Here is a 230,686-nt window from a genome sequence, read left to right as displayed (position 1 = left end):
TGTCCAGGTCACTCAAGGACGACGCTGCGCGTCGCCGCGGAGCGGCCGGCGGAGCCGGTCCTTGACTGACCTGGTCAGTCCGGCACGCTGCTGCCTCCAAGAGATGTAAGGTTGGGTCCGCACTTCGTGCGGCTACACTATGAAAGGCGGAAAAGCGGGCTTTTTCTGCACCACTGATAGGGATGAGCAGTTGCGGTACATCTATATGGATGAAGCAGGAACCGCCGACCATGAACCTGTAACAGTGGTGGCGGGCATTGTCGTGCATGCCGATACACAATTTCGCCCGGCAGAGAACGAACTCAATAGTCTACGAAACGACTACGTGCCAGAGCATCATCGGACAGGGTTTCTCTTTCACAGCACATCAATTTGGAGCAACCCAAAGTTTCGCGAGGGTTGGGATAGAGAGGAGCGACTTGCACTTCTCATAGGAATGATGTCGCTGCCACGAAGACTCGAAATCCCAATTTCCTTTGGAATCGTTCGACGGTCAGCACCTGAGATAGATGTTCAGGGGCTAATGTCCCAAGCACAATTCCGTCACCTAATGGCTTTCATAGGGGCCGTTGGCAGAGCTGACAAATATATCAGAGATCACGGCACAGAAGATGAAGTCGCCACCCTCGTTGTCGAGAACATCCCAGAAATGCACCGCTTTTTAAAGCTTGGACTTAGGACATTAAGAGAGCACCCGAGGCAGCTGGACCAAAATCTACTGCGCCGCACTCAACTAGAAATTTCTGCAGGGCAAACGATTCAAGAACCTGAATTTTCCTCGGAGCGAATTCGAGACGGGGTACATTTCCAAGAAAAATCAGAAAGCCCTTTCCTACAGATCGCTGACGCGGTGGCCTTTGGCTTAAGAAGAGGCTTCAGCAGACAAAAGGACGGCGACGTATTTCTCGACGCAATTTTTGGTGAGCCGCTCAACATGAGCGATTGGGAAGGACCTTCCTCTTATGCCACTTTCATGTGGCATCTTCATCGCGCCTGGCCGAATGCCGTTCAACCTGGATAGAACTCGAAGGTCCGCCCCTAAGAGTATTCGGGCGGAGCCTCCCGGCCCCGCCCTCTCCAAATCCAGCTAACTCAGAGCCAGAAGCCCTACTCCGCCGCCACCTTCGCCGAGTAGCCCAGGATCGCCTTGGTCTCCAGGAACTCGCCGAAGGCGTGGTCGCCCCACTCGCGGCCGTTGCCGCTCATCTTGTAGCCGCCGAACGGGGCCATCAGGTCGGGGCTGGCGCCGTTCAGGTTCACCTGGCCGGCGCGAAGCTGGCTCGCGATCTTGCGGACCTCGCTTTGGTCGCCGCCCGAGACATAGGCCGCCAGGCCGTACTCGGTGTCGTTGCCGACGGTGACGGCTTCCTCGACCGTGTCGTAGCCCAGGATCGAGACCACCGGGCCGAAGATCTCCTCCTTGGCGATGGTCATGTCGTTGGTGACGTTGGCGAAGACGGTGGGCTTGACGTAGTAGCCCTTGTCCAGGCCCTCCGGACGGCCGGTCCCGCCGGTGACCAGGGTGGCGCCCTCGTCGATGCCCTTCTGGATCAGGCCCTGGATCTTGTTCCACTGGGTCTCGGAGACCACCGGGCCCATCTTGGCGTTGCCGTTGGGGTCGCCGACATTGTGGGCCTCGGCGGCGGCCTTGGCGATGGCGATCACCTCGTCCATGCGCTTGCCGGGGACCAGCATGCGGGTCGGGGCGTTGCACGACTGGCCCGAGTTCAGCATCACCGAGGCGACGCCGCCGGCGACGGCCTTCTGGAAGTCGGCGTCGTCGAGGATGATGTTGGGACTCTTGCCGCCCAGCTCCTGGTGGACGCGCTTGACGGTCGGGGCGGCGTTCTTGGCCACCTCGATGCCGGCGCGGGTCGAGCCGGTGAACGAGACCATGTCGACTTCGGGATGGCTGGACAGCGCCGCGCCGACCGTGGGGCCGTCGCCGTTGACCAGGTTGAAGACCCCGGCCGGGACGCCGGCGGCGTGCATGATCTCGGTCCAGATGTAGCCGCTGAACGGCGCGATTTCCGAGGGCTTCAGCACCATGGTGCAGCCGACGGCCAGGGCCGGGCCGACCTTGCAGGCGATCTGGTTCACCGGCCAGTTCCACGGGGTGATGAAGCCGCAGACGCCGATCGGCTCCTTGACGATGCGGGTCGTGCCGCGATCTTCCTCGAACTTGTAGTCCTTCAGCACGGCCAGCGCCGTCTGGACGTGGCCGATGCCCATGGCGGCCTGGGCGCGCTGGGCCAGCCAGGCGGGGGCGCCCATCTCCTCGGTGATGGCTTTGGCCATGTCCTCGAAGCGCTTCTGGTACTCGGCGATGATCCGCTCCAGCAGGTCGATGCGCTCCTCGCGGCTGGTCTGGGAGAAGGTCGCGAAGGCCTTGCGCGCGGCGCGCACGGCCTTGTCGACGTCGGCGGCCGAGCCCATCGAGATCACGCCCGCGACCTCTTCGGTGGCCGGGTTGATGACGTCCAGGGTCTTGGGCTGGGCGGGATCGACCCAGGCGCCGTCGATGTAGAACTTGGTGTAGTCGCGCATGACGTTCTCCTGCCCGTATGGGATCGCCCGCTCTAGTTGGGAGAGACGGCGGGCGCCTTCAAACAAGCATTTAATGTGATCGGCGATCAGGTGTGAAGGGGGTAACGCGCAGCGCCCCCTCCGTCACGATGCTACGCATCGCGCCACCTCCCCCGCTTCGCGGGTGAGGAGGATGTCATCCTCCCCCGTGCAAACGGGGGAGGTGGATCGGCGCGAAGCGACGAGACGGAGGGGGCGCTTGCCCGCTTCACCACATCGCGTCCGGCTCCTCCCCGTGCAGCACCTCGGCGATCCGTCGCCGCGTCGCTCGTGTGGTCTCTTCCGGCAAGTCATGCGGATCAAACCACCCCACCGCGCAGATCTCGCCGGCCGCGTTGCTGGCGCAGGGCTCCCAGGTCTCGATGCGATAGACCAGGACGTGGTCGCCGGGATGCAGGACCTCGTTGCTGTGGGCCGAGACCAGGCGCGGGCGGCTCAGGGCGCGCACCCCGGCCTCCTCGGCCAGCTCGCGGACCACGGCGGTCTCGGCCGTTTCGCCCCGCTCGACACCGCCGCCGGGCAGGTACCAGCCCTTGATGTAGGTGTGCTGGATCAGCAGGACCTTGCCGCCCTCGTCCGTGACCACCGCCCGCACGCCCAGGGTCAGCCCCCGCGCGACGCGGAAGAAGGCGTAGACCAGGGGACGGGTGAACGGTTCGATACGGCGGCGCCAGAGCATGGGGTAGGTAGTAGCGCGGGCCGGCCTTGCGGTCAGTCCCCTCGACCGCTAAAGCCGAGGCCATAACGTCTTTCTCTTTCGGAGCCGCGCCATGCTCGCGATCCTCGTCATCGCCATCTTCCTGGGCGTCGTCTGCACGCTGAACCTGTCCGAGTTCGGCCGCATCGACTGATGTCTGGTTCGGCGCGCGGCGCGGCCCTGGTCACCGGCGCGGGGCGTCGGATCGGCCGGGCCCTGGCTCTCGAGGCCGCCCGCGCCGGCTACGACGTCGCCATCCACCACCGCGCCTCGGCCGACGAGGCCGAAGAGACGGCCGCCGACGTGCGGTCGCTGGGCCGCCGCGCGGCCCTGGTCCGCGCCGAGCTCACAAGCGAGACCGAGACGGGCGGCCTAATCGCCCAGGCCTCCGAGGCGCTGGGCCTTCCCGTCACCCTGCTGGTCAACAGCGCCTCGGCCTTCGAGGACGACCGCGTCGGGACCCTGTCCCGCCAGACCTGGGACCTGCACCTCGAGACCAACCTGCGCGCGCCGCTGGTGCTCAGCGAAGCCTTCGCCGCCGCCCTGCCGGCGGATCGGGCGGGCCTCGTCGTCAACATCATCGACCAGCGCGTGTGGCGGCCCAATCCGCAGTTCTTCAGCTACAGCCTGAGCAAGGCCGGCCTGTGGTGGGCGACCCAGACCTTGGCTCAAGCGCTGGCGCCGCGCATCCGCGTCAACGCGATCGGCCCCGGCCCAGTCCTGCCCTCGGTCCACCAGGCGCCCGGCGAGTTCCAGGCCGAGGCCGCCGGAACCCTCCTGCAACGCCGCGCCACGCCCGACGAGATCGCCGGCGCGCTGCGCTATCTCATTGACGCCACGTCGGTCACGGGCCAGATGATCGCCGTGGACGGCGGCCAGCACCTGGGCTGGAAGACGCCGGACATCGTCGCTCCGTAATAGAGAGGCCGCCCTTGGCCGCAGCTCCGCTCCCCGACACCGCTCCTGCTCAGGACCTGGCGCGCGTCATCGTGACCAAGGTCTTCGTGCGCGGCCTGAAGGTCGAGGCCCAGATCGGGGTCTATGATCACGAGCACGGCCGCATGCAGCCGCTGGTCGTCGATGTCGAGTTGGACGTGGCGGCCAGCCACTGCGAGCGCCTGCCCGACACCGTGAACTACGAAATGGTCGGCGAGGCCGCCCGCGCCATCGTCGCCGAGGGCCATATCGACCTCGTCGAGACCTTCGCCGAGCGCCTGGCCCAGGCCTGTTTCGCCGATCCGCGCGTCACCCGCGCCCGGGTGCGGGTCGAAAAGCCCCTGGCTCTCGCCCCGCACGCCGCCGCCGCCGGCGTCGAGATCACCGCCGTCCGAGGCTAGATCCGATGAGCATCCGCCACGGCGCCCGGCTCTCCCCGCTCCAGGCCGAGACGGTCTGGACGCTGGAGCCCGGGGTCCTGGTGGAGACGCGCGGCAAGGGCCAGCGCCGCTTTCCGCTGAGCGGCCTGACCCGCTATCGCCTGGCCGTGGGCCGTGACGGACGCCAGCGCAGCCTGCTGCTGACCTTCGGCCGGCGGCGGATCCTGATCGTCTCGCAGAGCTACCAGGGCCCGGGCCGGTTCGAGGATCGGCTGCCCAGCTTCTCGACCCTGGCGCGGGCGCTCGCCGCCGTCGGCGCGGACCTCTCGCCCAAGGCCCGGTTCGGCGTCGCCCGGCTGGAGGCGCGGGCGGCCCTGACCGGCATGATCGCCCTGACCGCCCTGGGCGCGATCGCGACGCTGGCGTTCTCGCTGAGCGCCGGCATGGTCGCCGTCGGGATCGACATGGCCGCGCGGATGGTCTTCGTGCTGCTGCTGCTGACCGCCGCCCTGCCCTGGATCGGCGCCGGCCGCGCCTTCGACCCGCACGATCCGCCAGCCGACCTCCTGCCGTAAAAGAAACGCCCCGACCATCGGCCGGGGCGTGCGCAGTCAGCGGAGGGAAAGAGAGGTTTCGATCAGCGGGGCATCAGCACGCTGTCGATCACGTGGATCACGCCGTTGCTGGCCGCGACGTCGGTGGCGGTGACGGTGCTCTTGCCGCCCTTCTCGTCGGTGATCACGACCTTGCCGCCCTCGACCGCCGCCTTGAACTGGCAACCGCCGACGGTGTTGATCGTGTAGCCGCCGCCGTTGGACTGGATGGCGCCGAGCAGGGTCTTGGCCTCGACCTTCCCGGCCACGACGTGGCAGGTGAGGATCTTGGTGAGCGTCGCCTTGTTCTCGGGCTTGACCAGGGTCTCGACCGCGCCGGCCGGCAGCTTGCCGAAGGCGGCGTTGGTCGGGGCGAACACCGTGAACGGACCCGCGCCCGACAGGGTGTCGACGAGCCCGGCGGCCTTGACCGCCGTGACCAGGGTCGAGAAGTCCGCATTGCCCGCGGCGACGCCGACGATGTTGGGCTTGTCGGCGGCGAGGGCGGGGGTGGCCAGAGCCGTGGCGGCGAGCGCCAGCACCGCGGTGCGGCGCAGGATCGAACGCATCATCTTGTGGGACCTTCCATCGGTTGGGGGGAAGAGATGGGAGAAAGTCGACAGCGCGCGTTGTCGGTCTTCTCTACGGCCGCCACGCCCCAGCGGATGGCTTGGGCGAACATGACTTTTTCGTAAGATTCGCGGCCGAAGGTGAAAACGGCGTCATGACGCCACCTTCATTTGCATCGCGACCCCGGCGGCGCGATCGTTGGGCCAACGACGATATCTCTAGGCTCAAAACCGTGTCAGACCCTTCGATAGACCCCGCCGTCCCGCCCCGGCTGCAGGACGACAAGACCCTGCCGGGGATCGGCTACGCCCTGCTGATCGCGGGCCCGCCGACCGGCGGCCTCACCTGCGCCATCGCCGCGATCCTGGCCTACATCAGCCGCAAGGACGCGCCCGAATGGCTGGCCAGCCACTACGAGTTCCAGATCCGGACCTTCTGGCTGGCCGTGCTGTTCGCCGTGATTTCGGGTCTGTTGACCGTGATCGGCGTCGGCGTCGTGCTGATGGTCGCGGTCGGCCTGTGGGTGATCGTCCGCGGGATCATCGGCCTGTCCAACCTGTTCAAGAACCAACCCTATCCCACGCCCAAGAGCTGGATGCTTTGATCATGACCGACACCCTCGTCACCGAACGCCCCGAAGAGGACAAGCTGCTGCCGGCGGTCGTCTACGGCCTGTACCTGCTGGGCTTCGCCAACGGCCTGACCTTCATCGTCGGCCTGATCGTGGCCTATGTCAGCCGCGACAGCGCCGGCCCCGTGAATGAAAGCCACTTCACCTTCGCCATCCGCAGCTTCTGGCTGTCGATCGCTGGCTTCCTGCTGGGTTTGGCGATCTTCCTGCTCAGCATTATCCCGAGCTTTTTCCTGATCGGCATTCCGGGACTGATCGCGGGCGGCCTCCTCATGGGGGGGATCAGCCTGTGGTTCATCGCCCGCTGCATCGCCGGCATCTACTACCTGTCGCGCGGCGAAGCCTATCCGCGCCCGCTGAGCTGGCTGATTTAGAGGCGCCCGGGGCGGCGGGCGCCCGCCGTCTGGTCGCCCGCTCCCCCGCGGCGTCCAGACGGGGCCTCGCCTCTCGACCTGGCCCCATCGCTTCCTTCACTTGCGCCCCTGGCGGACATTCGCGTCTGGGGAGGCGCGGAGTCGGCGGGCGGTTGGATCATCTGGGGGTGATCCGCGCGACATCGGGAAAGGCGGCGGCGAGCCTGCTCGCCGAGGGGACGGACCGCCCTTCCCGTCACGGACCGTCCGCACACGGCATGTCCGCCGGCGCGGCGGCGGCGAGATCCTCGCCGCCGCCCAGACGCCATAGAGCCGCTCTATTCCGTCCAGAAGATTTATCAATTTGCTCGATCGCTAGCCGAGCCTTAAAGACAGCGCATCCTTTCAACGGAGCGCCCCATGTCGCTGATCAACACCGAGATCAAACCCTTCACCGCCCAGGCCTTCAAGGACGGCAAGTTCGTCACGGTCAGCGATGCCGACGTGAAGGGCAAGTGGTCGATCTTCTTCTTCTACCCGGCCGACTTCACCTTCGTCTGCCCGACCGAACTGGAAGACCTGGCCGACAACTACGACACGTTCCAGAAGCTGGGCGTCGAGATCTACGCCGTGTCGACCGACACGCACTTCTCGCACAAGGCCTGGCACGACAGCTCGCCGGCGATCAGCAAGATCAAGTACACGATGATCGGCGACCCGTCGGGCCTGGTGACGAACAACTTCGACATCATGCGTCCGGGCGTCGGCCTGGCCGACCGCGGCACCTTCCTGGTCGACCCGCAAGGCGTCATCCAGTTCATGGAAGTGACCGCCGAAGGCATCGGCCGCAACGCCGCCGAGCTGCTGCGCAAGGTCAAGGCCGCCCAGTACGTGGCCAGCCACCCGGGCGAGGTCTGCCCGGCCAAGTGGGAAGAGGGTGAAAAGACCCTGGCCCCGTCGCTCGACCTCGTCGGCAAGATCTAAGACCTGAGCTACCCGCGTCGCCACCGGTCGCTTGAAGCCTTTCCGATCTGATCACTTCGATCAGATCGGACAAGAAGGGCTCCAGGCAAAAAGGCCGGCGGCGGCGCACCCTTCTCGATCGTACGCCGCGTTCGATCGTTCTCCCCGACAATCGAACGCCCTTTCCACTCCCCAAACCACCAGGGAGCCCATCATGCTGGACGCCGGTCTGAAGACCCAGCTGACCACCTATCTGCAGAACCTGCGCCAGCCGATCGAACTGGTCGCGTCGCTGGACGACTCCGCCGGCTCGGCCGAGATGAAGGCCCTGCTGGAAGACATCGTCGCCACCTCGGACAAGGTCAGCCTGAACCTGGCCGGCGACAACGAACGCAAGCCGTCCTTCGCCATCACGCGCGCCTCGGGCGATGCGGATGTGCGCTTCGCCGGCCTGCCGCTGGGCCACGAGTTCACCTCGCTGGTGCTGGCTCTGCTGCACGTCGGCGGCCACCCGCCACGCCTCGACGCCGAGGTGATCGAGCGCATCAAGAGCCTGGACGGCGACTACCGCTTCGAGACCTATTTCTCGCAGTCGTGCCAGAACTGCCCCGACGTGGTGCAGGCCCTGAACACGATGAGCGCCCTGAACCCGCGCATCCGCCACGTCGCCATCGACGGCGCCTTCTTCAAGGCCGAGGTCGAGGAACGCCAGGTGATGGCTGTCCCGACCATCCTGCTGAACGGCCAGCCGTTCGGCCAAGGCCGCATGGACGTCGAGCAGATCCTGGCCAAGCTGGACACCGGCGCGGCCGACCGCATGGCCGAGAAGATCAAGACCAAGGACGCCTTCGAGGTGCTGGTGATCGGCGGCGGCCCCGCCGGCGCGGCCGCGGCGATCTACGCCGCCCGCAAGGGCATCCGCACCGGCGTCGCGGCCGAGCGCTTCGGCGGCCAGGTGCTCGACACCATGGACATCGAGAACTTCATCTCGGTCTCGCACACCGAAGGCCCGAAGCTGGCCTCGGCGCTGGAGCAGCACGTCAAGGACTACGAGGTCGACGTGATGAACCTGCAGAAGGCCGTGGGCCTCATTCCAGCCAAGACCCCGGGCGGCCTGATCGAGGTCAAGCTCGAGAACGGCGCCAGCCTGAAGTCCAAGAGCGTGATCCTGTCGACCGGGGCCCGCTGGCGGAACGTCAATGTGCCCGGCGAGGCCGAGTACAAGAACAAGGGCGTGGCCTATTGCCCGCACTGCGACGGCCCGCTGTTCAAGGGCAAGCGCGTGGCGGTGATCGGCGGCGGCAATAGCGGCGTCGAGGCGGCCATCGACCTGGCCGGCATCGTGGCGCACGTGACGCTGATCGAGTTCGACAGCCAGCTGCGCGCCGACGCCGTGCTGCAACGGAAGTTGGCCAGCCTGCCCAACGTCAAGATCGTCACCTCGGCCATGACCACCGAGATCCACGGCGACGGCGCCAAGGTGAACGGCCTGACCTACAAGGACCGCAACGGCGACGCGACCCACCGCGTCGACCTGGAAGGCGTGTTCGTGCAGATCGGCCTGGTGCCCAACACCGAGTGGCTGAAGGACTCGGGCGTGGCCCTGACCCCGCGCGGCGAGATCGAGGTGGACTATCGCGGCGAGACCTCGGTCCCGGGCGTGTTCGCCGCCGGCGACGCGACCACGACGCCGTACAAGCAGATCATCATCGCCATGGGCGAAGGGGCCAAGGCCTCGCTCAGCGCCTTCGACTACCTGATCCGCCTGCCGGCGGAGGCCTCGCAGGTCGCGGCGTAGGATCGCTGAGCGCCCCCTCCGTCACGCGGCTTCGCCGCGCGCCACCTCCCCCGTTACACGGGTGAGGAGGAAGCCGACCATCCTCCCTCGCGTAGCGGGGGAGGTGGCCCGGAGGGCCGGAGGGGGCGCTAAGCACCCTCCCAACAAAAAGCCGCCCGGGATCGCTCCCGGGCGGCTTCGTCGTCTCTAGGCTCCAGTCCTTAGAACTGAATGTTGGCGCCCACGAACACGGTGCGGCCGCTGGTGGTGTAGTTCCACAGGCGCTTGGCGCCGGTCTGGCCGAAGCCGTTGTTGTAGCTGTTGTACTGCTCTTCGCGCTCGTCGGTCAGGTTGATCGCGTCGAGCGACAGACGGATGCGCGGGGTCAGCTGATAGAAGGCCGCCGCGTCGACATAGGTGGTGGCGTTGAAGCCGCCGCTGTCGATCAGATAGTCCGAACGGTAGTTGGCCGAGACGCGACCACCGTACTTGGCGGTCTCATAGTACAGCGTGGCGTTGGCGTTGACGTCCGACAGGCCGAAGATGTCGGTCTTCTGCGGCTTGCCGTTGATCAGGTTGGTGGTCGAGGAGTCGATCAGGGTCAGGTTGGCGACCGCGCCCAGGTGCTTCAGCGCGCCCGGCAGGAAGAAGAAGTCGCTCTGGGCCGACAGCTCCAGGCCCGTCAGCTTGGCGTTGTTGAGGTTCACCTGGCGGGTGTAGGTGGCGACGATCGTCGACCCCGTCACGCCTGGATAGAGCCCCTCGGCCAGGCCGGTGCTGGCGTAGGTGACGTTGTTGACCGTCTGGCTGGCGACCAGGCCGTCGATGTTCTTGTGGAACACGCCGGCGGTCAGCATGCCGACGCCGCCGAAGTACCACTCGGCGACCAGATCGAACTCGTCGGACTTGTAGGGCTCCAGGTTCGGGTTGCCGGTCGAGACCGACACGTTGGCGCCGTCGACGCTGATCGTGCCGTTCATGGCGTAGGCGGCCAGCGCCGGACGGTTGATGTTCTTGGCGGCCGCGACGCGGATTTGGAACTGGTCGGAGACCTCCATCACCGCGTTGAAGGCCGGCAGCACGCCCGAATAGCTCTTCTTGGCCACGGTCGGGGTGTTGACGCCCTTGACCGCCATGACGCCCGACGAAGTCAGGTCGGTGTCGTAGGCGCGCAGGCCGGTGTTGCCGCGGATGGTCTTGCCCAGGAACTGGGCCTTCCAGTCCAGCTGCAGATAGCCGGCGTTCGTCTCTTCCTTGACCGAATAGATGCTCTTGGGCGCGCCCAGGGTGCGGGTGACGCCGTAGGCGGCCAGGGCCTTGTCGAAGTCGACATTCACCCACGACTGGGCGTCGTGCTGGTCGAAGATCGTGTAGTAGCTGGTGACGTGGTCATCCAGCGTGCCCTTTTCCCAGGCCGTCTTGTTCACGTCGTCGTTGGTCTGGGTGTAGCCGGAGTTCTCGAAGCCGCGATACGACACCCCGCCCTTCAGGACGAAGTCGTCGTTGAAGGCGTAGGCGCCGTTCAACTCGCCGTTCTTCAGCTCGGTGCTCTGGTAGGTGGCCGAGAAATCGATCTCGTGGGCCCGGTAGTTGTTCGGATCGGTGGTGTCCCACTTGTAGGTGTTCTTGCCGGTGTCGCCGCGATAGTCGGTGATCAGGCCGCCGAACGCCTCGGTGTAGAACTTGTCCGAGATCGGAATATCGTAGTCCGAGGTCTCGCGACCGACGTGGCCATCGATCGTCAGCTTGTCGGTCAGCTTCCATTCGCCGGTCAGCACCACCTGGTCGAAGGTGTTCTTCGTCTGCTGGCGGCGGGTCTCGGTGGCGAACACCGTGTTGGAGACATCGGCGTAAACGACGCTGTTGTACTTGTCGTAGATGATCGAGTTCAGCACCGGCGCCGGGCTGACCAGATTGCCCGAGTGCGGCGTGGTCGTCCCCAGAACCGTCGAGTTCAGGGTGGCGCGGGTGGCCAGGCTGTTCTCGCTGCGATCGTTGGTGAACTTGCCGTGCAGGGCGTCCAGCGTGAAGGTCAGGGTCTCGACCGGACGCCACTGAAGCGCTCCGGTCAGGCCCAGGCGCTCCTGGTCGGACTCCCAGACCGTAAGGCGGTTGCCGCGCTGGAAGATCAACTCGCCGTTCATGGCCTTGGCCGCGTCGGCGGCGCTGAGGTTGACGACGTTCGCCGCCAGGGCCTTGGTCGTGGGCGCCGCGTAGGTGTTGTAGCCCTGCTCCTGCGTCTTGCGCTTGGAGTAGGCCACCGAGAACAGCGCGCCGAACTTGTCGTCCCAGTTCTTGCTGATCATCGCCGCGCCGCGCGGCTGGAAGTCCTTGGTGGCGCTGTTGGTGCCGCCCTGCATCGACAGGGCCGCCTTGGTCCCCGAATAGTCGAACGGCTTGGCGGTGTAGAGGCCGACGGTGCCGGCCATGCCGCCTTCGTCCTGCTCGGCCGAGAACGACTTGCGCACGTCGACCTTGGAGAACAGGTCCGAGGCGAAGATGTTGAAGTCGAACGCCCGGTCGCGCGAGGTCTGGCCGCGGCTGTCCATCGGCGAGTCGACGTTGCCCAGCACTTCCATGCCGTTCAGCTGGACGCGGGTGAAGTCGGGGCCGAGGCCCCGCAGGCTGACGCGACGGCCCTCGCCGCCTTCGCGGTTGATGGCCACGCCCGGCAGGCGTTGCAGCGACTCGGCCAGGTTCAGGTCCGGGAACTTGGCCATGTCCTCGGCCACGATCACGTCGGTGACGATGGCGCTGGAGCGCTTGGCCTCGCGGGCGGCGCCCAGCGACTTGCGGAAACCGGTTACCACGACGGCGTCGACGGAGTCGGCCGGCTCGGCGGCGGGCGCGGGGTCGGCGACCCGGGCATGGGCGGCCGGCGCGACCAGGGCCATGACGAATTGAGCCGCGCCCGCCAGGAGCGCGATCTTGGTGCGAGACATTGTAAGATCCCCAAACTTCTTCCGCCGGGGGAGGGCCGCCACAATTTGGGCGCCGACGGTTTGGGGCGGCGTTAGGGCCGTCGCGTGACGTCCACGTCTCGTTTTTTTAAAAGCTTGATGACGGGACCGCGATCTCCATCGCGTGGGGACGTCAAACCGTCATGTGCAAGCGCTATGGCGACGCTCTGTCCTGGAGTCGCCCATGCTGAACCTGCTCGCCGCCCTGGCGGTCGCCGCCGCCCCCTGCCCCGCCTCGGACGAGAGCGCGCCTTGCATCCGCCAGCGGATGGACGCCTTGCCGATGAACGACCTGATGGCCGTGGGCACGCACAACTCCTACAAGCAGCTCATTCCGGCCGACGAGATGGCGGCCATGGTCGCCGCGCGCGGCCAGGCGGCGCTGGGCGTCGACTACGGCCACCGGCGCCTCGCCGAGCAGCTGGACGCCGGCGCCCGTCAGATTGAACTGGACGTCGTCGCCGACCCCGAGGGCGGCCGCTACGCCAAGCCGCTCACCGTCTTCGGCCAGGGAACCGCCCTGCCGCCGGAGATGGCCGCGGCCCTGGCCAAGCCGGGCTTCAAGACCATGCACATGACCGACATCGACTTCCGCGTCTCGTGCGTGACCTTCATCTCGTGCCTGAAGGAGATCCGCGCCTGGTCCGACACGCATCGGGACCACGCGCCGATCCTGATCATGATCAACGCCAAGGAGGGCGAGGCCACCGTGCCGGGCGGGGTGAAGCCGCTGGACTTCACCGAAGCCCTGTTCGACGCCTTCGACGCCGAGATCCGCTCGGTGTTCGGCGACGATCGCCTGATCACGCCCGACCAGGTCCAGGGCAAGGCCAAGACCCTGCGCGAGGCGGTGCTGGCGGGCGGCTGGCCCAAGATCGGCCAGGCGCGCGGCAAGGTCTTCTTCGCCCTCGACGAAGGCCCGAAGAAGGTCGCCATCTATCGCGGCAAGCGCGCCTCGCTGGAAGGCCGCGCGATGTTCGTCAACACCGACGAGGCCTCGCCGGCCGCGGCCTATCTGACGCTGAACGATCCGATCGCCGAGAAGGACCGCATCACCGCCGCGGTGAAGGCCGGCTTCATCGTCCGCACCCGCGCCGATGCCGACACTTGGGAGGCCCGCCGCAACGACGTCAGCCGCCGCACCGCCGCCTTCACCAGCGGCGCCCAGTATGTCTCCACCGACTACATCTGGCCCGACCCGCGCTTTCCGGGCGGCTACACCGTGCGCCTGACCGGCGGCGACGTGGCGATCTGCAATCCGGTCCGTCAGCCCAAGGTCTGCGACAACCTGCCGATCGAGGCCCTGCCCGGCGCGCCCGAGCGCGGCTACCTCCAGCCCGAGGCGCGCCCGGACCTGACCAAGATCCTGGCCCCGCCGCCCCAGCCCGGCTCGCCCCGCGCGATCGCCGACGCCGCCGTGTTCGACCAGAGCCGCGCGATCAAGGACAAGGACCCGGCGCGCTGGGCCGAGGCCACGGCCGACGTCAGCGGTCCGGCCTTCGGCCATTTCGAGAAGGCCCTGGGCGTCAAGCTCACCGCCCAGAACGCCCCGATCCTGTCGGCCCTGCTCGAGCGCGCCGGCGACGATCGATCGCCGGTCAGCGTCGCCAAGCACTTCTGGGGGACCAAGCGTCCCTACATCGGCAAGGACTCCGCCCCGGTGTGCGAGCCCAAGCGCCCCGACCTGACCGCCAATCCCGACTATCCGTCGGGCCACTCGGCCTTCGGCGGCCATGTCGCGATGATCCTGGCCGAGGTCGTCCCCTCGCGCGCCGACGCCCTCTACGCCCGCGGCCGCGACTACGCCGACAGCCGCTGGATCTGCGGCAGCCACACGCTGAGCGCCACCGAGGCGGGGCTGCAGTCGGGCGAGGTGATCTACGCCGCCCAACACCGCTCCGAGACCTTCCTGCGCGACATCGCCATGGCGCGGGCGGAGGTCGCGGCGGTGATGGCGGCGCAAGCGGGGAAGTAGGGCGTTCGCCCTACCCCCGCCTGGCGCGGCCGGCCCTCACCGCCGCCGCCAGATCATCCAGCATCCGCACCGAGGTCTCCCAGTCCACGCAGGCGTCGGTGACCGACTGGCCGTAGGTCAGGGGCTGGCCGGGGACGATGTCCTGGCGGCCGGCGACGAGGTTGCTTTCGATCATCACGCCCATGATCGGCGAGGCGCCGGTGGCGAGCTGAGCGCAGACGTCGGCGACCACCGCCGGCTGGTTCTCGTGGTTCTTGCCGCTGTTGGCGTGGCTGACGTCGACCATGATGCGCGGCGCCAGACCCGCCTTCTCCAGGACCTGGGCCGCGGCCGCGACACTGGCGGCGTCATAGTTGGGCGTCTTGCCGCCGCGCAGCACGACATGGCAGTCGCCGTTGCCGGTGGTCGTGGCGATGGCGGCGCGGCCTTCCTTGGTCACGGCCAGGAAATGGTGCGGCTGGCTGGCGGCGGTCACCGCGTCGACCGCGACCTTCACGTCGCCGTTGGTGCCGTTCTTGAAGCCAACGGGGCAAGAGAGGCCCGAGGCCATCTCGCGGTGGATCTGGCTTTCGGTCGTACGCGCGCCGATCGCGCCCCAGGCCACCAGGTCGGCGATGTACTGGGGCGTGGTCACGTCCAGGAACTCGCAAGCCGCCGGCAGCCCCTGGGCGCTGACGTCCAGCAGCACCCGCCGCGCCAGGCGCAGGCCCTCGTTGATCCGGAAGCCGCCGTCCAGGTCCGGGTCGTTGATCAGGCCCTTCCAGCCCACCGTGGTGCGGGGCTTTTCGAAATAGACCCGCATGATCACCTCCAGCTCGCCGGCGTGGCGCTCGCGCTCGGCGGCCAGGCGATGGGCGTATTCCAGGGCGGCCTTGGGGTCGTGGATCGAGCAGGGCCCGATCACCACCACCAGACGATCGTCACGCCCGTGCAGGATCTCGTGGACCGCGCGGCGGCCGGCGCCGACGACCTCGGCCACCGACGAGGTGGCGGGCGCCTCGCCAATCACTTGGGCGGGCGGGCTGAGGGTCTGGAGTTTCTCGATCCGCAGGTCGTCGGTCGGGACCGGCAGCGAGACGATATGGGCGGCGGAAGACGGCATGGATGGCTCCGGAAGTGTCGGGAAGGTCCGGCGGCCATCAAAAAAGCCGCCCGGGGATCCCCTGGCGGCTGGTGAAGGTGTTCTCTAAGTGGCCCTGATCTCAGGCCGAACGAAACCCTCCCGGCGCCAGAGGCGTCGGATAGCTAAAATACCAAAACAGCGTGTGGCTGGCGGCGAGGGTCATCGCGAAGACCGTAGGGCGAAGTTGGCCGTGAGTCACCCCCAGATTTCTGGGGGCCGCAACAGAAGCCCAAAACCCGTGTCATCCCGGAAGCCTCGCAGAGGCTATCCGGGACCCAGGGGCGGCGCGCACGGCGTTTCGTCATCCCCTGGGTCCCGGCTCTCCGCGCGATGCGCTCCGGCCGGGATGACACGGATCTAGTGAACGAAAACGCCGCCCGGATCGCTCCGAGCGGCGTCTTCAGATCCGACGGATGGAGCCGCCTTAGGCCTCGGCCATCGCCTGGCCGCGCACCAGGGCGGCGTAGGTGTCCATCAAATCGAGCGACAGCTTGCCCGGCGTGAAGGTGAACTCGCCCACTTCCGAGACCGGGGTCACCTCGGCGGCGGTGCCGACGATGAAGCATTCGGTGAAGCCCGAGAGCTCTTCCTTCTGGATGTGGCGCTCGACGACCTCGATCCCCTTGTCCTTGGCGATGGCGATCACCGTGCGGCGGGTGATGCCGTCCAGGAAGCAGTCGGGCTTGGGCGTGTGCAGGACGCCGTCCTTGACGAAGAAGACGTTGGCGCCGGTCGCCTCGGCCACATAGCCGCGATAGTCCAGCATCATCGCGTCGGCGTAGCCGTCCTTCTCGGCGGCGTGCTTGGAGATGGTGCAGATCATGTAGAGGCCGGCGGCCTTGGCCGCGACCGGGGCGGTCTTCGGGTCCGGGCGCTGATACTTGGCCCAGGTCAGGCGAATGCCCTTGGCCTTGGTCGCGGGGTCGAAGTAGCTCGGCCATTCCCAGACGGCGATGGCGACGTGGATCTTGGTCTGTTGCGCCGAGACGCCGATCATCTCGCTGCCGCGCCAGGCGATCGGGCGGACATAGCAGTCCTTAAGGCCATTCTTCTCGGCCGTCGCCTTGCAGGCCTCGTCGATCTCGGCCACCGTGTATGGGATCTTGAAGTCGAGGATCTCGGCCGACTTGAAGAGGCGCTCGGTATGTTCGGTCAGCTTGAAAATCTCGCCGCCGTACATCCGCTCGCCCTCGAAGACGGACGAGGCGTAGTGCAGGCCGTGGGTGAGTACGTGCACCTTCGCTTCGCGCCAGGGCGCGAACTGGCCGTCCAGCCAGATCCAACCATCACGATCGTCGAAGGGAACCAGAGACATCGGCCCAAGACCTCCTTATGAAAAACCCGGCCCTTAGACGCCCCGAGGGTGGGCGCGTCAAATAAAATGGACTCCGCGCGATGATAGCCCCGCTGCAGCCCGGTTCGGACGATCCCCGTCTGATCCTCCGCGAGGAGGAGCTGGACGGCGGGCTGGAACTGATCCTGCTGGCCGAGGCTTCGCTGTGGGCCGCCGTCGACGCGGCGCTGGAAAGCGAGAGCGTCGGCCTTGGCCGTTCGCACTGGCGCGCGGCCTTCCTGCTGCGCCGCCGGCCGGGCATCGGGGTGCAGGACCTTTCCAAGCTGACGAGCCTGTCCAAGCAGGCCGCCAGCCGCACCCTGGCCGACCTTCAGAAGGCGGGCCTGGTCGAGCGCGGCTCGGGCGAGCTGGACGGCCGTCGCCGCCCCGCGACCCTGACGCCCGATGGCGTGGCCTTCGAGCAGCGGACGGCCGAGCGGCTGCGGGCGCTGCTGGCCCGGGCCTATCGCACCGGCGGCCTCGACGGCGTGGCCGGCGCGCGGCGAATCCTGGCGGCGCTGGCCGGTCCCCGCCAGGGCGTCGGCGCGCCCCGGCGCCAGAACGTTTGAGGACGACTCCATGACTCCAGAAGAGCGCCGCGAGCGCCACCTGCTGGTCGTCGACGACGACGATCGCCTGCGCAAGCTGATCAAGGAGTTCCTGGGCCGCGCCGGCTTCCGCGTCACCGCCGCCTCGAACGCGGCCGGCGCCGACAAGCTGTTCGAGTCGCTGGACTTCGACCTGATGGTGCTGGACGTGATGATGCCGGGCGAGGACGGCATGGCCTTCACCAAGCGCCTGCGCGCCAAGGGCGGCGAGGCCGGCCGCACCCCGATCCTGATGCTGACCGCCCGCGACCAGACCGCCGACCGGATCGAGGGCCTGTCGAACGGCGTCGACGACTATCTGGGCAAGCCGTTCGAGCCTCAGGAACTGCTGTTGCGCATCGAGGCGATCCTGCGCCGCTCGTCCGCCCGCCCGGTCGGGACACGAAGCGCCGCCCTGAACCTGGGCCGCTGCACGTTCGAGCCCGAACGCGGCGAGCTCGTCTGCGATGGCGAGGTCATCCGCCTGACCGAGGCCGAGGTCACGCTGATGCGCCGCCTGGCCCGCTCGGCCCACGAACCCGTCGACCGCCTGGAGCTGGCTCGCGACACCGCCGACGCCACTGGCCGCGCCGTCGACGTCCAGGTCACGCGCCTGCGCCGCAAGATCGAGCCGGACCCGAAGAATCCGCGCTACCTGCAGACCGTGCGCGGGATCGGGTATCGGCTGGCGCCGGATTGATGGTGGGGCGCGTTCAAATCCTCCCCCCAGCGGGGGAGGTGTCCGCGCAGCGGACGGAGGGGAAAGTCGACCAGCGGCGGGAATGCCATCTTCCCCCTCCGGCGCTTCGCGCCACCTCCCCCGCTGGGGGGAGGATTTAGGTGCCCCTCTCCACCCGCCTCAACCTCCCGCCCTTCCTCAAGCGCCTGCTGCCGACCTCGCTGTTCGGCCGCAGCCTATTGATCATCATCCTGCCGGTGGCGGTGATGCAGATCGCCGTGACCTGGGCGTTCTTCGACGCGCACTGGCAGTCGGTGACCAGCAAGCTCTCCGAGGGCCTGGCCGGCGACATCGCCTGGGCCGTGCAGTCCTACGAGGACGATCCCAGCCCCGCCGCCGTCGAGAAGCTGGCCAAGCGGGCCGAAGACTCGATGTCCCTGTCGATCGCCTTCCAGAAGGGCCGCAAGCTGCCGACCAGCCGCCGGCCCTCGCTGTTCGCGGCGCTAGACCGGTCGCTGCAACAGGCCCTGGACGACCGGCTGGATAACCCGTTCTGGTTCGATACGACCCGCTACACGGCCTATATCGACATCCGGGTGCAGGTGAAGGGCGGGGTCCTGCAGATCTACGCCCTGCGCGACCGGGCCTACGCCACCCAAGGGCACATCTTCATCCTGTGGATGGTGGTGGCGACCATGCTGCTGACGGCGATCGCCATCCTGTTCATCCGCAACCAGGTCCGCGCCATCGAGCGCCTGGCCGACGCCGCCGACGCCTTCGGCCGGGGCGAGGAGCATGACTTCAAGCCGCACGGCGCGCGCGAGGTGCGCAAGGCCGCCCGCGCCTTCCTGGCCATGAAGGCCCGCATCGTTCGGCACATCGAGCAGCGCACCGCCCTCCTGGCCAGCGTCAGCCACGACCTGCGTACGCCGCTGACCCGCCTGAAGCTGGAAATGGCCATGGCCGAGCCCTGCGAACAGATCGAGGCGATGAAGGGCGATCTCGCTGAAATGGAGCACATGATCGACGAGTACCTGGCCTTCGCCCGCGGCGAGGGCGGCGAGGACGCGCGGGTGGTCGATCTCTCCGAACTGATCGGCGGGGTGGTGGCCGACGCCGAGCGCGGCGGCGCGGCGATCGAGACCGACATCGCGCCGGGGCTGGAGGCGCGGGTCCGGCCCCTGGCCTTCCGCCGCGCGCTCGCCAACTTGGTCGACAACGGCGTCGCCCACGCCGACCGCGTCAAGGTCACCGCCGCCGCTCGCCAGACCGGCGGGGTCGAGATCGCGGTGGACGACGACGGTCCGGGCATCCCCGAGGACCGCTACGAAGAGGCCTTCAAGCCCTTCTCACGCCTCGACGAGAGCCGGAACCAGAACGAGAAGGGCGTGGGGCTAGGCCTCGCCATCGCGCGCGACATGGCGCGGGGCCTCGGCGGGGACCTGATGCTGTCGCGCTCGACGATGGGGGGCTTAAGAGCGTTGATCCGGCTGCCGGGGTAGTCCTGAACAGATCCTCCCCCGCGATGCGGGGGAGGTGGCCCAGAGGGCCGGAGGGGGCTAGCGGGGCGTTCGCCCAGCTCGCCCCCTCAGTCGCTCCGCGACAGCTCCCCCGCATCGCGGGGGAGCATCTAAACTTCGCTCCCCCTAGAACCCCGCCCCGATCATCCCAAGCCGCTGGGCCATCTGCTTCAGGCGCTTGTCCAGCTCGGCCATGGTGCGGTTCAGGGCGGCGTCGTCCTCGCGCCAGACCTGGACCACGCGCGCCCATACGGCGGCCATGGCAAGCAGGCGCGGCGGGGTGGCGGGCACGCCGGCGGCTTCCAGCAGGGCGCGGGCGATGAAGGGGAAGCGCATCGCGGCGACCACCGCGCCCTGCGCCTTGGCGATGTTCAGCAACGCCGTCCGGTGCGGCTCCATCGCCTCCAGCCGCGCCATCACCGCGTCGAACAGCCGGTCCTGGGCGTTCGAGCCTTGAGGGTAGTCGATCGCGAGCGCCGCGCAGTCGAAGCGTTCGGACACGCGCGCCAGGACCGCCAGACGGCTGTTGGCCTTGGCGTAGAGATCCGGAAACGGGATGTCGGCCTTCACCGCGATGTCGCGCAGCGACACGGACGGCCAAGGCTGGTCGGCGGCGAGGGCCAGGGCGGCGTCGGCGGCGCGGTCGAGGATGTCGTCGGTCATGAGAAAGAGATGGCGCTAGAAGCCGGCGATCACAAGACAGTCCTCCCCCTAGCGGGGGAGGATTTACCCCCCCAGTTCCTTCGACCGCGCCACCGCCGCCGCCAGGGCCTTTGGCAGCAGGTCGCCAAAGCCGCCCTCGCCCATCAGCACCGCCAGCGCCGCGGCCGTGGTGCCGCCAGGCGAGGTGACTTGTTTGCGCAGTTCCGCCGGCTCTTCGCCGCTCTGCTCCATCAGCGCGGCCGCGCCGATGATGGTGGCGCGGGCCAGGCGGGCGCTTTCGGCGGGATCGAGGCCTTGCGCCGCGCCCGCCGCCTCGAGCGCCTCGACGAAGGCGTAGAGATAGGCCGGGGCCGAGCCCGAGACGGCGGTGGCCGCGTGCATCAGCTCTTCGTTCGGCAGGACCGCAACGGCCGCGACCGGCTCGAACAGAGCCTTGGCCCGCGCCAGGGCCTCGGCGTCCTCGGCGTAGAGGCTGGCCGCGCCGCGTCCGATCGCGACGGCGGTGGTCGGCATGACCCGCGCCACGCGGCGGCCGCCGAAGGCCTCGGAAATGTCGGCGGCGCGCACGCCGGCGGCGATCGAGACGATCACGGCGTCGGGCGCGATATGCGGGACCACGTCCTTGACGGCCTCGCGCCAGATCTGCGGCTTGACGGCCAGCAGCACGGTCTTGGCGGCGCCCAGCGCCTCCAGCGGCGGGTTGACGATCGCGCCACGCACGGCCGCGGGCTCGATGTTCGGATCACGGACGATCAGGTCGATGGCCGTAAAGGCCCCAGCCTCGCGCCAGCCCTGGATCAGCGCGCCGCCCATGCGTCCGGCGCCGAGGAGTAGGATGGGGGTCATGACCGGTCTCCCTCGCGGACGCGGAGAAACCCCTCATCCGACCTGCTTTGCTAGCCGCCTTCTCCCGCAGGGGAAGAAGGAAAGTCCAGACCAAATCAGGCTTGGCCGACCGTCTCGAACATGCAGGCGGCCATCGCCTGGTCCGGGGTCTTCGCGCCGTGCAGCAGGAAGTCGAAGGCCGGATAGAAGCGGTCGGCCGCCTCCACCGCCGCGTCGATCATCGAGGCGGCCTGGGCCATGGTCGGGCGCTCGCCAGCCGGCAGGGCCAGGGCGTGACGGAACACGACTTCGCCGTCCTCGGTCCAGACCTCGAAGTGGCCCAGCCAGACGCGCTGGTTGATCAGGGCCAACAGTTCGTAGGCGTTGGTCCGCTTGGTCTTGGTCGCGCGCAGGTCCAGCGACAGGCACAGCTGCAGGCAGTCGGCTTCCGGCCGCCAGGCGAACCACAGCTCGTAGTCCTTCCAGTCGCCTTTCAGCGCGAAGGCCAGGTCGCCGTCTTCGGTGCGATCAAAGGTCAGGTTTTCGGCCGACAGCACATGTTCGACCACCTCGAGGGGATCGAGAGCCATCAGGACGTCGTCTTCTTCCGGTTGGGTGTCCATGAGAATCCTGCGTCCCCGCCAGCGCGGGCGGGGGTGAGCCCCGCCGTGATTCGCTCACGTACCGAGGACAGTAATCTGCTTCGCGGCGTTCGTCTCAACTCGCTTCACGCCGTGGGCGAGCTGTTAAGGCTGTTATTCGCCCGTCGCCGCGCTCTTCTTGGCCGGAGCCTTCTTGGTCGCTTTCAGGGCGGCGACCTCTTCGCGCAGCGCCGCCACCTCGGCCTTCAGCGCCTCGAAATCGTCGCGGCGGATCAGGTCGAACTCGGCCGCCAGCCGATCCGCCTGGGCCCGCATCGCGGACTTGGCTTCCTCGCCCGCCGTCTGGGCGATGCCCATGGCCGCCTGGGTCAGCTTGGCGAATTCGTCGAGGATCGGGTTCTGGCTGTGCATCGGTTTTCCACGCGCCCGCGGATGGGCGAGCCCTCCTTATATGGGAAACAAGGGATGAAAGCGAAGAGCCAAGGAGTCCTTAGGCGCGAGTCGCGGCGGCGAAACCGCTCACATTTTCGTCCAACGGGCTCTATAGGTGCGACGATCTGTCCCGAGCGGAGCCCGAGCGCGTGATCTTCCCCGACATCGACCCGGTCGTTCACATCGGTTCGTTCGCCCTGCAATGGGGCCCGCTGGCGCTGCGCTGGTACGCCCTGGCCTATGTCGCGGGCATCCTGCTGGGCTGGCGATACGCCGTGCGCCTGACGAGGACGCCCAGCCTGTGGGGCGGCCGCACGCCCACCGCCACGCCCCTGCAGATCGACGACCTCGTCCTCTGGATCACCCTGGGCATCATCCTGGGCGGCCGGCTGGGCTACATCCTGTTCTACATGCTGCCCAATGACGCCCAGCGGACGTGGCTGCTGGCCCACCCGAGCGACGCCTTCAAGATCTGGGAAGGCGGCATGTCCTTCCACGGCGGCTTCCTGGGCGTCTGCGCGGCGATCGCCCTGTTCGCCCAGCGCAACAAGATCGACATGCTGAAGCTGGGCGACCTGGTCGCGCCGGTGGTTCCGATCGGCCTGTTCTTCGGCCGCATCGCCAACTTCATCAATGGCGAGCTGTGGGGACGGGTCACCGACGGCCCGTGGGGGATCATCTTCTGTAATCAGACGATCCGCGCCAGCCATCCGCAAGGGATCTGTCCGGCCGGCGAGCTGCCGCGCCATCCCAGCCAGCTTTACGAGGCGGGCCTCGAAGGCCTGCTGCTGTTCCTGATCCTGGCCTTCGCCATCTACCGGCTGAAGTGGCTGCAACGGCGCGGCGCGATCGTCGCGACCTTCCTGCTGGCCTATGGCCTGTTCCGCCTGTCGCTGGAGAACGTGCGCAATCCCGATATCGGCATGCCCGACTTCCCGTTCGGCCTGACCATGGGGATGATGCTGTCGGCGCCGATGATCCTCGTGGGCGGCTGGATGCTGTGGCGGTCGCTGCGCGCCCCGGCCGAGCCCGCCGCCTGACGTCATGAGCCTGCTGGAGCGCCTCAAGGCCCAGATCGCCCATGACGGGCCGATCGCCGTGCCCGAGTTCTTCACCCGCTGCCTGCACGATCCGCGCGACGGCTACTACGCCACGCGGCCCGATCTGGGCGCCGGCGGCGACTTCATCACCGCGCCGCTGGTCAGCCAGATGTTCGGCGAGCTGATCGGCCTCTGGATGGTCGAGACCTGGACGCGCCTGGGCCGCCCCGCGCCGTTCCGCCTGGTCGAAATGGGTCCCGGCGACGGGACGCTGATGAGCGACTTGCTGCGCGCCGCGCGCGTGGCGCCGGACTTCCTGGAAGCCGCCGATGTCTGGCTGGTCGAGGTCTCCGAACCGCTTAAGGCTCGCCAAGCCGAGCGGCTGGGCGATCGCCCGCGTTGGGCTTCCCGCCTGGACGAGGTTCCCGGCGGCGCGCCGATGATCCTTGTCGCCAACGAGCTCCTCGACTGCCTGCCGGCTCGGCAGTTCGTCCGCGTGCAAGACGGCTGGGCCGAGCGGGTGATCGGGCTGGGCGCGGACGGGGAGCTGGCGTTCGGACTGCGCCCCCTAAATCCTCCCCCCCGAGGGGGAGGTGTCCGCGCAGCGGACGGAGGGGGAAGTCCCGCCGCCCCTGCCTCTCCCCCCTCCGGTCCTTCGGACCACCTCCCCCTCTGGGGGGAGGATTTGGCGGCGGGCGCGGTCGTTGAGACCTCCCCCGCCCAGGCCGCCATCGCCTCCGATATCGCCCATCGCCTCGGCATCGACGGCGGCGCGGCGCTGCTGATCGACTATGGCCGCGCCCAGCCCGAGGCCGGCGACACGCTGCAGGCGATCCAGAACCACCAGAAGGTCGATCCGCTGAAGACGGCGGGCCTGGCCGACCTGACCGTGTGGGCCGACTTCCCGTCGGTGGTCGCCGCCGCGCGCGAGGCCGGGGCCAAGGCTGGACCGATCCTGACCCAAGCCCAGTTCCTGCTGGCCTTGGGCATCCTCGACCGCGCCGAGGCCCTCGCCGCCCGCCAGCCCGAGAAGACCGAGCAGATTGGAAGACAGCTTGATCGGCTGCTCGGCGAGGCGCAGATGGGGAGCCTGTTCAAGGTGGCGTGCCTGTGTTCGCCCGACCTTTCGCCCCCCCTCTTCGAGGACGCGACATGACTCAAAAGCCCGACCTGCCCACCATCCAGTCGCCGCTGCTGGCCAGCCTGCCCGGCGTCAAGCACGCCTTCTTCACGCGCCAGGGCGGGGTCTCGAAGGGGATCTACGAGAGCCTGAACGTCGGGCGCGGCAGCCAGGACGAGCCGGCCGACGTCGAGGAGAACCGGGCCCGCATCGCCCGCTGGTTCGGCGGCGACCCGGCCGACCTGAACGTCTGCTACCAGATCCACTCGACCATCGCGATCACGGCCGACGGCTCGTGGGGCGACGCGCGTCCGCAGGGCGACGCGGTGGTCAGCAAGACGCCGGGCGTCATCTGCGGCGCCATGGCGGCCGACTGCGCGCCGGTGCTGCTGGTCGATCCGGACGCCCGCGTCGTGGCCGCCGCCCACGCCGGCTGGCGCGGGGCCTTGGACGGCGTCGTCCAGGCCGCCGTGGACCGCATGGTCGAGCTGGGCGCCAATCCGGCCAACATCACCGGCGTCGTCGGCCCCTGCATCGGGCCGAAATCCTACGAGGTGGGGCTCGACTTTCTGCACAAGTTCGAGGCCGATTGCCCCGGCTCGGGCCGGTTCTTCAAACCAGGCGTCTCGGAGGACAAGCGCTTCTTCGACTTGCCGGCCTTCGTACTGGACCGGCTGGAAACCGCCGGGGTCGAACGCCGCGAATGGGTCGGCCGAGACACGCGAGCGGAAGAGGAATGGTTCTTCTCCAACCGCCGCGCCTTCCTGAACAACGAGGGTGATTACGGGCGTTTGTTGTCGGCGATCATGCTGGAGGCGTGAGGCGCCTAGGCCACGCCGCCGATCGTCCGATTACGGAATCGAAAAAGTCTGCCCGTTAACACTTGTTTCCAGAGCTTCGCCTGCTAGAAGCCCCCGCATCGGCCGCCCCCCACCCCGAGATATCTCCATGAAGCTGCTGTCCGGCAACTCCAACCGCCCGCTGTCCCAGGCGATCGCGGAATATCTCGACATGCCGCTTACCCGCGCCCAGGTGCGCCGGTTCGCCGACCTCGAAGTGTTCGTCACCATCGACGAGAACGTGCGGGGCGAGGACGTCTTCGTTATCCAGTCGACCAGCTATCCGGCCAACGACAACCTGATGGAGCTCCTGATCTGCATCGACGCCCTCAAGCGCGCGTCGGGCAAGCGGATCACGGCCGTGCTGCCCTACTTCGGCTACGCCCGCCAGGACCGGAAGACCGGCGGCCGCACGCCGATCTCGGCCAAGCTGGTGGCCAATCTGATCACCCGCTCGGGCGCCGACCGCGTCCTGACCATGGACCTGCACGCGGGCCAGATCCAAGGCTTCTTCGACATCCCGACCGACAACCTCTTGCCCTCGCGCCTGATGGCCGACGACATCCGCAAGCACTATCCGATGGGCGACGACCTGATGGTCGTCTCGCCGGACGTCGGGGGCGTGGTGCGCGCCCGGGCTCTGGCCAAGCGCCTGGACGACGCCGACCTCGCCATCGTCGACAAGCGCCGCTCGGGCCCTGGCCAGTCGGAAGTCATGAACATCATCGGTGACGTCAAGGACCGCCGCTGCATCCTGTTCGACGACATCGCCGACTCGGCCGGCACCCTGTGCAACGCCGCCCAGGCCCTGATGAGCCACGGCGCCAAGTCGGTCAGCGCCTACATCACCCACGGCGTCCTGTCCGGCGCGGCGGTCGATCGCGTCGCCAATTCGGTGCTGACCGAGCTGGTGGTCACCGACTCGATCGAGGCCTCGGATCCCGCCAAGGCCTGCCCCAAGATCCGCTATGTCTCGTGCGCCCCGCTGATCGGCGAGGCCATCCGACGGATCGCCAACGAAGAGTCGGTTTCCAAGCTGTTCGACTAGGGCCCGTCTGGCCCTAGAGGACATGGCGGCGATCGTGGTTAATCGCCGCGCCCCCAATTCCCGGAAAACCACGGCCACGCTTGTAAAAGCTTGGTTAACGGAGCGACAGTCACAATGCCGCCCGCCGGAGCTGCTACGCGCTTCGGCCAAGCCGGCCTGCCAAGACTGATGGGGAAGTTCGAGAATGCGTTCCTTTTCGCGTACGCGCGTCGTTGTCGCGACGACCGCCGTGGCGCTGACGGCGATCATCGCCGCCTGTAGCTCCCCGCCCCCGCCGCCGCCCCCGCCAGTCGTCCAGGCTCCGCCCCCCACCCCGCCGATCACGCTTTCGGCCCAGGTGATCGAGCGCGCCAGCGCCTTCCGCGGCTACATGGCCCGCGCCGCCGCCGTCTCGCCGACGTTCCAGAACGGCGACCAGATCCAGGCCTCGCTGAAGGTCGGCGCCGCCTATGAGCCGAAGTCGTTCATGAACGGCGCGGTAGCCTACGCCGCCGTCCTGGCCCTGCAGGACCCCACCTTCGTCGCCTCGGTGCGCGAGGTCGCGGCCCATCCCGCCCAGCGCCAGGAGATGATCAACAACATCTTCTCCAACCCGTCCTACGCGGCCGTTTTCAAGGGCGCCGACAGCGCCGCCGGCCTGATCATCGACCAGATCGGCGGCGATGGCCTCAAGGTCTACACGGCCGGCAAGGCGGTGAAGCAGGCCGCCTACGACGTGCAGCACTCGTCGTGGTCCAAGGGCGTGGTCAGCGATCGCGACGGCCGCCTGGCCGCCGCCAAGACCCTGTCGGCCACCCCGGCCCTGGCCGAAAGCGCCGATGTCGCGGTGCTGCAGCAGGCTTCGCTGGGCGGCCAGTCCCTGGGCCTGACGCCCCGCGCCGCGCCCGCCCCCTACCAGCCGATCGTGATCCGCGGCCTGGCCGTGGCCGCCCTCGCCGCCCTCGGCGCGGCGGGCGACAACAACCTGGCCTCCATCGACGCGCTCAGCGGCGACTGGGCCACGGCCAATTGCCTGAACATGGCCAAGCTCAACCTCTATCAGTGCCTGGCGGTGTCCAAGCCGCACTACGAGGACGTCTTCTGCCTGGGCCAGCACATCCTGATCGACACCGGCGCCTGCATCGCCAAGGGCGCGGGCGCTGATCTGCCGCCCGACGCGCCGCGCGTGCTGCCGGTCAAGGAGTCGATCGCGGTGAAGGGCGCGGGCAGCAACTCCCGCAAGGCCAAGACCGGCGGCAAGAAGCCCGCCGCCAAGAAGAGCTGATTTTCCGATCCTCAGGCGCGAAAGGGCCGGGCGTTGCGTCGCCCGGCCCTTTTGTGTATGTAGCGCGACCCCAAAACGACCGGGCGAGCGTGGCGATACGGCCATAGGCGCTGGGTCATAGACGAGAGCATACGGCTCTCGAGAAAGACAGCCTCATGGCCGAGATCATTCTGAACGTTGAAGTCCGCGACGGCGCCGGCACCGGCAACGCGCGCGCCACCCGCCGCGAAGGCAAGGTCCCCGGCGTCCTGTACGGCGGCGGCAAGGCTCCGGTGAACATCGCCGTGAAGGCCAACGAATTCCGCAAGTCGCTGTACACCGGCAAGCTGCTGGGCCACCTGGTCACGCTGCAATACGGCGAAGAAAAGCAATCGGTCATCGCCAAGGCCGTGCAATTCCACCCCGTCACCGACGAGCCGATCCACTTCGACCTGTACCGCGTCGACGAGCACCAGCTGATCAAGATCGAAGTGCCGGTTCACTTCAAGAACCAGGACATCTCGGTCGGCCTGAAGAAGGGCGGCACGCTGGAAGTCATCCGTCACACCGTCGAACTGGCCTGCCCGGCCGACCAGATCCCGGAAGAGCTGGTCATCGACCTGGCCAACCACGACCTGGGCGACGTGATCCGCATCTCGGAAGTCAAGCTGCCCGCCGGCGTGAAGCCCGCCATGGACCGCGACTTCGTGATCGCCAACGTCAAGGCCTCGTCGGCCGCCCAGTCGGACGCCGGCGACACCACGACCGAAGGCTAATCGCCTGGCGGTCGGATCTCCGATCTGATTTGAGAAGGGCGGGCTTTCGGGCCCGCCCTTTTTGCTTTGTGCTCTTGAGAACTCCGCGATGCTGATCCTCGCCGGCCTGGGCAATCCCGAGCCCAAGTACGAGAAGAACCGCCACAACGTCGGCTTCATGGCCGTCGACGCCCTGGCGCGTAAGTGGGGCACGGCGCCGTGGCGCGCGCGGTTTCAGGGGCTGGCCTGCGAGGGCCAGGTGAACACGCCCGACGGGCCGGTGAAGCTGCTCCTGCTCAAGCCCAAGACCTATTACAACGAGAGCGGCCGCGCCGTGGGCGAGGCCATGAAGTTCTTCAAGCTCAAGCCCGCCGACGTGATCGTCTTCCACGACGAGATCGACATGGCCCCGGGGCGCTTCCGGATGAAGGCGGGCGGCGGGGCGGCCGGCAACAACGGGATCCGCTCGGTGACTAGCCAGGTCGGCGACGCCTTCCGCCGCGGCCGCATCGGCGTGGGCCACCCCGGCCATAAGGACGCGGTCATGCACTACGTGCTGGGCGACTTCCACAAGGTCGAGCACCAGTGGCTGGACCCGATGCTGGACGCGATCGCCGACGCCCTCCCCTTCGCGGCCGTCGGCGATGACGAGCGCTACCAGGCCGAGGTCATGCGCCTGGCCCCCGCGCCGAAGGCCGATCCGAGGAAGCCCGCCAAATCCGACGATTGACGCCGCCGGTCGCTCGGGAGAAGACGCCAGGATGTTCTCGCTGCCCCTGCCGCTTCTCGGCCTGTCGCTCCTGATCGCCATCGCCCTGTGCGTCCACGTGGTCCGCACCGGCCAGCAGATGTACTGGCTGTGGATCATCCTGGCGTTCCAGCCGATCGGCGGGCTCGTCTATTTCATCGCCGTCATCGGACCCCAGCTCTGGGGCGGCCGGACCGCGCGCAAGGTGGGCGCCGCCGCCCGACAGGCTCTGGACCCGCAGCGCGAGTACCGCGAAGCCGCCAAGGCCGTCGATGACGCGCCCACCGTCGCCAACCGCGTCCGCCTTGCGGTGGCCGCCACGGAACTGGGAAAGCACGCCGAGGCCGAACGGCTCTACGCCGACAGCCTGACGGGCATGTACGCCGACGATCCCCAGCTATTGCTGGGCCGCGCCAACGCGCTGATCGAGCTGAACCGCCCGGGCGAGGCTCTCCCCCTGCTGGAGAAGCTGGGCGAGACGCCCAACGCGGGCCGCACGCCCCACACCATGCTGGCCCTGGGCCGCGTCTATCAGGCCCTGGCCCGCGACGAACAGGCCGAGACCGCCCTGCGCTGGGCCGCCGACCACTATCCGGGCTTCGAGGGCGTCGCCCGCTACACCGTCTTCCTGGCGCGCCAGGGCCGCAAGGACGAGGCCCGCGCGCAGCTGGCCGAGATCGACAAGCGCCTCGCCAAGACCCACAGTCATTTCCGCAAGGAAGCCAAGCGCTGGCGTGATTTCGCGGCCGCGGCGGTGGGCGGCTGACAAGGACAAGCTCGGCCCAAGCCGATAAACTCCGAGTAAAGGCCAAGCCTCTGTTTGTGCTATAAATCCACCGATTTTCGCTCGGCCTGGATCGCGCGACTTCCGGCTCCGCGGCTACATTGACTTCCCTTTCTGTTCGCCCAAAAAGTGTAGGATGAGCTAGCGTTTCCCGTTTGGGAGGAGATAGACCGCTATGCCGTATCTGGTCGTCCGGCGGGCCCACGCCTTGTCCGAACGCGAAGAGGCCATGCTCAAGGCGCACGCCGTGAGCGAGGTGGGCGTTGGCGAGCCGCCGCTTGTCCTGCTGCATGGCTTTGGCACGGATCAAACGATCTGGTCGCGGATGGCGCCGGACCTCTCGGCCAAGCGGCGCGTGATCCTCTACGACCACATTGGATCCGGCGCCTCGGACTTCGCGCGCTATGACGCGGACCGCTATCGCGGCCTGGAAGGCTACGCCGACGACCTTGTGAAGATTCTCGAGGCTCTGGACCTGCGGGACGCCAGCATCGTGGGCCATTCGGTCTCGGGCATGATCTCCCTGCTCGCCAGCCTGCGCACCGATCGGATCGGCCGGCTGATCATGATCGGCGCCTCGCCGCGCTATCTGAACGACGCCGGCTACGAAGGCGGCTTCGATCCGAAGGACGTCGAGGACTTCCTGGGCCTGATGGAGCTGGATTTCCAAGGCTGGGCCCGGGCCCTGGCGCCCCGCGTCATGGACCAGCCCGACAATCCCGCCCTGACCCAGGAGCTGGTCTTCAGCTTCAGCCGCGAGAACGCCGAGCTGACCCGCCGCTTCGCCGAAGCGACCTTCATGTCGGACCATCGCGCGCATCTCTCCGCGTGCAAGGTCCCGACGGCCGTCCTGCAGGCCAAGGCCGACGTGGTCGTTCCGCTGGCCGCGGCGCGCTTTCTGGCCGATCACATCCCGCACGCCCGCCTCGAGGTCATGGACGTCCGAGGGCACTATCCTCAGCTCAGCGCCCCGGCGACCGTCGTCGCCGCCATCGAGCGGTTCCTGGCGGAGACGCCCTCTTGAGCACCGGCGACAAGGAACTGGGGAAGTCCGCTCCGGTAGGCCTCTTCGAGGCCGACGGAGACATGATCATCCAGGAGGCCAATCTCAGGATGGCCCAGATGGTCGGCTTGCCCCGTGAGGATGTCATCGGTCGTCCCCTGCGGACCCTGCTGACCCGCTCGTCGCAGTTCGTCTATGCGCTGAAGGTCGAGCACGCCCTGCTGACGGAGGGCGCGGCCGAGGAAATCTTCCTGGAGCTCGACCACGCCGATGGACGGCCGCGCGCGGTCCTGCTGACGGTGACGCCGGGCGCCGAGGGTGAAGGCCGATACGGCGCGCTGTTCTCGGCCCCAGAGCGACGCGCCTATGAGCTGGAGCTGATCGCCGCCCGCCAGGCCGTGGTCGCGAAAATCAACGAGGAGAAGGCGGCCCAGCAGGCGCTGAGCGAGGCCAACGAACGGCTCGAGCAGTTGGTCGCCGAACGCACGGCGGCGCTGGCGCAGCGGGACCTTCTGCTGCGCGAGGTCTATCACCGGGTGAAGAACAACCTGCAGGTCGTCGACGGCCTGCTGCTGATGCGGGCGCGAAGGCTTGAGGATCCCTCCGCCAAGGCCGCCATGGATGAACTGCGCAAACGGATCTTCGCCCTGGGCCTGGTGCATCACCAGCTAATGGGCTCGGCGGATCTCAAGACCTTTGACGTCGGGGCGTTCCTGAAGGATCTCGTCGCGCACCTGCGCCTCGACGCGCCCGAGACGGTGACCCTGGCGCTGGACGTCGCCCCGCTGGCCGTCGACCTGGACTTCGCCGCGCCGCTGGGCCTGCTGGTCACCGAGCTGACGACCAACGCCATGAGGCACGCCTTCCCCGCCGGTTCAGGCGAGATCAACGTCAGCCTGGGCGCGCAAGGAGATGGCGAGGTGGTGCTGCGCGTCGCCGACAACGGCGTCGGCCTGCCCCAGGACTTTCAGAAGCAAAAGACCTCGGGACTTTCGATCGTCGACGGGCTGGTCCGACAGCTGGGCGGACGCATCGAGGCGATTCAGACTAAGGGCGTGTGCTGGGAGGCGCGCCTTCCCACGCCGAGGACCGCCTGATGCTGCACCCCAACCGCGTCCTGATCGTCGACGACGAGTTCATCATCACCGAGACTCTGCGCATCTATGTCGAGGACATGGGCCTGGAGGTCTGCGGCACGGCGGCCACCGCCGACAGCGCGCTGGAGATGGCCCACGCTCACCAGCCCTATCTCGTGCTGATGGACGTGCGCCTGCAGGGCGAGCGCGACGGCATCCAGGCGTCGGAGGACATCAGCGAACAGGTCGGCTCCAAGGTCATCTTCATCACCGGCTCGCGCGAGCCGGCGACGCTGGAGCGGATCGAGAGCCACCACCCCGCCGCGGTGCTGTTCAAGCCGGTTTCGGAGGGGCAGCTCGGCTCGGTGGTCCAGACGCTGCTGAAGACCGCGCCGCCGTATCAGGTCTAGAAGCGGCCGCGCTGGAAGTCGTCGAACGCCTGGACGATCTCGTCGCGGGAGTTCATCACGAACGGGCCGTGCCAGAAGACCGGCTCGCCGATCGGACGGCCGGCCAGCAGCAGGACGCGAGCGTCGGTGACCGCCTCGACGCGGACGGTGTCGCCGCGGCCGAGGAACACGCCCGACAGCGCCTCCACCGTGTCGTGGGCGACGCGGACCTTGCCCTCATAGACCGCCAGCATGGCGTTGCGATCGTCGCCGACCGGCTCCTCGAAGACCGTTCCCGCCGGCAGCACCACGTCGAAATAGAGGGCGTCCACCGCGCCGCCGCCGATCGGACCGGCCACGCCGCCATCGGTCGCGCCCGAGATCACCTTGACCGAGACGCCGCCGTCGCGGGCCTCGACCGGAATGCTGTCGGCCTCGAACTCCTGATAGCCGGGCGCGCTCATCTTCAGCTTGGCCGGCAGGTTCACCCACAGCTGGAAGCCGCGCATGCGGCCTTCCGACTGCTCGGGCATCTCGGAGTGGACGATGCCCTTGCCCGCGCGCATCCACTGGATTCCGCCCGGCCCGATCACGCCCTCGCGGCCGGTGTTGTCCTTGTGACGCATCCGGCCTTCCAGCATGTAGGTCACGGTCTCGAAACCGCGATGCGGGTGGTCCGGAAAGCCGCCCATGTAGTCCGACGCCTGGTCGTTGTCGAAACAGTCCAGCATCAGGAACGGATCGAACATCTGGGCTTCGGGCGTGCCCAGCATGCGGGTCAAACGCACGCCGTCGCCATCCGAGGCGGGCAGGCCCTTGACGATCTTCAGGACGGGACGAACGCTCATGACGGACTCCTTGTTCGACGATCGATATCAGATCTTGTTGCGGTTAGCGCAAGAGGGCCGCGCCGGTTCGCCTTTCGCGGCCATCCGTGCTAAGCGCGCGCCAACGAAATTCACGAGAGTTCCATGGCCCTGAAAGTCGCCATCGTCGGCCTGCCCAACGTCGGCAAGTCCACCCTGTTCAACGCCCTGACCCAGACGGCGTCGGCCCAGGCCGCCAACTATCCGTTCTGCACGATCGAGCCCAACACCGGCGACGTCGCCGTGCCCGAGCCGCGCCTGGAGGCCCTGGCCAAGGTCGCCGGCTCCAAGGAGATCATCCCGGCCCGGATCACCTTCGTGGACATCGCCGGCCTGGTGCGCGGCGCGTCCAAGGGCGAGGGCCTGGGCAACCAGTTCCTGGCCAATATCCGCGACTGCGACGCCGTGGCCTTCGTCGCGCGCTGCTTCGAGGACGACGACATCACCCACGTCGAAGGCCGCATCGACCCGCTCAGCGATCTCGAGATCATCGAGATGGAGCTGATGCTGGCCGACCTGGAGAGCCTGGAAAAGCGCCTGCCGGCCATCGAGAAGAAGGCCAAGTCGGGCGGCGACAAGGAAGCCGCCAACACCCTGCGTCTGGTCAACCTGGCCCTGGCCCAGCTGCGCGAGGGCCGCCCGGCCCGCGCCGCGACCATCGACAAGGAGGACGAGAAGGCCTGGCACATGCTGCAGCTCTTGACCTCGCTGCCGGCCCTCTATGTCTGCAACGTCGATGAAGGCAGCGCCGACAAGGGCAACAAGTACAGCGACCTGGTGGCCGAGCGCGCCGCCAAGGACAACGCCAAGAGCGTCGTCATCTCGGCCCAGATCGAGAGCGAGATCGCCATGCTGGACGCGGCCGAACGCGCCGAGTTCCTCGAGACCCTGGGTCTGGAGGAGCCGGGCCTGAACCGCCTGATCCGCGAAGCCTACAAGCTCCTGAACCTGCAGACCTACTTCACGGTCGGCCCCAAGGAAGCCCGCGCCTGGACCATCCACGTCGGCGACACCGGCCCGCAGGCGGCCGGCGTCATCCACACCGACTTCGAGAAGGGCTACATCCGCGCCGAGACCATCGCCTTCGACGACTTCATCAAGCTGGGCGGTGAGGCCGGCGCCAAGGAAGCCGGCAAGATGCGGGCCGAGGGCAAGGAGTACGTCGTCAAGGATGGCGACGTGATGCACTTCCGCTTCAACGTCTAGGCGTTCAAGATATCAGCGGCCGGAGCGGAGACGCCCCGGCCGTTTCTCATTGGGGAGTCAGCGTATGGCCCAGATGATCGCCCTGACCGCCGCCCACGACGGCTTTTCGTTCACCGCCCTGCATGCCGAGCCGGAAGGCCCGCGCAAGGGCGGCGTGATCGTGATCCAGGAGATCTTCGGCCTCGATCAGTACGTCCACGAGGACGTCGCCCGTTGGGCGGCGCGGGGTTTCGAGGTGCTAGCGCCGTCGATGTTCGATCGCGGCGAGAAGGGCTTCACCGCCCTGCATGATGAAGCCGGCTTCGCCCGCGGCAAGGACCTGGCCCTGGCCAACGGCCCCGACAACGCCATGGGCGACATCCAGGCGTGCATCGACTTCCTGAAGGGGCGAGGTCCCGTCTTCGTGGTCGGCTACTGCTATGGCGGGACCATGGCTTGGCTGGCGGCGGCGCGCTGCGAAGGCCTGTCGGCGGCGTCCAGCTATTATGGCGGCGGGGTCGCGGGCATGGCCAAGTTCGACCTGAAGGCGCCGGTGATCGTCCACCTGGGCGCCAAGGACCCTCATATCCCCGCCGAGGAGGTGAAGGCCGCCATCTGGACCGCCCACCCCGAGGTTCCGGTCTATGTCTACGAGGCCAGCGGCCACGGCTTCAACAACGACGGTCGCCCGGACTCCGACCTCGCTGACGCCGAACTGGCCCGCCAGCGCACGGTCGCGTTCTTCGCGGAACACGGGGCCTCGTGATGGGACAGCGGATCGCTCTGGCCACGCGCGACGGCGCGCCGTTCTCGGCCTGGCATGAGCCCGCCCAGGAGGCTCGGCGCGGCGGCGTGGTGATGCTGCATGCGATCTGGGGCGTCACGCCGCATCTTCGCGAGCTGTCCAGCCGCCTGGCCGAGCAAGGCTATGAGGTGATCGTCCCCAGCCTGATGGACGCCGCCGACGCCGACTTCCCCTTGGCCGACACCGAGCCGGCGATCCTGGACGCGCGGATGGAGATGGGCCGGCTTACCGGCTGGGGCGCCTCGACCCTGCCCCGCGTCCAGACGGCGATCGACGCCCTGGAGGGGCCGGTGTTCGCCATGGGCTTCTGCTATGGCGGCACCACGGCCTGGCTGGCCGCCTGCCGCTGCGAAGGCCTCACCGCGGTGGCGGCCTTCTACGGCGGCGACATCGCGGCCTACAGGAACGAGACCCCGAAGGTCCCGACCATCCTGCACTTCGGCAAGACCGATCCGATGATCCCGCTGGCCGATGTCGAGGCGATCCGCGAGGCCCACCCCGACCTGCCGATCTATCTCTACGAGGCCGGCCACGCCTTCGTGGCGCCCAGCGGCCACCACCCCGACAGCGCGCATCTCGCGCTGCTGCGGACCTTCCAGCTGTTCCAGCGCTCAAGCGGCGGCAAGGGCGAGGCATAATCGGCAAAGCCGTCGCGCGCGACGGACAGCTAAGCTAGGCTCGCTGATATGCGTTTCCGTCTTGCGCTTCTCGTCCTGATGACGCCGCTGGCCGTCGCCCACGCGGGCGAGACCGACTGCTGGTTCGAGAACGGCGCGGTCGTGGCCCCGGCGGTGATCGGCGTCATGGCCGGCGACTACGTGATCGACCTGTCGGCCCCGCGCACCCTGCTGCACGACACCAAGGCCCAGATGGAGGGCATTCTCGAGCCGGAATTCACCGCGCCCGTACGGGTGGCCGGGCTGACGGCCGCAGCGGTGTCGGTCAAGATCGCCGATCTTGACGCCCGGGGCGCGGGCTTCGTCACGCCGATCGCCGGCGTCATCGGCATGGACGTCCTGGCCGGACATAGCGTCGAGATCGACTTCGCCCGCTGCCGGCTGCGCATCGACCGGCCCTGGCGCGCCAGGCGCCAGGTGGTGTTCCCCGTCTCGATGATCGAGGGCTTGCCCACGGTGGCCGCGGGCGTCAGCGACGGTCCGCGCGCCTTCTACGGGGCCTTCGCGATCGACACGGCCTCCAAGGCCATGACCCGCCTTTCGAGCCGCGACGCGAGCGCGACGGGCAAGCTGGACGCCAACGCCCGCCACAAGGCGCCCGCGCGGCTACGGGCCCTGTCGATCGGCGGCGTCCTGGCCGAGAACGTGCCGGCCACCCTGGCGGACGACCTGCCCGAGGGCGTCAGCGGGACCCTGGGAACCGGTCTCTGGGCCAGGCATCGCCTGAGGCTGGACGCCGAGGGGCGGACCTTGTCGGTGGCGCCGTAAGGTCCCGAGAAAAGCAGCCGTAAAGAAAAAGGCCCGGCGTCGCCGCCGGGCCTTTCGAACTTCAGAGCAACAGGACCGCCCGGAGCGCGTCACCGCGCTCCATCTATAAGGCTGAGCCTGCTCAGGCAGGCTCAGTGCGACTCGTTGCGCCACACGGCCTTGTAGCTGGCGTACAGCAGGCCGCTCAGCAGGACGAGGTAGATCAGCACGGCGAAGCCGGTCTGCTTGCGCTCTTCCAGCTTGGGCTCGGCGGCCCACATCAGGAAGGCCGAGACGTCCTTGGCCTGCTGGTCGAGGGTCGACTTGGTGCCGTCGTCGAACGAGACCAGGCCGTCCTTCAGCGGCGGGGCCATGGCGATGAAGCCGCCCGGGGGGACGTGTTCATGGCTGCCATGCCAGGCCGAGGTCAGGTCGCCCGGGAAGTAGGGGTTGTAGTGACCGCCGGTCGGGACCGTCAGGCCCTTGGGCGGCGTCACGTAGCCGGTCACGATCGAATAGATGTGAGCCGGGCCCTCTTCGCGCGCCTTGGCCAGCAGCGACATGTCCGGCGGCAGGGCGCCGCCGTTGCTGGCGCGAGCCGCGGCTTCGTTGGCGAACGGACCCGGGAAGTGGTCGGCGCTGGTGGCCGGACGCTTGATGGCGTCGCCGGTCTCGCCGTCGATGTCGGCGACCTCGTAGTCCTTGGCGATCGCCTTGACCCACGGGTTGTCGTTCGAGTTCGGGTACTTCTCGTTATAGAAGGGCCCGCCCTTGTCGCCGAGGTTGCGGAACGCCACCAGCTTCAGCGAGTGGCAGGCCGAGCAGACCTCGCGATAGACCTTGAAGCCGCGTTGCAGCTGGGCCTGGTCGAACTTGCCGAAGGGGCCTTCGAACGACCAGTGGACGTCCTTGGCTTCCAGCGCGCCGCCGTTGGCGAGGGCCGGGCCGGCGGCGCCGGCGACCAGGAGACCCGCCGCCGCCGCGATAACCGAGAGTTTGCGGAGCATCGGGATCAACCCTTCTTGGCGTCGGCCGACAGGGCCGGCGAGGCGATCGAGTCCGGCACGGGCAGGGTCTTCTCGACCAGACCCAGGACCGGCAGCACGACCAGGAAGAAAGCGAAGTAGTAGAGGGCGGCGACGCGGCTGAGCCACACGAAGCTGTTCAGGTCGGAACCCATCAGCTGGAAGGTGGTCAGGTGCGGGATCACCGGATCGTCGGGCAGCTTAGCGCCGCAGACGCCCAGGACGCAGGAGGCCACCAGGAAGAACACGAAGTAGATCTTCGCGGTCGGGCGGTAGCGCATCGAGCGCACCTTCGAGGTGTCCAGCCACGGCAGGGCGAACAGGCAGGCGATGGCGCCGAACATGGCCAGCACGCCCATCAGCTTGTCCGGCACGGCGCGCAGGATCGCGTAGAACGGCAGGAAGTACCATTCCGGAACGATGTGCGACGGCGTCACCAGCGGGTTGGCCTCGATGTAGTTGTCGGCGTGGCCCAGGGCGTTCGGCATGTAGAAGACGAAGAAGGCGAAGAGGATCAGGAAGACGCTCATCGCGAAGCCGTCCTTCACCGTCGCGTACGGCGTGAAGGGCACGGTGTCGGCCTTCGACTTCGGCTCGACGCCGGTCGGGTTGTTCTGGCCCACCACGTGCAGCGCCCAGACGTGCAGGATCACGACGCCCGCGATCATGAAGGGCAGCAGGTAGTGCAGCGAGAAGAAGCGGTTCAGGGTCGGGTTGTCGACCGCGAAGCCGCCCCACAGCCAGGTGGTGATGCTTTCGCCGACCAGCGGCAGGGCGCCGAACAGGTTGGTGATCACGACGGCGCCGTGGAACGACATCTGGCCCCAAGGCAGGACGTAGCCCATGAAGGCGGTCGCCATCATCAGCAGATAGATCACGCAGCCCAGCAGCCACAGCACTTCGCGGGGCGCCTTGTAGGAGCCGTAGTACAGGCCGCGCAGCATGTGGATGTAGACGGCGATGAAGAACATCGACGCGCCGTTGGCGTGCATGTAGCGGATCAGCCAGCCGTAGTTCACGTCGCGCATGATGTGCTCGACCGACGCGAAGGCGCCGGCGGCGCTCGGCGTGTAGTGCATCACCAGGATGATGCCGGTGATCAGCTGCGAGGCCAGGCACAGCGACAGGATGCCGCCGAAGGTCCACCAGTAGTTCAGATTACGCGGCGTGGGGTAGTCGACGAACGAGTCGTAGCCCAGACGCACGATCGGCAGACGGGCGTCGAGCCAGCGCTCGAAACCGGTCTTGGGTTGATAGGTCGAATGTCCGCTCATCTCGCTTAGCCGATCTTGACCTTGGTGTCGGAGAGGAAGGCGTATTCCGGAACCACCAGGTTCTTGGGCGCGGGGCCCTTACGGATACGACCCGAGGTGTCGTAGACCGAGCCGTGGCACGGGCAGAACCAGCCGCCGTACTCGCCGCCGCCGAAGGTCGGCACGCAGCCCAGGTGGGTGCAGTTGCCGCCGACGATCAGCCATTGGGCCTTGCCCGGCTTCACGCGCGCCGAATCCTTTTCCGGATCCTTCATCGCCGCGCCGTCGTCGGCGACGGCCTTGGCGATCTCGGCCTTGGTGCGGTTGCGCACGAACAGCGGCTTGCCGCGCCACTTGATCGTGACCTGTTGCCCCTCGGCGACCTTGGTCAGGTCGAACTCGGTCGAGGCCAGGGCCCGCGTGTCCGCGGACGGGTTCATCTGATCGATGAACGGCCAGACCAGGGTCGCGGCGCCGCCGGCGGCGGCCGCGATCGCGGCGATGTGAATGAAGTCGCGCCGGGAGGGATCGCTCCCGTGTTCCGGCTCGGTCGTTGCGCCCACGGCGGTGTCGGCCACCTAGTCACCCCTTTTTTCCTCCCACCGCGGCGCGGCAGGCTTGGAGAAGCGTCATACGACGCCATATCTTACTCGACCCGCAAGCGGATCTCCGCCACAAGGCAGCGGTCGGATCGTCGTATCGGACGCGCGGACGGAGTCCGCAAGTCCTTTCGATTCGAGGCAAAGCCCCTGCTGCCCTTGTGGTTGGTTCGCTTATTATGCGCATCGCACTTTTTCAACCAGGCATTCCCCAAAACGTCGGGGCGGCCATTCGTCTTTCCGCCTGTTTCGGCGTGGGTCTCGATGTGATCGAGCCCTGCAGTTTTCCCTTGGATGACAAGAGCTTGAAGCGCGCGGCCCTCGACTATGGCCCCCTCGCCCACCTCAAGCGGCACGACAGTTGGGAGACATTCCTTAAGGCGCCGGAGCGCGTTGACGGGCGGCTCCTGCTGTTCACGACCCGGGGTGCGACACCGTTTCACAGGTTTTCGTTCGAACCCGGAGACACCCTGCTGTTCGGCAATGAGAGCCGCGGCGCGCCCCAGGACGTCCACGCGGCGGCGCAGGGCCGCATCGTCATCCCGATCCGCCCCGAGACTCGCTCGATGAACCTGGCGACCACCGCCGCCATGGCCTTGGGCGAGGCGCTGCGGCAGACAGGCGGCTTTCCGGAGTAGGCCCTAGTCGCCGAAATCCACGTCCCGACGCGCGGCGACGATGGTGACGATGAAGCCGGCCAGCACATCCAGCAGCACCATCAAGGCCAGCAGGAAGAAGGTCGAGGTCTCGAAGGCCGGCAACAGCAGGAACTCGACCAGGCAGATGATGAACAGCACCATCGACAGCGAGTGGTTGACGATCGCCAGGCGCTTGCTGTTGGCCGACTTCAGGAGCTCGACGAACAACACGACCAGCGAGGCCGCCAGCAGCAGGTCGGAGAGGCTGACCGCCCAGCCGGCGCCGGAGGCCATCGGGATGGCGAACAGCGGCTCGGCCAGGCGAAGGCTGGCGTCAGCGGCCTTGAAGCCATTCGGCAGGGTCAGGACGATCAGATTGTAGACCAGGACCGGCAGGGCCAGCAGCGGAACCGCGGCGAACATCGAACTTCCCCCTTCGACGGCGCCCCCGGCGTCGTGGTGGTTAAAGGCCTAACGGGATTTTGGGGCCGGGTGAAGCCGGCGCGACCTTTCGACTCAGGCCCGGCGCCTCAAGCCTCGTCAACGCCTTGCGGGTTGCGGGCCCGCGACTGCAGCCACATCACGCCCAGCAGGTCCGAGATCGAGGCCTTGAGGCGTCCGAGGTTGGTGTACTTCGACACACCCGTCTCGCGGTGGCGGTGATTGACCGGCTGGAACGCGACCTCGTAGCCCTCGCGCAGCATCAGCGCCGGGATGTAGCGGTGGATATGGTCGAAGTACGGCAGGCGCAGGAACGCCTCCCGGCGGAAAGCCTTCAGGCCGCAGCCGGTGTCGTTGGCGGTGTCCTTCAAGAGGCGCTTGCGCACGCCGTTGCCGAACTTGGAGGCCAAGCGCTTGGCTTTGCTGTCCTGGCGCTTCACGCGCTCGCCGCCGACCAGGGCCAGGGTCTCGGGACCGGCGGCCAGGGCCTTGGCCAGGCGCGGGGCGTCGGTCGGGTCGTTCTGGCCGTCGCCGTCCAGGGTGATGACGATCGGGCCGCGCGCGGCCAGGACGCCGCTGCGCACCGCTCGGCTCTGGCCCGAGTTCTTCCGGTGGCCCAGCACGCGCAGCTGAGGGATCTCGGCCTTCAGCGCGATCAGGCGGGCCTTGGTGTCGTCGCGGCTGGCGTCGTCGACGAAGATCATCTCGTAGTTCTCGCCGACGAAGGCGGCGGCGATCTCGCGCGCCAGTTTCGGGGCGGCCTCGCCCTCGTCGAAGACGGGGACGACGACGGAGAAATCGGGCGTCGGCGAGACGGTGGCGTTCATCGCCTCCTCATACAGCAAAAGTTGCTTCGGGAAAGATCGTGCTATTCCAGGCGCCATGACGCTTGAATCTCGCCTGGATGACTGGAGCCGAGGGTGGCGCGGCCCTCTGTTCGCCGCCTTGGTCGCCCTGATCGCTGGCCTGCCCGGCCTCTTGGCCATGCCGCCGCTGGACCGCGACGAGTCGCGCTTCGCCCAGGCGACCTCGCAGATGCTGGAGACCGGCGACTACGTCGTCATCAAGTTCCAGGATCAGCCGCGCTTCAAGAAGCCGGTCGGCATCCACTGGCTGCAGGCGGTGGCGGTGAAGACCTTCTCCGACGCCGAGGATCGCCAGATCTGGGCCTATCGCATCCCGTCGCTGCTGGGCGCGATGCTGGCGGCGGCGGCCTGCGCCTGGGGGGCGGCGGCGCTGCTCGACCCACGCACCGGCTTGATCGCCGGCTCGATCCTGGGCGCGACCTTCCTGCTCTCATCCGAAGCCTTCATCGCCAAGACCGACGCGGCCCTCTGCGGAACCACCACCCTGGCCATGGGCGCCCTGGCGCGGATCTACGCGTCCCAACTGAAGGGTGAGAGCGCAGGCAAGCTGACCAAGCTCGCCTTCTGGCTCGGCCTGTCCGTCGCGGCGCTGATCAAGGGGCCCGTGGGCCTGCTGACCGTGTTCTTCGCTCTGGCGGGTCTCGCCGTCTGGGACCGCAAGACGCGCTGGATGAAGGACCTGGGCTGGACCTGGGGCGCGATCCTGTTCGCCGCCATCGTCCTGCCCTGGGCGATGATGATCACCGTGGCCACCGACGGCGCCTTCTGGGGCACGGCGATCGGCGGCGATCTCGCGCCGAAGATGGCCGGCGGCCAGGAGGGCCACGCCGGGCCGTTCGGCTACCACGCCCTGCTCTCGCCGCTGCTGTCATTCCCGGCGACCGTGCTTCTGCCGGCCGGCCTGGCCGTCGCCTGGACGCGCCGAAAGGACCCCGGCGTCCGCTTCGCCGTGTGCTGGCTGGTCCCGACCTGGCTGATGTTCGAGCTGCTGCCGACCAAGCTGGTCCACTACGCCCTGCCTGCCTATGGCGGTCTCGCCATGCTGATGGCCGCGGCCGTGCGCGAGCCGCTGGGCCGGATCGTCCGCTGGCTGGGCGGCGGCCTCTCGGTGCTGATGGGCGCGTTGCTGGCGGCCGTCGCCCTCTACGGCCAGAAGGAGTTCGGGACCGTCCATGACCTGGGCTGGACCATCGTGGCGGCGGTGTTCGCCTTCGCCGCCGGGACCGCCGGCGCGGTCCTGGTCGCCCGTCGCCACGCCGTGCGAGGCCTGTTCGCGGCCGGCGCCCTGGGGATCGCGGCCCACATCGCCCTGACCGCCGGCCTGATCCCGCGGCTTGAGCCGCTGTTCCTGTCGCGCGACCTCGCCCAGGCCCTGGACCAGGCGCGGCTCTCGCCCCGCTCGGGCGCGCCGGGCCCCGTGGCGGTGACGGGCTACGCCGAGCCCAGCCTGATCTTCCAGCTGGGCACCACGACCCAGCTGACCGACGGCGAAGGCGCGGCCGGCGCGATCGCCGAAGGCCGCCCGGCCATCGTCGAAGGCCGCGAGGAAAAGCCGTTCCGCGCCGCCATGGACCAGCTGGGCCTCGCCCCGCGTCCGGTCACGACGGTCGAGGGTCTGAACTATTCCGACGGCGACCGCGAACGCCTGACCATCTATCGCGGCGAGCCGCTCGCGCCCGCCGAGGACGCCGTCGAACCCAACGAACCCGCCGGAGATCCGCAGCGATGAGCCGCTTCATCGAAATCGTCGAGGTCGGGCCGCGCGACGGCCTGCAGAACGAGAAGGTCTCGCTGTCGGTCGCCGAGAAGCTGGACCTGATCGGCAAGCTGGAGGCCGCCGGCGCGCGACGGACCGAGGTGGTCTCGTTCGTGAACCCCGCCCGCGTTCCCCAGATGGCGGGCGCGGAAGACATCATGGCCACCCTGCCAGCGGATCCGAACCGCTCGCGCATCGGCCTCGTGCTGAACCTGCGGGGCTGGGAGCGCTGTGTCTCGACCGGCTGCGACGAGGCCAATGTCGTGGTCTGCGCCTCGGACGGCTTTGGCGTCCGCAACCAAGGCGCCACGGTGCGCCAGCAGCTTGAGACCCTGGCGACCATCGTCGAGCGCCGCCAGGCCGACGGCGGCCCGCCGATCACCGCCACCATCTCGGTCGCCTTCGGCTGTCCGTTCGACGGCGAGGTCAGCCAGGACCAGGTCCTGGCGATCGTGCGCGAGGCGGCCGCCCTGGGCGTGCCGGAGATCGCCATCGCCGACACCATCGGCGTGGCTGATCCCTGGACCGTCCGCAAGCGCATCGAGGCGGTCCGCGCGGCCGCGCCGAACACCCGCCTGCGCATGCACTTCCACGACACGCGCAACACGGGCCTGGCCAACGCCTATGCCAGCGTCGAGGCCGGCGTCGACGTGCTGGACGCCTCGGTCGGCGGGCTGGGCGGCTGTCCGTTCGCTCCCAACGCCACCGGCAACATCGGCACCGAGGATCTGGTCTACATGCTGGAACGGGCCGGCTTCGAGACCGGCTATGACCTGGCGGCCCTGATCACCATCGGCCGCGAGATCAGCGACCGTTTGGGCAAGGCTCCCGCCTCGTCCCTGGCTCGCGCTGGAGGGTTCCCCGCCTGATGCTGCGCCTCGCCGCCCTGCTTCCGCTCATCGTGCTGGCCGCCTGCGCGGCCGCGCCCGCTCCGGCCGCGCGCTGCGACGTGACGATCAAGTTCGGCAGCTATGGCATGGGCATAGATCGGCCCCTGGCGGAGAAGGTGGCGGCGGTGGTGAAAGCCGACCGCGACGTCGCGCGCTGGGAGCGAAAGCCCTGGGGGCGCGAGGGCGAGTACGACCTTTGCCTGACGGCCAGCCCGGGACGTGACGTAAAGAGGATGTACGAGCGCTACCGGCAGCTGCTGCCCGCGAGGAACCTGAAGGCGCCGACCTCGATTGAAGGGCCGGAGGGGCGCCGGTTCGAGACGATCGGGCCGATGTAGACGCTTAATGGCGTTCGGACACAGCGCTGGAGAAAATCATGGTCTTCCTTGGACTGGCCCTCTTGCTCGCCGCGCTTCCCAGTCACCCTCAAGCGTCGAATGGCCCGCCTCCAGCGCTGGACGATTTTGTCCGACGGGACCTGCAAGTCAGCCACTACCGCTGGGGTCAGGCGGATCTCGATGGCGATCGGCGGGCCGAGCAGTTCGTCCTGATCGAGGATTCGGATTTCTGCGGCAGCGGCGGCTGCGTCCTGGTCGTGCTGCGGGATCGTGGGGGTCGATACGACAAGGTTCTCCGCTCGACGGTGACGCGCGCGCCGATCCGTGTCCTGCCAACGCGCTCGCAAGGCTGGCGCGACATCGCCGTCAATGTCGGCGGCGGCGGATTGGAGCCCGGAACCGTGAGGTTGCGGTTCAACGGCAAGCGCTATCCCGGCAATCCCACGCTTGCGCCGCGCATCCCCGCGCCACGCTCGGCCGTGGTCGTCATTCCGGAATAGTCGAGGGTCCCGGAAGCCAAGCCGCCTAAATCGGCCGGCCGGTCATCTTCCAGAGCAGAGGGCGGAACACGCTCATCAGCATGATTGCCGGGGCCAGCAGCACGGCGGCGGCGAACAGCTGCAGGCTGTCGGCGCGCTTGATGAAGTAGCGGGTCAGGCCCACGCCCTTGTGGAACTCGACCTTCACCGGATGCTCAAGGCTGGTGTGGCCGAGATGGACGACCCGGGCCTTGGGCTGGAACAGCACCTGGCCGCCAGCGCGGCGGGCGCGCCAGCACAGGTCGATGTCCTCGACGTGCAGGAAATAGCCTTCGTCGAAGCCGTTCAGGGCCTCGAAGTCCTGGCGGCGCATGGCGAAGCAGGCGCCGGAGATGGTCGGCATCGGCGCCGGGCCGGACGGCAGCGGCTCGTGCTCGCGGTGGATTTCGAACGCCGCCAGCTTGCGATAGCGACGGGTTAGCTGGCCGAAGCTGAGCACCGTGCTGATCGGCGTGACCTCGCCGCGACGACCGCCACGCTGCTCGCTGCCGTCGACATTCAGCACCCGCGCACCGACGATGGTCGGGGTCGGCTGGCCCTTGAAGGCCGTCACCAAAGCCGCGACGCAGCCGGGCTGAAGGTTGGCGTCGGGATTGAGGAAGATGATGTGCTCGCCGCCCGCGGTGGTGGCGCCCATGTTGGCGCCGCGGGCGAAGCCGATATTTCCGTGGCCCTGCTTGAGGATCACACGCGGCTCGGTCAGGGCCAGGGAGCGAAGCATGTCCCGCTCTTCGGGGCAGGAGCCATTGTCGATGATGACAAACTCATCGACCAGAGGCTCGGCCAGAACGTGCTTGATGCTCTCGGTAAGCGCTTCTCCCGTCCGATAGACGACCATGACCACCGACACGTGCGGGCGAGCCGGGCGGGCGCCGGCGGTCAGGGTCGAGACGGACGGGAGAATGCTGTTCATCAGGCGGTCACCGTCTCCGAACCAGCCTTGGCGGCGCGGGCGCGCGCCACGTCAGGCGGCGTGGCGTCGGCGGTCAGCACGGCGATGGCCTCTTCGAGCGCCAGGACGCTCTGCCCCTCGCCGCCCAGGCGACGCAGGGCCAGTTGCCTCGTCTCTGCTTCCTTGCGTCCGACCACCGCGATCACTGGAACCTTGGCGAGGCTGTGCTCGCGAATCTTATAGTTGATCTTCTCATTTCGCAGGTCCAGTTCCGCGCGCATACCTAGTTTCGTCAAAGTCTCCACGACCTCGCGAGCATAGTCGTCGGCGTCCGAGGTGATCGTGGCCACGACCACCTGAGTCGGCGCTAGCCAGACAGGCAGGGCGCCCGCGAAGTTCTCCAGCAGAATGCCGATGAAACGTTCGAACGACCCCAAAATCGCACGGTGAAGCATCACGGGACGCTTCTTCGAACCGTCCTCCGAAACGTATTCGGCGTCCAATCGTTCCGGCAGAACGAAATCGAGTTGCAGGGTGCCGCACTGCCAGACGCGGCCGATGGCGTCCTTCAGCGAGAATTCCAGCTTCGGGCCGTAGAAAGCGCCCTCGCCGGGTTGAAGAACCAGCGTCTCGCCCGCGGCCTCGGCGGCGGCCGACAGAGCGGACTCGGCCTTGTCCCAGACCTCGTCCGTGCCGGCGCGCAGGTCGGGCCGCGTCGAGAACTTGGTGTCCGCGAGCGTCATGCCCAGGTCGTTATAGACGCTGCGCAACAGTTCGATGAACCGCGCGCTTTCCTCCGTGACCTGCTCTTCGCGGCAGAAGATGTGGGCGTCGTCCTGGGTGAAGGCGCGCACCCGCATGATGCCGTGCATGGCGCCGGACGGCTCGTAACGGTGGCAGGCGCCGAACTCGGCCATCCGCAGCGGCAGCTCGCGATAGGACTTCTGGCCGACGTTGAAGATCTGGATGTGCCCCGGGCAGTTCATCGGCTTGACCGCCAGGACCTCGCCCTCGGCGCTTTCGCACATGAACATGGCGTGGCCGAACTTCTCGGCGTGGCCCGACTTCTCCCACAGGCTCTTGTCGAGGATCTGCGGGGTCTTCACTTCCTTATAGCCGGCCGCGTCCAGGCGACGACGCATGTAGTCCTCGAGCACGCGATAGAGGGCCCAGCCCTTCGGGTGCCAGAACACCATGCCCTTGCCCTCTTCCTGGATGTGGAAGAGGTCCATGGTCTTACCGAGCTTACGGTGATCGCGCTTCTCGGCTTCCTCGACGCGCTTCAGATAAGCCTCGAGGTCGGCCTCGGAGGCCCACGACGTGCCGTAGATGCGCTGCAGCTGGGCGTTGTTCTGGTCGCCGCGCCAGTAGGCGCCGGCCAGCTTGGTCAGCTTGAAGGCCTTGCCGACATGCTTGGTCGACGGCAGGTGCGGGCCGCGGCACAGGTCCTTCCAGTTCCCCTGGCGATAGACCGTGATCGTGTCCGTCGGCGGCAGGTCGCGGATGATCTGAGCCTTGTATTGCTCGCCGATCGAGTCGAAGTGGGCGATGGCCTCGTCGCGGTCCCAGACCTCGCGCGTGATCTTCTCGTCGCGGTCGACGATCTCCTTCATGCGCTTTTCGATCTTCTCCAGATCGTCCAGGCTGAAGGGCTCGTCGCGGGCGAAGTCGTAGTAGAAGCCGTCCTCGACGTTCGGGCCGATCGTCACCTGGGTGCCGGGGAACAGCTCCTGCACGGCCTCGGCCAGCACGTGGGCCGTGTCGTGGCGGATGGTGTCGAGCGCCTCGGGGGCCTCGCGCGTCAGGATCTCGAACTTGCGCTCGCCGGTCAGCAGGTCAGGCGTCAGCGGGCGATCAAGGTCCAGCAGCTGGCCATCCAGCTTGATCAGCAGGGCCTTCTTTTCAAGCGACTTGGAGATGGCGGCGGCGACGTCGCGGCCCGTGGCGCCGTCCGGATACTGTCGCGAGGAGCCGTCGGGGAAAACCAGATCGATCATTCTTCACATTTCCACTTGCGTGGCTGGTGTCGCGGCGGCGGCGGGTCGTAGCCCGAACCACCAAACGGATTGCAGCGGCAAATCCGTCGCAACCCCAGCCAGGAGCCCTTGAGCGGGCCATGTTCCTTGAGAGCGGCGGCCGTGTACTCCGAACAGCTCGGCGTAAAGCGGCACTGACGCCCGATGAGAGGCGAGAGCGTCAACTTGTAGGCTCTAAGGCCAAGGTCGACGGTGCGGTCGTAGAGGGTCATGCCGGCGCGCGACTGTTAGTCCAGTAAAGTACTAACCCCCTGGTCGGGGCGATCAAGCCGCGCCGGCGGTGCTAGTTCGCGTTTCGGCGGCGCCTGTGGCCTGACGGACAGCCTCGACCGTCGCTTCGAACGCCAGCAGCGTCGAGGCGTGACGAGCGGGATAGTCCTTGACCGGCTCCAGCACGGCGAGCTCCGCAAATCGGCCCGCGGGAGGCGAACCGTTCGACTTCAGCATAGCGGCAAGCGAGTCTCGCGCCAACTCGATCTCGGAAAGATCGGCGCCGACGACGTTCTGGCCCAGGATCGCGGCGGCCGCCTGGCCCAGGGCGCAGGCGCTGACGTCCTGGGCGAAGTCGACGACCTTGCCGTCCTGGCCGACCACCACGTCGACCGTGATCTTGCTGCCGCACAGCTTGGCGACCTTCTCGCTGCTGGCGTCAGGCGTGGCCAGGCGCCCAGCGCGCGGCATGTTGGCCACGAGCGTCAGAATCTTGGCGCTGTAGAGGTCGTCGATCATCGCGCGCCTTAGATGGGAGATCCGCCGCGCTCGGACCAGAGGGCCTCGGCGCGGTCGCGGACCGCCTCGCCCATGGTCGTGAAGGCGGCCTTCAGCTTGCGGCGCTCGTCACGACTGACCCAGCGCACCAGCATGCCCATGAACAGCTCGCCGTTCGAGAAGGTCGAGTTGGCGGGCCCCATGTTCTCGATCTCGAGATAGCGGATCGCCGTGACGAAGCCGCCGATCCGCGTCGAGCGCCAGTGCAGCTGCTCGTAGGGCACCCAGTCGTGGACGACCGGCTGGATGACGCGCGGCGCTTCGCCGGGCAAATGCTGCTCCAGCACCAGGGCGGAGCCGATCTTCATCTGGCCCTCGGCGCGGCGATAGAGCGGGTTCCAATGCGTCCAGCTCTCGAACTCGGAGACGACCTCCCAGACGATCTCGGCGGGGGCCTGGACCCCGATGCGGTGTTCGACGGCGCGTTTCATGGGGGCTTCTTAATCCCTGACCAAGCCGCCATCCACCACCAGGTTCTGGCCGGTGACGGCGCGGCTCCAGGGGGAGGCGAAGAACAGGACCGCGTCGGCGAACTCGGACGGCGTGGTGACGCGGCGCAGGGGCGTGCTCTGGGCGATCAGGTCGAAGATCGCGTCCGGCGTCGCGGCGCTGGCGTCGGTGACCCGCAAGAGGCCGCCCGACACCATGTTGACGGTGATCCCGCTGGGACCAAGATCGCCCGCCGCGGTGCGAGTCAGCGACAGCAACGCGGCCTTGGCGGCGGTGTAGTCGTGATAGGGCACGACCGGGTTCTGGAAGAGGTTGGTGCCGACATTGATGATCCGGCCGAAGCCCGCGGCCTCCATGGCCGGGGCGGCGGCCTGGATCAGGTTCAGGGAGCCGCGAAGGGCGACCTCCAATTGGCCGAGAAAGTCGTCCCAGCCGATCGTCTGGATTTTCTCGCGGGCGTCGCCGTTGAAGCTGAAGTCGCCCAGGGCGTTGTTCACCACCGTCGTGACGTGATGACCGAAGGCCTCGGCCGCGTCATTGACCAGGCGGCGCGCTTCCAGCGGATCGGAGACATCGGCCTGGATGGCGACGGCGCGCTGGCCGAGCTCGGCGACCAGCGCCTTGGCCTGGGCTTCGCTGCGACGATAGTTGACCACCACCTGCGCGCCGTTCTCGACGAAGGCCCGGGCGATGGCCGCGCCCAGTCCCCGGCCAGCGCCGGAGACTAGGACGACCTGCTGCTCGAAGGTCATGGCGCCTAGTCCTTCATCCGCCAAGTCGCGCCCGACGGACCGTCCATGACGACCACGCCCAGGGCGTCCAGCTCGGCGCGGATCGCGTCGGCGGCGGTCCAGTCCTTGGCCGCGCGGGCGGCCACGCGCTGGGCCAAGAGGTCCTCGACCTTGGCCTTCAGCTCGTCGGAGGCGTCGCCTTCGAACCAGCTGTCGGGATCGGCCTGCAGGAAGCCCAGCAGGGCGCCGGCCTCCAGGAGCCGGGCCTTGTTGGCGGCGATGGCGACGGTGTCGCCGGCCGTCACGGCCTTCTCGATCAGGCTGGACACCTCGAAGAAGGCCGAGGTGGCCAGCGGGGTGTTCAGGTCGTCCATCAGGGCGGCGACCACCTCGGCCGGAGCCTCCATGGCCTGGTCCATCGGCACGTCCTTGGCGCGACGCAAGGCGCCGTACAGGCGGTCCAGCGACTTCTTGGACTGCTCCAGCAGCTCCGGCGTCCAGTCCAGCGGCTGGCGGTAGTGGGCCGACAGCAGCGCCCAGCGGATCACCTCGCCCGGCGTCGTCTTCAGCAGCTCGTGCGGGATGATGACGTTGCCCAGGCTCTTGGACATCTTCTCCCCGCCCATGTCGAGGAAGCCGTTGTGCATCCAGTAGCGGGCGTAGGTGGGCAGGCCGTGGGCGCAACGCCCCTGAGCGACCTCGTTCTCGTGGTGCGGGAAGGCCAGGTCGATGCCGCCGGCGTGCAGGTCGATCGGCAGGCCCAGCTGCTTTTCGATCATCGCCGAGCACTCGATGTGCCAGCCCGGACGGCCCGCCCCCCAGGGGCTTTCCCACTCGGGCTCGTTTTCCTTCGACGGCTTCCAGAGCACGAAGTCGGCCGGGTGGCGCTTGTAGGGCGCGACCTCGACGCGGGCGCCGGCGATCATCTCGTCGAGCGGCCGACCGGAGAGCTGGCCGTAGTCTGCGAAGCTCTGGGTGTCGAACAGCACGTGGCCTTCGGCGGCGTAGGCGTTGCCGTTCTCGACGAGCCTCCCGATCATCTCGAGGATGGCGTCGATGTGCTCGGTGGCCTTGGGCTCAAGGTTGGGCCGCAGCGCGCCCAGGGCGTCGGCGTCCTGATGGTAGGCCGCCAGATAGCGCTCGGTGATCACCGAGATCGGCACGCCCTCGTCGGCGGCCTTCTTGTTGATCTTGTCGTCCACGTCCGTGACGTTGCGGGCGTAGACCACCGCGTCCTCGCCGTAGAGGTGGCGCAGCACGCGATACAGCACGTCGAACACCACCACCGGCCGGAAATTGCCGATGTGGGCGTAGTTGTAGACCGTGGGTCCGCAGACATACATCGTCACCCGCTTGGGATCGGCGGGGACGAAGTCGCGCTTTTCGCGCGCCAGGGTGTCGTGGATCTTCAGGGTCATCGGGTCGCAGTGCTGTGACGTAAGGAGAGGTTGCTCCGGGACGGAGCCGGCTCCATATATCCTTCGGATACGGATTGGGCCACGCCCAACGATGCGTCCGCAGCGACGCTTCGACCGTAGCTGTGAAACGGGTGGCACGCGTCATTCCAGGACGACCGGCGTCCTGGCGCAACTCAGCCCGTGGAAAGACCCCCTGACATGGACGCACTTGCCCGCGAGCGAACCCTGATCGGCAGCGATGACGGTCTTGATCTTGAACCCGCCGAGCGCCCCTCCCGCGAGGAAGCCATGGCCGCCGTCCGGACCCTCCTGGCCTGGGCCGGCGACAATCCCGAGCGCGAAGGCCTGATCGACACGCCCAAGCGCGTGGTCGACGCCTTCGAGGAATGGTTCGCCGGCTATCAGGGCGATCCGGCCAAGGAGCTGTCGCGCACCTTCGAGGATGTGCAGGGCTATGACGACATGGTCATGCTGCGCGGCATCGACGTGCAGAGCCATTGCGAGCACCACATGGCGCCGTTCCTGGGCAAGGCCTGGGTCGCCTACATGCCGACCGGCAAGGTCGTGGGCCTGTCCAAGCTGGCGCGTCTGGTCGAGATCTTCGCCAAGCGTCTCCAGACCCAGGAGACCATGACCATGCAGATCGCCGACGCCATCGAGGACCACCTCTCGGCCGCCGGCGTGGCCGTGCTGATCGACGCTGAGCACCAGTGCATGAGCACGCGGGGCGTCCATCACCACGACGTCTCGACGATCACCACCCAGTTCCGCGGCGTGTTCAAGACCGACAAGGTCCTGCAGCAGCGGTTCATGGATTTGGTGGTGAGGAAGTAGAGCAAGGAAAGCTCCTCCCCCGTGACACGGGGGAGGTGGCCCAGAGGGCCGGAGGGGGCTAACGCGGTCGACCTCCAGCTTGCCCCCTCCGTCGGCCCCGCCGACACCTCCCCCGCCTCGCGGGGGAGGAACTATCGCCCCCTAAGCCGCCACCCGGATCCCCTGCCGGATCCGCGCGACGCAGGCGTCCACCGGGCGGTGCACCAGCGTCACCAGCACGAAGCTGATCAGCATCAGCAGATACCAGGCGCCCATCTTCTCGATCGGCACCATGCGCCAGCCTGCCGACTGGCTGGGATAGATCCAGGCCCCGGCGAAGGTGCCGAGGTTCTCGGCGAACCAGATGAACAACGACACCAGGACCGCGCCCATCAGCATGGGCATGCGGCGCGGGGTCCGATCGGGCGTGAACACGAACCAGGTGCGGCCGAACAGCAGGGCCGACAGGGCGAAGAGGCCCAGGCGGATGTCGGTCACATAGTGGTGGGTGAAGAAGTTCGCGTAGATCAGCACCGCCAGGATGTGCGTCGTCCAGAACGGCGGGTAGCGCTCGAAGGTGATGTCGAACAGCCGCCAGATCCGCGCGATATAGCTGCCCACGCAGGCGTACATGAAGCCGGTGAACAGCGGCACGCCGCCGATCCGCAAGAGGCTCGGCTCTGGGTAGATCCACGAACCGTGGGCGGTCTTGAACAGCTCCATGACCGTGCCGACGACGTGGAACATGAAGATGACCAGCGCCTCGTCCCAGCGCTCCAGCTTCAGCGCCAGCAGCGCGGCCTGGATGGCGACCGAGGCTATAACGAGGAAATCGTAGCGAGCCAGCGGCGCGTGCTCGGGCCAAAGGAGCTTGGTGCCGACCAGCAGAGCCAGCATCAGGCCGCCGAACAGGCAGGCCCAGGCCTGCTTCAGGCCAAACAGCAGGAACTCGTAGGCGTAGCCATGCCAGCGCGACCGCCGCGCCCAGGGCCGGGCCCAGACGTCCAGCGCCGCCACCGCGGCCTTGATCCGATCCTTGAGGTTCATCTCGCCCCCGCAAGCGCCGGGAAGCTAGCGCGCCTCTTCCGCCTGCGCCATATGTGGCGCCATGAGCACGCCCCTGTTCCCTCACGCCCACGATAAGCACGCCCTGGAGCGGGGGTCCGACCTCGCCCCCCGTTTCAACGCCGACGGCTTGGTCGTGGCGGTGGCCCAGCACGCCGACACCGGCGAGATCCTGATGCTGGCCTGGATGAACGACGAGGCGCTGAAGCTGACCGTCGAGACCAGCATCGCCCACTATTTCAGCCGCTCGCGGAATGAGCTCTGGAAGAAGGGCGAGACCAGCGGCCAGCTGCAGGACGTCATCGAGCTGCGCGTGGACTGCGACCAGGACGCCGTTCTGCTGAAGGTGCGCCCGCGCGGCGATGGCGGCGCCTGCCACGTCGGGTTCCGCTCGTGCTTCTACCGGGTGCTGGAGGACGGCAAGCTGGTCGAGCGCGAAAAGCCCCTCCATGACCACGACTGAGGCCTTGGTCGCCTTTAGCCTGGCGGCGGGTCTGCTGACCCTGACGCCGGGACTCGACACCGCCCTGGTCATCCGCACGGCGGCGACCGAGGGCCCGCGCCGCGCGACCGGCGCGGCGATCGGCATTGGCCTGGGCTGCCTGATCTGGGGCGCGGCCGCCTCGTTCGGCGTCGGCGCCCTGCTGACGGCGTCTCAAGCCGCCTACACGGCCTTGAAGTGGATCGGCGCGGCGTACCTGGCCTGGACCGGGCTCAGGATGATCTTCAAACCCCGCGACCAGTTCGAGCCCGGCGAGATGCGCCCCGTCGACGCCGGCCCGATCGCGGCCTTGCGTCGAGGCCTGCTGACCAACCTGCTCAATCCCAAGGTCGGGGTCTTCTACGTCTCGTTCCTGCCGCAGTTCATGCCGCCGGGCGTCGATCCGGCGCGCTTCGGCCTCTTGCTGACCTCGATCCACGTGGTCGAGGGCCTACTGTGGTTCGCCGCCCTGATCGCCGCCACGGTGCCGATCGCCGGCCTGCTGCGCGTGCCGGTCGTGGTGCGCTGGCTGGACCGGGTGACGGGCTGCGTGTTCGTGGCGTTCGGGCTGCGGCTGGCGCTGGAGCGACGGTAGGGCGACTGGCGACTAGCCCTCCTTCAACGCCTCCACCCCGCCGTCGGCGGCCGGCGTGACCACGAAGCGCTTCAGCACGCTGGTCTCGTACCTCGGGTCCAGGATCGTGGAGACCGCCACCAGGTCACCGGTCGCCTTGCCGTGCTCCAGGGTCAGCAGGACGAAGCCCTTGGCGCTGCCGTGGCTGTACTTCACTTCCTTGTTGCGCTGGACGAAGGCCTCGCCGATCGGCGCGCCGGGCATCAGGTCGCCATAGCCGGGCGAGGTGATCGAGGTCGCGCCGAACTCGACGGCCACGCGCTTGTCGCCGCCGTCGTTCCACAGCTCGTTGGCCCAGAACATGTGGCTGTCGCCGGCCAGCACGATCGGTCGCGCCTCGGCGGCGGCGAAGATGTCGTAGACCCGCTGGCGATCGGCCGGATAGCCGTCCCAGGCGTCCAGGTTCGACGGGATCTCGTAGGCCGACATCGCCACCGACTGGGCCACGCGCTTCTTGGCGTAGTCGGGCAGTTGGGCCACCAGGGCGCCGAACTTGTCCGCGCCCATCGTCTTCTCCAGGTTGGGCGTGGCGACACGGGCCATCACGACCTGGTTGCCCAGCACCTGCCAGGCCGTACCGGCCTTGACCGAGGCTTGGACCTGAGCGGCCAGCCACCGCTCCTGGTCGGCGCCCATCATACGTCGCGACGGGTCCTTCCACTTGGCCACGAAGGCCGCGACGTCCGGCTTGCCGTCGATGATCGGCAGGTCGGTCTCATAGTCGAGCTGGTGCGTGCGCGCGGTCAGGCGCGTCTCGGTCATCAACAGCGTCGCCACGTCGCCGAACTGGAAGCCGCGCCAGGCGGCCTCCGGCAGGGTTCCCGGCGCGGCCTCGCGGATCGGCATCCACTCGTAATAGGCCTTCAGCGCCGCGGCCTTGCGCGTCGCCCAATCGCCTTCGGTTTTGGGCTGGTGGTTCTCGGCCCCGCCGATCCAGCTGTCGTTGGCGGTCTCGTGGTCGTCCCACACCACGATCCACGGCGCGCGGGCGTGCGCGGCCTGCAGCATCGGGTCGGTCTTGTAGATGCGGTGACGACGGCGGTAGTCGTCCAGCGTGACAATCTCGTGCGGCGGGTCGGGCGCGCGGGTCTTGGCGGTCGGCGAATTCATGCCGTAGTCGCCCGGCGCGGCGCCGTACTCGTAGATGTAGTCGCCCAGGTGCAGCACCGCGTCGACGCGCGGCAGCTTGGCGATCGCGTCGTAGGCGTTGAAGTAGCCGTTCGGATAGAGGCTGCACGAGGCCACGGCCAGGACGACGTCCTTGACCGCGCCGGTCGGCAGGGTGCGCGTGCGGCCGAGCACGGCCTCGCCGACCGCTTCGCCCGCGCGGCTGGCGCGGAAGCGATAGTGGTACTCCGTCCCCGGCTTCAGCCCCGTCACATCGACCTTGACCGTGTGGTCGCGGCCGGCGTCCGTGGTGGCGTGGCCCTGGCGGACGATGGTCTTGAAGTCCGGATCGCTCGCCACGTCCCAGCGCACGCCCACCGGCAGCTTGGCGCCCGGCGCGGTCACGCGGGTCCAGAGGATCACGCGATCCTGCAGAGGATCACCGGAGGCGACGCCGTGCTCGAAACGGACGGGGCCGTCATGCAGGCCCTTGACCGTGGCCGCGGCGGCCTCGCCGGCGGCGGCGCCAGAGAGGCCCAGAAGGCCCAGAACCTTGCGGCGGTCGATGGTCATGATGCGCTCCCCCAGGGCACGCGGCCAAGCAAGCGGCCAAGTTGGTGGAATGAGACAACGAAAGCAGGCGGGCGTCACCCTCGCGCGATGACGCCCTTAGACCTTAGTGACGGAAGGTGATCCCGACGCCCATGAAGCGCGGCTTGCCAGCGATGAAGGTCGGGATGCCGAAGCTGTCGCCGGTATTGCCCGCGTCCTTCAGGTAGCTGACATCGCCCAGGTTCTCGACGAAGGCCTCGACCTTCCAGCGATCGTCCACGGCGCCGAAGCCGACGCGGACGTTCAGCAGGCCATAGGCCTTCTGGAACTCGTCGACCTTGGTGTCGGGGAACAGGCCCGACGACTGCAGGTCGCTGCGGTCGTTGTCGTCGTCGAAGAACATCTTCGAGCGCCAGGTGTAGGTGGGCGTGAAGGTCAGCTTGCCGCCCAGCGCCTCACGGCTGAAGGCGGCCCCGGCCGAGAAGCTCTGGTCCGGCGACAGACGGAAGCGGTTGCCCTTGCGCAGGCCGCTTTCGAGGCGAGCGTGGTTGTAGGCGTAGGTCGTAAACAGGGTCCAGTAGTCGCCGGCCTGCAGGCGCGCCTCGCCTTCGAAGCCGTAGGCCTTGGCCTTGCCGGCGTTCAGGGTCACGACCTGGGCGCCTTGGCGGAAGCTGGTGGCGAAGTTGTCGTAGTCGTAGCGGAAGACCGCGCCCGACAGATACAGGCGGCCGTCCAGCACCTTGCCCTTGGCGCCGGCCTCGTAGCTGTCGACCGTCTCGGAGGCGACCACGTTGAAGCGGGCCGCGCCCAGCGGCGTCGACGGCGCGCTGGACGAGATCACGTCCGGGCGACGGCCGCGGGCGTAGGAGGCGTAGAGGCTGAGATTGTCCGCCGGCTCATAGCGCCCCACCACGCGCCAGGTCAGACCGCTATCGTCGATCGACTTGGAGAAGGTGTCGCCGTTGTTGGTCGTCGCCTGGGTGATCAGGCCCACGGTCGGCAGCAGCGGATTGTTCACGGCGTTCGGTTGAGCCGCCAGGAACAGGTTGGTCGCCGTCGGCGCGGCCAGAAGGATGCCCAGGATCGAGCGGCCGTTCTGGACGTTCGAGCGGTAGGCCGCCCAGCGATCCTCGCTGGTGTAGCGGATGCCGGCGGTGATCTCGAACCTGTCCGTCAGCTTGAACGTGCCGTCGGCATAGACGTCATAGGCGGTGTTCTCGCCGTAGTTGGCGAATTCCTCGCGATGCACCGGCTTCAGGTTCGACACGATGCCGGGGGCGATCGACGCGGGGATGCCAAAGCCCAGCTGCAGAACCTGCGCCAGATAGGCGGGGTTGGTCAGATAGGCCAACGGCTGCGGGTTCGGCCGGCTGATGCCCAGCGGCGTATTGCCGGCCAGCAGGGCCAGGACCAGGCGCTCGTCGAACTGGCCCGGAATGCGCCACGACCCCGTCTCGTGGAAGTAGTTGGCCCCGACGAAGCCGGTGAAACGGCCGCCGCCGTCATAGCGTAGGCGCAGCTCCTGGCTCTGCTGGCGACCCTGCGCGTCCTCGGCGAAGGTCAGGATCGGCAGGGACGAGCCGTCCGGATCGAACACCTCCACCGAATGGAAGGCGCGGGTGGCGGTGATCGACGACAGGGTCAGGCTGTCGCTGATCTTGTATTCAGCCAGCGCCGTCAGGCCATAGACCTTGCGGTCGAGGCCAAGCGGCTTGCCGCCTTCGAAACCCGCGCCGGGCGCCAAGGTCGCGGCCGACGAGACGCCCGTATCGCCCAGCACTTCGCCCGTGACCGGATTGCTTGGATTGAAGGTGTGGCTCTTGAACGACGTGCCGGTCGTGGAGTCCTCCTGGTAGTTGCCGATCAGGTCCAGCTTCAGCGGACCAGGCTCCAGGTGGTAGGCCATGCGCACGGCCTTGGTGTTGGTCGAGTTGTAGGCGTCGCCGCCGGCCGCGTCATCGACATAGCCGTCGTTCTTGCGGGCGCGGGCGGCGATGCGCAGGGCGCTGCCGTCGCCGAACGCGAAATTGACCATGCCCTCGCCGACGAAATAGCCGCCCGTGCCACCTTCGCCCTTCAGCAGCCAGTCGTTCTTGGCCGGATTGGCCTTGTTCTGGACGAGGTTCACCGCGCCGATCAGGGCGCCGCGGCCGAACAGCGTCGATTGCGGGCCCTTGGCCACCTCGACCCGCTCCATGTCGAACAGCTCGACGTACGAGCCGCGCGAGCGCGAGATCGGCACGCCGTCCTGATAGATCGACACGCGCGTCTCGTCGGTGGCCGAGCCGGAGTCCGAGGTGATGCCGCGCATCACGAAGCCGGAATTGTTGTTCGACTGGTTCTGGACCAGGAAGCCCGGGGTGAAGGCCGACAGCTCATCGAACGCCTTGACGCCGATCGCCTCCAGGAACTTGCCGGAATAGGCGGTGACCGCCATCGGCACCTCGACCGGGTCCTGGGCGCGCTTCTGAGCGGTGATGACGACCTCGCCCAGACGGGTGTCCTGATCCTCGGCGCCCGGCGCGGCGGCCGCGTCGGCGGCGAAGGCCGGCGCGGCGGCGACCAAGGCCAAGAGGCTGGCGGTCAACAGCGTGGTGGTGCGAAAAGCCCGCATCGACTATCCCCCTGAATACGAAATTCTAGTTGGCCCGTAGGCATGACACGTGTCGTCGGTGCGACGGACATGTGAAGGAGCGATGAAACCCCGGTGACCCACGCGGAAGACAGGTTGGACGATGACATCCTCGACGACGCGGAATCCGGGGCTGATGGCGAAAGGCTGACGGCTGTCCTGACGCCGGAGCTTGCCGGCCAAAGGCTGGACAAGGCGCTCGCCCTGCTGCTTCCCGACTTGTCGCGCGCACGGCTGCAGGCGCTGATCGCCGAGGGCCGCCTGTCGCTGGACGGTCAGCTGGTCGGCGACGCCTCGCGCAAGGCCAAGGCGGGGACCTATGTCCTGCTTGTCCCGCCGCCGATCCCGGCGGATCCGGAGCCCGAGGCCATCCCGCTGGCCGTGCTTTATGAAGACGCGCATCTGATCGTGGTCGACAAGGCCGCCGGCATGGCCGTCCATCCCGCGCCCGGCAGCCTGACTGGCACCCTGGTCAACGCCCTGCTGCACCACTGCGGCGACAGCCTGTCCGGCGTTGGCGGCGTCGCCCGTCCGGGCATCGTCCATCGCCTCGACAAGGACACCTCGGGCGTGATGGTCGCCGCCAAGAGCGACGCCGCGCACAAGGGACTGTCGGCCCTATTCGCCACCCACGACATCGACCGGCTCTACATCGCCCTGACCCGCGGCGCGCCCTCGCCCCCTTCCGGAACGATCACCACCCAGCTGGGCCGCTCGCCCGGCGATCGCAAGAAGATGGCGGTGCTGCGGTCCGGCGGACGCGAGGCGATCACCCATTACAAGGTCGAGGCCGCGTTCGGTCCGCAGGACAGGCCGCTGGCCGCCCGCGTCGCCTGCCGCCTCGAGACCGGCCGTACGCACCAGATCCGTGTCCACATGGCCAGCAAGGGCAGCCCGTGCCTGGGCGACCCCGTCTATGGCGCGGGCCAACCGGCCGCGGTCGTCCGCGAGGCGATCCAGGCGGCCGGGCTCAAGCGTCAGGCGCTGCATGCGGCGGTGCTGGGGTTCGTCCATCCGATCACCGGTGAGACCCTCCGCTTCGAAACGCCGCTTCCCGCCGACATGGCGACGCTTCAAGGCAGCTTGGAAGCCCTCTGATTGGCCCTTGGCGGAGCGCCCCAGGCCGAGCTTGCGCCGACGCAATAAAAGCGCCCTAATTACGCTGGCTTGGCGCTCTAGTGTCGTAGCGTGTCATTCCGGAGCTTCGCCATGCGACGTTTTATCGCGACCCTCGCCGCCAGCCTCGCCGCTGCCGCGCCTGCGTTCGCCGCGTCCGGCGCCACGCCGATCCCGGATGACGAGGTGATCGCCACCGCCCAGGCCAAGCCGACGCCCGAAGCGCTGAAGGCCGCCGCCCAGGCCGCGCCGATCACACCGGCGGCCTCCAGGCCGCTGACGACCCAGGAGCAGATCGCCGCTTTCCTGGCCGAGACCCCCGCGCCACGTTCCGAAGACGGCCCGCGCGGCCTGCTGCCCGCGGACCGGGACGAGGACGGCAAGCCCAAGGTCCACGGCTCGATGGGCGTCTCGGTCGGCACCGGCGGCTACCGCAGCGCCTACGCCTCGGCCCTGTTCCCCGTCGGCGAGAACACCACGGTGGGCGTCGCGGTCTCCAAGACGGATTTCGGCAAGCACGGCGGCTTCTACGCCGATCCGTACGCTGGCGGCCCCTATTACGGCGGTCCCTATGGCTACGGCTATGGTCGCCTTCGCGGCGGTTCGCAGCAGTCGGTCGCCCTGTCGGTCATGACCGGCGGTCCGGGCAGGACGGACGACACGCCGGACGGCTGCGCGCCCGGCTTCCGGACCGGCGGTCGCTATGTCGAACCCCTCTGGGTCGCGGGCATGCGCGACGGCGCTCACCCCTGCGACGCAACGTCGCGCTAAGACCCAATTTGGGTCGCCGAAACTCCAAGGCCAGTATTTAGCCGTCCTTGAAAGCGTATCCGATCTCTCGGATACTTTTTTTCAAGGGTTGCCGTTCGCTGATGTTTAACGGCTTGGCGGTCAAGGTGTCCGCCTCGGGGCTAGGGCTTACGGAATGCAGCCGGAAATCATCGCTTATCACCATCCCGCGACCGGGACGGTGACGTATCTCATCATCGACCCCGCGACATTCCTCTGCGCCATTGTCGATCCCGTCCTGGATTTCGATCCCGAAACCGAAGCGGTAGACACCGGCTTCGTGGACAAGATCATCGCCGACATTCGCGCGCGCGACCTGGGCCCCACCTGGATTCTCGAGACCGGTCTGCACACTGGCCACCTGTCGGCCGCCGGCCATCTGAAATACGAGACCGGCGCCTCCATCTGCATTGGGGCGCGCGTGGTCGAAAGCCTTAAGCGCCTGGTTCCCGTCCTCGGCGAGGATGGCGTCGACCTCGAGGGCTGGGACTTCGACAAGCTGGCCAAGCACGGCGAGGCCCTGCCGATGGGCGGCCTGAAGATCGTCGCCCTGGCGCTCGAAAGCCGCCTGCCCGGAGCGGTCGCCTACCGCGTCGCCGACGCCATCTTCACCGGCGACGTGCTGCTGGCCCCGTCCGAGGGCTCGGGCCGTTGCGACGTGCCTGGCGCCGACGCCGGCAAGACCTTTGACGACGCCCGCAAGATCCTCAGCCTGCCGCCCCAGACCCGCGTCATGCCGGGCGTCTGCGCGGCCCTCCCCTGCGAGTCGACCGTGGCCGCGGAGAAGGCGTCCAACATTCAGCTGAACGACACCGTCGATCGACTGAACTTCATCGCCATGCGCACGACCGCCGACGCGATGCTGCCGGAATCGACGGTGGCCGGCCCGGCCCTCAGGGTCGCCGTCCGCGCCGGACGCCTGCCGCCCGATATTGGCGCGGGCGCCCGCTTCGCCCCCGTCGATCTGACCAAGCTCTAGACTTCGTTTTCTTTAGCAATTGACTTGCGCCGGCGCGCGGCCGCATAGGGTCTGAAACCCCAATTGCGGAGCGCCCCCATGGCCCAGGACTTCAGCGCCGCCCTGACCGCCGCCCAGGCCGGCAGCCTGCCCGACCTTCTGGGCCTGCAGTGGCTGGAGGCGACGCACGGCCATGTCCGGGGCCGCTTCGACGTCGACAAGCGGCACATGGCGCCCAATGGCTTCCTGCACGCCGCCAGCGTCATCGCCCTGGCGGATTCGGCCTGCGGCTACGGCTGCATGACCTCGCTGCCCGAGGGCGGGACCAGCTTCACGACCATCGAGCTGAAGTCGAACTTCCTCGGGACGGCGCGGGACGGCGGCGTCGCGGTCGAGGCCAAGCTGGTCCACGGCGGCCGCAACACCCAGGTCTGGGACGCCGTCGTCACGAACGAGACCACCGGCCAGACCATCGCGCTTTTCCGCTGCACCCAGATGATTTTGCGGCCAAAAGTCTGAGGCGAAAAAAGCCGGGAAGAGGGGCTTGCTTCCCGGCGGCGACGCCGCTAGTTATCGCGCCCTCGACCTCGGGCGGCCCCAAAAGCTCCCGGAATTACACCTGTGGAGAGGTGGCAGAGTGGTCGAATGTACCGCACTCGAAATGCGGCGTGCCTGGAAGGGCACCGTGGGTTCGAATCCCACCCTCTCCGCCACCCCCTCGCTTCCGAAACCGCGTGCAGTCACCGGCTCGAGCCTGGACGGCCGATGTCTCGCGACGCGCTCACTCTTGGCCCGCTCCACCTAACCCAGGAGCGAGCCGGCCGCGCGTGATTTTCCATTGCTCGCCCGAGCCCGGTCTGATAGCCAACGCCCCTCTTCGCCAACGCTCTGCGTTGACCCGGATGGCCCGGTGGCGGAGTGGTGACGCAGCGGACTGCAAATCCGTGCACGCCGGTTCGATTCCGGCCCGGGCCTCCACCACTTTTCAAGTACGTCAAACTGGCTGGAAGGCGGATCGTCTTCCACGAGCGCGCTCTCCACGCCCCGAGAGACGGCAAGATCGCCAAGGCGTGGTCGATTATCGACAAGGCGGAAGTCGAAACGCAGGCCGGCGCGAGCAGATGACGCCAAGGGCCGACCTTGGACCCGCGCTGACTAGGCGCTGTTCCGACCGCTGAAGATGCAAGCGGGCTCGTGGCTATAGACTGTCAGCCGGATTTGCGCAGATGTCCCGCACGCTGGCCCGCAGCCAGCGATGAGCCGGATCGGCGTCCATGCGAGGGTGCCAGAGCAAAGATACCGAAAACGCGGCGACAGGCATGGGCAGTTCGAAGCTTACCAGGCCGTCCCTCAGGCCTGCCGTATGACGCTCAGGCACGGTGGCGACCAAGCCCGTTGATCTCGCGAGCGCGATCGCCGTGGCGAAGCCGCCAACAACGGTGGTGACTTCACGGTTGGCGCCGGTCTGCGCCAGCGCATCGTCGATAAGGCCTTTGGCGAGCGCGTCTCTCGAGACCGCCACATGGGCCGCGGCCGCATAGCGCTTCGGCGTCATCGGGCCCTTCATTAACTCATGCCCCGGGCGCGCCACTCCGATGTAACGGTCACGAAATAGGACCTGGGTGCGAAGTTCGGGACCCGTGTCGCCTTCAACCACGCCCGTCTCAAGGTCGATCAGACCATCGCGCAGCGGCTTGCTGTCCTTGTCGGGCTTCTGGACGAAACGCAGCTGAACGCCGGGCGCCTCGACCGCCACGCGCGAGATCAGAGCCGGACCGAAGGTCTCTACGAACCCTTCGCTGGCCCGCAGGGTGAAGACGCGCTGCAATCGCCCCAGGTTCAACCCTTCGACCGGGCGAAGCACCGCCCGCGCGTCCTGAACCAGTTGGGCGACACGGTCGCGAAGCTCGACCGCTCTGGGCGTGGGGACTAGCGACCGCCCTGCCCTCACCAGCAAGGGGTCTCCGGTCACCTCGCGCAGGCGCGCCAGGGCGCGGCTCATGGCCGAAGGGCTCAGCCGGAGCCGCGAGGCCGCCCGCGTGACACTGCCTTCGGCCAGCAGCACGTCCAACGTCACCAGAAGGTTGAGGTCGGGGGTTTGCATTCGACGAGCGTAACACCAGCATCAAGCATGGCGTCAAACGCAATAATTCAGTGAGACCCGTGCGCGTTCCGCCACATCCTAGCCGCCGCTAGCTTCCTCAAACGCCGATCACGGCGGGAGAGGAAAGCCAATGCACAGGAATTCGCTTCAAGCCTTCATCGCGGACGTCCGGTCTAGCTGGGGCCCGCTTTCGAGCGAACTGATCGCCGACTGCCGGGGGCATCTGCGGGCGCTTCTACATGCGCCTACGACCGAGGATTGGCTGGCCGCCTTGCTCAACGAAAGGCCGGCGAGCCGCGAGCTCTATCGCGATCCCGATCATGGCTTCGTGCTTCTGGCCCACACTGAGGACGAAGGGCTCTATCGTCGACCGCACGACCATGGGCGCAGCTGGGTGCTGTACGGCGTCCAGAGCGGCGACGTCGAGATGGGCGGCTACGGACGGGCGACGGACCCGGACGGACAGGTGCGCCTGGTCAAGCGCGACGCCACCCTGGTCCGGCCTGGAACCGCGATGGCCTACCTGCCGGGCGATATCCACGACACCCATTGCCGGAGCGGGCCCGCCCTTCTCTTCCGCTTCACCGAACGCGACCTGCAGGTCGAAGACAAGCAAGAGGGCCGGATCACGCGCTACGCCGATCAGGACGGCGTGTTTCGGGTCGCTCGGCCATGATCTCGTCTAGCCGTCCCGTCCTGGCGATCGCATCGGTGCTGACCGCCCTGATGCTCGTGGTGCTGGACGCCTCGATCGTGAACGTGGCGCTGCCGAGCCTTGTGCGCGACCTGGGCGTCTCAGCCGCCTCCGCGGTCATGGTGGTCACCGCCTACCAAGCCGGCCTTGTCATGGCGCTCCTGCCCTGCGCGGCGCTGGGCGAGAGCCTTGGCCACCGCCGGGTCTTCATCGGCGGCGTGGCGCTGTTCACCGTCGCCTCCGGCTTCTGCGCGGCGGCGCCGAACCTGACGGTGTTGGTGATGGCCCGGCTGGGCCAGGGCCTGGGCGCGGCCGCGGTGATGTCGCTCGGCGTCGCCCTCCTGCGCGCCATCGTGCCGGCCCACCGGTTGAGCGTCGCCATCGGCTGGAACGCCTTGGTGGTCGCCCTCACCTCGGCGGCCGGACCGACGATCGGAGCGCTCATCCTGTCGCTGGCGAGCTGGCCATGGCTTTTCGCCGTCAATCTCCCGGTCGGCGCCCTGGTGCTCGCCATGGCCAGAAATCTCCCCCGCGCGCCCGGCTCGGCGCGGCGGCTCGACCGGGTGAACCTGGTCCTCAGCATGTGCGCGTTCGGCCTGCTGATCGTTGGCGCGGAATGGATCGCGAAGGCGCCCGCCCTCGGCGTGGGCGCTAGCGTTGGGGCCGGTCTGGGCCTGATGCTGCTGATCCGGCGCGAGGCGTCCCACGCCGCTCCGCTCCTGCCGCTCGACCTTCTCCGCGCGCCGTCGTTCCGGCGATCGGTGATGGCGTCAGTCTGCTGCTTCATCGGCCAGGGCGCGGCGCTCGTCGCGCTTCCGTTCCACCTCCAGCACGGCCTTGGTCTCAGCCCCCTGGAGGCGGGCCTCTACATCACACCGTGGCCGCTGACGGCCGCCGTTTCCGCGACGCTGGCTGGGCGCTTGGCCAAACCCTCCACGACGGCGGCGTTCTGCGCGGCCGGCTGCGCCTTCTTGTCCGCCGGCCTTCTCGCGGCGTCCGCCTGGCCGCTGGCCGAGGCGCCGTTCGCGATTTTGCCGATCGTCATGCTCTGCGGCCTGGGCTTTGGACTGTTCCAGGTCACGAACAATCGCAACATGTTCCTCTCCGCGCCGCCCGAGCGCAGCGGCGCGGCGGGCGGACTGCAGTCAATGGCGCGGCTCACCGGTCAGACAGCGGGGGTCGTGGGTATGACGTTGCTGTTTAGCCAGCTGGGGCTCGACACCGCCCCGCGCCTCGGACTGGCGATGGGCGCAGCCTTCACCCTGGCGGCTGGCCTGGTCAGCGCGCTTCATCGCTCCAAGCTCGAGGCCTATCCGGCCTAACGCGGTGTTCCGCGCGTGGGACCGGAGGCTTCGCGCCACAAGCGGACCTTGCGCCTCCAGCCGTGAGGAGACGTTCAGCGCTCCTAGGCTGCATCGGGCGCGCCCTGCACAATATTCGCCCACCACCCCCACTTACGCGCGCTAGGCCGACTTAGCGCGTGCGCCCTTGCCAATAGATAGTTTTTATTATCGTATTGAGAGAAGCAGTCGCAGTACTGGGTGAGATGGGGAGTTAGGCATGAAGTCAGCATGGCTGATGGGCGTATCCGCCTGGGCGATCTGTGGTGGTCTTGCCGCTGCGCAATCGACCGTAGCGCCTCCGCGGGACGACACCGCGATCGCGGAGATCGTGGTCACCGCGCAGAAGCGCGCCGAGAACCTTCAGGATGTGCCGGTCTCGGTCACCGCCCTGACCGCCGACACCTTGTCCGCGCGCGGCGTCAACAACGTCCTGGCGCTCAACAACATGGCGCCCGGCATGCGGATCAGCGCCAACGACGCGGCCGCCAATCCCAAGATCTACATCCGAGGCGTTGGCCTCAGCGACTTCAATCCCAACGCTTCCAGCGGCGTCGGAGTCTATGTCGACGGCGTCTATATCGGCTCGCCTCTCGCCCAGATGGCCGGTTTCTACGATCTGGCCCAGGTGGAAGTCCTGCGGGGCCCTCAAGGCACCCTCTATGGCCGCAACACCAACGGCGGCGCGATCAATATCACCACCAAGCGCCCGACCCAGAGCTTCACCGCCGACGCCTCGGTGGAATACGCCACGTTCAACGCCAAGACTGTCGAGGCCGCCGTCGGTGGTCCGATCGTCGCCGATAAGCTGGCCTTCCGCGCCGCCGGCCAGTGGGTCAAGGACGATGGCTACACCTACAACCGCGTCACTGGCCACGACGTCAACGCCGCCGACCACTGGGCCGGAAGGCTGTCGCTGCTCTATACGCCGACCGAAAATTTCGAGATGCTGACCCAGGTCAATCGCTATGTGAACCGTGGCGACGCCATCGCGCCTCAGCATCGCGCCCTATTCCCCGCCACGGCCGAAGCAACCGGCCCTAACGGCCTGTGCGCTCCAAACGCGTACGCCGGCGGCGCCTGCGCCGACCTCCTCGGCTACGCCGACACCGACAACAACAGCCGCGCGATCGACAGCAATCTCGAAGGCAAGGACAAGGTCGACCTGTTCGGCGCCTCGAACCAGGCCACCTGGACATTGAACGGCATCCAGCTGGTTTCGGTCACGGCCTGGCAATGGGCCCACCGCAACGATCTCGAGAACACCGACGGCAGTCCGGCCCAGATGCTGGAGATCAATTATCGCTCCCGTCACCAGCAGTTCACCCAGGAACTGCGCCTGCAGTCCGATGATCCGTCCGGTCGCGTGAACTGGGTGCTGGGCGGCTACTTCATGGACGAGACCGTCCAGGACAACACCCGCCAAGACACCTTGCGCGACCTGCGCCCATTGTTCGCCACGCCTGACAATCCGACAGGCCTGAGCCCCGAGAACAGCGTCGCGGTGTTCGGCTGGCCCTATACCCAGAAGACCAAGGGCTACGCGCTGTTCGGGCAGGCCGACTACAAGATCACCGACAGGCTGACCGGCACCGTCGGCCTGCGCTGGTCGGCGGACGACAAGCACATGAACTACCAGAGCCAGATCGAGGACGGGCTGATCGTTCTACTGGCTTCGGACCAGAAGAAGACCTTCTCGGCGTTCTCGGGTCGCCTTGGCCTGCGCTATGCGGTGAGCGACGACGCCAACGTCTACGCCACCTACAACCGCGGCTATAAGAGCGGCGGTTTCTTCGGCGGCCTGGCCACCACGCCTGAGGAGGTCGAGCCCTACGACAACGAAACGCTGGATGCCTACGAAGTCGGAATGAAGTCCGAGTTCTTCGACCGCCGCGTGCGACTGAACGTGTCGGGCTTCTACTACGACTACAAGAACCAGCAGGTCTTCGCCCAGGCGCTGCGCAACGGCCTGACCGTGCTGGTGCTGGACAACGCCGCCAATTCCAAGGTCTACGGCGGCGAGGCCGAGATCACCGCTCGGCCGATTCAGCCCCTGACCCTCACCGCGGGCGTCTCGCTGCTGCACGCAAAGTTCGGCGACTACTTCAGCGAGGGCCAGGACTACACGGGCAATCGCCTGCCGCAGTCGCCCAAGGTGACCTTCAACACGTCCGCCACCTGGGTGGCGCCATTGGCGAGCGGCGCGTCGATCGTCGCCAATGTCGACGCCAACTATTCGTCCAAGGTCTATTTCGACAATTCGAACGCCGAGCGCCTGTCGCAGGACGCGGTGTGGATCGCCGGGGCCCAGGTCAGCTGGCGCTCACCCGACCAGCGGATCGAGGCCGGCGCCTTCGCCCGCAATCTGTTCGACAAGTCCTATGTCGTGTCGATCTCGAACATCGACAGCCTGGGCGAGGATCTGCTCAGCATGAACCGCCCGCGCAGCTTGGGCGTCTTCCTGCGCTATCACTACTAGCGTCGCAGTTGGTCGGCGGCGGGCATCTTGCTATCAGGACGTCATGGCAAGAAGCACCGCCGCCAAGACCACCGTAGCCAAGACCGACGCGCCCGCGCTCGACACCAAGTCGCGCCCCTCGCGCCGGCGCGGCAAGGACACGTTCGAGGTCATCCTGACCACCGCCGGCGAGTTGCTGGCCGAGGTCGGCTTCGAGCGTCTGACGACCAACCTGGTATGCGAGCGCGCGGGCCTGACGCCGCCGGCCCTCTACCGCTACTTCCCCAACAAGTACGCCCTGCTCAAGGAGCTTGCTCATAGGCTGATGGACGCCCAGGACAAGATTGTCCTGTCCTGGCTCGAGGCCGGCGGGACGAAGTCCTCGACACTCGAAGAGTCGGTCGCCAAGAACCGCGACCTGCAAAAGCAGATCAACGCCATTACCCGCGACTTTCCGGGCGGCGACTGGATCCTGCGCGCTCTGCGGGCCCTGCCCATGCTACAGGAAGTGCGCACCACCTCGCGCGATATGGTCGCCCAGACGCTGTTCGAGATCCTGAAGGCCGAAAACCCCGCCGCCAGCGAGGACCGCCTGCGCACGGCCACGCGACTGACGACGCAGATGATGTACGCCGCCACCGAGATGGTCCTGGAAGAGCCGGACCAGGACGAGGAGAAGATCAACGAGGAGATCTGCTGGATGGTGGCGCTGTACTACCAGCACCTCACGCGGGCGACTTCGGCCGCAACAGACTGATCAGGCCCAGGGCCAAGGCCAGGCAGGCTCCCGACAGAATCAGGGCGCGTCGGACCGGGCCCTCGCCCACCACCAGCGACGCCGCGAGAGGCCCCGCGCTGCTGCCCAAGAGCTGAGCCGCGCCGAGTTGCATCGAAGCCCGGCGAGTAGGATCGATCCGGATCAGCAGCAAGGTCTGGAACGGCAGGGCGAACAGCCACAGGAAACCGAACGCCGCCACGCAGGCGACGAACACGCTACGTCCCGGGCCGCTCCACAGCGTCGCCAGGATCACGGCGTTGATGACGCCGACGCCAAGCAGAACGTTGCTCGGCGACACGCGGTCGCCCACCGCCGTGGCGGCGACGCCGCCCAGCACCTGCAGGCCCAAAGCCAGGGCGACGGCCAGGCCCGCCTCGCGCGGCGTGAGACCCGCCCGGGCGGCCAGGGGCTCCAGATACACCCACAGGGCGACGATGAAGGCCATCCACAGAAACACCGCCGCCAGTCCGCCGATGGAGCGAACGTCCAGCGTCCCGCCCTCGTCGGACTTGGGCAGGACCGCCAGGCGGTCGGGGCCGGCCAGCGCCGCCAGGCCGGCCAGCACGGAGATTCCCGCCAGGCAGACCAGGGCGCCGTTGACGCCCCAAGGGATCATGACCGTGGCCGGCAGGCTCGCGGCTAACACCAATTGGGCGAAGGTTTGAAGGGTGACAAAGACGCCCGAGGCCCGCTCCGGCTTGGACGCCCGCGCGATGACGCCAATGGCCAGCCACAGCATCACCCCGGCGCAGGCCCCCGCAAGCGCGCGGGTGAGGATCACGCCGACGCCGCTGGTCAGGGTCGTGGCCAGCATGGCGCCCGCGTGCAGCAGACAGGTGATCGCGATCTTCAGCCGGATGTTTGTGGGCTTCAGAAGAGCCGCCGCCAGCCCGCAGGCCACGCCCAGGGCCATCAGCTCGACCGTGGCCGCCAGGCCGATCTGGGCCGTAGTGAGCCGGCCTTCCCGCTCCATCGCCCCCAGGATCACGGGTTGCAGCCCCGCGATCAGCAGCGCGACCACGCCGACACCCTGGCTTATCGCAGCGTCATGGCGCGATGGTGAAGCGACGGGGGGCGAGGCGACGGGGGCCGGGGCGTCGACCGCGGCGTCGGAGACGCTCATCGACCCTGCCCGTACGATTTGAAGCGGCGAAGGATGTGGCCCATCTCGTCCTCCGCCAGCAGGGTTGGGCCGCCGATGGCCAGCGTTCCCCAGTAGACGGCGGCCTGTTCCTCGATCTCCTCGGCGATGGCCAGGGCGTAGTCGAGGTTGGGGGCGACGACAATCTGGCCGTGATTGGCCATCAGGGCGGCGTAGCGGCCGTCCAGCGCCTCGACGACGATCTGCGCCAGTTCGGTCGAGCCGAAGGTGGCGTAGGGCGCGACCGGCACGCTGGTTCCGCCGCCGACGGCGACCATGTAGTGCACCGCCGGGATCGGCCTGTTCGCGCAGGCCAGGATGGTGGCGTGGCGCGAGTGGCAGTGGACGACCGCTCCGACGTCGGGCCTGCGATCCAACAAGCCCTGGTGCATCCGCCATTCACTGGACGGCTTGAGGGATCCAGGAGCGGTCGATCCGTCGGGCTGGACCAGCACCATCTGCTCGGCGGTCAGGCGGGCGGCGGGCACGCCGCTGGGCGTCACCAGCATCGCCTCGCCACAGCGCGCCGAGACATTGCCCGAGGTCCCGCGGTTGAGGCCCTTGTCGTCCATGGCGCGCATGACCTCGACCATGCGCTGGCGCAGCGCGCCTTCGTCCATCGCGGCCATCAGGCGGCCTCGCCGAGCGTCATCTGGCCCATGGCCGCCTCCGTCGCCTCGAAGCTCTCGAGCTTGCCGAGGGTAGCCAGTCCTTGCGCCACCAACGCGGCCGTCGCGGCGCCGAAGCGGGCGGCGTCCAGCGGCGTCCACCCGCGATCCAGCGCGGCGATGAAGCCCGCGCAATAGGAGTCGCCGCAGCTGGTCGTATCCACCGGCTTGATCCGATAGGCCGGCAGAGTCGTTCGGACGTCGTCCAGCACCACGACGGCGCCGCAGCTTCCATTCTTGATGACGCAGCCGCCCGCGCCCAGTTCACGAAATAGATCGGCGGCGGCAAACAGGTCGTCCTGCCCCGTCAGGAACACCGCCTCCGCGGCGCTGGGCATGAAATAGTCGACATGGGGCAGCAGCCGCTTGAGCTCGTCCATCGCCGTGCTCTGGGGCGAGATCAGGTCGCAGGTCACGGTCGCGCCCGCCGCGCGCGCGGCCTTGACGAGGTCCGCCCCCGCGCCGCCATCCAGCATCGGGCCGCCGATCCCGGCATAGTGCAGGAAACGCGCCGAGATCGCCGCCTCAAGCGCTTCAGGCGTGGCCTTGGCCAGCATGCCCGCCCCCAGAGCGTGAAAGTTCGGACGACGCCCCGCCGAGTCGACCGCCAGCACCGTTGTCGAACTCGGCAGGCCCGGCAGGGTCTCCAGCGCGGTCAAATCTATTCCGGCCTCGTCAAGCGCCATGCGGATGAAGCGACCGATCAGGTCATCGCCTACGGCCGAGGCGAGGCGCACCGTCATGCCCAGCTTGGCCGCGACCAAGGCCGCCCCCGCCGCCGTGCCGGCCGGCGCGCAGGCGATCCCCTCGATCAGCGTAGTGCCCTCGCCTTCCGGCAAGGCGTCGATGGCTCGCGCCACCACGTCCAGCGTCGTCAGGCCAATGCATGTCAGACCGGTCTTCATCGCCGTCTCTCCCCCACATTGACAGCCACTATGCCTCAGCCATTATGATAGTCAAAACTATCTTATCGGCGAGGCGCTCGACATGACCTGGACCAACAGCAAGGACACCGCGCTGCGCGAGCGCGCCATGGCCGTGATCCCCAACGGCATGTACGGCCACCAGTCGGTCATGCTGCTGCCCGACGACTATCCGCAGTTCTTCGAGCGAGCGGAAGGCGCCTATCTCTGGGACGCCGACGGCAATCGCTATGTCGATTTCCTGTGCGGCTACGGCCCCAACCTGTTCGGCTATGGTCACGCCGCCATCGACCAGGCCTATGTCGACCAGATGAAGCGCGGCGACACCATGACCGGCCCCGGGCCGGCGATGGTCGAACTGGCCGAGGCCCTGGTCGCCCAGGTTAGCCACGCCGACTGGGCCATGTTCTGCAAGAACGGCACCGACGCCACGACCATGGCGATGATGATCGCCCGCAACTTCACCCAGAAGAAGACCATCGTCTTGGCCAAGGGCGCCTATCACGGCGCCCAGCCCTGGTGCACGCCGCTGAAGAACGGGACCACGCCCGCTGACCGCGCCAACCAGGTGTTCTACGAATACAACGACGTCGAGAGCCTGGAGGCCGCCGTGCGCGAGGCCGGCTCGGACCTGGCGGCGATCTTCGCCTCGCCCATCAAGCACGACACCTTCGTCGATCAGGAGCTGCCCAATCCCGAATACGCCCGCCGGGCCCGTGAACTGTGCGACGAGCACGGCGCGCTGCTGATCGTCGATGACGTCCGCGCCGGCTTCCGCCTGGCGCGCGATTGCAGCTGGTCCCTGGTCGGCGTGAAGCCTGATCTGTCCAGCTGGGGCAAGGCCATCGCCAACGGCCACCCAATCTCGGCCCTGCTCGGCACCGACATCGCCCGCTTCGCGGCGGCCACCATCTACGCCACCGGGTCGTTCTGGTTCTCGGCGGCGCCGATGGCCGCGTCGCTGGCGACCCTGAAGCTGATCCGCGAGACCGACTACCTGGAGCGCACCATCGCGCTGGGCGAGCGGCTGCGCGCCGGGCTCGACGAGGCCGCCGGCCGTCATGGCTTCGGGTTGCGTCAAACCGGTCCGGCGCAGATGCCGCTGATCATGGTCGACGACGACCCCACCGGCGCCAAGGGCTACTTCTGGAACAACGCCCTGCTCAAGCGCGGCGTCTATTTCCACCCCTGGCACAACATGTTCATGACCACCGCCATGACCGACGCCGACATCGATCACGCGGTCGAGGCGGCCGACGACGCCTTCAAGCTGCTGAAGACCGCAGGCCCGCTGGAACCCGTCGCCAAGCTGGAGTTCCTACACTCGGTCGCCGGCTAGGCTCCAGACAAGACGGGCGGGATCAAGGCAGGAGTGCGCCCTTTGAAGCAAGCGGAAGGAGACCACCCTCAAACCGCGTCGCATCGACCGCTACCCCGGCCGACTAAGCGCGGCTGAACGGTGGCCAGCGCCGCGATTGCGTCAGGCGGCCTCCGCCGGTCTTTCGCTTGACCGAAGCCCCAGCCAATGGCGGACGCCGGGGATATGGCGAAGCGCGAGACGCTCCAGAAGCGCGATCGCGATCATCGAAACTCCCAGCACCGGCAGCAACACGCCGAACACGACAATCAAGACGCCCACGCCGGCCGCGATGCGGCCTTCGGGCAAGGCGGGCGGCGCGCCCAGCTGTCCCCGCGGCCGGCGACGCCACCAGATGACCAGGCCGCTGACGCTGAGGGTGATCAAGCCGATGGCGGTGAGAACGCCCAGAAGCTGATTGGCGAGGCCGAACAACTGGCCCTCGTGAGCCGCGATGCCATAGCCGATGACCTTGTCGATCGGATGTCGAGCGGAGAAGCCTTCGGTGCGGGTCACCTGGCCGGAGGCGGGATCGAGCGTCAGGGTCACCCGCTGAGGCCGGTTTGGCGTATCGGACCGCGCCGTCCAGTCGGGCGAGGCGTTGCGGCCTTTCTTGCTGGAGGGCGGCGCGATCAGCACTGGCGGCGGCAGGTCCATGGCCCGCACCGTCGCGGCCATGCGGTCTAGGGCGGGCGTCGGCGCCGACGGCGTCATCGCCATGTCCATGCCGGCCATGTCCATCCCGGCCATGTGACCCGCGTGCTCGCCGCCGCCCGAGGCGTCCAGCGCCCGGCTCTCGGCCTTCTCCCCGGCCCGGCCCGTCGACCAGTCCTGCTTGGCGACCGCCGTGCCGGTCAGCTTGCGCACTTCCTTGAAACTATCGCCCCAGACCTTGGCCCAAGGCAGACCGGTCAGCAGCAGAAACAGCGCCAGGCTCGAGATCCACACGCCGGTGACGGCGTGCAGGTCGCGCCAGAACAGTTTCGAACCCCGACCAAGACGCGGATAGAGCACGCCGCCCAGGCCCTGGGCCTGACGCGGCCACCACAGATAAAGACCCGTCACCACCATCACGATGGCCCAGCAGGCGGCCAGCTCGACCAGGATCGAGCCATTATCGCCCATCAGCAGTTCGCCATGGATGGTCTTGTCGATCTGCATCAGGCGATCATCCTGATTGATCACCTTGAGGATCCGCAGCGTCTCGGGATGGACATAGACGAGGATGTTCTCGCCCTTCTTGCCCACCACCACGCGGGCGGCGTCATCGGCTTCGCGTCGCACCTCATAGGTGCGCAGGCGCGAGCCTGGCACGGCCTTGAGGGCCGCGTCGACCTGGGCCTGGGCGCTGACGGGTTTCCCCGTCAGCGTCAGGTGGTCATAGGGGCGATCCAGCCAGGCCTCGACCTGAGGCTTGAACAGATAGATCGAGCCGGTGATCGCCAGGATGATGACGAACGGCGCGCAAAACAGGCCGGCATAGAAGTGCCAGCGCCAGATGGCGCGATAGTCGAAAATCGTTCGGCGAGCCTTGATCAGGGCCGGGCTGGACGTGGTCATGAGGTCAGGCTCCTACCACTTGGTCTTGATGTCGAAGACGAAGGTCCGCTGCGGCAGCGGGTGGGAGACGTAGGCCTGGTCGTTGAACAGGTTGTCGATCCCGACGCTCAGCTGCGCCTTCTTGGTGACGTCCCACGAAACCCGCGTATCGACCGTGAAGTACTCGGTCTGGAAGCCGTAGGCGTCGCCCCGGACCAGGCCGAACAGGTCGGAGTTGGGGCGCGAGGCGTAGCGCCAACCCAGCGAGGCCTTGAGGCGGTCATTGATGCGATAGCGGACATTGCCGCTGGACCGCCAATCGGGAATGCGCGGGAACTTCACACCCTCGGCGGCGGTGTTGGCGCTGTTCTTGATGGTCTTGGCGTCGATCCGCGTGACGTTGGCGTCGATGTCCAGGCCCGGGATCAGCACGTCCGAGGCCTCTAGGATCAGCTCCACGCCATATTGGCGGACCTTGTCGACGTTCTTGTAGGACGTGACGACGGTTCCGTACTGGTTGAGGCCGCTGAAGCTGAAGATCGCGTCGTCGATGTCCTGGTAGAACAGGCTGGTGGTCGAGCGGACCTTCCCAAACTTGCGCCGCAGGATGACGCTGGCGTCCGTGGACTTCTCGGACTTCAGGTTCGGGTCATAGCTGGTCGGATCGATCTGGCGGGTGATGTCGTCAAACCGTCCCTGGTAGAGCTCGCCGACGGTCGGAAAGCGCTTGGCGGTCCCGAGGCTGACCTGCAGCTCGAAGTCGCCCGGAATCTGACCTTGCAGCGAGAGCTTCGGGCTCACCGAGGTCTCATCGCGTTCCGGATAGGCGCTGTCGACCCGCGCGCCCGACACGCGCTTGCCGATGCCGCCGTCGAAGGCGCGCCAGCTGTCGAAGCGCAGACCGCCGGTCAGGACGAAGTTGCCGTCCAGATCATAGGCGTCCTCGGCCCACACGCCCCAAAGGCTGGTCTTGCCGTAGGTCGAAGTCGAGTAAACCGGCGCGGTCGCTGTGTGCCAGTTGGTGGTGGCGTAGGTGTCGGTCCCCGCCTCGTAGAGGTTGGCGTTCAGGCCAAAGCCGATCTCGTGCTTGCCGAAGGCGCGATCGAAGGTCGCGTCGCCTGTCCACCAACCGGGTTTGGTCTGACGGCTTTGCGTGCCGGCGCCGTTGGATGCGCCCGTGGCGTAGTCGTTGGAGGTGCGAGCGTCCTGGTCGGGAATCCAGTAGCGCGACAGATTGAACGACGCCTTCCAGCCCGCCAGCGGACCGGCCAGTTTCAGTCCGGCCAGATATTCGGTGCGGTCGGTCTCGGAGAAGGTCAGGCCCGTGGCGTTCCAGGTCTTGCCGGCGTAGCTGACCTTGCCCTGATAGACCGGCTTGCCAGAAGCATCGACCAGCCAGCTGCGCGGATTGGTCAGATCCTGATTGGTCTTCCAGGCAAAGCCCAGGGCTTGGATGTCCCAGCCATTGGCGGCCGCATAGCCGACGCGCAGGCGGAGCTGGTCCTGAATGACGTGCACGGGCGAGGCCCCGCCGAACACGGGCGTGGCCAGGCGGCTATCGTTGTAGGCGCCGGTGACCGCCGTCCCCGTCCCGGTCGTGGCGGTCAGCAGATTGTAGGTCATCGACTGGCCGGTGTTCTCGAAATGTCGGAAGCCGCCGCGCACGCTCCACGGGCCGTCCTCCTGCTTGTATGAGATTCCGCCCTCGGCGCTGTAGCCCTTGAAGGTCTGATCGAAGCCGTACTCCTTGAACGGCATGATCATGGTCTGGGCGTTGGCGTAGACCTCGCGGCCAGGCTCGGGCTCGCGGGTCGTGACCGAGATCACCCCGCCCATCGAGTTGCCGCCGTAGCGAGCCGAATAGGGGCCATAGACGATGTCGAACTGGCGCACCTCGGCCGGGCCGACCACGTTCCACTTGGGCGGATAGTCGTAGCGGTTGCCCAGGAAGTTGGAGACCACGAAACCATCGACCAACACGATGGTGCGGGCGCTCTGGACGGTGTTGGTGCCACGCAGAGCGACCACGGCGTTGTCGTCGCCAGCGAAGCGTTTGCGTACGAAGAAGTCGGGCGCGTACTTCATCAGGTCTTCGACATTGACCGCGTTGATCGCCTCGAACTCGGTCTGCCCCAGCGAGACGGCGAGGCCGCGGGGCACGACGGTGACCGGCTTGTCACCCCGCCCGACGACCAGCACCTGATCGACTTCGTTGGATTTGGCTTCGGCGGCGTCGGCGGCCGGAACGGCGGCGTCGGCGGCGATCGCCACGGCGGGTAGCGAAAGAGGGCTGAACGCGAGCGCGGCCAGCAGAGCGCGCGCGGACGCGGCGCTGCGAGAGACAGTCATTTTTATTTCCGTTCGTCAGACAAGGTTGAGCCGCCGCGCCGATTTGGCGGACGGGATTCGGTGTCAGACGATCGAAGGCGGTCCTGTCTTGGGCGGCGGCGGCGCGGCCAGTCCAAGGCCCGGACGCTGATGAAGCGGCGTCGAGGCGGCTTGGACGAACGGCGCGAAAGCCGGCGCGGCTAGGCTCTGGAGATCCGGCGCGTGGACAGGAGTCGAATGCCCCGCGAAGGCGCATCCATGCTGGGGCGCACTTTTTTCGCCGTCTTTCTTGTCCTGATCGGCGACGATCTTGCGCAAGCCGTCCAGAGCGGGGTTGGCGCCGCTCTTGACCTCCAGCGCGCCCTGCCCCGAGCAGATCATCAGAGCCGGAAGGCCGTTCACGCCGCTGGGCTGACCGAGCATATAGCCGCTGGGGATCGCGATCCGGAGGGCGACCGCGCAGAAGGCCAGGGTCACGCCTAAGCGCGCCAACCACGGCGTCAGTCGTGTCGTCCCCCGGTTCATGACGACGCCCCTACGCCCAACCCGGCTCACTGTCTAGCGGTCCGCCCCCTAGGGATGACCCCCTCTTCCGTTCATCCCCTGATTTCAATCCGCGACCTCCGCCAAGCCGACGGCGGAGCGGAAGAGCGTCAAGGCGAACTCGATATGGCCGTCAATGGCCGCACGAATCTCGACGCGCCATCTGGTGTCGGCGACGTAGATTTCCGAGGTGCGCCAGGGCCAGAAGCGTTCCTCCCGACACCGTCGTCACACGCTCGTCCACGGCGCTGAAGACATCCGTGGCTCCCGCCAGCATGAGCGCCAGACCCACCAGGGCAAGGCCAAGCAGGGGCCAAGAATACGGACGCCACGCCTTGCGATCGACAAACGCCAATACCGCGATGGGCGCGGCCAAGGCGACGAAGAGCACATGCACCCACTCAGCTCGCGCCCATAGGCCGAGAACCGGCAGGAAGAGAGACAGGGCGGGCAAGGCCAGGCAGTGAACCAAGCAGAGCGCCGAGAGGCTCACGGCTGAAAGGTCCAGGGCCTTGTCGAAATTGGCGTTCATGAGTGGATCTCCGGCGGCGAAACGCGCTCGCCTTGGCTTCATTAGGCCCAGCTCGGCCCATAGGCGGTCCATCCGGCCATAGGCATCGGCGGCGGCGGGGTTTTCGAGCCAGCGGGAAAAGAGCGCGCGCTCATCGTCGCTGAGCGCTCCCCGCGCCCGACGGGCGATCCAGAACGACGCGGCTTCATAGGGCTCCATGCGGCGCAAGCGGTGTTCGATCAGAAGCGTCATGGCGTCACAAAGCCTCGCAGTAGAACCTGCCGGGCTCTGGGCCGTCCGGATACAGCGTCTGGAACCGGTAAAGGACCAGCACCCATTCGGCCTCGTCCTCGCTGACGCCAAACCGCTGCGCCACCCAAGCGGCCGAGGGCGCGACAAAGTCGTCGATGGGCGCGGGCTCGACCGCCATCATCCCCATGCCGGAAACGGGTCAGGCAGCTTGGTCCAGGCCTTGGGGCCGAAGCCGAACTGGAGGTCGGACAGCAGGCAGGCGTCAAAGCCCCGGGTCAGCGCCTCGCGATCCATGTTCTGGCCGATCAGAACGATCTCCTGGCGGCGATCGCCATGGACGGGTTTCCAGACCTTCTGGATCGCCGCCCGCCAAGCCGGATCCTCGGGCCAATATTCCTGCGGCGCGCTCGCCCACCAACGGCCGTGGGGGCCGAACTGGGTGACCGCGCCCGCCTGGCTCCAGCCGCCGACCCGATCGTAGCGGGTCGCCAGCCACACAAAGCCCTTGGAGCGGATGACGCCCGGCCATTCACTGTCCAGCCAGGCCTTCAGCTTCTCGGGATGGAACGGCTTGGACGCGCGATAGACGAAGTGGCTGATGCCGTACTCCTCGGTCTCGGGCAGCACCTCGCCCATCAGCGCCTTCTGCCAGCCGGCCGCGCCCTCGGCCCGGACAGGGTCGAAGAGGCCGGTGTCCAGCACGTCGTCCAGCGCCACCGCGCCGCGCTCCGACCGCACGATCCGCGCCTGCGGATTGAAGGTGGCGATGATCGCCTCGAGCCGGCCCAGGTCGTCGGCGGAGACGAGATCGGCCTTGTTCAGCACGATGACGTCGGCGAACTCGATCTGTTCGACCAGCAGGTCGACCACCGTCCGCTCGTCTCCCTCCCCGGCCGTCTCGCCGCGATCGGCCAGGCTGTCGCGCGAGGCGTAGTCGCGCAGGAAATTGAAGGCGTCGACCACCGTGACCATGGTGTCCAGCCGCGCCACATCCGACAGGCTTTGCTCAGCCTCGTCGCGGAAGTCGAAGGTCGCCGCCACCGGCATTGGCTCGGAGACGCCCGTGGACTCGATCAGCAGGTAGTCGAAACGCCGCTCGGCGGCCAGACGACGGACCTCCTTGAGCAGATCCTCGCGCAGGGTGCAGCAGATGCAGCCGTTCGACATCTCGACCAGGGCTTCGTCGGTGCGCGAAAGATCCGCCCCGCCCTCGGCGACTAGCGCCGCGTCGATGTTCACCTCGCTCATGTCGTTGACGATGACCGCGACCTTCTTGCCCTCGCGGTTGGCCAGCACGTGGTTGAGCAAGGTGGTCTTGCCAGCGCCCAGGAAGCCCGAAAGGACGGTCACGGGCAGGCGGCGGTCGATCCGACCTCGGGGTTGGGAAGCTTCGACGGTCAAGCGCGCCCTCATGTGTTATAGTATAACACACATAGCGCCGCCCTTGCCGGCCGACAAGGATTGTTACGTTATAACATTTATGATTTATGCGCGGTGTCCCGTCGCGAGTTCGCCATCGATGCATCCCCCCCTAATCGAGCGTCGCCAGTTCCTCCTCACCGGCGGCTTGGCGCTGCTCGCGGCGGGCGCTCCCGCCTATGCCCGCTCGGGCCCCACGGCGCGGACGACGCCCTTCACGCTCGGCGTGGCCAGCGGCGATCCGGTCCCGGACGGCTTTGTGCTCTGGACACGCTTGGCCACGGACCCGCTCGCCAGCGACGGACAAGGCGGCCTGTTCGCGCCCGCGCGGGTGCTCTGGGAAGTGGCGGAGGACGAGACCATGCGCCGGGTGGTCCGAACGGGCCAAGCGGTCGCCGACGCCCGTTTCGCGCATTCGATCCACGTCGAGGTCGACGGCCTGAAGCCGGATCGCCCCTACTGGTATCGCTTCACCAGCCTGGGTCATCAGAGCGACATTGGCCAGGCGCGCACCGCGCCGGCGCCGAACGCGCGGGTCGAGCGGCTGACCCTGGGCATGGCGACCTGCGCCCATTGGGAGCTGGGATACTTCGCAGCCTATCGCCATCTGGCGGCCGAGCGACCCGACCTCGTCCTGTTCCTGGGCGACTACATCTACGAGTACAGCTATCGCGGCGACCGCGCGAAAGGCCGCACCGTCCGCGCCCACGATCGCCAGGACGACGTCGTCGATCTCGCCGGCTATCGCAACCGTTATGCGCTCTACAAGACCGATCCCGACCTGCAAGCCCTGCACGCCGTCGCCCCCTGCCTGATGACCTGGGACGACCACGAGGTGCAGAACGACTATTCCAATCAATGGTCACAGGACCCCGAGGTCTCGACCGAGGCCTTCCTGCGCCGCCGCGCCGCCGCGTATCGCGCCTTCTACGAGCACATGCCGCTTCGCCCGCGCTCGCGGCCGCACGGGCCGGACATGCGGATCTACGATCGGTTGCGATACGGCGATCTCGCCGAATTCCTGGTCCTGGACGGCCGGCAGTACCGGTCCATACAGCCCTGCCCCACCCCAACCTGGCGGGGCGGCCACGTGGTCCCGGAAACCTGCCCGGAGATGACCGATCCCTCGCGCACCATGCTGGGCGCGCGCCAGGAGCGCTGGCTGTACGACGGTTTCAAGCGCGCCGACGCGCGCTGGACCGTGATGGTGCAGGACCTGCTGGTCGCGCCGATCAACCAGACGGGCAAGGATGGCCAGGAGGGTCACTTCACCGACGGCTGGGACGGCTACCAAGCCAATCGCGGGCGGATGCTGGACGCCCTGGCCGCCAGCCGCGCGCCCAACCCGGTCTTCCTGGGCGGCGACATCCATTCCTTCTGGGCGACCGACCTGAAGACCGACTTCCGCAAGGATGGCGCGCCGGCCGTGGCCAGCGAGTTCGTGGCGGCCGCCATCAGCCAGGAAGGACCGCCCAAGGGCGCGTTCGACAAGGTCCAGGCGCGCAATCCGCACGTCCGTTACGTCGATCTGGAGACCAACGGCTATGCGAGCCTGACCCTCACCCGCGAGGCGATCGAGACCCGCTTCCAGGCGATCAGCGACCGCAAGGATCCCGCCGCGACCGTGCGCGGCTTGCAGCGCTTCGCGGTCGAGGCGGGACGTCCCGGCGTGCAGCTAGCCTAGGTCGAGGGCCGTCGTCAGGTCGCCCGGCGCGACGCCGCCCGCGGCGACCATGGCCCGGTCACGCTCGACGATCCCCGGCAGGGGCTCCAGTCCGAAACGGCGATTGATCAGGCGCTGGATCGAGCCGGTGTCATGGATCGTATGGTCGACATGGCCCTTGCGCGCGTGGGGCGAGATGACAAGCGCCGGGACCCGCGTGCCCGGCCCCCAGCGATCCCCCTTGGGCGGGGCGACGTGGTCCCACCAGCCGCCGTTCTCGTCGAAGGTGACCACGACCAGCATCTTGGCCCATTGCGGCCCGCTCATCAGGGCGTCCACCACCCGGGCGATGTGACGATCGCCGGCGTCCACGTCCGAATAGCCGGCATGCATGTTGAGGTCGCCTTGCGGCTTGTAGAAGCTGACCGCCGGCAGGCGGCCGGCCTGGGCGTCGGCCATGAAGCGGTTGGTCCGGGCGCTGTCGCCGAACCCCGCGTCGCGCAACCGGCTTCGCCCGTCCGCGCCCGGGGCGCGATTGGCGAAGTAGTTGAACGGCTGATGGTGAACCTGGAAGTTCGGCCGCGCCGGAAACAACGCCTCCTCGTCGCGAGCGCCCGCCAAGGCCAGTCCCCAAGCGCCGGCGTACCAGGCCCATTCCACGCCCTTGGCCGACAGCCGGTCGCCGATCGTCTGGTGCGTCTGCGGCGGCAGGGTCAAGGGTTGGTCGGGATCGGCCAGGCCGGGGTCCGCCGGACTGCGACTGACGCTCGGCGCATAGGGCGGCATCATGGTGTTGACCGCCCAGAAGTCCGGCGTCAGCGCGCTGGGCCCAAACCGCGGCCGGCCGTCCAGGGCGCTGGCGGGGCTGTCGGCCAGGGGCTTCAGCCGCGCGCCCTTGGGATCATCGCCCTCCAGCGTCGCGATCAGCCCCTTGGCGGGGCTCTGGTCGGCGTTGGGATAGACCGGCGGCTGGGCGGCGATCAGGTACTGATGGTTCAGGAACGAGCCGCCAAAGGCGCCCATGAAGAAATTGTCGCAGAGCGTAAAGCGCTCGGCCAGGCGCCACAGGCGCAGGTTCACGGCCGCGTCGCCATAGCGACCCATGACCAGGGCGCCGCTGTCGCCCCAGGCGACGAAGCGGTCATTGGCGCCGCCATTGATCTGCATCTGGTTCTGGTAGAAGGCGTGCACCAGGTCACGGGTGATCACCCCGTGCGGCAGCGGATCGCCACTGGGCGTGGCCAGGGCGAACGGCGCGTTGGGCAGGCTTGGCAGATCCCCTTCGCCGATCTTGTAGCGCGTGTGCTCGACCACCTGCTCATGGGGAACCATGCCGCCCCAGATCGGCGGCAGGCGCTCCAGCGGGCGGCCGTCGCGGTCGCGTTGCCTCAGGCGCTCGGGCGGCTCGTCCGCGAGCGGACGCTCCAGGCCCGGAAAGGCCGCGAACAGATTGTTGAAGCTGCGGTTCTCGGCGTAGATCACCACGACCGTGTCGATGGTCTCGGCGAGCCGCCGGTCGACCTCGGCGCGGGGTCGCGCCCGCGGCCTGGCCTCAACGGCCGGAGCCGCCGCGCCCGCGCCGGCCAAGGCCAGCGCGCCAAGAACCCCCCGCCGTGAAGGCGCCAACTCTTCGGGCCCGCGCTGTTCATCGTCGGGTCGGTCGCCGGCGGGCTTCTTCATCGTCAATCTCTTCGCGGTCCCTGGACGCAATTTCGCGAACACGTCGGAGGACCGACCGACGCACCGAAGCGCGTTATAATATAACAATCGATTTGTTCGATGGGCGTCGGCGCGGAAGCGTGACCCAATCTGGACGTCCCCCGGCCCAGCCGCTTCCGGCCGAACGAGACCTTAGAACTGACGCACGCCGACAGCCGCCGCGTCGGGCCGGCGGGTGTCGGCGGCGCCGTAGAAGACGCCGTCCGGGCCAATCATGATCGACTGGGTGCTGCCGATGATCTGCGAGCGTTCGACCCTGTGACCCTTGGCCTCCAGGCCCGCGACCAGGTCCTGCGGAATCGACTCCTCCAGCTGCAGCGGCCCGTCGATGCCCGACTGGTAGATGCGCGGGCGCTGGGCGGCCTCGGCGATGTTGAGGCGGTAATCGATGATGTTCGACAGCATCTGGGCCATGGTGGCGATGATGGTGCCCCCGCCCGGCGTGCCGGTGGCGACCCAGGGCTTGCCGTCCTTGAAGACGATGATGGGCGAGATGGTCGACTGGGCGCGCTTGCCCGGTTCGATCTTGTTGCCCAGGCTAGCCCCACGCGCGCTCCAGTCGAAGTTGCCCATCGAGTTGTTGAGCAGGAAGCCGGTGCCGGGCGCGACCACGTGCGCGCCGAACGAGGCCGTCAGGGTGTAGGTGTTAGAGACGACGTTCCCGTCCTTGTCGGCGATCGCGAAGTGCGTGGTGTCGGGCCCCTCGAAACTGTGGGGATCGAGGGCGGTCAGGGTCTTGGAGTCCAGCGACCGATCCATCGAGATCAGCTTGGCCCGCTCTTTCGCGAAATCCTTGCTGGCGATGCCCTTGGCGGGCGTCTTCCATTGCGGTCCGCCGCCGGAATAGCGCCGATCCATGGTCGCGATCTTCAAGGCCTCGGCCATCACGTGCATGGTCGCGACATTGCCCTGGCCGAACTTGTCCATCGGGAACTGCTCGAGGATGTTCATCACTTCGGCGACGCTGGAGGCGGCCGATGTCGGCGGCATGTAGGCGATCTGGTAGCCTCGGTAGGTGGACCAGATCGGCTCCAGGACATTGGCCTTGTAGCTGGCGAGGTCCTTCATCGTGATGACGCCGCCGCCCGCCTGGACGCCGGCGACCAGCTTCTCGGCCACGGGCCCCTTGTAGAAGCCGTCGGCGCCGCCCGCCTGGATCTGCTTCAGCGTCCAGACCAGGTCGGGGTTCTTGAAGACCTCGCCCGGAGCGTAGGCCGAGCCGTCGGGCTTGAAGAAGACCTTGTAGGCGCCGCTCGGATCCTTGGACATCGCGGACTTGCGTTGGGCCAGGGCGCTGGCCTCGTCGTCGCTCATCACGACCCCGGTCGTGGCCAGGTCGATCGTGGGCTGGATCAGCTGGGCCCAGGGCAGCTTGCCGAAGCGCTTATGCGCCTCGTAGAGGCCCGCGACCGTCCCAGGCACGGTCACGCCCTTGAACGACTGCACCTTCGCGGCGTCGACCTTGCCGTCGGCGCCCAGCAGGAGATCGGGCGTCACGCCCAGCGGGGCCTGGCCGTAGTACTCGATGGCCACGGTCTTCTTGGACGCGGCGTCATAGACGAGCATGTAGCCGCCGCCGCCCAGATTGCCCGCGCGCGGCAGGGTCAAAGCCTCGGCGATCCCCACCGCGACAGCGGCGTCCACCGCGTTGCCGCCCTTGGCCAGGATGTCCGCGCCGATGCGAGCGGCGATCTTGTTCTGGGCCACCACCATGCCGTCGCGGCCGATGGTGGGGTGGTGGATCGAGCTGTAGCCGATCAGGTCGCCGCCGGTCGCCGCGATCGCCGGCGCGGGCGCCTCCTCCTGAGCCTGGGCCGGCCAGAGCGCGAGATGCGAGATCAGGAGGGCGCCGACGAAGGCCGTTCGCAGTCGGCTTGGACGGGCGGCGAGAGTCGAAGGACGCATGACATCTCCAGGACGAATGCGCGCCATTGCCAGCGGGCCGCGCGCGAAGCCCGTCTTTCCGTTGACGATCGACGGCCGCTCAACCGCTACCGGGGCGGGACGAAGATGTTCGGAGAACGCCACGACTACGGCGCGAGATAGCGGTCGAACCAGCCGACGATCCGCCGGCTCAGGTCGGATCGGCATAGCGCCAGGGTCGGCGAGGCGCCTTGGAGAACGACGGAGGCGGCGAGGATCAAGGGCAGGGGCATGGGTCTTCCTGAACTCGCCGCGCCCGGAAGCGCGCCGAGTTTGACGAAGGGTGGGAGGTCGGCCGCTCAAACATACGGCGGCTGTAAATCGGCAGGCGCTAGGACGCGGGCTTGAAGCTGTTGTTGCTACGATCGCGATCGGGCGCGCGATGGTCGGGGTCGATCTCGGCGCTGGCGACCGGCGCCTTGGTGTCGAGCGTGAAGACGTGGGTCCCGGTCTGCATCCAGGTCTCGGCCGGCACGCGGACCTCGGCCTTGCCGCCGCTCGCCAGAGTGACGCGCAGGGTGGTCGGCAGGACCAGCTGGCCGCGGTTCTCGACCGTCACCTTCACGCCCTTGGCCGGATCGCCGTCGACATAGGCGAGGTTGGTGACAGCCTGGTCCAGGGTCCAGTTGTTGGCGTACCAACCGCGCCAGAACCAGGAGAGGTCCTCGCCGCCGGCGCTTTCCATCGCTCGGAAGAAGTCGCTGGGCTTGGGGTGCTTGAACGCCCAGTCGGCGATGAACTTGCGGAAGGCCGGATCGAACCGCTCGGGTCCGAGAATGTCTTCGCGCAGCAGGGTCAGGCCGAACGCCGATTTGAAGTAGGTGATCGGGTGGCGGTACTTTTCCCGGATGGTGTCGGCCCGCGACAGGATCGGCGGGGCGTCCTTGTCCTCAAGGATCGCGGCAATCTGGTCGGCCGGCGCCCCCTGCCCTGGCGCATATTCGCTGTCGCGCTTGGGACCGTAGACGCCGCCCCCAAAGTCGTCGGACTCGTAGACGTCGATGAAGGTGTTGAAGCCCTCGTCCATCCAGGCGTCGCGCCGCTCGTCGAAGCCGACGATCATCGGAAACCAGCTGTGGCCGATCTCATGGGCGCTGATCCAGAACAGGGTCTTGCCGGCGTCGTCGATCCCGTCGAACACGATGCCGGGATATTCCATGCCCGTGGCCGGACCGGCCACGTTGATGGCGTTCGGCCAGGGGTACGGGTACCAGCGCTTGGAGAACTGCTCGACCGCGTGCTTCAGGTACTCGGTCGATCGGCTCCAGGCGCCCTCGCCCACGCTTTCGGGCGGGTAGACCGACTGGGCCATCGCCGTCTTGCCGTTCGGCAGGTTGATGCGCGCGGCGTCCCAGACGAAACCGCGCGAGGCGGTGAAGGCGACGTCGCGCGTGTCGCTCATATGGAAGCGCCAGGTCTTGGTTCCCTTGGCCGGCAGCGCGGCGGCGACCTCCTCGGGCGTGCGGATCAGCACCGTCTTGTCGCTGCTCGCGGCTTGCGCCAGGCGCGCTTGCTGTTGGGGCGTCAGCACGTCCTTGGGATTGGTCAGAGCCCCCGATCCGGCGAGGATCATGTCGTCGGGCGCGGTCACGGCGTAGTCGATGTCGCCGTATTCCAGATAGAACTCATTGGCCAGGTACGGCAGCGTGTCCCAACCCCGGACGTCGTCATAGACGGCCATGCGCGGGTACCACTGGGCGATGTCGTAGATCTCGCCGGCCGTGGAGGTTCCCCATGCCGTCCGCCCGCCGAACAGGCCTGGCACGGCGTAGCGGTAGCGGACCCTCAGCTTCAGCTGCCCACCGGGTTTCAGTGGCTTGGCCAGGCTCACCCGCATGCGGGTGTCGTCGATCAGATGCGGCGCCGTCGCGCCATCGACCTCGACCGCCTCGATGACGTAGCCGTCGGTGAAGGCCTTGCGGGGCCGCCCGGCCTGCGCCGCCGCCCGTGAGTCCGGCCGATAGACGTTCTGGTCAAGCTGCAGCCACAGCATGTCCAGCGTGTCGGGGCTCTTGTTCGTATAGGTGATGGTCTCGTCGCCGGTCAGGACCTTCGACGCCGGGTCGAGCCGCGCGTCGATCCGGTAGTCGACGCGGTTCTGCCAATAGGCCGCGCCGGGCGCGCCCGAAGCCGAGCGCTGGGCGCTCGGCGGAGATGGCGGGGCGAAGGGCGCGAAGGTCTTCAGCGGCGCGTAGCCGCCTTCCTGGGCCTGGGCGGTCGAAGCGGTCAGGACGCCGATGGCGGCGGCGGCCAGGAGGGTTGAACGGCGCATCAGCGATTGCCCTTCTTGGCCGGCTTGCCCAGCAGTTCGTCGACCAGCGCCTGCTGGCCGTAGACTTTGACGAAGGCTTCGGTGGCGGCGGCCGTGGAGGCCACGACCGTGCGGTTGAGCGCCCCGTCATAGGCGAAGGCGCCGCCCAGCGAGTGGATGTTGCCGTCGAAGGCCGCGCCGATCACCTCGCCCTTGGCGTTCAACACCGGCGAGCCGGAATTGCCGCCGGTGATGTCGTTGGTGGTGACGAAGTCGAAGACGGTGTCGTCCGATAGCTTGCCGCGCGCGGCCTCCCAGCGGGGCGCCAGGGCGAACGGGTCCTGGCCGGTGGCGCGCTCCCAAAGCCCCTTGAAGGTCGTGGCGTAGGAAATGGTCTGGCCGCGATAGGTCCAGCCAGCCACCTTGCCGTAGCTCAGGCGCGGGCTGAACGTCGCGTCCGGATAGACCTTGTCGCCATAGACCGCGAAGCGCGCGGCCGCGATCTTCTGGGCGGCTTGGCCGCTGGGCCCCACGACCCGCTCCTCATAGGCCTTGCGCGCCGCGCGGGCCGCGCTGTCGGTGGCCAGCACGTACTGGATCAGCGGATCCTTGGACGCCTGGATCGCCGGCAGGCCGCCGTCCCACAGCGCCTTGCGCGCCGCCGGATCGGCCAGGCTCGAGGCCGAGAGCCGCGCGGCGATCGTCTCGGGGGAGTCCTTGCCCAGCAGCAGCTTGGTCTGCGGCGCGTCAGCGGTCAGCACCTCGCGCACCTTCAGTAGCCAGAACTCGATCTGCAGCTGGTTGAGATCCTTGTCGATCGGCTTGGCGTCGGTGATCTCCTTTTCCAGCAGCGGCAGGCGGGCGTCGGCGTATTCCGGCAGGCGCTCGGTGTTGGGCTTGGCGCGCTCCTGGGCCGCGCGGACCAACTCGACGGCGTAGCCATAGAGCGGCGAGAAGAAGCCCGCGCGTCCTTCCAGCAGGACGTAGGGCGCGTAGAGGCCAGCGCGCTCGGCCTGAACCTGCGCGATCCGCCCCCAGGGATCGCCCGTCGCGGCGGCCAGCTTGGGATCGGCGGCGACTTTGGCTTTCAGCTCGGCGTCGGCCTGGCGCTTGCTGTCCAGGAAGCCCGGACCCGAAAGGGCCTGCAGCTGGCCGACATAGACCTTGTAGCTGTTCTCGACGCCGAACAGCTCATGGCTGGCCACGCGTTGCTGTTCCGGGCCGCGCTTGCCAAACTCGATCAGGCGGCCGCGCAGCTCGGCCAGCTGGGTCAGGGTCATCGGGAAGCTGACGTCGCGGAGGAAGGCCAGTTGGTCGGCGGTCAGCAGGCGGCTGGTGGTGCCCGGATTGCCCGCGACGATGGTCAGTTCGCCGTCCTTGGGCGGCGCGGGATTCCAGACGAGATGGTTCGGCGTGGCGACGGGCTTGCCGTTCTCGTAGAGCCGCACGAACGACATATCGAGGTCGTAGCGCGGGAAGTTGAAGTTGTCGGGATCGCCGCCGAAGAAGGCCGTCGCCAGCTCGGGCGCGAAGACCAGCCGCACGTCGGCGTACTTCTTGAAGGTGTAGAGCTTGTATTGGCCATCCTGATACAGGTTGACCACCTGGCAGGTCTGCACCGCCTCCTTGCCCGCGCAGTTCGTGCGCTCGATATCGGCGATGGCGGCGTTGCGCGCCTTGACGAACTCGCCGCCCGCCTTGCCCGCAGCCGCGCTCTTCACCGCGTCGGTGACGTCCTTGATCGACAGCAGCACCTCGGCCTGCATTCCCGGGCAGGTGCGCTCTTCTTCCCGCGTGGCGATGACGTAGCCGTTCTTCAGATGATCGCTGGTCGCGGTCGACAGGTCCTGGGCGCAGTCGGAGACGCAGTGGTGGTTGGTCAGCACCAGGCCCTGGGCCGACACCACCGAGGCCGAGCAGCCGGTCGACAGGCGCACGGCGTTGGCCTGCACATGGTCCAGCCAGGCCTTGTCCACGGTCACGCCATAGGTCGCCTTGACCTGGGCGGCGGGGAAGTTGTCGTAGGTCCACATGCCCTCGTCGGCCAGGGCGGCGCTGGAGGCGAAGGCGGTCAGGCAGGCCGCGCTGGCGCCGAGGAACAGATTGCGCATACTCGAAGTCTCCATTCGGCGGCTTCAGCCGCCGTGGTCCAGGCGGAAGAACAGACCCTTCTCGCCATCATTGATCAGGGAAAGGCGGCCCGAAAGCGTGACCATGGCGCCCGTCAGCTTGACGCCGGGCTTGCTGATCACCTCGACCACCTCGTTGGGCTCGCCGGGCGGGCAGAAGAAGCAGACGGGCGTGTAGCGCGAAAGCAGGAAGTGCTTGGAGCGTTGCGTCGTATCCATGGGCAGCATGAAGCCCGACACCGTGATCTGCGCGCCGTTTAGCGCCTTGACCTCATCCGGGAAGCTAGCGGTAAAGACGCCCAGCTTGGCGTTCTCGCCGATCCTCGTCTTGCGCAGCGTCGTCCAGATCGGCGCTTGGGAGGTCGGCAGCTTCAACTGAGCGGCCCGCTCGCCGGGCGCCTGGCCATAGCTAGACTGAGCGAGCGCGGAGCTTGCCCCCGTCAACGCCACCGACAGGCCAAGGAGCGCGCCTTTGATCATTGGAGCTCTCCGCGCGTGAGGTGGAAGAACAGCCCCTGCCCCGCGTCGGCGCGCAGCGCGAAGCGGCCGCGCACCGTGACGGGCTCGGTGGTCGGCTTGACGAACTGGTCGAGATCAACCTCGACGACCTCGTTGGGCTGGCCGGGCGGACAGAACGGGCAGACCGGCGTGTTCCGGGTCAGCAGGAACCGGCTGACCATCGGCGACGGATCCAGCGGCAGCATGAAGCCCGAGAGGGTCAGCTCCCGGCCGTCCAGGGCTTTGACCTCCAGCGGCGGGGCGGCGGTGAACACCCCGCGCGTCAGATCGGCGGTCACCACGGTGCGGCCCAGCGTCGTCCAGATCGGATCGGCGGAATGGGGCATCAGCGCCTGACGGGCGCGTTCGGACGCCGGTTGGCTCGGCGGCGTGCTCGCCGCGGCCGCGCCGGCGATCGTCAGGGCCGCGAGCGTCAGGAGCGTCTTCCTCATGACCCGCTGGCGTCCTCGAGCCGGTAGAAGAGCCCGTCCGTGCTGGAGCTGACCAGCCGCAGGCGACCAACGAAGGTGACCTCCTCGGTCGAATAGGCGATCGGCTTGCGGCTGAAGACCTCCACAGCCTCGCCCATCTCGTTGGGCGGGCAGAACGGGCAGCCGGTGTTGCGCCGGGTGATCACGAAGTGGGTGAAGTTCCGGCTTGCATCGAGCGGCAGGATATAGCCGCTGATCGTGAAGCGCTGGCCCTCCGACGCCTTCATGGTCTTGTCGAAGCTGGCAACGTAGAGGCCCTTGGCCCGGTCGATCTGGAACCGCGTGCCGGCCTTCATGATCCCCCAGATCGGCGCGTCGTCGTGGTCGGGCGCCAAGCCGCTCGGCAACTGCTCGCGCGTCATGCCCATGGTGGCGAGCGCGATGGCGAGCCAGGCGAAGGGTTTGAGACGCATGACAATCATCCCTTCAGGGCGTCGAGGGGCCGCGTGCGGGCGGCCAGCAGCGCCGGCGCCAGACTGGCCAGGACGCTGAGCAGCAGCGCGCCCGCCAGTAAGCCAAGGTCGGACCATCCGGGCGCGGGCAGATGAACAGCCGGGCCGCCGCCCTCTCCGATCCGCAGGGCGGCGAAGCGCGCCGCCGCCCGACCGATCGCCCAACCAGCGCCGCCGCCGATCACGCCCAGCGCCATGGCCTCAAGGCAGACCAGGACGAAAAGCCGGGCGGGGCGGGCGCCAAGCACCCGCAGCAGCGCCAATTCGCGTCGACGCTGGCTGACGGCGGCGAACAAGGCCACGAAAAAGCCAAGCGCCGACAGCGCCAGGAGCCCGACGCCAAGCCCCCGCAGGACGTCCGCGCCCGTGCCGATCATCGTGTTCAGCCGCGCCATCTCGATGGCGGGAACAGCGGTCTGCAGATTAGCTTGGCTCTGCAGCATCCTGGGCAGCATCAGCGCCCCCATGGCCGAGCGGTAGGTGACCAGGACCGCGGTCACCTCGCGACCGTCGGGCGAATGGTCGATATCGCCGGGGTCGATCGCCTGGCCGGCCGCCAGCGCCTGGGCGTGCTCGGCCGCCTCATGCTCGTGGACCTTCCAGACGCTGGCGGTGTCGGTCAGCACAAGCCTGTCGATCACCGCGCCGGTCGGGGCCAGGATCCCCACCACGCGGTAGGGGTTGTTCTTGTGCGCCTCGCCGCCCGGCGCCAGGCCGTGATCGCCGACAAAGACGTCTCCGACACCAAGGCCAAGGCGGCGGGCGGCGTCCGCGCCCAGAACCGCCTGCATCGGCGCCGCCCACCATCCGCCCCGCGCGATGCGCGCGCCATAGATGTCGCCATATTGCGGACTGGTGCCGACGATGCGAAAGCCTGCGACATTGTCGCCCAGCGAGATCGGCACGGCCCGGCGCACCATCATGTTGCCGGCCAGCATGTTCGCGGTTTGCAGCGGGATGTTCCCGGTCGGCGCGTCGACCTGGTAGATCGACGACAGGATCAGCTGCATCGGCGAGCCCTTGGCGCCCACCACCAGATTGATGTCGGCGAGGTCCCTGCCGAAGCGATCATCAAGGCCTTGGCTGAGCGCCAGCACCGCCGAGACCACGGCCACGCCCAGCGCCAGGGTCAGGGCATGGAAGCTCCAGGTCAGCGGACGGCGCCGGACAAAGGCCGCCACGAGCTTTAGACTGTTCATGCCGCGCGGGCTCCCGCCTGGGGCGTCAGGGCCTCGATCTCGACGACCTGCCCGATCCGCGCCCGCAGCCGCTGGTCGTGGGTGGCGATCAGCAACGCCGCCCCGCTTTCACGCGCGCCCTCCAGCAGGAGGTCGGCCACGCGCTCGCAGGCGCCGTCATCCAGACTGGCTGTCGGCTCGTCGGCCAGGATCAGCCGCGGGGTTTGCAGCAGGGCGCGGGCGATGGCCACGCGTTGGGCCTGCCCCCGGCTGAGCGTCTCCGCCGGTCGCTTGGCCGCCTCGCCAAGACCAAGACGCTCTAGCAAAAACCGGGCGCGATCCCGATCCTGGACTCTACCGGACGCGAAGGGCGCCAGCAGCACATTGTCCAGCACCGACAGCCCCGTCACGAGGTGCAGGTCCTGGAACACAAAGCCGATATGGGCGGCGCGAAACCGCTCGATCCGGCGCCGATCCAGACGCGCGAGGTTCTGGTCGTCGATCTCCACGTCGCCCCCGAAGATGCGCGCCAGACCCGCGATGGCCAGGAGCAGGCTGGTCTTGCCGGCTCCCGAAGGCCCGAGAAGCAGCGCCGCCTGGCCGCTCTCCAGCGAAAGCCACGACAGGCGCGCCACCGGCGCCTGCCCATAGCCCGCGACGAGATCGCGGACCGTCAGCATGATCTCGCCCACGCCCTAACCCGATCGGTCCCCAGGAGCCCGACATGGCGCGCGCAGATCTCGCCCGTCCGCGCGATCGCCACCGCGAGCGGCAGACGCGGCGCGCCCTCTGAATAGGCCGCTAGGACCGCCTCGGGCGCATCCAACGTCGCCAGGGCCAAGCCTTGGTCGACACCCAGTGTCTCCAAACGCTGCTTCGCCACTGGCGGAGCATCCAGCGCGACGGTGTAGATCTTGACCGGCGCGGCGGCGGCTCGGAGCGCCGCGAGCCCTTTCAGTTCCAACAGGCACGGCCCGCAGTCAGCGCGCCAGAACAGCGCCACAGCCGGCCCATCCATCCGCGCCACGACTTCGGGATGCGCCAGGACACGCAGATTTGACGCCGGGGCGGCCATCACCGGCTCGCCGCCGAGAACGAAGAAGGCCGCGATCCCCGCCAGAAGCAGCATCAAGCGGGCCGGTCCAGGCGCCGGCGGCCCGGCCGCGTCGCGCTGGTCGATAAGCGCGCAGGTCAGTTGCGCGTCCATGGCGAGCATCAAACGGCTAGCGGCCTTCAGGGTCATATTGGCCGGATCGGAGAGCCATTCGTGGATCTGGGGCCGTGAGACGCCCAGCGCCCTGGCAAGGTCTGACTGACGCAGGCCCGCCTCGTCTCGCAAGACCTCGAACCGCGCCACCACCTGCAGCCAGACCTGGCGCTGCAAGGCGGCCACCGCCCGCCTCTGCTCCTCGTTGCCGAAATGTCGCAATCGCAACGCCAAGTCCGCTACTCCCGCCGCCATCGTGAAAAGGGGGCTAGACAACGTTACGATATAACATAATCAGGTCAAGCTAGGTTTTGCGGAGATTGGCCAATGCGGCTGCGTTCAATGTTGCTATCGGCGTCCGGCGCCGGTGTCTTGCTGGCTTGCGCCGGCGGCGTCCAGGCCCAGGATCTGGGCCATTCCACGGTCTCGGAAGTGATCATCACCGCCTCGCCGCTGCAGGGCGATCCGGACCGGTTCGCCACCATCGTCGAGCAGGTTCGCCGCGATCAGGTGCTGGCCAACGGCGGCGCCAGCCTCGGCGACGCCCTGCGTAATGTGCCTGGCGTGGCCGGTACGGGCTTCGCCGCCGGCGCCAGCCGCCCGGTGATCCGCGGCATGGACGCCCAACGCGTCAAGCTGGCCGAAAACGGTCTTTCGAGCTCGGACGTTTCGGACGTCGGTCCCGACCACGGCGTGCCGATCGATCCCCTCGCCGCCCAGAGCATCGAGGTCGTGCGCGGCGCGGCCACCCTGCGCTATGGCAGCCAGGCGATCGGTGGCGTGGTCAACGTCATCAACAACCGCATCCCCCTGAAGCCCATCCAAGGCATCGGCGGCGAAGCCACGGCCGCTTATGGCTCGAGCGCCGACACCGGCGAAGGTACGGTCAGCATCGACGCCGGGCAGGGTCCAGTCGCCTTCCACCTCGACGGCTTCGGCCGCCGCTCCAGCGACTACGACACGCCGGAAGGCAAGCAGTCCAACTCCTGGTTCCACGGCAACGGCTATTCGGGGGGCGCGTCGTACTTCTTCGGCGACGACAGCCGCGTCGGCGCCAGCGGCACGCACTACAAGGCCCGCTACGGTATCCCCGCCGAGGACACCTTCATCAACATGAAGCAGGACAAGGGCGCGTTCAGCGGCTCGTTCAAGTTCGGCGACGGGGTGCTTCAGCGCCTCAACGTCGACGCCGGCTACGCCGACTATACCCACAGCGAGATCGACCCGTCGACCGGCGAGGCGCTCTCGACCTTCAACAACAAGGAATGGGACGGCCGCGCCGAGGCGCTGTTTGGCCAGACCGGCTTCCTGTCGGCCTCGGCCTTGGGCGTCCAGCTCCAGGACCGCAAGTTCAGCGCCTTGGGCGAAGGCGCCGACTATCTGCTCCCGACCCACACCGTCAGCACCGCGGGCTTCGCCTTTGTCGAGGCGCCAGTCGGGCCGCTCGACTTCCAGGGCGCGGCGCGCATCGAGCATGTCCGCATCGACGGCACGCCGGCTTCGGGCGTCGAGACCCGCAAGACCTACACGCCGATCAGCGTGTCCGCCGGTTTCAGCTATCAGGCCACCGAGGCCCTGCGCCTGGGCCTGACCGCCGCCTCGGCCGCGCGGGCCCCGGCCCAGACCGAGCTCTTCGCCATCGGCCCGCACGACGGCCCGCTGACCTATGAGACGGGCGACCCGAACCTGAAGATCGAGCGGGCCAACTCGCTCGAGGCGACCGCCCGCTACAAGATCGGCTCGGAGGGCCGCATCGAAGCCTCGGTCTGGGGCGCGCGGTTCGACAACTACATCTACGGCGCCCTGACGGGTCGGATGTGCGACGAGGACGGCGTCTGCGAGATCGGCGGCGAGGGCGAACTCAAGGAGCTCAACTACGGCCAGCGCGACGCCAAGTTCTGGGGCGTCGAGGCCAAGGCCTTCTTCCCGCTGACCACGGTGGGCGGCGGCAAGCTGTCGGGCCAGGTGCTGGGCGACTATGTCCGCGCCAAGTTCACGGGCGGCGGCGGCAATGTTCCCCGCATCCAGCCGGGCCGCTTCGGCGGCGGTCTGGACTGGGACAATGGCGTGATCGACGCCAGCTTCCTGGTGCTGGCCGTCTCCAAGCAGGACCATGTCGGCGTCGCCGACGCGGAGACCGACGGCTACACCTCGGTCGACGCCCAGGTGCGGTGGAAGCCGTTCAAGGAAAAGCCGGGCCTCTCGCTGATGCTGGTCGGACACAACCTCGCCGACGAGACGATCCGCAACGCCACGGCCCTGAACAAGGACGAAGTGATCATGCCGGGCCGCGACGTGCGCCTGGTGCTGAGCGCCAAGTTCTAACTGCAAGCCTCCTCTCCAGCCGGCGTCCGCAACGCCGGCTGGAGTTTGGCCCAAGGCCGCCTTACGAGCGCCGCCAGGCTCGATAGTCGGCGCAGCGCCCGCGAAGCTCCAGCGTCACCTGAGACGCGGCGACGCCACTTTCGCTATTGGGCTGACAGACGCCGCGCAGTGAGCGCGGCGTTTCTTCGTGCGGATCGGCGGCGGTTTGCGATTGCCCCCACCTTCCCCCCCTCTCTTGAGGCACGCCTTTGAGCGTGACCGGAGGGCTCGCGTCCCGCCGCGCGCAAGTCCGCGCGACGCTCCGCAGGCGTCTCCCCGCTCACATAGCAACCCGCGCGATTAGAGCGAGCGCCAAGCCGAGGCCGCTTTGGATCGCAGCCAGCCAAAGCCGGCCACCAGGCTCGTCATCACAATCACGCCGGCAAGCAACAGCCCAGGCCAAGTTCCCGCGTCGAAGGCCGGCTGGAACGCCGGGGCGCGGTCGAAATCGGCGCGGTCGAACGGCTTGTCCCTGAAAAGATAGGGATAGTAGAAGCCGCCCAACTGGCCGTGGAACGCCCGAATTCTATCTTGATAGGCGATCTGGGCGGCCGGGTCGGTGGCGGCCAGACGGTGAAGCGCCAGTTGCGTGGCGACGCCGGGCGTGACCAGTCCGAGCCGCTCGCTCCAGGCGGCCCGCTCCAGAACGCCGTCATGGTAGCGGCGCGCCAGGTCGCCAGCGGTTTCGTCGCCGACCTGATGGAAGGCGAAGTACCACTTCCAATGGAAGGCCTCCGTCAGCGGCGCGGTGTCCTTCCACTCCGGATGGGTGCGGAAGAAGGCGTCCATGGTTTCCGACTTGGGAATGTCCCAGGCGCGGTGGACGGCGGTGCGCTGCTTGACGCCAAGCTCCATGCCTTGCTGCAGCGGTACGGCGCTGTTGATCGCGATATGGCCGATCGCGGGGATGATCAAGGTCAGGGTCATCCAGGCGGCCGCCAGCGTCATGGCGTTGGCAAGCGAACTGCGCGCCGCCCGCGCTACGACGAGACACAGCACGATCCAGAACGCCAGATAGGCGAGCACTACGGCCAAGACAGCGCCGATCTTCCAGGGCGCGGTTCCGGCCAAGGCGGCCCCCACGAGGAAGGGAATGGCCAGGGCGAGGAACAGGCCGGCCGCGCGCACCGCGACGCGGGCGCCCCAGAGTTCGAACGTCGATCCGACCGAGGCCTCCAAGGCGCGAAGGCGCCCGGCCTCGCGCTCGCCCGAGCGCAGATCATGGAAAAGCAGGATGACGAATAGCGGAGCCAGATAGACCAGCACGAAGGCGAAGTCGAAACGCCCAGGAAGGGCCGCTTCGGGATTGCCGATCTCGCCCTCGTAGAGCTGGGCCTCAAGGCCCAGGGCGCGCACCCGCAACACATACGGCGAGACATCCCGTGTGCCGATCGCCGCGAACGCCAGATCCGACGGCGGATCCCAGGTCGCATGGAAGGTGTAGTAGGCCGCGTCGCCTGGATCCCGTCCCTTCGACGCCCACGCCGCGACCGCCGCGACATCGGCCTTCTGTTGCGGCTCTATGCGGGCGATGGTCGCCCGCTGTCGCGCGATTTCGGCCAAACCCGCGCCGACCGACACGGCGGTCAGCAGGAAGAGGCAACAGATCGCCAGAACAACCGAGCGAAGGCTCAGCAGGAAACGGACTTCTCGAAGGAGACTGTTCATGCGGCGCTCCCGTTCAGGCGGCGACCCGCGCGCGTGACGAAAAAGGCCGCGGCCGCGAGCCAAGCCAGCAGGACGAGGAACGCCGGCGCGGCGCGGCTGACGACATCCGCCGCCGAGGGACGGACGGGATTGAAGTGCGGCATGGCCCGCCAATGGTCGGCCGAGATGCGGCTTCGGGCTTCGGCGGCCGCGCTCTTGCTCTTGTCGGCGTCATCGGCGGCCGTCACCGCTGTCGCCTGCAGACGGTTGAGCCGCTGGACGAGATCGTAACGATAGGCTTCGGCCTGCTCGAGGAACCGGCGATAGGCGAAGAGATCGGTCTCCGAAAGAGTCATGGAAAGACGCCGGATCGCCATCGTCGGGCTGATCACCGCCAGGGCGTCCATCAGGCGCCCCTGCGCCTCCATGGCCGCGAAGGCCTGGTTGGAATAGCGATTGAAGAGGCTCGAGGTCAGCTTCTCGCCCTCCACCGCCAGCAGGCCACGATAATTGACCGGCAGGTCCTCGACCCGGGCGACGCCGTAGGCCTTCAAGGTCTTTTGTTTGAAGGCCGCGAAATAGGGATCGTTCGGATTGTGGCTGTCGCCCATGGCGCGCAGGTCGCGCTGCACGGCGATATCGGTCTCGACGCGCGTCGGCAGCGGCGCCAGGCTGGCGGCGAGCTCCGGCGAGATGCGGGGCGTCAGCACCACGGCGAAGGTCCAGGCTCCGACCAAGGCGATCAGAGCCGAGCGGCTGCGACGCGCGGTGGCCGAGACCGCGATGATCACAAGCGTCCAGACCGCCAGATAGGCGAGATATCCGCCGGCGCTCAAAAGAACCGCGGACAGTCGAGCCCCGCCGGAAACGGCCAGCCACAGCAAGAGGGCGAAGGCCGGCGACGAAATGGCCAGGGCGGCCGCGCCCAGCGCCAGGCCCTTGCCGGCCAGCAACGCGCCGCCGGACACACCCGCCAGAAGCGACTGTCGCAAGGTTCCGCGTTCGCGCTCTCCGGCCACCATGCCCGCGCCGATGAAGACCAGCAGCAGCGGCGCGATCACCTGGAGGACCAAGGCGGGCGAAAGCTGGCCGAACCGCACCAGCAGCGAGGATTGCCGCGCGTCGCCGAAATTGGCGCTGTTCTGCCGGTGCCCTTCGAGGAAGATCATGTTCCCGGTGTAGGCCTCGACGCCCGGATCCATCGCGGCCAGGCCGCTGGCGGGCCTGATCGCGAAGTGGCCAAAGTGGACGACGCGATGAGGGTGTCGGTTAGGCTGGGCCGCGAAGTCCTGATCGGCCGCGTGCTGAAGGCGCTCGCGAAGCGCCGCCTGGTCGGCCTGGTAAGCTCTGGAGGTCAGGGCCGCGGCGAAGGTCAGCAAGGCGACCAGGATCAGGCCCGTGAGCGCCACGCGGCTGCGAACGAGGTGGCGCAGCTCATTATGCGCCACCGAAAGGATCACGCTCATGCCGCCCGCACCCTCGCGAAGCGGTCGTGCAGCGCGCGCAGGTCGAAACGGTCGGCCCCTTCGGCGACCATCTCATCGCTGATGCGCCCCTTTTCCAGGAAGCCGATACGGTCGGCGATGTCGGCGGCGCCGATCAGGTCGTGGGTGACGATCAGGATCGCCGCGCCCTCCCCGCGCAGGCGCGACACCAGAGCGTTGAAATCCGCGGTCGCCCCCGGATCAAGACCCGAGGTCGGCTCATCAAGCAACAGAACCGAGGCGCGGCGCAGAAGCGCCAGGGCGATGGCCGTCTTCTGCCGCATGCCTTTGGAGAAGCCCGAGACGGGGCGGCTCCAGGCCTCCTCGGCCAAGCCGACAGTCCGGAACGCCGTCTCCATCTCGCCCGGTTCGGGTCGAAGCCCCGCCAAGCGCAGGAAATAATCGACGTTCTCGCGGGCGCTCAGATGATCGTAGAGCGCGACGTTCTCGGGGATGTAGGCGATGGCGCGACGGACCAAGCCAGGCTCGGCCGCGGGATCGACGCCAACGACGCGAACGCGGCCGGAGGTCGGCGACACAAATCCCAGAATCGTCTGCAAGGTCGTGGACTTGCCCGCGCCATTGCCGCCCAGCAGGCCGTACACCTCTCCGGCTCCGACGTTCAGCGAGAGATGATCGATCACCTGGCGATCTCCATATCGGACCACGAGGTCCTCAATCTCGATCGCCTTGCCTTCACGCTTTGCCGCCACGCCAACCTCTTCAAGCCACTCGCGGCGCCTGGTCCGCAATCAGGTGATGTTATACCGTAACAATTACCTTGACCGCTGAGCAACCCCTCGCCTATCGACCGGCGCGTCAAAACCGCCGTTCTCCAGCGAGACCCCACAGCATGACGTCCAAGGCCCTTCTGTTCGCCCTCTGCGCCAGCGCCTCTCAGTTCGCCTTCGGTGACATGGCCGATGCGCAGACCAGAGACGACGAAGTCGAAGGCGTCGTGGTCACGGGGTCGCGGGCCGCCAGCGCCAGCATCAACGGCATCGTGGTCGATCCCCTGCGCTTGCCGCAAAGCGTGCGGGTTCTGGACGAGACCCTGATCGCCGACATCGGCATCACCAACCTCTCCGATATCTTCGATCTCGCGGGCGGCATGGCGCGCCAGAACAGCTTCGGCGGCGCCTGGGACGCCTATGCCATCCGCGGCTTCTCGGGCGACATCAACCAGGGGCCCGACCTGTTGGTGAACCGCTTCACCGCCAATCGCGGCTTCAACGCCCGCCGCGACGTCGCCACGGTCGAGCGCTTCCAGGTCCTCAAGGGGCCGGCCTCGGCGCTTTCTGGCAAGGGCGAGCCCGGCGGCTCGATCAACATCGTCACCAAGGCGCCTCAGGACAGCGCCCAAGCCTCGGGCGAGCTTTCCTACGGCAGTTTCGACACCAAGCGGGTGGTCGGCGACGCGGGCGGCCCGCTGGGACACGGCGTCTCGGCCCGAATGATCGCGGTCTATCAGGATACGGACGGTTGGCGCGACTATGTCGGCAGCGACCGCCTGCTGCTGGCCCCATCGCTGGCCTGGAAGCCGTCGGACGATCTGCGCTTCCTCTATCAGCTGGAGGCCAACACCGTGCACTTCGTGCATGACCGCGGCCTGGTCGCGGTCGGCGGGAACGGCAAGGCCCTGCCTCGGGAGCGTTTCCTGGGCGAGCCGAACGATGGCGACATCACCCAGAAGACGCTCCAGCACCAGCTGACCACCACCTACAACTTCAGCCCCAGCGTGGCGGTCGAGGCCGGCGTGCAGTACCGCGACGGCTCGTTCAGGGGCCAATCCACCCATAACAGCGCGCTGGTCGGAACCCAGCTGCGCCGTCAGCTCCGGATCCACGACTATACCTGGAACGACCTGTCGGGCCGGGTCGAGGTCAGTTTCGACGGCCGCCTTGGCGGGCTTGAGCACCAGCTCCGCGCCGGCGCGGACGCCTTCTCCTACGAGCAGCGCCGCATCTTCTACCGCTTCAGCCCGACGGCGGCGACGCCCTACGCGATCGACATCTTCAAGCCGGTCTACGGCCAGTCCAAGCCCGTGGCGCCGATCAACCAAAATCTCCTGGAAGAGCTGCGCGGCGAGAGCCTCTATCTGCAAGACCTCGTCACCCTGAACAGCCAGTTCACGCTGCTGGTCGGCCTGCGCCAGGACTGGATCCGCCAGACCAACACCAATTACCGCAACGGCGCGGTCACCCGACAATCGCCGTCGCAGGCCTCGCCGCGCGCGGCCCTGACGTGGGCGCCGAGCGAGGGCTTTTCGGCCTATGTCAGCTGGGGCCGGTCGTTCCGCTACAACCAAGGCGCGGACGCGACCGGCGGCGCCTTCCCGCCCGAGAAGGGCGAGGCCTGGGAAGCGGGCGTGAAGTGGGACGTTGCTGGCCGCCTGACAGGCACGGCCTCGCTGTTCCGCATCGACAAGGAGAACATCCTGGTCAACGACCCGGCCAACAGCGGCTTCTTCATCCCGGTCGGCGCCGCCCGGAGCCAGGGCGCGGAGGTCGAGGCCAACCTGCGGCTTCCGAAGGGGATCACGGCCACCGCCGTCTACGCCTATACCGACACCGAGGTCACCCGCGACACCCGCGCCAACATGGTGGGCAGCCACCTCAGCAACATCCCCCTGCACTCGGGCGCGCTCTACGCCAACTGGCGGTCGAACGGCGAAGAGCCGGGGTCGGTCACACTGGGCGGCGGCGTGGTCTATACCGGCGAGCGCGCGGGCGACGACGTCAATTCAGGCTTCAAGCTGCCCGACTACGTGACGGTGCGCGCCAATCTCGCCTACCGGCTTTCGAAGGCCGTCTCGCTGCATCTCGACGTCGAGAACCTGTTTGACACCTACTATCTCGAAAGCTCGTACAGCGACGTCTGGATCACCCCCGGCGCGCCCCGCACGGTCACGGCGAAGGTCCGCGTAAGCTTCTGATCCTCTTTCCCTCAAGGAGGATCCTTCACCCAGGCCGAGCGCGGCGACGGGAACGTCGTCCGCTCTCGGCGCGTCCCATCGGCGGTCGCCCCTCGGAACTTCTCAAAGTGGGAGAAGACCTCAAATCTCCTCCCTCGCGAAGGATCGTATAGGCGGGCCGGAGAGCAGCGCGTCTCAAGGTCCGACAAGAGCCAACTCCGCTCCCGCATAAAGGGCGGTGGCGGATCGGGCGTCCGCTCGCGGCGTGATGATCGATCATCTCATCCAGGGGGCGACGCCCACGGAAGAGGTCGCGATGTCGACTTCCAGCCTCGAACGGACGGCCACCTCCTTGGGGGCTCTCCTTTTCGCGTCAGGCGGCGGGCGCCTTGGCCGCTTCGGCCGCGCGCAATAGCCTCAGAACGTTGCCGCTCCAGATCTTGGCGAGATCGTCGCGCGTGTAGCCCTCGGCCAGCAGGCGCTCGCTGATCTTCCAATAGTCCGAGGCGTCGTTGAGGCCGATCACGCCGCCGCCACCATCGAAGTCTAGGCCGATTCCGACGTGATCGACGCCAGCCACCTTCAGGGCGTGGTTGAGGTGGTTCATGAAGTCCTCGAACGTCGCCTTCGGGACGGGGTATTTGGTCTCGATCGCCTTGAGTTCGGCCATGAACGAGGCCCGTTCGGCCTCGGTCATCTTGGCCCGAGCTCCGGCCTTGGCGCGCAGGGCCGACATCGCCGCGTCGCGCTCGGCGTTCTTGGGCGTCTCGATCAAATAGCTCGAATAGGCGTCGACCTGGATCACGCCGCCGCTCTGAGCCAACGCCTTGAGGCGGGCGTCGTCGATATTGCGCGGATGATCGAACACCGCCTTGCAGCCCGAGTGAGTGAGGATCACCGGCGTCTTCGAGAGCGCGATCAACTGGTCCAACACCTCATCCGAGGAGTGGGAGCCATCCAGGATCACGCCCAGGCGGTTGGCCTCGGCCACGAACTGTTTGCCGAGCGGCGAGAGGCCATGCCACTCGGGCGTGTCCGTCGAGCTGTCGGCCATGCCGTTATTCTTAAAGTGGGCCAAGCCCGAGATCCGTACGCCAAGGGCGTAGAAGGTCGACAGCAAGGTGACATCGCCATCCATCGGATAGCTGTTCTCGACACTGACGAAGACCACGCGCTTGCCCTGGGCGGCGATGCGCTCGGCGTCGTCGGCCTTGAGCGCCAGGACGAACTTGTCGCCGTGCTTGGCGATCATCTCGCGGATCTCGACGCTGCGGATGATCGCCGCGTCGCGAGCGGCGCGCGTGGCCTCGGGCGTGCGCGGCCCCTGGTTGGTGAAGATGGCGAAGAAGCCGCCGTCCAGCCCGCCCTCGACCATGCGAGGATAGTCGATCTGCGAGCCGTCCTTGTCGACGGAATGGCGATCGAGAATGTCCCAACCGGGCCGGCCGAAATGGGCCGGGGTGTCCAAATGGGTGTCGAGGGTCAGCAGGCCCTCGTGCAGTTTGCGCGCGGCGGCCGGGTCGGCGGCCTGAGCCGCGCTGGCGACCAGGGCCAGGGCCGCGGTCGTGGCGAGAAGAAAACGGATCATGGGTAAGCTCGAAAAGGGTCCGGCCGGCTTCCGAGGAAGCCAGCCGGAGGGATGAAAGCTAGAAGTCGGCGGAGATCGTGAACTGGATCGTGCGCGGCGGGGCCGGGCGGAAACTGGCCGGCGTGTTCACCGTGGTGTTGATCGTGCCCAGATAGTCCTTGTCGAACAGGTTATCGATGTTGACCCGCGCCTTGACCTGGCTGAACGGGCCGGCCGCGAAGCCGTCGCCGATGTCGATATAGGCGTTGACGATGGTGTAGCCGCCGACCTTCTCGCTGTTGACGAAGTTGGTGAAGCGGCTCTCCAGATGGCGGGCCGAGATGTTCATCAGCAGACCATCGAACGGCTCGAGGGTCACACCGCCCTGGAACACCCAGTCGGGGAAGTCCGGCACCTTCTTGCCGGCGACCGCGAGGGTGGTGGGCGCGGCCGTGGTGCTGGCGCGGTAGTTCAGCACGTCATCCTGGAACTTGGCGTCGTTGTACGAGACGTTGGCGTTGAAATAGGCCTTGCCGGCGAAGATCTCGGGCTTCCACTGGCCGCTGAACTCGACCCCCTTGGCCTTCACCGCCCCGACGTTCTGGTAGAAGGTCTCGGTCGTGCCGCCGCCGCCGGGCACCAGCGAGGCGAAGGCCTGCAGGCGGTTCTTGAACTCGGTCTGGTAGGCCACGATCGAGGCGTTGAACGTCTTGTGGTTGGCCCGGTAGCCCAGCTCCCAGTTGGTCGAGGTCTCGGGGTCGGGACCGGCGACGGTCGGACTGGCGGCCGAGAAGATGTCGTCCGCGCCGCGTGGCAGGGCCATGTTTTCCGAATACGAGGCGAAGACCTGATCGCGGCCGGTCAGGCTGTAGACGGCGCCCACCTGGGGCAGGAAGCTGTCCTTCCAGTTGTCCTTCAGGATCGGGCTGCGGCGGTTGATATAGTCGGCCGGATTGCGATAGCCGGCGATCTTGTAATCGATGTCGGTGGCCTTGAAGCCCAGCTCCAGCTTCAGCTTCGCGTCCAGCAGGGTGACGGTGTCCTTGACGAAGAACTGCTTGGTCTCGCGCAGGGACTTGTAGTCGCGCTGGGCGTGAACCCGCTCGTTGAGCAGGGGTTTGCCGTCAGGGTTGCCATTCTCGACATTGTAGCGGTTCTGGGTGCGGTGATAGTCGTCGTTCTCCAGCCAAAGGCCCGCCTCGATCTTGTTGAACGCCAGACGCCAGGCGAGCTTGGCGGTGAGGCCCTTGCGGATGCCGTCGACGCCCGACAGGCCGTACTGGATGCCACGCGGAGCGACGATGCCGGCCACCTTGCCGACCTCGGCGTCGTAGCTGGCCTTGGACGTGGCGTAGGCCTCGGGCGAGACGCCGTAGCCGCCCTTGTCCTCGTAGTAGGCCGTGGTCGTGAGGTCGAAATTGTCGGTGATCGGCGTGTTCAGCGTCAGGCCGTAGAGGTGGTCCTTCCGCTTGTTGACCGCGAACTTGTAGTATTGGGCGTAGTTGGCGTTGGAATACGGGACCCCCGCCACGGCCTCGGGCAAGCTGCCCGTCGGGATCGACAGCGGCGTGCCGAACGGAACCGAGGTCGGCACCGAGCCCAGATACGAGAAATAGCGTCCCTTGCGGCCAAAAACGTCGCCGGCCGTCCCGGCGTACTGCGCCAGGGTGATCGACGGGCTGTCATAGTCGAAATAGTCATTGTGGACGGTCTGGAAGCTGATGTCGCCGCCATTGGGCAGGTCGTACTTGAGCTTGCCCTCGTAGTGTTTGCGATCGATCGTACCTGGGCCGCGCCACAGGTCGCCCTTGATCCACGAGCCGCTGACATAGCCCGACAGCGGGCCAACCTTACCCGACTCCAGACGCAGGAAGGTGCGGCGCAGGTCGTCGCTGCCGAAGGTCTGACTGATCGCGCCGCCCGCCTCTTCAGCCGGGGCTTGGGTAAAGTAGTCGACGATGGGGCCGAGCGAGGCGTAGCTGGGCAGGGAGACATCGCCGGCCCCGGCCGACGCGGTGACCCTCAGCAGGTTCTCGTTGTCGACGTAGCGATAGATCGGGCTGCCGCCGAACTGGTCGCTGCGGCCCATCGGGATGCCGTCCAGCAGAAAGCCAATCTGTTGGAAGTTGAAGGCCCGCACCGACACCGAGTTGCCGAACTCGTACATGCCCAGGGCGTCGTTCGCCTGGACGTTGAAGCCCGGCAGGCTCTCCAGCATCTTCAGGCCGGTGATCCCGGCCGGCGCGGACAGCAGGGCCTCGCGGGTGATCGACACCGTCGCCGTCGCATGGTCGGTGCCGATGGCGACGCTGGCTTCCGACAGGCGCTTGCCCGTCACGACGATCGTTTCCAGTTCAGCGGCCTTGTCGGCTTCCTGGGCCAGGACCGGCGTCGCGACACCCAAAACCGAGGCGGCGAGAAGCAGAGCCCTTAGACGAGTAGCTGCGTGTCCAGGTATGCGAATGGTCATGACTATCCCCAATCATTTTGACTAGGGCCACCGTCACTAACACTTCATCATAGGTAAAACAGGAATTTCGCCAAACCCGACTACAAAAATACAAAGTTGAAACATTGCACACTCATGTTCGATTTGTGAACAAATTACTTCTCTGACATGTACAGATTCAACAGAATAATCGCGAAAGTCAAAATGACAGTCGCGCTCAATGAGCTTTTTCTAAATTCATATTTGAAAGTTGCTAGATTAACATTGGCGCACGGCGGGTCTGAGCGGGCCAGGACGGCTCGCCTTCACACCCCCGCTGTCCTTGGGCCTGAGAGATTCAGCGCCCCGCCTCCGACGGAGGGGCGCCTTGCTCCTTCGGCGAGGGCGCTAGCCCTGCTTTCCAGCGCTTAACGTCTCGCGCGGTCCTTCTGCTTGAGCGTTTCCGGGGCGGTTTCGCCTTCAGCGCCAGGCCAAGGCCTGATCTCTCCCGCGAGAGGCGTTCAGGGAATGCGCCCTGCCCCAGGCGGTCAATGATTGGAACCTTCGAGCGCGACCTTCGCCGATCAACGCCTGCCCACGTTGCACGAAACGCTGATTTCAGCGGCGCCGGCGCCTATCGCGGCTCCGCACGGACGCCGCGGACGCCGGGAGATCGCATCAATATCGTCAAACCGCGTCAGCCGTCCTCGCCCCCTATCGACACGGTTCGCGAAGGCGCTTTCCCCCCACCGTGTCTGTTCGCTAGCGGCGGCGCAGCGTGATGAGCGACCGTTGGGGCGCGCCCGCAGCCGCTCGTAGGTCCACTCCACAAAGACGGCGCCCCGGCACAAGGAAATGAGGCCGGGGCGTAGATTAAAGCGTGTTCTTTCGAGCTTAAGCCAAGTAGGCGGCGCGCAGCTTGGTGATCTTGGCGTCGCTCAGGCCAAAGCGCGCCTTGGTCAGCGCCACGGGCCCGCCGAACTTGGCGTCGATGGTCGCCAAGGCCCGGCGCATGACCTCGGGGTCCGAGCCCATGATCACCTGCAGCACCTCCGGCGGCAGCTTCGAGAGGGCCTGCATCTGCTGGGCCGTGACGCCGCCGCCGGTCGCCCCGCTCTGGGCCATCCGCGCGTAGTAGGACGGTGGTGTATAGACCTCGGTCAGGCCGTAGTCCTTGAGCACCGTCTCGCGCGGTACGCCCAGCACCGACAGGATCAGGGCCGAGGCCATGCCCGTTCGATCCTTGCCGGCGCTGCAGTTGAAGGCCAGCGGTCCCTCGTCGGCCACCAGCCGCGCGAACATGTCGGTGTAGTGAGGGGTCAGCATGTCCAGGAAGCCGACATAGGCTTCGGCGAAGCCTTGGAGGGCGTCCTCGCGGGTCTTCATCGTCATGAGCGCGGCCATCGAGGCGCTCATGTCGTAGTCGGTCGCCACGATCTTGGGCCCCGGCGCCTTCAGGAACGGGTTCGGCTCGCTGGTCCGCTCCTGGGGATTGCGCAGGTCGCAAATGGCCTGGATGCCCAACGCCTTGAGGTACTCCAGGTCGCCCATCGTCAGGTTGGCCATGACGCCCGAACGATAAATCTTGCCCCACCTGACCTGGCGGCCGTCGGCGGCGCGCCAGCCGCCGAGGTCGCGGAAGTTGCGACCGCCTTCCAGGGGCAGGAGACGCTCGGCCACGCGGGTTTGACGCCCGTCGGCGGCCTTCACCAGGAAGTACGGACGCGGCGAGACCGGGGCGTCGACGCTGGCCGAGGTCCCGGCCGCCGTCTTCAGGGGGCGCATGGCTCCCGCCCTAGCGGCGGGGTCGGCCGAGACCAGAACGGACACGGCCTGGGCGCCGGTCCAGTCCAGGCGGACCGATCCGGGCGCGGTGCGCTCGGCCTTGGCGTCCAGAGCGGTCGCGGCGCGGGCGGCGGGGGCCAGCGCCAGAGCGCCAGCCGCCGCGAGGAACAGACGACGATCCATGTGCTTAGGGTTCATTGCAGTTTCCTTCCCTAGAACTTCACATTGGCTTCGACGCCGAAGGTTCGCGGCTCGTTGTAGATCGCGTACGTGCCCAAGGCGGCGTTGGTGTTGCGCAGGAAGGCGTAGGACTCATTGGTCAGGTTGCGCGACCAGACCGACAGCTGCAGGGCCGGAGCGCCCTCGGCCAGTTTAATATCGGCCAAGGCCAGGCGCCCGTTCACCGTGAACGACTTGTCGCTCAGGGTCGGGTCCGTGGTGCTGGTCATCTGGGCGTCGGCGAAGTTGGCGTCCAGGTGAGCCTTGAACGTCGCGCCGAAGGCGGGGCGGACATAGTCCGCGGCCACGCTGCCGGCGTTCTTGGGGCTGTACAGCGGATAGATGGTCGACTGGGCGTTGGTGAACGGGTTGAACGCCTTGGACAGCTTGATGTCGGTATAGGCGTAGGCGCCCGACAAGGTCAGGCCCTCGACCGGGACCAGGGCGAAGTCTAGTTCGAAGCCCTTGGTCTTGCCCGTGGCGGCGTTGGTGGTTTCCAGCGTGCCGCGGTTGTTGCCGACGATGATGACGTTGAAGTCCACCTGGGCGTCCTTGATGTCGCCGGTGAAGGCCGCGACGTTCAGGCGGGCGCGGCGGTCCCAGAACTCGGCCTTAGCCCCGACCTCGAACATCTCGACCTTTTCCGGATCATAGGCTCGGTAGGTCAGCGAGCGTGAGTTGGCGCCGCCGGCCTTGTAGCCCGTGGCCCAGCGGCCATAGAAATTGATGTCGTTGGTCAGTTCGTAAGCCACGCTGACCATCGGGTCGAAGTGGCTCCAGGACTCGTCGAGCGGGACCTTGCCGATGACCGTGTTCTTGTTGCCGTCGACATAGCTGGGCAAAGCGCCGTTGACGACGTCCAGCGAGCCCCTCTTGGCGTCCTTGGTGTAGCGGCCGCCGGCGGTGACGTGCAGCTTGTCGTTCAGGATCGCCGGGGTCCAGGCGGCCTGGCCGAAGGCGCCGTAGCTGGTGGTCTTCACGTGGCTGGCGCGGTCCAGCGGCACGGTGCGGAAGTCGATCGACAGCTGGGTATAGGCCGTGCCCGTCGCGTTCCACTGCAGCGAGTTGGGCGTCTGGGCGTTGTCGCTGACCTTTTCGCGGAAATAGAAGACGCCGCCGACGTATTCGATGCGGTCGGTCTTGCCGACCAGCTGGAGCTCCTGGCTCACCTGATCTTGCCAGACGCGGGCGACGCTGTAGCGGGCGAAGCCGCCGTTTGGCGCGAAGACCGACAGGGCCACCGCGCCGTTGTCGAACTGGGTCTGGGTCAGCTTGCGGTACGAGCTGATCGACTTCAGGTCCAGGTTGTCAGCCAGCTTCCAGGTCAGGTTCAGGCGATGGCCCCAGGTATCGCCCTCGCTCATCTGCAGCGGCACGCCGATATTGGCGCTCTTGGCGCGGTCGGGTTGGGCCGGGCTGAGCGGCGCGAGGGCCAGCGCTCCCTTCTTCTCCAACTGCACGTAGTAGGGGGTCGAGCCATCATACGAGACGTCGAAGGCGTAGTCGGCGCTGAACGTGTCGGACGGCCGCCAGGCGGCTTCCAGGTTCAGCCCGCGCTTGTCGTAGCTGTTGAAATCCGGCTGCCCCGAGGTGGTGGGGTTGGTGGTCGTGCCGCCGCGCTTGCTGAGCAGGGCGTCGAGCTTGACGCTGACCCCGCGGACCTCGGGCAGGTCGATGTGAGTCTCGGCCTTGTAGGCGTTGTAGTTTCCATAGCCGAGCGTAGTGTTCATGCCGAACACGCCCGTCGGGGCCTTGGTGACGATGCTGACCGCGCCGCCCTCGGTATTGCGGCCGAACAGCGTGCCTTGCGGCCCTTTGAGCACCTCGATGCGCTCGACGTCGTACAGCGCCGAGCCCAGGCCCTGAGCGCGGCCCAGATAGACGCCATTGACATAGACGCCGACGGCCTGGTCACGGGCGGGCTGGTTCGCGTCGCCCAGCGCGCCGATGCCGCGCATGCCGATCGTCAGGGCCGACTTGCGGGCGAAGAACGGCGCGACCCGCAGCGAGGGGATCGAGCCGTCGCCCAGGTCCTCGACCGACTGGACGTGACGCGCCTTCAGGGCCTCGCTGTCCATGGCCGAGATGGCGATCGGGGTGTCCTGCAGGTTGGTCTTGCGCTTCTGGGCCGTGACCACGACCTCCTCGAGGCTGATCTGGCCCTCGCCCGAAGCCGGACCGGCCGCATCGACCGCCGCCGTCGGGGTATCGGCCGCGTTCGCCGCGCCGCCCAAGGCCAAAACCGCAGCCCCCGCCAGCAGGCCAGCGCGCAGCGCCGACGTCTCAAAACACCGTTTCATGTGAATCCCCTTTGTTCCCCGACCGACCGCCAGGCTCGGGGCGCATCTAGGCGTGGAGCGTGAACCTAGTACGAATGTTATGTTTCAGTTCCACGAAGGTCGCCGTTCGGCGAGGCGTGGACTTGCGCGGCTCATCCGGGCAGGGAATATGACCCATGGTCGCCCGCCCGCCCCCTGCCGCAACCTCCGCGCCACCAACCTCGGCAAAAGCCCCGCTAGCCAAGGACAATACGCGCCAAAGGCTGATCGCGGCCGGCGCGAGCCTGATCGCGAGCGGCGGAATCGCCGCCGCCTCGGCCCGCGCGATCGCCGCCAAGGCGGCGACCGCGGCCAGCGCCATCAATTACAACTTCGGCAATTTAGAACGATTGTTACTGACAGTCTTCGAGCAAGGCGTCGAAGAGACCCGCGCCTGGCAGCAGGACCGCGCGCGCGAGATCGCCGCCCTGCCCCGCTCGCCCGACGGCGCGGCTCTGGCCCTGCTGCACGTCATCCAGGCCTGGGCCGGCGGCGGGCGTCGTTTGGCGCTGACCTACCAGGAGGCCGCGGCGGCCGCGCCAGGCGAAGGCCCGGCGGCGGCCTGGACGCGGCTGTGGCGCGACTTCTGGCTGCAGACGGCAGCGGGGTTTGGCCTGCCCGCCATCGATGGCCGCATGCTGCACGCGTTCTTCGAGTACGAGGCGCTGTACAGTCTTTCGGCCTGGTCGCCCGCCCTGGAGACCGCCGCGCTGATCGAAATGGTCGAGCACTTCGCAGCCACTTGGCTGGGCGCGCCGGACCGCGCCGCGCGGGGGGCAACGCCGCTGGCTGAACGCACGGCCGGGACCCGCCCCTACGGCTCGGTGCCGCCGGCCGCCATGCGCATCGCCAAGGCCGCCGCCGAGGTCGTCGAAGACACAGGCCTCGTCGGCCTGACCCACCGCGCCGTCGCCGCGCGCGCCGGCGTCACGACAGGCTCGGTGACCCACCACTTCCGCTCCGTCGAGGATCTCGTGGCCGGCGCCATCCGCGGCCAGGTCCAGGCCATGACAGACGAGGCGGCCGCCCAAGCCGACGCGCCGCCGTCGATAGAGGCCATACTGGCCCCCGACGCCTGGATCGCGGCGCTTCGACCGCACGTGACCTCGGAACTGCCATCCCCTCCCGTCATCCGCCGCCGACGCCTCTTCCTGGCGTCGATCCGGCGACAGGAATTGGCCGCCGCCGGCGCCGTCATCCGATTTTCTTATGGCGGCACCCTGCGCGACAGCATGGGCCGGGTGTTCGCGCTCTCGGCCGACGACCTGCCGCTGCACGCCAGCGTGTTGGCCCGCCTGTTGTCGGCGATCTGGTTTGCCTGCGCCGGTGACGAGGATCCCGCCGCCGGCCGCGCGGCCTTGTTCGAGCGTATCGCGGCGGGCGTGCTAGGACGCCTATCGCCGCGCCACGCTCAAGGCTTGGCCATCAGCTAGATGGGTTACGGATCTTCGTCCGCTTAAAAACGAGCGGTGCGGATGCGCCGTGAGGCGGTGTCGACGCGACTCCAGAAACGCGGCCTTCGCTTCTAGCGGCGACCTGGAAGCTGCGGGTCGATCCTATGGGGCGCATCAGCCGCACTCAGCCGCAGTTCTGGATGTCGCGGACGCGCATGACCAGGCGGAAGCGGAACCTGGCCGCCCGGAGGGTCTCGCCCAGCGCCCCCGGAGGCGCTTGAACGGTATCGGCTTCACTCGCCCCTCGCCCCCACAAGCGGCAGACGCCCCGGAACCCAAAAGCCGGAATGTGGATCTCCCCACCGTCAACAAGGCGTCATACTTCAATCGTATAGAACATCAGGTCTCATTTGTATTTCTGATATTCCGTTCGTAAGGGGGCTTCACGAACGGCGCATCGCGGACGGGACCCAGCCTCGCACATCTCTCCCTGAACGGCCTCCTTACCGGGCCTTCAGGTCGTTACCCCGTAGGCGCTCGCCGGCGGGAGGGGACGGCGCGCGCCTGGGCGAGCGTCGGGACACATCAAACGGAGTTACTCATGTTCAGCCCGCCATCGCGCTTCAAGCTCGCGGCCCTGACCGGAGCAAGCCTATTCGCGCTCGCCTTCGTTTCAGCCGCTCACGCTCAGTCGGCGAATAATCAGAACCAGGCCAAGCCAGCGACCGACGACGCCGTCAGCGAAGTCGTTATCACCGGTCAGCGTCTGTCGACCGCAAACTCGATCGAGGAACAGAAAAAGGCCACCGGCGTCGTCAACGTCATTTCCGCCGACGATCTGGGCAAGCTGCCCGACGCGAACGTGGCCGACGCCCTGGCCCGTATTCCCGGCGTCAATGTCGTCGTCAACCAGGAGACCGGCGAAGGCGAATACGTCTCCATCCGCGGCCTAGCCAGCACCTATAACGCCTATTCGATCAACGGCGTCCGCGTGGCGCTGACGGACTCCGGCTCGCGCAAGATGTCGATGACGGTCCTGCCGCCCAACGGCCTGAAGGCGATCTCGGTCAACAAGACCCTGACGCCGGATCTCGACGGCGACGCGATCGGCGGTTCGGTCAACTTCGTCACCCCGACCGCCTTCGACTTCCGCAAGCCCACCCTGCGCGTCTTCGCCTCGTACGGCCTCAATGACCGCGCCCAGAAGCAGGACGAGCCGGCTGGCAGCGGCCAGATTCAGATCGACGCGGCGCGCAAGTTCGGCGACGGTCGCTTTGGCCTGTTCGGCTCGGTCTATTACGGCAAGAGCCACTACACCAACGAAGAGTCCGAGAACGACGGTGAGTGGGAGCCCTACCGCTGGCGGAAGGACTCGATCGAGCCGATCGACAGCCGCTCGATGTATCTGCCGGGCATCGACCTGGATTTCCGTCGCGGCGAACAGGAGCGTTTTGGCGGCAACTTCTCGGTCGACTATCAGACCGATCAGCACAACTTCTATGTGCGCGGTCAGTACGCCAAGCTGAACCGCACCGGCACCAACGACTACACCGACTTCCGCAGCCGTCCGACCAAGCGCCTGACGCAGGTCAATCCGGAAGACACCACTCTACGCCAGCCGGAGCAGATGATCACCGGCCGCGATCCGGTGAAGGGCAATATCTATGGCTACACCGTCGGCCAGATCGTCGACACGGACAAGGATGGCCTGATCACCGACGCCGACCGCAAGTCGGGCAACTCCTACTGGTCGCTGTTCGGCCGTTCGGGCGTTTGGAACCCCCAAGCGTTCCAGTTCGCCCGCACCCACGAGTCCCAGGACCAGGAGTCGTCGCTCTACACGATCAACGCCGGCGGCCAGAGCCGCTTCGATCGGCTGACTCTGGACTACGACCTGAGCTACTCCTACGGCGAGAAGGGAACGCCGCTGTACTACGGCATTGGCTACAACTGCGATAAGTGCTCGACCGATCCGATGTTCACCTCGACCGGCATCCTGTGGTCGTCGGCCGATCCGCGCTTCCCCATGGCGCAGCTTCCGGCCTACGCGGCCAATGTCGATCATCGCGACGACCTGCTGCCGTTCGACGGCGCGTCGATGAACAAGGACAAGCAGTCGGACGCCCGCACCGCGCTGAAGTTCGACGCGCGTTATGAGGTCAGCGGCCTGTTCGACTACGTCAAGGGCGGCTTCAAGTATCTGAAGTCGGAGCGCGAGTACGACGCCACCCCGATCTGGGAAGGCGACCTTTCGGGCACGCCGCTGGCCGGCAAGTCGCTGGCGGCCTCCGGCCTGGTCGAGCGTCAGGTCGATGGCTTCTTCAAGGACCGCTACTATTACGGCTCGATCCTGAGCCGTGATCGGGTGATCGCCGCGGTCAACGCCGCCCGCGCCGCCAACCCGGTGACCTACTCGACCGCGGACCTGAACAAGGACGACAAGAAAGGCTCGGAGACCATCTACGCCGGCTACGCCCTGGCCCACCTCCGGTCGGGGAGCCTCGAGGTCGTCGGGGGCGCCCGCGTCGAACACACCAAGGTGGAGACCACCACATGGATCAGCGACGCGACGACGTCGGGCTTCGGCAAGACGAACCGGGACTACACCAACGTCCTGCCCAGCATCACCGCCGTCTACCGCCAGGGTGAAACCCTGGTCTATCGCGGCGCGATCTGGACCAGCTTCTCGCGTCCGGAATATTCGAACATCTCGCGAGGCGAAAGCGTGACCCGCGATCCGGCGACCAAGGAGATCATCGCCATCAGCCGCGGCAATCCGGACCTCAAGCCCGGCGAGTCGGTCAATTTCGACGTGTCGGCCGAATGGTATCCGGATCGTTCCAGCGTGGTGTCGATCGGCGTCTTCCACAAGAAAATGAAGAACTTCATCTTCACCAACGGGCGGTCGGTCAACGCCGACACCAAGGAAGGCTCCATCACCATCACCCAACCGCAGAACGGCGAGAAGGCGACCCTTACCGGCGTGGAGCTGAACCTGATCAAGTCGTTCCAGGGGCTCTCGGCGCCGTTCGACGGCTTCGGCGTCGAAGCCAACATCACCTCCCAGACGTCCGAGGCTGAAACGGGCCTGGCCTATCGTCGCGGCCACCCGATCTCGTTCCTGCAGGCGCCGGACCTGATCTACAACACCGCGTTGACCTATCAGAAGTACGGCATCGAGGCCAAACTCAGCTATCAGTACCAAGGCGCCTATATCGAAGACACGCGCGACAACGCGGTCGACAAATGGGTGCAACCCAACAAGTCCCTTGACCTGCATACCCGCTACAACATTCGTCACGGCCTGACGGTGGATTTCGACGTGCAGAACATCCTGGACGGCCACCGTTACTACACGACCAAGGGCAAGAACCCGACCTATCAGAAGGACTATATGGAGCCGGGCCGCAATTTCATCCTGCGGGTCGCCTATTCTTACTAATCCGGCCCGATCTTCTTCATTGCCCTTCCGGCTCGCGCCGGAAGGGCTTTTCTTTGGCCGCGAGGCCGGTGACTGCCGCTCGCGGCGAGGTCTGTTTGAGTTTCCGGTCCCGATTTGTATGGTCCGGACCTGTCACCTATCGAAGAGAGAATCATGGCCGTTTCGCCCGAGGATGGCGTCGAGCGTAGCCGTCGCCGTGAGACCGGCAGCCTGTCGATCGGGGCCCTGAAGGCCTTCGTCACCGTCGTCGATCAAGGCTCCTTCTCGCGCGCGGCCGCGGTGCTGGGCGTTTCTCAGCCCAACATCTCCAATCAGATCAACGCGCTGGAGCAGATCTGCGGCGTTCGGCTGCTGAACCGGCGCACCCAGAACCAGAACCTGACCGACGCTGGGCGCGAGCTCTACACGCGGGCGCGGCTGGTCATCAGTCGCGTCGATGACTTCGAGATGACCGCCAACCTCTTCAGCGGGTTGAAGCGGGGACGCATGTCGATCGGCTTCTCAACGCCGCCGGCGACCATGCAACTGATCAGTCAGTTTCGGCGCACCTATCCCGATATCGAGATCTCCACCCGGCTGGGCAATACGCGCTCCCTGACGCAGGACGTGATGGAATGCCGCGCCGACGTGGCGATCATCTCGCTTCTGGAGCCCGATCCGGTTCTGGCCTGCCATCTGGTGTTCGAACAGTCCCTGAACCTGATGGTCCCGATCGACCACCCCTTCGCCCAGCGCGACCACATCGACGCCCGCGAGCTGGGCGGCCTGCCCCTGGTCCTGCGGGAGGAGGGTTCGGTAACGCGCGCCCTGACCGAAATCGCGCTGGGCCGAAGCGCCAACAGCGTGGAACGAGGCTTCATCGTCGAGAGCCGCGAAGCGGTCAAGGAAGCGACCGCCCACGGCATCGGGTTCGGCTGCATTCTGGACGGCGAGACAGGCCATGACGCTCGGCTCAAGGCCCTGCCCGTTCACGGTCTCCCGCGCACCGGCGGCGTCTACATCGTCACCCTGCGCGAAAACATGGAAATCCCAGCTGTCTCGGCCTTTATTCGCCTTGCTGGCCTAAGGAAGGATACAGTATAAAAATATTGAATGTCATCACATGATGGATTTGATATTTTTATGACAACGCCGCCCCTCGCTGAAGTCCTTCGCAACGAAATTCAGGACATCTATCTGGGCAACGCCCGGCGCCCCTACGGCCTGTACGGCATCAACCAACTTCAGCACGCCCTTCAGTCGGCCGCCCATGCCGAGGCGCAGGCGTTGTCGTCGCCCCTCGTGATCGCCTGCCTGCTGCATGACGTCGGGCACATGATCCACGATCTGGGCGAAGCCCCCGCCGAAGAGGGCGTCGACGATCTGCACGAAGCTCTAGGGGCGGACTGGGCGGCGGCGCGCTTCCCCAAGGCCGTCAGCGAACCCATCCGCCTGCATGTCGCCGCCAAGCGCTACCTCTGCAGCGTGGAGCCAGGCTATCAAGAGTCCCTTTCGAAGGACTCGCGCATCTCTCTCGCGCTGCAAGGCGGCGCGATGAGCAGCGCCGAACAGCTGGCCTTCTTGCAAAATCCCTTCGCCGATCAAGCCATCGCCCTGCGCCGGATCGATGAACTCGCCAAGGACAAGGACGCGGTCACTGACAGCCTCGAAAAATTCCTTGAGCGCCACCTCGTGACGGCGCTGAGCGCTTAAGCCGCCAAGCGTCACAAGATCATGATGATCTAGAATTATGATCCAAGCATCATAAACCAACATTATGAACATCGGAGCGGGCATGACCTCCAGGCGCCTGCGATCAGGGCCAGGATGGCTGGTCGTCGGCGCCTTGAGTTCAGTGACTGACTCGTAGCTGAGGGAGGTCGCCATGACCGCTGACCGCCGCCATGTCCTCAAGGCGCTGGGCGCCGTTGGCCTGAGCGCCGCCACGCTGGCGACGCTGGAAAAGGCCATGGCCACTCCAGCCAACAACCGCACCGGCACGATCATGGACGTCGAGCACGTGGTGATCCTGATGCAGGAGAACCGCGCCTTCGACCACTATTTCGGCAGCTTCCCCGGCGTGCGCGGTCTGGGCGACCCGCGCCCCTTGCGCCTGCGCAACGGACACACGGTCTGGCGCCAGCCAAGCGATCAGCACCCGGACGGCTATGTGCAACCTTACTGGGCGGATTCAAAGACCGCCAACGCCTATGTGGTCGACGGCGCCGATCAGGGACACACCGCCGCGACGATCATCGTCAATGGCGGGCGGTTCGATCAGTGGGGCGTTTCACGCCAGCTGCAGCACCGGATGACCTACTACAAGGCCACGGACCTACCCTTCTATCACGCCCTGGCCTCGACCTTCACGATCCTCGACGCCTATCACTGCTCGACCCTGACCCAGACCTATCCCAACCGCCTGCATCTGTGGACAGGCTGTAATGGCGGCGGTCACGTGGGCGGCGACCCGGTGATGAGCAACTACGGCGAGGACGAAACCCCGTCGGCCGACATGGCCACGGATAAGCCGATCAAGGCCTACGAGTGGACGACCTACGCCGAGCGTCTGGAGGCGGCGGGGATAAGCTGGAAGGTCTATCAGGAATACGACAATTTCGGCGACAACATCCTGTCGGTGTTCAAGCCCTTCCGCCCCTGCGACAAGACCTCCAACCTCTACCGGCGCGGGCGCTCGTGGGTGTCCGAGCATAAGGAGGGGCCGGACCGCACCCGGTCCGACGGCAAGCAGCTCGTCGAGGCGTTCCGCGCCGATATCGCCGCCGGACGGCTGCCGCAGGTGTCGTGGATCGTCACCGCCGCGGCGCTGTCCGAGCACCCGCAATGGACGCCGGCGGACGGCGAGAACTTAACCGCCAAGCTGATCGAAGCCCTGGTCGATCATCCAGACGTCTTCTCCAAGACCGTCTTCATCCTCAACTACGACGAAGCGGGCGGCCTGTTCGACCATATGCTGCCGCCGATGCCCGCCGCCGACGCGACGCGCGGCCATAGCGGCGTCAGCGTGGCCGGCGAGTTCAAAGACTACGACAAGCATCCCCACCCCGGCGTCCGAGGCCTTCAGCCCTTGGGCCTTGGCATCCGCGTTCCCGCCATCGTCGTCTCGCCCTGGAGCCGCGGCGGCTATGTCTGCTCTCAGGTGTTCGACCACACCTCGACCTTGAAGTTCCTGGAAAAGCGCTTCGGCGTGAAGGAGCCGAATATCTCCGACTGGCGACGGGCCGTGTCGGGCGATCTGACCTCATGCTTCGATTTCAAGACGCCGAACGCGGACACGCGGGGCCTCGATCTGCCGTCCACCGACGACTACACGCAACGCTTGGCCCACGCGGCGCAGCAGCCCGCCCTGAAAATCCCCGCCGTCCAGACCCCCGCCGAGCAGCCTCGCGCGCAAAGACTGGCGCGACCTCTGCCCTATCGTCTGGGGGCGGACCTGCGGCCGGACGGGGAAGATTTGCTGATCGATCTCGCCAACACCGGTGGTCACGCCGCGGTCTTCACCATCCACGACTATGCCCCCTACGGTCTGAGCCCGCCCTGGCACTACACGCTGGTCGCCGGCGAAAGCCACACGGCGGCGCATTGGAACCACAAGGACAAGGAAGCCTACGATCTGGTCGTTCACGGCCCCGACGGCTTCTATCGCCATTTCCGCGGCCGTCCGTCCAAAACGGGCTATGTCCGGGTCGCCCTGCGCGAAGACCCGGCCGCCGCAAAGGTCTTTCTGAACCTGCGCAATGACGGCTCGGCCGAGGCGGTGCTCAGCCTTGGCGTGGACCCACGTTATCCTGTCGCTTCGGGCGCCCCGCGTCAGCAGACGATCGCCTTGAAGCCCGGCGAACAGCGTGAAATCGGCCTCCATCTCGCCGCCAGCGACCTGTGGTACGATTTCACTCTGACCGACACGAAGGACGCCGACAGCTTGTGGCGCTATGCGGGGCGTGTCGAAACGGGCAGACCGGGCCGCACCGACCCAGGCATCGGAACGATGGTGTTGACGCTGTAAAGCGGAGAGACGCGCCCTGAGGGAGTGGAGGGCGCGCATGCCGCTCGCGGATAGCTAGAGATTAGATCAATCGACACCGCCTGAGGCCCATAACGCGCTCTAAGCCTTCTGCGCGCCCGCCCGCCCGTCCTCGACAACCCAGGTGTTGAGCGTGGCGATGGCGGCGCGCGGATCGCGGACGTCCGAGATGGCGCGGTAGCGGGTCGTCATCCGGTCCGGCGTGACGTCGATGGACATATAGCCGCGCCGCCGGCTCTCGAAGAACTTGATCTGCGGATTGTTGGGCATGGCCCCCATCAGGCCCTCGTAGCTGGGCCCGGTCGAGGTGATCGAGGTGCCGACGAACTCGGTGGCGATCGTGGCCGAGGCGGGATCGTCGGCGTTCAGCTTGACGTCGTTGGTCCAGAACGAATGGTAATCGCCGCTCAGCACCACGGGATTGCGCGGCTTCAGCGTGGCGATGGCCTGGGCCAGACGGTCACGGGCGGCGGGGAAGCCGTCCCAGGTGTCGGTCCAGTACTTGGTGTCGGGCCCGCCGTCGCCGAAGCGCAGGCCCGCCATCACCAGGTCCTGGCCCAGCACCGTCCAGCGCGCCCGGGTGTTGGCCAGACCATCGTAGAGCCAGCGCTCCTGGTCGAAGCCCAGGAAGGTGCGGGCCGGATCGCGGCGGTCGGGACAGGCCGCGTCGGTGACGATCTGGCCCTTGCCGCCGTTGGGGCCCTCGGCGCAGGGCTGGCGCGAGCGGTGCTGGCGGCCGTCCAGCATGAAGAACTCGGCCAGCTTGCCGTAGCGAACCCGACGATGGATGGGCATGCGCAGCTGGGCGTCCAGTCGCGCGCGGCGGATGGGCATGGCCTCGTAGAAGGCCTGATAGCCCGCCGCGCGGCGGCGCAGGAAGGTCTCCGGCGAGACGCCCGGGGTCTTGGACCAGATCCCCGAATAGTCGTCCTGGATCTCGTGATCGTCCCAGATCGCCAGGCAAGGCGCGACCTGATGCAGGCGCTGCAGGTCGGCGTCGGTGCGGTGCAGGGCGTAGCGATTGCGATAGCCCGCCAGGGTCGTGGCTTCTTCCAAGCCGTACGGACGAACGACCTGATCCTTGCGGTCTGCCCCCAGCGAATATTCGTAGATGTAGTCGCCCAAAAACAGCGTCAGGTCCGGGGTCTCGTCGGCCATGTGGCCATAGGCGCTGAAATAGCCGCGCTCCCAATGCGAGCACGAGGCCACGGCCAGGCGCAGCCGGTCGAGGTCGGCGTTCGCCGCCGGGGCCGTGCGGGTGCGGCCGACCGGGCTTTGCTGGCCAAGGGCCGTGAAGCGGTACCAGTACGGCCGGTCCGGGCGCAGGCCAGCGACCTCGACATGGACGCTGTGGGCGGCGGCGGGTTCGGCCGTGGCGTCGCCGGCCATGACCACACGGCGGAAGGCCTCGTCGGCCGCAACTTCCCAGCGCACGGGCACGGCGTCGCCCATGCCGCCCAGGCCGTCGGGAGCCACGGGATTGGTCGCCAGACGGGTCCACAGCACCATGCCGTCGGGCGCCGGATCGCCGCTGGCCACGCCCAGGGGAAAGACATAGGCGCCACCCGCCTGGGCCTGGCCGAACCGCAGTACGGCCGGGGCGACGACCAGACCAGACAGCAGCGCGCGGCGATGCAGGGTGGGCGAGGACATGACGGCTCCTAAAGCTGGGTCCAGGCGCTGACGCCCTGGTCTTCGGCAACGGCGCGCACACGGCGTTGCACGGAGGTCGGCGAGCCGGCGACGCGCGGATCGGCGACGCTGACGAAGCTGGCCTCGATCGCGTCTCGCGTGACGTGCATGGCGACGAAGCCGATCGCCAGGGGATCGCACCAGCTGACGTCGCGATTGCGCTCGGCCAGCCGCGCGCCGAACGGCGTATCCTTCATGGCCAGGACCACGCCCAGCGATGGCCCGGTCAACGTGCTGGTCGACAGCTCGACCGCCACGCGGCCCTTGTCGTCGTGCAGCTCGTTGACGAAGGCCATGTGGCTGTCGCCCGACAGCACCACGGCCCGCGCGCCGCTGGCCCGGATGGCGTCATAGATCCGCTGACGCTCGGCGGCGTAGCCGGACCAGGCGTCGAGGTTCAGCAGCGGCAGGTCGAGCTTGGTCAGCGCGAACAGGCCCTTCAACGGCCCCGAAGCCGGGGTCCAGGCGGTCATGTCAGGATAGGCGTAGTCGGCCATCACCGTGGCGCTGCCCAGCAGCACCCAGGGCCTTCCGGCGGCGACCGAGCCGCGCATCTCGGCCCCGATCCAGTCGACCTGCTGCTGGCCCAGCATGCGGCGGTTCGGATCGGCGATCTTGCGGCGGAAGCCCGCGATGTCGGGGGTCCCGTCGGCCAAGCGGTCCAGGTCCTTGGGCAGGGTGAGTTGCGCCTCACGCGCCTTCAGGCGGGTCTCGGGGACAATCAGGGTCGCCAGATCGCCGAACGCCACCGACCGCTGGATGGCGTAGGGAGCGGTCGGATCGGGATCGCGGATCGGCATCCACTCGTAGTAGGCCCGCACGGCCGCCGCCTTGCGCGCCTCCCAGTCGCCGTCCTTGGCCGCATCGTGATGCTGGGCCCCGTGCATCCAGTCGTCGTTAGCGATCTCGTGGTCGTCCCAGGTGCAGACCCACGGCGCGCGCTGATGGGCGGCCTGCAGGTCGGCGTCGGTGCGGGCCTGGGCGTAGCGACGGCGATAGTCGTCGAGGGTGACGGTGTCGCGGGGCGGATCGGCCTGGCGCAGGGTGTCCAGGCCCGGATAGGTCGAGGCGCCGTATTCGTAGATGTAATCGCCGACGAACAGCACCGCGTCGAGCTTCGGTCTCTCGGCGATGGCGCGGTAGGCCTGGAAATAACCCATCGTGTACATGGCGCAGCAGGCGAGCACGAGGTCGAGCTGCTCCAGCCGCCCGACGGGGAGGGTCCGGGTGCGGCCGATCGGCGAGCGCTGGCCGCCAGCTTCGAACTGATACCAGTAGTCGGTCCCCGGCTTCAGCCCCTCGGCCATCGCCTTGACCGTGAAGTCGCGCTCGGCGAGGGCCATAAAGCGCCCCTCCCCGACCACCTGGCGCATGGCCGGGTCCGTGGCGATCCGCCAACGACCGTCGATCTCGCCCAGGCCCGTGACCCGCGTCCACAGCAGCATGCGGTCCGAGGCCGGCTCGCCGCTGGCCACGCCGTGGCGGAAGGCGGGCGCGACGGACGGATCCGCCTGGACGCCGGAGGCCAGTGTCGCCGCGCCCAGGGCCAGGCCCGAACCCACGACCCGTCTGCGGTCGACCGTCATGACAAGCTCCTATCCACAACGAGGAGACCTCGCCGCGACGCGCAAAGCGCCGCGACGAGGCCGATGGCCGAAGGGGAAACGGCCGTCTATCAGTAGCGCCAGGTCAGGCGCACGCCATAGGTCCGCGGCTCGTGCGGCGACGCCGTCGCGGCCGAGATGAACGCGTTGCGGGTCTCTTCGAAGTAGTCGTTGGTCGCGTTGTTCATCCAGACGCCGACCGAGTACTTGCCGCTGGCCGGACGCGCCGTGAGGCTGGCGTTGAACAGCCAGTAGTCGCCGATCACCGAGTTCGACGAGGTGCTGAACATGTCGCTGCGGTAGTTGTAATTGGTCTCCGCCTCGACCTGCCAGGCGCCAACGTCCATCACATAGCTGATCGCGCCCTTGTAGTCGGTGCGCGGGAACGGCAGGCGCTCGCCCGAACGGTCGCTGTAGACGATGGTGTTGTACTGGCCGGTCACCGGATCCTTGGCCGCCTCGGTCGCGGTGGCGTTGACGAAGAAGAACTCGTCGTAGCGGCCGAACTTATAGCCCAGCGACTGGCTGATGGTCAGGCGCGAGGTCGGCTTCCAGGTGATCTCCAGCTCGCCGCCCTGGATGTGCGACTTCGGGATGTTGATGATCCGCCCCACCCGGCCGGTCTGGGTGTAGAGCACGCCCTGCAGCTGCTGGTCGCGATAGTCGTAGTAGAAGCCGGCGAGGTTGACGCGCAGACGGCGGTCGAAGAACTCCGAGCGCAGGCCGGTCTCATAGGCGATCAGCTTCTCGGGATCGAACGGATCAAGCTGCGAGGGCAGGCCGCTGTTATAGGTGGTGAAGCCGCCCGACTTCACGCCGCGCGCCACGCTGGCGTAGGCCAGGACGGTGTCGCTGAAGCGGTACTCGCCGCCGACCTTGCCCGACCACTCGCCCATGTGGCGGTCCTTGCTGGTGGAGGCCAGAAGGCGATAGGTCGGGGCCAGGATCTCGGTCTTGAAGCCCTTCAGCTCGCGGGTCTCGTCTTCCCAACGCAGGCCGCCCGACAGGGTCAGCCGGCTGGTCAGGTCATAGTCGAGGTTGAAGAAGACGCCCGTGGTCTCGACGTCCTGCTTGTAGGTGGTCGAGTACCAGCTCTTTAGGGTCGAGGCTTCCGAGAAGTCCGAATAGAAGCCGCCGTCCACGGTCTCCGTGGAGTGGTAGAGGCCAGCCAGCCAGCGGAACTTCTGATCGGCGCGCGAGGTCAGGCGCACTTCCTGCGACAGGGTGTCGATGTCGTTGAAGAAGAAGGTGCCGGCCTCGTTCGAGGCCGTGGCGTCCCAGTCATTGAACTCGCGACGCTTGAAGGTCTCGTAGCCTGCGACCGCCGTCAGGGCGGCCCAGCCGAAATCGTGGCGCAGGCGGATATTGGCGCCGACGCCCTCGTTGTCGCGGAACGGCTTGGCGTTGGTCGAGGCGCCGATCAGCTTGGCGAAGTAGGGCGTGATGCCCCAGCCGGTGATCCGCGGATCGGTGTCGATCGGATAGAGCGGGCCCAGCGGGGCGTAGTTGTGCGACTGGAACGGGCGGGTGACCAGGCGCAGGCCCAGGCCGTCGGACTTGTCGCGGTTGTAGCGTAGCGAGCCGTCGACCTCGGTGACGTCGCTCGGCTTCCAGTCCAGCTTCAGGCGGGCGGCGAAGCGGTCCTTGTCGCCCAGCTTCTCGTGCGTGTCGCGGTGATACTGCCAGGCGCCGCCCTGGTCGGTGGTCATGGCCAGGCGGGCCGAGACGGTGTCGCTCAGCGGGCCCGAGACGAAGCCGTCCGCGTGGGCGGCGTTGAAGCGGCCGTACGAGGCGGTCACGCCCGCGTCGAAGGTCTGGGTCGGGGCGTTGGTGATGACGCTGACCGCGCCGCCGGTGGTGTTGCGCCCGTAGAGGATGCCTTGCGGGCCACGCAGCACCTCGATGCGGGCCACGTCGAACAACGCGCCCTGGGTCATCGAGCCGTAGGGATAGGCGATCTCGTCGATATAGACGCCCACGGTGCCGGTGTTGTTGGCGGCGTAGTCGGTGAGGCCGACGCCGCGGATGCGGAATTGCGGCTGGCCGCCGCCCAACTGGCTGGTGACCTCCAGGTTCGGGACGCTGTTCTCCAGGTCGTTGACCGTCTGGATGTTTCGGCGATCCAGCTCCGAGCCGCTGACCACCGTCAGGGCGGCGGCGACCTTCTGCTCGGACTCGGCGCGCCGACGGGCCGTCACGGTAACCTCGTCCAGCCGGGTGGCCCCGACTTCATCGGCGGACGGAGCGACGGTATCGGCCGCCATGGCGGGGCCGGCGAAGATCGCGGCGCTCCCCATCAGCAGAGCCACGAACTGGACTTTCGACAGTACACGCATGACGCCCCCTCTTCCCGGCGACAGGCGGCCGGAAAAACCAGTTGTTCGACACCGAGGGGATATAGAAGCGGCGCGTGTCGCTTTGATGAAGCCGAGACAAAGTAGCATAATCGCTGGCGACCAGCACAGGGCGAGCGCGAGTGAGCGACTAAAATAATATCGTTCGTTCGAATTACTGCCCGGCCATCGGCACGAGGGCCAAGGCGGCCTCGCCCAGCCGCGCCTGGACCCCGTCCGCTTCGGCTTCTGGGAAAGCCGCGCTCAGCAGGGCCGAGCCCTTGATCCAGATCGCAAAGCGCATGGCGCTGAGCCGCGTCATGTCGAAAACCGGCGGCCAGACCGCCTCGCGCCGCGCATAGGTGCCCCCGCCTTCGGGGCCGCGAAGCAGCATGGCCATATTCTCGAAGGCGGCGTCGCGCCGCGCGATCAGGCAGATCTGAGCGATCAGCCGAGCATACTTCACGTAGAAGCCGGCCCGCCCTGGATCCTTGAGCGATCCCGGCCGAAGCGTCGGGACCAATAGGGCCTGCAGGCCCTCAAGGTCGGCTGGCCGCTCCCGGTCGCGGGGGTTGCGGGTGTCCAGATAGTCGGGAATCTCGCGAAACACGCTGTGCCAGATCGCCTCGGCGAGGAACGAGCGCATGTCGGCGAAATGGTACAGAATGGTCGAGGTCGAGACGCCGGCGCTTTGCGTCACCGCGCGGTTGGTGACCGCGCCAATGCCTCGCTCCAGGATCAGGTCGGCGGCGATGTCCAGAAGACGCATCTTCACCGATCCGGGCGCGTGGCGTCTGCTGGGCGGCTCGGGGAGCACCAAGGCCTCGGTGAACCATTGGGCGACCTTGGCCTCGCCGCCGGACGGCTCGTCGAACGCCATGGCCACCAGCCCCTCTAGGCTTTCGCGCAACAGCAGTTCATAGTCGAGCCTCTGGGCCAAGGCCGCGGCGTAGAGCTCCTCCATCAGCAGATAGGGCAGATAGACAGCGCCGAGCCGCGCCAGCCGCGCGTCACGGGCCAGCAGCCCGCCTAGCTTTTCTCGCCGCATCTCAAGCCAGCGCGCCATCGGCTCTCGCGCCGCATGGGCGGCTTCAGGATCGATCAGAACCTCTTCCCAGATCCGCGCGAAACGCGCCGAGGGCTCCGCGCGCGCCAAGACGTAGCGCGCCGTGATGTCGACCATTCGCCGCTGATCCAGGGGCAGGCCATCGACCTGGGCCAGGAAGGCGTCGTGAAACGCTAGATCCTCCGCCATCGCCGCCTCGACCATGGCGGCTAGCACCCCGGCCTTTGTCTGGAAGAGATTGAAGATGACGGTCGTGCTCTTGCCGATCGCCGCGGCAAGGTCGCGCACCGAGAGCGACGCCAAACCCTGCCTGGCGACAATGTCCATGGCGGCGATCACCGCGCGCGCCCGCGCGTCGTCGCGGTCCGAAGCAGTGACGGCCATCGGGACTGATCGTGCGGGCATGGTCGATATCTAAGCCAGATTCCCGCGGCGGCGTAGGCCTGCGTCAAAGATCGAAGGAATCCTCGCAATGCGCTAGCGGACGCTCTCCATGTCCGAGAAGAGTCAGACGAAGATCCCGACGTCCATGACTAGGCCGCATAAGGCCTCGTTGCTCGCTCTTTGCGGCTTTCGCCACGAAGGCGGTGTTGGCGTGCAGGATATTCGCTGATGGATCGTAGCCGCACGGATCGATCCAGCTCGCGACCCAAGCAGCGCCCTTCCTGACGATCGCCGCCTTCCGCAGCGCCTTCGGCGCGCCCCCGGGCCTCCGTTATTTTTCCATCACATCAGCGGCTCATCGCAACGCTGGCGGAATATCCGATGCGAAGTCTCGCTAGGCGACCGTCTTGAACGGCGCCATCGGCGCTTCGGGCGGGGGCGCGGGGCAGTGCTTGGCCAGGAACTCGCCGTGACTGGGCAGGCCGGCGACCTGGGCCGCTAGCATCGGCGCGGACTGGTCCAGGGTCTGGCTGATGACCTCGTAGGGGATTGTGTCGACCAGTTGCTGATAGCGCTGGGGCCGCACGCCCATGCCCTCCATGACCGACTGCCAGGAGGGATTGCGGAACATGTCGTCTACGCCCTCGCGCAGCACGCCGCTGCGCTCGAACAGGGCCATGCGCTCCTTCAAGCTGTCGGGGATCGGCGCCTCGCGCACCGCGCGCCAGAACGGCGTGTCGTCGCGCTGGGTCTTGCAGTAGTGCAAGACAATGAAATCGCGGATCTCCTCGTAGTCGGCGACCATGCGGCGATTGTACTCGTCCCGCAGCGCCGGATCGAAGTCGCGGTCGGGGAAGAAGCGCAGCAGGAAGTCGACGCCGCGATAGATCAGGTGCAGGGCGGTCGACTCCAGCGGCTCGATGAAGCCGCCCGACAGGCCCACCGCCACGACGTTCTTCTCCCACAGCCGCTGGCGCACGCCCGTCTTGAAAGGGATGAACATCGGCTCCATCAGCGCCCGGCCCTCAAGCTGGCTCAGCAAGGTCGCGCGGGCCTCATCGTCGCTGATGTGGCGTGAGCTGAAGACATAGCCGTTGCCCGCCCGGTGCTGCAGCGGAATGCGCCAGCGCCAGCCACCGGCCTCGGCCTTGGACAGGGTGTACGGATGGGGCGCCCCGACATTCTCGGTCTGCACGACCACCGCCCGGTCGCACAGCAGCATGTCGGACCAGTCCTCGAATGGCGTCTCCAGCGTCTTGCCGATCAGCAGGCCGCGGAAGCCGGTGCAGTCGATGAAGAAGTCGCCCTCGATCTCGCGACCGTCCTTCATCCGCACCTTGGCGACCGAGCCGTCTTCGTGGGTGATCACGTCCGAGACGATGCCCTCGGTGCGCTTGACGCCGCGCGCCTCGGCGTAGTCGCGCAGGTAGCGGGCGACCAGGCGCGCATCGACGTGCAGGGCGTAGTTGGCCCCGCCGATCAGGGTGCGCTCGGCCTTGAACGGCAGCATGAACTTGCCCTGCTCGGCCATCACCGCGCCCGGCGCGAAGTCGTGCAGGCCCGACGGATGCCCCGCCGCCTTGGCCCGCAGCCAGCACTGGTAGAACTCGTGCGGGCCGAACGGGCCGCCGATGACGCCGAACGGGTGCATGTAACGGTCGCCGAGGCTCTTCCAGTCCTCGAAGCGGATGCCCAGTTTGAAACTGGCCTGGGTGGCCTGGATGAACTCGCGCTCGTCGATCCCAAGGCTGGCCAGCAGGCGCAGGAACGGCGGGATGGTCGACTCGCCGACGCCGATCGTGCCGATCTCCTCGGACTCGACCAGCTCGATCGCGCACCCGCCCGCCTGGAAATAGTGGCTCAGCATCGCCGCCGTGATCCAGCCGGCCGAGCCGCCGCCGACGATGACGATCTTGCGGATGGCGTTGGGATGGGTGTGGGTCATCACGTGAATCCTACTGCGCCGCGACCGGCGCGGGACGGCAATACTGGTCAAGGAAGGCGGCGTGCGGCGGGGCCGAGGCCACGACCTCGGCGATGGCCTTGCGCATCTCAGCCAGCGGCGCGCTCAACGCCTTGGCGTCGACGCCATCGAGGGCGGGATCGATCATTTCGGGGAGCAGCTCGAAGCCGGCGTAGATCGCCATCCAGCTGGCGGGCTGGAACATCTCCCAGCGATAGCGGACGAAGTGGCCCCGCTGACGGAAGAGCTCGACCTTGCGGCGCAGGCTGTCGGGCAGGGCCACGGCGTTGCAGTCGCGCCAGAAGGCGGTGTCGCCTCGCCTGTTGGCCCAATAGTGCAGGACGATGAAGTCGCGCACGCGCTCCATCTCCCGGCGCGACCAGTCGTTGAACTCGTCGACCAGCTCCGGCGCGAAGTCCTTGTCGGGGAACAGCGCCAGGATCTTCTCGATCCCCGTCTCGATCAGCGCGATCGAGGTGCTCTCCAGGGGCTCCAGGAAGCCGGACGACAGGCCCAGGGCGATGACGTTCCGGTTCCAGGCCTGCTTGCGGCGGCCGGGGTTGAAGCGGATCAGGCGCGGCTCGTGCAGCGGGCGGTCGGGCACGGCGGCCTTCAGCTCGGCCAGCGCGGCCTCGTCGCTGATATGCCGCGAGGAGAAGACATAGCCGTTGCCGTAGCGGTGCTGCAGCGGGATCCGCCAGCGCCAGCCGGCCGTGTGCGCCTTGACCTCGGTATAGGGCGCGGGATCGCCGACGCCCTCGCTCTGGACGGCGAAGGCGCGGTCGCACAGCAGCAGGTCGCTCCAGGACTCGTAGCCGGTCCCGAGCGCCTCCTCGATCAGCAGCCCTCGGAAGCCGGAGCAGTCGATGAAGAGATCGCCCTCGACGGTCGCGCCGGTGTCGAGATCGAGCGATGCGACGAAGCCGTCCTCGGGGCGCAGGTTGACCTTGGTGATCCGGGCGTCGATGCGGCGCACGCCATTGTCCTCGGCGACGCGGCGCATCAGCTGAGCGAAGAGGCCCGCGTCCAGGTGCAGCGCCCAGTCGAAGATCGACAGGCTGTTCTTCGGATTGCGCGGCGGGGCCCTGAACTTGCCCGCCGCCGCCAGCGAGGCGCCCAGCGAGTAGTCCTGGATGTCCGTCGGCTCGCCGGCCTGGGCCAGCTTGCGCCAGTAGTGATGGAACGGGATCCCCCGCAGGTCCTGGCCGAACAGGCCGAAGGGGTGGATGAAGGCGTGACCTTCGCGCAGCCAGCCGTCGAAGCGGATGCCCAGCTTGCAGGTCGCTTGCGTCGCCCGCATGACCTCAAGGTCAGAAAGGCCCAGCTGCTGGTAGAAGCCGCGGATCGTGGGGATCGTCGCCTCGCCGACGCCGATCGTGCCGATCTCGGAGCTTTCGACGAGGGTGATCTCCAGCGGTCCGCCCTGGAAATGCCGGCGCAGCGCCGCGGCCGCCATCCAGCCGGCGGTCCCGCCACCGACGATCACCAGCTTGCGGATCCTATTGTCCGCCATCGGACAGCTCCCCTGCGTGCTTGCTCAAGCCCGGATCTGACGTCCGGTCGGATCAGGCTATCGGTTGTAACCAAGGCCCGACAGGTCTCACCTTGCGAAAAAAGCGGCCGCCGCAAGGGGGAAGCGCGGCGGCCGGCAGGAGGTGAGAGGGAAAGGGCTACCAGCGCGCCCGGATACCCAGCGTGTAGCGGGGCTCGAACTCGTTCTGGCTGTGGTACTGGGTCTTACCCTTGGCGAAGCGCAGGTAGTAATCCTCGATCTCGCCGGTGACGTTCGACCCGTTGAAGTAGACCGTGACGTTCTCGCGGACATTGTAGCTGACGTTCACGTCGACATAGCCCGTCGACTTCTGCATGACCGGGATCACGCGGTTGCCGCCGCCGCCCATCGTCCCCGAGAGGCGATCGGTGCGGTAGTTATAGGCGACGCGAGCCTGCAGCTTATCGTCCTGGTACCAGCCGACCAGGTTGAACTGGTGCTTGGAGTTGTCGAAGAACGGGATCTCGTCGCCTTCGAGGTCCAGGCGGCTCTCGTGGCTAGGCGAGTAGGTGTAGTTGCCGTCCACGCCGAAGTTCGACAGCAGGCCCATGTCGGGCAGCACGTCGGCGAACGCGATCTTGGCGCCGACTTCCACGCCCTTGACCGAGCCCCCATCGCCCTGCAGCGGCAGGCTGACGTCGACGTCGCGACGGATCACGCCGTCCTGGTCGGGGAAGCGACCCTTGATCGTGCCACTGGTGACGAAGCTGTCGATCTTCAGTTGGAAGGCCGAGATGTTCAGCATCGAGGCGCGGCCGAAGTAGTACTCCACGGCGCCGTCGAAGTTCGACGCCCGCCACGGGTTCAGGTTCGGGTTGCCCGAGGCGCTGGCGCCGGTGACGCAGCGGATATTCAGGCCGTTGCCGCAGTCGGCCGTGAAGATCGACAGACCGCCGCCGTAGTTGCCCAGGTCGAGCGGCTGCATCGTCTTGGCGTAAGCCGCGCGCAGCTTGATGTTGTCGGTCAGGTCGTAGACCGCGTTCACCGACGGCAACCAGTCGGTGTACTTGCGCTTGGTGACCTGATCGCCCGCGTCGGCGTTGGTGTCGCCGTAGTTGCGGACATCGCCGGTCAGGTTCTGCTTGACGTTCAGCTCGGTCTGGATGACCCGCAGGCCGATGTCGCCGTGCAGATTGCCGATCTCGAAGTCGGCCGAACCGTAGGCGCTCTGCTCCTTCAGCGTCACGTCGTAGGTCTGGCCCGGGACGATGACGCGGATGGCGCCGCCGAACACCTTCTTGTGGAAGGCCTCGGCGTCGTCGAAGTCGCGGGGATCGATGGCCCAGAAGCCCGGCATGCCGCTGGTCACGCCGCCCAGGTCATCCACCCAGATGGTGTTGTTGTAGGTCGTCAGCTTGGTCGGACGATTGACCGTGTAGCCTTGGAACACAGGCTTACCGGTGACCGGATCGGGCACGAACTCGCCCGCCTGGCACTGGTTCTGGTTCATGACGACGTCGATGGCCTTCCACTGGGCCTCGCAGCCGCCGGCCGGCACGGGCGAGCCGTTGGCTTGCACGGCGCCCGGGACGCCGCCGTAGAAGCCCGAGAACAGGTGGAACTGCTCGACGCTGACCGAACGGTCGCTCTGACGCACGCCGCCGTCGATCTTGGTGATGAAGCCCAGCAGCTTGTCGTCGAAGCGATAGTGACCCTCGGCCCGGAACACGTTCATGTCCGAGTCCACTTCGTTGTTGCCCTCGGACGAGAAGGCGCCGATGGCGTAGCTGTCCTTGTTCGCCATGTAGTCCTTGAGGGACTTGCCGGCGCCCAGGCCGCCCGTGATCGGACGGTCGAAGCCGCTCCACACCGGGTGGTCGCCGCTGATGTTATAGTGCAGCTGCGGGTTCTGGCCGTAGCCCTGCGGGTTCGGGTTCAGATAGCAGCCGCCGGCGCTGCCCACGACCGCGTTCGACCGCTGCCCGGCCGGGTACTGGTCGCAGATCCCCTTCGGATAGAAGGTGCCGCGCGTGCGATCGGCGGCGTCACGGAACAGGGTGAAGCGGCCGTCGCCGTATTGCCAGTTCGACAGGTCGCCCTGGGCCTGGCCGTTCATGCTGAGACGGTTGCCGCTGGCGCGGATGGCGCGGACTTCCGACGTGAACGGACCGCCGTTGTCGTACTTCAGTTCGAGATTGTAGTTCTTCGACTCCGACTTGGTGGTCCGGTTGACGCTGAACGAGTTCACCCACCAGGCGTCGATGTCATACTCGTCGACCGCGACCCACGGGCGGCCGTTGCCGCCGTTGGTGCTGGGAGCGCTGACGCCGGTCGGGTCGAACACGGTCGGCTTGGTCCAGACGCCAAAGGCGCCGCCGTCCCAGCGGTTGGAGATGTTGATGCCGGCGGCGCGGTTGTACTCGTCGAGCTTGGCGTAGAAGCCCTCGGCGATCAGGGTGAAGCCCTCGCCCAGCTTGGCCTCGAAGGCGACGTTGACGCCCAGGCGCTTGCGCTCGACCACGCGGTTGAAGCTCTCGAAGCCGTGCGGCGAGACGAAGTTGTTGGGATTGCTGCCGCCCCAGTCGTTGTTGCCCGACAGGCTGGCGACGCCCGAATAGTTGTTGCCGAGGTTCGACTTGCTCGAGGCGGCGCCGACCATCAGGCCAACGTTTTCGTTGCGCCAGTTGACGACGCCATTGAGCAGGTAGTCGTCCTTCTTGGTGCGGTCGCCGCGCTGGGCTTCGGCCGCGCCGGTCAAGGTCAGCCCCTCGCCGAACTGGAAAGGACGGCGGGTCTTCAGGTCCAGGGTGCCCGAGATGCCCGACAGGGCGTTGCGCGGGTTGGTCGACTTGTAGACCAGCACCTGGTTCATCAGCTGCGAGGGCACATCCAGCAGGTTCGGCTGGGCCGAGCCCATGTTGCCGGCGCTGAGGTACTGCTCGCCATTCAGCAGGGTGATGACCTGGGCCAGGCCGCGGATGTTGACCGTCGCGCCTTCACCGGCGTTGCGCTGGATCTGCACGCCCGAGATGCGCTGCAGGGAGTCGGCGATGGTGATGTCTGGCAGCTTGCCGATGTCTTCCGCCGAGATGGCGTCGACGATGGCCGACTGCTTGCGCTTGATGTCCACCGACTTCATCTGCGAGCCGCGGACGCCGGTGACGACGATCTCCTCGACCTGCGTGTCGGCGCTGCTTTGCGCGAAGGCGCTCGTGGCCAGCGCCATCTGCGATGCGCCGGCGACGAGCGCCAGCGTCAGGCCGCGCGTGAGCACGGCTTTCCTTGCTTCCTGAGACAATTCCTCGCTCCCCGTTCTTATTGGCCGCCCGCTCAGTCCCGCGCCGGCGCTCCCGCACCGGTCAGCGAGCCGCGTGAGGGGCTTGTACGGGCCTGTCCAAACGCCTGGGCGGCGATTGTCCAAATCCCTTTGGCGCCCCCGCGCCCGGACATCCGATTCTGGTCTTTCGCCTTCACCGAACGCCGGCACATTTCAGAAATGTCCCATCCAAGTCAACAAGAATGTCAACGTTGTCATTTTCGTCGGACAAGACGTTATGCGCGGAAACCTTCCGCGCACGAGGAAGGTACCGGTCACATGGAAATCGTTTCCCACAATCAACAAACCCTTTGCCCAGCTTGGAAAATGGGACTTCGGAACGCCACGACAGTCAGGCGCGCGCACGTTTCGCCATGTACGCCAGACGTCCACAGAGGCGCGACATCGGTGCGGGAGCACCTTAGCGAGCGAGGGCCAGTCGCTCCGAGAAATGTCCCGCTTATGTCCTTAAAAATGACCTATAAATGTCTCGATGCATGACAGATGGGACAGCATGGTCTAAAGCCATCGGCGTTGGCCGTCTCGCGGGCCGCCTTTCAATGGCGGGGCGCCGGGCTTAGCTTGACGGCGAACGGACCCGGGGACTCATGACGACGATCAACGACGTGGCGGAGCGGGCGGGCGTATCGCCCAAGACCGTCTCTCGCGTTCTCAACGATCATGAGATCGTCAGCGCCAAGACGCGCGACCGCGTCCAGGCGGCCATGCGCGATCTTGGCTATCACCCCAGCGCCGTGGCGCGCAGCCTCCGGTCCCAAGGCTCGGGCTCGGTCGGCGTGCTGATGGGCGACCCGTCCGGCGGCTACCACACCCGAATCCACCACGCCCTGCTGCTGGCCTGCGTCGAAATGGGCCGTCATTTGACGGTCGATCTATCGGAAGGACCGGTCCCCGGCTGGCAGGATCGCGTCCGCGCCTTTGTCCGCGACAGCGGTCTGCGCGAGATGATCCTGCTGCCGCCGGAGTGTGACTTCGGGCCGATGAAGGACCTGATGCGCGAATTGGACGTCCGCTGCGTCCTGATCTCGCCGACCACGCCCGACCCGCGCTTTCCCGCCATCGCGATGGACGACCGCGCCGCGGCGCGCGAAGTGATCGAGCACCTCTTCTCGCTGGGCCACACGCGGATCGGCCATATCGCCGGCCATCCCGACCACGTAGCCAGCACGCATCGGCGCAACGGCTACTACGAGGCCTATGCCGCACGCGGCCTTCCCCGTCCCGGTCCCGAGCTGGTCGTCGAGGGGCAGTTCACCTTCAAGACGGGCCTCGAAGCGGCCAAGACCCTGCTCGACATCGCCGACCCGCCCACCGCGATCTTCGCGGCCAATGACGAGATGGCCGCGGCCACCTGCATGGAGGCTCAACGCCGAGGCCTGCGGATTCCCGATGACGTCTCGGTGGTGGGCTTTGATGACCAGCCGATCGCCAGCGTGATCTGGCCCAGCCTGACCACGATCCGCCAACCCTTCGAACAGATGGCGCTGCGCGCGCTGCAGATCTTCGCGGCGTGGAACGCCAACGAAGGCGCGGGCAAGACCAGCGCGCCCTACCTGGCGCGCCACGCGCTGGTGGTGCGCGAATCCACCGGCCCGGCGCGCAACGGCCCGCCGCCCCAACCCAAACCCTGACGCCGCCCGACGCGCCCTCGAAGGCCGCGCGGCCGATAAGACAAAGAAAGACGGAGGACACATGACCCGGACGACTTGGCGCGGCCTGACGCTCGCCCTGCTGATTGGCGCCTCGGCGTCGGCCCTGACCGCCAACGCCGCCCTGGCCCAAGCCCCGGCCGCCGCCCCCTCCGTCCGCCCCTGGCTGGACGCCAAGCTGAGCGCCGACAAGCGCGCCGACCTGGCCCTGGCGGCGATGACCAACGACGAGAAGTTCACGGTGCTGTTCGGCTACTTCGGCGCCGACATGAAGCCGAAGTACACGCGCCATCCCGACTCGCTGGACGCCTCGGCCGGCTACGTCCCCGGCGTCCCGCGCCTGGGCATTCCCGGTCAATGGCAGACCGACGCGGGCGTGGGCGTCGCGACCCAGGGCGCGCGCCAGGACCTGCGCGCGCGCACCGCCCTGCCCGCCGGCATCGCCACCGCCGCCACCTGGAACCCCGAGCTGGCCGAGAAGGGCGGCGCCATGATCGGCAAGGAGGCCCGCGACTCCGGCTTCAACGTCCAGCTGGCCGGCGGCGTCAATCTGGTGCGCGAGCCGCGCAACGGCCGAAACTTCGAATATGGCGGCGAGGACCCGTGGCTGGCCGGCGTGATGGTCGCCGCCCAGATCCGGGGCATCCAGTCCAACCACATCATCTCGACGATCAAGCATTACGCCCTGAACGCCCAGGAAACCGGGCGCTTCGTGGTCAGCTCCAACATCGGCGAGACGGCCGCCCGCACCTCCGACCTGCTGGCCTTCCAGTTCGCCATCGAGCAGTCGGACCCGCACTCGGTCATGTGCGCCTACAACCGCGTCAACGGAACCTATGCCTGCGAGAATGACTGGCTGCTCAATACCGTCCTGAAGAAGGACTGGGGCTACAAGGGCTATGTCATGTCCGACTGGGGGGCCGCCCACGCGTCGGCCAAGGCGGCGAACGCCGGCCTTGACCAGGAGTCGGCGGGTGACGCCTTCGACAAGCAGCCGTTCTTCGCCGCGCCGCTCAAGGCCGACCTCGCCGCCGGCCGCGTCAGCCAGGCGCGGATCGACGACATGGCCCGCCGCGTGCTGCGCGCCCTGTTCGCCAGCGGCGCGGTCGATCATCCGGTCCCCACGCCCACCTCGCACGACCTGCCAGCCGCCACCCTGGCCGCGCACGCCAAGGTCACCCAGGCCGACGCCGAGGAAGCCATCGTCCTGCTAAAGAACGACGGCGACCTCTTGCCCCTGGCCAAGACCGCCAAGACCATCGCTGTGATCGGCGCCCACGCCGACGTCGGCGTGCTGTCGGGCGGCGGCTCGTCCCAGGTCTATCCGGCCGGCGGCCGCGCGGTGAAGGGCCTGGAGCCCGCCACCTGGCCGGGCCCGGTGATCTACTATCCGTCCTCGCCGCTGAAGGCGCTGCAGGCGCGCTACCCGGGCGCCAAGATCGTCTATGACGACGGGACCGATCCGGCCCGCGCCGCCAAGCTGGCCGCCGAGAGCGAGCTGGCCCTGGTCTTCGCCGACCAGTGGACCACCGAGTCTGTCGACGTCGAGACCCTGAACCTGCCCAAGAACCAGGACGCCACGATCGACGCCGTCGCGTCGGCCAACAAGAAGACCGTGGTCGTGCTGATCACCGGCGGCCCCGTCGTCATGCCCTGGCTCGACAAGGTCGGCGCCGTGGTCGAGGCCTGGTATCCGGGCACGGCCGGGGGCGAGGCCATCGCCCGCGTGCTGACCGGCGAGGTCGACGCCTCGGGCCGCCTGCCCGTCACCTTTCCCAAGAGCGTGGCCGACCTGCCCCGCCCGACGCTGGACGGCGTGGGCAAGCCCGAGGGCGAGATGTTCGACGTAAACTACGACATCGAGGGCGCCGCGGTCGGCTACAAGTGGTACGACCTGAAGAAGATCGAGCCGCTGTTCCCGTTCGGTCACGGTCTGTCCTACAGCAAGTTCGCCTATTCGAACCTGACGGCCAGCGCCGCCGGCGACAAGGTGACGGTCAGCTTCGACGTCAAGAACATCGGCGCCCGCGCCGGCAAGGACGTGCCGCAGGTCTATGTCTCGCCGAAGAGCGGCGGCGCCGGCTGGGAAGCGCCCAAGCGCCTGGCAGGCTTCAAGAAAGTCGCGCTCGCCCCGGGCGCCGTCCAGCGCGTGACCATGACCGTGGACCCGCGCCTGCTGGCCTCCTGGGACGACAAGGCGCATGGCTGGTCGATCGCGGCCGGCCAGTACGACATCGCCCTGGGCTCGTCGTCGAAGACCCTGGTCGCCACCACGCCCGTCACGCTGGCCGGCGCCAAGCTGCCAGTGTCTCCGAACGCCCGCTGAGGGATCCAGTCCAAGGTGCGCGGCGGCCCGTCGCGCTGCGACGGGGTTGGGGCTTGCCGGTCTCGCCGACCCGTAGCCTCACCGGTGCGAGCGGAACGGGTCTCGTCTTTGTGGATCTATTAGACGCCGACCGCGACCAAGGCCGCCGCCTCGGACGCCGAAAGCCAACGGCCGCGCTTGAAACTTCCCGCGCCCCCTGGCCCTGAAAGCCGGAACTGCGAGAACCGCGCGTCTTCGGGCTGCAGCATGGTGCGCGGATTGCCGTCCTTGCCGGTGTACCACATCTGCGTCCAGCCCTCCGGCGCGATGTGGTCGTCCAGCCAGCAGTCGATGAAGGCGGACATGCCGACATATTTCGGATCACCATAGCGACCGTCGGGAAACTGGCTGGAGGGCCGCCAAGGTCGGCCCAGATAGACCGAAGCCCGCCTGGTCCCCGCGTCCTTGGTCAACCGGCACTGATGGAAGACGAAGCCGACCGGCTGGTCGATCGGCGTGCTGGGCGCAACGATGTAGCCTTCGACCGGATCGACGGGCCGCGGCCGCGAGCGGATCTCGCAATGGCGGAAGAGGGCCCGTCCCGCCCCGAAGATGAAGTCATAGCTGCCGGTGATCAGGCAACGCTCGAAGAGACTGCTTCCGGCGTCGGGGAACAGGGTGTCCTGGTAGCTCAGAATATCCACCTCGCGCAGGCGGGCCCGATCGGAGCCCTTGTCGAGCATCAGGGCGACGGCTTGAGGGCCCGCGCCGTCGTGCGAGTGGAGACCGCCGGGCTTGGTCATCTCGGCCAGGCCGTCGAAAGCGTTCTGGATCGTCAGGTTGCTCGCGGCGAAGTCGGGGGCGCGCACGAACAGGGTGGGCGTGCGGAACGTGCCCCAACGCTTGCCGTCGGGCGCGGTGAGGCCCGAGGCGGCCAGGTGGCTGATCACCGAGGCCTTGCGATCCTCACCGACCAGGTGGACGAACGGCTTGTCGATGACGACCTGCTCGTCCCAAAGCCCGCGCGTCACAAGGATGCGGAAGGGTTTGGCTCCGTTCGCCGGCGCCGCCGCCACGGCGGCGGAAAGGCTGGCGTAGGCCCGCGCATCAACGGGCGGCTTGCTCTCCCCGCGCCAGAGCACCGCGTCATAGCGCGGGTCGGCCAAGGCCGGAGCGCCGGACGCCAGCAGGGCCGCGCCCGCCAGGACGCCGCGGCGCGAAGGGAGCATCGTCGACATGAAGCCTCGCCTTAAGAAAGGGGCGGGCGCCGGCGGGGGAGGCCGCCGACGCCCAGATTCCTCGGGAGGAGGAATGGCCTAGAACGAGTACCGCAGCCCGAAATTGAACTGCCGGCCGGTGTGGGAATAGACGTAGACGCTGTTGCGAACGCTGTCGGTGTACTGATCGTTGAACTCGTCCGTCAGGTTCAGCCCCTCGAAGGTCAGCTTCAGGCGCTTGTTGATGGCGTAGGAAGCCGAGGCGTCGATGGTGGTCGTCGAGCGCACGCCATCGATGTCGTTGGTGCTGGTGCCGCTGGGCACGGCCGTCAGGTACTTGTCGCGGTAAGCGGCCGAGACGCGGGCGCTGAACTTCTCGTCTTCGTAGTACAGCGTGGCGTTGAAGGCGTTCTTCGACAGGCCGACCAGATCGTTCTGGACGAAGCCGGTCGGCGAACGGGCCGAGATGTAATCGATCTTGGAGTCGACGAGCGTCACGTTGAAGATAGCGCCGGTGTTGCGCAGCAGGCCCGGCAGGAAGCTGAACGGCTGCTGGTAGCTGATCTCGACGCCCTTCAGCGGCCCGCCCTTGGTGTTGACCGGCTGGCTGAACAGGAAGGTGTCGCTGGCCGAGACGCCCAGGCCATCCAGCAGGCTGAGCGGCAGGCCCGAGGCGTTGAACGGCTGAGAGATCCGCGAGGTCTGGATGTAGCTTTCGATGTCCTTGTAGAAGAGCCCCACCGACAGCAGGGCGTCCTTGGCGAAGTACCATTCGGCCGACAGGTCGTAGGTCGTGGCGCGGATCGGCTTCAGATAGGGGTTGCCCGAGCTGACGCTGAACACGCCGACCGTCGAGAGGCTGCCGCCGGGGGTCAGGCTGCCCAGGTTCGGACGCGTCATGACCTTGGCCGCGCCGAAGCGCAGCAGGAAGTCGGGCGTGACCTCGGCCGTCAGGTTCAGGGCCGGCAGGATGTCGTCATAGTCGCGCTTGACCGTCGTCTGCTGCGCCGCGCCGGCGACCAGTTGGTAGCCCGTGGAGCTCTGCTCGGTCTTCACATAGCGGACGCCGATGTCGCCGCGGATCGGCCAAGCCAGACGGTCCGTCTGGAAGTCCAGCTGCGCGTAGGCGGCGCTGTCCTTCTCCTCGACGCTGCGGATGTTGCCGCGCGCGTTGGAATTGCTGGCGCCCGACAGCTCGAACAGGCCCGAGCCGCTATAGATGTTGAAGAGCTTGGCGAAGGCGTCGAGATCCGGGGCCGCCCAGCGGGTGGGAACGCCCGAGGCGCCCAGGCCATCGCCGAAGCCCGAGACCATCTTGGTCAGGCTTGCGAGCGTGACGCCGGCCGGCAAGGTCGGAACGACCGACTCGTTGACCCGCGCCTGGGCCCAGGAGTCGAAGTTGTACGTCTTGAAATTGACCCCGACCTTCAGCGACAGGCCGTCGTTGATCCGATAGTCGCCGTCGAGCTGGGCCGTGGCGATCTTGTTGGTCACGCCCTGCGGCCGCAGGCGGATCTCCGAGCGGGCCGCGCCGAAGTTGTAGGCCAGCGGATCGGTGACATCGAAGCCGAAGTTCATCGACGGCAGCTTGGCGTTGTTGCGATAGTCGTACGAGAAGCCGTCGGCGTTCTCGCGGTTCAGAATGACCGTGGTCTGGATCGGATTGTCGAAGTCCGATTCCGAAAAGCCCACCAGGCCGCTCAGCTTGAAGCGATCGCCGAACTCGTGCTCGGCGGTGAAGGTGGCCTGGGAGTACTTGGTGTCGAGCTTGTCGAAGCGAGTCTCGCTCTCGACGTCGACGTCATCGAACAGGCCATAGACCATGTCGCCCTTGGCGTTGACGACGCCGTCGCGGGCGATGATCTCGGGGCGACCGCCTTGCGAAGCGTTGCGGGCGAAGGACAGGGCCTCCAGCCAGTTCTCCTCGCGCGTGGCCTTGAAGTCCGAATAGAGGACGTCGAGCCCGATCAGGGTGCGATCATCCGGCCGCATCTGGAACGAACCGGTGATCCCCAGGCGCTCCTGGTTGTGGGTCAGGCGGCCATAACGCGGGAAGCGCGGGGTGAAGACTGTGGCGGAGCTCGCCTGGGCGAAGGGCGAGGCTTTGTTGAAGCCGCCCACTTCCGTGCCGTTAAGCCAGCCGCCGGAGCCGTGGCCCTCTTCCAGAAGCTCGCGCTTGGTGTAGGCCACCGAGACCAGGGCGCCGAGCTTGCCGTCGAACCAGGTGTTGGAGGCCAGGACCGCCAGTCGCGGGTCCCACGACTTGGAGAGGTCGTTGTAGCCCTCCTGAGCAGAGACCACGAGGGTCGCACCCTTGTAGTCGAACGGCCGCCCCGTCTGCAGGTCGACCGTGGCGCCCAGCGAGCCCTCCTCGGTCTCAGCCGAAGCCGTCTTGCGAACGGTGATGCTGTTGAAGAGCTCCGAGGCAAAGACGTTGAAGTCGAAGGCGCGGTTGCGGTTGGCGCCGCCCGAGCTGTCGGTGCCGCTGGTCGTGCTCTGGCCTTCGACGCCGTTGATGCGCACGCGGGTGAACTGCGGCCCAAGACCCCGGACCGTGATCTGACGCCCTTCGCCGGCGTCGCGGGCGATCGAGACGCCCGGCACGCGCTGGATCGACTCGGCGAGGTTGGCGTCCGGGAAGTCGGCGATGTCCTCGGCCTTGATGACGTCCACCACGCCGTTGGCGCGGCGCTTGAGGTTCATGGCGCTCTGCAGGCTGGCGCGGAAGCCGGTGACGACGATCTCCTCGACCTCGGCCGCGCCCTCGGGCTCTTGCGCCGTGACAGGAGCGGCAGCCTGGGCGGCGATCAGGGGGACCGGCGCGGTCGACGCCAGCTGGAGCGAGGCCGTCTGGCCGAGCACCGCGGTGCGGCCATTGTTGGAGACCACGGTCAGGTCAGCGCCGCGCAGGAGGCGCGCCAGGCCTTCTTCAACCGTATAGGCGCCGCGCACGGCGTTGACGCGCTTGCCCTGCACCGCGCCCTGCGGGGCCAGGATCTGCAGCTCGGCCTGCTTGCCGAACTGGGGGATGCCGGTGGCGGCGGGCTGCTCGGGCACGTCGAACTTGCGCACCTGGGCGTGCGCGCTGGCGGCGGCCAGCACGGCGGTCGCGCCCGCGGCGAGCATCAGACAGGATTTGGTGTTGTGGTTGCGCAGCGACATCCGCATGCGGCCCCTCCCTCTAGGTGTCGTTCAAACGGCGCTTCTGGGAGCGCCTGCCTGAAGCGATGAGCCGGAAACCGGTTTCCGTCAGAAACCGTCAAAAATTTTCCGCGCCGGCGTCAGCCGCCGCGCAGGACGATCGTCTCGCGGCCCAGACTGACCTTGCCATTGAACGTCGTGGCGGCGGCTTCCGCGAAGCCTTCAGGGTCGTTGGTGCGGAACCAGCCGACGAAGCGCTCATCGGCCAGGCGCGGATCGGCCACCACGATCTTGCGGTCGTTGTAGCGATTGAACTCCGCGGCCGCCTCGGCCAGCGTCTGACCATCCAGGACGATCTGGCCATCGCGCCAGGCCAGCTGACGGCCCAGGTCGGCGTCGGCCCTGGGCGAGGTCGCGACGCCGCCGTCGTTCTCGGCGAACAGCCGCTGACCCGCCGCGACGCGGCGAGGCGCGCCCTTGCCGTCCTGCGTCCACACCTCGACGACGCCCTCGGTGACCAGGACGTCGCTGCCGCCTTCGCGCTTGCGCACCGAAAAGGCGGTGCCGACAGCCCGGACGCGAACCGGACCACTCTCGACCACGAAGGGGCGGTCAGGATCCTTGGCCACGGCGAACCAGGCCTCCCCGCGCTCAAGCTTCACGGCTCGCAGGCGCGGCCGCATGTCGACCTCCAGCGCGGAGTCGGTGTTGATCGCCGCGACAGATCCGTCGGACATCGGCACGCGCCGGATCTCTCCCAGAGCGGTGTCGTAGCGGCGGGCCAACAGGCGCGGCGCGACCATGACCGCGGCGAGACCGGCGGCCAGGGCGCCAAAGCCTGCGATGACGCCCCGGCGGCGGACCAGGGGCGTTCCGACGCTCCCTGGCGCGTCCGGCGCCGCCAGCACGCTGGCGCGGTCCAGATGCGTCCAGGCCGCCTCGGCCCGAGCATAGGCGCCCACGCGTCGGCGATCCCCGGCGAGCCAGGCGTCCAGTTCGGCGCGGAGGCCGGCATTGTCGCTGTCGCGGTCGATGCGGACCACCCATCGGGCGGCGTCCGCCTCGATGTCAGCGGCGCGTTCGCGTTCGACCATCGGTCTTCTCTCTAGCTCCCCGATTTCTTTTTCCATGGGCGCGCGCCGGCGCGTCCTGCTCGGTCATCGCCGCGAGGATGGCGCGCAGCCCCCTCACCGCTTCGTTCTCGACGACATGCTCGGTGACGCCCAGTCGACGCGCGATCTCGCGCTGGGGCACGCCTTCGATCTTGCGCATCTCGAAGATCCTGCGACAGCGCTCGGGCAGATCGGCGATCAGTCCCCTCACCCGTTCAAGCTCGCGTCGACCAGACACGATGCGCTCGGCGGAAGGATCCTCCAGGGCCAGGTCCAGGGCCTCGATCTCGCTGACCGTCTCGATGCGCACCACGCGGGCGCGACGGATCTGCTCCAGGGCCACGCTGCGCGCGGCCTGGAAGAAATAGCCGCGCGGCTCGTCGATGTGGTCGATGGCGGTAAGCGCGGCCAAGCGGCAATAGGTCTCCTGAATGATGTCGTCGACGTCCCCGGCGGCGGCGAACGAACGCCTCAGCCAGGCGCGCACGGCGACTTCATGGGGCAGGATCTCCCGCCCCAGCCAAGCCACGACGCGCGCGCGTCCTTCCGACAACGTTTCCGCCCTTGTTCTTCTGGTCGTCACTCACACCGATGCACGGGCGTGGATTTTCCGTCAAACAATCGCGATGTCGGCGAGGGAGCGGGAGGCGATCCGACTGCCTCGGGACACCGACCGCGCGATCGGGTCTCTGTCCGAGACGGCCTCAACTAAGGCAGCGCTGCGCCTTGAAACGGCCCTCGCCGAGGCCGAGCATGGCGGGGCTCATCGAGGGCTTGTTCATGCGCCGCCTCTGGCTCGCCATTGCCATTTGCCTTTCTTGCGTCCCCGCCAGCGCCGGCGCCCTGGATGACGCCGCCCTCGTCGACCGCTTGACCTGGGGACGCACGTCTCAAGCCTTGGCCGACATTCAGGGGCAAGGGGCGGATCGCTGGTTGAAGCGCCAACTTCGCCCCCCGGGGCCGACTCAACTTCCGCCTCAAGCCCAAGCGCAGATCGACGGCTTGCGCATATCCCAAGAGCCCATGGCGCAGACTGCCGTGGCGATGGACGCCGAAAACAGGGCCGCCAACAAGCTGACGGACCCCGCCGCGCGGCAGGCCGCGCAACAAGCCTACCAGAAGGCGATGGGTGACCTGAAACAGCAGGCCGCCGCGCGCTCGCTGCTGCGCGACCTCTATTCGCCAAATCAGCTCCAGGAACAGATGACCTGGTTCTGGATGAACCATTTCAACGTCCAGGCCGACAAGCGCGACATCCGGGCGATGGTTGGCGACTACGAGGACCAGGCGATCCGCCCGCACGCGCTGGGCAAGTTCCGCAATCTGCTGAAGGCGGCCGACCTGCACCCAGCCATGCTGCGTTATCTCGACAACGACCAGAACGCGGTCGGCCACATCAACGAGAACTACGCCCGCGAGATCCTCGAGCTGCATACGATGGGTGTCGGCTCGGGCTACAGCCAAAAGGACGTCGAGGAGATGGCGCGGGTATTGACCGGCATCGGCGTCAGCCTCTCGCCTGATGCGCCGAAGCTGAAGGCCGAGCAGCAGGCGTTCTACGTCCGGCGCGGACTGATGGAGTTCAATCCGGCGCGGCACGACTTTGGCGACAAGGTGGTCCTCGGCCGCCAGATCGAAGGGACCGGGCTTTCGGAATTCGAGCAGACGCTCGATGCGCTGGCCCGCCATCCGGCGACCGCGCGGCACATATCCAGCAAGCTGGCGCTCTATTTCATGGGGGATGCTCCGCCCGAGGTGGTCGATCGGATGGCCGCCAAATTCCAGCGCAGCGACGGCGACATCGCGGAGGTGCTGAGCGTGCTGTTCAAGTCGTCGGCGTTCAAAGCCTCGCTCGGCAAGAAGATTAAGGATCCGGTGCACTACGCCGTCTCGGCTGTGCGGCTGGCCTACGATGGCCGCCCGATCGCTAACACCGCGCCCCTGCAAGGCTGGATCAACCGGCTGGGCCAGGGCCTCTATAATCGCGACACGCCCGATGGCTATCCGCTCGAGGACACCGCCTGGTCGGGCCCGGGTCAGCTCACGACGATGTTCGAAGTCGCCCGCCAGATCGGCGGGAACTCAGCGGGCCTCTTCAAGCCGAACACCGCCGGCGCCGAAGACCAGCCGGCCTTTCCGCAACTCCAGAACGCCCTCTTCTACAACACGCTGGAAAAGCGGTTTTCCCCTCAGACGCGGCTGGCCCTCGCTCAGGCCCGGTCGCCGGCGGAGTGGAACACGCTCTTCCTGTCCTCCCCTGAGTTCCTGCATCGATGAGATCGCCACCATGCATCGTCGAGACTTTCTGAGCGCGGGCCTAGCCGCGACGGCGGTGGCGGTCGGCGGCCGGGCCTGGAGCGCGCCCGCCACCGACCAGCGGCTCCTCGTGATCTTCCTGCGCGGCGGCTACGACGCCATGAATGTGGTGATCCCCACCTCCAGCGACTTCTATTACGAGAGCCGCCCGACCATCGCGATCGCGCGACCGGATCCGGCCAATCCCAACGCCGCCCTGCCCCTCGACAGCGACTGGAGCCTGCACCCGGCCCTCAAGGACAGCCTCTATCCCCTGTGGACCAAGAAGCAGATCGCCTTCGTTCCGTTCGCGGGCACGGACGACATGACCCGCAGCCACTTCGAGACCCAGGACACCATTGAGCTTGGCCAGCCGGGGGGCGGGCCCAGGAACTACCGCTCAGGCTTCATGGGCCGTCTAGCCAAGGAGCTCTCCGGTGGCCGTCCTATCGCGTTCACGGCCCAGCCGCCTCTGGCCTTCCAAGGGCCGATGTCGGTGCCGAACCTCAACATCACCTCAGTGAGCAAGCCCGGTGTCGACGACCAACAGGCCAAGCTGATCCAGGAAATGTACCGGGGCCACGACCTGGAAGCGGCGGTGAAGGAAGGCTTCTCAGCTCGGGACAAGGCCTATGCCGCTCTGGCCGGAGAAATGGTGGCCGCCAACCGCAACGCCATCTCCCCCAGCGGCTTCGAACTGGCCGCCCGCCGCGTCGCCCGCCTGATGAAGGCTGACTACAATCTGGCCTTCCTCGATGTGGGCGGCTGGGACACCCACGTCAATCAAGGCGGTGCGACGGGCGTGCTGGCCGACCGGATAGGTCAGTTAGGCCGCGGCCTCGCGGGCCTAGCCGAGGATCTCGGTCCTAACACTTGGCCAAATACGACCGTGGTGGTGATCTCGGAGTTCGGCCGCACCTTCAAGGAGAACGGCGACAGGGGCACCGACCACGGACACGGCAGCGTGTACTGGGCGCTCGGCGGATCCATTAGGGGCGGTCGCCTGGTCGGCGAGCAGGCACCAATTAACCAAGCAGCCCTCAATGAATCTCGCGATCTACCAGTCTTGAGCGATTATCGAGCGATGTTCTCTTCGATCGCCCAACAGCAACACGGGCTGCGTGACGATCAAATCGAGAGGATCTTTCCTAACGCCCCCAGACCGATGAGCGGCTGGCGTCTGATTTAAACCTATCCATCTTCTTCAATGGACCAAACTCGCCACGCTGATACCAACCTGCGTCGCTAAACCTCAACGCTACTGACCTGCTCCTGACATTCTCGCCCACGCGGCGCTGGTGCCCGAACCCTGAGGGACGGATAAGAAGCGAGCGAGATTCACGAAAGAGCGGATCATAGGGGTTTTGATGATCGGGGAACCGCGATCTCTTCACGTGTCAATACGTGATGAGAGCAGGCTCCAGTCATTTCAGGATCGATTAAGGATATCACGCCACTTTTTTCGTATCTCGCGACAACAGCCCCAGAGCAGCCCCCGCGATAAGCAGGTTTATAGGATCGATGAGAATATCCTCGGTCACCATCATCATGAGCAATGCAACTACGAGACCGCCCCGCCCTGCTTTGACTGCTGTCCTACCCATTGAAATGAGCAAACAGACGAAACCGAAAAGACCAACAACGCCAAAACGATACAACGACGCAAGAAAAGTGGAATGGGATCCAAGGGGGAGGGTCTTCTGGCCCAGCAGAGTAGCACCACGCACGTCAGAAAACCCAAAGAACGGAAACGTAGCGTTGTTCTGATAAAAATCCATAATGGTATCCTGATAAAGCTTTGCGCGAAACAGAGTGCTCTCATCAGCACTCCTACCACGACCCAAAATCTTCCCTATGTACTCGCCCGCACTCCCTGTGTCGCCGGTGGAGAAGACTGCTACGTAACCAACGAAGATGGCTAAGGCCGCAAATATGAAGACAAGTAAACGGACCTGGGGCCTACGAATGCGACGAGATATAAGATCAAACGCGAGGCCGGCGAACGCGCCAACCGCTGAATTTCGCGTCAGACTAAGGAAGCCCAAAACGACCCCGCTAGCTCCAGCTAATATTCTCGAGTTAAGAAAAAGAAGACTACTTGCTAAAACGAGGCCAAAACCGTACGACGTTGGATATAGATAGAAACCGTTGGGCCTAATCCCCCGCCCCGCCTCCGACCATGAGGTTTGCCCAAAGTATCGAGCTGTAGTTTCAGTAAGAAGCTTTAGGTCTATCGGGGGCTGATAGAATATCGGGCGCCCAATGGCAATCTGCGCAAAACCAAATACAACATTATAGCAAAGAAATATAAGGACAGATATTCGCAACCCGCGGGACTTATCCACTCCAGCAGCAACCACGTAAACGGCAAAGAAGCCAATATAATACGCCGAGTACTTAATAAATCGAGCTGCGTTACCATAAGCGGCATTGCTGGCCAAGACAGCAAAAAGCAGAGCCGCAAGAAATTTGATTTGCCAACTTCCGAAGACAGCGTTCATGCGCTGGGGATTCTGCGGAGTGTACAGCCCAACCCCATAGAGGATACAGACCGCGAAAACCGCGAGACTATCTAGGCCAAGCAATACTAACGCCGGGAACGCAACAAGCAAAACTGACAATGGTTGCATTCCGAAACTCTCTTCAATTTCCCGGCGACTTCATCACCCCCCCGCTGATCTCGCCTTAAACCGGTTCGTCAAAGCGCTGAGGCGAGACAAGGGCTTCGATAGCACGCGTTGCACAGGTCGCTCAACGAGGAAGTAAATCCCAATCGAAGCCGCGATCATGAACACAGATACAACAACCGGAAACAAGGCGCTCCATCGACTTCCGGGCATCAAGCTGTCCATCATACGGATTGCCTGCACGCCAACATTCTGATGCAGAAGGTAGAGCGGGTAAGACGCCAGCCCGATAAGCGATAGAGCGGGAAGCGTCAAAACACGCCGCACCGCTTCACTTCTAAAGCCGAACCAGAAGAGGGCTACCCCCCCCACGCCAAAGAGCAGGGTGGACGGACCGCCATCGCGAAAGGAGAGTAGCGCGAGCTCAATGAGCGCGACCAATATTAGGCCCCAGCCAAGGTAGCGCCTCCCCGCCCCATACGTGACGTAGAGCCCAATGCCCATCAGAAACCAGGGCCAAGATGAAGCAAATAGCAGATTTTCAAACGTATCGCTGAATGAAACTCCCGCGCAATAGATAACAACACATATCATTGATATGGCCGATATTATTAACGGCATCATCCTCGCGCTTGCAAAGTATGAAATCGCTATTATCAAGTAAAACTTCACTTCAACATAAAGAGACCAATACGAACCATCTATACTCGACACATTAGCAAATCGCTGGAACTTGTTTATCAAACCCGGCTCGATGAATATAACAGACGGAATGAAATCCCCTGGAGATGGCGTCGAGATAGAATACGGAAATGTTACAGAACTCACATAAGTAATGGATGCGCACAAAAGCATCGCTGGAAATAGTCTCGCATATCTTCTCGCCGCAAAGTCTATTATGCCGCTAGACCGCGCCAAGCTATATGCAATTACAAAACCTGATATTATAAAAAAAAGGCGGACCCCCATGTATCCGTAAAGAAAAGGCGCGACGTGCGCATATGCGGACCCATACGGATATAAACTCTCGCCGTGAAGAGGGGGAGTCCACCTCACATAGTAGTGAAACATCATCACTGCCAATATTGACAGCGCTCGAAGACCATCAATCCAAACCAGTCGAGCAGCTGACAGGTGTTGGCGGGGTGCGTTGAGGTCTCCCCGGCTGTAGCTAGCATCCATATCCGCTCCCCCTATACTGCACGTCAATTCATGGACGGAGGTGCAGAAGCGCGCCGGGAGAGCTACACATTCTCACCCGCCGACAGCTTCCCCTCAAACGCGTAGACCATTTCGGCGCGCCGATAGAAACAACAGCGCGATGCTTACGCACAACCCCGCCAAGGCCGCCGCGGTCCTTATAAACAGAAGCGCCTCGGAGTTGTCGCTATAAGCTGGCACCAAACTTATCGCCATGCATGCAGCCGTACCAAGCGAGATTATCCATTCCGCCCGATAATCCCGGTTGATCTGATTTATCCACGCAAAAGGAGAGCGTGCCGCCACTAGGCCAGCCATAATCAGTGCAATTGTCATAGGCCCGGAGGCCGCAAGGAACTCGTGCGGGATGTACACAGGATGCACATTCAACGCCACCATGACTCCTGCAGCCGCAACGAGGCCCAATGACGAAAACGCTCCAGCCATTCCTAAAGAAATCCTGATCCTACTAACTAGCCGGTCGTCCTTGCCAATCCATGTTATAAACATGGGCGCGAATGAAGTTGGAAAGAACAGGAATAGATTGTTTATTTGATTAGCTATTCCATACCGTGAGAATTCGGCGGGACCGCCGAAGCTCATGAGATTTCGAGCCATTATCCAAATAAGAAATTGTTGGGGCAGAGACGACAGGTTGGTGGCAAGCGCATCACGATGCTGTCTGAAAAGCGCGCCCAACGATCTCCGGTCAAGAAAACCGGCCAGCCCTATCCTACCCGTTGATGACAACCACAAGACGGACAAAATAAACGGAGCACTTTGCGCAAGGAAGACTGCGGCTATAACTGATAGCGCATTAGGATTCCGTAGAAAGGTACACCCCCCGACATAGAGCGCGAGCGATGTCACGCCTAGTGATGCGGCAATCCTATAAGCATTCTGTGAGCAGGCAAAAGCAACCACTTGCCCCCCCATCGCTGTCGCAACAGTTAGTGCCGCAATAGCGACAGCTGTTAGATAGCTTCCGGGCATAAGGTGTAATATCTGGCACAGAATTATTATAGGTACCGTCGCGGCGCCCAGCATGGCGACATACAGATTGGAACGCAGGAATATTTTTAGAGCCGCGTCAAAATCTGGCGCCGCTGACATCTCGAAAGCGCTGATGTTCAAAAATGAACCAACTAGAATTTGACCAGCAAATGCTGCGGTTATCTGTAGAAATATGAACTCGCCGTAGACCGATTGCCCGAGTACGGTTGCGAGATATATAGTGTAGAAAGCCCACAAGGCGCGCGATAGCGTCGACGAGATGATAAAGAATGCCTTCGGCCCAAGAGCTCTCTTGGCCGCGCCCAGGACCGGATGAACAGGATTTTGCTTTAACAATGAAAATTTCCGTTCTTTGCCCAACGTTCAACGCTGGAAAGACCCTCGCAGAGACATTGCAGTCCGTAATCGATCAAGGCGACGAGAACTTCGAGATCATCATTGCAGATGGGGGCAGCACGGACGAGACCCTTTTGATTGCGGCACAGTTTGAGCCATATGTAACCAATATTCTAACTGGCCCTGACAAAGGGCAGTTTCACGCCATAGAACGTGCCGGCAGCGTCGCGACAGGCGATGTCTTTTACTGGCTGAACGCAGATGACATTGTCATGCCTGGCGCATTTTCCGAAGCTCGGCAAATTTTATCATCACATGAGATCGATTACGTCTATTCAGATAATTTCGCCTTTAATTCTGAGCGTAGAGAGCTCTACGTGGGCCCGACTATAAGGGGGCTTTCACGCCCTTATCACGAGTTATACTATAGACAGCTTTACTCCGAAACTGTTTACATGAAGTCATTCTTGTGGCCGTCCCCCTATCCTGACAACTACAAGCTGCGAGTATATACGGATTATGCGTTCTTTCTAAGAGCACTAGCCGGCGCAAAAGGAAAGTGGACAGCAAAGCGGTTGGGCGCATTCCGCGTTGTAGCCGGTCAGGCCTCTCAGCTACATGCGGAAAGGAAAATGGCCGAGTACAGTTCTATTCGAAGGGACTACTACAATCTTAGAGGCTGGGGTCCTGCCGAACTTCTACTTCGCCGAGCCCTCGCCCTTCCCGGTTTTCTGGTTTTCCATATCTTTCGGCCAAGCCTGGAGCGTAGTTGGCGTAAGCTCTTCCGACTATTGAGCGGCGACAGAAAGAGGAACGCTCAAGTGAGTGCATTTTTCGACAATTGGCTCGTGAGCGGCTCACACTACAGAATGTCTCGTGAAGCGGGACACCAGCAATGCGAACGGGAGTTGTATCGCTAACCCCGACACAACTGCGCTGGAAACTCAGGTCCGTATCGTCGCCGCGTTCATTTTTTCGGCGCGATTTAATGCACGAACTTTTTTAAAGCTATGGACTGAGATTGGCGATCGCCTAGCGATCGCCTGGCGCAGCCCCCTATTTGGATGACCAAGCTCTAGCCAAAGCTCTCGCCAATTAATAATTTTACGTCTGACGAAAAGCAATATCAGCCACCTCGCCACCCCTTCCGGCAGAAAAATGGCGGGGGCCGAAAGCACTGATCTCTTGAGGTGATTCGCAAGCTCGTGAGCATTATGCTTGGGAATATTTCGATTTATCGGACTCTGGTCATGCTGAACAATTAAATCAGGCATTGGTGCAATTACAAACCCGGCGTCAATAGCGCGCATGCAATGCTCAAGTTCCTCCCCTTGCCGGAAGAACAGATCCGAATACCCGCCGACCTTCTGATATAAATCTCTGCTCCACGCATTACCGCATCCGACGTAGGCCCTAACCTCCCGCAATTTGCTGTCTAGTCGCCACGTGAGCCTACCATCTGGGGTACGAATGTTGAATCCGACTATCCCGATATTGGCATCCGACTGAAACTTTTCTTTGATGCGCTCCAGGAAATTCCCAACCACCGGATAGCTATCATCATCAAGATTAATGATAATATCTCCGAGTAAATGCCCGTAGCCGAAGTTCCGAGCACCAATTACTCCCAGATTTTTTGGAGCGCGAATGTATCGCACAAACGGGAAATCTCTAACCGCATCGCGCACTTCGCTCGACTGAGAATAGTCGTCAACTACGACGACTTCGCAGTCCTCACTTGCGTAGGGCTCCAACTTCCCAAGCGTTAGAGCAAGCGCTTCCGCACGCTCATATGCCGGAACCAAAATCGAAAACGAAGGAACTCGAACAGTCACGCGGACCTCTGCCCACAAGTCGACAAGTAGTACCTATAAGCATCAGCAATGCCATCCCTTAGAGATATACTCGGACGCCATGACATTGACTGCAATTTACTAGCACTCATAAGCTTGCGCGGCGTGCCGTCCGGTTTCGAAATATCCGTGACAACTTTGCCGTCAAAACCAACCACCTCACATACCAAACACGCGAGGTCGAGGATCGTTATGTCCTCGCCCGAGCCAACATTCACGTGCTCGAAGTCCGAATAGGTCTTCATCAGGAACACGCAGGCGTCGGCGCAGTCATCGGCGTTCAGGAACTCGCGGCGTGGCGTACCGGTGCCCCAGATCGTGATGCTGTCGGCACCGGCCTGCTTGGCCTCGTGTGCCTTGCGGATCAGGGCCGGCATTACGTGGCTGCTGTTCAGGTCGAAGTTGTCGCCGATCCCATACAGATTGGTCGGCATGGCGCTGATGAAGTCGCAGCCATGTTGCTTGCGATAGGCCTGAGCCAGCTTGATGCCGGCGATCTTGGCGATAGCGTACCACTCGTTGGTCGGCTCCAGCGGGCCGGTGAGCAGGGCGTCTTCCATGATCGGCTGAGGCGCGAACTTCGGATAGATGCACGACGAGCCGAGGAACAGCACCTTGCCGACGCCGTTGCGCCAAGCGGCATCGACGATGTTCGTCTCGATGACCAGGTTGTTGTAAAGGAAGTCGGCGGGATACGTGTCGTTGGCCAGGATGCCGCCGACCTTGGCCGCGGCCATGAAGATGGCGTCCGGCCTTTCCTTGGCCATCCAGGCCTCGACCGCGCTCTGGCGCTCGAGGTCGAGGACATCGCGGCCGGCGATCAGGACTTCGCAGCCCTCGGAGGCGAGGCGCCGCACGATGGCGGAGCCGACCATTCCACGATGGCCGGCAACCCAGACGCGCTTGCCCTCGAGAGGAAAGATCACGTCATTCGGCATTGCGACGCTTCTCCCGGGCGACATTGATCATGTCGGCGGCGACCATTTCGGCGCAGAGCTGCTCCCACTTGGTCTCGTGCACCCAGCCGAGCTTGGTCTTGGCCTTGGTCGGGTCGCCGATCAGCAGCTCGACTTCGGTCGGGCGGAAGTAGCGCGGATCGACCTCGACCAGCACCTTGCCGGTCTCGGCGCAGGCACCCTTCTCGTCGACGCCGGTTCCCGACCAGTTGATCGTGATGCCGACTTCCGAGAAGGCCTTGGTCACGAAGTCGCGAACCAGGGTGGTTTCGCCGGTGGCCAGGACGTAGTCGTCGGCCGTTTCCTGCTGCAGCATCAGCCACATGCCGCGGACGTATTCGCGGGCGTGGCCCCAGTCGCGCTTGGCGTCGAGGTTGCCCAGATAGAGTTTGTCCTGGAAGCCCTGTTTGATGGCCGCGACAGCGCGGGTGATCTTGCGGGTAACGAACGTCTCGCCCCGCAGCGGGCTCTCATGGTTGAACAAGATGCCGTTGCTGGCGTGAATGCCGTAGGCCTCGCGGTAGTTGACCACGATCCAGTAGCTGTAGAGCTTTGCTGCGGCGTACGGGCTGCGCGGATAGAACGGCGTCTTTTCGCTTTGCGGCACTTCCTGCACCAGGCCGTACAGCTCCGAGGTCGAGGCCTGGTAGAACTTGGTCTTCTTTTCGAGGCCCAGGATGCGGATGGCTTCCAGCAGGCGCAGCGTGCCCGTGCCGTCGGCGTTGCTGGTGTATTCTGGGGTCTCGAAGCTGACCTGGACGTGGCTCTGGGCCGCCAGGTTGTAGATCTCGTCGGGCTGGGTCTGCTGCACGATCCGGATCAGGTTCGTGCTGTCGGTCATGTCGCCGTAGTGCAGGATGAAGCGCGGATCGGCTTCGTGCGGGTCTTGATAGAGATGCTCAATCCGACCGGTGTTGAACGACGACGACCGCCGCTTCAATCCGTGGACCGTATAGCCCTTCGAGAGCAGCAGCTCCGACAGATACGCGCCATCTTGCCCGGTCACGCCTGTGATGAGCGCAACCTTACCATTGCTTTTAACCGTCATTAGATCCCCACCTTCAAAACACAGCTATTCCGCTTGCGTAAGTGCGTCATAGCGGAAGCTCTAGGCGGACGCGACCTCGCAGTTCCGCCAGATAGACAAAAAATTCCAACCTGAACACCGAATGGGCCCACCAACGATCAGGTAGAAGCTACTTGATCAATATGACAGGCGTCACCCAATCTCGTCACTGCGATCTATATTTAACCAACGCACTCGCAACGCGGCTTCATGCTGGATACGCAGTTCTTCGTTCAGCCGCTCGCCAATAACTCTTGCCGGATTACCGGCCACAATCTGGTAGGCCCCCACATCGCGCACCACGACAGCGCCGGCGGCCACGACAGCGCCTCGGCCAATACGAACACCACTTAAAATGGTAACATTAAACCCAATCCAAACATCATCCTCAATATGAATATAGTCAGATTTATTTATATTGCGCCAACCTGGATCTCCAAGTGTTGGCGCGCGAGATATTGGCACGCCAACAGAATACATGTCGTGCTCATATTTACTCACTATCCCAACTTGGCTGGAAATTAAAACTCCATTTCCGATATAACCATTGCAAGAGATCCAAACATTAGCGCCGATAGAAACCTCGTGGCCAATATGAAGACTGGCCGAAGAGTTAACAAAGCTAAACATTCCAATTTTAAAATTACTTCCTATGTGGACATTTTTTCTTACGGCCACCGCTCGCGCTACCGCACTATAAACCCTCCGCAAAATATACATTTACGCCTCCGAAATACAAATTACCTCTTGAGGTACAATCTTTTAATTCTCCCCGCCCAAGCAATGAAGCGTTGGACAGATGCATCCCTACTCCGCCTCATCAAGCTCAGAGCTTCAAAGTCTGGCGTAATCTCATCCGGCCAACTAATAGGCATCTCACCAGATGGATCGGGACTTCCCGCAAGTAATCGGTAGGGATTCAAAGTCCCAGCATGCGTCCCCCCCTCAGAAACGCCTCTATTGACTACGAATCGTCTAGAAGGAAAGAGCGACACCCCCCCTTCTCGAAATATCTTCCAGTGCCAACGTATAAACCAACTATCCACCTTGCCCCGCTGCGCCAAGTCAAGCAGGTCCGTTGCCCGGCTTAGTCCTCCGACATCAAAGAATCTTCTAAACTCAGCCGTGCCAAGAACCTGACTAGACACCAATGGCTGATCAAACTCGAACCTCCGCCAAGCCCTAGCCCAAGTTGCCCACCCCCAGGGATGAGCGAACGGGAGAAAGAACGCACGGTTAGTTTTGCTCAGGCGGGGATGTTCGTAAGTGTACCCACAAATACTCCACACTCGATCATTCTTCTCAAATCGGTCGAGCCCACCTATGAAATATTCAAGTGCGTACGGGGACAATACAAGATCATCTTCCAGAACAATTACGCGGCCAAACTCCTCGCAGATTTGAGAAACACCATCGTATATAGACCTTCTCAATCCCTTATTGGAGGAAGATTGGACAATTCTCACATTTCTAAATCTGGAAGCACTCGCAACCTTCGCCGTCTGAGCGACCTGCTCGCGTTCAAGTTCATTACGCGGACCATCTATGAATATATTTACAGAGGTACCATCAATTTCAGGGCACTCATAAAGACTAAAAATTATCCTTTCTAGACTTTCTGGCCTATTAAAGGCAAAAATTGCGATCGCGACTCTAGACAAATGATCCCCCATTATGATCTGAAATATTCAAGCTTTAGTCGCACGCAGAATTCTTCTACATACGACTTCTCTGTCGACGTAGTTCTCGACATAGCTCCTCCCCGAAGCAGACATCCTGCGCAGCGCTTCAGGGTCCGATATTAGCTTTTGGACTGCATCTGCGAACTCGGGCGCATCGTTGGGCTCAATGGTCACCCCGCCTTTGGAAGCTTGAGTAATCAACGCCAGAGGAGTGCCAGCCTCAGCAGTCGCGATATAGGGGCGCTCAGCCGCCATGATCGAGAAGATCTTGCTCGGCAAAGCGAAGTTGGCGCCGCCGGGACTTTGCGGGACAAGGTGCAGCGTTGCCGCCCCCATCGCGGCGCTCAACTGGTCACGGGGCGCTAGATCCGCGAAGCGTACGTTCGTGAGGCCTTCGCTCTCGGCTTGCTCCTCAAGGGCCTTCCGCTCGGAGCCCTCGCCGCGGATGAGGATATCGACAACGGCCGACCGCTTCAGAAGTTCAGCGGCGAGAGCCATGACCTGGTCCAGCCCCTGCTTGCGCCCCAGATTGCCGGAGTAAACAAGAAGAGGCCGCCCCTCGGCGCGCGGCATCGGCACGATCTCACGGACGTTGACCTGGGGCGGAATGATATCGATCTGCCCCTTGACGCCCAGCTCCCGCAGCTCGCGCTCCATGCCCGGGGTCAAGGCGATCACGCGATCGCAGCGATTCAGGGCCCAGGCTTCGAGCTTCCGAAGAAGTTGGGTCAGTCCGCCCGCCATTCCGAACTTCAGGTTAGCGGCCAATCCCGACTGGATGTCATGGACGATCGCGACGACCCGGCCATCCCTCGCCCGGAAGAACGGCGCGACGAGGACGACGAACACGGAGGGGCACACGCAAATAACGCCTTTGTAGCGCCGTTCGCGAGCGAACAGCGCCGAGGCGGCGAAGCTGGTCTCCGAAAGCAATCGCCCGATCATGCCTCGCGAATTGGCGATGTATGACTTCACGCGGCGAACGTTGACGCCCTTGAAATCCTCATGGTCGCGCTGACCGGCTTCGTAGCCCTCGTAGACGGCGTTCTTCGGATAGCTAGGCCGAGCGGCCAACACATCGGGACGCAGCCCATTCTCGGCCAGCCAGAGCGAGAGATCCGTGATCGGCGGCGCGCTGCCCGTGGGCTCCGGATGATAGTAGTTGCTCAGAACGAGCAACGAGCCCGCCAGCCAGCCGAACTCATCTTGAACGGGCTCGCTTGCCGCGCGGGTCATGTCGGACGCGCTCACTCGAACGTTCCCCGCGTTTCCTCGGACCAGGCGCGCAAGGCCGACTCGACGTCGCTCCCGAACGAATAGCCTTGGGTCAGCAGCCAGTTGGGCTTGATGCGCGTCGACCGAACCAGCTTCCATATGCGCTCGCGGTGGATGGGCGTCTTGAAGCCCAGGCGCGCGACAAACTCGAAACACCAGGCGACGCCAAGCAGGGGCGCGATTGGAACGACGGGGTAATTGGTCTTCACCGTAGAGACGCGGCCGAAAGCCTTCACGATGTCCTCGGTCGTGCTCTCATCCGGGTACGCGAAGTTGAACGTGACTTCGGGCATGTCGCGGGAAACGACAAAGTCGAGCGCGCTCAGCAACTCGTCGACATAGCCGCCGCTCTTGATCGTGTTCTTGCGGCCTGGATAGGCGAAGAGACCGCGCTTTAGCGCTCCGGCGAGGTTCGAGTAGTTGCCCCGCTCGCCCGGTCCGAAAACCACGCCCGGCCGAACGATCACGAGCCGTCGATCATGCGCCGCGCTGGCCCACCGCCGGTGGATGGCCTCAGCCATCAGCTTTGAGCGCCCATAGTCGGACGTGGGGGCGGGAGGCGTGCTTTCGTCAACGACGTCCTCGCGGGGGCCGTAGACCGAAATCGAGCTCGTGAACACGAGCTTCCTAGCGCCGATGGCTTCCGCGAACTGCGTGGCGTTCAGCGCCCCGAAGATATTGGTATCGTAATACTCGTGAGCAGGGTGCCCCGGCGTGCGGTGAACAGCCGCCAGATTGTAGATCATGGCGTCTTCCAAGCCGAAAGCCGCAGGCACGGGCTCACGGACATCGTGAGAGATGTAGCGTACGCCCGGCAGAGCTTCGCGCGGGGGCAGAATGTCGATGGCGACGACATTCTGACCTTGCCCGGCCAGCCGCCTGACCAAACGCGTTCCTATGAAGCCGCTCGAGCCAAAGACAATCACGTTGGTCACGTTAGTACTCCCAGAATTTCCCGGTAGGCAGCCTGATGGATAGGCTCAGGCGCGCCCGATGCTGGCGTAGGTGAAGCCGTGACGGACCATCTCGGCGGGCTTGTAGACGTTGCGCAGGTCGACCACGACCGGAGCCTTCATCAGCAGCTTGACGCGGTCGAGATCCAGGGCCCGGAACTGGTCCCACTCGGTCAGGATGACCAGGGCGTCCGCGCCCTCGGCGGCCTCATAGGCGCCGGCCTTGAAGTCGATGGCGGTGAGCAGCTTCTCGGCCTCGTGGCGGCCTTCCGGATCGAAGGCCTGGACCTGGGCGCCCAGGGCCTGCAGGGCCGGGATGATGTCCAGGCTGGGGGCGTCGCGCATGTCGTCGGTGTTGGGCTTGAAGGTCAGGCCCAGGACGCCGATCGTCTTGCCGGCGAGGTCCTTGGAGCCGATCGCCGCGGCGACCTTGTCGGCCATGGCCTTCTTGCGGGCGTCGTTGACCTCGACCGTGGTCTCGATCAGCCTGGTCGGCGCGCCATAATCCTGGGCGGTCTTGACCAGGGCGATGGTGTCCTTGGGGAAGCAGCTGCCGCCGTAGCCGGGACCGGCGTTGAGGAACTTGCTGCCGATCCGCTTGTCGAGACCAATGCCCTTGGCCACCGACTGGACATCCGCCCCGACCTTCTCGCAGAGGTCGGCCATCTCGTTGATGAAGGTGATCTTCATCGCCAGGAACGCGTTGGCCGCGTACTTGATCAGCTCGCTGGTGCGACGGCCAGTGAAGACGATCGGCGTCTCGTTGAGGCTCAGCGGACGGTAGAGGTCGCGCATCACCGCCTGGGCCCGCTCATCCTCGGTGCCGACCACGACGCGGTCGGGGCGCTTGAAGTCCTCGATCGCCGCCCCCTCGCGCAGGAACTCGGGGTTCGAGACCACCGCGAACTGGGCGTTCGGATTGGTCTTGCGGATGATCGCCTCGACCTCGTCGCCGGTGCCCACCGGCACGGTCGACTTGGTCACCACCACCGTGAAGCCGTCGATCAGCCCGGCGATCTCCTCGGCCGCCGCGTAGACGTAGGAGAGATCAGCGTGACCGTCGCCACGACGCGTCGGTGTGCCGACGGCGATGAACACCGCGTCGGCCTCCTTGATCGCCTGGGCGCCATCCAGGGTGAAGAACAGCCGGCCCTCACGGACGTTACGGGCGACCAGGTCGTCCAGCCCCGGCTCGAAGATCGGGATCTCGCCCTTCTCCAGCCGCTCGATCTTGCTCGGATCCTTGTCGATGCACGTCACCACGTGACCGAAGTCGGCGAAACACGCCCCAGACACCAGGCCCACATAACCCGTGCCAATCATCGCTACGCGCATTGATGCTTCCTGATATCGGTTGAGCGGCGCGGTGCGCTGACGCTCACTTTGTGGAGGTAAAAAGCGAAGTCTCTTGTTGCTGCCGTCATTGAGCGCGACCCGCTTGAGCCTCGTGCCAACGCCAAGCACTGGTTAGGATGACGTCAAGATGGCGCGACGGCTTCCAGCCCAACATTTGCCGCGCCTTGGCGTTGTCGCCGACGAGGGTCGGCGCGTCGCCTGGGCGACGAGCGGCCAGCTGCGTTGTGAGCGGCTTGCCGGCGGCTCGGCCGACGCCGTCGATCAATTCCCTCACCGTAGTCCCGGTCCCGGTGCCCAGATTGAAGGCTTCGGACGATCCGCCGGCCAGAAGACGCTTCAAGGCCGCCACGTGGGCGTCGGCGAGGTCCAGTACGTGGACATAGTCGCGCACGGCCGTGCCGTCGCGGGTATCATAGTCGTCGCCGAAGATCGTGAAATTCGCGCGCTGACCAAGAGCGACTTGGATCGCCAGCGGGATGGCGTGGGTCTCGGGTTCGTGCCATTCGCCGATGCGGCCCTTGGGGTCGGCGCCGGCGGCGTTGAAGTAGCGCATGACCGCGCTTCGGAAACCGACATAACGGTCGTAGTCGGCCAAGGCCTGCTCGACCATCAGCTTGCTACGACCATAGGGGTTCAACGGCGCTTGAGGGTGATCCTCGGCCATCGGCAGGGTCACGGGGTCGCCGAAAGTGGCGCAGGTCGAGGAGAACACCATCGCATTGACCCCAGCTCGGCGGGCCGCCTCGATCAGGGTTATGGCGCCGCCGACATTGTTGTCGAAGAAGGTGCCGGGGTTCTTCACCGACTCTCCAACCTCGATACGCGCGGCGAAGTGCAGGACAGCGACGGGCGCATATTCAGCGAACACCGCGTCCAGGCGAGCCGCGTCGCGGATGTCGCCAATCTCCAGTGGCCCCCACTGGACGTGCTGGCGGTGACCGTTCGACAGGTCGTCGAACACGACCGGCCGGAATCCGGCCTCGGCCAGGGCCAGACAGCAGTGCGAGCCGACATAGCCCGCTCCGCCGGTGACTAAAACGCTTTGCATGGAATTCCCCCGACCATGGCGGGACGCCGTCCCGCCACAGCTCAACACCTAGTAGGCGTTCTCGGCCATCAGGAGATGCGGCACCGTCATCAAGAGGATCTTGATGTCGCCGCTCAAGGTCCAACGCTCGATATATTCGTTATCGGCGTCGATCCGGGCCGCCATGGCCTCGACTTCGTTAGTACCGCCACGGAGGCCCTTGATCTGGGCCAGTCCCGTCAAACCGGGACGGGCGCGAAAACGCAGATGGTAGTTCGCAATCTTGGCGCCGTATTGCTCGTCATGCGCCAGCGCATGCGGGCGCGGGCCGACGATGGACATGTCGCCCTTCAGCACGTTCAGCAGCTGCGGCAATTCATCGATGCTGGTTTTGCGCAGGATGCGGCCGACCGTGGTGATGCGGTCATCGTCGCGCTTGGCCTGAACGACGTTCGAGCCGTTTTCCTGGCAGCGCATCGAGCGGAACTTGAAGATCGTGAAGGCCTGACCGTTCAGCCCACCGCGCGATTGGCGGAAAAGCACGGGGCCTGGCGACTCCAGCTTAATCAGCATGGCGACGAGCGCCAGCAGTGGCGCGAAGAACAGCAGAGCGCCGCCCGCCACCAGGATATCCATCGTTCGCTTGAGCGGATCTTTCGCAACCGGTGACGCTTGCACGGCGCACGGTAGCTGCTCCGCTGTCGGATTAGATACGATCAGCACGTGGTCCCCACCAGTCTATGCGTTCGGGTCTTTGCCCGATGATTTAGAAAGCCTTTACTAAATCGGCGCTCGCCGAACAACCGCTCGCAGGGGTTGTTAACCAACCTTTTTTCCACGCAAGGCTAATTTTGCGCGTTCGGCGGACATTTTCGCCCTAATGGCAGGCGCCGCCACAGCATTGCGGTAGAGTTCAGTTAAAAAGAATATCGCACGCGTCTGATCGAATTGTGACGAAATGCACGCAGGGAAACTCTACCGGAACACGAACTCAGCAGAGTTCTTGGACGCGCCCCGTCGCTAATTGGAGTGTTGGCGCTCGGTCTCGATCAGATTTCGGCAGCTCCGTTTAGCGCGCCAACGACACGGAGGCCGCTGCGGACGACCTAGAGCAAGCCGAGACTGTGGGACGCGATGCCGACATCGACCGCCTCGCCGCGTTCGACCAAGTGCTGAGGTCCGCTAGACGAGGCTCGTCCAGGCCGTTTGAGACGGCTCTTCGCCGATCTGCAGATCAAATCACTCCACCAATGCCCGCTCAGAGATGTGGGTAAAAATGTAGGCCTACGAGCCGAAACTGCAATAAATCCAATCATTAAGGCACCAGCAAGCGGACACCCTCTTTCCGCCAGGAGAGGCGGCGCGGAACAGAGCGCGCGGTGGCGGCTCACTGTTTGTGAACAGCGACCGCCTCGCAATGCGAGACTGTCCCCGCGCCATCAGTCAGGAGAAATTCGGCTACGATCCGCGGACGAGCAACCCGCTGGGCCGCCCGTTCGAGATCGGCGTCAAGAAGTCGTTCTAACCTCCCCACCGCGCGCCAGGCGGATGGCGCTAGCCATCCGCCAATCTTCTTTCCTAACAAGCCCCGTGATGATCAATCGTCGGGACAATGCTGATCGGCGCGGTCCCCGCGCTCGCGGCTCAGTCTAGGCGCTGAACGCCTTTCGCCCGCGCTCGACCGACATCCTATGGGTTCCAGCCAGCGTGGCGTCGCGTTCCTTGATTGTCTTCAGGAACAGCCACTCACCCGTCACGCGCTTCTGGGCGATGTCGATCATCATGTAACCACGCTGGCTGGTGTCCGCCCACTTCATCTCGGGGTTGGCGGCCATGAAGCCGCGCGCGACGACGCCGGGGTCGGCGCCCATATCGCCCTCCAGGCCATTCGAGGTGACGCTGTGGCCGGCGAACTCGACGCCGGCGGGGTGGCCGTCCTCGATCAGGCCGAAGGCCCAAGCGTTGTGACTGTCTCCGGACAACATGACGAGGTCGGCGTCGGCGGCCTGGGCCGACTTCAGCAGGCGTGAGCGGGCGGCGGGATAGCCGTCCCAGCGGTCCATCCACATTGGCAGGCCCTGAGCGGCGGCGCGGATGTCGTTGCGATAGCCGGCCGCCTTCTTGTCCGACACGGTCGGGCGCAGCCAGTCCACGGCGTCCTTGGGCATGACCGTCCGGCCCAGGATGGTGCCCATGCCGACCAGCTGCCAACCGGGGTTGGTCTTCATCTGGTGGGCCAGCCAGCTCTCCTGGGTCGAGCCCATCATGGTCGCCGAGGGATCTCGCCAGACCCCGTCGCGGAACGCCTTCAAGGCGGCGTCCGGATCTGCGGCCTTGAAGGTCGCGTCGATGTCGACGGGCTTGGTTCGAGCCAGGAGCCGCGACTCCGTGCGATAGAGCGTCGCCAGCGTCCCGATCGGATAGGCCTTCCAGGGCTCGTCGGAGACCGGCATCCACTCGCGATAGACCTGCATGGCGGCGGCGCGGCGGAGGTTCCAGTCGCCTTCCTTGTCCGGCTGATGGTTCTGGGCGCCGCCCTCCCAGCTATCGTTGGACGACTCGTGGTCGTCCCACAGCGCGACCATCGGCGCCATCTGGTGCAGGCGCTGCAGGTCGGGATCGGCCCGATAGCTAGCGAAGCGCAGACGATAGTCGGCGATGGCCAGGATCTCGGTCGAGGGCTCGGGCAGCCGGCCGGCCACGAGATCGGCCGGCTTGATGGAGACCGAGCCGTATTCGTAGAGGTAGTCGCCGGTGTGCAACCACAGATCCAGATCCGGACGCGCGGCGGCGTGGGCGTAGGCGTTGAACCAGCCGTAGGGCAGGTTCGAGCACGAGAAGACCGCCAAGCCGAAGCGGCTCACCGGCCCTTGGGGCAAGGTCTTGGTGCGCCCCACCGGTGACTTGGCGCCGTCCGGCGCCACGAAGCGATACCAATAAACCGTCGCCGGCTTCAGCCCGTCGACCGTCACCTTGGCGGTCCAGTCGCGGTAGGCGCCGGTGCGCACGGCCCCGCCCGACACCACCTTGGCGAAGACCGGGTCCAAGGCGATCTCGACCTCGAGCCGGACGACATTCGTGTCCGTCGCGGGGACATAGCGCGTCCACAGCAACATGGAGTCGGCGGCGGGCTCGCCGCTGGCGACATTGTGGGTGAAGCCGGTCGCGCCCAGCATCTGCCGGGCCAGCGCCTGACCGGCGGGCAGGATCAGGCCGGCCAGGCCGAGACCCCCGGCGATCAGGCTGCGACGATCGATCCTTGAAGCCATGGGAAGGTTCTCCGCAAAAGAAAACTCCCGCGGCCGGCAAGCCGCGGGAGGGAAGTCGGTCGGGGAAGTCTAGAAGGTGCCCTTGACGCCGATGTTCCACATCGAGCCATAGATGCTGTACTGCTGCACCCGGCTGCGGACGTTCGAGTAGATCACGTCCGGCGCGTTGAAGATGTTGCGGCCGGCCAGCATGACCTCGAACTGCTTGTTGATCTTGTAGCTGGCGCTGACGTTCCAGAGCTCGCGCGCGGCGTGGTAGAGGACGCCGTTATTGGCCGTGGTCGGCGTGTTGCTCAGCGCGCTGGTCCGGTACTTGGATTGAGCGTTGCCGGTCAGCTGGACGTCGAACTTGCCGTAGCTGTAGCGCAGGCCCCAGTTGCCCGAGGTCTTGGGCAGGCTGACGCGCTCGCCGTCCGGATCGATCTTGGTGATCGAGGCCCGCAGACCGAGGCCCCGCAGGGCGCCGGGCAGGAAGGTCAGCTGCTGGTCATATTCCAGCGTCAGGCCGTTGTTGGTGTTGGTCCCGGGCAGATTCTGGGCGCTGCGGAACGCATAGCCGGCGTAGTCGGCGGGGTTGTAGCCGACGTCCTCGGGGTTCACCGTCACGCCAGTGACCTGCATGTCCTTGACGTCCAGCTTGTAGGCCGAAATCCCGATCACGCCCGACGGCTCGAGATAGTACTGCAGGCTGGCGAAGTACTTGGTCGAGTGCTCGGGCTTCAGCAGCGGGTTGGGCACCGAGACGATCAGGGTGTCGTCATTGACCGACACCACGCCGCCCAGATTGCCGTAGTCGGGCCGCAGGATCGACTGGCTAAAGGCCAGCTGGCCGACCAGCTTCCGGGTGAAGTCATACTTGGCGCCGCCGCTCCAGAACCAGTCGTCATACTCGCCGTGACGAGTCGAATAGGCGCCGTTGCGATACTGGTAGAGCAGGCCCGGAACCGTGCTGGTCGAGAGGCCGGCGGCGGTCACTTCCTTGGCCGGCCGGATGTCGGCGACCCGGGCGTCGGTCTTGGTCTTCTCGTAGCGCAAGCCAAGATCGAACGAGGCCTTGCCGATGCGCGGCTGGACCTCGAAATAGGCGGCGTTGATTTCCTCGCCGACCTTCTTGTTGTTGTCCAGGCGGCGCTTCAGGTTGCCGACGGTGTCCGGGACGAAGTACTCCGGATGAGCCTTGTAGATGTCGTAGACGGCGTAGTTGCTGTCCGCGCGCCAGTTCTGGTCGTTCAGATTGCCGGCGTCGAAGCCCAGGATCTTGAACTGGTAGTTCTGGGTCCAGGGGATGACGGCTTCCGGCGCCTTCTGGGTCAGGTCGCCGGTCGGGCCGACATACTGGAACTGCTGATAGGAGCCCTCATTGGTCTTCCAGACATTGGTGCGATAGGCCGCGCCGGCCAGGACCTTCAGCTGCACGTCGCCGATGTTCAGCTTCTTCTTCAGGTCGAAGTTCAGGCCGTACATCTGGTTTTGCGCGTCGGACTCGGACGTGCGGATGTTGTTGCCGATGTCGTCGTCGCGATTGAAGCTGATCGGGTCGCCCCAGGGGCGGCCGGCGGTCTGGCGCAGGGTCCACTGGTTGGAGTCTTCCGAGGCGCGATCCAGCGTGAAGCCGATGCGCGTCAGGTAGTCGTCCGTCCGCTGGAAGAAGCCCTTCGAATTGTCCCGGAAATTGAACTCCGAGCTCGAGTAGCTGCCGCGTAGCAGAGCTTCCCAGGTGTCTCCCCGATATTCCAGCTTCGGCGTGAACAGCCACGAGGGCGTGCCGGCGTAGCGGTGCGAGTACTGGGTGTGCAGGCGGGTGTTGGTCCCGTTCGGATTGACCACGATGTGGGTCGGGGTCGAGTCCGCCGTGGTCTGCGACGTCGTCGTCGTACCGAAGATCAGGTAGGTGTACTGGTTGAAGTACTCGACGTCGTAGAACGAATAGGTCGAGCGCAGCGAGAGGGCCCACTGATCGCTCAGCTTGTAGTCGACGCTGAGATTGGCGGCCTTGCGGTGGGTCAGCTTCGGACCCGGACGCCACATCACCTGGTAGGGAATGACCCGGCCGCTGGCGAGATAGGACCAGTCGGTCTGGATGCGGTCCTGCTGGACATAGTTGGCGTTGTAGCTGGCGTTGAAGGCAATCCCTAGCCGACCGTCCAGGAACACGTCGGCATAGCCGACTTGCCCCGACGGGAAGATCGTCGAGTGCTTCTTGTCGTCGGGCAGATACTTCCGCGACAGTTCGCTGTCCGACGTGCCGACGCCGCCGACCTGGAAGCGCAGCAGGCGGCTGGTGCGCTGGAAGGCGTATTTGCTGCGCAGGTTGATCGCGCCGCCGGGGCTGTCGGCGTCCATGCTGGCCTGCAGGGTGTTGTTCAGCTCGATCGAGTCGACGCCGGTGATCGACATCTGCTCGAACGAGTTCTGGCGGCCGCTGTTGTTGTTCGAGGTCGCGGTCGCCATGCGGGCGCCGTCGGTGGTGAAGGTCGAGTACTTCGGATCCAGGCCGCCAATGCGCACAGCGGTGGCGTCGACCTCGGTGTAGTCCAGCGAGACGCCCGGCATGTTCTTCATGAACTCGCCGACGTCGCCCATGGTCAGGGCGCCGAAGTTGTCGGCCGCGACCACGGTCTTGGCGTTGGTCGAGGCGCGGCGCTCCATGATCGCGGCGGCTTGGCCCTCGCGCTTAGCGGTGATGGTCACGGCCTCGACCTGGTCCAGGCTGGAGAGCGGGCTCAGCGAGACGTCCAGGGCGGCGGTCTGGTTCGGAGCGACCGAGACGACCAGCGTCGCCTCCTGCAGACCCGCGTACTTGACCTTGATCGTCACGTCGCCGGACGGGACGCCCGTCAGGCGGAACTCGCCGTCGTCCTCGGAATAGGCGACGATCGGGGCGCCCTCGACGCGGATCTCGGCGTTGCGGACATATTCGCCGGTGGCGGTGTTGAGGACGCGGCCTCGAACGTTGCCGCTACCGACTCCGGACTGGGGGCGCGAGGCGCTCGCGGTCGAGCGCAAAGTGATGATCTGGCCGTCGTCGGTATCGATCTGCAGCGGCGTGCCGGCGATCAGGCGGCGCAGGGCCGCGCGGACGTCCATCGTCCCCTTCACGGCCGGCGTCTGGATGCCCTCCAGCTGGCGCGCGGGAGCGATGATCTGCACCTGGCCTTGGCGAGCCAGTTCGGGGATGGCGCGGACGGCCGCCTGAGCGGGGACATCAAAGACGCGGTCCTGCGCGAAAGCTGGCGCGGCGATCGCCATGGCGACCAGCGACGCCCCGCAGGCCAGAAGGGAAGAACGAGAAATCATTGGCTGTACGACCCCCAAGCATCGCATTGCTCGCGACGTTGCGGGTTGAGAGCCGTCGTCCCGCCCCCTTCCGCTATATGTTGCAAAAACTTCTTATTGCGCTGCAGCAGGAGGTTGCGCGCCGCGGCTCACCACAACCGTGTCGCCGTCTCTTTGCAGGCGAGCGTCGAACACCTGGGCCACGGCGCGGCTGAAGCCGACCGGGTCGCTGGCGGCGAAGAGCCCCGTGACGGCCTCGCGCGCCAGATCCGGATCGCGGATCTCGATCCGCGTGTCGCTGTAGCGGGCGAAGGCCGAGGCGGCCTGCGCCAAGGTCTCCCCCTCGAAGGCCAGTTTGCCGTCGCGCCAAGCCAGGTCGCGGGTGACCGCCTCGGGCGCGATCGGGCGAGGCCGTTCGGCGGAGCGATGGACGGCGTCAGCCAAGGCCAGACGGGTGTTGGCGCTGACCGCCAGAACCTTGCCAGCCCCAAAGAGCGGGGCGGCGGAGACATCGACCCGTCCCTGGCTTACCAGCAGGTCGACCGGATCATTCTCGAGCTTGCGGACGCGGAAGCCCGCCTGGGTCGTCCGCAGCCGGCGCCCGTCCACCTCGACGACGAAGGGACGCCGTTCGTCACGGGCCACCGAGAAATAGGCCTCGCCCTTGAGCAGGGTGACCTCGCGGCGCCCCTCGTCGTAGCGCACGCGGATGCGGCTCTCGGTGTTCAACAGCACCGTCGAGCCATCCTTCAGCGGGACAAGACGGATTTCGCCGCGCTCGGTGCTGATCACCGCGCCGGCGGCGGAGGTGGCGACGCCCACGGCCGCCAGCGAGGCCGCGGCCACGGCCGCGCCGGACCAGGTCAGCACCCCGCGCCGCGACAGGCGTGGGCGCCGAGGCTCGGCGAAGGTCTCGGGATCAAAATCGGGACCCAGAGCCCGAGCCGACTCGCTGAGCAGCGAAACCGCCCGCGCGCGCAGCAGCGCGCCCCGGCGGCGGGGATCGCCGCGCAGCCAAGCCTCCAACGCGGCGGCCTCGTCCGGCGAGAGCGGTCCGCGATCCTGCCGCGCCGCCCATGCGGACGCCGCGCGGTCAATGTCGCGATGGGTTTCTCGCACGGCCATGTCTCGAGGCGTTCTCCCGGTTCGTCGTCTTAGAGGTTTGGGACCGCTTGTTTCCGCTACGCCCGAACCAATCAATCAAGAAAAGCACGCCGCGGGAGATGTGCGTCTCGACGGTGTTTTCCGAAATCCGCATATGCGCCGCCACCTCGCGCTGGGACAGCCCCCGAACGCGACGCAGCACGAAAGCCTGCTGAGTCTTGAGGGGCATGGCGGCGATCGCCCGGGCCAAATGACGAAGCTCGTCACGGTCGATCGTTCGCTGTTCGGGCGAAGCTTCCTCATCCAGCGGATCCAGGCGCTCGAGGTCCTCGACCGCGTGGATCGGCACGATCCGGGCGCGGCGGACATGGCGCGTGATGATCGATCTGGCGACCTGGAACAGATAGGCGCGAGGATGACGGATGCCGTCGACCGACTCCAGCTCGGCCAGGATCGAATAGGCTTCCTGGATGATGTCGTCGACGTCGACGCCAGGCAGGGCGCCGCGCGACAGCCAGCCTCGCAGCGCCGGCTCGTGCGGAAGGATATTCCGCAGGAACCACCGTGTCCTATCGCCGTCGGCGCTGCTCATTCGTAATCCGCTGACTGACTATCGCGCTAACCCCGGCGCAGGCGCCGCCTTGGTTCGGAGACTGACTAGCCGTCTATTGTGACAGTCCGGCTTCGCCAGGCCCGAGGTCGTCGCGAGATCGTCGCAGGCGACGGCGTTGAGCCGGCGCGCGACCTCAGCCGCGGGGACGCCTCGCGGCGCGAGCCCATGCCCGACGCAGGGCGACGAGCGCGGAGACCTCGTCGGTCTGCAACACCGAGCCCCCCGCCGAGAGCAGGTCCTCAACGCCCCTGTCGTCGCCCCTGGCCAAGCGCTGGTCGGCTTCTCCCAGGCTGTTGAGCCAGATCCTGAGACCAAGTTCGGTGATCGCACCGCGGGCCGCCGGCGTCAGGCTTTCGGTGTCCGCGTGCACCACCTGAACGGGGCCAGTGATCGCCAGCAGTTGAGGCAGCGACAGATCCGTCGTCAACCGAACCATCAGGCGCGTCGCCGGATCCAGCGCCCTTACGCGCGCCAGGACCGCCGGGTCGCTGTCGAAATAGAGGCTGGTGGCGCGCATGCCAGACGCATTGACCGCCTCGACGATCGGGCCGAGGCGATCGCTCTTCAGATCGAGATCAACCAGGATGCGGCCGCAGGCCAGGGCGAGCGCCCGCGCCAGAGTCGGCGGCGCCTCGTCGCTGGCCCCGCCGTCACGCCGCTTGAGGCGCAGCGCGGCGACCTCCCAGGCGGTCTTTGCCTCGACGAGACCTAGCCCCGTCGTGGTCCGATCGACGGCTCGGTCGTGCATCAGCACGGGCGTTCCATCGGACGTCACGGCGACGTCGATCTCGACGACGTCGGCGCCCTCGGCGATCGCCGCCTCGATAGCCGCCAGGCTGTTCTCCGGCGCACGGCTGTGGCCGCCGCGATGGGCGGCGATCATCAGACCCGCATGCGGCCTGGCGAGACGCGCGAGCGCCGCGGCCATGGCGGGAGTCGCGGCGCAGCGTTCGGGTCCGGCCGACTCGGCCGCCCACGCGGAAGGCGCCAGGCCCAGAATCAGCAGGACGCCGATCGCGAGACGACGCATCATGGCGCACGCTTCAGGTCGAGCTCGACGCTCTTGGGCGTCAGGTCGATTAGCCGCGCGGGCTTGCCCCGGACAGGCTTGCTCAGGCGAAAGGCGTCATAGAGCCCGCCGGTCGCGGTATAAGCCTTGTAGGTCAGGTCCGCGCCATCAACGCTGATCGCCTGGAACAGCTGAACGCCGGTGGCCTTGCGGGTCGCCCAGCCGCGCTCGCCGCCGACATACTGCTTGGGCCCGGCCACCGAGACCACATAGACTGGTCCGTCTTTACGTCCCCGGGCGTAGGTGTGGTCGTGGCCCTGCAGCACCAGATCGACGCCATGCTTCCGCAGGATAGGCTCCAGCGCCGCGCGCAGCTCGGCGTTATCGCGCCCCTTGGCGGTTGAATAGATCGGATAGTGCAGGAAGACGACGGTCCAAGCGTTAGGATTGTCGGTCAGCCGCGCCTCCAGCCACTTCAGCGTCGCGTCGGCGAGGTCGGGATAGTCGGTGATCGCGTCGGCGTCGAGCGACAAGAACCGCACGCCCTGATAGTCGACCTGGTAGACGGTCTCGGAGAGGGCCGCGACGCCGGCCGGACCATTGCGCGGCAGGGTGAACTGCTGTCGCCATTGCGGCGCCAGGCCTGGACGGCCCTCGACCTGCGGGCCGTACTCGTGATTGCCAGGACTGGGCAGGGTCAGAAGCTCGGTATGAAGGTCCGGCGCCATGTCGAACCACTCCCCCCACTCGCGGTCGGCGTCCGAGCGGTTGATCAGATCGCCGGCGTAGAGCGCCAGGGCCGCGTCCGGCGCCAGGCGGCGGGCCATGCGCATGACCCGCGAGCCGTGGCTCTCGACCTCGTTCTGTACGTCGCCGAAATAGAGGAAGGTGAACGGCTTGGCGCTGGCCGCCGCCGTACGGATCTGCCGCCAGGCGCTGAAGGTCCGCCCGTCGCCGACCCGGTAGACATAGAGCGTCTCGGGCTTGAGGCCGTCGATCACGGCGCTGTGGGCGGTCGCCGAGACCGGGGCGCCGTTGCGAGGGACGTACTGAACCACCTCGCTTTGGGCCGTCACGGTCTGGACAGCCTCCTCGAAGGCGGGGCCGGGCGTGGCCTCGGCGTATTCCACCAGCCCCTGGCCGGCTCCGGCCTCCATCCGCCAGGTCACGGCGAAGCCGCGCGTCGTATCCTCGGTCGGATTGACGATCAGGCGTTGAGGCTTGCCGCCGGCGACGACTGACTCGGCCGACGATCGAGCCTTGGCGGGCCCCTCGGCGGCCATCGACACGGTCGGCGGGAGGACGCTCAAGGCGACGCCGCAGACAAGGAGCGCGGACAGGCGAGAGGAGGCGTGCTTGGCGCGGAACGGGGTATGGCTTTGGGTCATGGTCGACCTTGAACTCAGGTGATCGGGAGAAAGAGAGGTCGGCGCGGCCAAGGGGCGCCGCGCCGACGCGGCGTCCCCGAGGCGGCTCGGGGACGCCAACGCCGGTGGACCGCTCGCACGCGATCCGCCGGCGTGACGGTCAAAGCTTCCAGTCGAAGCTAAGGCTGATGTAGCGGCCGTTCTCGATGTAGTCGCGGATGCCGCCCTTGGCCTTGCCGAAGGTGTACCAATAGGTGTGGCTATCCAGGGCGTTCTGGACCTTGAAGGTCGCGGCCATCCGATCGTTGAAGTGACGGCGGACCATCAGGTCCACGAACCGGTAGTCCTGCTCGTAGGGATCGTTGCCGTAGTCCTCGATGTCCTCCAGCGACTCCGACTGGTAGCTGTAGGAGACGTAGGCCTCCCAGCCGTTGCGCTCCCAGAAGACTTCTAGGTTGGCCAGGCGCGCGGGGGTCTCCATCAGCGGGAGCTCCAGCCCGGCAGGGTGCCAGCTGATGCCAGTGACGGCGCGGGCGCGCTGGAACGTCATGTTCGCCGCCACGCCAAGGCCGTCGAACGGCGCGGGCAACCAGTGCAGGATCTGGCGCGCATTGATCTCGACGCCGGTCACCTTGGCGGACTTGCCGTTCATCGGCGTGGAGACGTCGACGCCGGTCCCGTCGGTATAGTTCTCCGTCGTGCCGTCCTGGATGACGCTGGACGACGAGCGGAACAGGAAGTTGCGGATGTCCTTATGGAACAGGCCGACCGAATAGGCGCCGGTCTTGCCGTTGTACCATTCCAACGAGGCGTCGTAGTTGACCGCCTTCATCGGCTTGAGGTCGGGATTGCCGGTGGTGACGCTCTCCAGGATCCACTGGTCCTTGGGATCGGTCTTGCCGTCGCCGTTGGCGTCGGTGTTGTAGCCATAGACCTTGGCTGAGCTCATGCGGTTGATGTCGGGCCGCGAGAAGCTGGTCCAGATCGCGCCGCGCAGGATCAGGTCGTCGCGGAACTTGTAGTTCGTGTGGATCGACGGCAGCACGTTGACGAAGTCGGACTTGTCGCGCGTGAAGGTGTCGCCTTTCAGCGGATCCTCCAGCCAAGCCTGGATATCGTTACGCGTGCTCTCGACGCGCACTCCGGTGATGACCTCGGCCTTGCCGAACTGGGCCTTGCCCATCGCGTAGCCTGCAAGGATCGTCTCCTTGTAGTTCCAGGTGTCCTCGTTCGAGACCTCGGCCGCGTCAGGCGACGTCGCCAGCCCGCCGAAGAAGGTCGACTGGCCAGCCTGGGCCTTGCGCAGCTCGGCCATCATCTTGTCGGTGTCGATGGTGACGCCCAGTCGGTACTGGCCCGAATAGACGCCGCCGAACAGGCTATCGATCGACGGGCCAAAATACGGAGCGAAGTCGGCCATCGTGCCGCTGCGGGTCAGGTCGATGAAGCTGCCGCCGGTCTTGCTGCGCTCCGAGACGGACATCTTCACGCCCGCCTTCAGTTCACGCAGCCAATCGCTAGCCGGCGCATAGGCCAGGTTGAACTGGGCCTGCTTGAGCGTCTCTTCGTTGTCGCCAAAGCCGGCAGTCATGCCCGAGTACTTGAAGGCGGCCGGGTCCTGCGCCGCGGCCATGCCGGCGGCGTTCAGCACCCATTTGGGAAAGCGCGGGTCGCCGGCGGTGGAGACATAGACGCCCTTGTTGCCCAGCCAATCATAGGCGTCGGTGCGGAACTGCAGCTCGAACTCGTCCTTGATGTTGTCGCGTGAGTTCGAATACGAGACATCGTAGTCGACCGTCAGGTCGCCAAACCGGCTCTTGCCGCCCAGCGTCGCCGAGCCCAGCACGCCTTCGGTCGAACCGCCCTCCCAATAGCGGCGCAGGCGGAAGCCTTGCGGATCCCAGAGGCCCGACGCGCCGTCCAGACTGTAGAAGCTCTTGGTCTTGCGGTCCGCGTCGGTGATCCGGCCGTCCTTGTTCTGGTCGACGATGTCGTTGACCGAGTAGCTGTAGACGCGCACGCCGTTCTCGACGCCGATCACGGCCTTATCCGGCGCGACCAGGTTGGTTCGGGACTTGTCCTTCTGGACCAGACGCTCGGAGATGCGATCGGCGTAGTTGCGGAAGTTCAGGCGATTGCGGAATTCGGTCTCGTCGTAGACGTTGTACTGGCCGCGCAGGTGAACCTCGTGATCGGCGTTTCGCCAGTCGAGCGAAGCGTTGACGCCCTTGCGCTCGACCTTGGTCTCGCCGGCCGACAGCTCGACCCCCAGCGTCTGGAAGGTCGAGGTGTCGAAGTCGCGCGACTTGTTGGTGACAAACCAGCGCTGAGGCATGTCGTCGCCCGAGCCGCCGACCTGCTCGAACTGAGAATTGCGCCGCGAATAGCTGGCGGTCACGAACAGGCCAAGGTTCTCGGTGAACTGCCGGCCAAAAGCGACCTGGGCCTCGCCGGACTTCTTGCGATCACGCTTATCCAGCATCGTGCCTTCCAGAGACACGGCCAAATGGGTGGGCTTGAAGTCGAACGCGGTCGGCGTTCGGATCTCGACCGAACCGCCCAGGGCGTCGCCGTCCATGTTGGGTAGGATCGATTTGAACACGGTGATGGAGTCGACGCCGGCGGCGGGCAGGAAGCTCAGGCGCACGCCACGATAGAAGTTGTCTCCGGGCGAGCCCATGCCGCCCAAGCGCACGCCATTGACCGAGTAGGTGTTGTACTCGGTGGCCAGACCGCGGATCGAGATGCGGTCGCCCTCGCCCGTCGTGTGGTTGCGAACCGCCGAGACCCCGGGCAGGCGCGCCACCGCCTCGGTCAGGTTTGCCGACGGCAGCTTGCCCATATCGTTGGCGCTGACCACGTCGGTGATCATGTCGGCGTCGCGCTTGGCGTCGAGCGACTTTCGAAGACCGGCCGCGTAGCCGACGACGATCAGTTCGTCGACCTCATCGGCGACGGCCAAAGGGCGTTCACGCAGCACGACGGCCCCGTTGACCACTTCGGACGTCAGCGGCGCGGACGACAGCATCTGCTTCAGCGCCGCTTCGGCGCGCATGCGTCCGTCGACCGCCACCGACTGGCGACCACGAGTCAGCGCCGGATCGGCCGAAACGGCCACGCCGGAAATCCGCGAGAAGGCCATCAGCGCGGCGCTCAGATCCTGCGCGGGAATATCAAAGCGAGCCTCCGCGGCCAGCGGCGCGGCGGGGGCGGACTGCGCCAAGGCCGCGCCGGCTCCGGCCGCCACCGAAAGCGCCGCCGCCGCGGCGAGAAGTCGAGACCTGTAGCTCATCGTACGCCCCAAAACACGAACCCCTTTCGCGGGGCCTCGACCGGGGAAGACAGCAGGAACGGCAAGATCAGACAGGCGTCGCAAAACTTTTATTTTTCTTGCGCCGCCGAATTTGACCATTCCGGATGAGGATGTATTTCCTTGTACTGATAATATCCGGAATCAATCTCCCCGTAATGAGACTTTGACTTGCGCAACATGGCGGAGTTTTTCACAAAACTGCCATACAGTTCCGCTAACGCCGCCGCTAAGCGAGCTCGCCTTCGGGGCGCGGCGAGACCTGGAATCCAGGAATGGCGCAGAATGAACCCGTGCCGGTCTTCGAGACCGTGCGCGCGCATGAGACCCGGCTGAAGGCCTATGCTCGCCGACGCGGCGCGGACGGCCACGAGGCCGAGGACCTGTTTCAGGAAACGGTGCTGCGCCTTCTGCAGCGGGCCCGCCGGGCGCCGCTGCTCAATCCCCTCGCCTATGCGTTCCGCGTGCTCGACAACCTGATGCGCGACCGCCGCCAAGGCCCCAGCTTCGAGGCGCTGGACGAGGGTGAGCCATGCGAGCAGCCTGGTCCTGGAGCCCTACTGGAAGGACGGGAGTTGGCCGAAGCCTTCTCCCGCGCCATCGCGGCGATGCCTCGCCTTCGCCGCGAGGTCTATCTGCGTCGCCGCTTAGAGGACCAGGCCTACGAGCGCATCGCCCAAGACCTGCGCCTGTCGCCCGAGGCCGTCCAAAAGCACTACAGCCGCGCGTCGGCGACCCTGCGCAAGGTCCATCAGGACACTGCGCGGGACGAGGGATAGGCCGCATGCGCGACAACCATTTCGACAGCATCGACGATCAGCAGGCGGCGCTCTGGGCCGACCGCTTGGCGGCCGGAACGCTTCCGCGGCACGAGACGCTGAAGCTGGAGTCGTGGCTGGCGGCCGATCCACGTCGTGCGAACTTACTGGCCGCGCACCGCGAGCTGATCGCCTCGGCCGCCCTGCGCCAGGCCCTGGCCGGCGCGCGCGCCGCCACGGCGCGCGGCCGGAGGCCGAGTGCGTCGGTGTGGACGTTGGGCGGTCTGGCTTTGGCGGCCGCGGCCGTCATCGCGGTCCTCGCCTGGCCGCGCCCGCTGAAACTCGAGACGCCCCAGGGGCGCCAGCAGGCCCAGGTGCTGGCCGATGGCTCCAGAATGATCCTCAACGGCGATTCCAAGGCGCGCGTTGCGCTGGCGCGACGGGAACGGGACGTGCGCCTGGAACGCGGCGAGGCCTTCTTCAAGGTCGCCCACGACCCCTCACGGCCGTTCACCGTGCGTGCGCGCGAAGCCTCGGTCACGGCGCTGGGCACCGCCTTCAACGTCAATCGCCTGGCCGACGCCACAGAGGTCACGGTGCGCGAGGGCAAGGTTCGGGTCGTCGCGGCCGCGACGCCCGGCCGGCCGGTTGTGGTCGTCGCCGGCGAAAGCGTTCGGGTTTCCGCGCGCGGGATCGAAGGAAGGCTGCGCTTCAATCCCGCCGTAGCCGATGACTGGCGCAGCGGCTGGATCGAGCTGAACAACGGCCGGCTGGGCGATCTGGTGACCGAGCTGAACCGCGCCAACGCCGCGCGCCCCGTGAAGCTGGGCGCGACCGCCTTGGGCGACCTCCGCCTAACCGGGCGCTTCCGAGCGACCGCGCCACGCGAAACCGCGGAGCTGGTGGCCGCCACACACGGACTGGCCCTGCGGGAAGGCCCCGAAGGGATTGTGCTGGCGCCTGGTCTCTAGTCGGCGAGCGCCCCGCCCCGCGGCGCGGGCCATGACCGTCTGGGCGGCCTAGCTGGCCGCCCGCCAACCCGCCCGGCGCACCACCTGACCGGGCCGCGCCGAGGTCGGGACGCCCTTGTCGAACACCACGACGCCATTGACCCAGACCGTGCTGACGCCGGTCGCCAATGCGTTGGGGTGTTCAATGTCCGAACGGTCCGTGATCCGCGCGGGATCGAACAGCACGAGGTCGGCGCGCAGGCCCGGCGCGATCGCTCCGCGCCCTTCGAGGCCCAGCTGAGCGGCGGTCTGAGCCGACATCTTGTGAACCGCCTGCTCCAGAGACAGCAGTCGCCGCTCCCGGACATAGACCCGCAGCACCTTGGCGAACGAGCCGAAACCTCGGGGGTGAAGGCCGTGAGTCATGCCGTCGGAGCAGATCACCGAGTGCTTCCAGCCGATGAAGGTCGCGATGTCGGGTTCGGACATCGCCGCGCCGATCACGGCGTCGACGCGCTGGACCTCCGGATGGGCCGCGCCATAGGCCTCTGATTGCCGGGTCAGCGCCAGATAGGTCTCCACCGGATCGGCATGCCGTTCGGCGGCGATCTGGGCGATCGTCTTGCCGGCCAGCGAAGGATCCGGGGCGAACACGGCGATCCGCAAGCCTTCGGGCGTCGTCAGCTTGGTCAGGGCGAAGCGCGCCGCGGCGCGGTCCTCGAAGTTCCGCTCCGGCAGCAGCACCGACAGATTGCTCTGCCAGTAGCTGTACGGATAGACGTCGGCGGTGATGTCGACGCCCTGAGCGCGCGCCGCGTCCAGCTTGGCGAGAATCCGGGGCGCCTCGCCCCATCGATCGACCAGGCCGATCTTCAGGTGCGAGATCTGCACGGGCAGCTTGGCTTCGCGGCCGATATTGATGATCTCGTCGATCGCCGCGTCCAGCTTCACGTCCTCGCTGCGGAGGTGGCTGATATAGCGGCCGCCGCCCGCGGCCGCGGTCTTGGCCAAGGCGACCACTTCCTCGGGTGTGGCGTAGATGCCGGGGTCATATTCTAGCCCGGTCGACAGGCCCAGCGATCCAGCCCGCAGGTCTTCGGCCAGCTCGGCGCTCATGCGCGCGATCTCGGCCTCGGTGGCCGGGCGCTTGTAGTCCTGGCCCATGGCCCGAGCGCGCAGGCTGCCGTGGCCGGTGTAGGAGGCGACGTTGACGGCCAATGGCGACCGGGTCAGCCGATCGAAATAGGCGTTCAGAGGCAGATCGGACTCTCCGTCCTGCCCCACCACGATGGTCGTCACGCCCTGGGCGGCCAGCATCGCCATGTCCGGCGTCCGCTCGGCCTGACGGTCGTGATGGCTGTGGGCGTCGATGAAGCCGGGCGCCAGGGCCAGCCCCTTGGCGTCGATGACGGTCTCGCCCGGCGCGGCCTCGAGCGCGCCGACGGCGACGATGCGGTCCTTGTCGATCCGGACGCTGGCGGCGCGAGCCGGCGCTCCGGAGCCGTCGATCACCTTGGCGTTGACGATCAGCGTCGAGGCCAGGGCGCCGGACGCCAGCAGACACGCGATCCCCAGACCCAGGGCCGAACCAAACAGGTGAAGTCTCATGCTTCCACGCCTTGTTGCCGTCGCGAGTCTAGCGCGCGGCGGCGAAGGTTTCAGTCGTTTCCGCGGCCTGGGACGCAAGGAGCTCTCCCATGGGCCAGCCCAGGCGCTTACCTTTACCGCCGCCATTGCGCTAAGCCTGAGACGACGATCATCAAGGACGGCTCATGACGGACTCGCGCAAGGACCTCGATCGGATCGACATCAAGATCCTGGCGCTGCTGCAACGCCAAGGTCGGGTCACCAAGGCCGCCATGGGCGAGTTGGTCGGACTGTCGGCCTCGCGCTGCTGGGAGCGGATGAAACGGCTTGAGAAGTCGAAGATCATTCGCGGCTACCATGCCGAGGTCGACCTTGGCCGGCTGGCCAAGCTTTCGACCTTCGTCGTCCAGATCAAGCTGACCGACTATTCCTACGCCAAGGCCAAGGTGTTCGAGGCCGGCGTCGCCGACCTGCCGAACGTGATCGGGTGCCAGGCGGTGCTGGGCGACGTCGACTATCTGATCACGATCGCCGCCTTCGGGATCGAGCACTACCAGACGATCATGGAGCACATGCTCGACACGCTGAACGTCTCGTTCGACTACGTGACCTTGCCGGTGACCAAGAAACTGAAGGGCGAGGCGAGCCTGGATCTGACAGCCCTGCTGGCGACCGGGCAAGACCTGGAGGCCTAACCCCAGAGATCTGGCCCGTGGGGTCGCAGCCAGCCATCTTGGTAGCCGAAGCCGCCGTCGACATCGCGAACAAGCTGCATCGGGCAATCCAGATCGATGATCTCGCAGCTTCGCGCCACCAGCAGCGCCGGCGCGACGCCCAGCGACGTTCCTTCCATGCAGCCGACCATCAGCCGAAGACCACGATCGCGTGCCGCGGCGACGAGCGCCAGCGCCTCGGTCAGGCCTCCGGCCTTGTCCAGCTTGATATTGCAAAAGGCGTAGCGGCCGACGATCCGGTCGAGGTCGGCGCGATCATCGAAGGACTCGTCCGCGCACAAGGGCACGGCGCCCCGATAGTCGAACAGCTCGTCATCCCGCCCGATGGGCAGGGGCTGTTCCAGCAGCTCCACGCCCAGCTCGGCCATGCGCGGCGCGCGATCATTGAGCTGCGCCAGCGTCCAGCCCTGGTTGGCGTCGGCGATCAGGCGCGCCGCCGGCGCCGCCGCGCGAATGGCTTCGAGACGCGCCATGTCGTCCTCATCGCCCAGCTTGATCTTCAGCGCGCGGTAGCGATCCGACCAGCGCGCCGCCTTGGCGCCCATGGCGGCCGGCGTGTCCATGCCCAGGGTGACGAAGGTTTCGATGGGCGTCAGCGGCGCGACGCCCGCGCGCACGGCGGCGGAAACGCCCGAGCGCTTGGCCTCCAAGTCCCACAGCGCGCAATCGGCGGCGTTGCGGGCGCCGCCGGCCGGTAGCAGCGTCTGCAACCGCGCGCGATCCAGATGCTCACCGTGGTCCAGCCGCTCGGCCAAATCCCGCAGTTGGATCAGCATCCGGTCTGGCGTGTCGCCGCGATAGTCGACGCCCGCGGCCTCGCCGCGTCCGATCACGCCGCCCGCCTCGATCTCGACCTCGACGACGACGGCCTTGGTGTAGATCTCCCGGGCGATGACGAACGGTTCGGTCAGGTCATGGACCCGCGACCGCGCGGCAAGGCGCATCAGGCCGCGCCTCGGCGCGCAACTTGCTTCACCAGCTCGTCGACGATCGCCGACACGCCGGTGCGCACCGGATCACAGCACGGAACCGCCAGCTGGGCCGCCGCCTGGGCCAGATAGGCCGTCGCGGCCTCGGGGGACAGTCGCGAGGTGTTGACGCAGATTCCGACCAGGCGCGCGGCCGGATTGGTCAGCCGCGCCAGCCTCAGATTGAGCTCCGCCGCCTCGGCCAGGCTGGGGGTTGGGAAGCTCTCCAGCCCGTCGATCGCCTTCCGGGTGGCGTCGTGACAAAGCACCAGCGCGTCGGGCTGACTGCCGTGCAGCAGGCCCAGCGAGACGCCGGCGTAGGCGGGATGGAACAGCGAGCCCTGACCCTCGATCACATCCCAATGGTCCGGGGCCGCCGAAGGGCTGAGCGCCTCGGCCGCCCCGGCCACGAAGTCAGAGACGATGGCGTCGATCGGCGCGCCGGAGCCGGCGATGAAGATGCCGGTCTGGCCGGTGGCGCGGAAATCGGCGTCCACGCCGCGCGCCTTCAGTTCCTTGGTGAGCGCCAGCGCCGCGTACATCTTGCCGACGGCGCAGTCGGTGCCAACGGTCAGCAGCCGCCGGCCGTCGCGCTTGGCCCCCTCCCCGACCACGATAAAGCGAGGATCGGCTTCCCGCGCCTCGAACAGCCGACGCCCCAGTCGTTCGGCCGTTTCCCTCACGCGGGGGAGGCTTGCCAGGCGGGTGTGGAGCCCCGAAACCAGATCCAACCCCGCCTCCAGCGCATCGATCAGCACGGCCTCCCAATGCGGGGGAATGAAGCCGCCGGCATTGGCGACGCCGATCAGCAGAGAGCGCGCGCCGGCGGCCTTGGCCGCGCTGGGACTCAGGTCAGGAAGGCCCAGGTCGACCTCGCCGCCCGGCAAGCGAAGCTGGCCAACGCAGGCGGCGGGACGCCAATAGGCCACGCCCAAGGCGGTCTTGGCGCTGACGCGGTCGACGTCGGCGAGGAACATCAGGCACGGATAGGGAAAATCCACGGCGGCGTCTCGTTCTGGCTAAGGCGTCAGGCGGCGAAGGAGCGCGCGCCGGCTTGGCGCCCGGCGGGAAGAAGGCGCGAGGTCATGGCTCCGGTCACCCCGCGCATCCGCGTGATCTCGGCCACCAGCGCGTCCAGCGCCTTGGCGTGCGGGGCCTCGACCACGACGACCAGATCGTAGTCGCCGGTGACTTGGTGCAGGGCGGTCAGTCCGGCTAGGCGGGCCAGATCGCGCTCGACGGCGTCCATGTCGCGGCGCGCCAATCGGAGCATGATGTGGGCGAGAACGGGCGCGGCGCGACCGGCGTCGGCCGCGACGCCCAGGAAACCTGGACCAGTGTGGATCTGCTCAGGATGCACGGCGCCTCTCCGGTGGAGCTCTGCGAAGAGGCTATGCCGGAGCGGACCGTAAAAACGTCCGAGTTGGGCGGCGGCGGCGAGAGAAATGCTCGCCAGGGACGTTCAGCGCAGGACTTTTGTCGCCAGCAGGATCGACGACGTCGTCCGTTCGATCCCTTCGAGCTCGCCGATGCGGTCGATCAGGGCGTTGAGCTCGCCGACCGTCTCGGCCTCGACGACGGCGATCAGATCGTACTCCCCGCTGATCGCATGCAGCGCGGAAAGCTCAGGCATGTGGGCCAAGGCCTCCTCGATGGCCTTCGCGTGCTTCAGCAACGCCTTGATCATCACCTGGGCGCGGATCAGCCGGCGGTCATAGGCCTCGCCCAGCCTCACCGTGTAGCCTTCGATGACGCCCTCCTCCTCCAGCCGGCTGAGCCGCGCGTAGACATTGGCGCGGGACAGGCCAAGATCGCTGGCCAGCTTGGTCACGGGCTGCCGGGCGTCCTCCCGCAGCAGGGCCAGCAGCCGCCGGTCCAGGTCGCTCAGTCCCCGCTCATCCGATTTCGTCACGCCCGCCCCCCCGGTTTGGCGTTTCAGGTCAACGCGGTGAAGGCTCGTCGGCATAGATCGCCGTGCGCGGCGTGGGCGCCGCCGAAGAGATCGCGCCGCGATACATCCCCAAGTCGTTCATGCCAAACGCGACATGGCCCTGACCGTCGATGGCGATCAATCCGCCGTCGCCGCCAATCTTGGTGATCGAGGCCATGGTCCCGTCAGCCGCCTGCTGAATGGTCTCGCCCTTCCAGGCCACCCGGTCGCAGACCTGACGCGCGGCGCTTTCCCGGATGAAATACTCGCCCGACCCGGTGGCCGAGACCGCGCAGACTCCGTCGCGCGCATAGGTCCCCGCCCCGATGATGGGGCTGTCGCCGATGCGCGCCCAGCGCTTGCCGGTCATGCCGCCCGTCGAGGTGGCGGCGGCGATATGGCCGGCCTGGTCCATCGCCACCGCGCCGACCGTGCCAAACAGGTGCGTCGGGTCCAGCGCGGCCTGGTGGTCCTTGCGCCAGGCCAAGAGCTGCTTCCAGCGCTCTTCGGTGTAGAAATATTCGGGCGGCGCCTGCTCTAGCCCCTTCTCCTTGGAGAACTGGTCCGCGCCTTCCCGGGCCAGCAGCACATGCGGCGACTTTTCCATCACCGCCCTCGCCAGACTGATCGGGTTGCGGGTGCGGGTGACGCCTGCCACGGCGCCCGCCTTCAGGGTGGCCCCGTCCATGATCGCCGCGTCCAGCTCGTTGCGCCCCTCGGCCGTGAAGACCGCGCCCTTGCCCGCGTTGAACAGGGGATTGTCCTCCAGCACCCGGACAGCGGCCTCGACCGCGTCGAGGCTGGAGCCGCCCGCCTTCAGGACCTTCGCGCCGGCCTCCAGCGCGGCGTTCAGACCGGCGCGATAGGCCTTGTCCTTCTCGGGCGTCAGCTCGCCGCGTTCGAGCACGCCCGCCCCGCCGTGGACCGCCAACGACCATGGGGTCGCCGTCTCCGCCGCCGTCGCGGGCGCCGCCAAAGACAGAGCGGCAAAGGCGGCCAACGCCAAACGGCTGAAAGTCCGGAACATCATCTTGGTCCTAACGCGCATGGGGCTCGCCCTGGCGGTCGCTGCGGATCAGCACGCCCTTGTCGACCCGCGCGGTGATCGTGAAATCGGGATTGTCGACCTTGAAGGTCTTGAAATCGAGGGTGCTCTTGGGGCCCAGCCCCACGATCGGAAACGAGGCGTAGGTCAGAGGCTGGCCGGCGACAATGGTGGCCGGCTTTTTCAACGGACGCACGAGCCACGCATGGCCTGGGCCGTAGTAGCGGCCGATCCCCTGGGCGTCGATCAGCATAGCCCCGGCCTCGTCGACCCCGAGGCCCGTGATCGCCGTATCGTTCTCCTCCTGGACCAGACGTCCGACGAAGGTCACCAGACGCCCTTGCCGATCACGCTTGTCGAAGTGGGTGTCGGTGATGACCTTGGACAGGTACGGCAGATGCAGGAAATCGCGCACCAGCGTCACGCTGGGCCCGGTCGGGTTCTTCAGCGCGTCCGGCGAGGTCAGGCTGATCGAGTCCAGGCAGCCATAGACATAGCCGCCCAGGACCGCGAGGCCGGCGCTGGTGCCGCCGATCGGCTTGCCCGCCTTGACGTGGGCGTCCAACGCCTTGTTCAGGGCCGTGCCCTTCCAGGCGCGCACATAGTTGCTCTGGTCGCCGCCGCCGAAAAAGATGCCGTCGGCGTGGGCGATGACAGCCAGCAGCTTGGGATCCTCGCCCGCGTCCTCGTTGTGGATCACCAGGGTCTCGACCGAGACCGCGCCGCCGACGTCCTTGTAGATCTCGTCCTGGAGTTCGCGACCGCCACGGGCGCGCAGCACGACGATGTGGCCGCCGCCGGACTGCTTGACGAAGGTCCGGAACGCCTCGACCGGCCAGTCGCCGCCTCCGAACAGGCCCAGCAGCGGTCCGGTCTTGCCCGGCGTCGGGGCGTTGACGTCGCCGATCGCATAGTACTCGTAGCCGGGTCCAACGGCGTCGGGGCCCGCCGACGCATCGGCCCGCGCGACGCTTGCGCTGAGCAGCAGCGCGGCCATGGCCGCAGCGGACGCAAATCGAACCATCGGGCTTCCTCCATTCATGCCGAGCCTAGCCGCCGGGCGATGTTTCGCGAGGCGCATAACGTCCCTCGCGCCCAACAAAGCCATATCGCCCAGCATCGAGGCGCGAGTTTCAAATGGCTGCACGCCAAATGCAATGTGTCCATAAATTTTGACAATCTGTCATTTCCGGCTTCCAATCTGAAAAAGCCGCGATCCAAATGGGCTCGATCTCGACCAGTACCGAGGTTCCGAGCGCCCAGGACAGGATCGTCGGCGCCAACAGAGGGGGACGTGATGAAGGCTCATCTTCTTGGAGCGAGCGCACTGGCTGGCGCAGCCGGTCTTCTGATGGTCAGCCAGGCGGTCGCGCAGACGACGCCGGCGTCCGGCTCTGGCGAAAACGCCGTCGAGGCGCTGGTGATCACCGGCTCTCGCATCCCTCGCGCCGCCACCGAAGGTCCGGCCCCGGTCACGGTGATCACGAGCGACAGCATCAGGGCCTCCGGCTTCAACAGCGTTCCGGACGTGATGCGCTCGCTGACCCAGAACGGCGGCGAGACCCAGACCCAGCAATCGTCCAGCGGCATGGACTGGACTCCCGGCGCCCAGCAGGTCGACCTGCGCGGCCTGGGCCCCAACCACACCCTGGTCCTGGTCAACGGTCGCCGCATCGCCGATTTTCCCCTGCCCTACAACGGCAAGAGCGCCTTCACCGACACCTCGTCGATTCCGCTGGGCATGATCGACCGCATTGAGGTGCTGAGCGGCAGCGCCTCGGCCGTCTACGGCTCGGACGCCATCTCGGGCGTCGTGAACTTCAACCTGAAGAAAAAGGTCGACGGGACGACCGTCGACGCAACGTTCGGCGGGTACGAACACGGCGGCGGCGCCAGCCAGCGGATCAATGTCTCGAGCGGCTATTCCAAGGGCGACTTCGACCTGGTGATCGGCGGCGAGTTCGTCAATCAGCGCCCGATCTGGGCCTATGACCGCGATATCCAGGACAGCACCAAGGACAGCCCCAGCAGCCGCACCGCCATCGCGCGCCGCGACTTCCTGCGGATGGATCCGTCCGAGGAGGTCTACATCGATCCGGGCGCGAGCACCTGCAAGGCGCTCTCGAAGCTGAACGGCGGGTCGATCGAGTACGCCAGCCGCCCGGGTTGGGGCGCCTATGACGCCGATCTCGACGACTATGGCCCCGGCTACTACTGCGGCAGCTACAGCTCGATCGGCTACGGCACGATCGTCAGCGAGCGCAAGAGCGCCAACGTCGTCGCTTCGCTGAACTACGCGCCGCGCGACAACCTCTCGTTTTTCGCCGACATCTCGGCGGGCTACAGCCGCACGCGGCAGTTCCAGGACGTCCTGAACTGGGAGTACCAGGACGCCAATGGCAGCGAGGACGGGATCTTCTACAACCAGTTCATCGGCGGACTGGATCTCTGGCACCGCAACTTCACGCCCGAGGAGATGGGCGGGCTGAACAAGGGCTACATCAAGAACGTCTCCAAGACCTTCAGCGTCACGCCGGGCGTCAAGGGCTCGCTGGGCGGCGGCTGGGACTACGAAGCCTTCTACAATTTCAGTCAGTACCGCTCGTCGATCAGCTGGCCCAAGGTGGTGACCTCAAAGGCCACCGCCCTCTTCCTGGGCCCACAGCTGGGCGTGGACGCCGACAGCGGCTATCCGATCTTCAACGCCGATCCGGCGCGGCTCTATCGCCCCCTGACCACGGCCGAATACGACTCGATCACCGCGCGCACGACCTACAAGCCGGTCGCGCGCCAGCAGGGCGTGTCGTTCCAGATCAACCAGGCGGAACTCTTCCGTCTGCCCGCGGGCCCGGTCGGCTTCGCGGCGGTCGCCGAATACGGTCACCAGAGCTACAAGCTGGGCCTCGATCCGCTGGCGACCGTGAACTACTACTACGGCCTGCGCGACGCCGACGGCTCGGGCTCGCGCGACCACTGGGGCGCCGGCTACGAGTTCCGCGCCCCGCTGCTGAGCAGCGTCGAGCTCTCAACAGCTGGCCGCTACGACAGCTACAAGTACGGCGGCAACACGATCGACAAGTTCACCTACAACGGCGGCGTCGAGTGGCGCCCGGTGAAGACCCTGCTGCTGCGCGCCGCCTATGGCACCGGCTTCCGCGCGCCCGACCTGCACTACGTGTTCGCCAAGGAGGGCATCAGCCACCCCTCGGGCACCGACTACTACCGCTGCCGGACGGAGGAGCCCGGCGAGGATATCGGCGACTGCAGCTATGCCGACGAGGGCCTGGTCAAGGTCCGGCTGGGCAACGCCAAGCTGAAGCCGGAGACGTCGAAATCGTTCAACTACGGCGCGGTCTGGTCGCCGGTCCGCAACTTCGACATCTCGGTGGACTATTTCCGCGTCCAGCTGGACAACGCCGTGCTGGACATGAGCCTGGACAGCGTCCTGCGCCAGGAGGCCGATTGCCGGATCGGCAAGACGTCCGCGGGAACCGCCGTCAGCGCCGCCTCGCCGACCTGCGTCGACGCCCTGGCGCGGGTGAAGCGCAACCCGCTCACCGCCGCGATCAATCCGGGCGCGATCAGCAGCGTCACGATCAATCCGATCAATGTGGCCACCGAGCGCACCACCGGCATCGACGTCGCGGCCCATTATCGCTGGCCGACCAGCGCGCTGGGCGTGTTCGATTTCACCGTCGCCCACACCTGGGTGCACAACCACACCAGCCGGCAATATCCGGGAGACCCCATCGAAAACCAGCTGGCCTACGACAGCGGCTATGACATCCCGCGCACCAAGACCAGCGCGTCGATCAACTGGCGGCTGGGCGACCTCAGCGTCGGGGTGCATGGGCAACGCATGAGCCGCGTCCCGAACTACAACGAGGACGGTTGGACCAAGGCGACCTACATGCTCAACGGCACGGTCCAGTACGAGATCAACGACCGCACCCGCGTGAGCCTGGCCGTGGACAACCTGCTGGACAAGGATCCGCCGCGCGACCCGACCTATTCGGGCTATCCGTACTATGACACCTCTTGGTTCTCGGCGACCGGACGCAGCTACTACCTGCAGCTGACCCACAAGTTCGGCGGCGCCAGCGGCCTGTGAGGCTAGACTCGGAGCGGTCGAACAGACGGCCGCTCCGGCCTTTCGCGCGGGAGGTATGCATGACGCCGAAGCTCCTCTTGGCCGCCGGCCTGGCTCTGTCGGCGTCCCTGGCGCTGGCCGAGCCGAAGCCCGCGCCGCCCACGCCGCCGATCCCGGCGGCGCGTCCGATCGACTATCCCGGCGTCATCGACCTGAAGGTCGACGTCAGCGACACGACGCGGCAGGTGTTCCGCGTCGCCGAGACGATCCCCGTCACCCCCGGCCCGCTGGTGCTGTCGCTGCCCAAATGGATCCCGGGCGAGCACTCTCCCAGCGCCCAGATCGTGCTGATGAGCGGCTTCACGATCACCGCCGACGACGGCCGTCGCCTGGAATGGCGGCGAGATCCGGTCGAGATGACCGCCTTTCACGTCGACGTTCCAGCGGGCGTGCGGTCTCTCACCGTCAGACTGGAGCAACCGACGGCCCAGCCCGGCGGCCCCGTGCGGATCGCGGTGACGCCGAATCTGGTTCTGCTGAAATGGACCGCCGTGGCGCTCTATCCGGCCGGCTATGAGGTGGGTCGCATCCGGGTCAGGCCGTCCTTGACCATTCCCTCGGGCTGGAGCCTGGCCACCGCCCTGGACGGCGCCGAGACATCCGGCGCGACCACGCGCTTTTCGGCCACTAGCTTTGAAACCCTGATGGACTCGCCGGTCTATGCCGGGCGCCACAAGGCCAGCTTCGACCTCGATCCGGGAGCGGCGCGCCCGGTCCGGCTGAACGTGTTCGCCGACGATCCCAAGGATCTGAAGGCGACCCCCGCCCAGGTCGCGATCCATCGCCGTCTCGTCCAACAGACCGACAAGCTGTTCGGTGGGGCGCGCAATTTCGACCACTACGACTTCCTGCTCAGCCTGAACCCGACGGTGGGCTATCTGGGCGCCGAGCATCAGAGGTCCAGCGAGAACGGCTACAACTCCGCAGGCTACTTCACCGCCTGGGACACGGCGTTTAGCGGGCGGGACATCCTAGCTCATGAATATGTTCACGCCTGGAACGGCAAGCACCGGCGGCCGGCCGATCTCTGGACGCCCGACTACGCCACGCCCATGCGAAACAGCCTGCTGTGGGTCTATGAGGGCCTGACCGAGTACTACGGCGACACGCTGGCGACGCGGTCGGGTCTCTATTCGCCCGAGCAGATGCGCCAGCGCCTGGCGTTGATCGCCGCTAACGCCCAGGCGACGCCGGGACGGAGCTGGCGCAGCCTTAGGGACACGACCAACGCCTACATCATGAACTCCGCCGGCGGGACGGGCTCCACTAGCTGGTTGCGGTCTCTCGACTACTACGAGGAAGGCCAGTTGCTGTGGCTGGAGGTCGACACCCTGATCCGCGAGCGGACTCATGGGGCCAAGTCGCTGGACGATTTCGCCCGCGCCTTCTTCGGCGTGGACGACGGCGACATGACCGTTTCGACCTATGACTTCGAGGATGTCGTCGACGGCTTGAACGCGGTCGAACCCTACGACTGGGCAAGCTTCCTGAACGCCCGCCTCGACGCTCACGATCGCGCGCCGCTCGACGGCCTGGCCCGCTCAGGCTGGCGGCTGGTCTTCGAGGCGCGACCCTCCGCTTACGTCGCCGCTTATGAGAAGGACGCCGAGGCCAGCCTGCTGACCTTCTCCCTGGGCGCGGAAATCGGCCTAGATGGCGCGATCAGGGAGGCGCTTTGGGGAGGACCGCTCTTCCAGGCCGGCGTCGTCGCCGGCGCCCGGATCGTCAAGGTCGCCGGAAAGCCCTACTCCCCCAAGGCGCTGCACGCGGCCATCGTCGACGCGGCGAAGCCGGGCGCGCCGCCGATACCGTTGAGCGTCAAGGCGGGCGACCGCGTTCGCCTGGTTCGGGTCCCCTATCACCTGGGGCCGAGGTACCCAGCCCTGAAGCGCCTCGCGGAGACCCCGGACCGTTTGGGCCAGATCCTCTCTCCACGATAGGCGCTCCGCCCGCCGCCGCATCGCCGGACGCCGCGCTGGCGGCGCTGACCCGTCGCGCATCGTCCGACCGCTGTCGTCCAAGTGTCATGCTGAGCCGATAAGGAGCGCTAGGCCTTGAGCCGCCAGTCGCTTCACCCGGCATGTCCTCCCGTCCCTTTCTTCCCGTGCTCGCGACGGCCGCGCTTGTGGCTCCGGGCATGGCGTTCGCGACGCCGGTCACGCTCGCCGACAGCCTCAACCGTCTCGCCGCCGAGCGGAAGGTGGTGATCCTGTTCCCGCCGGACCTGGTGAAGGATCGCCCAGGTCGGACCACGCCTCGCTTTGTCTCCACGCATCGGGCCATCGAGATCCTGCTCGCCAGCGCTCCCGCCGTCGGGCGCGAAGTCCGCCGCGGCGTCTTCGTGGTCGAGCGAGCCCCCGCCAGCGCCGTCGTCCCGCCTGCGTCGGCGCCGTCGGTCGCGTCGGACGATGTCGTCTTGGACTCGGTCACGGTGACCGCCGCCTACGCCGCCAGCCTCGATCGCTCCCTGACCCTCAAGCGCGCGGCGGGCTACGGCCTGGACGCGGTCAGCGCCGAGGATATCGCGCGGCTGCCGGCCGCGAACGCTGCGGAGGCGCTGCAACTGGCGCCCGGCGTCAGTCTTGAGCGGCATCGGGGCGTGGGTCTCTATGTCAGCGTTCGGGGGTTGGGGCCTCAGTTCCAAAACGTGCTGCTGAACGGCCGCCCGATCGCCATGAACGATCTCGTGGAGAACGGCGGCTTCCGCGGCCGCCAGTTCCGCTTCGAGATGCTGCCCGCCGACGTCATCGACCAGATCGAGGTCGCCAAGACCACCACCGCCGACATGACCGAAGGCGCATTGGGCGGCAACATCGATGTGAGGACCTTCAAGCCGCTGGATCGCGGCCGTCGCTCGGTGGTGTCGGCGCGCGCGTCGCAGGGTCAGGCCGGCAAGACCGACCCCTCGCTCTCCGGCGTATGGAGCTGGGTGGACGATAGCGGGCGCCTCGGCCTGCTGGCGGGCGGGGTGGTTGAGCGGCGGCGAATTCGCAACGACCGCCTCTATCAGATCGGTTGGAACCTGAACCGCTTCGCCGCGACGCTGGGACCGGGTCTCTACACCCCAACCCGCACGCGGCCGACGATCGAGCTTGAGGACCGTCGCATGGCGTCGGGTGACCTCACCCTGCAGTGGCGGCCATCGCCCCATTGGCGACTGGATGTCGATCTGCTGGCGACGCGGCTGGACGCCCATTACCAGGAGTACGGTCTGGATATTTATACGGACGACGCCTCGATCTCCAATCCGCGCTTCGTGGCGGGCAGCCAGGCGATCAAGGGCGACACCGTGCAGGCCGGGGTCATCGAGGACGTCCGCTGGATGGCCTCGCAGGAAACCAGCCTGAACCGGCATGACCTGTTCGCCCTGGGCGTCCATGAACAGTGGACCGGCGACCGATGGACGATCGACGCCGACTACGCCTTCTCTCGGGCCCGCAGCTATCACCCGGACGGGCACGGCACGATCCGCGCGCGCGTCGCCTTCTACGCGCCGCTGGAATACGACTTTCGGCACGGGCTGAGCGGCGGCCCGACGCTGCGCACCACGCGCGACTACGCCGACCCCGCCAGCTTCGTCGGCCAGACCTTCGACTACACCTGGAAAGACTCGCGCGACACCGACCAGCTCTACCGGCTGGACGCGCGGCGAGACCTGGCGGCGGGCGGGCTCTCGTTCGGCGTCGAGGCGCACATCCGCAAGCGCGACTACCGCCGGCGCGACTGGAACCTGGACGCCTTGGTGGGCGTCCCGCTGATCAGTCTGGGCGCGCGGGCCTACGGTCTGACGCCCTTTGATGATTTCCTGAGCGGGACCTCCGCCGACCTGCCGCGCCGGTGGGTGGCTCCAGACACCCAGGTCTTCTACGATCGGCTCTACACGCCAGCGATCGCGGCCCAGTCGCCGTCGCTCGCGGATCGACGCAATTCGTTCGTCGTGCGCGAAGCGATCCGCTCGGCCTATGCGCGCTACAATTTCGCGACCGCCCTTCTGGGCCGGCCGGTCAGCGGAGACATCGGCCTTCGCTACGCGGACACCCATCAGACGTCGGTCGGCGTGATCTCCAGCGGCGACGATCCGCTGCCGGCCCAATGGCGCAAGGACTACGGAAACTGGCTGCCCAGCGCGAACCTGCGCGTGGATCTGAGCGCCAACCTCCTGCTGCGCTTGGCGGCCTCGCGCGTGATCAGCCGACCCAATGTCATCGACAGCGCGCCGCGCATCACCCTGGCCCGCGACACGCCGACCGCCAATGGCGGCAATCCCGAGCTCGCGCCGTTTCTCGCGACCCAGACGGATGTCTCGCTGGAGGCCTACTTTCCAGGCGGCGGGGCGATCAGCCTGGCCGCGTTCGACCGACGCCTGGACAACTACATCACCGCCCAGAACACCTTCATCGAGGCGCCGGGCCGCGGTCAGATCCTGCTCTCGACCAACGTCAATGGCGGTGAAGCCCGGCTGCAGGGCCTGGAAGCGACCTTCAGCCGAGTTTTCCGGGAGCTGCCGGCGCCGTTCGACGGCCTCGGCGTCCAGGGCGCGGCGACGCTGGTGCGCAGCCAGGCCAACTACTTCGCCGGCGATCGCGTCATCCGCAACGCGCTGCTGGGCCTGTCGCGCTCCAGCTGGAGCGCCGTCGTTTTCTACGAGAAGGGCCGCGGCTCGGTGCGGCTCGGCTACAACTGGCGCGGCGCCTACCTCACCTCGATCGGCAGTTCGATCACCGCGCCCGCGACCACGGCGGCGTTCGGATCGCTCGACGGCGCGGCCTCATGGCGAGTGAACCCGCGCGCCACGCTTTCCCTGGAGGGCGTCAACCTCACCGACGCCCGCCGATACGTCTATGGCGAAAGCCGGGACCAGCCGATGGAGATCCATCACTGGGGCCGGTACCTGTCCGCGAGGATGAGATGGGCGTTCTGACCTTCCCCGGCGCGAGCGTCGGCGTCGATCCCCCCGATGGGCCCAGCGGACCCGCGTCGGCCAACCCGCCGCTTGAGGCGCCGCGCTTCGAAGCGCTGGTGTCACGCTACCGTCGTCCGCTGCTGCGCTTCTTCCAGCGCCGGTCGATCGGTGTCGAAGACGCCGAGGACCTGACGCAGGAGGTCTTCATGCGGCTGTCGCAGCGGTTCTCGCGCCTGCACTGGGGCAATCCGGACGGGCTTGTGTTCACGGTGGCCTCGAACGCCTTGATCGACCACGAGCGGCGCCAACGCTCTCGTCGACGTGAGCGCCATGTCGAGGTCGACCCCGCCCTCCCCGCCGACGAACCTACCGCCGAGGCCGCTCTGGCGGGACGCCAGAGACTGGCCAAGCTGGTGGCGGCCCTGGACCAGCTGCACCCCAACGCCCGCGCCGTCTTCGTGCTGTGCCGCTTCGAGAACCTGACCCAGGCCGAAGCGGCGGCGCGCCTGAACCTGTCGCTGAGCGCCGTCGAGAAGCACATGATGAACGCCCTGGCGCGCCTGCGCGACGCCCTAGAGACCGCGCATGACGCCTGAAGAAAATCTAGACGCCCGCCGGCTGATGGCGGCCAGCCTGACCCGTCCCTTGACCGCTGACGAACAGGCCCTGCTGGACGCCTGGTCAGCCTCGTCGGCCGAAGCGCGCGAGGAGATCGCCCGCACCCGTGAAGTCTGGTTGGCCATGGGCCTCGCCGCCGCCGACCCCGCCGTTCGCGCTATGCGGCAAAAGGCTCGCCGTCAGGCTCGGCTGAGTCCGCCGCCAGGGAGGGATAGGCGTCCGCTGGTGGCGGGCCTGAGCCTGCTGGCGGCGGCGCTCGTCGTCGGCGTGGCGATCACGCCTCGGCCTCGCATTCAGACCTATGAGGCGCCCGCGCACGCCTCGGCTCGCCTGACCCTGGCCGACGGCAGCCGTGTGGCGCTGAGCCCCGGCGGCCGCTTGACGACGCGCTTCGCAGGCCATGCCCGCGACGTCTCGTTGGACGCCGGAGACGCCTTCTTCGAGGTGGCCCACGACAAGACGCGACCGTTCGAGGTGGCCGTGTCGGGACGGACCCTGACGGTGCTGGGCACCCGGTTCAACGTGGCCGCGGGTGACCGTCTGACGGTGTCCTTGGTCGAAGGCTCGCTGCGCGTCACCCAGCCGGGGGCGGCGGGCGTGCTGCTTCGTCCCGGCGAGCGCTATGTGGAAAGGGCGCAGGTCGGCGGCGTCGTCGAGGCTGGAGACGTGGAGGCTGATGCGGCGTGGACCGACGGCCGGGTGGTCTTGGCCGACGCCAGTCTCGGTCAGGCGGCCGAGCGGCTGTCGCGAGCCTCGGGGCGCGGGGTCCGGTTGACCGATCCCTCGCTAGCGCGCCTGCGCCTTTCGGGCTCGCTGGACATCCGCCGGATGGATGACGTCGGCGCGGCGCTGGAGGCGCTGCTGCCGGTGCGGGCGCGCGTCACGAAGGATGGCGACCTCGTCGTCTCGCCAGCTCCGCGATCCTCCTGACACGGATAAAATTTATAGTTTTCAACAGGATCGTCGCAAATATTTCACCCAGAGCGGACTGAGGGGCCGCGCTCACCCCTCCGTTCTTCTGCGCTGACCCGCCTGCCGGCGGGCCCACCAGAGATCGGGGGATACCATGTCCAGCTCGAAATTCCCGTCCGCGCCCTGCGCGGGCGCCGTCGCCATTCTCGCTTTCGCCGCCCTGGGCGCGGGCCAGGCGCAAGCCGCGGACACGACCGCCGCCGCGCCGGCCGCCGAACCCGCGGATGCGGTCGAAGCCATCGTCATCACCTCGTACGGCAAGAGCCTGCAGGCCGCCGCGGCGCTGAAGCGCTCGGCCGACTACGGCCTGGACGCCGTCAACGCCGAGGACATCGGCAAGTTTCCGACGCGCAACGCCGCCGAGGCGCTGCAGCTGGTCACCGGCGTGACCATCGACCGCCAGCGCGGCGCCGGCCTCTACGTCAGCGTCCGCGGCCTGGGCCCGCAGTTCCAGTACACCGAGCTCAACGGCCGCTCGATCGCCGTCAACGACCTGATCGAGAACGGCGGCGCGCGCGGCCGCCAATTCCGCTTCGAGGTGCTGCCCGCCGAACTGATCTCGCAGATCGAGGTCGTGAAGACCCCGACCGCCGACATGGACGAAGGCGCCTTGGGCGGCAACATCAACATCAAGACCTTCAAGCCGTTCGACCTGGGCAAGAAGGCCGCCTTCTCGGTGCGCGAGACCTACAACGACGTCCGCAAGAAAGCCGACCCGTCGGCCTCGGGCCTGGTCAGCTGGACCAACGAGGCCAAGACCCTCGGCCTGCTGGCCTCGGGCCTCTACGACGAGCGCCACGTCCGCAACGACCGCCTCTACATGGTTGGCTGGAACCTCGATAAGTTCAAATCGGTGCTCGGCTCGGGCCTCTACACCCCGACCCGCACCCGCCCGACGATCGAAACCGAGCACCGCAAGCTCTATTCGGGCGCTGTCTCGGGCCAGTGGAAGCCGAATGGCGACTTCCAGACCGACGTCGACGTCATGGTCACGCGCCTGGACGTCGACTACGACGAGTTCGGCCTCGACATCTATCCGGACGACACCACCTTCGCCGTCCCGACCTTCGTGGCCGGCTCGCAGAAGGTGGTCGGCGACACCGTGGTCGGCGGCACGATCAACAACGTGCGCTGGATGGCCTCGCGCGAGACCAGCCTGAACCGCCACGACCTAGCGATCTTCGGGATCAAGCAGGCCTGGACGCCGGGCGCCTGGACGTTCAACGCCGAGTACGGCTATTCGCGCGCCCGCAGCTATCACCCCGACGGCAAGGCCACGACGCGCGACCGCATCGCCTTCTTCGCCCCGCTGACCTACGACTTCTCGCGCGGCTACAAGGCGATCCCGCAGCTGACGACGACGGTCGACTACACCAACCCCGCCAACTATGTCGGTCAGGCCTTCGACTACACCTGGAAGGATTCGCGCGACACCGACGAGACCTTCCGCCTGGACGGGTCGCGGGTGTTCTCGGGCTGGTTCACCAAGGTCGCGTTCGGCGTCGAGCAGCACAACCTCAACCGCACCTATCTGCGCCGCGACTGGGTGCTGAACGACATCCTGAACGTGCCGCTGACGACCCTGGGCGCCAGCTTCTATCAGACCATGCCCTATTCGGGCTTCCTGTCCGACCTCTCGGGCGCCTCGCCGCGCACCTGGGTCTCGCCGACCAGCGACGCCTACTACAAGAAGATGTTCACGGCGGCGGTCGCGGCCCAGCCGTGGTCGAACGCGGACCTGCGCAACACCTTCATCGTCGACCAGAAGATCCACAGCGCCTATGTCCGCGGCGACTTCAAGTTCGACCTGGGCGGCGTGCCGGTCAGCGGCAACGCGGGCGTCCGCTACGCCGAGACCAAGCAGCTGGCCAGCGGCACGCTGATCAGCGGCTCGACCCCGCTGCCGGTCGCCTATCTGAAGGAATACAAGAACTGGCTGCCCAGCCTGAACATCAAGGCCGAGCTGCGTGACGACCTGATCGCCCGCTTCGCAGCCTCGCGGGTGGTCAATCGTCCGAACGTGACCGACAGCGCCCCGCGCATCACCGTCTCACGCGACTCGCCGACGGCCTCGGGCGGCAATCCGGATCTGGATCCGTTCCTGGCCGACCAGTACGACGCCTCGCTGGAGTGGTACCCCGCCCCGACGACGGCCGTGACCGGCGCGGTCTTCGTCAAGACGATGGACAACTACATCACCGCCCAGAACACCACGATCCAGGTGCCGGGCCGCGGCGACGTACTGCTGTCCAGCAACGTCAATGGCGGCGACGCCAAGGTCACGGGCTTCGAGGCGGCCTACAATCAGTCGCTGAACTTCCTGCCGGCGCCGTTCGACGGCTTCGGCGTGCAGGCGTCGGTGACGCTGGTCGACAGCAAGGCGAACTACTTCGCCGGCAACCGTCAGATCAAGGACGACCTCGTGGGCCTGTCCAAGCGTAGCTACAACCTGGTCGGCTACTACGAGAAGGGCCTGATCAGCGCCCGCCTCGGCTGGTTCTGGCGTTCGCGCTATCTGTCGTCGATCGGCAGCACCACCCAGGCCCAGGCCTATATCGACGCCTATGGCTCGCTGGACGGCTCGCTCTCCTACCAGATCACCCCGCAGTACGCGGTGACCCTGGAAGGTTCGAACCTGACCGACGAGATCCGCTACGTCTACGGCAAGTCCAAGGACCAGCCGATGGAGATCTATCACTGGGGCCGCACGGTCTCGCTGACCCTCCGCGGCAAGTTCTAACCCCCCCTTCCCCCTGAACGCCCTCGACATCGCGAGGACGTCGCCTTGCGCGGACCGGCCATCGGCTGGTCCGCGTTTTTTTGTGGCGAGAGGGGCGGGCGGGCGCCGGGCCCGCCCGCCGGACTGGATCAGAAGCGCTTGCGGACCTGGAAGCCGGCCGTGCGCGGACTGATGCTGACGACTTGCTTGGGGTTGTTGACCGCGGACGTCACGCTCATCAGCCCGACCTCGTCCGTCACGTTGTTGACGAAGACATAGGCGCCCCAGTCAGAGCCTTCGACGCCGGCGCGCACGTTGGCGTAGCCGTAGTCGCCTTGCTTCTCGTAGTAGACATAGGTCGGACGGAACTGCGAGGCGGACTCGCCGACATAGGCGTAGTCGGCGCGCACCAGACCGTTCAGGTCGCCCTTGAGGGGCCAGGTGTATTCGACCGAGGCCGAGCCGCTGTACTTGGCCACGTTCGGGAACTCGTCGCCGCGCAGGCCGGTGGAGCCGGTGATCAGGATGGTGGAGTTGGCCTGATCCTCGGTCAGCTTGGCGTCAACGACGGCGGCGGTGCCGCTGATCGTCAGGCCGGCGATCGGACGGGCCGTGGCCTCGATCTCGAAGCCCTTGATCTTGGCCTTGCCAGCGTTGGTCAGGTAGCTGAAGGCGCCGTTGGCGCTGGTGGCCGAGATCTGCATGTTCGACCAGTCGATCTGATAGACCGCCGCGTTCAGCGTCAGGCGACGATCGAACCACTGGCTCTTGACGCCCCCTTCGTAGTTCCAAAGGCTGTCGGGCTGATAGGCCAGAAGCGCGCTGGCCAGGCCCGGCACGTTGTTGGCGCCGCCCGGACGGAAGCCCTTGGCCGCCACGGCGTAGACCATGACGTCCGACGTGACCTGATACGAGGCGTTCAGCTTGCTGACCCAGCCATCGGCGCTGGCGTCGACCTGGGCGGCGGGGCCGACGTAGGACTGGGTGATGAAGTTGCTGATCAGGACCTGGCCCGAGACCGTCTTGTCGTACTTGAAGCGGCGCAGGCCGCCGGTCAGGGTCAGCTTCTCGATGGGCTTGTAGGAGACCTCGCCGAAGAAGGCGGTCTGCTTGGTCTCGGTGCCGACGTGGCGCCAGGCGGTCAGGTCGTTGGGGTTGATGATCCCCGTGGCGGCGTCGCCCTTGGCGACCTTGCTCTCGATGTAGTCGTCGCGCTTTTCAAGATAGACGCCGGCAGTCCAGTCGACCTTGTCGTCGAACAGCGAGCCGTTCGCGCGCAGTTCGTGGTTCCACGAGGTCAGGCCCATCGGCTGATAGAGCGCGCCCGGGATCCGGCTGTCGGCATAGGCGGTATAGGCGGTCAGCTGGGCCGAGGTGCAGGCCGGATTGGTCGAGCCCGTCGGGGCCGGTCCGCCGGCGACCCAGTTACGGCACGAGGTGGCGTTGGCGCGGCTGCCGGACAGCGTCGGGCTGTAGTCCGAATTCCGCAGCAGGGTCCACTTGTAATAGGACGACGTGGCCGTGACGGTGGCGAAGTCCAGGTCCCACTTGCCGGTCACGTTGTAGAGCCGCAGGTTGTCGCTGGTCGGAGCGATGACCCGAGCGTTGGTCTTGTGCTCCTCCTTGCCCAGGGCGGGGTACCAGGTGTTCTGACCGTCCAAGGTGGTCTTCTGGAACAGGCCGGTGGCGTTGATCGTCAGGTTGTCGGTGGGCGTGAAGCCCAGCATCAGGCGACCGCCGCTGGAGTGCTGGTCGTTGATGTCCTTCTTGTTCAGCACGACGTCGTCGACATAGCCGCCGCCCTCGGTCTTGTAGAGCACCAGGCGCGCGGCCAGCTTGTCCTCGATCAGCGGCACGTTGACCATGCCCTTGACCGAATAGCCGTTGCTGCCGCCCTTGACGCTCGAACCCTGGGCCTCGACGGCGCCGGCGTAGCGGCTGCTGTCGGGCTTGTTGAGGATCACCCGCAGGGTGCCGCCCATCGAACCGGAGCCATACAGCGTGCCCTGCGGCCCGCGCAGCACCTCGATGCGCTCGGCGTCGAACAGGTTGACGTCGGCGCTGGTCGAGCTGGCGTCGGCGGTCGTGCCGGCCGGGCCCGTCAGCGGGGTTTCGTCGTAGTAGAGGCCGACCGTGGCCTCGCCCGCGCTGCGCACGCCGCGCAGGGTCAGGCGGCGGCTGGTCGGCGAGTTGCCGTCGACCTGCAGGTTCGGCACGGTCCGGAAGTAGTCCTGGATGCCCGAGGCGCCGAGCGCCTGCAGCGACTTCTCGGTGACCGCGCTGACGCTGATCGGGGTGGTCTGGACCGTGGTCGAGCGCTTCAGCGCGGTGACGACGACCTCTTCGATCGTCGCGGCGTCGGACGCCTGCTGGGCGAACGCGTGGCCCGCCGCCAGGCTGCTCAGCGCGCTGGCGCCCAGGGCCAGGGCCCGAAGGCCTCGAAACTGCATCATTATTGAACCCCTCTTGTCGGTCCGCTCGAACGGCGGCCTGTAGGGTCAGACGCAAGCCCGAGAAGGTCCCTCACTCCCGGCGAGCAAAAAGATGGGTCAGAAGCGGCGCTCGAGCGACAGGCGCACGGTGCGGGGCGTGACGCCGAAGTACTCGATGGGCCCCGAGGTGTTGCGCGCGGCCGAGGCCCTGCCCGCGCGGTCCAGCAGGTTGTCGATCGACAGGTCGGCGCTCCAGGCGCGGTTTTCCAGGCCGGCGCTAACGCCGAACACCGCATAGCCGCCCATCTTCAGATAATCCGCGTTCCCGGCGTTGAAGGCCGAGCGGGCCAGCCCGGCGTAGTAGCCGTCGAACCGCAGCCGTCCCATCAGGCCCTCGCCCAGGGCCCAACGACGTTCGGCCGAAGCCGCGGTCGAAACCCTTGGAACGACAGGCAACCGATCGCCCTCCAGTCCCAGGCCGATGGCGCTGTTGGTCACCTGGTCGGCGGTCAGGCGCGCATCCGTCAGGGTGAGGCTGACCGCCAGGTCCCAGCCGGCGACCCTCTGGGCGGTCCCTTCCAGCTCAAGGCCCTGGATGCGCGCGGCCCCGATATTGGTCACGTAGTTGAAGGCGCGGTTCTGGGTCTGGGCCGCGTACTGCATGTCGCGCCAGCGCGCGCGGTAGAGCGCCAGGTTCAGCGAGACGCGGCGATCGGCGCTTTGGCCCTTCAGGCCCAGTTCGGCGTTGTCGAGCCGATCGGATCGGTAGACGGCCAGTGTTTCGGGCAGGCCCGGCACAACGTTCACGCCGCCAGGACGAAAGCCCTGTGAGATCTGGGCGTAGCCGAACAGGCCTGGCGCGATCTGACGGCTGGCCAGCGCCTTGAGGCTCCAGCCCCGCTCGTGGCTGCGAGCGTCGATCGCATAGTCCATCCAGGTGCCCGAGATCACATTGGCGACCTGCACCGCGCCCCGATCGCGCTTGACGTAGTCGAAGCGCCGCGCGCCGATCGTCAGTTCCGTGTCGGACGCGACGACGTAGGAGACCTCGCCGAAGACCGCGTGCTGGGTCAGGTGGTTCTCGATGTCCCGCCGCCCGATCATCACAGGCGGCTCGACGGGGGCGCCCGTCGCCGGATCCACGTGGCGGACCTGGCTGTCGATATAGTCCTCGCGGACCTCGCTGTAGGCGCCCAGGCTCCAGCGCAGGGGACCAGCGCCGACCGAGGCGGCGCGGACCTCGTGGATCTGGGCGGTCAGGTCCGCCGGCTGGTACAGGATCGCCGGATAGACGCTGTCGACATAGGCCGAATAGCGAGCCATCTGCTCGCCGCCGCACGCCGCCGTTATCGAGAACATCCGCATGCAGCCGGCGGCGTTGGTCCGCTCGCCCAGCAAGACGCCGCTGTAGTCGGAACGCCGCACCAGCTTCCAGCGATACCAGGACGAGACGGCGGTGAGGTCGACGGCGTCGCCGCGCCACTTCACGACGGCCGAGGTCAGATCGATATCCCCGTCGAAGGGCGCGCGTCCGGCGTGGACCGTGCGCCAGGGCCCGGCCGTATCGTTCCAGGCGGAGATGTCGCCGCGATGGCTGGACTGGTGCGCGCCCGACAGCAGGACCGACAGCCTCGGGCTCTTCTCCCAGAGCACGGCCAGCCGCGCCCCCCGGACATGCGAGCCATCGACGTTCGAGAGGCCCAGCCGGATATTGTCGATCACCCCGGGCTGGCGCTGATCATAGGCCGTCAGGCGCAGCGCCAAGGCGTCGGGGATCGCGACGGCGTTCAGCACCGCCGCGCCGCTGACGGCCTGCTCGCCGTGAGCGACGCTTGCGACCGCAGCCCCGACCGAGCCTGCATCGCCGCCGAGGTCGGGTCGCTTGAACAGGATGCGCAGGGCCCCGCCCATGGCGCCCGAGCCGTAGAGCGTACCCTGAGGACCCCGCAGCAGCTCGATCCGATCGACATCGACCAACGCCAGTTCCGGCGCCATGACCCCGGGATCGGCCGTGGTGCCAACCGGACCGGTCATGGGCGCTTCGTCGTAATAGAGGCCCGTCGTGGCCTCGCCCGCCCCGTAGACCCCGCGCAGCACCAGGCGCCGCCCGAACGCGGTGGAGATCAGCTTCAGCCCGGGCAGCATCGGCGCGGCCTGCTCGATGTTGGTCATGGCCATGCGCGCGAGCTGCTCGCCGTCGACCACCACCATGCTGAGCGGCGTCTGCTGGGCCAGGCTCGAGCGCTTCAACGCCGTGACGACCAAGCCGTCCAGATCGACCGGCGGAGCAACCGGCGAAGGGCGCGCCTCAGGCTCCTCCCGGGGCTTGGGCGCTGGCACCACCAGAAAGCTGCGTCCCTCGAGCCGAAAGGTCAGGCCCGTGCCGGCCAGCAGGCGGCTCAGAGCCTGCTCGGCGGTAAAGCTCCCGCTCAGCGGCGGGCTGCGCCGGCCCAGCGTGAGACTGGGCGAGAACAGGATTTCGCGATCGCTGCGCAGCGCCAGCTGGTTCAGGGCCTGGCTCAAGGGCTGGGCGGGCAGGTCGAAGCGGCGCGTGGCGTCGGATGGACGGCCCTGTCCCGCCAGACTCGCCGTGGGCGCGAAGGCTCCGACGGCCGCCGCGCAGAGCAGGGCCATGACGAGGCCGCGCCTATGCGACGCTCCCGACGCTCTGGACCTGAACAACAGCGACTCCCGACCTCCCCGGCGGCCTGGATCTCACGCCGCCGAGGGCGCGGACCATGCCTCATTTTGACGGGCCGCCACGTCAAAGTCCTTGACGCCCGCAGCCCAAGATCGCGCGCTGCACAGGCTTTAGGCAACAGGTCAAAGCTCGCGTGCGTTCGCGCTCATCGTCCGACGGCGCCTTGACAGGCGGGAAAGCAGGATTTCACCTAACCGCCATGTTGGGGCGGCAATCATGATCTGGGGCGTCAAAACGCCGAAGGCGTCGGGAGAGCCCGCGGCCCTCATCGACAGCGGCGCGCGCTTCATTCCGGCGCTGCGCGCCTTCTTTTCGCGGCGCGCTCCGGCCGCTGACGTCGAGGACCTGGTGCAGGAGGTCCTCCTGCGGATCCAGAAGCGCCAGCCGGCCCCCGCCGTGAACAACGTCGAGGGCTATCTGTTCGAGGTGGCGGCCAATGTCCTGATCGACCGCGGCCGCCGCGATCGCACCCGCCGCCGCTCCGATCACTGCGAACTGCAAGAAACGCATCACCCCGTTGATGAAATGTCTCCCGAGCGCGTCTTACAGGGACGCGAACAGGTGGCGCGGGTGATGGCGGCCTTGAATGCGCTGCCGGAACGCACGCGACGGGTTTTCATCCTCGTGCGCTTCGAGGAGATGAGCTACAAGCTCGTCGCCCAGCGCCTGGGTGTCTCCGTCAGCGCTGTCGAGAAACACGTTATGAAGGCGCTTCGGCACTTGCACGAACGCCTGCGGGACCAGGATGACGTCGACAACGTCGGAGCAAGAGAGACTAGAAGACCCGGCTAGCGTCGCCGCGACTTGGTTCGCGCGGCTGCAGGGCGGCGATGTCTCTCTCCAAGAACGACGCGACTTCCAGCGCTGGCTGAACGCCGACGCGCGGCATGCCGACGCCTGGAGCGCGGTCGGCGACACCTGGCATGGCCTTTCCGGCGTGGAAGACGATCCGGCCTTCGCGGCCCTGCGCGCCGACGCGTTGAGCGTCGACGCATCCCGGCCGCGTCTGTTGAACCGACGCAACCTGGGCTTGGCCGCGGCCAGTCTCGTGGTCGCCGCCGGGGCCGCGGCCTTCGGCTGGGGCCATCTCGCTGGCGACCATGGCGGCGCGGCCGCCTCCGACGAGCCCGTCTTCACCACGGCCGTGGGCGAGCGCTCGACGTTCCGCCTGGCCGACAATTCGGTGGTGACCCTCAGCACGGACTCCGCCGTCCGGGTCAACCACTGGGGTCGCGAGCGCCGGCTGACGCTGCTGAAAGGCCAGGCCTATTTCCAGGTCGCCAAGGACAAGACCCGCCCGTTCATCGTCACCGCGGGAGACAAGTCCGTCACCGCCGTCGGTACGGCCTTCGACGTGCGCCTGGAGCCCGGAAAGCTGTCGGTGACCCTGGTCGAGGGGCGCGTGCGGATCGCCGGGGCGTCGCCCAAGGGCCCGCGCCGGGTCGAGATGTCCGCCGGATCGCGCTTCGTGGCCGCCGACCCCGCCGACTGGACGATCGCCTCGGTCGACACGGCCAAGGAGTCGGCGTGGCTTCAAGGCCGCCTTGTCTTCGACGGCGAGCCCCTGTCGGCCGTGGTCGCCGAGATGAACCGCTTCTCGGACCGCAAGCTGGACGTCACCGACCCCGCCCTGGCGGCGACCCGGGTGAGCGGGGTCTTCAAGACCGGTCAGGTGGACGCGTTCGTCGCGGCGCTGCGCACCTACGGCCTGGTCGAGGTCGGCCGCAGCGACGCCCGACGGATCGAGCTGGTCCGCCCCGCGCACGGCGCCTGAACACCCGCGCAAGTTTTCTTGGGCCATGGGGTGAGGTCGCGGCCGCGTGCTGCGTCTTACCAGCTGACCGCCTCCGTTCCGTTGTCCGGCGGCGCGATCCTTCGCTTTCCCGGGGAAACGTTCCAATGAAGCTGTCCACCCTCAAGCTCGCGCTCCTGTCCGCCACGGTGGCGAGCGGGATCCTGGCGCCGCAGGCCTTCGCCAAGCCAGTCACCGACGCCGAGAAGGCCCAGATCCTCAAGCTCGTCGACGCCGACGCGGCCAATATCAAGGATGCGGCCTTGAAGATCTGGGGCTTCGCCGAGGTCGGCTATCAAGAGACCAAGAGCACGGCCGTGCTGCAGGATCAGCTGAAGGCCGCCGGCTTCGAGGTGAAGGCCGGCGTCGCGGGCGAACCGACCGCCTTCATCGCCAGCTACAAGAACGGCGCCGGTCCGGTCATCGCCATCCTGGCCGAGTTCGACGCCCTGCCGGGCCTCGCCCAGACCGCCGATCCGGTTCAAACCAGCATCCCCGGCCAGATCGCCGGTCACGGCTGCGGCCACAACCTCTTCGGCGCCGCCTCGGTCGGCGCGGCCGTCTCGCTGAAGGCCTGGATGGTCAAGAACAACATCAAGGGCGAACTGCGCGTCTACGGCACGCCTGCCGAGGAAGGCGGCTCGGGCAAGGTCTATTTCGTCCGCGACGGCCTCTTCAACGACGTCGACGTCACGCTGCACTGGCACCCGGCCAACAGCAACTCGGCCGTCCAGGGCGTGTCGATGGCCAATATCAGCGGCAAGTTCCGCTTCCACGGCGTCTCGGCCCACGCCGCCGGCGCGCCCGAAAAGGGTCGCTCGGCGCTCGACGGCGTCGAGGTCATGGACGTGGCGACCAACTTCCTGCGCGAGCACACGCCCGACAAGACTCGCATCCACTACGTGATCACCGCCGGCGGCACGGCCCCGAACGTCGTGCCCAACTTCGCCGAGGTCTATTACTACGTGCGCCATCCCGATCCGGCCGTGGTCAAGGATGTCTGGTCGCGGGTCGAGAAGGCCGCCGAAGGCGCGGCCATCGCCACCGGCACCAAGGTCGACAAGGAGATCACCGGCGGCGTCTACGCCCTGCTGCCGAACGACACCTTGGGCCGCGTGATGGACGCCAACCTGCGCAAGGTCGGCGGCATCACCTGGACGCCGGAAGAGATCGCTTTCGCCAAGACACTCCAGACTTCGCTGGTCAACCCGCCCTCGATCGACACGGTCAAGACGGTCGAGCCCTACAAGATCGAGCTGGAGGGCGGCGGCGGCTCGACGGACGTGGCGGACATCAGCTGGGTCACGCCGACCGTGGGCCTGGGCACGGCGACGTTTGTGCCCGGCTCGGCTGGTCACAGCTGGCAGAATGTCGCCGCCGCCGGCTCTTCGATCGGCGTGAAGGGCGCGGTCAACGCCGCCAAGACCCTGGCCCTGACGGGCGCGGATCTCTTCGCCAACCCGGACATCGTCAAGAAGGCCAAGGCGGAGCTCGACCAACGTCGCGGTCCGAACTTCACCTACAAGGCCATGCTCGGCGATCGCCCGCCGGCCCTTGACTATCGCAAGCCCGCCTCGGCGGCGCGCGAATAGCGATCGCTCCCCCCAGCGATCGTTCGCGGCCGGCGTCCTCCCCCTTTGGGCGCCGGCCGTCTTCTCTTGCATTTTGGAGTTCCGCGTGGCCGAGACCGTCATCATCAGTCGCGAACGCTTCCAGACCCTCAAGGCCGCCCTCCCGGCGGTGACCCGTGAACATCTGACCAGCGTCTATGGCATCAGCGAAACCACCTGGACCAAGCTGCGTCGCGGCGAGCCCATCAAGCTCAACACCTGGCAGCGTATCCAGGCCCGCATCGCGCGCGTAGGCTCTAGAGCTTGAGGCCGCCTGCCGGCCTTGTCTTTGACGGGCTCTAAATGCGCGCCTTTACGGCTTTGGCGACGACCGGTGCGAGGGCGTCCGCGATGCGTTTGGCGCCATCGGCGTTGGGGTGGAGGCCATCCTTCTGCAAGAGGGCGGGATTGCCGCCGACGCCCGACAGAATATTGGCGTAGAGCGGCACGCTGAACTCGCGCGCCAGGCTCGGGTAGATCGCATTGAACTCGCGAGCATAGGCCGCGCCGATCGCCGGCGGCGCGGCGACGCCGACCAGCACCACGCCGACGCCGCGCGCCTTCAGCTTTTGGAGGATGCCCCGCAGATTGGCCTTGGTCTGGGCGGGATCGACGCCCTGCAACAGGTCATTGCCGCCGAGCGCCACCACGCAGACCCGGGTGTCGCCCGCGACGCTGAAGCCCACCCGCGCCAGACCGCCGCCGCTGGTGTCGCCCGACACGCCGGCCGCTCGGACGATGGCCGACACGCCCCGCTTGGTGAGCGCCGCCTGGAGCTGGGCCGGGAAGGCGTCCTTCGCTGAAAGGCCCAGACCCGCCGTGATGGAGTCGCCCAGGACCGTCACGATCGGCGCCTTGGGCGCCGCGGCGACCTGGGTCAGCAGGCCAAGGCCCAGCAAAAACCGGCGACGATTGGGAAAACGCTGTGCGATCGGGCTCATGCCTTCCTATGTAGTTCGCTTGCCGGCCGCACAAGGACCGGCCTCGCAGGAAGCCCATGATCGACGCCCCGCCCGCCGCGCCCCTGGTCCTCGACGCCGTCGCCCTGACCCTGCCGTCCGCCGCCGGACCGGTCGACATCCTCCGGGGCGTGAGCCTGACCGTGCAGTCCGGCGAGCGCGTGGCGATCGTGGGCCCCTCCGGCTCGGGCAAGTCGTCCTTGATCGCGGTCGGCGCCGGCCTCGAAGAACCCACCGGAGGAACGGTGAGCCTGTTCGGCGAGGATCTGGCCAGGCTGGACGAGGATGGTCGCGCCCGCCTGAGGCGCGGGCGGGCGGCGCTGGTCTTCCAGGCTTTCCATCTGCTGCCCAACATGACCGCCGAGGAAAACGTCGCCACCCCGCTGGAGATCGCCGGCGCCCGCGACGCCATCACCACCGCGCGAGACTGGCTGGGGCGCGTCGGACTGTCCGGGCGGCTCACCCACTATCCGCATCAGCTGTCCGGGGGCGAGCAGCAGCGCGTCGCCCTCGCCCGCGCCCTGGCGGCGCGGCCGGCCCTGCTGTTCGCTGACGAGCCCACCGGCAATCTCGACGGCGCCACCGCCGCCTCGGTCGCCGACTTGATGTTCAATCTCGTCGCCGAGGTTGGGGCCGCGCTGGTGATGGTCACCCACGATCCTGGCCTGGCGACCCGCGCCGACCGGATCGTGCGCATGGCCGACGGCAAGATCCAGGCCTGAGCGTGGCGTCCTTCCCCCTCCCGCTCGCCGTCCGCCTAGCCGCGCGCGAACTGCGCTCGGGCGTGCGCGGCTTTCGCATCTTCCTGGCCTGCCTGGCGCTGGGCGTCGCCGCGATCGCCGCCGCCGGCTCGACCGCCGAGGCCTTCCGGCAGGGACTGGCCAGCCAGGCCCGCGAGATCCTGGGCGGCGACCTGTCGTTCTCCATCGAGAACCGCGACTTCACCCGCGAGGAGCGATCCGCGATCGATCGCCTGGGCCAGACCACCTATTCCGCCGGCGCCCGCGCCATGGCGGAAGCGCCGATCGGAGACCGCCGCCTGGTCAGCCTGCGCGGGGTGGACGAACGCTTTCCGCTGGCCGGCGCGGTGAAGCTTGAAGGCGCGCCCAGCCTCGCTTCGGCGCTCGCGGACCGGGACGGTCTGCCCGGCGCCGCGGTCGAGCCAGCGCTCATGGATCGGCTGAACCTGAAGGTCGGCGACCGGTTCGAGGCCGGGACCCTGACCCTCGTCGTACGCGCCCGCCTGATCAGCGAGCCGGATGGTCTCTCGCGCGGCTTCGCCCTGGCGCCGCGCGTGCTGATCCGGTCGGACGTGCTGGACCGCTCGGGTCTGTTGGCGCCGGGCGGACTTTCGAGCCGCACCGTCCGGATCGCCCTGCCCCCCGGCCAGGATCCGCGCGCGGCCGGACAAGCGATCCAGAAGGCGTTCCCGGACGCGCATTTCAGGGTTCGCGACCGCCTGGACGCCGCGCCCGGCGCGCGCCGCCTGATCGACCAGCTGGAATACTTCCTCGGCTTCATCGGCCTGGCCTCGCTGGTCGCCGGCGGCCTGGGCGTCGCCGGCGCGGTCTCGGCCTATCTGTCGACCCGAGAGCCCGCGATCGCCGTCCTGAAGGCGCTGGGCGCCAAGAGCAGCCTGATCCGCGACCTCCACCTGATCCAGATCAGCGTCCTGGCGCTGCTGGGCGTGGCGATCGGCCTGGCGGTCGGCGCCGCCGCGCCATTGATCCTAGGTCAGATGGCTGGATCCAGCCTGCCCATCCCCGCGCTGTTCAAGGTCTATCCCTGGCCGCTGGCCAAGGCCGGGCTGTTCGGGCTCCTGGCGGCGGCGGCCTTTTCGCTGATTCCGCTGGCCAGAGCGCGGGCGACGCCGCCCTCGGCCCTGTTCCGCCGCGCGCCCAAGGCCCGTTTGCCCCTGGGCCTGGAGACGGCCGGCGCGGTCGGCGCGGGCCTGGGCCTCGCCGCGCTGGCCGTGGCCACGGCGCCGACGCCCATGGCCGCGGCGATCATGATCGCGGGCGTCGCCATCGCCTTCGGGCTGCTGGCGGCGCTGGGTCGCGGCGCGGCGTTGCTGGCGGAGCGAGTTCGCGGCCTGACGCGAGGGCCCGCCAAGCTGGGCCTCGCCAATCTGGCCGGACCCGGCTCGGCGGCCCATACCGCGAGCCCGGCCATTGGCCTGGGCGTCGCCCTGTTGTCCTGCGTGGTGCTGATCCAGTCGGCGCTGCTGGCCCAGGTCAGCGACGTCGCGCCGCGCACCGCGCCGGCGATGGTGTTCACCGAGATCCCCGCCGACCGCGCCGAAGCCTTCGATGGCGTCGTCGCCAGCGTGATGGGACCGCCAAGCCCCGAGACCTATCTGCGCATGCCGTTCGCCACCGGCCGGATCATCGCCGTGAAGGGCAAGCCGGTCGACCCGCAGACGGTCAAGCCATCCCAGCGCTGGGCCTTCGACAACGACATCACCCTCTCGCTGCTCGCCAAGGAACCCAAGGACGCCGGCGTGGTCGCCGGTCGGTGGTGGCGCGCGGACCATGTCGGCTCGCCCCAGGTCGCGATGAATGTCGAGGTGGCCGAAGCCGCCGGCTTGAAGGTCGGCGACACGATCACGGTCCTGATCCTGGGCCGCGAGATCGAGGCGCGCATCGCGGTGCTGCGCAAGGTCGATTTCGGCGGCTTTGGACCCAATTTCTCGCTGATCTTCGATCCCGCCACGCTGGACGGCGCCGACCTGCGCAGCGTCGCGATCGCCCGTCTTGGCCGGGAGCAGGAGGCCATCCTGACCCGCCGGTTGGGCGAACAGTTTCCGGGCGTCAACGTGATCAGCGTTCGCGAGCAGCTCGACGCCGCCGCCTCCCTGTTCGACCGGCTGGCGCTGGCGGTTCGCGGCGCGGCGGCGGTCGCGGGCCTGGCGGGCCTGCTGGTCCTGGCGGGGGCGATCGCCGCCGGCGCGCGGGCGCGAGCGCGTGAGGCGGCGACGCTCAAGGTCCTGGGCGCGACGCGATCGCAGATCCTCATCGCCTACGTCGTCGAATATGGCGCGGTCGGCCTGATCGCGGGGTCAGCCGGCGTGCTGCTCGGCTTCGCCGCCGCCTGGCCCGTCGTGGTCAAGGTGTTCGAGGCGCGCTGGAGCGTCGACTGGAGCGGCGTCCTGCTGCTCCTCGCCGGCGCCACCTCGCTGACGACCCTGGGCGGCCTGATCGCCGCGAGCCTGGCCCTGTCCCAGCGGCCCGCGCCCGTCCTGCGAGGCGACTAGCGCCAGGCGCCTACACCCATAGGCTCGAGGTGGGCGCGAATCCGCAAGCGCCGTCGCAGCACGACGCCCGCGCCTGGGATAGGAACTCCGGCTCGTGCCACCAGTACTCGGACGCGGCCTCGCAGACGAACCGCCGCCCTCCGACCAGGCTGGCCTGCTGGCCGGCGCCGGCGAACGGTCCGATCAGGTCGTCGACCGAGTAGACGGTCCCGTGCTTGATGACCTTGGACACCTTGGCGGCGTCCTCGATGCGGGCCAGCGGATCGCCGTCCACCAGCACCAGATCGGCATAGGCGCCGGGCGCGATCACGCCCAACGGCTCGTCCAGATATTCGCCCGAAGCGCTGGTCGCGGTGACCAGGGCCTCGAACGGCGTCATGCCAAAGCGCACCATCGCCCGCAGGTTCATGTGCAGGCTGAGGGCGTTGAAGTCGATCGGCGAGTCCGTGCCCGTCGTGATCCGGCCGCCGGCGCGAACCGTGCGCGCCACCTCCGCGACATTGCGCGAGAGCGAGGCCAGGATCACCGAACGGTCCATGGCCGCCATCTGCTTGGCCCGCTCCAGGAGACGCGCGTATTCCCAGGGCGGATAGAGGGCCTTCACGCGCGGGTCGTCGACTAGGGACCGGTCGTCTCCGAACAGGGCGGTCGAGGTGAACAGGGTCGGCGTGCGCGCCGCCTTGCTGGTCACGAAGGCGGCGTTGACGTCCTGATAGATGTTCCCCAGCGCGCTGACGGTGCGAGAGTAGCCGGTGCGACTGGTCGCCCCCAGGTGCTCCATGCCGTCCATGCCCAGGCCCAGGGCCGGATAGTGGTAGTGCGAGGTCAGCGGCAGGCCCTTGGCGTGCGCCCAGGCGATGACTTCCTTCTGCCGCTCGCCCGACAGGCGCACATAGGTCTTGATCAGGTCGTAGGACAGCGCCTCGGCGCGCCGCATCTCCAGCGCCATCTGGCCGGGCTCGGTCACCGGCCGCATGAAGTTGTAGAAGATCCGCGAACCATCAATCGCCTCGCCGGTGGCGTAGTAGCGAGGGCCGATCCGCTTGCCGGACTCGATCGCCTCCTGGTCCTCGACCGTGTGGTAGGCGGGGCCGCCGGGCGACCGCGTGGTGGTGACCCCCAGCGACAGCCACAGCCGTCCCTCGCGATCGCCGTAGCCATAGCCCTGCATCTGCCGGTGGGTGTGCATGTCGATCAGGCCCGGCATCACCGTGCCGGTCGGCGCCTCGACCACCGTGACGTCGCTGGCGACCGCGCCGCGCGGCGCAACCCCGGCGATACGACCGCCCGAGATCAGGACATCGACATCCTTGCGCGCTGTGGGCGACTTGCCGTCCCACAGCCTGGCGGCGCGGACGACAATCCGCTCCTTCGGGCGAACGCCGGCCCAGGTCAGGCCGTGCGGCACGGCTCGCGGCGCGCCGCCCGTGGCGGAGATCAGCTTCAGCTGGCCGGCCGAGATATAGATCAGGCTCTTGCCGTCGCCGCTCCAACTGACGGCGTCCGTGACCTCGTCATTCAGCGCTTTCGGCGCTCCAAGGAGCTTGCCGCTATCGTCCACGGGCGAGATGTGCAGGCGGCTGGCGAAGACATAGGCCAAACTCTTGCCGTCCGGCGACCAGACGGGACCGTCGTCGCCGCGCGTGCCTAGCGAGCGGTCGGGCGCGATCGGCTGGTAGGTTCCATTGCCGCTCGCCACGTCCACCGTGAGGATCTCGCTGAGCCCCTCGCGGAAGCGCGCCGAATAGGGCTTGAAGGCCGCATAGGCGATCGTCTTGTCGCCCGGCCCCCAGGTCGGCTTGCCCGGCTCCCAGAGGTCGCCATAGACCCGGCGCGTCTCGCCCGTGGCCGCGTCGGCGACGAAGAGCCCGCCGTTCTGGCTGAGGAAGGCGATCGACTTGCCGTCGCGGGACCAGGCGCTGGACACCGCCGCGCCGTCGAAATGGGTGAGTTGGCGGCTGTCGCCGGTCGCCATGTCCCGCAGCCAGATGTCCAGCGTGCCGCCCTTGTCGGTCGAATAGGCCAGCGTCTGGCCGTCCGGCGACCAAGCCGGGTCCACCTTGTAGAACGTGTCCTTGATCAGCGGCTTGGCCGGCCCGCCGCCGATGTCGAGCAGATAGAGGTCGTTCAGCGCTCGGAACACGACCTGACGTCCATCTGGCGACAGGGCGGGGCTCCCGATCCCGACCACCGGTCGGGTCTTGGCTGACAGGAAGTCGCGGCTCTTCTTGGTGTAGCGCGGCGTCAGCACGGGGACGGTGGCGGCGAAGGCGACGCCTTTGACCTCGCCGCTGCGCTTGCGAAGTTTGATCTTGCCGTCGGCCGTGTAGAGCATCGCGCCGTCCGCCAGCCACGAGGGCCGGAAGGGAAAGACGTCCTCGCCCGCGACGATAACAGTGGCCGCGTTCCGCAACTCCGCCTTGCCGCTCTCGATCGCCGTGAAGACCACGTCCCGGCCATCGGGCGTAAAGGCGGGGCTGGCCAGGGAAGCGGCGTTGAAGCGATCAGCGGACGCCTTGACCTTGGCGATGGTTCGGCGCGCGCCGTCCAGGCCCTGGACGTCGATGCGAACCTTGTCGACGGTGAAGGCGATGCTCTTGCCGTCCGGCGACCAGGACGGCTCGAATTCATCGCCGGGACCGGTGCTGAACGCGGTGATCGTCCCGCTGGCGACGTCCAGCAGATGCACGCCGTAGCGGCCGCCCCGATCGCTGGAGAAGGCGATGGTCTTGCCGTCCGGCGACCAGCGCGGTTCACGGCAATCAAAGAGCCCCCTGGTCAGTTGCTTCAGGCCGCGCCCATCGGCGCCGATGGTCCAGACATGAAAATTGCCGTCTCGATAGGACTGGAAGGCGATGGTCTCGCCGTCCGGCGACCAGTCCGGCTGGGCGATCTCGTAGATCTCCTCGGTCAGCCGCCTGGCGGTTCCGCCCTCGATCGGGACCAGCCAGAGCATGGCGTAGACATCGAACGCCACGGTCTTGCCGTCCGGCGAGACCGCAGCGCAGATGTTGGTGCCCTCCGTCGCCGTGACGGGCCGGCTGTCGGCCGCCAGAGGCTGTTCCGCGGCCTTGGCGCCCGGCGGCGTCAGCGCCGCGGCGCCCGAGACGGCGATCGCGCCGCCTCCGAGCGAAAACAGACGACGGCGACTGACGCCGCGCTTGGAGCTCTTAGTCATCGTCAACTCGCGAAAAAGAGGCCGGTCCGGGGGCTGCCGGACCGGCCAGAGGCAATCCTAGAACCGCGCGGCGACGCGGGCGTAGTAGAAGCCGCCGCTGATCCCGTAGGGGGCGTACTGATTGTAGTAGGCGAAGGCGGGCGTGCCGCGATTGGCGGCCCGGACGCTGTCGGGATAGGCGTCCAGCAGGTTGTTGGCCCCGACGCTAACCGTGACGGCCTTGGTGGCCGCGTAGCTGAGATCCAGATCGACGATCAGCTTGGGCGAGACCGTCTCGTCATTGGCGGCCAGCGAGGTGCGCTGGATGACCTCGCCATACCGCGTCAGCCGCAGGTTGGTGTCGAACTTCCCAAGGGTCCAGTCCGCGCCCAGGATGTACTTTTCCTTGGGCGTGCCGACGGTCAGGTCGCCGATCTTCACGCGATCGATATAGACGATCCCCGCCGCCGCCAGCGCCGCCGGCGGCTGGACGACGCGGGTGAACTTGTTCTTGGTGTGGTTGGCCGAGAAGGTCCAACGCACGGCGCCGAAGTCGCCGAGGTCGGTCTTGTAGTCGACCACCAGATCGACGCCGCGCGTCTTGGTGTCGGCGAAGTTGCCATAATAGAACGCCGCCTGCTGCGGGTTCAGCCCTTGGCTGGCCAGCGCGTTGCTGACCGCGGCGTTGGGCCCCAGCGTGCCGCTCTGCAGGATGCGGTTGTCGATCTTGATCTGATAGACGTCGAGCGTGACGTTCATCCGCGGCAGCGGCTGGGCCACGACACCGACCGAGTAGTTGACCGACTTTTCCGGACGCAGCGGCTTGGCGCCCAGGGCGATGGCGGCCGGGTTGTCCGGCGGCAGCAGTTGGACAGGATAGAGCTGGGTCGTCGTCGCCGGCGGCACGATCACGCCGATGGTGCTGGACGAAGCGTAGTGCTGCTGCTGCAGGGACGGCGCGCGGAAGCCCGTGCTGGCCGTCCCTCGGATCGCCAGGTGCGGCAGGATCTCATAGCGGCTCGACAGCTTGAAGGTCTTGGCGTCGCCGAAATCCGAATAGTGCTCGAAGCGCCCAGCCAGGGCGAACTCGAGCTGGTCGGTCACCTTCTGCTCGACGTTGGCGTAGACCGAGATGTTGTCGCGCGAGAACGATCCGGCGGAGAACGGCGGGAAACCCGTGACGCCCTGCGAACCGCCGGCGAACACGACGCCCGCCTGCGGACTGCCGGCCGGGGCGACATAGCCGCCGTTGATATAGGAGGCCGGCTCGCCGGCGACGATCTCGAACTTGTCGTCGCGATACTCGGCCCCCAGGGCGAGGAACAGCGGTCGGGAGAAGACCGGGGTGTCGACCTCGCGCGTCAAGTCGAGGTTGGAGGTCCACTCCTGGAACTTCAGCGCGCCCAGATAGAAGTAGCTGGGGCTGGACGGGCCCAGCGACGCGTTCAGCGAGTTCTCGTAGTAGTCGACGTCGTCGCGGCTGAAGGTCGTCGACAGGTCCCAGTCGAAGCCCAGGAAATCGAGCCCCTTGGCGCCCGCCGCCACCTGGAAGTCGCGGTCCTTCAAAAACAGACGCGGCGTGTAACCGTTCGGATAGACGGCGACGTTGTTGTTGCTGGCGTTCGGGTTGCGGAAGGTCAGCCAGGCCGCCGTGTTGCGACTGGAGAAGGTGCCGAACGAATAGAGGTCGATCTTGTCGTTCAGCGGCGAGCCGGCGCTATAGCCCAGCGAGAACAGTTGCACCTGCGGCGAGCCGGGATGGCTGGTGTGGCGGTTGGCGGTGGCCTCGCGCGGATCGGGCGTTGAGCCCGCCGTCCCGACCTTCACCGGCTGTCCGACGGCGTTCAGCGGGAAGTACATCACTGTCGTGTTCAGCGTCTTGTCGCCCCGGTCGGTCGGGTCGGTGAGCCGCACGTCGGCGGTCAGGTTCAGATAGCCGCTCTCGCCCAGCCGCATGCCGATATTGCCGGAGACCTGCCCCGTCTCGCCGTCCCCCTCGGCGGTCTTGCCGTAGAGCGCCGTCATCGAGCCGCCCTCGGGGCTCTTCTTCAGGATGACGTTGATCACGCCGGCCAAGGCGTCGGAGCCGTACTGGGCCGAGGCGCCGTCGCGCAGCACCTCGATCCGTTCGACCGAGCTCGAGGGGATCAGGTCGAGGTCGGGCGGCGACTGGCCGTTCTGGGTGGTGCCGTTGACGAACAGGATGGCGGTGTTGTGCCGACGCTTGCCATTGACCAGCACCAGGGTCTGGTCGGCCGAAAGGCCGCGCAAGGACACGGTCTTGATGGCGAAGCTGGCGCCGGCGCCGCTGTTGGAGGTGTTGGCCGACGGCACCAGGGTCGAGATCAGATCCCGCGTCGACTGCTTGCCGCTCTTGGTCAGTTCGGCGGCCGAGATCACGTCGATCGGCGCCATGCTCTCCGTCACGGTCCGCGACGTCGAGCGGGTGCCGGTCACGATGACCTCCTCGATGAGGCTCGGCGCTTCTGGCTTGGGCGGGGCGGGATCGGCGGCGGTTTCAAGGGGGGCGGCCGCGGTGGCCCAGCGCGTACGGATCAGCCCCTCACGCGGCGGCGCCAGGATGATGGTCTTGCCGTCGTTGGAGATCACCGTCAGGTCCGAGCCGGCCAGCAGGCGGTCCAGCGCCTGGTCGAGCGACAGCACGCCGCGAACCGTCGCCGTGCGCTTGCCTTGGGCGGCGTTCGACTGCACCAGAATCTGCACGCCGGCCTGGCGCGCGAATTGTCGGATACCCTCGGCGGCCGGTTGGGCCTCGATCTTGAAAGGCACGGCTTGCGCCAGGGCGACCCCGCCCGTCAGCGCCCACAGCGCCGAGGCGGCGCAAAGCAGCCTTCGCCGGCTGGAGCGGCTCGTCCAGTTACGCATCGATTATCCCCCATCGTTGCGAAGTCCGCCAAACGCGGCCTCCCGACATGACGAGGAATGCGGCTCGGTTTTCCGGCGCGATCCGGCGCGATTACTCCGCACACCGCGCAACACGCCCGCTTTTTACGCGGCCTTGTCCTGCGGCGCCCGTTTCGGATGCTTGGTGGGGCGGCCTCTAGGAAGCCCTGGCCCGGCTGATGCGGATCGCCCGCTCATCGACACGGACCTCGGCGCCCAAGGTCGCCGCGACGGCCGAGGCGAAACTTTCAGGCGTATTGGTCTGGAACAGCCCCACGAACCGCTCCTTGGCGAGGTCGGGATCCTCGATGACGATCGGGCGGCTGTTGTAGCGATTGAAGAGCCTGGCCGCCTCTTCAAGACTCTCGCCATCAAGGGCGATCTCGCCGTTGCGCCAGGCCAGGCTGCGCTCGATATCCGAAGCGGACTCGACGACGGGCGTCGCGGTCGTGCTGGCCAGAACAAGCCGGCCGCCCGCCGACAGGCGATGGCGCGGCGCATCGACGCCCTCGACCCACGCCTCGACGACGCCCTCGGTGACCATGATGTCGACGCCCGACGCGTCCTGCTCGCGTCGACGGACGGAGAACGCCGTGCCGACCGCGCGGACCCGGACAGGCCCCGCCGCGACCACGAACGGCCGCTCCGGATCCTTGGCGACCTGGAACCAGGCCTCCCCCTGCTTCAGCGAGATTTCGCGCGCCTTGGGCTTCAGATCGATTTCCAGGGTCGAGCTGGTGTTGATGGCCACCATCGATCCGTCGGCGAGAGGAACGCGACGGATTTCACCCAACCCCGTGTCCAGCCTTTGCGGGCGGAGGCGCCAAAGACCGCCGCCGGCCAGGGCGGCCAGGACCCCGCCCGCCGCGATCAGCGCCCGCCGGTTCGAACTGGGGGTCTGGAGCGGCGTCGATCCCGCCAAGGCCCGCCCCCGGTCCAGAAAGCTGATGGCGGCCTGGGCCCGCAACAAGGCGCCGGCGCGACGGGGATCTCCCGCCAGCCAGGCCTTGAGCTCCGGATCCTGTTCGGCCTCCGCTCCACGAGCGTCGATGCGTACGGCCCACAGGGCCGCCTCGTCATCGATCTCGTTTGCGGACGGGCTCATGAATGCTGTGGCTCACCGGATGATCTTGCCCCGACGCCTCCGATAAGGCGCGCAGGATTAAACGCAACCCCCTCGCCGCCTGGGTCTCGACCACGTTCTCGGTGATCCCCAGTCGCGCCGCGATCTCCTTCTGCGAAAGACCGTGTATCCGGCGCAGGGTGAAGATTTGTCGACATCGCTCGGGCAAGTCCTCGATCAGGCGCCGGACCCGGCCCAACTCGCGGCGGCTGGCGACGACGCGTTCGGGAGACGGCTCATCATCTACGACGTTCAGCGCGTCGATTTCCGTTATGCGATCGATGCGAACGATGCGCGCCCGGCGGATTCTCTCGATCGAGATGTTGCGCGCCATCCGGAAGAAATAGGCGCGCCCATTGACGATGTGCGCCGTGCTGTCCAGCGCCGCCAGACGGCAATAGGTCTCCTGGACGATGTCGTCGATATCCGGGGGCGCGCCGCCGGACCGACGAAGCCACGCGCGCACGTCGGCTTCATGCGGAAGGATCTGAGCTCCCACGAAGGCGATGATTTCTGCGCGGCTCTGCGTCAACGGCCCCTCGCGCTCGACAAGCTCGATAGACGAAGGGTTGGACGCGCCGCCGTGACCCGCAACCCTGGCGGCGCCGCTCTTGGCGTCAGGGGCCCCTCGGCGCCGCCGCAAGCGGCAGACCTTCGCCCTGGCGCCTCACGAGCACGCCTCGCCAGCGATCTTGAGGGCCGCCCTAAAACAAGGCCGGCTATCCGCCGCGCGCCGCTTCTGCGCTCAGAATCTCGGCCACCGGCTCCGCGCTTTGTCCGACGATGACGTGCAGGACGTTGTTGCTGATGCTGACGGCTCCGCGTGTTCCGGCGCTGGCGAGGGCGGGTTGGTCGAGCTTGTCGGGGTTGGCCAGGACGATGCGCAGGCGGCTGGCGTTGGCGGTGACCTGGCGCAGGTTGGCCGGACCGCCGAGGGCGGACAGGAGCGCCTGGGCCTGGGCGATGTCCTGGGCGGTGGGGACGGCTCTGGCGGCGGCCGGCTGGGGCTTGGATTGAGCTTGAGGCGCCGGGGCGCCCATGGCCGCGCGGATCTCGCCGGCGACGGTGTCGGCGATGGGGCCCAGCACCACCTGCAGGGCCTTGTCGGAGGGACGGACGATCCCGCGCGCGCCCAGGGCCTTGAGGGCGGGCTCATTGACCTGGGCCTGGTCGACGACGATCAGGCGAAGGCGGGTGGTGCAGGCGTCGACGCTGGCGAGGTTGGCCGCTCCGCCCAGGGCCTGGACGAAGTCGGCCCCGCGCCCGCCGCCAGTCGTGACGGCCTGGGCCGGCTGGACCTCGTCGTCCTCTCGGCCGGGGGTCTTAAGGTCGAACCGCGCGATGGCCCAGCGGAAGAGGCCGTAATAGAGGCCGCCATAGACCAGGCCGATCGGGATCAGCCACAGCGGCCGGGTCGCCTTGCCGAAGTTCAGCACATAGTCGAACAGGCCCGCCGAGAAGGTGAAGCCCAGCTTCACATGCAGCATGTCCATCAGGGCCATGGACACGCCGGTGAGGACCGCGTGGATCGCATAGAGCGCCGGGGCCAGGAACATGAACGAGAACTCGATCGGCTCGGTCACCCCGGTCAGGAACGAGGTCAGGGCCAGCGAGGCCAGCATGCCGCCGACGGCCTTGCGCTTGTCCGGCCTGGCGGCGTGATACATGGCCAGGCACGCGGCCGGCAGGCCGAACATCATCACCGGGAAGAACCCGCTCATGAACGCCCCGGCGTTGGGGTCGCCGGCGAAGAAGCGGCGAAGATCGCCGGTGGCGCCGTGATAGTCGCCGACCACGAACCAGGCGATGTTGTTGAGGATGTGGTGCAGGCCGGTGACGATCAGGATCCGGTTGAGGAACCCATAGACCAGGAGCCCGATCTCGCCGGAGCCGACCACGGCCCGGCTGGCCGCGTCGACCCCGCCGTTGATCGCGTCATAGCCCAGGCCCAGCAGCAGGGCGATGAGAAGACCCGCTAGCCCTGAGACGATCGGCACGAATCGCCGGCCGCTGAAGAAGGCCAGATACTCGGGCAGCTTGAAGCCCGAGAAGCGGTTGTAGAACAGCCCGCCGATGATCCCCGAGACGATGCCGATCGGCACGCTGAGCTTGGCCAGAGCTTTTGCCTTGTAGGCCGCGCCGGCGAGGTCGGCGTGGGCCTTGATCAGGCCGGTCGTGACCTCGGCGGGAACATGCAGCAGGGCCTTAGCGCCCTCGACAGCGATCAGGAAGCAGACGACGCCGGCCAGGCCCGCCGCGCCGTTGTTTTCCTTGGCCATGCCCACGGCCACGCCGATGGCGAACAGCAAACCGAGGTTGGAGAAGATCGCGTCCCCGGCGGCGGCCACGAAGCCGATGTTCAGGAGGTCCGGCTGACCCAGGCGCAAGAGCAGGCCCGCCACCGGCAGCACCGCGATCGGCAGCATCAGGGCTCGGCCCAGCGGCTGGAGGATCTCGAGCGGAGACTTCATCGGGATCAGACTCCGAGCGTTGATTGGACAAGGCCGCGCACGGCCTCGGGCGAGGTCTGGGCCAGGGCTTGGCGGGCGAGGTCCTGGCAGGCGGCGATGTCGAGGGCGCGGACGCGAGCCTTGACCTCCGGCACGATGGCGGCTGTGGCCGAGAGCTCGGTAACCCCCAACCCCAAGAGGATCGGCGTGGCCGCCAGATCCGAGGCCAGGCCGCCGCAGACCCCGACCCAGCGGCCGTGGGCCTTCGCGCCCTGGCAGGTCTGGGCGATCATCCGCAGCACCGCCGGGTGCAGGGCGTCGATCCGGGCGGCCAGCTCCGGATTACCCCGGTCCATGGCCAGGACGTATTGGGTGAGATCATTGGTGCCGACGGAGAGGAAGTCGGCCTCGGCGGCGATCAGGTCGGCGGTCACGGCCGCGGCCGGAGTCTCGATCATCACGCCGAGCTCGACGTTGGCGGTGACCTTGAGCTCGCGCTTGGCCTCCTCCAGCACCGCGCGCACGGCGCGCAGTTCATCGAGGCTGGCGACCATCGGGACCATGATCTTGCATTGACCTTGGGGTTGGACCCGCAGGATGGCGCGCAGCTGGGTCTTGAGCAGATGCGGCCGCCACAGGCTGACGCGCACGCCGCGCAGGCCCAGCGCCGGGTTCTCCTCGGCCGGGATCGGCAGGTAGGGGGCGGCCTTGTCGCCGCCGACATCCAGCGTGCGCACGATCAGCGGCCGGCCTTGCAAGGCGTCGGCGATGGCTTGGTACTGGCGGGCCTGTTCGTCCTCGTCGGGCGGGGTCTGGCGGTCGAGGAACAGGAACTCGGTGCGCAGCAGGCCGCAGCCCTCCGCCCCGTTCTCGATCGCCGCCAAGGCGTCCTTGACCGCGCCGGTGTTGGCGAAGACCTCGATGCGGGTCCCGTCCTTCGTCACCGCCGGCTCATGGGCGGCGGCCTTGGCGGCGGCCTTGGCCGCCTGACGCCGGGCCAGATGGGTCTGGGCCGCTTCCAGGGCCGGAGCGTCGGGGGCCACGCGCAAGGAGCCGCCGTCGGCGTCGAGGATCAGGGCGGTTCCGTCGGCGATGCTGAGCGCCGCGCCGCCCAGCGCCACCAGGGCCGGTATGCCCATGGCCGCGGCCAGGATCGCCACGTGCGAGGTCGGCCCGCCCCGGGCGGTGGCGAAGCCGGCGATGACGCCAGGATCGGCGCCCATCAGCTGCGAGGGCAAAAGCTCGTCGGCCAGCAGGATGGAGCCCGGCGGCAGGACCGCGGCCTCGTCGTCTTCACCATTGAGCGCCTTGAGCACCTGGCGTTCCAGGTCGATCAGGTCGTCGACCCGCTCGGCCATGCGGCGATCCCCTAAGGCCCGCAGCGCCTCGACATAGCCGCGCACCGCCGATCGCCAGCCAAAGCCGGCGCTCTTGCCTTGCGCGATCAGGCCCTTGGCCTGGGCCAGCAGTTCCGGGTCGTCGAGGAAGGCCAGGTGCGCGGTTAGGATCGCCTTTCGGGCCTTGTCGCCCTTGGACGCGTTGGCTTCCAGGCGGGCGCGGACCTTGTCCAGGGCGGCCGTCAGAGCCGTCTCTTCCGAAGCCACGCCCTGCCCGTCCTCGCGCACGGCGATGTCGCTGGAGGCCAGGCGCACGGCCTTGCCGATCGCCAGGCCCGGCGCGGCCAAGACGCCCTTCAGCCCCCCGTCGGCCGGCAGGGCGGCCGGGGTCAGGGCTTCCGGCTCAGCGACAGCAACCGGCGCCGTGGCGCTCTTGGCCAAGACCGGCGCCCCCTCGCCCATGCCGCTCTCGATCAGCGCGGCGATGGCCGCCACGGCAACCTGGGCGTCCGCGCCGGAGGCCAGCACCTGTATCGCGTCGCCGTGGCGCGCGGCCAGGGCCATCAGCCCCACCGGGCTCTTGGCGCTGGAACGGCGCTCGCCCACGGCCAGCGCCGTCTCGGCGGTAAAGGTCTTGGCCAGCTCGGCGATCCTCGCCGCTGGTCGCGCGTGGATCCCGTGCATCAAGGGCACGGTCACCGCGCGGGCGATCTCTTTGGACGTGTTCGAGGCGGCCGAGGTCGCCGCACCGGCCACTGGACGTAGCTCCATCAGGAACCCGCCGGCCTCCACGGCTACATCCTGATCGCGGCGCACGATCTCGAAGGCTTCGGGATTGGTGATGACCACCGGGGTGATCAGGCTCTTGGCCTTCTGGGCCAGCAGGTCCAGGTCAAAGCGGATCAGCGGATCGCCGGCCTTCACCGCCTGGCCCTCGCGCACGCAAGCCTCGAAGCCCTCGCCGCCCAGCGCCACCGTCTCCAGCCCCACGTGCATCAGGATCTCGGCGCCCGCCTCCGAGCGCAGGGTCACCGCGTGACCCGCCCGATGCGCCGAGATCACCACCCCGTCGCACGGCGCAACCAACTCCCCGCCCAGCGGGTCGATCGCCACCCCGTCACCCAGCATCCGCCCCGCGAACACCGCGTCCGGAACCTCCGACAACGACGCGATCCAGCCGCTCAGGGGCGATGCGAGAACAAGGTTGGACACAGGCTTGGGCTCTTCCGAAGACTAGTTCGCGGGCGTCAGGGTCACGCGATCGATCGCCCAGAAGGGGTCGACGCTCTTGGCCGTGAAGCTCAGGCACAGATCGACCTTAGCCGCTCGCGGCGGCAAGCGGCCGGTGATCGTGGATAGGCCCGGATTTTTCGACGCATCGCCCAGCGGGATGGCGGCGATGCGCTCTCCGGCGCAGCCGGCGCGCACCTCCAGCTCGCCGCCGGGGGTGGCCGGCGGCCGCGATGGGATGCGATCGCGTTCGGCGCCGACCTGGAAGTTGAACGGGATCTGACTGGCGCGGACGCCGAGGATCGCGCCCTTGGTGAGGTCAGCCCCCTCCCAGATCCAGCAGGGATTGAGGATGTCGACGAACATCATCGCCCGCTGGTCGAAGGCGCGCGGCGCGTCGTCGATCATCGTCAGCGGCACCTTGTCGGTGCACAGCTTCAATTGGGCGCTGACACGGGTGTTCAGCAGGGTCGGCGTGATCGTCCAGGCCCGTTCGCGGCCCAGGGCCTGGCCGTCCAGGAAGGTCCGGGCCTTCACCGTCGCGCCATTCGGCAAGTCGAGCGCGTCGGCATAGACGGGCGACGAAGCCGTCGGCGTCTTGCCGTCGAGCGTGTAACGGACTTGGCCGATCCCGAGGCCCGTGGACAGCGCCAAGCGGGTCTTGCCGCCCTCGCCTTCCGAGGCCTTCGGTTGCGGCTCGAACGGCACGGTGTTGGCGACGACGCCCAACACCTTCAACCGCGCCATGTCGGCCGGCAGGCGGCGGGCGAAGTCGTCCCAATCGGCCGCGCCCTCGGGCGACCAGCCGCGCTCGGCCAAGGCCACGGCGCGCGGGAAGGCCATGGCCTGCATCCGCGCGTCGGTCTGCATGTGCTCGGTCCAGACATTGGCCTGGACGCCGAGGATGTGCCGGCGCTGGTCTTCGGTGAGCTGGGCGGGCGCCGGGTCGAACGCATAGACGTCCTTCAGGCTAACCACCTTGCCGCGGCCCGTCGGCTCGTCGGGCGAGGCGCTCTGGCGGTTGTCGAGATAGAGGGTCGGATGCGGCGACAGCACGGTGTCGTGGCCCGCCTTTGCCGCCGCGATCGCCCCGTCGATTCCGCGCCAGGACATCACCGTGGCGTTGGGCGCCAGGCCGCCTTCGAGGATCTCGTCCCAGCCGATCAGGCGACGACCGCGCTTTTCCAGGGTCTTTCCTACGCGCTGGATGAACCAGCTCTGCAGCTCGTGCTCGTCCTTGAGGCCCAGCTCGCGGATCTTGGCCTGGACCTTGGGGCTGGCCTTCCACTGGTCCTTGATCGCCTCGTCGCCGCCGACGTGGATGAAGGTCGAGGGGAAGAGGTCCATGACCTCGTTCAGCACGTCGTCGAGGAAGGCGAAGGTGGCGTCATCGGTGTTGTAAAGCCAGGGGAAGACGCCCCAGTCGCCCATCTTCGACGCATCGGGCGGCGCCGAGCCCAACTCCGGATAGGCCACGATCGGCGCCAGGGCGTGACCGGGCGTCTCGATCTCGGGGACGATGGTGATGTTGCGAGCGGCGGCGTAGGCGACGAGGTCGCGGACCTGCTCCTGGGTGTAGAAGCCGCCGTACTTCGGATCGGCGCGCGCCGCGCCGGGATCGTTCCGCCAGGCGCCGACCTGCGTCAGCTTCGGATACTTCTTGATCTCCAGCCGCCAGCCCTGGTCGTCGACCAGGTGCCAATGGAAGGTGTTGAGCTTGTGCGCGGCCATGGCGTCGAGCGTGGCCTTCAGCGTCGCGATCGACTGGTAATGGCGGGCGCTGTCGACCATCAGGCCGCGCCAGGCGAAGCGCGGGGCGTCCTCGATCGTGGCGGCGGGGATGGCGACCGGACCCTTGGCGTCATCCGGCGTCGCGAGCTGCCAGAGCGACATGGCGCCGTAGAAGAGCCCCGCGCGCTGGGCGGCGGCGATGGTCACGCCTGTCGGCGTGATGTTGAGCTTGTAGGCTTCGCCAGCGGGGCCTTCGCGCGTTAGGACGATGGCGCTCTCTCCGCCCACGGATGGCCCCTCGACGACGATGGGCCGGAAGCCGCGCGAACGACGGATCAAGTCGGCGAGCTGGACGGCGACGCCCCGGGCCTCGATGTCGCTCTTGGCGACGTGGATGCGGGTGGCGGCGGAAAGCTTAAAGGCGCCCTCCGCCCGGACCGCCTTGGCCGGCGCAGGCGTGAGAGTCAGGTCGGCGGCGGCCGCCGGCGTGGCGACAGCGGCGGCCAGGACGAGAGCCGAAGCAACGATCATGCGGAGCGGGGTCAGGGTCACGCAGCCTCGCGGAAACTCAGGCGGCAAAAAGCGGGCGGGACAGCAAGCTATCCCGCCCAATCTCCATGCTTGCAGTCAGGAGGGGATCGGATCAATGCGCCTGGACGGAAGCTCGGGACGACCGAGCCTCCGCCCCAGCGCGCTAGAAGCTCACGTTCAACGTGGCCTGCAGCTTGCGGCCCGTGCGGTAGACGCCGCGCGGCAGGGCCGTGGTGTTGGCGTAGGCGTAGTACTCGCTGTCCAGCAGGTTCTGCGCCGAGACCGAGGCGGTGATGTTCTTGGTCACCGCGTAGCCGGCCGTCACGTCCAGCGTCTTGGAGGCGCGAACGAACATGTTGTCGCCGCGATCGACGCCGGTGAAGTACTTTGAGCGCCAGGTGAAGGTCGCCCGCGCCGAGAACGGACCGTTCTCGTAGAAGGGGCTGACATTGACCTGGTTCTTGGAGCTATAGGGCAGCGGCGCGTCGTCCTGCCCCTTGGCGTCGGCATAGGTGTAGTTGGCCAGCAGGCCAAAGCCGTAGCCGAAGGTCTGCTGGTAGGCGACCGCCAGGCCCTTGACCTCGGCCGAGCCCGCGTTGAACGGCCGGCTGATCTGGTAGGTCGTGACCTTACCCTGCGACTGGTTGAAGTACGACTCCGGCTGGGTCCGCTGCAGGATGTAGTTGGAGATGTCCTTGTAGAACACCTCGGCCGATAGGATGGCCTGGGGCTGGAAGTACCACTCGGCCGAGGCGTTGAAGTTGCTCGACTTGTAGGGCTCCAGCGCCGGATTGCCGCCGCCGCCGGTCAGGATGCCGTCAGACAGCCAGAAATAGTTGGTCATGTCGGCGTAGTTGGGTCTCGCGATCACCTGGGCCGCGGCGAAGCGGAAGACGAGGTCCTCGCGCGCATCGACGATGATGTTCACGCTGGGCAGGACGTTGTCGTAGCTCTTCTTGGTGACCTGCCAGGTCCAGTCGGCGGCCTTGTTGCAGGGCGCGCCCGGCTTGCAGACGTAGCCGGCGCTGTTCACCGAGGTCTTCACGTAGCGGACGCCGAAGTTGCCGCGGATGTTGTCGGCCTTGAAGTTGGCCTGGGCGTAGGCGGCGTCGATGTCTTCCTGGATGTTCCAGTTGCCGGCCGTGAACTCGGCGGCGGCGAAAATGGACGGTTGCGGCAGCGACGCGCCGGCCGCCAGCCACTTGCCGCTCTCGACGTACGAGACCATCGACGGACCGCTGATCCGGAAGCGGTTCTTCATCTGGTCGCCGACGCCGTCAAAGCCCTTCAGATAGTTGCTGGGGACTTCGCTGGGGCTGAACAGCGACGCCGGCGCGGCGACGCCGGTGATGGCGATGCCGGCATATTGCTGGCCGGTCTCGTGCTCACGCCGCTTGTAGCCGACCTGGACGCGCTGGATGACGCCGTCAAAGTCCTTGCCGAGATCGATCTGGGCGTACTTCTCCTCGTCCGAGGTCGGCTTGGAGACGAGGTTGCCGCTCCAGCCCGGATCCGTCGCGAAAGCGGCCGGATTGCCCATCACGTTGGTGGTGTAGGTCAGGCTGCCGGCGCTCTTGGGCGCGCCGCTGATGTCGACGGTGTAGTTGGCCCAGTTCAGGAACTCGAGGAACACCTGGCGCTTGGTGCCGCCGTCGGCGGTCGACTTGCCGATCTCGCCCGACAGGTCCCAGCCGTCGCCCTTGTAGCCGCCCTTCAGGTGGTAGGTGTCGGAGTTCAGCTCGGCCTCGCGGTACTGGACGTCCAGCACCGACAGGGCGTTGGCGAACGAGGCCTTGGTCACCACGCCGTTGTTGACGCTGATGCCGGTCAGGGCGCCCAGGCTGTTCCAGGTGTTGCCTTGGAAGGCGTACATCGACTGGTTGGTGTTGTCGTAGTCGGCCTTGATCTTCAGCCAGTTGAACTCGAACGACAGCTGGTCGGTCGGCTTCCACTGCAGCGCCGTGGTGTAGGTGGTGCGCGTGCGGTCCTGCTCGAAGTATGACGCGCCGAACGCGTTCGGGCTGCGGGCCGTCAGGTTCGAGGTCAGGGTGCTGGCGCAGGTCCCGGTGCAGCCCTTGGTGCGCGAGTCGACAGGATTGTCGGGGTTGCCGCCGGCCCACTGGTTGGCGGCGATCGTGCCGTAGCTCTCGACGCCGTCGCGGCGCAGCTGGTCCTCGGCGCGTTGGACCGAGAAGCTGGCGCCGAAGGTCTGGTCGGCGTTCTTCCAGCTGACCAGCAACGAGCCTTGAGCGTCGCCCTTCTTGGAGCGGTCGTTATAAAGATAGCTCACCGCGCCAGCGATCAGGCCAGACTTGAGGTCCAGGGGCTTGCGGGTGTTGACGATGACGGTGCCGCCGATGCTGCCTTCGTCGATGCGCGCCTCGGGCGACTTGTAGACGTCGACCTTGCCGACGATCTGCGGGGCCAGCAGGGCGTAGTTGAAGGTGCGGCCGGGGGAGTCGAGAATGAACCAGTCAGCGGAGGCGACGGTCTGGCCGTTCAGCAAAGTGCGGTTCAGCGCTGGGTCAGTGCCCAGGATGCTGACCTTCTCGCCTTGACCGAAGGCGCGATCCACGGTCACGCCCGGCACGATCGTCAGCGCTTCGGCGACATTGCTGCTCGGGAACTTGCCCACGTCCTCGGCGGTGACGACGTCGATGATGGCGCTAGCGCGACGCTTGGATTCGATGGACTGCAGCAGCGAAGCGCGGATGCCGGTGACAACCACCTGCTCGACGGCGTTGCTGTCTTGCGCGAGGGCCGGCGCGGCGGACGCGATCGCCATCGCGCTCACGGACGCGGCCAGGACGGACTTGTGGAAACGTTTCATACTCGGCTTCTCCCCATTATGCCGGGCCTTGGACCCGGAGCCGAACCCCAAGCCCAATCTGGTACCAATTTTCTGGGAGGATCCGCAGAAATGGGTACTTCTCAGGCCTCGGGAGAGAACTGTGACGGAAATTTTGCGGATGACAAGGCCAAAAAGAAACCAATTGCGGACCAGGTTGTGATTGGTATGAAAATGGTCATAAGATATCGATATAGACGACAGGCGCCGTTGGATTGCGCTGGGAGGGCTGGGCGATGACATTCGCGGAAAGGATCGGCGGGCTCGGCGCCGCCGGCGACCACGCCCCGCTCTACAAGCAGCTGCAGCGCGCGCTGCGCGAGGCGATCCACAAGAAGGTGCTGGGACCCGACGACGCTCTGCCGGCGGAACGGGACCTCGCCGACGAGTTCAAGATCTCTCGGATCACCGTGCGCAAGGCGCTGGACGGCCTGGTCAGCGAGGGCCTGCTGACGCGCCGCCAGGGCGCTGGCACCTTCGTCGCCGCGCGGGTCGAGAAGAGCTTCTCCAAGCTGTCGTCCTTCACCGAGGACATGATCTCGCGCGGGCGCGTGCCGCGCAGCGAATGGATCAGCCGCAGCGAAGGTCAGGTGACGCCCGAGGAGTCCCTGACCCTGGGTCTGTCGCCGGGGACGCCGGTCTACCGCTTCGCGCGGATCCGCTACGCCGACGGATCGCCGATGGCGGTCGAGTACACCACGATCGCCGCCTTCGCCTTGCCGTCGGTGGATGCGGTCGGGGTGTCGCTCTACGAGGCGCTGGAGGCCACGGGCCACCGGCCGGTGCGCGCCCTGCAGCGGCTTCGGGCGGTGCTGTTCGCCGCCGAGCAGGCCGACCTGCTGGGCGTGCCGCCCAAGGACGCGGGCCTGCTGATCGAGCGGCGCGGCTTCCTGAAGGACGGACGCGCGGTCGAGGTCACGCAGTCCTATTATCGCGGCGACGCCTATGACTTCGTGGCCGAGCTGAACGCCCTGAGCTGATGCCGATCGCCTTCGTCCATGGCCGCGTCCTGACGCCGGCCGGTCTTGTCGACGGCCAGGCCGTCCTCGTCGAGGGCGGCAAGGTCGCCGCCGTGGTTCCGATGGCGCAGGTCCCCGCCGGGGCCGAGCGCCAGGACCTGGCCGGCGGCCTGCTGGTCCCCGGCTATATCGATACGCAGGTCAATGGCGGCGGCGGGGTGCTGTTCAACGACGCCCCGACCGTCGAGACCATCGCCGCCATCGGCGCGGCCCACCGGACCTATGGCACGACCGGCTTCCTGCCGACCCTGATCAGCGACGATCTCGACGTGGTCGACAAGGCCCTGCGCGCCACCGAAGAGGCCATTGAGCAGGGCGTTCCCGGCGTGCTGGGCGTCCACATCGAAGGCCCGTTCCTGAACCCCAAGCGCAAGGGGATCCACGACGAGGCCAAGTTCCGGATCCTCGACGAGGCGGCGATCGCCCTGCTCTCGTCGCTGAAGCGCGGCAAGCTGCTGCTGACCCTGGCGCCGGAGCGGACCACGCCCGAGGTCATCGCGCGCCTCTCCAAGGCCGGGGTCATCGTCGCGGCTGGCCACACCAACGCCCGCTACGAGACCATGCGCCAGGCCATCGACCATGGCCTGACCGGCGTCACCCACCTCTTCAACGCCATGTCGCCCCTGACCAGCCGCGAGCCTGGCGTCGTCGGCGCGGTGCTGGAAGATCAGACGGTCGTCGCCGGCATCATCGTCGATGGACGCCACGTCGATCCGGTCACCTTGAAGATCGCCCTGCGCGCGCGCCCGCTGGACCGCTTCATGCTGGTCACCGACGCCATGCCGACCGTGGGCATGGCCGATAAGCGCTTCAGCCTCCAAGGTCGCCAGATCACCGTCCGTGACGGGGTCTGCGTCGACGATAACGGCACCCTGGCGGGCTCGGACCTCGACATGGCCGCCGCCGTCCGCAACGCGGTCGCCATGCTGGGCCTGTCGCTGGAGCAGGCGGTGATGATGGCCTCGGCCGCCCCCGCCGCGTTCCTGGGCCTGGCCCATCAGCGCGGCGCCATCGCCCCCGGCCTCGCCGCCGACTTCTGCCTGCTAGACGACGATCTCAATGTCGCGAAAACCTGGATCGACGGCCGCTAGGCCTGACCGCCTTCACCTCAGGACAAACGAAAAGGGCGCTGACCTCGCGGTCAGCGCCCTTCGCGTTTCAGCTCTGCGAGCCGTGGAAGCTTAGAACTTCCACTTCAGGCCCAGATAGTACTGGCGACCGTAGTGCACGTACTCTTCGGAGTTCATGCGGGTCGAGTCGACCAGCTTGCTGTCTTCCTGGTCGGTCAGGTTGATGCCTTCCAGGGTGACGGTGAAGTTGCCGAAGTTGTAGCTGACCTGGGTGTCGATGTTCAGGGTCTTTTCCTTGATCCGAACGTCGTTGTTGTTGGTCGCCGACGGCGCCACCTGGATCAGGTACGGGTCGCGGTACGAGGCCGAGACGCGGGCCTTGAACGGACCTTGCTCGTAATAGAGCGTGGCGTTGTAGGCTTCCGGCGACAGGTTCACCAGCGGCTGAGTGATCAGCACGGCCGGAGCCGTCTGAACCCGCGGCGTCCCCGCATAGGTCGGGTTCTTGATCACGTACTGGATGTCGCTCTCGACGTGCGTGTAGTTCACGATGCCGCCGAAGTGGTTGAACGGCGCCGGCAGGAAGGTGAACGGACGCTGCAGCGAGATCTCGTAGCCCTTCAGCTTGCCGCCGGGGGTGTTGATCTGGGTCGTGACCGTGAACAGGGTGTTGGCGGTGTTGCCGTTGCTGAGCAGGCTGTCCGACAGGCCGGTCTCGGCCCACGGAATGGCGACCGCCGAGGTCTGGATGTAGGACTTGATGTCCTTCTCGAACACGCCGATCGAGAACAGGGTTTCCTTATCCGGATACCATTCGAAGCTCAGGTCCAGGTTGTTGGACAGCATCGGGTTCAGGTCGGGATTGCCGCGCGTCAGGGTCTGGTTGGACTGGCTGATCGAGGTGAAGCCCGGCGTCAGGTTCTGCAGCTGCGGACGCGTCATCACCTTGGCGGCGGCGAAGCGGACGAAGAAGTTTTCGAACGGCTGGGCCGACACGTTCAGCGACGGCAGGGTGTTGTGGTACTCGCGCGAGGTGACCTGGACGCCGTCCGTGGGGACCGAGGTCGAGATCGTGCCGAACGGCGTGGTCACCGGCGTCGTCACGCTGCCGGTATTGTAGTGACCCAGCGCGTCCTGGACGGTCTTCACATAGCGCACGCCGAGATTGCCGCGCACGGGGATGTTGAAGATGTCGTAGTCGAAGTCGCCCTGGATATAGAGCGCGGTGTCCTTCTCGGTGATCTCACGCAGAGCGCCCAGCTGGTTCAGGACGCTCAGGCGGAAGTCGCCGTTGGCGTTGATGCAGTTACAGTCGTAGCCCAGCTTGGCCTTCAGCTTTTCCAGGTCGGGCGCCAGCCACGATGTCGGCACGCCCGCCGGCAGGTCCAGGCCGCGGCCAAAGCCGGTGATCACGCGCGAGACATCGGCGATGGTCGTGCCGGCCGGCAGCGGGAAGCCCGCCTCGGAGGTGAAGGTCGTGCCGGTGCTCGCCAGGTTACGCGAGAACAGGCGCTTCTCCCAGGAGCTGAAGCCGTACTTCTTGTAGTTGCCGCCGTAGCGCAGCTTGAAGCCGTCCAGGATCTGATAGTCGACGTCGGCGCGGATGGTCTTGAAAGTGTTGACCGCCTTGCTGGGACGCAGACGCAGCAGCGAGGCGTCGCCCAGGGCGTTGCTGGCGCTGTAGGTATAGTTGGCCGGGTTCGTCGGATCGAAGCCGTAGTTGAAGCTCGGCAGGCGCTTATCCTGCGAGTAGTCGTAGCTGTAGTTGTCGCTGTCGTAGCGATCGAACGAGAAGGTCGTCTGGACCGGGTTGTTCTGGATCGAGCGCGACTGGCCGTAGACGATGTTCAGGTGGCCGGCTTCGCCGAACTTGGTGTCGTAGGTCAGCGAGAGTTGATTGAACTCGGTCTTCAGGTCGTCGTGGCGATACTCGACCCGGGCGTCGACGTCGTCGAACGTGCCCTTGATCAGGTTGCCCTTGCTGTCGGCCGTGAAGTTGACGACGTCGGTCTGGGGCACGCCCGCGCCGCTGCGGCTGAACGAGATGATTTCGAGATAGGTCTCGTCGCGGTTGTTGGTGAACTTGGCCAGCATCGCGTCGAGGGTCAGGGTCGAGCGATCGGTCGGGCGCCATTGCAGCGAGCCGGTCACGCCGAGACGCTTTTGATCATAGTCCAGGCGGCCGTAGCGCGGGATGCGCGGGTGCCACAGGTTGTTGGCGGTGCCGGCGGCGGCCGTGACGGTCGGCGCAGTGCCGCCCGTGACGGTGCCGATCTGGGCGCAGCCCAGCGCCGGACCGCTGACGGGGTTGTAGGCCGCGCCCGAGCAGGGGAAGGCGGTCGCCGAGTTGAACTGGACCGACGGGTTTTCCCAGCGACCGGTCGAGGAGCCTTCCTCACGCTGCTTGCGGGTCGCGTAGGCGACCGACAGCAGGGCGCCGACTTCGCCGATGCCCGTGTCCCAGCGGTTGCTGACCAGGAAGGTGAAGCGCGGGTCGCTCTTGCGCGACAGGTCGTTCCAGCCGGCCTTGGCGCTGGCGCTCATCGCGAACTTGCTGAAGTCGAACGGACGGGCCGCCTGCAGGTCGACGATCGCGCCCAGCGAGCCTTCCTCGTTCATGGCCGAGGTCGACTTGCGCACGGTGACGCTGTTGAACAGTTCCGAGGCGAAGATCGAGAAGTCGAACTGGCGGCCGCGGTTGGCGCCGCCCGAGCTGTCCTTGCCGCCGGTGGTGGCCAAAGCTTCCAGGCCGTTCAGGCGCACGACGGTGAAGTCGGGACCCAGGCCCCGGACGGTGATGCTGCGGCCTTCGCCGCCGTCACGGTCGATCGACACGCCCGGCACGCGCTGCAGCGATTCCGCCAGGTTCAGGTCGGGGAAATCGGCGATGTCCTGAGCCTTGATGACGTCGACAAGGTCGTTCTCACGACGCTTGACGTCCAGGGCGTTAGCTAGCGAGGCGCGGAAGCCGGTGACGACAACGGCCTCGACCTCGTCGGTGGCCGGCGCGGGAGCCGCTTGAGCGCCGGCGGTCTGCGCCATCGCGCCGCCCGCCATCATCAAGGTCAACGCAAGAGCGCCGCCCGAGACGCCGTACTGCAGAGCGCGCGACCGCGCTGTGAAATTCTTGGACATATAGCCTCCTCCCGTGTCGACCATAGGCGCTTGCGCCCCTGTCTGGCCTTTGATCCGCTTCGCGACCTTCCCTCGCGAAACGAGCCCCAGCCGGTAAGTCTTCATTTTTGTCACCGGTGTCAGACGCTGTTTGCGTTTTTTGACACCGGTATCACACTGCTAACAAAGCGGAGGTCGCGCTACAAGGCCGCAATGTGGCCGCGCGTTCCAGAACTCGGCGCGCCGTTGCGTTTCCGACACATAGCGCCGTTATTAAGGCGGGGGTTTACGCCTCGTCGGGGCGGTAATTGCTGACCTGATACAGGCCTTGCAGCATGGCCTCGCGCTGATCGGCGGGCAGCAGGGCGCCATGGGCCCGCAACAGGCGCAGAGCGTCGATATGCACGTCGATCGCGTCCCAGCGCCAATGGCCGGCGTCTTCGCAACTATCGACGAGCGTGCAAAGCGACACGGCCGCCTTGTCGATCCCGGCGTCCGACACGAAGGCGCTGACGTCGATGATCCTCGACCCCAGGACGTAGAGGCTCTCGTAGACCTCGGACGCGCGCTCGGGCGCATCCTTGCCGAACCGGCGCTCGATCTCGGCGATGGCCTCGTCCAGCGCCGCCATCGACGACTCGCGCAGACTTTCCACGCCGGCCTCGGCGGCGGCGATGGCGTCCTTGGCCATGATGCCGCCGCGCTCCTTGATCAGCGCGGTCAGGCGGTTGGTGGGGCGGAACTTGCGGACTTTCATAT

179 protein-coding genes, 2 tRNA genes, 2 pseudogenes and 1 riboswitch (1 of these 184 only partly in view) are annotated in these 230,686 nt (G+C 66.9%); of the genes and pseudogenes, 76 read left to right on the top strand and 107 right to left on the bottom strand.

All coding sequences use genetic code 11. The features are described 5' to 3' along the window. The first annotated feature begins 190 nt into the window (after positions 1–190). A complete protein-coding gene (locus CSW60_RS23190; protein WP_143324190.1) occupies positions 191–1,021 on the top strand; it encodes a DUF3800 domain-containing protein in 831 nt (276 codons plus the stop codon). An 86-nt stretch (positions 1,022–1,107) separates the two neighbouring features. Here the strand turns inward: CSW60_RS23190 and CSW60_RS14325 are convergent, their stop codons facing one another. Both CSW60_RS14325 and CSW60_RS14320 read right to left on the bottom strand, forming a co-directional pair. Next, positions 1,108–2,547: an aldehyde dehydrogenase family protein gene (locus CSW60_RS14325; protein WP_099538023.1), complete on the bottom strand. Its 1,440-nt coding sequence runs from the start codon at positions 2,545–2,547 to the stop codon at positions 1,108–1,110. A 247-nt stretch (positions 2,548–2,794) separates the two neighbouring features. Then, positions 2,795–3,265, bottom strand: coding sequence for an NUDIX domain-containing protein (locus CSW60_RS14320; RefSeq protein WP_099538022.1), 471 nt, complete (start codon positions 3,263–3,265; stop codon positions 2,795–2,797). A gap of 171 nt (positions 3,266–3,436) precedes the next feature. On the opposite strand from CSW60_RS14320, the gene CSW60_RS14315 reads away from it, so the two are divergent. Genes CSW60_RS14315 through CSW60_RS14305 form a run of 3 tightly spaced genes read left to right on the top strand, consistent with a single transcriptional unit; the run spans position 3,437 to position 5,174 of the window. Then, positions 3,437–4,201, top strand: coding sequence for an SDR family oxidoreductase (locus CSW60_RS14315; protein ID WP_099538021.1), 765 nt, complete (start codon positions 3,437–3,439; stop codon positions 4,199–4,201). A gap of 14 nt (positions 4,202–4,215) precedes the next feature. Next, positions 4,216–4,620, top strand: coding sequence for a dihydroneopterin aldolase (gene folB, locus CSW60_RS14310; protein ID WP_201723063.1), 405 nt, complete (start codon positions 4,216–4,218; stop codon positions 4,618–4,620). Between the two features lie 5 nt (positions 4,621–4,625). Beyond that, a complete protein-coding gene (locus CSW60_RS14305) occupies positions 4,626–5,174 on the top strand; it encodes a hypothetical protein (protein ID WP_099538020.1) in 549 nt (182 codons plus the stop codon). A 62-nt stretch (positions 5,175–5,236) separates the two neighbouring features. Here CSW60_RS14305 and CSW60_RS14300 read toward each other — a convergent pair whose 3' ends face one another. Then, positions 5,237–5,764, bottom strand: a complete 528-nt coding sequence (locus tag CSW60_RS14300) for a fasciclin domain-containing protein (protein ID WP_099538019.1) — start codon at positions 5,762–5,764, stop codon at positions 5,237–5,239. A 230-nt stretch (positions 5,765–5,994) separates the two neighbouring features. On the opposite strand from CSW60_RS14300, the gene CSW60_RS14295 reads away from it, so the two are divergent. From CSW60_RS14295 to ahpF, 4 genes are all read left to right on the top strand, one after another. Further along, a complete protein-coding gene (locus CSW60_RS14295; protein WP_099538018.1) occupies positions 5,995–6,366 on the top strand; it encodes a DUF4870 domain-containing protein in 372 nt (123 codons plus the stop codon). 2 nt (positions 6,367–6,368) lie between these two features. After that, complete coding sequence (locus CSW60_RS14290) at positions 6,369–6,767, top strand: hypothetical protein (RefSeq protein ID WP_099538017.1); 399 nt, start codon at positions 6,369–6,371, stop codon at positions 6,765–6,767. A 399-nt stretch (positions 6,768–7,166) separates the two neighbouring features. After that, complete coding sequence (gene ahpC / locus CSW60_RS14285) at positions 7,167–7,730, top strand: alkyl hydroperoxide reductase subunit C (protein ID WP_099538016.1); 564 nt, start codon at positions 7,167–7,169, stop codon at positions 7,728–7,730. Positions 7,731–7,923: 193 nt separating this feature from the next. Further along, positions 7,924–9,507, top strand: a complete 1,584-nt coding sequence (ahpF, locus tag CSW60_RS14280; RefSeq protein ID WP_099538015.1) for an alkyl hydroperoxide reductase subunit F — start codon at positions 7,924–7,926, stop codon at positions 9,505–9,507. A 200-nt stretch (positions 9,508–9,707) separates the two neighbouring features. Here ahpF and CSW60_RS14275 read toward each other — a convergent pair. Next, positions 9,708–12,507: pseudogene (locus tag CSW60_RS14275) on the bottom strand (TonB-dependent receptor); the annotation flags it as partial. Between the two features lie 123 nt (positions 12,508–12,630). Here CSW60_RS14275 and CSW60_RS24050 point away from each other — a divergent pair. After that, a pseudogene (locus tag CSW60_RS24050) lies at positions 12,631–13,746 on the top strand (phosphatidylinositol-specific phospholipase C1-like protein); the annotation flags it as partial. A gap of 685 nt (positions 13,747–14,431) precedes the next feature. Here CSW60_RS24050 and CSW60_RS14265 read toward each other — a convergent pair. From CSW60_RS14265 to CSW60_RS14260, 3 genes are all read right to left on the bottom strand, one after another. Further along, the gene (locus CSW60_RS14265; RefSeq protein WP_099538012.1) at positions 14,432–15,523 is read right to left on the bottom strand and encodes a 3-deoxy-7-phosphoheptulonate synthase; all 1,092 of its coding nucleotides are present in this window, start codon (positions 15,521–15,523) and stop codon (positions 14,432–14,434) included. A gap of 100 nt (positions 15,524–15,623) precedes the next feature. After that, positions 15,624–15,707: a hypothetical protein gene (locus tag CSW60_RS24375; protein ID WP_106907040.1), complete on the bottom strand. Its 84-nt coding sequence runs from the start codon at positions 15,705–15,707 to the stop codon at positions 15,624–15,626. 261 nt (positions 15,708–15,968) lie between these two features. Next, positions 15,969–16,859, bottom strand: coding sequence for a branched-chain amino acid aminotransferase (locus tag CSW60_RS14260; RefSeq protein ID WP_099538011.1), 891 nt, complete (start codon positions 16,857–16,859; stop codon positions 15,969–15,971). An 80-nt stretch (positions 16,860–16,939) separates the two neighbouring features. Between CSW60_RS14260 and CSW60_RS14255 the strand changes: the two genes are divergently transcribed. From CSW60_RS14255 to CSW60_RS14245, 3 genes are all read left to right on the top strand, one after another. Then, positions 16,940–17,446, top strand: a complete 507-nt coding sequence (locus CSW60_RS14255; protein ID WP_099538010.1) for a MarR family winged helix-turn-helix transcriptional regulator — start codon at positions 16,940–16,942, stop codon at positions 17,444–17,446. A gap of 10 nt (positions 17,447–17,456) precedes the next feature. Next, complete coding sequence (locus tag CSW60_RS14250; protein ID WP_099538009.1) at positions 17,457–18,164, top strand: response regulator; 708 nt, start codon at positions 17,457–17,459, stop codon at positions 18,162–18,164. 140 nt (positions 18,165–18,304) lie between these two features. Next, positions 18,305–19,645: an ATP-binding protein gene (locus CSW60_RS14245; protein WP_099538008.1), complete on the top strand. Its 1,341-nt coding sequence runs from the start codon at positions 18,305–18,307 to the stop codon at positions 19,643–19,645. A gap of 144 nt (positions 19,646–19,789) precedes the next feature. Here CSW60_RS14245 and CSW60_RS14240 read toward each other — a convergent pair whose 3' ends face one another. The 4 genes from CSW60_RS14240 to CSW60_RS14225 all read right to left on the bottom strand — a co-directional run bounded on the left by CSW60_RS14240 (position 19,790) and on the right by CSW60_RS14225 (position 22,164). Continuing rightward, on the bottom strand, positions 19,790–20,326 hold the full coding sequence (locus tag CSW60_RS14240; RefSeq protein WP_099538007.1) for a TetR family transcriptional regulator: 537 nt from the start codon (positions 20,324–20,326) through the stop codon (positions 19,790–19,792). A 63-nt stretch (positions 20,327–20,389) separates the two neighbouring features. After that, a complete protein-coding gene (gene proC, locus CSW60_RS14235; RefSeq protein WP_099538006.1) occupies positions 20,390–21,172 on the bottom strand; it encodes a pyrroline-5-carboxylate reductase in 783 nt (260 codons plus the stop codon). Positions 21,173–21,267: 95 nt separating this feature from the next. Continuing rightward, entirely contained in the window at positions 21,268–21,774 is a 507-nt protein-coding gene (locus CSW60_RS14230; RefSeq protein WP_099538005.1) for a YbjN domain-containing protein, read from the bottom strand. A 132-nt stretch (positions 21,775–21,906) separates the two neighbouring features. Next, positions 21,907–22,164, bottom strand: coding sequence for an accessory factor UbiK family protein (locus tag CSW60_RS14225; RefSeq protein WP_099538004.1), 258 nt, complete (start codon positions 22,162–22,164; stop codon positions 21,907–21,909). A gap of 170 nt (positions 22,165–22,334) precedes the next feature. Between CSW60_RS14225 and lgt the strand changes: the two genes are divergently transcribed. The 11 genes from lgt to CSW60_RS14170 all read left to right on the top strand — a co-directional run bounded on the left by lgt (position 22,335) and on the right by CSW60_RS14170 (position 32,251). Next, positions 22,335–23,225 carry a prolipoprotein diacylglyceryl transferase gene (lgt, locus tag CSW60_RS14220; RefSeq protein ID WP_099538003.1) on the top strand — a complete coding sequence of 297 codons (891 nt, stop codon included), beginning with the start codon at positions 22,335–22,337 and terminating at the stop codon, positions 23,223–23,225. 4 nt (positions 23,226–23,229) lie between these two features. Beyond that, entirely contained in the window at positions 23,230–24,381 is a 1,152-nt protein-coding gene (locus tag CSW60_RS14215; RefSeq protein ID WP_099538002.1) for a class I SAM-dependent methyltransferase, read from the top strand. Then, the gene (gene pgeF, locus CSW60_RS14210) at positions 24,378–25,166 is read left to right on the top strand and encodes a peptidoglycan editing factor PgeF (RefSeq protein ID WP_099538001.1); all 789 of its coding nucleotides are present in this window, start codon (positions 24,378–24,380) and stop codon (positions 25,164–25,166) included. Before CSW60_RS14215 ends, pgeF begins: the two co-directional genes overlap by 4 nt. Positions 25,167–25,293: 127 nt before the next feature. Continuing rightward, positions 25,294–26,232, top strand: coding sequence for a ribose-phosphate pyrophosphokinase (locus tag CSW60_RS14205; RefSeq protein WP_099538000.1), 939 nt, complete (start codon positions 25,294–25,296; stop codon positions 26,230–26,232). 184 nt (positions 26,233–26,416) lie between these two features. Beyond that, complete coding sequence (locus tag CSW60_RS14200) at positions 26,417–27,496, top strand: hypothetical protein (protein WP_099537999.1); 1,080 nt, start codon at positions 26,417–26,419, stop codon at positions 27,494–27,496. Positions 27,497–27,651: 155 nt separating this feature from the next. Next, a complete protein-coding gene (locus tag CSW60_RS14195; RefSeq protein WP_099537998.1) occupies positions 27,652–28,251 on the top strand; it encodes a 50S ribosomal protein L25/general stress protein Ctc in 600 nt (199 codons plus the stop codon). Between the two features lie 88 nt (positions 28,252–28,339). Beyond that, positions 28,340–28,960, top strand: coding sequence for an aminoacyl-tRNA hydrolase (pth, locus tag CSW60_RS14190; protein ID WP_099537997.1), 621 nt, complete (start codon positions 28,340–28,342; stop codon positions 28,958–28,960). 31 nt (positions 28,961–28,991) lie between these two features. Further along, the gene (locus tag CSW60_RS14185) at positions 28,992–29,744 is read left to right on the top strand and encodes a tetratricopeptide repeat protein (RefSeq protein WP_099537996.1); all 753 of its coding nucleotides are present in this window, start codon (positions 28,992–28,994) and stop codon (positions 29,742–29,744) included. Positions 29,745–29,937: 193 nt separating this feature from the next. Beyond that, a complete protein-coding gene (locus tag CSW60_RS14180) occupies positions 29,938–30,786 on the top strand; it encodes an alpha/beta fold hydrolase (RefSeq protein ID WP_099537995.1) in 849 nt (282 codons plus the stop codon). Beyond that, on the top strand, positions 30,783–31,862 hold the full coding sequence (locus CSW60_RS14175; protein WP_099537994.1) for a sensor histidine kinase: 1,080 nt from the start codon (positions 30,783–30,785) through the stop codon (positions 31,860–31,862). The genes CSW60_RS14180 and CSW60_RS14175 overlap by 4 nt, the downstream gene beginning before the upstream one ends. Further along, complete coding sequence (locus CSW60_RS14170) at positions 31,862–32,251, top strand: response regulator (protein ID WP_201723062.1); 390 nt, start codon at positions 31,862–31,864, stop codon at positions 32,249–32,251. Before CSW60_RS14175 ends, CSW60_RS14170 begins: the two co-directional genes overlap by 1 nt. Here the strand turns inward: CSW60_RS14170 and CSW60_RS14165 are convergent. Then, positions 32,248–33,078: a pirin family protein gene (locus CSW60_RS14165; RefSeq protein ID WP_099537993.1), complete on the bottom strand. Its 831-nt coding sequence runs from the start codon at positions 33,076–33,078 to the stop codon at positions 32,248–32,250. The genes CSW60_RS14170 and CSW60_RS14165 overlap by 4 nt on opposite strands. Before the next feature lie 123 nt (positions 33,079–33,201). On the opposite strand from CSW60_RS14165, the gene ychF reads away from it, so the two are divergent. The 4 genes from ychF (at position 33,202) to CSW60_RS14145 (ending at position 36,531) form a co-directional block, all read left to right on the top strand. Further along, entirely contained in the window at positions 33,202–34,302 is a 1,101-nt protein-coding gene (gene ychF, locus CSW60_RS14160; protein WP_099537992.1) for a redox-regulated ATPase YchF, read from the top strand. Positions 34,303–34,366: 64 nt separating this feature from the next. After that, positions 34,367–35,047 (top strand): dienelactone hydrolase family protein, encoded by a 681-nt coding sequence (locus CSW60_RS14155; RefSeq protein ID WP_099537991.1) that lies wholly within the window; start codon positions 34,367–34,369, stop codon positions 35,045–35,047. Then, positions 35,047–35,724, top strand: a complete 678-nt coding sequence (locus tag CSW60_RS14150; protein ID WP_099537990.1) for a dienelactone hydrolase family protein — start codon at positions 35,047–35,049, stop codon at positions 35,722–35,724. The genes CSW60_RS14155 and CSW60_RS14150 overlap by 1 nt, the downstream gene beginning before the upstream one ends. A 48-nt stretch (positions 35,725–35,772) precedes the next feature. Next, entirely contained in the window at positions 35,773–36,531 is a 759-nt protein-coding gene (locus CSW60_RS14145) for a hypothetical protein (protein WP_099537989.1), read from the top strand. A gap of 131 nt (positions 36,532–36,662) precedes the next feature. Here the strand turns inward: CSW60_RS14145 and CSW60_RS14140 are convergent, their stop codons facing one another. From CSW60_RS14140 to petA, 3 genes are read right to left on the bottom strand one after another with little or no spacing between them, the layout of a single operon-like run. Beyond that, positions 36,663–37,517 (bottom strand): cytochrome c1, encoded by an 855-nt coding sequence (locus CSW60_RS14140; RefSeq protein ID WP_099537988.1) that lies wholly within the window; start codon positions 37,515–37,517, stop codon positions 36,663–36,665. Between the two features lie 5 nt (positions 37,518–37,522). Further along, positions 37,523–38,809, bottom strand: coding sequence for a cytochrome b/b6 (locus tag CSW60_RS14135; protein WP_099537987.1), 1,287 nt, complete (start codon positions 38,807–38,809; stop codon positions 37,523–37,525). Between the two features lie 5 nt (positions 38,810–38,814). After that, the gene (gene petA, locus CSW60_RS14130; RefSeq protein ID WP_099537986.1) at positions 38,815–39,366 is read right to left on the bottom strand and encodes a ubiquinol-cytochrome c reductase iron-sulfur subunit; all 552 of its coding nucleotides are present in this window, start codon (positions 39,364–39,366) and stop codon (positions 38,815–38,817) included. A 200-nt stretch (positions 39,367–39,566) separates the two neighbouring features. On the opposite strand from petA, the gene CSW60_RS14125 reads away from it, so the two are divergent. Then, on the top strand, positions 39,567–40,025 hold the full coding sequence (locus CSW60_RS14125; RefSeq protein ID WP_099537985.1) for a tRNA (cytidine(34)-2'-O)-methyltransferase: 459 nt from the start codon (positions 39,567–39,569) through the stop codon (positions 40,023–40,025). 3 nt (positions 40,026–40,028) lie between these two features. Here CSW60_RS14125 and CSW60_RS14120 read toward each other — a convergent pair whose 3' ends face one another. Both CSW60_RS14120 and CSW60_RS14115 read right to left on the bottom strand, forming a co-directional pair. Then, entirely contained in the window at positions 40,029–40,448 is a 420-nt protein-coding gene (locus CSW60_RS14120; protein WP_099537984.1) for a hypothetical protein, read from the bottom strand. Between the two features lie 107 nt (positions 40,449–40,555). Further along, positions 40,556–41,293: a glycosyltransferase family 2 protein gene (locus CSW60_RS14115; protein ID WP_099539130.1), complete on the bottom strand. Its 738-nt coding sequence runs from the start codon at positions 41,291–41,293 to the stop codon at positions 40,556–40,558. Between the two features lie 55 nt (positions 41,294–41,348). Between CSW60_RS14115 and CSW60_RS14110 the strand changes: the two genes are divergently transcribed. The 4 genes from CSW60_RS14110 to CSW60_RS14095 are packed head-to-tail and all read left to right on the top strand — an operon-like array spanning position 41,349 to position 44,816. Next, the gene (locus CSW60_RS14110) at positions 41,349–43,061 is read left to right on the top strand and encodes a glycosyltransferase family 39 protein (RefSeq protein ID WP_099537983.1); all 1,713 of its coding nucleotides are present in this window, start codon (positions 41,349–41,351) and stop codon (positions 43,059–43,061) included. Then, complete coding sequence (locus tag CSW60_RS14105) at positions 43,058–43,957, top strand: hydroxymethylglutaryl-CoA lyase (RefSeq protein WP_099537982.1); 900 nt, start codon at positions 43,058–43,060, stop codon at positions 43,955–43,957. The genes CSW60_RS14110 and CSW60_RS14105 overlap by 4 nt, the downstream gene beginning before the upstream one ends. 2 nt (positions 43,958–43,959) lie before the next feature. Then, positions 43,960–44,316 (top strand): hypothetical protein, encoded by a 357-nt coding sequence (locus CSW60_RS14100; protein ID WP_099539129.1) that lies wholly within the window; start codon positions 43,960–43,962, stop codon positions 44,314–44,316. Between the two features lie 38 nt (positions 44,317–44,354). Further along, on the top strand, positions 44,355–44,816 hold the full coding sequence (locus CSW60_RS14095) for a hypothetical protein (RefSeq protein ID WP_099537981.1): 462 nt from the start codon (positions 44,355–44,357) through the stop codon (positions 44,814–44,816). Between the two features lie 25 nt (positions 44,817–44,841). Here CSW60_RS14095 and CSW60_RS14090 read toward each other — a convergent pair whose 3' ends face one another. From CSW60_RS14090 to cysS, 7 genes are read right to left on the bottom strand one after another with little or no spacing between them, the layout of a single operon-like run. Then, positions 44,842–45,768, bottom strand: a complete 927-nt coding sequence (locus tag CSW60_RS14090) for a glycosyltransferase family 2 protein (protein WP_099537980.1) — start codon at positions 45,766–45,768, stop codon at positions 44,842–44,844. Further along, positions 45,768–47,744: a threonine--tRNA ligase gene (gene thrS, locus CSW60_RS14085; protein WP_099537979.1), complete on the bottom strand. Its 1,977-nt coding sequence runs from the start codon at positions 47,742–47,744 to the stop codon at positions 45,768–45,770. Before thrS ends, CSW60_RS14090 begins: the two co-directional genes overlap by 1 nt. Beyond that, positions 47,741–47,995, bottom strand: coding sequence for a membrane protein insertion efficiency factor YidD (gene yidD, locus CSW60_RS14080; protein ID WP_099537978.1), 255 nt, complete (start codon positions 47,993–47,995; stop codon positions 47,741–47,743). Before yidD ends, thrS begins: the two co-directional genes overlap by 4 nt. A gap of 52 nt (positions 47,996–48,047) precedes the next feature. Continuing rightward, a complete protein-coding gene (locus CSW60_RS14075; RefSeq protein WP_099537977.1) occupies positions 48,048–48,512 on the bottom strand; it encodes an iron-sulfur cluster assembly scaffold protein in 465 nt (154 codons plus the stop codon). Between the two features lie 8 nt (positions 48,513–48,520). Continuing rightward, complete coding sequence (locus tag CSW60_RS14070; RefSeq protein ID WP_099537976.1) at positions 48,521–48,982, bottom strand: SRPBCC domain-containing protein; 462 nt, start codon at positions 48,980–48,982, stop codon at positions 48,521–48,523. Positions 48,983–48,991: 9 nt separating this feature from the next. Continuing rightward, positions 48,992–49,753 carry a 3-oxoacyl-ACP reductase gene (locus CSW60_RS14065; protein ID WP_099537975.1) on the bottom strand — a complete coding sequence of 254 codons (762 nt, stop codon included), beginning with the start codon at positions 49,751–49,753 and terminating at the stop codon, positions 48,992–48,994. Positions 49,754–49,758: 5 nt separating this feature from the next. Beyond that, positions 49,759–51,150, bottom strand: coding sequence for a cysteine--tRNA ligase (gene cysS / locus CSW60_RS14060; RefSeq protein WP_099537974.1), 1,392 nt, complete (start codon positions 51,148–51,150; stop codon positions 49,759–49,761). Between the two features lie 198 nt (positions 51,151–51,348). Here cysS and folE point away from each other — a divergent pair, with 198 nt between their 5' ends. Continuing rightward, positions 51,349–51,984, top strand: coding sequence for a GTP cyclohydrolase I FolE (folE, locus tag CSW60_RS14055; protein ID WP_066684186.1), 636 nt, complete (start codon positions 51,349–51,351; stop codon positions 51,982–51,984). A gap of 141 nt (positions 51,985–52,125) precedes the next feature. Here folE and CSW60_RS14050 read toward each other — a convergent pair whose 3' ends face one another. Further along, positions 52,126–53,010, bottom strand: a complete 885-nt coding sequence (locus CSW60_RS14050; protein ID WP_099537973.1) for a DUF817 domain-containing protein — start codon at positions 53,008–53,010, stop codon at positions 52,126–52,128. Positions 53,011–53,071: 61 nt separating this feature from the next. Between CSW60_RS14050 and hisI the strand changes: the two genes are divergently transcribed. Beyond that, on the top strand, positions 53,072–53,491 hold the full coding sequence (gene hisI / locus CSW60_RS14045; RefSeq protein WP_099537972.1) for a phosphoribosyl-AMP cyclohydrolase: 420 nt from the start codon (positions 53,072–53,074) through the stop codon (positions 53,489–53,491). Further along, the gene (locus CSW60_RS14040; RefSeq protein WP_099537971.1) at positions 53,478–54,104 is read left to right on the top strand and encodes a LysE family translocator; all 627 of its coding nucleotides are present in this window, start codon (positions 53,478–53,480) and stop codon (positions 54,102–54,104) included. The genes hisI and CSW60_RS14040 overlap by 14 nt, the downstream gene beginning before the upstream one ends. A 12-nt stretch (positions 54,105–54,116) precedes the next feature. On the opposite strand, the gene CSW60_RS14035 is transcribed toward CSW60_RS14040, so the two are convergent. Both CSW60_RS14035 and CSW60_RS14030 read right to left on the bottom strand, forming a co-directional pair. Further along, positions 54,117–55,823: an alkaline phosphatase gene (locus CSW60_RS14035; RefSeq protein ID WP_099537970.1), complete on the bottom strand. Its 1,707-nt coding sequence runs from the start codon at positions 55,821–55,823 to the stop codon at positions 54,117–54,119. A 103-nt stretch (positions 55,824–55,926) separates the two neighbouring features. Continuing rightward, on the bottom strand, positions 55,927–58,416 hold the full coding sequence (locus CSW60_RS14030) for a TonB-dependent receptor (protein ID WP_099537969.1): 2,490 nt from the start codon (positions 58,414–58,416) through the stop codon (positions 55,927–55,929). 93 nt (positions 58,417–58,509) lie between these two features. Between CSW60_RS14030 and CSW60_RS14025 the strand changes: the two genes are divergently transcribed. From CSW60_RS14025 to CSW60_RS14000, 6 genes are all read left to right on the top strand, one after another. Then, positions 58,510–59,532, top strand: a complete 1,023-nt coding sequence (locus CSW60_RS14025) for an RluA family pseudouridine synthase (protein ID WP_099537968.1) — start codon at positions 58,510–58,512, stop codon at positions 59,530–59,532. Between the two features lie 111 nt (positions 59,533–59,643). Beyond that, positions 59,644–60,321 (top strand): hypothetical protein, encoded by a 678-nt coding sequence (locus tag CSW60_RS14020; RefSeq protein ID WP_099537967.1) that lies wholly within the window; start codon positions 59,644–59,646, stop codon positions 60,319–60,321. 154 nt (positions 60,322–60,475) lie between these two features. Beyond that, positions 60,476–61,318, top strand: coding sequence for an MBL fold metallo-hydrolase (locus tag CSW60_RS14015; RefSeq protein WP_099537966.1), 843 nt, complete (start codon positions 60,476–60,478; stop codon positions 61,316–61,318). Positions 61,319–61,396: 78 nt separating this feature from the next. Further along, complete coding sequence (locus tag CSW60_RS14010; RefSeq protein ID WP_099537965.1) at positions 61,397–61,816, top strand: PaaI family thioesterase; 420 nt, start codon at positions 61,397–61,399, stop codon at positions 61,814–61,816. A 104-nt stretch (positions 61,817–61,920) separates the two neighbouring features. Next, positions 61,921–62,010 (top strand) — tRNA-Ser (locus CSW60_RS14005). A gap of 191 nt (positions 62,011–62,201) precedes the next feature. Then, positions 62,202–62,275, top strand: a tRNA-Cys gene (locus tag CSW60_RS14000). 220 nt (positions 62,276–62,495) lie between these two features. Here CSW60_RS14000 and CSW60_RS13995 read toward each other — a convergent pair. Beyond that, entirely contained in the window at positions 62,496–63,401 is a 906-nt protein-coding gene (locus tag CSW60_RS13995; protein ID WP_099537964.1) for a LysR family transcriptional regulator, read from the bottom strand. Between the two features lie 130 nt (positions 63,402–63,531). On the opposite strand from CSW60_RS13995, the gene CSW60_RS13990 reads away from it, so the two are divergent. From CSW60_RS13990 to CSW60_RS13975, 4 genes are all read left to right on the top strand, one after another. Beyond that, positions 63,532–64,077 carry a hypothetical protein gene (locus tag CSW60_RS13990; protein ID WP_099537963.1) on the top strand — a complete coding sequence of 182 codons (546 nt, stop codon included), beginning with the start codon at positions 63,532–63,534 and terminating at the stop codon, positions 64,075–64,077. Next, positions 64,074–65,417, top strand: coding sequence for an MFS transporter (locus CSW60_RS13985; RefSeq protein ID WP_099537962.1), 1,344 nt, complete (start codon positions 64,074–64,076; stop codon positions 65,415–65,417). Before CSW60_RS13990 ends, CSW60_RS13985 begins: the two co-directional genes overlap by 4 nt. A 238-nt stretch (positions 65,418–65,655) precedes the next feature. Continuing rightward, entirely contained in the window at positions 65,656–67,914 is a 2,259-nt protein-coding gene (locus tag CSW60_RS13980) for a TonB-dependent receptor (RefSeq protein ID WP_099537961.1), read from the top strand. Positions 67,915–67,957: 43 nt separating this feature from the next. Continuing rightward, positions 67,958–68,650, top strand: a complete 693-nt coding sequence (locus CSW60_RS13975; RefSeq protein WP_099537960.1) for a TetR/AcrR family transcriptional regulator — start codon at positions 67,958–67,960, stop codon at positions 68,648–68,650. Here the strand turns inward: CSW60_RS13975 and CSW60_RS13970 are convergent. Genes CSW60_RS13970 through CSW60_RS13960 form a run of 3 tightly spaced genes read right to left on the bottom strand, consistent with a single transcriptional unit; the run spans position 68,619 to position 71,385 of the window. After that, entirely contained in the window at positions 68,619–69,794 is a 1,176-nt protein-coding gene (locus CSW60_RS13970; protein ID WP_099537959.1) for an MFS transporter, read from the bottom strand. The two genes, CSW60_RS13975 and CSW60_RS13970, sit on opposite strands and share 32 nt — an antisense overlap. Next, positions 69,791–70,441 carry a class II aldolase/adducin family protein gene (locus CSW60_RS13965; protein ID WP_099537958.1) on the bottom strand — a complete coding sequence of 217 codons (651 nt, stop codon included), beginning with the start codon at positions 70,439–70,441 and terminating at the stop codon, positions 69,791–69,793. The genes CSW60_RS13970 and CSW60_RS13965 overlap by 4 nt, the downstream gene beginning before the upstream one ends. Beyond that, positions 70,441–71,385 (bottom strand): carbohydrate kinase family protein, encoded by a 945-nt coding sequence (locus CSW60_RS13960; protein WP_099537957.1) that lies wholly within the window; start codon positions 71,383–71,385, stop codon positions 70,441–70,443. Before CSW60_RS13960 ends, CSW60_RS13965 begins: the two co-directional genes overlap by 1 nt. Positions 71,386–71,467: 82 nt before the next feature. Between CSW60_RS13960 and CSW60_RS13955 the strand changes: the two genes are divergently transcribed. Beyond that, a complete protein-coding gene (locus tag CSW60_RS13955; protein ID WP_099537956.1) occupies positions 71,468–72,742 on the top strand; it encodes an aminotransferase class III-fold pyridoxal phosphate-dependent enzyme in 1,275 nt (424 codons plus the stop codon). A gap of 141 nt (positions 72,743–72,883) precedes the next feature. Here the strand turns inward: CSW60_RS13955 and CSW60_RS13950 are convergent, their stop codons facing one another. The 6 genes from CSW60_RS13950 to zigA form a co-directional block, all read right to left on the bottom strand. Next, on the bottom strand, positions 72,884–74,320 hold the full coding sequence (locus CSW60_RS13950; RefSeq protein WP_099537955.1) for a PepSY domain-containing protein: 1,437 nt from the start codon (positions 74,318–74,320) through the stop codon (positions 72,884–72,886). A gap of 12 nt (positions 74,321–74,332) precedes the next feature. Beyond that, positions 74,333–76,648, bottom strand: a complete 2,316-nt coding sequence (locus tag CSW60_RS13945) for a TonB-dependent receptor (RefSeq protein ID WP_099537954.1) — start codon at positions 76,646–76,648, stop codon at positions 74,333–74,335. A 63-nt stretch (positions 76,649–76,711) separates the two neighbouring features. Beyond that, entirely contained in the window at positions 76,712–77,152 is a 441-nt protein-coding gene (locus CSW60_RS13940; protein WP_143324189.1) for a hypothetical protein, read from the bottom strand. 151 nt (positions 77,153–77,303) lie between these two features. Further along, complete coding sequence (locus CSW60_RS23695) at positions 77,304–77,933, bottom strand: MerC domain-containing protein (protein WP_201723061.1); 630 nt, start codon at positions 77,931–77,933, stop codon at positions 77,304–77,306. 4 nt (positions 77,934–77,937) lie between these two features. Beyond that, positions 77,938–78,111, bottom strand: a complete 174-nt coding sequence (locus CSW60_RS23690; protein WP_201723060.1) for a hypothetical protein — start codon at positions 78,109–78,111, stop codon at positions 77,938–77,940. Beyond that, positions 78,111–79,346 carry a zinc metallochaperone GTPase ZigA gene (gene zigA / locus CSW60_RS13925; protein ID WP_099537951.1) on the bottom strand — a complete coding sequence of 412 codons (1,236 nt, stop codon included), beginning with the start codon at positions 79,344–79,346 and terminating at the stop codon, positions 78,111–78,113. Before zigA ends, CSW60_RS23690 begins: the two co-directional genes overlap by 1 nt. A 106-nt stretch (positions 79,347–79,452) precedes the next feature. Here zigA and CSW60_RS13920 point away from each other — a divergent pair, with 106 nt between their 5' ends. Continuing rightward, positions 79,453–81,036 (top strand): alkaline phosphatase, encoded by a 1,584-nt coding sequence (locus tag CSW60_RS13920; RefSeq protein ID WP_201723059.1) that lies wholly within the window; start codon positions 79,453–79,455, stop codon positions 81,034–81,036. Here the strand turns inward: CSW60_RS13920 and acpA are convergent. The 11 genes from acpA to CSW60_RS13870 form a co-directional block, all read right to left on the bottom strand. Then, complete coding sequence (gene acpA / locus CSW60_RS13915) at positions 81,028–82,695, bottom strand: acid phosphatase (RefSeq protein WP_099537949.1); 1,668 nt, start codon at positions 82,693–82,695, stop codon at positions 81,028–81,030. The genes CSW60_RS13920 and acpA overlap by 9 nt on opposite strands. A 171-nt stretch (positions 82,696–82,866) precedes the next feature. Beyond that, positions 82,867–84,639 (bottom strand): gamma-glutamyltransferase, encoded by a 1,773-nt coding sequence (gene ggt, locus CSW60_RS13910; RefSeq protein WP_099537948.1) that lies wholly within the window; start codon positions 84,637–84,639, stop codon positions 82,867–82,869. 125 nt (positions 84,640–84,764) lie between these two features. Next, positions 84,765–84,890 (bottom strand): hypothetical protein, encoded by a 126-nt coding sequence (locus CSW60_RS24250; protein ID WP_255409000.1) that lies wholly within the window; start codon positions 84,888–84,890, stop codon positions 84,765–84,767. Positions 84,891–84,988: 98 nt separating this feature from the next. Then, on the bottom strand, positions 84,989–86,929 hold the full coding sequence (locus CSW60_RS13905; RefSeq protein ID WP_099537947.1) for a M1 family metallopeptidase: 1,941 nt from the start codon (positions 86,927–86,929) through the stop codon (positions 84,989–84,991). Further along, a complete protein-coding gene (locus tag CSW60_RS13900) occupies positions 86,929–89,019 on the bottom strand; it encodes a S46 family peptidase (RefSeq protein ID WP_099537946.1) in 2,091 nt (696 codons plus the stop codon). The genes CSW60_RS13905 and CSW60_RS13900 overlap by 1 nt, the downstream gene beginning before the upstream one ends. A 24-nt stretch (positions 89,020–89,043) precedes the next feature. Next, the gene (locus tag CSW60_RS13895) at positions 89,044–89,517 is read right to left on the bottom strand and encodes a DUF3299 domain-containing protein (protein WP_099537945.1); all 474 of its coding nucleotides are present in this window, start codon (positions 89,515–89,517) and stop codon (positions 89,044–89,046) included. Next, the gene (locus tag CSW60_RS13890; protein WP_099537944.1) at positions 89,514–89,987 is read right to left on the bottom strand and encodes a DUF3299 domain-containing protein; all 474 of its coding nucleotides are present in this window, start codon (positions 89,985–89,987) and stop codon (positions 89,514–89,516) included. Before CSW60_RS13890 ends, CSW60_RS13895 begins: the two co-directional genes overlap by 4 nt. After that, positions 89,984–90,439, bottom strand: a complete 456-nt coding sequence (locus CSW60_RS13885; RefSeq protein WP_143324188.1) for a hypothetical protein — start codon at positions 90,437–90,439, stop codon at positions 89,984–89,986. Before CSW60_RS13885 ends, CSW60_RS13890 begins: the two co-directional genes overlap by 4 nt. A 5-nt stretch (positions 90,440–90,444) precedes the next feature. Further along, positions 90,445–91,677, bottom strand: coding sequence for an FtsX-like permease family protein (locus CSW60_RS13880; RefSeq protein ID WP_099537942.1), 1,233 nt, complete (start codon positions 91,675–91,677; stop codon positions 90,445–90,447). After that, positions 91,674–92,336, bottom strand: a complete 663-nt coding sequence (locus CSW60_RS13875; protein WP_099537941.1) for an ABC transporter ATP-binding protein — start codon at positions 92,334–92,336, stop codon at positions 91,674–91,676. The genes CSW60_RS13880 and CSW60_RS13875 overlap by 4 nt, the downstream gene beginning before the upstream one ends. Further along, positions 92,330–93,097 carry a helix-turn-helix domain-containing protein gene (locus CSW60_RS13870; protein ID WP_099537940.1) on the bottom strand — a complete coding sequence of 256 codons (768 nt, stop codon included), beginning with the start codon at positions 93,095–93,097 and terminating at the stop codon, positions 92,330–92,332. The genes CSW60_RS13875 and CSW60_RS13870 overlap by 7 nt, the downstream gene beginning before the upstream one ends. A gap of 93 nt (positions 93,098–93,190) precedes the next feature. On the opposite strand from CSW60_RS13870, the gene CSW60_RS13865 reads away from it, so the two are divergent. Continuing rightward, positions 93,191–95,188: a TonB-dependent receptor gene (locus CSW60_RS13865; RefSeq protein WP_099537939.1), complete on the top strand. Its 1,998-nt coding sequence runs from the start codon at positions 93,191–93,193 to the stop codon at positions 95,186–95,188. A 339-nt stretch (positions 95,189–95,527) separates the two neighbouring features. Here the strand turns inward: CSW60_RS13865 and CSW60_RS13860 are convergent, their stop codons facing one another. The 3 genes from CSW60_RS13860 to CSW60_RS13850 are packed head-to-tail and all read right to left on the bottom strand — an operon-like array spanning position 95,528 to position 99,071. Continuing rightward, positions 95,528–96,895, bottom strand: a complete 1,368-nt coding sequence (locus CSW60_RS13860; RefSeq protein WP_099537938.1) for a DUF3526 domain-containing protein — start codon at positions 96,893–96,895, stop codon at positions 95,528–95,530. Further along, positions 96,892–98,340 (bottom strand): DUF3526 domain-containing protein, encoded by a 1,449-nt coding sequence (locus CSW60_RS13855; RefSeq protein ID WP_099537937.1) that lies wholly within the window; start codon positions 98,338–98,340, stop codon positions 96,892–96,894. Before CSW60_RS13855 ends, CSW60_RS13860 begins: the two co-directional genes overlap by 4 nt. Beyond that, on the bottom strand, positions 98,337–99,071 hold the full coding sequence (locus CSW60_RS13850; protein WP_099537936.1) for an ABC transporter ATP-binding protein: 735 nt from the start codon (positions 99,069–99,071) through the stop codon (positions 98,337–98,339). The genes CSW60_RS13855 and CSW60_RS13850 overlap by 4 nt, the downstream gene beginning before the upstream one ends. Before the next feature lie 140 nt (positions 99,072–99,211). Between CSW60_RS13850 and CSW60_RS13845 the strand changes: the two genes are divergently transcribed. Further along, complete coding sequence (locus CSW60_RS13845) at positions 99,212–101,293, top strand: TonB-dependent siderophore receptor (RefSeq protein WP_099537935.1); 2,082 nt, start codon at positions 99,212–99,214, stop codon at positions 101,291–101,293. Positions 101,294–101,645: 352 nt separating this feature from the next. Here the strand turns inward: CSW60_RS13845 and CSW60_RS13840 are convergent, their stop codons facing one another. From CSW60_RS13840 to CSW60_RS24045, 5 genes are all read right to left on the bottom strand, one after another. Then, the gene (locus CSW60_RS13840; protein ID WP_099537934.1) at positions 101,646–102,860 is read right to left on the bottom strand and encodes a dipeptidase; all 1,215 of its coding nucleotides are present in this window, start codon (positions 102,858–102,860) and stop codon (positions 101,646–101,648) included. Between the two features lie 58 nt (positions 102,861–102,918). Further along, positions 102,919–105,321 (bottom strand): TonB-dependent receptor, encoded by a 2,403-nt coding sequence (locus tag CSW60_RS13835; protein WP_099537933.1) that lies wholly within the window; start codon positions 105,319–105,321, stop codon positions 102,919–102,921. Between the two features lie 377 nt (positions 105,322–105,698). After that, positions 105,699–105,788: riboswitch (glycine riboswitch) on the bottom strand. A 373-nt stretch (positions 105,789–106,161) separates the two neighbouring features. Next, the gene (locus CSW60_RS13830; protein ID WP_143324186.1) at positions 106,162–107,250 is read right to left on the bottom strand and encodes a tyrosine-protein phosphatase; all 1,089 of its coding nucleotides are present in this window, start codon (positions 107,248–107,250) and stop codon (positions 106,162–106,164) included. A gap of 14 nt (positions 107,251–107,264) precedes the next feature. Further along, positions 107,265–109,571: a TonB-dependent receptor gene (locus tag CSW60_RS13825; protein WP_099537931.1), complete on the bottom strand. Its 2,307-nt coding sequence runs from the start codon at positions 109,569–109,571 to the stop codon at positions 107,265–107,267. Positions 109,572–109,617: 46 nt separating this feature from the next. Beyond that, entirely contained in the window at positions 109,618–109,911 is a 294-nt protein-coding gene (locus CSW60_RS24045) for a hypothetical protein (protein ID WP_236634287.1), read from the bottom strand. Here CSW60_RS24045 and CSW60_RS13820 point away from each other — a divergent pair. The 5 genes from CSW60_RS13820 to CSW60_RS13800 all read left to right on the top strand — a co-directional run bounded on the left by CSW60_RS13820 (position 109,814) and on the right by CSW60_RS13800 (position 118,431). Next, entirely contained in the window at positions 109,814–111,022 is a 1,209-nt protein-coding gene (locus tag CSW60_RS13820; protein ID WP_369801041.1) for a TetR/AcrR family transcriptional regulator, read from the top strand. The two genes, CSW60_RS24045 and CSW60_RS13820, sit on opposite strands and share 98 nt — an antisense overlap. Before the next feature lie 562 nt (positions 111,023–111,584). Then, positions 111,585–114,425, top strand: coding sequence for a TonB-dependent receptor (locus CSW60_RS13815; protein WP_099537929.1), 2,841 nt, complete (start codon positions 111,585–111,587; stop codon positions 114,423–114,425). 153 nt (positions 114,426–114,578) lie between these two features. After that, the gene (locus tag CSW60_RS13810; RefSeq protein WP_099537928.1) at positions 114,579–115,508 is read left to right on the top strand and encodes a LysR substrate-binding domain-containing protein; all 930 of its coding nucleotides are present in this window, start codon (positions 114,579–114,581) and stop codon (positions 115,506–115,508) included. Positions 115,509–115,517: 9 nt separating this feature from the next. Then, positions 115,518–116,117 carry an HD domain-containing protein gene (locus CSW60_RS13805; RefSeq protein WP_236634285.1) on the top strand — a complete coding sequence of 200 codons (600 nt, stop codon included), beginning with the start codon at positions 115,518–115,520 and terminating at the stop codon, positions 116,115–116,117. Between the two features lie 172 nt (positions 116,118–116,289). After that, positions 116,290–118,431: a phosphocholine-specific phospholipase C gene (locus tag CSW60_RS13800; RefSeq protein ID WP_099537926.1), complete on the top strand. Its 2,142-nt coding sequence runs from the start codon at positions 116,290–116,292 to the stop codon at positions 118,429–118,431. Positions 118,432–118,530: 99 nt separating this feature from the next. Here CSW60_RS13800 and CSW60_RS13795 read toward each other — a convergent pair whose 3' ends face one another. The 7 genes from CSW60_RS13795 to CSW60_RS13765 form a co-directional block, all read right to left on the bottom strand. After that, positions 118,531–120,102 (bottom strand): alkaline phosphatase, encoded by a 1,572-nt coding sequence (locus tag CSW60_RS13795; protein ID WP_099537925.1) that lies wholly within the window; start codon positions 120,100–120,102, stop codon positions 118,531–118,533. Between the two features lie 8 nt (positions 120,103–120,110). Then, entirely contained in the window at positions 120,111–121,727 is a 1,617-nt protein-coding gene (locus CSW60_RS13790) for an alkaline phosphatase (protein WP_099537924.1), read from the bottom strand. A gap of 89 nt (positions 121,728–121,816) precedes the next feature. Next, positions 121,817–124,081 (bottom strand): TonB-dependent receptor, encoded by a 2,265-nt coding sequence (locus CSW60_RS13785; RefSeq protein ID WP_099537923.1) that lies wholly within the window; start codon positions 124,079–124,081, stop codon positions 121,817–121,819. Between the two features lie 172 nt (positions 124,082–124,253). Beyond that, positions 124,254–125,528 carry a TetR family transcriptional regulator gene (locus CSW60_RS13780; protein WP_161495649.1) on the bottom strand — a complete coding sequence of 425 codons (1,275 nt, stop codon included), beginning with the start codon at positions 125,526–125,528 and terminating at the stop codon, positions 124,254–124,256. 394 nt (positions 125,529–125,922) lie between these two features. Beyond that, on the bottom strand, positions 125,923–127,473 hold the full coding sequence (locus CSW60_RS13775; protein WP_099537921.1) for a tryptophan halogenase family protein: 1,551 nt from the start codon (positions 127,471–127,473) through the stop codon (positions 125,923–125,925). 10 nt (positions 127,474–127,483) lie between these two features. Then, a complete protein-coding gene (locus CSW60_RS13770; RefSeq protein WP_099537920.1) occupies positions 127,484–129,004 on the bottom strand; it encodes a tryptophan halogenase family protein in 1,521 nt (506 codons plus the stop codon). Between the two features lie 157 nt (positions 129,005–129,161). Next, complete coding sequence (locus CSW60_RS13765; RefSeq protein ID WP_201723058.1) at positions 129,162–132,281, bottom strand: TonB-dependent receptor; 3,120 nt, start codon at positions 132,279–132,281, stop codon at positions 129,162–129,164. Between the two features lie 626 nt (positions 132,282–132,907). Here CSW60_RS13765 and CSW60_RS13760 point away from each other — a divergent pair. Together CSW60_RS13760 and CSW60_RS13755 are read left to right on the top strand one after the other, a co-directional pair. After that, a complete protein-coding gene (locus CSW60_RS13760) occupies positions 132,908–133,951 on the top strand; it encodes a LacI family DNA-binding transcriptional regulator (protein ID WP_099537918.1) in 1,044 nt (347 codons plus the stop codon). Positions 133,952–134,012: 61 nt separating this feature from the next. After that, positions 134,013–136,295: a beta-glucosidase gene (locus CSW60_RS13755; protein WP_099537917.1), complete on the top strand. Its 2,283-nt coding sequence runs from the start codon at positions 134,013–134,015 to the stop codon at positions 136,293–136,295. Between the two features lie 119 nt (positions 136,296–136,414). Here the strand turns inward: CSW60_RS13755 and CSW60_RS13750 are convergent, their stop codons facing one another. The 4 genes from CSW60_RS13750 to CSW60_RS13735 all read right to left on the bottom strand — a co-directional run bounded on the left by CSW60_RS13750 (position 136,415) and on the right by CSW60_RS13735 (position 142,297). Continuing rightward, positions 136,415–137,512 carry a pectinesterase family protein gene (locus CSW60_RS13750; RefSeq protein ID WP_099537916.1) on the bottom strand — a complete coding sequence of 366 codons (1,098 nt, stop codon included), beginning with the start codon at positions 137,510–137,512 and terminating at the stop codon, positions 136,415–136,417. Between the two features lie 78 nt (positions 137,513–137,590). Continuing rightward, positions 137,591–140,659, bottom strand: a complete 3,069-nt coding sequence (locus CSW60_RS13745; protein ID WP_099537915.1) for a TonB-dependent receptor — start codon at positions 140,657–140,659, stop codon at positions 137,591–137,593. A 113-nt stretch (positions 140,660–140,772) separates the two neighbouring features. Further along, positions 140,773–141,726, bottom strand: coding sequence for a FecR domain-containing protein (locus CSW60_RS13740; protein WP_099537914.1), 954 nt, complete (start codon positions 141,724–141,726; stop codon positions 140,773–140,775). Continuing rightward, positions 141,701–142,297 carry an RNA polymerase sigma factor gene (locus tag CSW60_RS13735; RefSeq protein WP_099537913.1) on the bottom strand — a complete coding sequence of 199 codons (597 nt, stop codon included), beginning with the start codon at positions 142,295–142,297 and terminating at the stop codon, positions 141,701–141,703. The genes CSW60_RS13740 and CSW60_RS13735 overlap by 26 nt, the downstream gene beginning before the upstream one ends. Before the next feature lie 200 nt (positions 142,298–142,497). Here CSW60_RS13735 and CSW60_RS13730 point away from each other — a divergent pair, with 200 nt between their 5' ends. Further along, entirely contained in the window at positions 142,498–144,021 is a 1,524-nt protein-coding gene (locus CSW60_RS13730) for a DUF1800 domain-containing protein (RefSeq protein WP_236634284.1), read from the top strand. Between the two features lie 10 nt (positions 144,022–144,031). Beyond that, positions 144,032–145,228: a DUF1501 domain-containing protein gene (locus tag CSW60_RS13725; RefSeq protein ID WP_099537912.1), complete on the top strand. Its 1,197-nt coding sequence runs from the start codon at positions 144,032–144,034 to the stop codon at positions 145,226–145,228. A 259-nt stretch (positions 145,229–145,487) separates the two neighbouring features. Here CSW60_RS13725 and CSW60_RS23180 read toward each other — a convergent pair whose 3' ends face one another. From CSW60_RS23180 to CSW60_RS23175, 3 genes are all read right to left on the bottom strand, one after another. Continuing rightward, complete coding sequence (locus tag CSW60_RS23180) at positions 145,488–146,540, bottom strand: O-antigen ligase (protein WP_143324185.1); 1,053 nt, start codon at positions 146,538–146,540, stop codon at positions 145,488–145,490. Between the two features lie 162 nt (positions 146,541–146,702). Next, complete coding sequence (locus tag CSW60_RS13720) at positions 146,703–147,848, bottom strand: acyltransferase (protein WP_099537911.1); 1,146 nt, start codon at positions 147,846–147,848, stop codon at positions 146,703–146,705. A 93-nt stretch (positions 147,849–147,941) separates the two neighbouring features. Beyond that, positions 147,942–149,216: a hypothetical protein gene (locus CSW60_RS23175; RefSeq protein ID WP_143324184.1), complete on the bottom strand. Its 1,275-nt coding sequence runs from the start codon at positions 149,214–149,216 to the stop codon at positions 147,942–147,944. Here CSW60_RS23175 and CSW60_RS13715 point away from each other — a divergent pair. Beyond that, the gene (locus CSW60_RS13715; protein WP_161495648.1) at positions 149,216–150,136 is read left to right on the top strand and encodes a glycosyltransferase; all 921 of its coding nucleotides are present in this window, start codon (positions 149,216–149,218) and stop codon (positions 150,134–150,136) included. The two genes, CSW60_RS23175 and CSW60_RS13715, sit on opposite strands and share 1 nt — an antisense overlap. 24 nt (positions 150,137–150,160) lie before the next feature. On the opposite strand, the gene CSW60_RS13710 is transcribed toward CSW60_RS13715, so the two are convergent. The 16 genes from CSW60_RS13710 to CSW60_RS13630 form a co-directional block, all read right to left on the bottom strand. Continuing rightward, positions 150,161–151,051, bottom strand: a complete 891-nt coding sequence (locus CSW60_RS13710) for a glycosyltransferase family 2 protein (protein WP_161495647.1) — start codon at positions 151,049–151,051, stop codon at positions 150,161–150,163. Further along, positions 151,048–152,031 carry a GDP-L-fucose synthase gene (locus CSW60_RS13705; protein ID WP_099537908.1) on the bottom strand — a complete coding sequence of 328 codons (984 nt, stop codon included), beginning with the start codon at positions 152,029–152,031 and terminating at the stop codon, positions 151,048–151,050. Before CSW60_RS13705 ends, CSW60_RS13710 begins: the two co-directional genes overlap by 4 nt. Further along, positions 151,997–153,073, bottom strand: a complete 1,077-nt coding sequence (gene gmd, locus CSW60_RS13700; protein WP_099537907.1) for a GDP-mannose 4,6-dehydratase — start codon at positions 153,071–153,073, stop codon at positions 151,997–151,999. Before gmd ends, CSW60_RS13705 begins: the two co-directional genes overlap by 35 nt. Before the next feature lie 171 nt (positions 153,074–153,244). Continuing rightward, positions 153,245–153,811, bottom strand: coding sequence for a DapH/DapD/GlmU-related protein (locus tag CSW60_RS13695; protein ID WP_236634283.1), 567 nt, complete (start codon positions 153,809–153,811; stop codon positions 153,245–153,247). Positions 153,812–154,779: 968 nt separating this feature from the next. Then, positions 154,780–156,024: a glycosyltransferase family 4 protein gene (locus CSW60_RS23170; RefSeq protein ID WP_161495645.1), complete on the bottom strand. Its 1,245-nt coding sequence runs from the start codon at positions 156,022–156,024 to the stop codon at positions 154,780–154,782. Beyond that, the gene (locus CSW60_RS13680) at positions 156,021–156,983 is read right to left on the bottom strand and encodes an NAD(P)-dependent oxidoreductase (protein ID WP_099537904.1); all 963 of its coding nucleotides are present in this window, start codon (positions 156,981–156,983) and stop codon (positions 156,021–156,023) included. Before CSW60_RS13680 ends, CSW60_RS23170 begins: the two co-directional genes overlap by 4 nt. A gap of 45 nt (positions 156,984–157,028) precedes the next feature. Then, a complete protein-coding gene (locus CSW60_RS13675) occupies positions 157,029–158,336 on the bottom strand; it encodes a UDP-glucose/GDP-mannose dehydrogenase family protein (protein ID WP_099537903.1) in 1,308 nt (435 codons plus the stop codon). An 85-nt stretch (positions 158,337–158,421) separates the two neighbouring features. Beyond that, entirely contained in the window at positions 158,422–159,405 is a 984-nt protein-coding gene (gene galE / locus CSW60_RS13670) for a UDP-glucose 4-epimerase GalE (protein WP_099537902.1), read from the bottom strand. Between the two features lie 48 nt (positions 159,406–159,453). After that, on the bottom strand, positions 159,454–160,107 hold the full coding sequence (locus CSW60_RS13665; RefSeq protein WP_099537901.1) for an exopolysaccharide biosynthesis polyprenyl glycosylphosphotransferase: 654 nt from the start codon (positions 160,105–160,107) through the stop codon (positions 159,454–159,456). Positions 160,108–161,033: 926 nt separating this feature from the next. Beyond that, a complete protein-coding gene (locus CSW60_RS13660; RefSeq protein WP_099537900.1) occupies positions 161,034–162,653 on the bottom strand; it encodes an alkaline phosphatase in 1,620 nt (539 codons plus the stop codon). 69 nt (positions 162,654–162,722) lie between these two features. Then, on the bottom strand, positions 162,723–165,950 hold the full coding sequence (locus CSW60_RS13655; protein WP_099537899.1) for a TonB-dependent receptor domain-containing protein: 3,228 nt from the start codon (positions 165,948–165,950) through the stop codon (positions 162,723–162,725). A gap of 93 nt (positions 165,951–166,043) precedes the next feature. Beyond that, complete coding sequence (locus tag CSW60_RS13650) at positions 166,044–167,054, bottom strand: FecR family protein (RefSeq protein ID WP_099537898.1); 1,011 nt, start codon at positions 167,052–167,054, stop codon at positions 166,044–166,046. After that, positions 167,023–167,625 (bottom strand): RNA polymerase sigma factor, encoded by a 603-nt coding sequence (locus CSW60_RS13645; RefSeq protein WP_099537897.1) that lies wholly within the window; start codon positions 167,623–167,625, stop codon positions 167,023–167,025. The genes CSW60_RS13650 and CSW60_RS13645 overlap by 32 nt, the downstream gene beginning before the upstream one ends. Positions 167,626–167,779: 154 nt before the next feature. Continuing rightward, positions 167,780–168,679 (bottom strand): glycerophosphodiester phosphodiesterase family protein, encoded by a 900-nt coding sequence (locus tag CSW60_RS13640; RefSeq protein WP_099537896.1) that lies wholly within the window; start codon positions 168,677–168,679, stop codon positions 167,780–167,782. Then, on the bottom strand, positions 168,676–170,043 hold the full coding sequence (locus tag CSW60_RS13635) for a metallophosphoesterase family protein (RefSeq protein WP_099537895.1): 1,368 nt from the start codon (positions 170,041–170,043) through the stop codon (positions 168,676–168,678). The genes CSW60_RS13640 and CSW60_RS13635 overlap by 4 nt, the downstream gene beginning before the upstream one ends. Positions 170,044–170,182: 139 nt before the next feature. Beyond that, positions 170,183–173,314, bottom strand: a complete 3,132-nt coding sequence (locus tag CSW60_RS13630; protein WP_236634282.1) for a TonB-dependent receptor — start codon at positions 173,312–173,314, stop codon at positions 170,183–170,185. A 293-nt stretch (positions 173,315–173,607) separates the two neighbouring features. Here CSW60_RS13630 and CSW60_RS13625 point away from each other — a divergent pair, with 293 nt between their 5' ends. Both CSW60_RS13625 and CSW60_RS13620 read left to right on the top strand, forming a co-directional pair. Further along, positions 173,608–174,111: an RNA polymerase sigma factor gene (locus CSW60_RS13625; protein ID WP_099537894.1), complete on the top strand. Its 504-nt coding sequence runs from the start codon at positions 173,608–173,610 to the stop codon at positions 174,109–174,111. A 5-nt stretch (positions 174,112–174,116) separates the two neighbouring features. Further along, on the top strand, positions 174,117–175,061 hold the full coding sequence (locus CSW60_RS13620) for a FecR family protein (protein ID WP_099537893.1): 945 nt from the start codon (positions 174,117–174,119) through the stop codon (positions 175,059–175,061). A gap of 48 nt (positions 175,062–175,109) precedes the next feature. Here the strand turns inward: CSW60_RS13620 and CSW60_RS13615 are convergent, their stop codons facing one another. Continuing rightward, complete coding sequence (locus CSW60_RS13615; RefSeq protein WP_099537892.1) at positions 175,110–176,648, bottom strand: amidohydrolase family protein; 1,539 nt, start codon at positions 176,646–176,648, stop codon at positions 175,110–175,112. A 164-nt stretch (positions 176,649–176,812) separates the two neighbouring features. On the opposite strand from CSW60_RS13615, the gene CSW60_RS13610 reads away from it, so the two are divergent. Next, on the top strand, positions 176,813–177,322 hold the full coding sequence (locus tag CSW60_RS13610) for an Lrp/AsnC family transcriptional regulator (protein ID WP_099537891.1): 510 nt from the start codon (positions 176,813–176,815) through the stop codon (positions 177,320–177,322). Here the strand turns inward: CSW60_RS13610 and CSW60_RS13605 are convergent. From CSW60_RS13605 to CSW60_RS13580, 6 genes are all read right to left on the bottom strand, one after another. Further along, complete coding sequence (locus tag CSW60_RS13605; RefSeq protein ID WP_099537890.1) at positions 177,319–178,305, bottom strand: dipeptide epimerase; 987 nt, start codon at positions 178,303–178,305, stop codon at positions 177,319–177,321. The two genes, CSW60_RS13610 and CSW60_RS13605, sit on opposite strands and share 4 nt — an antisense overlap. Then, complete coding sequence (locus tag CSW60_RS13600) at positions 178,305–179,330, bottom strand: DUF1611 domain-containing protein (RefSeq protein ID WP_099537889.1); 1,026 nt, start codon at positions 179,328–179,330, stop codon at positions 178,305–178,307. The genes CSW60_RS13605 and CSW60_RS13600 overlap by 1 nt, the downstream gene beginning before the upstream one ends. Positions 179,331–179,356: 26 nt before the next feature. After that, the gene (locus CSW60_RS13595) at positions 179,357–179,689 is read right to left on the bottom strand and encodes an Lrp/AsnC family transcriptional regulator (protein ID WP_099537888.1); all 333 of its coding nucleotides are present in this window, start codon (positions 179,687–179,689) and stop codon (positions 179,357–179,359) included. Between the two features lie 102 nt (positions 179,690–179,791). Further along, on the bottom strand, positions 179,792–180,241 hold the full coding sequence (locus CSW60_RS13590) for an Lrp/AsnC family transcriptional regulator (RefSeq protein ID WP_099539125.1): 450 nt from the start codon (positions 180,239–180,241) through the stop codon (positions 179,792–179,794). A 28-nt stretch (positions 180,242–180,269) separates the two neighbouring features. Further along, positions 180,270–181,286, bottom strand: a complete 1,017-nt coding sequence (locus CSW60_RS13585; protein WP_099539124.1) for an isoaspartyl peptidase/L-asparaginase family protein — start codon at positions 181,284–181,286, stop codon at positions 180,270–180,272. A gap of 10 nt (positions 181,287–181,296) precedes the next feature. Continuing rightward, on the bottom strand, positions 181,297–182,328 hold the full coding sequence (locus CSW60_RS13580) for a cyanophycinase (RefSeq protein ID WP_099537887.1): 1,032 nt from the start codon (positions 182,326–182,328) through the stop codon (positions 181,297–181,299). A gap of 273 nt (positions 182,329–182,601) precedes the next feature. Here CSW60_RS13580 and CSW60_RS13575 point away from each other — a divergent pair, with 273 nt between their 5' ends. The 6 genes from CSW60_RS13575 to CSW60_RS13550 all read left to right on the top strand — a co-directional run bounded on the left by CSW60_RS13575 (position 182,602) and on the right by CSW60_RS13550 (position 194,687). Continuing rightward, complete coding sequence (locus CSW60_RS13575) at positions 182,602–185,415, top strand: TonB-dependent siderophore receptor (RefSeq protein WP_099537886.1); 2,814 nt, start codon at positions 182,602–182,604, stop codon at positions 185,413–185,415. A 59-nt stretch (positions 185,416–185,474) separates the two neighbouring features. Then, positions 185,475–187,394 (top strand): M61 family metallopeptidase, encoded by a 1,920-nt coding sequence (locus tag CSW60_RS13570; RefSeq protein WP_099537885.1) that lies wholly within the window; start codon positions 185,475–185,477, stop codon positions 187,392–187,394. A gap of 197 nt (positions 187,395–187,591) precedes the next feature. Further along, the gene (locus CSW60_RS13565) at positions 187,592–190,375 is read left to right on the top strand and encodes a TonB-dependent receptor (protein WP_236634281.1); all 2,784 of its coding nucleotides are present in this window, start codon (positions 187,592–187,594) and stop codon (positions 190,373–190,375) included. Further along, positions 190,363–190,953: an RNA polymerase sigma factor gene (locus CSW60_RS13560; protein WP_099537883.1), complete on the top strand. Its 591-nt coding sequence runs from the start codon at positions 190,363–190,365 to the stop codon at positions 190,951–190,953. The genes CSW60_RS13565 and CSW60_RS13560 overlap by 13 nt, the downstream gene beginning before the upstream one ends. After that, positions 190,943–191,905, top strand: coding sequence for a FecR family protein (locus CSW60_RS13555; protein WP_099537882.1), 963 nt, complete (start codon positions 190,943–190,945; stop codon positions 191,903–191,905). The genes CSW60_RS13560 and CSW60_RS13555 overlap by 11 nt, the downstream gene beginning before the upstream one ends. A gap of 136 nt (positions 191,906–192,041) precedes the next feature. Then, positions 192,042–194,687 carry a TonB-dependent receptor gene (locus tag CSW60_RS13550; RefSeq protein WP_099537881.1) on the top strand — a complete coding sequence of 882 codons (2,646 nt, stop codon included), beginning with the start codon at positions 192,042–192,044 and terminating at the stop codon, positions 194,685–194,687. A 128-nt stretch (positions 194,688–194,815) separates the two neighbouring features. On the opposite strand, the gene CSW60_RS13545 is transcribed toward CSW60_RS13550, so the two are convergent. Continuing rightward, a complete protein-coding gene (locus CSW60_RS13545; protein ID WP_236634280.1) occupies positions 194,816–197,119 on the bottom strand; it encodes a TonB-dependent receptor in 2,304 nt (767 codons plus the stop codon). 96 nt (positions 197,120–197,215) lie between these two features. Continuing rightward, on the bottom strand, positions 197,216–199,732 hold the full coding sequence (locus CSW60_RS13540) for a TonB-dependent receptor (protein ID WP_099537879.1): 2,517 nt from the start codon (positions 199,730–199,732) through the stop codon (positions 197,216–197,218). 283 nt (positions 199,733–200,015) lie between these two features. Between CSW60_RS13540 and CSW60_RS13535 the strand changes: the two genes are divergently transcribed. The 4 genes from CSW60_RS13535 to CSW60_RS13520 all read left to right on the top strand — a co-directional run bounded on the left by CSW60_RS13535 (position 200,016) and on the right by CSW60_RS13520 (position 203,469). Then, positions 200,016–200,591, top strand: coding sequence for an RNA polymerase sigma factor (locus CSW60_RS13535; protein ID WP_099537878.1), 576 nt, complete (start codon positions 200,016–200,018; stop codon positions 200,589–200,591). Next, positions 200,545–201,573, top strand: a complete 1,029-nt coding sequence (locus CSW60_RS13530; RefSeq protein WP_099537877.1) for a FecR domain-containing protein — start codon at positions 200,545–200,547, stop codon at positions 201,571–201,573. Before CSW60_RS13535 ends, CSW60_RS13530 begins: the two co-directional genes overlap by 47 nt. 125 nt (positions 201,574–201,698) lie before the next feature. Continuing rightward, on the top strand, positions 201,699–203,183 hold the full coding sequence (locus CSW60_RS13525) for an amidohydrolase (protein ID WP_099537876.1): 1,485 nt from the start codon (positions 201,699–201,701) through the stop codon (positions 203,181–203,183). Positions 203,184–203,268: 85 nt separating this feature from the next. Beyond that, on the top strand, positions 203,269–203,469 hold the full coding sequence (locus CSW60_RS13520) for a hypothetical protein (RefSeq protein WP_099539123.1): 201 nt from the start codon (positions 203,269–203,271) through the stop codon (positions 203,467–203,469). 31 nt (positions 203,470–203,500) lie between these two features. Here CSW60_RS13520 and CSW60_RS13515 read toward each other — a convergent pair whose 3' ends face one another. Beyond that, the gene (locus tag CSW60_RS13515; RefSeq protein WP_099537875.1) at positions 203,501–204,142 is read right to left on the bottom strand and encodes an arylesterase; all 642 of its coding nucleotides are present in this window, start codon (positions 204,140–204,142) and stop codon (positions 203,501–203,503) included. Between the two features lie 56 nt (positions 204,143–204,198). Between CSW60_RS13515 and CSW60_RS13510 the strand changes: the two genes are divergently transcribed. Continuing rightward, positions 204,199–204,882 (top strand): ABC transporter ATP-binding protein, encoded by a 684-nt coding sequence (locus CSW60_RS13510; RefSeq protein ID WP_099537874.1) that lies wholly within the window; start codon positions 204,199–204,201, stop codon positions 204,880–204,882. A gap of 2 nt (positions 204,883–204,884) precedes the next feature. After that, the gene (locus CSW60_RS13505) at positions 204,885–207,413 is read left to right on the top strand and encodes an ABC transporter permease (RefSeq protein WP_099537873.1); all 2,529 of its coding nucleotides are present in this window, start codon (positions 204,885–204,887) and stop codon (positions 207,411–207,413) included. 10 nt (positions 207,414–207,423) lie between these two features. Here CSW60_RS13505 and CSW60_RS13500 read toward each other — a convergent pair whose 3' ends face one another. The 8 genes from CSW60_RS13500 to CSW60_RS13465 form a co-directional block, all read right to left on the bottom strand. Further along, on the bottom strand, positions 207,424–210,591 hold the full coding sequence (locus CSW60_RS13500) for an amidohydrolase family protein (RefSeq protein ID WP_099537872.1): 3,168 nt from the start codon (positions 210,589–210,591) through the stop codon (positions 207,424–207,426). Between the two features lie 57 nt (positions 210,592–210,648). Further along, complete coding sequence (locus tag CSW60_RS13495) at positions 210,649–213,456, bottom strand: TonB-dependent receptor (protein WP_099537871.1); 2,808 nt, start codon at positions 213,454–213,456, stop codon at positions 210,649–210,651. Positions 213,457–213,631: 175 nt separating this feature from the next. Further along, on the bottom strand, positions 213,632–214,579 hold the full coding sequence (locus tag CSW60_RS13490) for a FecR family protein (protein ID WP_099537870.1): 948 nt from the start codon (positions 214,577–214,579) through the stop codon (positions 213,632–213,634). Further along, positions 214,551–215,129 (bottom strand): RNA polymerase sigma factor, encoded by a 579-nt coding sequence (locus CSW60_RS13485; protein ID WP_099539122.1) that lies wholly within the window; start codon positions 215,127–215,129, stop codon positions 214,551–214,553. Before CSW60_RS13485 ends, CSW60_RS13490 begins: the two co-directional genes overlap by 29 nt. 187 nt (positions 215,130–215,316) lie before the next feature. Beyond that, positions 215,317–217,068 (bottom strand): N-acetylglucosamine-specific PTS transporter subunit IIBC, encoded by a 1,752-nt coding sequence (nagE, locus tag CSW60_RS13480; protein ID WP_099537869.1) that lies wholly within the window; start codon positions 217,066–217,068, stop codon positions 215,317–215,319. A 5-nt stretch (positions 217,069–217,073) separates the two neighbouring features. Further along, entirely contained in the window at positions 217,074–219,596 is a 2,523-nt protein-coding gene (gene ptsP / locus CSW60_RS13475) for a phosphoenolpyruvate--protein phosphotransferase (protein WP_099537868.1), read from the bottom strand. A gap of 21 nt (positions 219,597–219,617) precedes the next feature. Then, positions 219,618–221,897, bottom strand: coding sequence for a beta-N-acetylhexosaminidase (locus CSW60_RS13470; RefSeq protein ID WP_099537867.1), 2,280 nt, complete (start codon positions 221,895–221,897; stop codon positions 219,618–219,620). Between the two features lie 142 nt (positions 221,898–222,039). Further along, entirely contained in the window at positions 222,040–224,706 is a 2,667-nt protein-coding gene (locus CSW60_RS13465; RefSeq protein ID WP_099537866.1) for a TonB-dependent receptor, read from the bottom strand. Between the two features lie 254 nt (positions 224,707–224,960). Between CSW60_RS13465 and CSW60_RS13460 the strand changes: the two genes are divergently transcribed. Together CSW60_RS13460 and nagA are read left to right on the top strand one after the other, a co-directional pair. Then, positions 224,961–225,704 carry a GntR family transcriptional regulator gene (locus CSW60_RS13460; RefSeq protein ID WP_099537865.1) on the top strand — a complete coding sequence of 248 codons (744 nt, stop codon included), beginning with the start codon at positions 224,961–224,963 and terminating at the stop codon, positions 225,702–225,704. After that, positions 225,704–226,834, top strand: a complete 1,131-nt coding sequence (gene nagA / locus CSW60_RS13455; protein WP_099537864.1) for an N-acetylglucosamine-6-phosphate deacetylase — start codon at positions 225,704–225,706, stop codon at positions 226,832–226,834. The genes CSW60_RS13460 and nagA overlap by 1 nt, the downstream gene beginning before the upstream one ends. 90 nt (positions 226,835–226,924) lie before the next feature. On the opposite strand, the gene CSW60_RS13450 is transcribed toward nagA, so the two are convergent. The 3 genes from CSW60_RS13450 to CSW60_RS13440 all read right to left on the bottom strand — a co-directional run. Continuing rightward, a complete protein-coding gene (locus tag CSW60_RS13450; protein ID WP_099537863.1) occupies positions 226,925–229,948 on the bottom strand; it encodes a TonB-dependent receptor in 3,024 nt (1,007 codons plus the stop codon). 265 nt (positions 229,949–230,213) lie between these two features. Beyond that, positions 230,214–230,684 carry a chemotaxis protein CheE gene (locus CSW60_RS13445; RefSeq protein ID WP_099537862.1) on the bottom strand — a complete coding sequence of 157 codons (471 nt, stop codon included), beginning with the start codon at positions 230,682–230,684 and terminating at the stop codon, positions 230,214–230,216. Next, positions 230,681–230,686, bottom strand: partial view of a response regulator gene (locus CSW60_RS13440; protein ID WP_099537861.1) — the final stretch only. The gene runs 597 nt beyond the window's last position; 6 of the gene's 603 nt are visible here — the last part of the coding sequence; its start codon lies beyond the right edge, outside the window; its stop codon occupies positions 230,681–230,683. Before CSW60_RS13440 ends, CSW60_RS13445 begins: the two co-directional genes overlap by 4 nt.

Source organism: Caulobacter sp. X (assembly GCF_002742635.1).
In the GTDB taxonomy this organism is placed as follows: Bacteria; Pseudomonadota; Alphaproteobacteria; order Caulobacterales; family Caulobacteraceae; genus Caulobacter.
The sequence above is the reverse complement of the archived record's forward strand: the minus strand, read 5'-3'. Positions and strand labels throughout refer to the sequence as shown.

Excerpts from the sequence above, each read along its gene's own strand:
- CSW60_RS14325 (WP_099538023.1), bottom strand. The coding sequence starts at position 2,547 with ATGCGCGACTACACCAAGTTCTACATCGACGGCGCCTGGGTCGATCCC.
- CSW60_RS14320 (WP_099538022.1), bottom strand. The coding sequence starts at position 3,265 with ATGCTCTGGCGCCGCCGTATCGAACCGTTCACCCGTCCCCTGGTCTAC.
- CSW60_RS14315 (WP_099538021.1), top strand. The coding sequence starts at position 3,437 with ATGTCTGGTTCGGCGCGCGGCGCGGCCCTGGTCACCGGCGCGGGGCGT.
- CSW60_RS14305 (WP_099538020.1), top strand. The coding sequence starts at position 4,626 with ATGAGCATCCGCCACGGCGCCCGGCTCTCCCCGCTCCAGGCCGAGACG.
- CSW60_RS14300 (WP_099538019.1), bottom strand. The coding sequence starts at position 5,764 with ATGATGCGTTCGATCCTGCGCCGCACCGCGGTGCTGGCGCTCGCCGCC.
- CSW60_RS14290 (WP_099538017.1), top strand. The coding sequence starts at position 6,369 with ATGACCGACACCCTCGTCACCGAACGCCCCGAAGAGGACAAGCTGCTG.
- ahpC (WP_099538016.1), top strand. The coding sequence starts at position 7,167 with ATGTCGCTGATCAACACCGAGATCAAACCCTTCACCGCCCAGGCCTTC.
- ahpF (WP_099538015.1), top strand. The coding sequence starts at position 7,924 with ATGCTGGACGCCGGTCTGAAGACCCAGCTGACCACCTATCTGCAGAAC.
- CSW60_RS14265 (WP_099538012.1), bottom strand. The coding sequence starts at position 15,523 with ATGCCGTCTTCCGCCGCCCATATCGTCTCGCTGCCGGTCCCGACCGAC.
- CSW60_RS24375 (WP_106907040.1), bottom strand. The coding sequence starts at position 15,707 with ATGACCCTCGCCGCCAGCCACACGCTGTTTTGGTATTTTAGCTATCCG.
- CSW60_RS14260 (WP_099538011.1), bottom strand. The coding sequence starts at position 16,859 with ATGTCTCTGGTTCCCTTCGACGATCGTGATGGTTGGATCTGGCTGGAC.
- CSW60_RS14255 (WP_099538010.1), top strand. The coding sequence starts at position 16,940 with ATGATAGCCCCGCTGCAGCCCGGTTCGGACGATCCCCGTCTGATCCTC.
- CSW60_RS14250 (WP_099538009.1), top strand. The coding sequence starts at position 17,457 with ATGACTCCAGAAGAGCGCCGCGAGCGCCACCTGCTGGTCGTCGACGAC.
- CSW60_RS14240 (WP_099538007.1), bottom strand. The coding sequence starts at position 20,326 with ATGACCGACGACATCCTCGACCGCGCCGCCGACGCCGCCCTGGCCCTC.
- proC (WP_099538006.1), bottom strand. The coding sequence starts at position 21,172 with ATGACCCCCATCCTACTCCTCGGCGCCGGACGCATGGGCGGCGCGCTG.
- CSW60_RS14230 (WP_099538005.1), bottom strand. The coding sequence starts at position 21,774 with ATGGACACCCAACCGGAAGAAGACGACGTCCTGATGGCTCTCGATCCC.
- CSW60_RS14225 (WP_099538004.1), bottom strand. The coding sequence starts at position 22,164 with ATGCACAGCCAGAACCCGATCCTCGACGAATTCGCCAAGCTGACCCAG.
- CSW60_RS14215 (WP_099538002.1), top strand. The coding sequence starts at position 23,230 with ATGAGCCTGCTGGAGCGCCTCAAGGCCCAGATCGCCCATGACGGGCCG.
- pgeF (WP_099538001.1), top strand. The coding sequence starts at position 24,378 with ATGACTCAAAAGCCCGACCTGCCCACCATCCAGTCGCCGCTGCTGGCC.
- CSW60_RS14205 (WP_099538000.1), top strand. The coding sequence starts at position 25,294 with ATGAAGCTGCTGTCCGGCAACTCCAACCGCCCGCTGTCCCAGGCGATC.
- CSW60_RS14200 (WP_099537999.1), top strand. The coding sequence starts at position 26,417 with ATGCGTTCCTTTTCGCGTACGCGCGTCGTTGTCGCGACGACCGCCGTG.
- CSW60_RS14195 (WP_099537998.1), top strand. The coding sequence starts at position 27,652 with ATGGCCGAGATCATTCTGAACGTTGAAGTCCGCGACGGCGCCGGCACC.
- pth (WP_099537997.1), top strand. The coding sequence starts at position 28,340 with ATGCTGATCCTCGCCGGCCTGGGCAATCCCGAGCCCAAGTACGAGAAG.
- CSW60_RS14185 (WP_099537996.1), top strand. The coding sequence starts at position 28,992 with ATGTTCTCGCTGCCCCTGCCGCTTCTCGGCCTGTCGCTCCTGATCGCC.
- CSW60_RS14180 (WP_099537995.1), top strand. The coding sequence starts at position 29,938 with ATGCCGTATCTGGTCGTCCGGCGGGCCCACGCCTTGTCCGAACGCGAA.
- CSW60_RS14170 (WP_201723062.1), top strand. The coding sequence starts at position 31,862 with ATGCTGCACCCCAACCGCGTCCTGATCGTCGACGACGAGTTCATCATC.
- CSW60_RS14165 (WP_099537993.1), bottom strand. The coding sequence starts at position 33,078 with ATGAGCGTTCGTCCCGTCCTGAAGATCGTCAAGGGCCTGCCCGCCTCG.
- ychF (WP_099537992.1), top strand. The coding sequence starts at position 33,202 with ATGGCCCTGAAAGTCGCCATCGTCGGCCTGCCCAACGTCGGCAAGTCC.
- CSW60_RS14155 (WP_099537991.1), top strand. The coding sequence starts at position 34,367 with ATGGCCCAGATGATCGCCCTGACCGCCGCCCACGACGGCTTTTCGTTC.
- CSW60_RS14150 (WP_099537990.1), top strand. The coding sequence starts at position 35,047 with ATGGGACAGCGGATCGCTCTGGCCACGCGCGACGGCGCGCCGTTCTCG.
- CSW60_RS14145 (WP_099537989.1), top strand. The coding sequence starts at position 35,773 with ATGCGTTTCCGTCTTGCGCTTCTCGTCCTGATGACGCCGCTGGCCGTC.
- CSW60_RS14140 (WP_099537988.1), bottom strand. The coding sequence starts at position 37,517 with ATGCTCCGCAAACTCTCGGTTATCGCGGCGGCGGCGGGTCTCCTGGTC.
- CSW60_RS14135 (WP_099537987.1), bottom strand. The coding sequence starts at position 38,809 with ATGAGCGGACATTCGACCTATCAACCCAAGACCGGTTTCGAGCGCTGG.
- CSW60_RS14125 (WP_099537985.1), top strand. The coding sequence starts at position 39,567 with ATGCGCATCGCACTTTTTCAACCAGGCATTCCCCAAAACGTCGGGGCG.
- CSW60_RS14120 (WP_099537984.1), bottom strand. The coding sequence starts at position 40,448 with ATGTTCGCCGCGGTTCCGCTGCTGGCCCTGCCGGTCCTGGTCTACAAT.
- CSW60_RS14115 (WP_099539130.1), bottom strand. The coding sequence starts at position 41,293 with ATGAACGCCACCGTCTCGCCGACGCCCGATTTCTCCGTCGTCGTCCCC.
- CSW60_RS14110 (WP_099537983.1), top strand. The coding sequence starts at position 41,349 with ATGACGCTTGAATCTCGCCTGGATGACTGGAGCCGAGGGTGGCGCGGC.
- CSW60_RS14105 (WP_099537982.1), top strand. The coding sequence starts at position 43,058 with ATGAGCCGCTTCATCGAAATCGTCGAGGTCGGGCCGCGCGACGGCCTG.
- CSW60_RS14095 (WP_099537981.1), top strand. The coding sequence starts at position 44,355 with ATGGTCTTCCTTGGACTGGCCCTCTTGCTCGCCGCGCTTCCCAGTCAC.
- CSW60_RS14090 (WP_099537980.1), bottom strand. The coding sequence starts at position 45,768 with ATGAACAGCATTCTCCCGTCCGTCTCGACCCTGACCGCCGGCGCCCGC.
- thrS (WP_099537979.1), bottom strand. The coding sequence starts at position 47,744 with ATGATCGATCTGGTTTTCCCCGACGGCTCCTCGCGACAGTATCCGGAC.
- yidD (WP_099537978.1), bottom strand. The coding sequence starts at position 47,995 with ATGACCCTCTACGACCGCACCGTCGACCTTGGCCTTAGAGCCTACAAG.
- CSW60_RS14075 (WP_099537977.1), bottom strand. The coding sequence starts at position 48,512 with ATGATCGACGACCTCTACAGCGCCAAGATTCTGACGCTCGTGGCCAAC.
- CSW60_RS14070 (WP_099537976.1), bottom strand. The coding sequence starts at position 48,982 with ATGAAACGCGCCGTCGAACACCGCATCGGGGTCCAGGCCCCCGCCGAG.
- CSW60_RS14065 (WP_099537975.1), bottom strand. The coding sequence starts at position 49,753 with ATGACCTTCGAGCAGCAGGTCGTCCTAGTCTCCGGCGCTGGCCGGGGA.
- cysS (WP_099537974.1), bottom strand. The coding sequence starts at position 51,150 with ATGACCCTGAAGATCCACGACACCCTGGCGCGCGAAAAGCGCGACTTC.
- folE (WP_066684186.1), top strand. The coding sequence starts at position 51,349 with ATGGACGCACTTGCCCGCGAGCGAACCCTGATCGGCAGCGATGACGGT.
- CSW60_RS14050 (WP_099537973.1), bottom strand. The coding sequence starts at position 53,010 with ATGAACCTCAAGGATCGGATCAAGGCCGCGGTGGCGGCGCTGGACGTC.
- hisI (WP_099537972.1), top strand. The coding sequence starts at position 53,072 with ATGAGCACGCCCCTGTTCCCTCACGCCCACGATAAGCACGCCCTGGAG.
- CSW60_RS14040 (WP_099537971.1), top strand. The coding sequence starts at position 53,478 with ATGACCACGACTGAGGCCTTGGTCGCCTTTAGCCTGGCGGCGGGTCTG.
- CSW60_RS14035 (WP_099537970.1), bottom strand. The coding sequence starts at position 55,823 with ATGACCATCGACCGCCGCAAGGTTCTGGGCCTTCTGGGCCTCTCTGGC.
- CSW60_RS14030 (WP_099537969.1), bottom strand. The coding sequence starts at position 58,416 with ATGCGGGCTTTTCGCACCACCACGCTGTTGACCGCCAGCCTCTTGGCC.
- CSW60_RS14020 (WP_099537967.1), top strand. The coding sequence starts at position 59,644 with ATGCGACGTTTTATCGCGACCCTCGCCGCCAGCCTCGCCGCTGCCGCG.
- CSW60_RS14015 (WP_099537966.1), top strand. The coding sequence starts at position 60,476 with ATGCAGCCGGAAATCATCGCTTATCACCATCCCGCGACCGGGACGGTG.
- CSW60_RS14010 (WP_099537965.1), top strand. The coding sequence starts at position 61,397 with ATGGCCCAGGACTTCAGCGCCGCCCTGACCGCCGCCCAGGCCGGCAGC.
- CSW60_RS13995 (WP_099537964.1), bottom strand. The coding sequence starts at position 63,401 with ATGCAAACCCCCGACCTCAACCTTCTGGTGACGTTGGACGTGCTGCTG.
- CSW60_RS13990 (WP_099537963.1), top strand. The coding sequence starts at position 63,532 with ATGCACAGGAATTCGCTTCAAGCCTTCATCGCGGACGTCCGGTCTAGC.
- CSW60_RS13985 (WP_099537962.1), top strand. The coding sequence starts at position 64,074 with ATGATCTCGTCTAGCCGTCCCGTCCTGGCGATCGCATCGGTGCTGACC.
- CSW60_RS13980 (WP_099537961.1), top strand. The coding sequence starts at position 65,656 with ATGAAGTCAGCATGGCTGATGGGCGTATCCGCCTGGGCGATCTGTGGT.
- CSW60_RS13975 (WP_099537960.1), top strand. The coding sequence starts at position 67,958 with ATGGCAAGAAGCACCGCCGCCAAGACCACCGTAGCCAAGACCGACGCG.
- CSW60_RS13970 (WP_099537959.1), bottom strand. The coding sequence starts at position 69,794 with ATGAGCGTCTCCGACGCCGCGGTCGACGCCCCGGCCCCCGTCGCCTCG.
- CSW60_RS13965 (WP_099537958.1), bottom strand. The coding sequence starts at position 70,441 with ATGGCCGCGATGGACGAAGGCGCGCTGCGCCAGCGCATGGTCGAGGTC.
- CSW60_RS13960 (WP_099537957.1), bottom strand. The coding sequence starts at position 71,385 with ATGAAGACCGGTCTGACATGCATTGGCCTGACGACGCTGGACGTGGTG.
- CSW60_RS13955 (WP_099537956.1), top strand. The coding sequence starts at position 71,468 with ATGACCTGGACCAACAGCAAGGACACCGCGCTGCGCGAGCGCGCCATG.
- CSW60_RS13950 (WP_099537955.1), bottom strand. The coding sequence starts at position 74,320 with ATGACCACGTCCAGCCCGGCCCTGATCAAGGCTCGCCGAACGATTTTC.
- CSW60_RS13945 (WP_099537954.1), bottom strand. The coding sequence starts at position 76,648 with ATGACTGTCTCTCGCAGCGCCGCGTCCGCGCGCGCTCTGCTGGCCGCG.
- CSW60_RS13940 (WP_143324189.1), bottom strand. The coding sequence starts at position 77,152 with ATGAACCGGGGGACGACACGACTGACGCCGTGGTTGGCGCGCTTAGGC.
- CSW60_RS23695 (WP_201723061.1), bottom strand. The coding sequence starts at position 77,933 with ATGACGCTTCTGATCGAACACCGCTTGCGCCGCATGGAGCCCTATGAA.
- CSW60_RS23690 (WP_201723060.1), bottom strand. The coding sequence starts at position 78,111 with ATGGCGGTCGAGCCCGCGCCCATCGACGACTTTGTCGCGCCCTCGGCC.
- zigA (WP_099537951.1), bottom strand. The coding sequence starts at position 79,346 with ATGAGGGCGCGCTTGACCGTCGAAGCTTCCCAACCCCGAGGTCGGATC.
- CSW60_RS13920 (WP_201723059.1), top strand. The coding sequence starts at position 79,453 with ATGCATCCCCCCCTAATCGAGCGTCGCCAGTTCCTCCTCACCGGCGGC.
- acpA (WP_099537949.1), bottom strand. The coding sequence starts at position 82,695 with ATGAAGAAGCCCGCCGGCGACCGACCCGACGATGAACAGCGCGGGCCC.
- ggt (WP_099537948.1), bottom strand. The coding sequence starts at position 84,639 with ATGCGTCCTTCGACTCTCGCCGCCCGTCCAAGCCGACTGCGAACGGCC.
- CSW60_RS24250 (WP_255409000.1), bottom strand. The coding sequence starts at position 84,890 with ATGCCCCTGCCCTTGATCCTCGCCGCCTCCGTCGTTCTCCAAGGCGCC.
- CSW60_RS13905 (WP_099537947.1), bottom strand. The coding sequence starts at position 86,929 with ATGCGCCGTTCAACCCTCCTGGCCGCCGCCGCCATCGGCGTCCTGACC.
- CSW60_RS13900 (WP_099537946.1), bottom strand. The coding sequence starts at position 89,019 with ATGCGCAATCTGTTCCTCGGCGCCAGCGCGGCCTGCCTGACCGCCTTC.
- CSW60_RS13895 (WP_099537945.1), bottom strand. The coding sequence starts at position 89,517 with ATGATCAAAGGCGCGCTCCTTGGCCTGTCGGTGGCGTTGACGGGGGCA.
- CSW60_RS13890 (WP_099537944.1), bottom strand. The coding sequence starts at position 89,987 with ATGAGGAAGACGCTCCTGACGCTCGCGGCCCTGACGATCGCCGGCGCG.
- CSW60_RS13885 (WP_143324188.1), bottom strand. The coding sequence starts at position 90,439 with ATGCGTCTCAAACCCTTCGCCTGGCTCGCCATCGCGCTCGCCACCATG.
- CSW60_RS13880 (WP_099537942.1), bottom strand. The coding sequence starts at position 91,677 with ATGAACAGTCTAAAGCTCGTGGCGGCCTTTGTCCGGCGCCGTCCGCTG.
- CSW60_RS13875 (WP_099537941.1), bottom strand. The coding sequence starts at position 92,336 with ATGCTGACGGTCCGCGATCTCGTCGCGGGCTATGGGCAGGCGCCGGTG.
- CSW60_RS13865 (WP_099537939.1), top strand. The coding sequence starts at position 93,191 with ATGCGGCTGCGTTCAATGTTGCTATCGGCGTCCGGCGCCGGTGTCTTG.
- CSW60_RS13860 (WP_099537938.1), bottom strand. The coding sequence starts at position 96,895 with ATGAACAGTCTCCTTCGAGAAGTCCGTTTCCTGCTGAGCCTTCGCTCG.
- CSW60_RS13855 (WP_099537937.1), bottom strand. The coding sequence starts at position 98,340 with ATGAGCGTGATCCTTTCGGTGGCGCATAATGAGCTGCGCCACCTCGTT.
- CSW60_RS13845 (WP_099537935.1), top strand. The coding sequence starts at position 99,212 with ATGACGTCCAAGGCCCTTCTGTTCGCCCTCTGCGCCAGCGCCTCTCAG.
- CSW60_RS13840 (WP_099537934.1), bottom strand. The coding sequence starts at position 102,860 with ATGATCCGTTTTCTTCTCGCCACGACCGCGGCCCTGGCCCTGGTCGCC.
- CSW60_RS13830 (WP_143324186.1), bottom strand. The coding sequence starts at position 107,250 with ATGAACCCTAAGCACATGGATCGTCGTCTGTTCCTCGCGGCGGCTGGC.
- CSW60_RS13825 (WP_099537931.1), bottom strand. The coding sequence starts at position 109,571 with ATGAAACGGTGTTTTGAGACGTCGGCGCTGCGCGCTGGCCTGCTGGCG.
- CSW60_RS24045 (WP_236634287.1), bottom strand. The coding sequence starts at position 109,911 with ATGGCGCTGGCCGCGGTCGCCGCCTTGGCGGCGATCGCGCGGGCCGAG.
- CSW60_RS13815 (WP_099537929.1), top strand. The coding sequence starts at position 111,585 with ATGTTCAGCCCGCCATCGCGCTTCAAGCTCGCGGCCCTGACCGGAGCA.
- CSW60_RS13810 (WP_099537928.1), top strand. The coding sequence starts at position 114,579 with ATGGCCGTTTCGCCCGAGGATGGCGTCGAGCGTAGCCGTCGCCGTGAG.
- CSW60_RS13805 (WP_236634285.1), top strand. The coding sequence starts at position 115,518 with ATGTCATCACATGATGGATTTGATATTTTTATGACAACGCCGCCCCTC.
- CSW60_RS13800 (WP_099537926.1), top strand. The coding sequence starts at position 116,290 with ATGACCGCTGACCGCCGCCATGTCCTCAAGGCGCTGGGCGCCGTTGGC.
- CSW60_RS13795 (WP_099537925.1), bottom strand. The coding sequence starts at position 120,102 with ATGTCCTCGCCCACCCTGCATCGCCGCGCGCTGCTGTCTGGTCTGGTC.
- CSW60_RS13790 (WP_099537924.1), bottom strand. The coding sequence starts at position 121,727 with ATGACGGTCGACCGCAGACGGGTCGTGGGTTCGGGCCTGGCCCTGGGC.
- CSW60_RS13785 (WP_099537923.1), bottom strand. The coding sequence starts at position 124,081 with ATGCGTGTACTGTCGAAAGTCCAGTTCGTGGCTCTGCTGATGGGGAGC.
- CSW60_RS13780 (WP_161495649.1), bottom strand. The coding sequence starts at position 125,528 with ATGGCCGTCACTGCTTCGGACCGCGACGACGCGCGGGCGCGCGCGGTG.
- CSW60_RS13775 (WP_099537921.1), bottom strand. The coding sequence starts at position 127,473 with ATGACCCACACCCATCCCAACGCCATCCGCAAGATCGTCATCGTCGGC.
- CSW60_RS13770 (WP_099537920.1), bottom strand. The coding sequence starts at position 129,004 with ATGGCGGACAATAGGATCCGCAAGCTGGTGATCGTCGGTGGCGGGACC.
- CSW60_RS13760 (WP_099537918.1), top strand. The coding sequence starts at position 132,908 with ATGACGACGATCAACGACGTGGCGGAGCGGGCGGGCGTATCGCCCAAG.
- CSW60_RS13755 (WP_099537917.1), top strand. The coding sequence starts at position 134,013 with ATGACCCGGACGACTTGGCGCGGCCTGACGCTCGCCCTGCTGATTGGC.
- CSW60_RS13750 (WP_099537916.1), bottom strand. The coding sequence starts at position 137,512 with ATGTCGACGATGCTCCCTTCGCGCCGCGGCGTCCTGGCGGGCGCGGCC.
- CSW60_RS13745 (WP_099537915.1), bottom strand. The coding sequence starts at position 140,659 with ATGCGGATGTCGCTGCGCAACCACAACACCAAATCCTGTCTGATGCTC.
- CSW60_RS13740 (WP_099537914.1), bottom strand. The coding sequence starts at position 141,726 with ATGGTCGAACGCGAACGCGCCGCTGACATCGAGGCGGACGCCGCCCGA.
- CSW60_RS13730 (WP_236634284.1), top strand. The coding sequence starts at position 142,498 with ATGGCGGGGCTCATCGAGGGCTTGTTCATGCGCCGCCTCTGGCTCGCC.
- CSW60_RS13725 (WP_099537912.1), top strand. The coding sequence starts at position 144,032 with ATGCATCGTCGAGACTTTCTGAGCGCGGGCCTAGCCGCGACGGCGGTG.
- CSW60_RS23180 (WP_143324185.1), bottom strand. The coding sequence starts at position 146,540 with ATGAACGCTGTCTTCGGAAGTTGGCAAATCAAATTTCTTGCGGCTCTG.
- CSW60_RS13720 (WP_099537911.1), bottom strand. The coding sequence starts at position 147,848 with ATGGATGCTAGCTACAGCCGGGGAGACCTCAACGCACCCCGCCAACAC.
- CSW60_RS13715 (WP_161495648.1), top strand. The coding sequence starts at position 149,216 with ATGAAAATTTCCGTTCTTTGCCCAACGTTCAACGCTGGAAAGACCCTC.
- CSW60_RS13705 (WP_099537908.1), bottom strand. The coding sequence starts at position 152,031 with ATGTCGCCCGGGAGAAGCGTCGCAATGCCGAATGACGTGATCTTTCCT.
- gmd (WP_099537907.1), bottom strand. The coding sequence starts at position 153,073 with ATGACGGTTAAAAGCAATGGTAAGGTTGCGCTCATCACAGGCGTGACC.
- CSW60_RS13695 (WP_236634283.1), bottom strand. The coding sequence starts at position 153,811 with ATGTATATTTTGCGGAGGGTTTATAGTGCGGTAGCGCGAGCGGTGGCC.
- CSW60_RS13675 (WP_099537903.1), bottom strand. The coding sequence starts at position 158,336 with ATGCGCGTAGCGATGATTGGCACGGGTTATGTGGGCCTGGTGTCTGGG.
- galE (WP_099537902.1), bottom strand. The coding sequence starts at position 159,405 with ATGCAAAGCGTTTTAGTCACCGGCGGAGCGGGCTATGTCGGCTCGCAC.
- CSW60_RS13660 (WP_099537900.1), bottom strand. The coding sequence starts at position 162,653 with ATGGCTTCAAGGATCGATCGTCGCAGCCTGATCGCCGGGGGTCTCGGC.
- CSW60_RS13655 (WP_099537899.1), bottom strand. The coding sequence starts at position 165,950 with ATGATTTCTCGTTCTTCCCTTCTGGCCTGCGGGGCGTCGCTGGTCGCC.
- CSW60_RS13650 (WP_099537898.1), bottom strand. The coding sequence starts at position 167,054 with ATGGCCGTGCGAGAAACCCATCGCGACATTGACCGCGCGGCGTCCGCA.
- CSW60_RS13645 (WP_099537897.1), bottom strand. The coding sequence starts at position 167,625 with ATGAGCAGCGCCGACGGCGATAGGACACGGTGGTTCCTGCGGAATATC.
- CSW60_RS13640 (WP_099537896.1), bottom strand. The coding sequence starts at position 168,679 with ATGATGCGTCGTCTCGCGATCGGCGTCCTGCTGATTCTGGGCCTGGCG.
- CSW60_RS13635 (WP_099537895.1), bottom strand. The coding sequence starts at position 170,043 with ATGACCCAAAGCCATACCCCGTTCCGCGCCAAGCACGCCTCCTCTCGC.
- CSW60_RS13630 (WP_236634282.1), bottom strand. The coding sequence starts at position 173,314 with ATGAGCTACAGGTCTCGACTTCTCGCCGCGGCGGCGGCGCTTTCGGTG.
- CSW60_RS13625 (WP_099537894.1), top strand. The coding sequence starts at position 173,608 with ATGGCGCAGAATGAACCCGTGCCGGTCTTCGAGACCGTGCGCGCGCAT.
- CSW60_RS13620 (WP_099537893.1), top strand. The coding sequence starts at position 174,117 with ATGCGCGACAACCATTTCGACAGCATCGACGATCAGCAGGCGGCGCTC.
- CSW60_RS13615 (WP_099537892.1), bottom strand. The coding sequence starts at position 176,648 with ATGAGACTTCACCTGTTTGGTTCGGCCCTGGGTCTGGGGATCGCGTGT.
- CSW60_RS13610 (WP_099537891.1), top strand. The coding sequence starts at position 176,813 with ATGACGGACTCGCGCAAGGACCTCGATCGGATCGACATCAAGATCCTG.
- CSW60_RS13605 (WP_099537890.1), bottom strand. The coding sequence starts at position 178,305 with ATGCGCCTTGCCGCGCGGTCGCGGGTCCATGACCTGACCGAACCGTTC.
- CSW60_RS13585 (WP_099539124.1), bottom strand. The coding sequence starts at position 181,286 with ATGTTCCGGACTTTCAGCCGTTTGGCGTTGGCCGCCTTTGCCGCTCTG.
- CSW60_RS13580 (WP_099537887.1), bottom strand. The coding sequence starts at position 182,328 with ATGGTTCGATTTGCGTCCGCTGCGGCCATGGCCGCGCTGCTGCTCAGC.
- CSW60_RS13575 (WP_099537886.1), top strand. The coding sequence starts at position 182,602 with ATGAAGGCTCATCTTCTTGGAGCGAGCGCACTGGCTGGCGCAGCCGGT.
- CSW60_RS13570 (WP_099537885.1), top strand. The coding sequence starts at position 185,475 with ATGACGCCGAAGCTCCTCTTGGCCGCCGGCCTGGCTCTGTCGGCGTCC.
- CSW60_RS13565 (WP_236634281.1), top strand. The coding sequence starts at position 187,592 with ATGGCGTTCGCGACGCCGGTCACGCTCGCCGACAGCCTCAACCGTCTC.
- CSW60_RS13560 (WP_099537883.1), top strand. The coding sequence starts at position 190,363 with ATGGGCGTTCTGACCTTCCCCGGCGCGAGCGTCGGCGTCGATCCCCCC.
- CSW60_RS13555 (WP_099537882.1), top strand. The coding sequence starts at position 190,943 with ATGACGCCTGAAGAAAATCTAGACGCCCGCCGGCTGATGGCGGCCAGC.
- CSW60_RS13550 (WP_099537881.1), top strand. The coding sequence starts at position 192,042 with ATGTCCAGCTCGAAATTCCCGTCCGCGCCCTGCGCGGGCGCCGTCGCC.
- CSW60_RS13545 (WP_236634280.1), bottom strand. The coding sequence starts at position 197,119 with ATGATGCAGTTTCGAGGCCTTCGGGCCCTGGCCCTGGGCGCCAGCGCG.
- CSW60_RS13540 (WP_099537879.1), bottom strand. The coding sequence starts at position 199,732 with ATGGCCCTGCTCTGCGCGGCGGCCGTCGGAGCCTTCGCGCCCACGGCG.
- CSW60_RS13535 (WP_099537878.1), top strand. The coding sequence starts at position 200,016 with ATGATCTGGGGCGTCAAAACGCCGAAGGCGTCGGGAGAGCCCGCGGCC.
- CSW60_RS13530 (WP_099537877.1), top strand. The coding sequence starts at position 200,545 with ATGACGTCGACAACGTCGGAGCAAGAGAGACTAGAAGACCCGGCTAGC.
- CSW60_RS13525 (WP_099537876.1), top strand. The coding sequence starts at position 201,699 with ATGAAGCTGTCCACCCTCAAGCTCGCGCTCCTGTCCGCCACGGTGGCG.
- CSW60_RS13515 (WP_099537875.1), bottom strand. The coding sequence starts at position 204,142 with ATGAGCCCGATCGCACAGCGTTTTCCCAATCGTCGCCGGTTTTTGCTG.
- CSW60_RS13510 (WP_099537874.1), top strand. The coding sequence starts at position 204,199 with ATGATCGACGCCCCGCCCGCCGCGCCCCTGGTCCTCGACGCCGTCGCC.
- CSW60_RS13500 (WP_099537872.1), bottom strand. The coding sequence starts at position 210,591 with ATGACTAAGAGCTCCAAGCGCGGCGTCAGTCGCCGTCGTCTGTTTTCG.
- CSW60_RS13495 (WP_099537871.1), bottom strand. The coding sequence starts at position 213,456 with ATGCGTAACTGGACGAGCCGCTCCAGCCGGCGAAGGCTGCTTTGCGCC.
- CSW60_RS13490 (WP_099537870.1), bottom strand. The coding sequence starts at position 214,579 with ATGAGCCCGTCCGCAAACGAGATCGATGACGAGGCGGCCCTGTGGGCC.
- nagE (WP_099537869.1), bottom strand. The coding sequence starts at position 217,068 with ATGAAGTCTCCGCTCGAGATCCTCCAGCCGCTGGGCCGAGCCCTGATG.
- CSW60_RS13465 (WP_099537866.1), bottom strand. The coding sequence starts at position 224,706 with ATGAAACGTTTCCACAAGTCCGTCCTGGCCGCGTCCGTGAGCGCGATG.
- CSW60_RS13460 (WP_099537865.1), top strand. The coding sequence starts at position 224,961 with ATGACATTCGCGGAAAGGATCGGCGGGCTCGGCGCCGCCGGCGACCAC.
- nagA (WP_099537864.1), top strand. The coding sequence starts at position 225,704 with ATGCCGATCGCCTTCGTCCATGGCCGCGTCCTGACGCCGGCCGGTCTT.
- CSW60_RS13450 (WP_099537863.1), bottom strand. The coding sequence starts at position 229,948 with ATGTCCAAGAATTTCACAGCGCGGTCGCGCGCTCTGCAGTACGGCGTC.
- CSW60_RS13445 (WP_099537862.1), bottom strand. The coding sequence starts at position 230,684 with ATGAAAGTCCGCAAGTTCCGCCCCACCAACCGCCTGACCGCGCTGATC.